General features: G+C 63.5%; 197 protein-coding genes, 3 tRNA genes and 1 pseudogene (2 of these 201 only partly in view). 86 read left to right on the plus strand and 115 right to left on the minus strand.

The features are described from left to right. Positions 1 to 513 carry the 3' portion of a peptide-methionine (R)-S-oxide reductase MsrB gene (msrB, locus tag AB4Y82_RS03010; protein WP_441604374.1) on the plus strand. 108 nt of this gene lie to the left of the window's left edge, so the window shows 513 of its 621 coding nt (coding positions 109–621); the start codon falls outside the window, past its left edge; its stop codon occupies positions 511 to 513. A gap of 802 nt (positions 514 to 1,315) precedes the next feature. On the opposite strand, the gene nadD is transcribed toward msrB, so the two are convergent. The 8 genes from nadD to AB4Y82_RS03050 form a co-directional block, all read right to left on the minus strand. Then, the gene (gene nadD, locus AB4Y82_RS03015) at positions 1,316 to 1,948 is read right to left on the minus strand and encodes a nicotinate-nucleotide adenylyltransferase (RefSeq protein WP_441602689.1); all 633 of its coding nucleotides are present in this window, start codon (positions 1,946 to 1,948) and stop codon (positions 1,316 to 1,318) included. Further along, positions 1,945 to 2,955 carry a DNA polymerase III subunit delta gene (gene holA / locus AB4Y82_RS03020; protein WP_441602688.1) on the minus strand — a complete coding sequence of 337 codons (1,011 nt, stop codon included), beginning with the start codon at positions 2,953 to 2,955 and terminating at the stop codon, positions 1,945 to 1,947. Before holA ends, nadD begins: the two co-directional genes overlap by 4 nt. A 14-nt stretch (positions 2,956 to 2,969) precedes the next feature. Beyond that, positions 2,970 to 3,530, minus strand: a complete 561-nt coding sequence (locus tag AB4Y82_RS03025) for an LPS-assembly lipoprotein LptE (protein WP_441602687.1) — start codon at positions 3,528 to 3,530, stop codon at positions 2,970 to 2,972. 5 nt (positions 3,531 to 3,535) lie between these two features. After that, a complete protein-coding gene (leuS, locus tag AB4Y82_RS03030; protein ID WP_441611102.1) occupies positions 3,536 to 6,298 on the minus strand; it encodes a leucine--tRNA ligase in 2,763 nt (920 codons plus the stop codon). Positions 6,299 to 6,525: 227 nt separating this feature from the next. After that, entirely contained in the window at positions 6,526 to 7,140 is a 615-nt protein-coding gene (locus AB4Y82_RS03035; RefSeq protein ID WP_441602685.1) for a PqiC family protein, read from the minus strand. Then, positions 7,137 to 8,813, minus strand: a complete 1,677-nt coding sequence (locus tag AB4Y82_RS03040; RefSeq protein WP_441602684.1) for a PqiB family protein — start codon at positions 8,811 to 8,813, stop codon at positions 7,137 to 7,139. The genes AB4Y82_RS03035 and AB4Y82_RS03040 overlap by 4 nt, the downstream gene beginning before the upstream one ends. Continuing rightward, entirely contained in the window at positions 8,806 to 9,429 is a 624-nt protein-coding gene (locus AB4Y82_RS03045) for a paraquat-inducible protein A (protein ID WP_441602683.1), read from the minus strand. Before AB4Y82_RS03045 ends, AB4Y82_RS03040 begins: the two co-directional genes overlap by 8 nt. Then, positions 9,426 to 10,067, minus strand: a complete 642-nt coding sequence (locus AB4Y82_RS03050) for a paraquat-inducible protein A (protein ID WP_441602682.1) — start codon at positions 10,065 to 10,067, stop codon at positions 9,426 to 9,428. The genes AB4Y82_RS03045 and AB4Y82_RS03050 overlap by 4 nt, the downstream gene beginning before the upstream one ends. 140 nt (positions 10,068 to 10,207) lie before the next feature. Here AB4Y82_RS03050 and trxA point away from each other — a divergent pair, with 140 nt between their 5' ends. Continuing rightward, positions 10,208 to 11,071: a thioredoxin gene (trxA, locus tag AB4Y82_RS03055; RefSeq protein WP_441602681.1), complete on the plus strand. Its 864-nt coding sequence runs from the start codon at positions 10,208 to 10,210 to the stop codon at positions 11,069 to 11,071. Between the two features lie 84 nt (positions 11,072 to 11,155). Here trxA and AB4Y82_RS03060 read toward each other — a convergent pair whose 3' ends face one another. Beyond that, positions 11,156 to 13,258: an alpha/beta fold hydrolase gene (locus AB4Y82_RS03060; RefSeq protein ID WP_441602680.1), complete on the minus strand. Its 2,103-nt coding sequence runs from the start codon at positions 13,256 to 13,258 to the stop codon at positions 11,156 to 11,158. Between the two features lie 89 nt (positions 13,259 to 13,347). Between AB4Y82_RS03060 and AB4Y82_RS03065 the strand changes: the two genes are divergently transcribed. Next, entirely contained in the window at positions 13,348 to 13,836 is a 489-nt protein-coding gene (locus AB4Y82_RS03065; protein ID WP_441602679.1) for a DUF4442 domain-containing protein, read from the plus strand. Between the two features lie 95 nt (positions 13,837 to 13,931). Continuing rightward, positions 13,932 to 14,600: a DUF502 domain-containing protein gene (locus tag AB4Y82_RS03070; protein WP_046971419.1), complete on the plus strand. Its 669-nt coding sequence runs from the start codon at positions 13,932 to 13,934 to the stop codon at positions 14,598 to 14,600. A 35-nt stretch (positions 14,601 to 14,635) separates the two neighbouring features. On the opposite strand, the gene AB4Y82_RS03075 is transcribed toward AB4Y82_RS03070, so the two are convergent. Together AB4Y82_RS03075 and AB4Y82_RS03080 are read right to left on the minus strand one after the other, a co-directional pair. Next, positions 14,636 to 16,246 (minus strand): multicopper oxidase family protein, encoded by a 1,611-nt coding sequence (locus AB4Y82_RS03075; protein WP_441611103.1) that lies wholly within the window; start codon positions 16,244 to 16,246, stop codon positions 14,636 to 14,638. Positions 16,247 to 16,322: 76 nt separating this feature from the next. Next, entirely contained in the window at positions 16,323 to 18,026 is a 1,704-nt protein-coding gene (locus AB4Y82_RS03080) for a phospholipase C (RefSeq protein WP_441611104.1), read from the minus strand. An 876-nt stretch (positions 18,027 to 18,902) separates the two neighbouring features. Between AB4Y82_RS03080 and AB4Y82_RS03085 the strand changes: the two genes are divergently transcribed. Then, on the plus strand, positions 18,903 to 21,029 hold the full coding sequence (locus tag AB4Y82_RS03085) for a M13 family metallopeptidase (protein ID WP_441602676.1): 2,127 nt from the start codon (positions 18,903 to 18,905) through the stop codon (positions 21,027 to 21,029). A 306-nt stretch (positions 21,030 to 21,335) separates the two neighbouring features. Here AB4Y82_RS03085 and panE read toward each other — a convergent pair whose 3' ends face one another. Beyond that, on the minus strand, positions 21,336 to 22,265 hold the full coding sequence (panE, locus tag AB4Y82_RS03090; protein ID WP_441602675.1) for a 2-dehydropantoate 2-reductase: 930 nt from the start codon (positions 22,263 to 22,265) through the stop codon (positions 21,336 to 21,338). 305 nt (positions 22,266 to 22,570) lie between these two features. Between panE and AB4Y82_RS03095 the strand changes: the two genes are divergently transcribed. Then, entirely contained in the window at positions 22,571 to 24,922 is a 2,352-nt protein-coding gene (locus AB4Y82_RS03095; protein ID WP_441611105.1) for a catecholate siderophore receptor Fiu, read from the plus strand. Between the two features lie 83 nt (positions 24,923 to 25,005). Beyond that, positions 25,006 to 25,683 carry a Fe2+-dependent dioxygenase gene (locus tag AB4Y82_RS03100; RefSeq protein ID WP_441602673.1) on the plus strand — a complete coding sequence of 226 codons (678 nt, stop codon included), beginning with the start codon at positions 25,006 to 25,008 and terminating at the stop codon, positions 25,681 to 25,683. A gap of 27 nt (positions 25,684 to 25,710) precedes the next feature. On the opposite strand, the gene AB4Y82_RS03105 is transcribed toward AB4Y82_RS03100, so the two are convergent. The 6 genes from AB4Y82_RS03105 to AB4Y82_RS03130 form a co-directional block, all read right to left on the minus strand. Further along, positions 25,711 to 26,196 (minus strand): type IV pilin protein, encoded by a 486-nt coding sequence (locus AB4Y82_RS03105; RefSeq protein WP_441602672.1) that lies wholly within the window; start codon positions 26,194 to 26,196, stop codon positions 25,711 to 25,713. 11 nt (positions 26,197 to 26,207) lie between these two features. Beyond that, complete coding sequence (locus tag AB4Y82_RS03110; RefSeq protein ID WP_441602671.1) at positions 26,208 to 30,128, minus strand: pilus assembly protein; 3,921 nt, start codon at positions 30,126 to 30,128, stop codon at positions 26,208 to 26,210. Between the two features lie 77 nt (positions 30,129 to 30,205). Next, the gene (locus AB4Y82_RS03115; protein WP_441602670.1) at positions 30,206 to 30,760 is read right to left on the minus strand and encodes a pilus assembly PilX family protein; all 555 of its coding nucleotides are present in this window, start codon (positions 30,758 to 30,760) and stop codon (positions 30,206 to 30,208) included. 49 nt (positions 30,761 to 30,809) lie between these two features. Then, positions 30,810 to 31,820, minus strand: coding sequence for a prepilin-type N-terminal cleavage/methylation domain-containing protein (locus AB4Y82_RS03120; protein ID WP_441602669.1), 1,011 nt, complete (start codon positions 31,818 to 31,820; stop codon positions 30,810 to 30,812). Between the two features lie 11 nt (positions 31,821 to 31,831). Further along, positions 31,832 to 32,299 carry a type IV pilus modification protein PilV gene (gene pilV / locus AB4Y82_RS03125; protein ID WP_441602668.1) on the minus strand — a complete coding sequence of 156 codons (468 nt, stop codon included), beginning with the start codon at positions 32,297 to 32,299 and terminating at the stop codon, positions 31,832 to 31,834. Between the two features lie 65 nt (positions 32,300 to 32,364). Beyond that, complete coding sequence (locus tag AB4Y82_RS03130; RefSeq protein WP_441602667.1) at positions 32,365 to 32,898, minus strand: GspH/FimT family pseudopilin; 534 nt, start codon at positions 32,896 to 32,898, stop codon at positions 32,365 to 32,367. A 342-nt stretch (positions 32,899 to 33,240) separates the two neighbouring features. Between AB4Y82_RS03130 and rapA the strand changes: the two genes are divergently transcribed. Continuing rightward, positions 33,241 to 36,081 (plus strand): RNA polymerase-associated protein RapA, encoded by a 2,841-nt coding sequence (gene rapA / locus AB4Y82_RS03135; RefSeq protein ID WP_441602666.1) that lies wholly within the window; start codon positions 33,241 to 33,243, stop codon positions 36,079 to 36,081. A gap of 80 nt (positions 36,082 to 36,161) precedes the next feature. Here rapA and AB4Y82_RS03140 read toward each other — a convergent pair whose 3' ends face one another. The 4 genes from AB4Y82_RS03140 to gloA form a co-directional block, all read right to left on the minus strand. Then, positions 36,162 to 36,854 carry an aspartate/glutamate racemase family protein gene (locus tag AB4Y82_RS03140; protein WP_441602665.1) on the minus strand — a complete coding sequence of 231 codons (693 nt, stop codon included), beginning with the start codon at positions 36,852 to 36,854 and terminating at the stop codon, positions 36,162 to 36,164. Between the two features lie 44 nt (positions 36,855 to 36,898). Beyond that, on the minus strand, positions 36,899 to 38,269 hold the full coding sequence (locus AB4Y82_RS03145; protein ID WP_441602664.1) for an amino acid permease: 1,371 nt from the start codon (positions 38,267 to 38,269) through the stop codon (positions 36,899 to 36,901). Between the two features lie 31 nt (positions 38,270 to 38,300). Then, on the minus strand, positions 38,301 to 38,951 hold the full coding sequence (locus tag AB4Y82_RS03150; RefSeq protein ID WP_441602663.1) for a rhomboid family intramembrane serine protease: 651 nt from the start codon (positions 38,949 to 38,951) through the stop codon (positions 38,301 to 38,303). A 265-nt stretch (positions 38,952 to 39,216) separates the two neighbouring features. After that, the gene (gene gloA / locus AB4Y82_RS03155; RefSeq protein WP_441602662.1) at positions 39,217 to 39,744 is read right to left on the minus strand and encodes a lactoylglutathione lyase; all 528 of its coding nucleotides are present in this window, start codon (positions 39,742 to 39,744) and stop codon (positions 39,217 to 39,219) included. Between the two features lie 99 nt (positions 39,745 to 39,843). Here gloA and AB4Y82_RS03160 point away from each other — a divergent pair, with 99 nt between their 5' ends. After that, positions 39,844 to 40,485, plus strand: coding sequence for an NAD(P)H-binding protein (locus AB4Y82_RS03160; RefSeq protein WP_441602661.1), 642 nt, complete (start codon positions 39,844 to 39,846; stop codon positions 40,483 to 40,485). Between the two features lie 82 nt (positions 40,486 to 40,567). Here the strand turns inward: AB4Y82_RS03160 and AB4Y82_RS03165 are convergent, their stop codons facing one another. The 3 genes from AB4Y82_RS03165 to AB4Y82_RS03175 all read right to left on the minus strand — a co-directional run bounded on the left by AB4Y82_RS03165 (position 40,568) and on the right by AB4Y82_RS03175 (position 43,782). Then, the gene (locus AB4Y82_RS03165) at positions 40,568 to 41,284 is read right to left on the minus strand and encodes a C40 family peptidase (RefSeq protein ID WP_441602660.1); all 717 of its coding nucleotides are present in this window, start codon (positions 41,282 to 41,284) and stop codon (positions 40,568 to 40,570) included. Positions 41,285 to 41,522: 238 nt separating this feature from the next. Continuing rightward, complete coding sequence (locus tag AB4Y82_RS03170) at positions 41,523 to 42,251, minus strand: YggS family pyridoxal phosphate-dependent enzyme (RefSeq protein ID WP_441602659.1); 729 nt, start codon at positions 42,249 to 42,251, stop codon at positions 41,523 to 41,525. Between the two features lie 106 nt (positions 42,252 to 42,357). Further along, complete coding sequence (locus AB4Y82_RS03175; protein ID WP_441602658.1) at positions 42,358 to 43,782, minus strand: M20 family metallopeptidase; 1,425 nt, start codon at positions 43,780 to 43,782, stop codon at positions 42,358 to 42,360. A gap of 202 nt (positions 43,783 to 43,984) precedes the next feature. Here AB4Y82_RS03175 and AB4Y82_RS03180 point away from each other — a divergent pair, with 202 nt between their 5' ends. The 4 genes from AB4Y82_RS03180 to AB4Y82_RS03195 all read left to right on the plus strand — a co-directional run bounded on the left by AB4Y82_RS03180 (position 43,985) and on the right by AB4Y82_RS03195 (position 46,047). Beyond that, positions 43,985 to 44,350, plus strand: a complete 366-nt coding sequence (locus tag AB4Y82_RS03180; RefSeq protein ID WP_441602657.1) for a ComEA family DNA-binding protein — start codon at positions 43,985 to 43,987, stop codon at positions 44,348 to 44,350. A gap of 106 nt (positions 44,351 to 44,456) precedes the next feature. Further along, positions 44,457 to 44,936 carry an SET domain-containing protein gene (locus tag AB4Y82_RS03185; protein ID WP_441602656.1) on the plus strand — a complete coding sequence of 160 codons (480 nt, stop codon included), beginning with the start codon at positions 44,457 to 44,459 and terminating at the stop codon, positions 44,934 to 44,936. A gap of 5 nt (positions 44,937 to 44,941) precedes the next feature. Then, entirely contained in the window at positions 44,942 to 45,481 is a 540-nt protein-coding gene (locus AB4Y82_RS03190; RefSeq protein ID WP_441602655.1) for a GNAT family N-acetyltransferase, read from the plus strand. Next, positions 45,478 to 46,047, plus strand: a complete 570-nt coding sequence (locus AB4Y82_RS03195) for a HutD family protein (protein ID WP_441602654.1) — start codon at positions 45,478 to 45,480, stop codon at positions 46,045 to 46,047. The genes AB4Y82_RS03190 and AB4Y82_RS03195 overlap by 4 nt, the downstream gene beginning before the upstream one ends. Before the next feature lie 14 nt (positions 46,048 to 46,061). Here AB4Y82_RS03195 and AB4Y82_RS03200 read toward each other — a convergent pair whose 3' ends face one another. The 7 genes from AB4Y82_RS03200 to AB4Y82_RS03230 all read right to left on the minus strand — a co-directional run bounded on the left by AB4Y82_RS03200 (position 46,062) and on the right by AB4Y82_RS03230 (position 54,002). After that, positions 46,062 to 46,964, minus strand: coding sequence for a hypothetical protein (locus AB4Y82_RS03200; RefSeq protein ID WP_441611106.1), 903 nt, complete (start codon positions 46,962 to 46,964; stop codon positions 46,062 to 46,064). Continuing rightward, a complete protein-coding gene (locus AB4Y82_RS03205; RefSeq protein ID WP_441602652.1) occupies positions 46,964 to 49,177 on the minus strand; it encodes a M1 family metallopeptidase in 2,214 nt (737 codons plus the stop codon). Before AB4Y82_RS03205 ends, AB4Y82_RS03200 begins: the two co-directional genes overlap by 1 nt. Positions 49,178 to 49,253: 76 nt before the next feature. Then, positions 49,254 to 50,897, minus strand: coding sequence for a sulfite reductase subunit alpha (locus AB4Y82_RS03210; protein WP_441602651.1), 1,644 nt, complete (start codon positions 50,895 to 50,897; stop codon positions 49,254 to 49,256). Then, the gene (locus tag AB4Y82_RS03215; protein ID WP_441602650.1) at positions 50,894 to 51,877 is read right to left on the minus strand and encodes an FAD:protein FMN transferase; all 984 of its coding nucleotides are present in this window, start codon (positions 51,875 to 51,877) and stop codon (positions 50,894 to 50,896) included. Before AB4Y82_RS03215 ends, AB4Y82_RS03210 begins: the two co-directional genes overlap by 4 nt. A gap of 28 nt (positions 51,878 to 51,905) precedes the next feature. After that, the gene (locus tag AB4Y82_RS03220) at positions 51,906 to 52,718 is read right to left on the minus strand and encodes a DUF4198 domain-containing protein (protein ID WP_441602649.1); all 813 of its coding nucleotides are present in this window, start codon (positions 52,716 to 52,718) and stop codon (positions 51,906 to 51,908) included. 18 nt (positions 52,719 to 52,736) lie between these two features. Beyond that, on the minus strand, positions 52,737 to 53,252 hold the full coding sequence (locus AB4Y82_RS03225; protein ID WP_441602648.1) for a DUF2271 domain-containing protein: 516 nt from the start codon (positions 53,250 to 53,252) through the stop codon (positions 52,737 to 52,739). A 105-nt stretch (positions 53,253 to 53,357) separates the two neighbouring features. Beyond that, entirely contained in the window at positions 53,358 to 54,002 is a 645-nt protein-coding gene (locus AB4Y82_RS03230; RefSeq protein ID WP_441602647.1) for a PepSY-associated TM helix domain-containing protein, read from the minus strand. A 244-nt stretch (positions 54,003 to 54,246) separates the two neighbouring features. Here AB4Y82_RS03230 and AB4Y82_RS03235 point away from each other — a divergent pair, with 244 nt between their 5' ends. The 4 genes from AB4Y82_RS03235 to AB4Y82_RS03250 all read left to right on the plus strand — a co-directional run bounded on the left by AB4Y82_RS03235 (position 54,247) and on the right by AB4Y82_RS03250 (position 57,981). Continuing rightward, positions 54,247 to 54,936 carry a response regulator gene (locus AB4Y82_RS03235; protein WP_046969994.1) on the plus strand — a complete coding sequence of 230 codons (690 nt, stop codon included), beginning with the start codon at positions 54,247 to 54,249 and terminating at the stop codon, positions 54,934 to 54,936. Continuing rightward, positions 54,933 to 56,399 (plus strand): ATP-binding protein, encoded by a 1,467-nt coding sequence (locus AB4Y82_RS03240; RefSeq protein ID WP_441602646.1) that lies wholly within the window; start codon positions 54,933 to 54,935, stop codon positions 56,397 to 56,399. Before AB4Y82_RS03235 ends, AB4Y82_RS03240 begins: the two co-directional genes overlap by 4 nt. 212 nt (positions 56,400 to 56,611) lie before the next feature. Continuing rightward, positions 56,612 to 57,370: a hypothetical protein gene (locus AB4Y82_RS03245; RefSeq protein ID WP_441602645.1), complete on the plus strand. Its 759-nt coding sequence runs from the start codon at positions 56,612 to 56,614 to the stop codon at positions 57,368 to 57,370. Positions 57,371 to 57,384: 14 nt separating this feature from the next. Further along, positions 57,385 to 57,981, plus strand: a complete 597-nt coding sequence (locus AB4Y82_RS03250; RefSeq protein WP_441602644.1) for a bactofilin family protein — start codon at positions 57,385 to 57,387, stop codon at positions 57,979 to 57,981. Between the two features lie 60 nt (positions 57,982 to 58,041). Here the strand turns inward: AB4Y82_RS03250 and AB4Y82_RS03255 are convergent, their stop codons facing one another. From AB4Y82_RS03255 to AB4Y82_RS03270, 4 genes are all read right to left on the minus strand, one after another. Beyond that, positions 58,042 to 58,914: an OmpA family protein gene (locus AB4Y82_RS03255; protein ID WP_441611107.1), complete on the minus strand. Its 873-nt coding sequence runs from the start codon at positions 58,912 to 58,914 to the stop codon at positions 58,042 to 58,044. A gap of 87 nt (positions 58,915 to 59,001) precedes the next feature. Then, positions 59,002 to 63,147, minus strand: a complete 4,146-nt coding sequence (locus AB4Y82_RS03260; protein ID WP_441602642.1) for an ESPR-type extended signal peptide-containing protein — start codon at positions 63,145 to 63,147, stop codon at positions 59,002 to 59,004. A 366-nt stretch (positions 63,148 to 63,513) separates the two neighbouring features. After that, complete coding sequence (locus tag AB4Y82_RS03265; RefSeq protein ID WP_121878372.1) at positions 63,514 to 64,923, minus strand: aminotransferase class III-fold pyridoxal phosphate-dependent enzyme; 1,410 nt, start codon at positions 64,921 to 64,923, stop codon at positions 63,514 to 63,516. Between the two features lie 48 nt (positions 64,924 to 64,971). Continuing rightward, on the minus strand, positions 64,972 to 65,676 hold the full coding sequence (locus tag AB4Y82_RS03270; RefSeq protein ID WP_441602641.1) for an MtnX-like HAD-IB family phosphatase: 705 nt from the start codon (positions 65,674 to 65,676) through the stop codon (positions 64,972 to 64,974). 189 nt (positions 65,677 to 65,865) lie between these two features. On the opposite strand from AB4Y82_RS03270, the gene AB4Y82_RS03275 reads away from it, so the two are divergent. Genes AB4Y82_RS03275 through AB4Y82_RS03295 form a run of 5 tightly spaced genes read left to right on the plus strand, consistent with a single transcriptional unit; the run spans position 65,866 to position 70,958 of the window. Further along, complete coding sequence (locus AB4Y82_RS03275; RefSeq protein WP_441602640.1) at positions 65,866 to 67,347, plus strand: TolC family protein; 1,482 nt, start codon at positions 65,866 to 65,868, stop codon at positions 67,345 to 67,347. Continuing rightward, positions 67,347 to 68,480, plus strand: a complete 1,134-nt coding sequence (locus AB4Y82_RS03280) for an ABC transporter permease (protein WP_441602639.1) — start codon at positions 67,347 to 67,349, stop codon at positions 68,478 to 68,480. The genes AB4Y82_RS03275 and AB4Y82_RS03280 overlap by 1 nt, the downstream gene beginning before the upstream one ends. 2 nt (positions 68,481 to 68,482) lie before the next feature. Further along, positions 68,483 to 69,232 carry an ABC transporter ATP-binding protein gene (locus tag AB4Y82_RS03285; RefSeq protein WP_441602638.1) on the plus strand — a complete coding sequence of 250 codons (750 nt, stop codon included), beginning with the start codon at positions 68,483 to 68,485 and terminating at the stop codon, positions 69,230 to 69,232. Next, on the plus strand, positions 69,229 to 70,167 hold the full coding sequence (locus AB4Y82_RS03290; protein WP_441602637.1) for an HlyD family efflux transporter periplasmic adaptor subunit: 939 nt from the start codon (positions 69,229 to 69,231) through the stop codon (positions 70,165 to 70,167). Before AB4Y82_RS03285 ends, AB4Y82_RS03290 begins: the two co-directional genes overlap by 4 nt. Before the next feature lie 11 nt (positions 70,168 to 70,178). Continuing rightward, positions 70,179 to 70,958, plus strand: coding sequence for a MipA/OmpV family protein (locus AB4Y82_RS03295; RefSeq protein WP_441602636.1), 780 nt, complete (start codon positions 70,179 to 70,181; stop codon positions 70,956 to 70,958). Between the two features lie 21 nt (positions 70,959 to 70,979). On the opposite strand, the gene AB4Y82_RS03300 is transcribed toward AB4Y82_RS03295, so the two are convergent. Continuing rightward, complete coding sequence (locus AB4Y82_RS03300) at positions 70,980 to 71,300, minus strand: non-heme iron oxygenase ferredoxin subunit (RefSeq protein ID WP_046970005.1); 321 nt, start codon at positions 71,298 to 71,300, stop codon at positions 70,980 to 70,982. Further along, complete coding sequence (locus AB4Y82_RS03305; protein ID WP_441602635.1) at positions 71,297 to 71,845, minus strand: GNAT family N-acetyltransferase; 549 nt, start codon at positions 71,843 to 71,845, stop codon at positions 71,297 to 71,299. The genes AB4Y82_RS03300 and AB4Y82_RS03305 overlap by 4 nt, the downstream gene beginning before the upstream one ends. A 156-nt stretch (positions 71,846 to 72,001) precedes the next feature. On the opposite strand from AB4Y82_RS03305, the gene AB4Y82_RS03310 reads away from it, so the two are divergent. The 7 genes from AB4Y82_RS03310 (at position 72,002) to AB4Y82_RS03340 (ending at position 81,441) form a co-directional block, all read left to right on the plus strand. Beyond that, entirely contained in the window at positions 72,002 to 74,041 is a 2,040-nt protein-coding gene (locus AB4Y82_RS03310) for a M13 family metallopeptidase (RefSeq protein ID WP_441602634.1), read from the plus strand. Between the two features lie 113 nt (positions 74,042 to 74,154). After that, the gene (locus AB4Y82_RS03315; RefSeq protein WP_441602633.1) at positions 74,155 to 74,418 is read left to right on the plus strand and encodes a putative hemolysin; all 264 of its coding nucleotides are present in this window, start codon (positions 74,155 to 74,157) and stop codon (positions 74,416 to 74,418) included. A 328-nt stretch (positions 74,419 to 74,746) separates the two neighbouring features. Next, a complete protein-coding gene (wecB, locus tag AB4Y82_RS03320; RefSeq protein ID WP_441602632.1) occupies positions 74,747 to 75,922 on the plus strand; it encodes a non-hydrolyzing UDP-N-acetylglucosamine 2-epimerase in 1,176 nt (391 codons plus the stop codon). Continuing rightward, positions 75,903 to 77,009, plus strand: a complete 1,107-nt coding sequence (locus tag AB4Y82_RS03325; RefSeq protein WP_441602631.1) for a hypothetical protein — start codon at positions 75,903 to 75,905, stop codon at positions 77,007 to 77,009. Before wecB ends, AB4Y82_RS03325 begins: the two co-directional genes overlap by 20 nt. Before the next feature lie 44 nt (positions 77,010 to 77,053). After that, entirely contained in the window at positions 77,054 to 79,192 is a 2,139-nt protein-coding gene (locus tag AB4Y82_RS03330) for a glycosyltransferase (protein ID WP_441602630.1), read from the plus strand. After that, positions 79,193 to 79,951 carry a class I SAM-dependent DNA methyltransferase gene (locus tag AB4Y82_RS03335; RefSeq protein ID WP_441602629.1) on the plus strand — a complete coding sequence of 253 codons (759 nt, stop codon included), beginning with the start codon at positions 79,193 to 79,195 and terminating at the stop codon, positions 79,949 to 79,951. It begins immediately after the preceding gene. Positions 79,952 to 80,028: 77 nt separating this feature from the next. After that, the gene (locus AB4Y82_RS03340; RefSeq protein WP_441602628.1) at positions 80,029 to 81,441 is read left to right on the plus strand and encodes a radical SAM protein; all 1,413 of its coding nucleotides are present in this window, start codon (positions 80,029 to 80,031) and stop codon (positions 81,439 to 81,441) included. Between the two features lie 59 nt (positions 81,442 to 81,500). On the opposite strand, the gene AB4Y82_RS03345 is transcribed toward AB4Y82_RS03340, so the two are convergent. The 5 genes from AB4Y82_RS03345 to AB4Y82_RS03365 all read right to left on the minus strand — a co-directional run bounded on the left by AB4Y82_RS03345 (position 81,501) and on the right by AB4Y82_RS03365 (position 86,908). Continuing rightward, the gene (locus AB4Y82_RS03345) at positions 81,501 to 82,748 is read right to left on the minus strand and encodes an aminotransferase class V-fold PLP-dependent enzyme (protein ID WP_441602627.1); all 1,248 of its coding nucleotides are present in this window, start codon (positions 82,746 to 82,748) and stop codon (positions 81,501 to 81,503) included. A gap of 36 nt (positions 82,749 to 82,784) precedes the next feature. Then, entirely contained in the window at positions 82,785 to 84,104 is a 1,320-nt protein-coding gene (sufD, locus tag AB4Y82_RS03350) for a Fe-S cluster assembly protein SufD (protein WP_441602626.1), read from the minus strand. Beyond that, a complete protein-coding gene (gene sufC, locus AB4Y82_RS03355) occupies positions 84,101 to 84,871 on the minus strand; it encodes a Fe-S cluster assembly ATPase SufC (RefSeq protein ID WP_441602625.1) in 771 nt (256 codons plus the stop codon). The genes sufD and sufC overlap by 4 nt, the downstream gene beginning before the upstream one ends. A 73-nt stretch (positions 84,872 to 84,944) precedes the next feature. Further along, the gene (sufB, locus tag AB4Y82_RS03360) at positions 84,945 to 86,426 is read right to left on the minus strand and encodes a Fe-S cluster assembly protein SufB (protein ID WP_441602697.1); all 1,482 of its coding nucleotides are present in this window, start codon (positions 86,424 to 86,426) and stop codon (positions 84,945 to 84,947) included. Between the two features lie 47 nt (positions 86,427 to 86,473). Next, on the minus strand, positions 86,474 to 86,908 hold the full coding sequence (locus tag AB4Y82_RS03365; RefSeq protein WP_046970009.1) for an SUF system Fe-S cluster assembly regulator: 435 nt from the start codon (positions 86,906 to 86,908) through the stop codon (positions 86,474 to 86,476). Between the two features lie 347 nt (positions 86,909 to 87,255). Here AB4Y82_RS03365 and AB4Y82_RS03370 point away from each other — a divergent pair, with 347 nt between their 5' ends. The 5 genes from AB4Y82_RS03370 to AB4Y82_RS03390 all read left to right on the plus strand — a co-directional run bounded on the left by AB4Y82_RS03370 (position 87,256) and on the right by AB4Y82_RS03390 (position 92,084). Beyond that, positions 87,256 to 87,594 carry a P-II family nitrogen regulator gene (locus AB4Y82_RS03370; protein WP_441602624.1) on the plus strand — a complete coding sequence of 113 codons (339 nt, stop codon included), beginning with the start codon at positions 87,256 to 87,258 and terminating at the stop codon, positions 87,592 to 87,594. After that, complete coding sequence (locus AB4Y82_RS03375; RefSeq protein WP_441602623.1) at positions 87,584 to 88,921, plus strand: ammonium transporter; 1,338 nt, start codon at positions 87,584 to 87,586, stop codon at positions 88,919 to 88,921. The genes AB4Y82_RS03370 and AB4Y82_RS03375 overlap by 11 nt, the downstream gene beginning before the upstream one ends. A gap of 227 nt (positions 88,922 to 89,148) precedes the next feature. Beyond that, positions 89,149 to 90,162, plus strand: a complete 1,014-nt coding sequence (locus AB4Y82_RS03380; protein ID WP_441602622.1) for an aminoglycoside phosphotransferase family protein — start codon at positions 89,149 to 89,151, stop codon at positions 90,160 to 90,162. Beyond that, positions 90,159 to 90,830 (plus strand): N-acetylmuramate alpha-1-phosphate uridylyltransferase MurU, encoded by a 672-nt coding sequence (gene murU, locus AB4Y82_RS03385; protein ID WP_441602621.1) that lies wholly within the window; start codon positions 90,159 to 90,161, stop codon positions 90,828 to 90,830. Before AB4Y82_RS03380 ends, murU begins: the two co-directional genes overlap by 4 nt. Positions 90,831 to 90,968: 138 nt before the next feature. Next, on the plus strand, positions 90,969 to 92,084 hold the full coding sequence (locus tag AB4Y82_RS03390) for a sterol desaturase family protein (RefSeq protein WP_441602620.1): 1,116 nt from the start codon (positions 90,969 to 90,971) through the stop codon (positions 92,082 to 92,084). Positions 92,085 to 92,119: 35 nt separating this feature from the next. On the opposite strand, the gene AB4Y82_RS03395 is transcribed toward AB4Y82_RS03390, so the two are convergent. From AB4Y82_RS03395 to AB4Y82_RS03445, 11 genes are all read right to left on the minus strand, one after another. Beyond that, entirely contained in the window at positions 92,120 to 92,587 is a 468-nt protein-coding gene (locus tag AB4Y82_RS03395) for a hypothetical protein (RefSeq protein ID WP_441602619.1), read from the minus strand. A gap of 303 nt (positions 92,588 to 92,890) precedes the next feature. Next, complete coding sequence (gene secF / locus AB4Y82_RS03400) at positions 92,891 to 93,856, minus strand: protein translocase subunit SecF (RefSeq protein WP_441602618.1); 966 nt, start codon at positions 93,854 to 93,856, stop codon at positions 92,891 to 92,893. A gap of 13 nt (positions 93,857 to 93,869) precedes the next feature. Beyond that, positions 93,870 to 95,741, minus strand: a complete 1,872-nt coding sequence (gene secD / locus AB4Y82_RS03405; RefSeq protein WP_441602617.1) for a protein translocase subunit SecD — start codon at positions 95,739 to 95,741, stop codon at positions 93,870 to 93,872. A gap of 86 nt (positions 95,742 to 95,827) precedes the next feature. Beyond that, a complete protein-coding gene (gene yajC, locus AB4Y82_RS03410; RefSeq protein WP_441602696.1) occupies positions 95,828 to 96,163 on the minus strand; it encodes a preprotein translocase subunit YajC in 336 nt (111 codons plus the stop codon). Between the two features lie 357 nt (positions 96,164 to 96,520). After that, the gene (gene tgt, locus AB4Y82_RS03415; RefSeq protein WP_441602616.1) at positions 96,521 to 97,648 is read right to left on the minus strand and encodes a tRNA guanosine(34) transglycosylase Tgt; all 1,128 of its coding nucleotides are present in this window, start codon (positions 97,646 to 97,648) and stop codon (positions 96,521 to 96,523) included. 164 nt (positions 97,649 to 97,812) lie between these two features. After that, entirely contained in the window at positions 97,813 to 98,841 is a 1,029-nt protein-coding gene (gene queA, locus AB4Y82_RS03420) for a tRNA preQ1(34) S-adenosylmethionine ribosyltransferase-isomerase QueA (RefSeq protein WP_441602615.1), read from the minus strand. Positions 98,842 to 98,957: 116 nt separating this feature from the next. Then, positions 98,958 to 99,560, minus strand: a complete 603-nt coding sequence (locus AB4Y82_RS03425; RefSeq protein ID WP_441602614.1) for a response regulator transcription factor — start codon at positions 99,558 to 99,560, stop codon at positions 98,958 to 98,960. Further along, positions 99,557 to 100,738: a sensor histidine kinase gene (locus AB4Y82_RS03430; protein ID WP_441602613.1), complete on the minus strand. Its 1,182-nt coding sequence runs from the start codon at positions 100,736 to 100,738 to the stop codon at positions 99,557 to 99,559. The genes AB4Y82_RS03425 and AB4Y82_RS03430 overlap by 4 nt, the downstream gene beginning before the upstream one ends. Then, positions 100,735 to 101,886 carry a sensor histidine kinase gene (locus AB4Y82_RS03435; RefSeq protein WP_441602612.1) on the minus strand — a complete coding sequence of 384 codons (1,152 nt, stop codon included), beginning with the start codon at positions 101,884 to 101,886 and terminating at the stop codon, positions 100,735 to 100,737. The genes AB4Y82_RS03430 and AB4Y82_RS03435 overlap by 4 nt, the downstream gene beginning before the upstream one ends. A 105-nt stretch (positions 101,887 to 101,991) precedes the next feature. After that, positions 101,992 to 102,777 carry an ABC transporter permease gene (locus AB4Y82_RS03440; protein ID WP_441602611.1) on the minus strand — a complete coding sequence of 262 codons (786 nt, stop codon included), beginning with the start codon at positions 102,775 to 102,777 and terminating at the stop codon, positions 101,992 to 101,994. After that, positions 102,777 to 103,691: an ABC transporter ATP-binding protein gene (locus AB4Y82_RS03445; RefSeq protein ID WP_441602610.1), complete on the minus strand. Its 915-nt coding sequence runs from the start codon at positions 103,689 to 103,691 to the stop codon at positions 102,777 to 102,779. The genes AB4Y82_RS03440 and AB4Y82_RS03445 overlap by 1 nt, the downstream gene beginning before the upstream one ends. A 287-nt stretch (positions 103,692 to 103,978) precedes the next feature. Here AB4Y82_RS03445 and AB4Y82_RS03450 point away from each other — a divergent pair, with 287 nt between their 5' ends. The 7 genes from AB4Y82_RS03450 to AB4Y82_RS03480 all read left to right on the plus strand — a co-directional run bounded on the left by AB4Y82_RS03450 (position 103,979) and on the right by AB4Y82_RS03480 (position 115,271). Beyond that, on the plus strand, positions 103,979 to 105,484 hold the full coding sequence (locus AB4Y82_RS03450) for an aminotransferase class III-fold pyridoxal phosphate-dependent enzyme (protein WP_441602609.1): 1,506 nt from the start codon (positions 103,979 to 103,981) through the stop codon (positions 105,482 to 105,484). 174 nt (positions 105,485 to 105,658) lie between these two features. After that, positions 105,659 to 108,481, plus strand: coding sequence for a lamin tail domain-containing protein (locus AB4Y82_RS03455; protein ID WP_441602608.1), 2,823 nt, complete (start codon positions 105,659 to 105,661; stop codon positions 108,479 to 108,481). A 218-nt stretch (positions 108,482 to 108,699) separates the two neighbouring features. Then, on the plus strand, positions 108,700 to 109,044 hold the full coding sequence (locus AB4Y82_RS03460; protein ID WP_441602607.1) for a PsiF family protein: 345 nt from the start codon (positions 108,700 to 108,702) through the stop codon (positions 109,042 to 109,044). Between the two features lie 263 nt (positions 109,045 to 109,307). Continuing rightward, positions 109,308 to 110,906 carry an ATP-binding cassette domain-containing protein gene (locus tag AB4Y82_RS03465; protein ID WP_441602606.1) on the plus strand — a complete coding sequence of 533 codons (1,599 nt, stop codon included), beginning with the start codon at positions 109,308 to 109,310 and terminating at the stop codon, positions 110,904 to 110,906. A gap of 31 nt (positions 110,907 to 110,937) precedes the next feature. Further along, entirely contained in the window at positions 110,938 to 111,579 is a 642-nt protein-coding gene (gene upp, locus AB4Y82_RS03470) for a uracil phosphoribosyltransferase (RefSeq protein WP_441602605.1), read from the plus strand. Positions 111,580 to 111,826: 247 nt separating this feature from the next. Next, positions 111,827 to 113,464, plus strand: a complete 1,638-nt coding sequence (locus AB4Y82_RS03475) for a methyl-accepting chemotaxis protein (RefSeq protein WP_441602604.1) — start codon at positions 111,827 to 111,829, stop codon at positions 113,462 to 113,464. 13 nt (positions 113,465 to 113,477) lie between these two features. Continuing rightward, the gene (locus AB4Y82_RS03480) at positions 113,478 to 115,271 is read left to right on the plus strand and encodes an EAL domain-containing protein (RefSeq protein ID WP_441602603.1); all 1,794 of its coding nucleotides are present in this window, start codon (positions 113,478 to 113,480) and stop codon (positions 115,269 to 115,271) included. Between the two features lie 51 nt (positions 115,272 to 115,322). On the opposite strand, the gene pip is transcribed toward AB4Y82_RS03480, so the two are convergent. From pip to AB4Y82_RS03495, 3 genes are all read right to left on the minus strand, one after another. Then, positions 115,323 to 116,279, minus strand: coding sequence for a prolyl aminopeptidase (gene pip, locus AB4Y82_RS03485; RefSeq protein WP_441602602.1), 957 nt, complete (start codon positions 116,277 to 116,279; stop codon positions 115,323 to 115,325). A gap of 110 nt (positions 116,280 to 116,389) precedes the next feature. Continuing rightward, positions 116,390 to 117,415: a YncE family protein gene (locus AB4Y82_RS03490; RefSeq protein WP_441602601.1), complete on the minus strand. Its 1,026-nt coding sequence runs from the start codon at positions 117,413 to 117,415 to the stop codon at positions 116,390 to 116,392. A gap of 80 nt (positions 117,416 to 117,495) precedes the next feature. Beyond that, a complete protein-coding gene (locus AB4Y82_RS03495) occupies positions 117,496 to 118,878 on the minus strand; it encodes an FAD-binding oxidoreductase (RefSeq protein WP_441602600.1) in 1,383 nt (460 codons plus the stop codon). A gap of 122 nt (positions 118,879 to 119,000) precedes the next feature. Between AB4Y82_RS03495 and serA the strand changes: the two genes are divergently transcribed. Next, entirely contained in the window at positions 119,001 to 120,233 is a 1,233-nt protein-coding gene (serA, locus tag AB4Y82_RS03500) for a phosphoglycerate dehydrogenase (protein ID WP_441602599.1), read from the plus strand. A gap of 25 nt (positions 120,234 to 120,258) precedes the next feature. Here serA and AB4Y82_RS03505 read toward each other — a convergent pair whose 3' ends face one another. The 11 genes from AB4Y82_RS03505 to thrS form a co-directional block, all read right to left on the minus strand. Beyond that, positions 120,259 to 120,573 (minus strand): Txe/YoeB family addiction module toxin, encoded by a 315-nt coding sequence (locus AB4Y82_RS03505; protein WP_441602598.1) that lies wholly within the window; start codon positions 120,571 to 120,573, stop codon positions 120,259 to 120,261. Positions 120,574 to 120,579: 6 nt separating this feature from the next. Beyond that, positions 120,580 to 121,059, minus strand: a complete 480-nt coding sequence (locus AB4Y82_RS03510) for a type II toxin-antitoxin system Phd/YefM family antitoxin (RefSeq protein WP_441602597.1) — start codon at positions 121,057 to 121,059, stop codon at positions 120,580 to 120,582. A 247-nt stretch (positions 121,060 to 121,306) separates the two neighbouring features. Beyond that, positions 121,307 to 121,383: transfer RNA gene (locus AB4Y82_RS03515), tRNA-Pro, on the minus strand. 62 nt (positions 121,384 to 121,445) lie between these two features. Beyond that, the gene (locus AB4Y82_RS03520; protein WP_019467383.1) at positions 121,446 to 121,802 is read right to left on the minus strand and encodes a MerR family transcriptional regulator; all 357 of its coding nucleotides are present in this window, start codon (positions 121,800 to 121,802) and stop codon (positions 121,446 to 121,448) included. After that, a complete protein-coding gene (ihfA, locus tag AB4Y82_RS03525; protein ID WP_019467382.1) occupies positions 121,783 to 122,082 on the minus strand; it encodes an integration host factor subunit alpha in 300 nt (99 codons plus the stop codon). Before ihfA ends, AB4Y82_RS03520 begins: the two co-directional genes overlap by 20 nt. Before the next feature lies 1 nt (position 122,083). Continuing rightward, positions 122,084 to 124,483, minus strand: a complete 2,400-nt coding sequence (gene pheT / locus AB4Y82_RS03530) for a phenylalanine--tRNA ligase subunit beta (RefSeq protein ID WP_441602596.1) — start codon at positions 124,481 to 124,483, stop codon at positions 122,084 to 122,086. A gap of 21 nt (positions 124,484 to 124,504) precedes the next feature. Continuing rightward, on the minus strand, positions 124,505 to 125,500 hold the full coding sequence (pheS, locus tag AB4Y82_RS03535) for a phenylalanine--tRNA ligase subunit alpha (RefSeq protein WP_441602595.1): 996 nt from the start codon (positions 125,498 to 125,500) through the stop codon (positions 124,505 to 124,507). A 145-nt stretch (positions 125,501 to 125,645) separates the two neighbouring features. Next, on the minus strand, positions 125,646 to 126,005 hold the full coding sequence (gene rplT / locus AB4Y82_RS03540) for a 50S ribosomal protein L20 (RefSeq protein WP_017463630.1): 360 nt from the start codon (positions 126,003 to 126,005) through the stop codon (positions 125,646 to 125,648). Positions 126,006 to 126,021: 16 nt separating this feature from the next. After that, positions 126,022 to 126,219, minus strand: coding sequence for a 50S ribosomal protein L35 (gene rpmI / locus AB4Y82_RS03545; protein ID WP_038615747.1), 198 nt, complete (start codon positions 126,217 to 126,219; stop codon positions 126,022 to 126,024). Positions 126,220 to 126,716: 497 nt separating this feature from the next. Further along, the gene (infC, locus tag AB4Y82_RS03550) at positions 126,717 to 127,244 is read right to left on the minus strand and encodes a translation initiation factor IF-3 (RefSeq protein WP_338069387.1); all 528 of its coding nucleotides are present in this window, start codon (positions 127,242 to 127,244) and stop codon (positions 126,717 to 126,719) included. Between the two features lie 45 nt (positions 127,245 to 127,289). Continuing rightward, positions 127,290 to 129,191 (minus strand): threonine--tRNA ligase, encoded by a 1,902-nt coding sequence (thrS, locus tag AB4Y82_RS03555; RefSeq protein ID WP_441602594.1) that lies wholly within the window; start codon positions 129,189 to 129,191, stop codon positions 127,290 to 127,292. 400 nt (positions 129,192 to 129,591) lie between these two features. Here thrS and AB4Y82_RS03560 point away from each other — a divergent pair, with 400 nt between their 5' ends. Then, positions 129,592 to 130,605 carry an NAD-dependent epimerase gene (locus tag AB4Y82_RS03560; RefSeq protein WP_441602593.1) on the plus strand — a complete coding sequence of 338 codons (1,014 nt, stop codon included), beginning with the start codon at positions 129,592 to 129,594 and terminating at the stop codon, positions 130,603 to 130,605. A gap of 106 nt (positions 130,606 to 130,711) precedes the next feature. On the opposite strand, the gene AB4Y82_RS03565 is transcribed toward AB4Y82_RS03560, so the two are convergent. The 3 genes from AB4Y82_RS03565 to uvrB form a co-directional block, all read right to left on the minus strand. Beyond that, the gene (locus tag AB4Y82_RS03565) at positions 130,712 to 131,161 is read right to left on the minus strand and encodes a CopD family protein (protein ID WP_441602592.1); all 450 of its coding nucleotides are present in this window, start codon (positions 131,159 to 131,161) and stop codon (positions 130,712 to 130,714) included. Between the two features lie 64 nt (positions 131,162 to 131,225). Next, positions 131,226 to 131,300 (minus strand) — tRNA-Val (locus AB4Y82_RS03570). Positions 131,301 to 131,371: 71 nt separating this feature from the next. Beyond that, positions 131,372 to 133,396 (minus strand): excinuclease ABC subunit UvrB, encoded by a 2,025-nt coding sequence (uvrB, locus tag AB4Y82_RS03575; RefSeq protein WP_441602591.1) that lies wholly within the window; start codon positions 133,394 to 133,396, stop codon positions 131,372 to 131,374. 152 nt (positions 133,397 to 133,548) lie between these two features. Between uvrB and AB4Y82_RS03580 the strand changes: the two genes are divergently transcribed. Continuing rightward, on the plus strand, positions 133,549 to 134,109 hold the full coding sequence (locus AB4Y82_RS03580) for a GspH/FimT family pseudopilin (RefSeq protein WP_441611108.1): 561 nt from the start codon (positions 133,549 to 133,551) through the stop codon (positions 134,107 to 134,109). Here AB4Y82_RS03580 and AB4Y82_RS03585 read toward each other — a convergent pair. The 9 genes from AB4Y82_RS03585 to grxD form a co-directional block, all read right to left on the minus strand. Continuing rightward, the gene (locus AB4Y82_RS03585) at positions 134,106 to 134,444 is read right to left on the minus strand and encodes a hypothetical protein (protein WP_441602589.1); all 339 of its coding nucleotides are present in this window, start codon (positions 134,442 to 134,444) and stop codon (positions 134,106 to 134,108) included. The genes AB4Y82_RS03580 and AB4Y82_RS03585 overlap by 4 nt on opposite strands. 232 nt (positions 134,445 to 134,676) lie before the next feature. After that, positions 134,677 to 134,753 (minus strand) — tRNA-Asn (locus AB4Y82_RS03590). A 65-nt stretch (positions 134,754 to 134,818) separates the two neighbouring features. Beyond that, positions 134,819 to 136,231: a nucleotide 5'-monophosphate nucleosidase PpnN gene (ppnN, locus tag AB4Y82_RS03595; RefSeq protein ID WP_441602588.1), complete on the minus strand. Its 1,413-nt coding sequence runs from the start codon at positions 136,229 to 136,231 to the stop codon at positions 134,819 to 134,821. Between the two features lie 174 nt (positions 136,232 to 136,405). Beyond that, a complete protein-coding gene (locus tag AB4Y82_RS03600) occupies positions 136,406 to 139,723 on the minus strand; it encodes a TonB-dependent receptor (protein ID WP_441602587.1) in 3,318 nt (1,105 codons plus the stop codon). 330 nt (positions 139,724 to 140,053) lie between these two features. Then, positions 140,054 to 142,504 (minus strand): TonB-dependent receptor, encoded by a 2,451-nt coding sequence (locus AB4Y82_RS03605; protein WP_441611109.1) that lies wholly within the window; start codon positions 142,502 to 142,504, stop codon positions 140,054 to 140,056. Between the two features lie 448 nt (positions 142,505 to 142,952). After that, positions 142,953 to 144,662, minus strand: a complete 1,710-nt coding sequence (locus AB4Y82_RS03610; protein ID WP_441602585.1) for a GNAT family N-acyltransferase — start codon at positions 144,660 to 144,662, stop codon at positions 142,953 to 142,955. Positions 144,663 to 144,762: 100 nt separating this feature from the next. Beyond that, positions 144,763 to 145,362, minus strand: coding sequence for a YhgN family NAAT transporter (locus AB4Y82_RS03615; protein ID WP_121881759.1), 600 nt, complete (start codon positions 145,360 to 145,362; stop codon positions 144,763 to 144,765). 36 nt (positions 145,363 to 145,398) lie between these two features. Next, entirely contained in the window at positions 145,399 to 146,169 is a 771-nt protein-coding gene (locus AB4Y82_RS03620) for an SDR family NAD(P)-dependent oxidoreductase (protein WP_441602584.1), read from the minus strand. Next, on the minus strand, positions 146,169 to 146,492 hold the full coding sequence (gene grxD / locus AB4Y82_RS03625; RefSeq protein ID WP_441602583.1) for a Grx4 family monothiol glutaredoxin: 324 nt from the start codon (positions 146,490 to 146,492) through the stop codon (positions 146,169 to 146,171). The genes AB4Y82_RS03620 and grxD overlap by 1 nt, the downstream gene beginning before the upstream one ends. Positions 146,493 to 146,614: 122 nt before the next feature. Here grxD and sodB point away from each other — a divergent pair, with 122 nt between their 5' ends. Continuing rightward, positions 146,615 to 147,193, plus strand: coding sequence for a superoxide dismutase [Fe] (gene sodB, locus AB4Y82_RS03630; protein ID WP_121878264.1), 579 nt, complete (start codon positions 146,615 to 146,617; stop codon positions 147,191 to 147,193). Positions 147,194 to 147,350: 157 nt separating this feature from the next. On the opposite strand, the gene AB4Y82_RS03635 is transcribed toward sodB, so the two are convergent. After that, positions 147,351 to 148,457, minus strand: coding sequence for a 5-(carboxyamino)imidazole ribonucleotide synthase (locus tag AB4Y82_RS03635; protein ID WP_441611132.1), 1,107 nt, complete (start codon positions 148,455 to 148,457; stop codon positions 147,351 to 147,353). Between the two features lie 59 nt (positions 148,458 to 148,516). Beyond that, positions 148,517 to 149,014 (minus strand): annotated as a pseudogene (purE, locus tag AB4Y82_RS03640) (5-(carboxyamino)imidazole ribonucleotide mutase); the annotation flags it as partial. Between the two features lie 63 nt (positions 149,015 to 149,077). On the opposite strand from purE, the gene AB4Y82_RS03645 reads away from it, so the two are divergent. From AB4Y82_RS03645 to AB4Y82_RS03660, 4 genes are all read left to right on the plus strand, one after another. Further along, the gene (locus AB4Y82_RS03645) at positions 149,078 to 149,350 is read left to right on the plus strand and encodes a Trm112 family protein (RefSeq protein WP_441602581.1); all 273 of its coding nucleotides are present in this window, start codon (positions 149,078 to 149,080) and stop codon (positions 149,348 to 149,350) included. A 165-nt stretch (positions 149,351 to 149,515) separates the two neighbouring features. Further along, positions 149,516 to 151,810, plus strand: a complete 2,295-nt coding sequence (locus AB4Y82_RS03650; RefSeq protein WP_441602580.1) for a DUF1631 domain-containing protein — start codon at positions 149,516 to 149,518, stop codon at positions 151,808 to 151,810. Then, complete coding sequence (gene nadC, locus AB4Y82_RS03655) at positions 151,807 to 152,661, plus strand: carboxylating nicotinate-nucleotide diphosphorylase (protein ID WP_441602579.1); 855 nt, start codon at positions 151,807 to 151,809, stop codon at positions 152,659 to 152,661. The genes AB4Y82_RS03650 and nadC overlap by 4 nt, the downstream gene beginning before the upstream one ends. 117 nt (positions 152,662 to 152,778) lie before the next feature. Beyond that, positions 152,779 to 153,186, plus strand: a complete 408-nt coding sequence (locus AB4Y82_RS03660; protein WP_441602578.1) for a DUF3301 domain-containing protein — start codon at positions 152,779 to 152,781, stop codon at positions 153,184 to 153,186. Between the two features lie 51 nt (positions 153,187 to 153,237). Here AB4Y82_RS03660 and AB4Y82_RS03665 read toward each other — a convergent pair whose 3' ends face one another. From AB4Y82_RS03665 to petA, 5 genes are all read right to left on the minus strand, one after another. Then, on the minus strand, positions 153,238 to 153,687 hold the full coding sequence (locus AB4Y82_RS03665; protein ID WP_441602577.1) for a ClpXP protease specificity-enhancing factor: 450 nt from the start codon (positions 153,685 to 153,687) through the stop codon (positions 153,238 to 153,240). Positions 153,688 to 153,855: 168 nt separating this feature from the next. Next, positions 153,856 to 154,479, minus strand: a complete 624-nt coding sequence (locus AB4Y82_RS03670) for a glutathione S-transferase N-terminal domain-containing protein (protein ID WP_441611110.1) — start codon at positions 154,477 to 154,479, stop codon at positions 153,856 to 153,858. Positions 154,480 to 154,574: 95 nt separating this feature from the next. Further along, complete coding sequence (locus AB4Y82_RS03675; RefSeq protein WP_441602695.1) at positions 154,575 to 155,303, minus strand: cytochrome c1; 729 nt, start codon at positions 155,301 to 155,303, stop codon at positions 154,575 to 154,577. A 13-nt stretch (positions 155,304 to 155,316) separates the two neighbouring features. After that, complete coding sequence (locus tag AB4Y82_RS03680; RefSeq protein ID WP_441602575.1) at positions 155,317 to 156,618, minus strand: cytochrome b; 1,302 nt, start codon at positions 156,616 to 156,618, stop codon at positions 155,317 to 155,319. Beyond that, the gene (gene petA, locus AB4Y82_RS03685; protein ID WP_121878244.1) at positions 156,618 to 157,223 is read right to left on the minus strand and encodes a ubiquinol-cytochrome c reductase iron-sulfur subunit; all 606 of its coding nucleotides are present in this window, start codon (positions 157,221 to 157,223) and stop codon (positions 156,618 to 156,620) included. Before petA ends, AB4Y82_RS03680 begins: the two co-directional genes overlap by 1 nt. Before the next feature lie 381 nt (positions 157,224 to 157,604). Between petA and AB4Y82_RS03690 the strand changes: the two genes are divergently transcribed. Then, on the plus strand, positions 157,605 to 158,792 hold the full coding sequence (locus AB4Y82_RS03690; RefSeq protein WP_441602574.1) for a S1C family serine protease: 1,188 nt from the start codon (positions 157,605 to 157,607) through the stop codon (positions 158,790 to 158,792). On the opposite strand, the gene AB4Y82_RS03695 is transcribed toward AB4Y82_RS03690, so the two are convergent. Then, a complete protein-coding gene (locus tag AB4Y82_RS03695) occupies positions 158,778 to 159,881 on the minus strand; it encodes a transglycosylase SLT domain-containing protein (protein ID WP_441611111.1) in 1,104 nt (367 codons plus the stop codon). The two genes, AB4Y82_RS03690 and AB4Y82_RS03695, sit on opposite strands and share 15 nt — an antisense overlap. 311 nt (positions 159,882 to 160,192) lie before the next feature. Here AB4Y82_RS03695 and miaB point away from each other — a divergent pair, with 311 nt between their 5' ends. The 12 genes from miaB (at position 160,193) to AB4Y82_RS03755 (ending at position 174,374) form a co-directional block, all read left to right on the plus strand. Continuing rightward, positions 160,193 to 161,545, plus strand: a complete 1,353-nt coding sequence (miaB, locus tag AB4Y82_RS03700) for a tRNA (N6-isopentenyl adenosine(37)-C2)-methylthiotransferase MiaB (RefSeq protein WP_441602572.1) — start codon at positions 160,193 to 160,195, stop codon at positions 161,543 to 161,545. Continuing rightward, the gene (locus AB4Y82_RS03705; protein WP_121878238.1) at positions 161,542 to 162,036 is read left to right on the plus strand and encodes a GNAT family N-acetyltransferase; all 495 of its coding nucleotides are present in this window, start codon (positions 161,542 to 161,544) and stop codon (positions 162,034 to 162,036) included. Before miaB ends, AB4Y82_RS03705 begins: the two co-directional genes overlap by 4 nt. Positions 162,037 to 162,045: 9 nt before the next feature. After that, entirely contained in the window at positions 162,046 to 163,029 is a 984-nt protein-coding gene (locus tag AB4Y82_RS03710) for a PhoH family protein (protein WP_441602571.1), read from the plus strand. Continuing rightward, the gene (gene ybeY, locus AB4Y82_RS03715; RefSeq protein ID WP_441602570.1) at positions 163,026 to 163,496 is read left to right on the plus strand and encodes an rRNA maturation RNase YbeY; all 471 of its coding nucleotides are present in this window, start codon (positions 163,026 to 163,028) and stop codon (positions 163,494 to 163,496) included. The genes AB4Y82_RS03710 and ybeY overlap by 4 nt, the downstream gene beginning before the upstream one ends. Positions 163,497 to 163,934: 438 nt before the next feature. Then, on the plus strand, positions 163,935 to 165,206 hold the full coding sequence (locus AB4Y82_RS03720) for a hypothetical protein (RefSeq protein ID WP_441602569.1): 1,272 nt from the start codon (positions 163,935 to 163,937) through the stop codon (positions 165,204 to 165,206). 20 nt (positions 165,207 to 165,226) lie between these two features. Next, positions 165,227 to 166,489, plus strand: a complete 1,263-nt coding sequence (locus AB4Y82_RS03725; RefSeq protein WP_441602568.1) for a hypothetical protein — start codon at positions 165,227 to 165,229, stop codon at positions 166,487 to 166,489. Next, positions 166,486 to 168,456: a glycosyltransferase family 2 protein gene (locus AB4Y82_RS03730; protein WP_441602567.1), complete on the plus strand. Its 1,971-nt coding sequence runs from the start codon at positions 166,486 to 166,488 to the stop codon at positions 168,454 to 168,456. Before AB4Y82_RS03725 ends, AB4Y82_RS03730 begins: the two co-directional genes overlap by 4 nt. Positions 168,457 to 168,470: 14 nt before the next feature. Then, positions 168,471 to 169,988, plus strand: a complete 1,518-nt coding sequence (locus tag AB4Y82_RS03735) for an efflux transporter outer membrane subunit (RefSeq protein WP_441602566.1) — start codon at positions 168,471 to 168,473, stop codon at positions 169,986 to 169,988. A 141-nt stretch (positions 169,989 to 170,129) separates the two neighbouring features. After that, positions 170,130 to 170,975, plus strand: a complete 846-nt coding sequence (locus tag AB4Y82_RS03740) for an HlyC/CorC family transporter (protein ID WP_441602565.1) — start codon at positions 170,130 to 170,132, stop codon at positions 170,973 to 170,975. A 71-nt stretch (positions 170,976 to 171,046) separates the two neighbouring features. After that, positions 171,047 to 172,246 carry a lipoprotein N-acyltransferase Lnb domain-containing protein gene (locus AB4Y82_RS03745; RefSeq protein ID WP_441602694.1) on the plus strand — a complete coding sequence of 400 codons (1,200 nt, stop codon included), beginning with the start codon at positions 171,047 to 171,049 and terminating at the stop codon, positions 172,244 to 172,246. A gap of 45 nt (positions 172,247 to 172,291) precedes the next feature. Further along, the gene (gene corA, locus AB4Y82_RS03750) at positions 172,292 to 173,308 is read left to right on the plus strand and encodes a magnesium/cobalt transporter CorA (protein ID WP_441611112.1); all 1,017 of its coding nucleotides are present in this window, start codon (positions 172,292 to 172,294) and stop codon (positions 173,306 to 173,308) included. A gap of 157 nt (positions 173,309 to 173,465) precedes the next feature. Next, complete coding sequence (locus tag AB4Y82_RS03755) at positions 173,466 to 174,374, plus strand: hypothetical protein (protein ID WP_441602563.1); 909 nt, start codon at positions 173,466 to 173,468, stop codon at positions 174,372 to 174,374. Between the two features lie 137 nt (positions 174,375 to 174,511). Here the strand turns inward: AB4Y82_RS03755 and AB4Y82_RS03760 are convergent, their stop codons facing one another. Further along, the gene (locus tag AB4Y82_RS03760) at positions 174,512 to 176,587 is read right to left on the minus strand and encodes a prolyl oligopeptidase family serine peptidase (protein WP_441602562.1); all 2,076 of its coding nucleotides are present in this window, start codon (positions 176,585 to 176,587) and stop codon (positions 174,512 to 174,514) included. Between the two features lie 564 nt (positions 176,588 to 177,151). Here AB4Y82_RS03760 and AB4Y82_RS03765 point away from each other — a divergent pair. The 9 genes from AB4Y82_RS03765 to AB4Y82_RS03805 all read left to right on the plus strand — a co-directional run bounded on the left by AB4Y82_RS03765 (position 177,152) and on the right by AB4Y82_RS03805 (position 188,649). Next, positions 177,152 to 177,592 carry a pilin gene (locus AB4Y82_RS03765; protein ID WP_441602561.1) on the plus strand — a complete coding sequence of 147 codons (441 nt, stop codon included), beginning with the start codon at positions 177,152 to 177,154 and terminating at the stop codon, positions 177,590 to 177,592. Positions 177,593 to 177,776: 184 nt separating this feature from the next. Beyond that, the gene (locus tag AB4Y82_RS03770) at positions 177,777 to 179,705 is read left to right on the plus strand and encodes a hypothetical protein (RefSeq protein WP_441602560.1); all 1,929 of its coding nucleotides are present in this window, start codon (positions 177,777 to 177,779) and stop codon (positions 179,703 to 179,705) included. Between the two features lie 106 nt (positions 179,706 to 179,811). Continuing rightward, positions 179,812 to 181,857 carry a tetratricopeptide repeat protein gene (locus tag AB4Y82_RS03775; RefSeq protein WP_441602559.1) on the plus strand — a complete coding sequence of 682 codons (2,046 nt, stop codon included), beginning with the start codon at positions 179,812 to 179,814 and terminating at the stop codon, positions 181,855 to 181,857. Positions 181,858 to 181,953: 96 nt separating this feature from the next. Next, positions 181,954 to 183,063 (plus strand): GDP-mannose 4,6-dehydratase, encoded by a 1,110-nt coding sequence (gene gmd / locus AB4Y82_RS03780; protein WP_441602558.1) that lies wholly within the window; start codon positions 181,954 to 181,956, stop codon positions 183,061 to 183,063. Next, complete coding sequence (locus tag AB4Y82_RS03785) at positions 183,056 to 183,994, plus strand: GDP-L-fucose synthase family protein (protein WP_441602557.1); 939 nt, start codon at positions 183,056 to 183,058, stop codon at positions 183,992 to 183,994. Before gmd ends, AB4Y82_RS03785 begins: the two co-directional genes overlap by 8 nt. Next, positions 183,991 to 185,361 (plus strand): lipopolysaccharide biosynthesis protein, encoded by a 1,371-nt coding sequence (locus tag AB4Y82_RS03790; RefSeq protein ID WP_441611113.1) that lies wholly within the window; start codon positions 183,991 to 183,993, stop codon positions 185,359 to 185,361. The genes AB4Y82_RS03785 and AB4Y82_RS03790 overlap by 4 nt, the downstream gene beginning before the upstream one ends. 103 nt (positions 185,362 to 185,464) lie before the next feature. Next, the gene (locus tag AB4Y82_RS03795) at positions 185,465 to 186,559 is read left to right on the plus strand and encodes a glycosyltransferase family 4 protein (RefSeq protein WP_441611114.1); all 1,095 of its coding nucleotides are present in this window, start codon (positions 185,465 to 185,467) and stop codon (positions 186,557 to 186,559) included. 3 nt (positions 186,560 to 186,562) lie between these two features. Beyond that, complete coding sequence (locus tag AB4Y82_RS03800) at positions 186,563 to 187,528, plus strand: GDP-mannose 4,6-dehydratase (RefSeq protein WP_441602554.1); 966 nt, start codon at positions 186,563 to 186,565, stop codon at positions 187,526 to 187,528. A 44-nt stretch (positions 187,529 to 187,572) separates the two neighbouring features. Further along, complete coding sequence (locus AB4Y82_RS03805; RefSeq protein WP_441602553.1) at positions 187,573 to 188,649, plus strand: glycosyltransferase family 4 protein; 1,077 nt, start codon at positions 187,573 to 187,575, stop codon at positions 188,647 to 188,649. 130 nt (positions 188,650 to 188,779) lie between these two features. Here the strand turns inward: AB4Y82_RS03805 and AB4Y82_RS03810 are convergent, their stop codons facing one another. The 3 genes from AB4Y82_RS03810 to AB4Y82_RS03820 form a co-directional block, all read right to left on the minus strand. Continuing rightward, a complete protein-coding gene (locus tag AB4Y82_RS03810; protein ID WP_441602552.1) occupies positions 188,780 to 189,976 on the minus strand; it encodes a glycosyltransferase in 1,197 nt (398 codons plus the stop codon). Between the two features lie 6 nt (positions 189,977 to 189,982). Continuing rightward, on the minus strand, positions 189,983 to 190,837 hold the full coding sequence (locus tag AB4Y82_RS03815) for a glycosyltransferase family 2 protein (RefSeq protein ID WP_441602551.1): 855 nt from the start codon (positions 190,835 to 190,837) through the stop codon (positions 189,983 to 189,985). 122 nt (positions 190,838 to 190,959) lie between these two features. Next, on the minus strand, positions 190,960 to 192,132 hold the full coding sequence (locus AB4Y82_RS03820) for a DegT/DnrJ/EryC1/StrS family aminotransferase (protein ID WP_441602550.1): 1,173 nt from the start codon (positions 192,130 to 192,132) through the stop codon (positions 190,960 to 190,962). A gap of 227 nt (positions 192,133 to 192,359) precedes the next feature. On the opposite strand from AB4Y82_RS03820, the gene pilB reads away from it, so the two are divergent. From pilB to coaE, 4 genes are all read left to right on the plus strand, one after another. After that, the gene (gene pilB / locus AB4Y82_RS03825) at positions 192,360 to 194,081 is read left to right on the plus strand and encodes a type IV-A pilus assembly ATPase PilB (RefSeq protein WP_441602549.1); all 1,722 of its coding nucleotides are present in this window, start codon (positions 192,360 to 192,362) and stop codon (positions 194,079 to 194,081) included. A gap of 156 nt (positions 194,082 to 194,237) precedes the next feature. Beyond that, the gene (locus AB4Y82_RS03830; protein ID WP_441611115.1) at positions 194,238 to 195,500 is read left to right on the plus strand and encodes a type II secretion system F family protein; all 1,263 of its coding nucleotides are present in this window, start codon (positions 194,238 to 194,240) and stop codon (positions 195,498 to 195,500) included. Between the two features lie 71 nt (positions 195,501 to 195,571). After that, complete coding sequence (locus tag AB4Y82_RS03835) at positions 195,572 to 196,429, plus strand: prepilin peptidase (protein WP_441602547.1); 858 nt, start codon at positions 195,572 to 195,574, stop codon at positions 196,427 to 196,429. Next, positions 196,426 to 197,049, plus strand: coding sequence for a dephospho-CoA kinase (gene coaE / locus AB4Y82_RS03840; protein ID WP_441602546.1), 624 nt, complete (start codon positions 196,426 to 196,428; stop codon positions 197,047 to 197,049). Before AB4Y82_RS03835 ends, coaE begins: the two co-directional genes overlap by 4 nt. 7 nt (positions 197,050 to 197,056) lie before the next feature. Here coaE and AB4Y82_RS03845 read toward each other — a convergent pair whose 3' ends face one another. From AB4Y82_RS03845 to lgt, 4 genes are all read right to left on the minus strand, one after another. Continuing rightward, positions 197,057 to 198,010, minus strand: coding sequence for a Nudix family hydrolase (locus AB4Y82_RS03845; protein WP_441602545.1), 954 nt, complete (start codon positions 198,008 to 198,010; stop codon positions 197,057 to 197,059). A 9-nt stretch (positions 198,011 to 198,019) separates the two neighbouring features. Then, positions 198,020 to 198,508, minus strand: coding sequence for a dihydrofolate reductase (locus AB4Y82_RS03850; RefSeq protein WP_441602544.1), 489 nt, complete (start codon positions 198,506 to 198,508; stop codon positions 198,020 to 198,022). 116 nt (positions 198,509 to 198,624) lie between these two features. Then, complete coding sequence (locus tag AB4Y82_RS03855) at positions 198,625 to 199,419, minus strand: thymidylate synthase (protein WP_441602543.1); 795 nt, start codon at positions 199,417 to 199,419, stop codon at positions 198,625 to 198,627. 3 nt (positions 199,420 to 199,422) lie between these two features. Continuing rightward, positions 199,423 to 200,313, minus strand: coding sequence for a prolipoprotein diacylglyceryl transferase (lgt, locus tag AB4Y82_RS03860; RefSeq protein ID WP_441602542.1), 891 nt, complete (start codon positions 200,311 to 200,313; stop codon positions 199,423 to 199,425). Positions 200,314 to 200,668: 355 nt separating this feature from the next. Between lgt and AB4Y82_RS03865 the strand changes: the two genes are divergently transcribed. After that, on the plus strand, positions 200,669 to 203,563 hold the full coding sequence (locus AB4Y82_RS03865; RefSeq protein WP_441602541.1) for a TonB-dependent receptor plug domain-containing protein: 2,895 nt from the start codon (positions 200,669 to 200,671) through the stop codon (positions 203,561 to 203,563). A 180-nt stretch (positions 203,564 to 203,743) separates the two neighbouring features. Here AB4Y82_RS03865 and AB4Y82_RS03870 read toward each other — a convergent pair whose 3' ends face one another. The 4 genes from AB4Y82_RS03870 to AB4Y82_RS03885 all read right to left on the minus strand — a co-directional run bounded on the left by AB4Y82_RS03870 (position 203,744) and on the right by AB4Y82_RS03885 (position 206,282). Then, positions 203,744 to 204,247: a TPM domain-containing protein gene (locus tag AB4Y82_RS03870; RefSeq protein WP_441602540.1), complete on the minus strand. Its 504-nt coding sequence runs from the start codon at positions 204,245 to 204,247 to the stop codon at positions 203,744 to 203,746. Between the two features lies 1 nt (position 204,248). Further along, the gene (locus tag AB4Y82_RS03875; RefSeq protein ID WP_441602539.1) at positions 204,249 to 205,145 is read right to left on the minus strand and encodes a TPM domain-containing protein; all 897 of its coding nucleotides are present in this window, start codon (positions 205,143 to 205,145) and stop codon (positions 204,249 to 204,251) included. A 1-nt stretch (position 205,146) separates the two neighbouring features. Beyond that, complete coding sequence (locus AB4Y82_RS03880) at positions 205,147 to 205,761, minus strand: LemA family protein (protein WP_441602538.1); 615 nt, start codon at positions 205,759 to 205,761, stop codon at positions 205,147 to 205,149. A gap of 146 nt (positions 205,762 to 205,907) precedes the next feature. Next, positions 205,908 to 206,282 (minus strand): diacylglycerol kinase, encoded by a 375-nt coding sequence (locus AB4Y82_RS03885; protein WP_046970359.1) that lies wholly within the window; start codon positions 206,280 to 206,282, stop codon positions 205,908 to 205,910. Positions 206,283 to 206,515: 233 nt separating this feature from the next. Here AB4Y82_RS03885 and AB4Y82_RS03890 point away from each other — a divergent pair, with 233 nt between their 5' ends. From AB4Y82_RS03890 to AB4Y82_RS03900, 3 genes are all read left to right on the plus strand, one after another. Further along, positions 206,516 to 208,048 (plus strand): peptide MFS transporter, encoded by a 1,533-nt coding sequence (locus AB4Y82_RS03890; protein ID WP_441602537.1) that lies wholly within the window; start codon positions 206,516 to 206,518, stop codon positions 208,046 to 208,048. Between the two features lie 119 nt (positions 208,049 to 208,167). Continuing rightward, entirely contained in the window at positions 208,168 to 209,442 is a 1,275-nt protein-coding gene (locus AB4Y82_RS03895) for an ATP-binding protein (RefSeq protein ID WP_441602536.1), read from the plus strand. A gap of 99 nt (positions 209,443 to 209,541) precedes the next feature. After that, positions 209,542 to 210,105 (plus strand): response regulator transcription factor, encoded by a 564-nt coding sequence (locus tag AB4Y82_RS03900; protein ID WP_046970362.1) that lies wholly within the window; start codon positions 209,542 to 209,544, stop codon positions 210,103 to 210,105. A gap of 56 nt (positions 210,106 to 210,161) precedes the next feature. Here AB4Y82_RS03900 and AB4Y82_RS03905 read toward each other — a convergent pair whose 3' ends face one another. Continuing rightward, a complete protein-coding gene (locus tag AB4Y82_RS03905; protein ID WP_441602535.1) occupies positions 210,162 to 211,208 on the minus strand; it encodes an isoaspartyl peptidase/L-asparaginase family protein in 1,047 nt (348 codons plus the stop codon). Between the two features lie 232 nt (positions 211,209 to 211,440). Between AB4Y82_RS03905 and AB4Y82_RS03910 the strand changes: the two genes are divergently transcribed. Beyond that, positions 211,441 to 212,799 carry a 3-oxoacid CoA-transferase gene (locus tag AB4Y82_RS03910; RefSeq protein ID WP_441602534.1) on the plus strand — a complete coding sequence of 453 codons (1,359 nt, stop codon included), beginning with the start codon at positions 211,441 to 211,443 and terminating at the stop codon, positions 212,797 to 212,799. A gap of 56 nt (positions 212,800 to 212,855) precedes the next feature. Here AB4Y82_RS03910 and AB4Y82_RS03915 read toward each other — a convergent pair whose 3' ends face one another. The 3 genes from AB4Y82_RS03915 to AB4Y82_RS03925 all read right to left on the minus strand — a co-directional run bounded on the left by AB4Y82_RS03915 (position 212,856) and on the right by AB4Y82_RS03925 (position 215,321). Further along, positions 212,856 to 213,776, minus strand: coding sequence for a sensor histidine kinase (locus AB4Y82_RS03915; RefSeq protein WP_441602533.1), 921 nt, complete (start codon positions 213,774 to 213,776; stop codon positions 212,856 to 212,858). Between the two features lie 84 nt (positions 213,777 to 213,860). Next, positions 213,861 to 214,592 carry a response regulator transcription factor gene (locus tag AB4Y82_RS03920; RefSeq protein ID WP_046970365.1) on the minus strand — a complete coding sequence of 244 codons (732 nt, stop codon included), beginning with the start codon at positions 214,590 to 214,592 and terminating at the stop codon, positions 213,861 to 213,863. Positions 214,593 to 214,703: 111 nt separating this feature from the next. Next, on the minus strand, positions 214,704 to 215,321 hold the full coding sequence (locus AB4Y82_RS03925) for an arylesterase (RefSeq protein ID WP_441602532.1): 618 nt from the start codon (positions 215,319 to 215,321) through the stop codon (positions 214,704 to 214,706). On the opposite strand from AB4Y82_RS03925, the gene AB4Y82_RS03930 reads away from it, so the two are divergent. From AB4Y82_RS03930 to AB4Y82_RS03940, 3 genes are read left to right on the plus strand one after another with little or no spacing between them, the layout of a single operon-like run. Beyond that, positions 215,320 to 216,066 carry an ABC transporter ATP-binding protein gene (locus tag AB4Y82_RS03930; protein ID WP_441602531.1) on the plus strand — a complete coding sequence of 249 codons (747 nt, stop codon included), beginning with the start codon at positions 215,320 to 215,322 and terminating at the stop codon, positions 216,064 to 216,066. The two genes, AB4Y82_RS03925 and AB4Y82_RS03930, sit on opposite strands and share 2 nt — an antisense overlap. A 13-nt stretch (positions 216,067 to 216,079) precedes the next feature. Beyond that, a complete protein-coding gene (locus tag AB4Y82_RS03935; RefSeq protein ID WP_441602530.1) occupies positions 216,080 to 218,563 on the plus strand; it encodes an ABC transporter permease in 2,484 nt (827 codons plus the stop codon). Further along, on the plus strand, positions 218,564 to 219,676 hold the full coding sequence (locus AB4Y82_RS03940) for an SLC13 family permease (RefSeq protein WP_441602529.1): 1,113 nt from the start codon (positions 218,564 to 218,566) through the stop codon (positions 219,674 to 219,676). It begins immediately after the preceding gene. Between the two features lie 36 nt (positions 219,677 to 219,712). Here AB4Y82_RS03940 and AB4Y82_RS03945 read toward each other — a convergent pair whose 3' ends face one another. Continuing rightward, entirely contained in the window at positions 219,713 to 220,483 is a 771-nt protein-coding gene (locus AB4Y82_RS03945; RefSeq protein ID WP_441602528.1) for a DUF4097 family beta strand repeat-containing protein, read from the minus strand. 130 nt (positions 220,484 to 220,613) lie between these two features. On the opposite strand from AB4Y82_RS03945, the gene AB4Y82_RS03950 reads away from it, so the two are divergent. Further along, a complete protein-coding gene (locus AB4Y82_RS03950) occupies positions 220,614 to 221,132 on the plus strand; it encodes a hypothetical protein (protein WP_441602527.1) in 519 nt (172 codons plus the stop codon). 100 nt (positions 221,133 to 221,232) lie between these two features. On the opposite strand, the gene mazG is transcribed toward AB4Y82_RS03950, so the two are convergent. The 6 genes from mazG to gspN are packed head-to-tail and all read right to left on the minus strand — an operon-like array spanning position 221,233 to position 225,364. Further along, positions 221,233 to 222,048 (minus strand): nucleoside triphosphate pyrophosphohydrolase, encoded by an 816-nt coding sequence (gene mazG, locus AB4Y82_RS03955; RefSeq protein ID WP_441611116.1) that lies wholly within the window; start codon positions 222,046 to 222,048, stop codon positions 221,233 to 221,235. Further along, positions 222,045 to 222,872, minus strand: coding sequence for a 3'(2'),5'-bisphosphate nucleotidase CysQ (cysQ, locus tag AB4Y82_RS03960; protein WP_441602525.1), 828 nt, complete (start codon positions 222,870 to 222,872; stop codon positions 222,045 to 222,047). Before cysQ ends, mazG begins: the two co-directional genes overlap by 4 nt. After that, entirely contained in the window at positions 222,869 to 223,426 is a 558-nt protein-coding gene (gene nudE / locus AB4Y82_RS03965; protein ID WP_121878143.1) for an ADP compounds hydrolase NudE, read from the minus strand. Before nudE ends, cysQ begins: the two co-directional genes overlap by 4 nt. 19 nt (positions 223,427 to 223,445) lie before the next feature. Beyond that, complete coding sequence (locus AB4Y82_RS03970) at positions 223,446 to 223,790, minus strand: hypothetical protein (RefSeq protein WP_441602524.1); 345 nt, start codon at positions 223,788 to 223,790, stop codon at positions 223,446 to 223,448. A gap of 9 nt (positions 223,791 to 223,799) precedes the next feature. Then, a complete protein-coding gene (locus AB4Y82_RS03975; RefSeq protein ID WP_441611117.1) occupies positions 223,800 to 224,582 on the minus strand; it encodes an inositol monophosphatase family protein in 783 nt (260 codons plus the stop codon). Then, on the minus strand, positions 224,579 to 225,364 hold the full coding sequence (gene gspN, locus AB4Y82_RS03980) for a type II secretion system protein N (protein WP_441602522.1): 786 nt from the start codon (positions 225,362 to 225,364) through the stop codon (positions 224,579 to 224,581). Before gspN ends, AB4Y82_RS03975 begins: the two co-directional genes overlap by 4 nt. 61 nt (positions 225,365 to 225,425) lie before the next feature. On the opposite strand from gspN, the gene AB4Y82_RS03985 reads away from it, so the two are divergent. Continuing rightward, complete coding sequence (locus AB4Y82_RS03985) at positions 225,426 to 226,784, plus strand: adenosylmethionine--8-amino-7-oxononanoate transaminase (RefSeq protein WP_441602521.1); 1,359 nt, start codon at positions 225,426 to 225,428, stop codon at positions 226,782 to 226,784. Here the strand turns inward: AB4Y82_RS03985 and AB4Y82_RS03990 are convergent. Further along, positions 226,781 to 227,107: a hypothetical protein gene (locus tag AB4Y82_RS03990; RefSeq protein WP_441602520.1), complete on the minus strand. Its 327-nt coding sequence runs from the start codon at positions 227,105 to 227,107 to the stop codon at positions 226,781 to 226,783. The two genes, AB4Y82_RS03985 and AB4Y82_RS03990, sit on opposite strands and share 4 nt — an antisense overlap. 163 nt (positions 227,108 to 227,270) lie before the next feature. Between AB4Y82_RS03990 and AB4Y82_RS03995 the strand changes: the two genes are divergently transcribed. Beyond that, the gene (locus AB4Y82_RS03995; RefSeq protein ID WP_441602519.1) at positions 227,271 to 228,005 is read left to right on the plus strand and encodes a 16S rRNA (uracil(1498)-N(3))-methyltransferase; all 735 of its coding nucleotides are present in this window, start codon (positions 227,271 to 227,273) and stop codon (positions 228,003 to 228,005) included. Between the two features lie 66 nt (positions 228,006 to 228,071). Here the strand turns inward: AB4Y82_RS03995 and AB4Y82_RS04000 are convergent, their stop codons facing one another. The 3 genes in view from AB4Y82_RS04000 to AB4Y82_RS04010 are tightly spaced (each overlapping or abutting the next) and all read right to left on the minus strand, a layout consistent with a single transcriptional unit that may run on beyond the window. Beyond that, the gene (locus tag AB4Y82_RS04000; protein WP_441602518.1) at positions 228,072 to 228,548 is read right to left on the minus strand and encodes a chemotaxis protein CheW; all 477 of its coding nucleotides are present in this window, start codon (positions 228,546 to 228,548) and stop codon (positions 228,072 to 228,074) included. Further along, entirely contained in the window at positions 228,545 to 230,422 is a 1,878-nt protein-coding gene (locus AB4Y82_RS04005; RefSeq protein WP_441602517.1) for a chemotaxis protein CheB, read from the minus strand. Before AB4Y82_RS04005 ends, AB4Y82_RS04000 begins: the two co-directional genes overlap by 4 nt. Beyond that, positions 230,415 to 230,686 carry the 3' portion of an Hpt domain-containing protein gene (locus tag AB4Y82_RS04010; protein WP_441602516.1) on the minus strand. Its footprint extends 5,812 nt past the window's final position, so the window shows 272 of its 6,084 coding nt (coding positions 5,813–6,084); the start codon falls outside the window, past its right edge; the stop codon is at positions 230,415 to 230,417. The genes AB4Y82_RS04005 and AB4Y82_RS04010 overlap by 8 nt, the downstream gene beginning before the upstream one ends.

The raw sequence follows: 230,686 nt of genomic DNA on the forward strand, positions 1-230,686 counted from the left end.
TTGAAGCGTGGTCCGTTGAGCGGTGCTGCGATGGCTGCAACGCCACCCGCCACCGGCGCCGACATGCTGCTCGTGTGCTTTGCGGACGATGGTCACAAGCTGGGGCCATGTCATGTGCCCAAACTCGTGCTCAACGATGCGCAATGGCATGAGCGCTTGAGCGACGATGCTTATTACGTGATGCGTCGCGCAGGCACCGAGCGTGCCTTCAGCGGCGCGCACGACAAGCCCGCTGTGCCGGGCCTCTACCGCTGCCCGGCGTGCGATACGGCGTTGTTCGATGCAGCGACGCAATTTGACTCGGGGACGGGCTGGCCGAGTTTCTGGCAGCCGATCGCCAAGCAGAACGTGATCGAGATACGCGACTCCTCGTTTGGATGGGAGCGCATTGCGATCAGTTGCGCGGGTTGCGATAGCCATCTTGGGCATGTGTTTGATGATGGGCCGCGGCCGACGGGGTTGCGCTATTGCATGAATTCGGTGGCGTTGAGGTTTGTGCCTAGGACGTCGTAGCGGTGCACGCCCTTTCTCCCTCTCTCCTCCGGGGAGAGGGTTGGGATGAGGGGCGGGTGCTCGCGGGAGCGTTTCTATCTCGTCATCCCGGTGCAGGACGAGATCCAGAGCCTCGGTGATTAACTGTCGCCTCGAGGCCAGCGTGCCGCCTGCGCGGCGGGCGTTTCGATCGGCTGCCGCCGCTCGAGTCACTTTTCTCTTGCTGGCCCAAGAGAAAAGTAACCCAAAGAGAATGGCCTGATAACGCCCGCAGCATTGTGTTGGGATAAGCCCGAGCGCTTGAGGCGCGTCGTTGCGGGACAACCTCCGAGGGTACACAGCGGGTACTTCAAAGCGCTGCGCAACGCGCCCGAATCCCTGAGGACTTAAAGCGGAGCCTCGCTGCGCATCGGCTGTGGGCATCCCGTCTTCCGTCTGCCGCCTGCTTGTCTGTGGGAGCGCACCCTGTGCGCGACAGCCACGCTGCGGTGTACCGCTCCGTAGGTTTGTCGCGCACAGGGTGCGCTCCCACAGACGAGCCGACCGGCAAGATTGCCGCCATCCACGGACCTGCGTCCCCCTTGTAGGAGCGCACTTGTGCGCGACCGCAGCGCTGGGATGTACCGCTCCGTCAGGTGTTCGCGCACAGGGTGCGCTCCTACACAGAGCGGGGCCGTAACACTAAATCCGAGACCGTACGCGGCGTTGTAGGAGCGCACTCGTGCGCGACCGCAGCGTTTGGGTGTTCCGCTCCGTCGGCTGGTCGCGCACGAGTGCGCTCCTACAAAGGGATTGGTCACGCCACCGCAGCGGCGCAATTCCGCTATGCGCGATACGGCGCGAGCACCGACGGGTCTTCAAACAGCCCGCAGGGCAACAGGTAACGCGGATCGCGGCCTTCGGCCAACAGATCGCGGATACGCGTGGCGGAAATCTCCAGCGGCGTCACCGCCAGTTCGATCACTTTGCCGCTCGGCAGCTCCTGCAACAGCTTTGGATCGGTCACGCGGCGAGGCAGGATTTCCACGGCCAGCTCCACCGACCACGCGGCGTCGATGCCCGGTCGATTGAGCACGCCGATATGCGCGTAATCGAACAGTTCGCGCCAGCTATGCCAGCTCGGCAGGTTGGCGAACGCATCGGCGCCCAGCAGCAAGACCAGGGGACGTTCGCCCTGCTCTTTGCGCAGTTCGCGCAAGGTGTCGATCGTGTACGAGGGTCCCTCACGCCGCAATTCGCGCGTATCGAGGCTAAGGCGATCCTGGCCTTGCAGCGCAGCGTTCAACATCGCCACGCGCTGCGCCGGCGAGGCGGTGGGCGCATGGCGATGAGGCGGCACATGCGCCGGCATCAGGCGGACTTCAGCATCGAGCAGCTCGGACGCTTCCCAGGCGACGCTGAGGTGTCCCAGATGCACCGGATCGAAGGTGCCGCCGAATAGCGCCAGCGGCTTCATGCCAGTGCGCCGGCCGCCCGCGGTTCGGCGATGGCGGCGATCAGGCGCTCGGCTTCCAGCCAGGCATCGCCCTGTTCGCGGCCTTTGGCCATGCGATCGATGCGTGCCGCGCGTGCCAGGCACTGCAGCCAGTGTTCGCGCGGCGCGCGGCGCAGTGCCTTGCGAAATAATTGTTCACGGGCCGGCCACAGGCGTTCCGCACGTGCCTGCGCGGCAAAGTCACGTGCATTGGCCAGGCGCAGTGCGAGCTGCAATTGATTCACCAGCCAGCCCATCAAGCCAATGAGCTCCTCGCCCTCGGCATGCAAGCCGGCGAGTATGTGCAGCGCACGACCGCCCTCGCCCGCAAACGCCGCATCGGTCAGTTTGAAAGCGTCGTAACGTGCACTGTCGGCAACGAGATCGGCCATCTCTTGCGCATCGATCTTGCCCTGGCCGTGCAGCACGACGAGCTTGTCGATTTCCTGTGCCGCGGCGAGCAAGTTGCCCTCGACGCGTTCGGCCAGCAAGGCGGCCGCATCCGGTGTGGCGGACAGGCCGCGCGACGACAATCGTGCGCCGATCCACGCAGCCCATTCGTTCGGGCGCGGCGCGTTGAACACCACCAGCGCGCCGGCGGCGTCGAGGTTCTTGGTCCAGGCGCCTTCGTGCTTGTTGCTCCAGTCCATCGCCGTGATCAGCAAGGTCACGTCGGGCGGCGGATTGGCGCAGAACTCGTTGATGGCCTTGGCGCCCTCGGTGCCGGGGCGACCGGTGGGAAGACGCAGGTCAAGCAGGCGGCGCGTGGCAAACAGCGACATGCCGGCGGCCGCACGCGCGAGGTCATCCCAATCGAAATGGTTGCCCACTTCCAGCACTTCGCGCTCGGCGTAACCGAGCTTGCGCGCCTGGGCACGCAGCGCATCGGCGGCTTCCAGCACCAGCAGTTCTTCGCCAGCCAGCAGGTAAACCGGCCGCAGCTGATCGGCGGCCAGCGATTTCTGCCATTGCAAGGCGTTGAGCGGCATGACGGCCCGGTGTCTTAGTGCGTACTGCTGGCCGGAGCCGGCTGGGCTTCCTGCGCTGCCGCGGCAGCCGCAGTCTGGCCCGGATGGCGGCCAGCGGCCTGCAGTCGGAACAGGATGGCGTCGACCATGTCGTCGTTGAGGCTGCCCTGGATCGCGTCCACCTGCGCCGTGGTGCCGACCGTATTGGTCGCGTCGTAACTGAATTCGCGCTGCATATCGATGCGCTGATGCGGCAACATCGGCTGGCCGACGCCGTCTTTCACGTCGAACTCGACGTGATAGCGCACGGTGTATTCGGTCACGCGTGCCTGGCCGCTGACGGTCAGCGTATCGGTGCTGAACTGGGCCAGCGATGCATTGAGTTCCGCAATGCCAGTGCCGCCATGTTCCTCCACCGTGATGCCCGAGCTCGACAGCGCTCGCTCGAGCCCACGCTGGAGATTGACGTTGGCGGCGGTCACGTGGACGCGCTGCATGCCCGGGGGCAAGGCCACGCTTTGGCGCAGATGGAAGCCGCAGGCCGCCAGCACGGCGATGGACATCAACAGCAGCGAAGCTTGGAACACACGGCTCATGGATTTCATCCTGCGACGATGTTGACGATCTTGCCCGGCACCACGATCACCTTGCGCACGGCCTGGCCTTCCAGGAAGGCGGCGACCTGCGGGTGGGCGCGGGCCAGCACCTCGGCTTCTTCCTTCGACGCGTTGGCAGCCACCTCGATGGTACCGCGCAACTTGCCGTTGACCTGAACCGCGAGCGTGAGCGAGTCGCGCACCAGCGCGGCGCTGTCCACCTGCGGCCAGGCCTGATCTTCCAGCACCGACGCCGGATGGCCAAGCACCTGCCACAGCGCGTGGCTCACATGCGGCACCACCGGGTTCAGCAGCAGCACCATCGCCTCCAGCGCCTCGTGGCGCACGGCGCGACCCTGGTCGCTCTGGTCGTTGAACTTGTTCAGTGCGTTGAGCAATTCCATCAGCGCGGCAATCGCCGTGTTGAAGGAGTGGCGGCGACCGAAATCGTCGCTCACCTTCTGGATGGTTTCATGCACCTGGCGGCGCAGCGTCTTCTGGCCGGCGTCCAAGGCGGACGGATCGACCACCGGATGATCCGGGTTGGACGCATGCGTGGTCACTTCGCGCCAGAAGCGGCGCAGGAAGCGGGCCATGCCTTCCACGCCCGCCTCGCTCCACTCCAGCGACTGCTCCGGCGGCGCGGCAAACATCGAGAACAGGCGCACGGTGTCGGCGCCGTACTTGTCCACCATTGCCTGCGGGTCGATGCCGTTGTTCTTGGACTTGGACATCTTCTCGGTGCCGCCGATCTTCACCGGCTGGCCGTCGTGCTTCGAACGCGCACCGATCACGCGCGCCTTGTCGTCGCGCTCGATCTCGACGTCGGCAGGGTTGATCCAGTCCTTCGAACCGTCGGCGTTGTCGCGATAGAACGTCTCGGCGATCACCATGCCCTGGCACAGCAGGTTGGTGGCCGGCTCGTCCGCCTTCACCAGGCCCGCGTCGCGCATGAGCTTGTGATAGAAGCGGAAGTACAGCAGATGCAGGATGGCGTGCTCGATGCCGCCGATGTACTGGTCCACCGGCAGCCAGTAGTTGGCGCGCTCATCGACCTGATCGCTGGCGCCCGGGCTGGTGTAACGCGCGTAGTACCAGCTCGACTCCATGAAGGTGTCGAAGGTATCGGTTTCGCGCTCGGCCGGGCCGCCGCACTGCGGACAAGTCGTCTTGCGCCACTCCGGATCGGCCTTGATCGGCGAACGCACGCCGGAGAACGCCACGTCTTCGGGCAGTACCACCGGCAGCTGGTCTTCCGGCACCGGCACGGCGTCGCAGGTCGGGCAATAGATCACCGGGATCGGGCAACCCCAGTAACGCTGGCGGCTCACGCCCCAGTCGCGCAGGCGCCAGTTCACGCGGCGGATGCCCTTGTTTTCGCTCTCGAAGCGCGCGGCCATGGCGTCAAACGCCTGGCCGTAATCGAGCCCGTCGAATTCGTCGGAATTGACCAGGTAACCGCGCTCGGTAAACGCGCCGTCTTCCTGGATGCTCTGCTCGAACGATTCGATCAGCTGCACCGCCGCCGACGTTTCGTAGGCATCGATGTTGCCACCATTGCCCAGCGCGGCACGCATGGGATCGGCGCCAACGCCCTTGCGCAAGTCGTGATTGATCTCGGCCACGGCGTCGAGCACCGCGCGATCGACCACCACCATCTTGATCGGCAGGCTGTAGCGCTTGGCAAATTCCCAGTCGCGCTGGTCGTGGCCGGGTACGGCCATCACGGCGCCGGTGCCATAACCCATCAGCACGAAGTTGGCCACGAACACCGGGATTTTTTCGCCGGTGAGCGGATGGATGGCTTCAATGCCGGTGTCCATGCCGCGCTTTTCCTGCGTCTCCAGCTCGGCTTCGGACACGCCGCCGTGCTTGAGTTCCTCAAGGAATGCGGCGAGCTTTTCGTTGCCTTGCGCGGCCTTGAGCGCCAGCGGATGCTCGCCCGCGATCGACACGAAGGTGACGCCCATCAGCGTATCGGGGCGCGTGGTGAAGACGGTGAGCGGCTCGCTCTCGCCTTCCACGTCAAAATGGATTTCCAGGCCTTCGGAACGACCGATCCAGTTGCGCTGCATGGTCTTCACGGCGTCCGGCCAGCCCGGCAGGGTGTCCAAACCGTCGAGCAGTTCCTGCGCGTAGTCGGTGATCTTCAGGAACCACTGCGGGATTTCGCGCTTTTCCACCAGCGCGCCGGAGCGCCAGCCGCGGCCGTCGACCACCTGCTCGTTGGCCAGCACGGTCTGATCCACGGGATCCCAGTTCACCACCGCGTTCTTGCGGTAGGCCATGCCCTTTTTCATCAACCGCGTGAACATCAACTGTTCCCAGCGGTAGTAATCGGGACGGCAGGTGGCGAACTCGCGGGTCCAGTCGTAGGCAAAGCCCATGCGCTGCAACTGGCCGCGCATATGCTCGATGTTCTGGTAGGTCCACTTGGCCGGCGCGGTCTTGTTCTTGATCGCGGCGTTTTCGGCAGGCAGGCCAAATGCGTCCCAGCCCATCGGCTGCAGCACGTTCTTGCCCTGCATGCGCTGGTAGCGGCTGATCACATCGCCGATGGTGTAGTTGCGCACATGGCCCATGTGCAGCGCGCCCGACGGATACGGGAGCATGGAAAGGCAATAGAACTTGGGCCGCGAAGGATCTTCCTTCACCTCAAAGGCGCGCTGCTCGCGCCAATACGCTTGAGCAGCGGTTTCCAGCGCCTGCGGCTGGTAGCCCTGCTCGTTGCCCTGGTCCTGGGAACCTTGATCCTGAATGTCCTGCATGTGTCCGGCGCCGTGTGTTTTGCGGGCTGCCACCGGCCTTTCCGATGGTCAGCTGGGAACGCGGCAGACTAGCAGAATTGGGGTCTGTTCAGCGCCAAACGGTGGCAAAACGGGCGTGCGCCTTCGTATTTCTGTGGGAGCGCACCCTGTGCGCGACAGGCGGCTGGGGCTTGCGCTCCGTAGGCTTGTCGCGCACAGGGTGCGCTCCCACAGGGTGTTCTGCAGCATCAACCCGCGGGGCAGCTCGCGCTCTGTCCAGCGGCCATGGCACCGGCCACCACACCAATCTGCCCGGCCAGGCGGTTGATCGCCTGCTGATGTCCCTGCACGAGGGCGTCATAGCCCGCGCCTACCGTTTCGCTGAAACGGCTGGTGCAGGCCAGCGGGTCGCCGCCCTTCAGCGGGCGCACGCTCCAGGCGGCGTCGATATAGGCATAGCTGCCCGGCACGGAATCGAAGCGGCGGATATCGAGCTTGATGCGCACCGTGGCCTTGCCCTGGTTCGGGAGGCCGGTCACGTCCTGCGCGCGGAAATTGCGTGCCAGGTCGGCGGCAAGCGCACCGCGCACTTCATCGCCCAGCGGCGCGATCCAGCGCTGTCCCTGCAGCACCGCCACGGCCTGCCCGCCTTCGCGCACCACCATCTGCGGCTGATCGACCTGCGCCGGCACCGTGACCGGCAGCAATTCGAACTGGAACGGCTGGGCCGTGGGCGCCACCGTGGCATCGCCGCCCGCCGGCGGCACCAGGGTGTAGTAGCGCAGCGGCGGCGCCGAACCGCAGGCACCCAGCACCAGGGCCAGCGTGGCGACGGCCAGGTTCAATGTTCCCCAGCGCTTCATGGCTTGCTCCCTTGTGTCGGTTCCACCGGCGCCGTCGATGGCGGCATCGGTGCCAGCTTGTCGTCGGCACGGCGGCCGCGCAGCAGCGCATCCGGATGCGCGCCCAGATAGTCGGTCATGACGCGCAGCGAACGCGCCGCGCGTTGCAGCTCCTGCAGCGTACCGCCCAGGCTCTGCTGCAGCTGCGAATCAGGCGCCAGCGCGTTGTCCGCATTGCCCAGCGCCTTCTGCGCACCCTGCAGCGTGTTCTTCAATTCCGGCAAGACGCTGCCGTTGACCTGCTGCAAGGTCTTGTGCAGTTCGGCCAGCGACTGATCGAGGTTGTTGCCGATGCTGTCGAACGGCACCTTCTGGATCTTGTTGACGATATCGGCGATCTGCTGCTGGATCTTGTCGAAATCACCCGGTGCGGTGGGGATTTCCAGCGGCTTGGTGCGGCCATCGAAGTCCACCCTGGTCGCCTTCGGCAGGAAATCCATCGCGATATATAGCTGGCCCGTAAGCAGGTTGCCGGTGCGGGCCTGCGCGCGCAGGCCGCGATCGACCAGCTTGCCCATCATCGCCGACATCTGCTCGTCGTCGCCCTGCGACTTGGCGATCGCCACCAGTTTGTCGTGCGCCTTGCCCAGGCGCGCCGGATACACCACGGCGCCCACGATGGTCGGGAAGGTCTGCGTTTTTTCGTCGTAGTCCAGGTTGATGGACACCACGCGGCCAAACGGCACGCCCAGGAATTCCACCGGGGCACCCACCGCCAGCCCACGCAGCGACTGGTTGAAGCGCATGCGGATATAGCGAGGCTCGCCGTCGGGCGGCGCCATCGCGGTGGCCTGATCGTTGAACAGGGTGAAGGCGTCGTTTTCCTGCGCCGGTGTCGCGTCATGCGGCCCCGGCGGATCCTGGAACGCGAGGCCGCCCGCCAGCACCGTGGCCAGCGATTGCGTGTTGACCTTCAGGCCATCGGCGCCCAGCGATACGTCGACGCCGCTGGCATTCCAGAAGCGCGAGGAGGTGGTGACAAACTGATCGTTGGGCGCATCGATGAAGATCTGCAGCGTGACGCCCTTGCCGTCTTTGTTGAGATGGTAGGACGACACGCGCCCCACCTGGATGCGGCGGTAGTAGACGGGCGAGCCGATATCCAGCGAGCCCAGGTCATCGGTGTGCAGGTCGAAGGTCTTGCCCGGCGCGCCGTGCGTGACGGTGGGAGGAGTCTCCAGGCCGACGAAGTCTTCCTTGGGTTCCTGCGACTGCCCGGCATCGGCACCGATGAATGCGCCGGAGAGCAGCGTATCGATGCCGGACACGCCACCGAGCCCGATGCGCGGACGCACCACCCAGAAGCGCGAGTCGGCGGTGGCGAAACCCTTGGCGCTCTTTTCCAGCGCGACCTTGGCCACCACGTGGGTGCGGTCGTCGCTGAGGCGCACGGTGTTCACCTTGCCGATGATCACGCTCTTGTACTTCACCGGCGTCTTGCCGGGATCCAGGCCTTCGGCGCTCTGGAAACTGATGTTGATGGTAGGGCCTGCGTCGTACCAGGCGTGGATCACCAGCGAAAGACCGACCAGGGCCGCGATCACCGGCACCAGCCAGACCAGCGATGCATTCACGCGCGGCTTTTGCACCACCGGTTCGGGCAGATCGTCGGCGATGTTTTTATCGTCAGTCATCGGATTCCCTGCCATCCCAGATCAATCGTGGATCGAACGTCATCGAGGCGAGCATGGTAATCACCACGGTAAGCCCGAAAAACACCACACCAGGCAGGGGTTCCACCTGGCTGAAGAAGCCAAACTGCACCAAGGCCGTCAACAGCGCCACCACGAACACGTCCAGCATCGACCAGTAACCGATGAATTCCACCAACCGGTAAAGCCGGGAGCGCTGCCGCTGCGCCCACTGGCTGCCGCGTTGCGAGCTGATCAGCAGCAGGCTCAGCGCAAAGAATTTCAACACCGGCACCACGATACTGGCCGTGAAGACGATGACCGCCAGATCGGGCGACCCCTTCCTCCACAGCTCGATGATGCCGCTGAGGATGGTGTTGTCGTCCACGTCGCCCAGGCTCACCGTGCGCATGATGGGCAGGACGTTGGCGGGCAAGTAAAACACGAATGCGGCGATCAGCAAGGCCCAGGTCCGCGTGTAGCTGGCCGATTTGCGCTTGTGCAGCGCGCAGCCGCAGCGTGGACAGACTGCATCGGGCGTCTTCACATCGCGGCACACCAGGCGGCACACATGGCAGCCGATCAGGCCCAGGTCGCTGGCGCGAAGAAGCTCGCTCATGCCGGCGTCTCCTCGGTCAGATCCCAGAAGCGGCGCACGTCGATGCTGGAGAACGCCGTGATGATCAGCATGAGTACGCCATAGGCAAAGATGCCTGCATTGGGCTGCACTTCGAAATACATGTGCGCTTTGACGATGGCCACCAGCGCACCGAGCACGAAGACTTCACTCATGGTCCAGGGGCCCAGGCGATAAAGCATCACCATGATCCAGCGGAACCCCGGCGCGCGGCGACGCAGGCGCGCATAGGCCAGAATCCAGAACAGGAAGCCCATCTTGATGATGGGGAAGAAGAACAAGGTCAGGGCGGCAATCACCGCCACCACCTCGGCGTGCTCACGCCACATCATCATGATGCAGCCCCACAGCGTCGCGCTGATCAGCTGGCCATTGAGGCCCAGCGTCACGATCGGCCAGATGTTGGCCTGCACGAAGGCGATCATCGCGGTGATCACCAGGGCCAGCATGCCGCGCACTCCGATGCTGTGATGGCGGGCGAGGATGGCGTCGCAGCGCAGGCAGCGCGCCACTTCGCCACGGGCCAGCTTGCGACGACGGTAGACCGTGTCGCAGTGCTCGCATATCCACAGGGTGGGCGGCGCGATGGCGGGTTTGATGCCTTGCGATGGCATGCTCATGGGGGGATTTTCGCAAATATCCGTGTCTAGTGCCGCTGGGGCCGGACAAGCCGTTCAAGCTTGGGCGGCGTAAGCCCCTGCGACCTTGATATGCTGGCTGACGCCCTGATGTGAAGGGCATTCGTCAACGGGAGTCCCCAGTGAGTGCCACGACCGCCGATACGCATGTGTTTGACGTGCGCGAGGACAACTTCGAAGCCGAGGTGCTGCAGGCCTCGCTGACCACGCCGATCCTGGTCGATTTCTGGGCGACCTGGTGCGGCCCGTGCAAGACGCTGGGCCCGATGCTCGAGAAGCTGGCCGGCGAATTCAATGGCGGCTTCCGGCTGGCCAAGGTCGATGTGGACAAGTCGCAGCAGCTGGCCGGCATGTTCGGCATCCGCAGCATTCCTACGGTGATGCTGGTGAAAGACGGCCAGATCCTCGATGGCTTCCAGGGCGCCCTGCCCGAGGGCCAGCTGCGCGAGTTCCTGCTGCGCCATGTGCAGCCGCTTGATGGCGCCGCGAACGATGAGCTCGAGGCGGCACCGGAGTCGCCGGAAGAAACCATCAATCGCATCCAGCAGGCCATTGCGGCCGAGCCGGAACGCGCCGAGCTGAAGCTCGATCTCGCCCTGGCGTTGATGCGTGCAGGCAATGCCGACGCCGCCGAAGCGGAGCTTGGCTCTCTGCCCGCCAACCTGGCCACCGACGCCCGCGCGGTTCGCCTGCGCAGTCAGCTCGACCTGGCCCGCGCACTCAAGGGTGCACCGTCGCTGGCGGAGCTGCAGCAGCGCGTACAGGCCGATGCCGGCGACTGGGCCGCGCGCGACCTGCTAGGCGTGCGCCTGCTGTTGGAAGGCGATGCCCCGGCGGGGCTGGATCAATTCCTGGTCACGCTGGAAAAGGCGCGCGACTGGAACGACGGCCAGGCAAAGAAGCGACTGCTGGCAGCCTTCACCACGCTCGACGACGCCGAACTGGTCGGCCGCTATCGTCGCCGCATGGCGTCGCTGTTGTTCTGAGCTTTCTTAGTGGGCGGACGTATTGCCGCCCGGCGACGCATCTTCCGAAGCCCATTCCCTCGCGGGAATGGGCTTCGGCTTTTTTCACGGCATGCCGGTTGCTGTCGATGCGCTACTACCGATATTGCGGTCGAGAAACTGGGTGATGCGCTGGAACAACTCCGTGTTGTTCTTCTCGTCGTAGAAGCCGTGGCCTTCGTTGGGCTTGTAGAGCCACTCATAGCCAATGCCACGCTTGTCGAGGGCGGCGCGCAAGTTCTGGGCATGTACCGGCGGCACCGTTTCATCCTGGCCTCCGGCGATGAGCATAACGCTGGCTTTCAGGCGGTCCACCTGATTCACTGGCGAATGGGCCGACAACTCCCCCTCGTCATTCCCCAATCTTGCGCGCCAGAAATTCCTGGCCATGGTGCTGTCCGAACCGTTGCCTCGTGTGAGCATCAGGGGCAGGTCGTACACACCGACGTAGCCGATGGCGCAACGGTAGAGATCTGGCTCCTTCATCACGCCCTCGAGGGCCGCGTAGCCGCCGTAGCTGCCGCCAAAGATGCACACGTGCCCCGGCATGGTGACCCCCTGCTGGATCGCCCACTGCGTGGCATCGGTCACATCGTCCTGCATCTTGCCGCCCCATTCGTGATAGCCGGCCTGCATGAAGCCATTGCCATAACCACCTGAGCCTCGATAGTTCACCTGCAGCACGGCGTAACCATGCGTGGCCAACGCCTGCACGGTCGAGTCATACTCCCAGTAGTCGCGGATACCGAATGGCCCCCCGTGAATGAACATCACCAGCGGGAGATGCTTCGCCTCTTCCTTGCCGGGGGGCATGCTGAGGTAACCGTGGATGGTGAGTCCGTCGCGCGCCTTGAATTCAATCGGCTGCATGGCGGCCATCTTGTTGGGGTCGATCCAGCTTGCGCGCTGCAGCAGTGCCGTTGCCTTATTGGTAGCGTTGTCCCACAGGTAGAACGTGCCCGGGTCCATCGATGAGAAGGCCAGCACAATCGACTTGCTGCCATCGCGCGTGGTCGACACGATGCGGACGCTCTCGCCTGGCATCGCGCGCGACAGCGAACTGATTACCTTCATGGCGTCGGAACCGGAAACGAACGCCTCGGCAGTCGGTGCGCCTGGATCAGAGTACACACCTACGACATCCATGCCATCGAGGGTATACATGAGCTGATTGATCTCGACGGTAGCACTGCTCCACACAGGCTCACCCGTCTTCCGCGTTGCAACGTCCCACTCACAGAGAGCGTCCACTTTGCCTGCCGCCGGGCAAGACATGTACACCTTGCTGTCATCGCGGTTGAAATCCAGAGGTAACGGGATGCCTCTGTCTGTCGACCCCTGAAACAGCAAGGTCCACGGCTTGTCGTCGCCCTCACGGTAATAGACCACCGGAAAAGCATGGCTGTCATAGCCTTCGGCAAAACGCACCGCGCCGTGGTTGTCGGCGATAAAGCTGGCCTGGCGCATAGGTGCCTTGCCTAACGGACGCTTGGAGCCGTCGTTGACGTCGAGCATGTAGATGTCGTTGAAAGCGCCTTCGGCACCGGTATCCCACGGCGACACGGAGATGAGGATGTGCTTGGGATCGTTGCGGAACGTAGCGATGACGTCTCCATGAGCGCGCTCCCCGTCCTGGCGCTGGATGTGGCTGGCTACCCCGCCGGTGCCCGCGCGATAACCGAACAGAAGCTTCGGGTTGCTGCCATCGGCGTCGACGGCAAATATCTCGCCAGTGCTGAACGGACGATCCCAACCGGATACCTTGGTACCTTCGGTGTAGATCACGCGGTTGTCGCTTGCCCACCAGAAGTTGACAACCTGATTGCCCTCGCGCGGCGTAACCATGGCGCCCTTCTTGGTATCGAGGTCGAGCAGTGCTAGCAGCGGCTTGTCCTTGACCACCGTTGTCGCGGCGATGTGGCGGCCGTCGGGCGATATCTTCACCCGGCTGTACTGCATGTGCCGCGCCAGATCCTCAAGGGCGACGCCCGAGGCCAACAACGGAGTCGACAACAGACAAAGCACGCCGAAAACGGCGCGCTGGATTCGCTTTTCCATGCATTCTCCCCTGTGGCGTGGCGCCCCATGCAGCCCCGCCGTGCGGCGAGTATAAGCACGAAACTTCTTGGCGGCAGCGCTCGCGCTTGGCCATTCGGGGCGAGGGCTCAACTAAGCCGAAGGCCTACCGCCAACCAAACCATACGCTTACGTATGTTTGGGCTATACTCGGCCGGTTTTCACCGTCCAGCCTATTGCCTATGCGCGCTTCGACCTTCCGCCGCCTGATGAACTTGTGGCCGCCCTTTCTGTTCAACAGCATTCGCGTCCAGCACGTGTCCGAGGACTGGTCCGAGCTGCGGGTGGTGCTGCGGCTGCGCCCATGGAACCGCAACTACGTGCGTACCCAGTTCGGCGGCAATCTGTTTGCCATGACGGACCCGTTCTGGATGTTGCTGGCCATGCATCAGCTGGGCAACGACTACTTTGTGTGGGACAAGGCCGGCGCCATCGACTTCGTCGCGCCGGGTCGCGAGGATGTCTACGCCCATTTCAAGCTGGAGCCTTCGGTGGTCGACGAACTGCGCGTAGCTGCCGCCGGTGGCGATAAGGTGCTGCGCTGGTTCGACGTGGACATCACCACACGCAGCGGCGAGGTGGTGGCACGTGTACGCAAGCAGCTGTATGTGCGACTCAAGCCCAAGGCGCGCAGCGAGTCGACCAACGAGCAGCCGGCCACGACTGCCTAGCGATGTCGCCAACGGGACACCGCGGCTGACGACTCGGGACGACGCGAAGCCAGTCCCGTGGGACAATCGCCGCGTCCCTTCCCCGGCATCCCTCCATGAAACGTCTGCGCATCAAGCGTTACCTGTTCACCGGCCTGCTCACCTTCATTCCGCTGTGGGTGACCTGGGTGGTGTTCAAGTTTGTGTTGAGCATGCTCGCCGGTATCGGCACGCCGCTGGCATCGGCTTTGCTGGCGACGCTGTCGTCCACCTCGCCGCTTGCCGGCGTGGCGCTCAATAATGCGTGGATCACCTTCGTCATTGCGCTGCTGCTGACGCTGGGCGTGCTGTACATCCTGGGCTGGCTCGCCAACCGCGTGATCGGCCAACGTTTGATCGACGGCTTCGATGCCTTGCTTGCACGCATTCCACTAGTGCAGACCATCTACGGCGGCACCAAGAAGTTGATGGCCGTACTGCAACAAAAGCCTTCGGGCGTGCAGCGCGTGGTGTTGATCGATTTTCCGCGCAAGGGCATGAAGGTAGTGGGCTTCGTCACGCGCGTGATGATCGAAGAAGGCACCGGTCGCGAAATGGCAGCCGTCTATATCCCGACCACGCCCAATCCCACGGGTGGCTATCTGGAAGTGGTGGCGGTGGAAGAGCTCACGCCCACCGACTGGACCATGGACCAGGCGATGGCCTTCATCATTTCCGGTGGTGCGGTGGCCCCGGACACCCTGCCCGCCTCGCCCGCCGCGCTCCGCGACGCGTCACCGGAATAATGTGGGAGCGCACCCTGTGCGCGACTCCCCGACCCTCAAGCCACCACCTCAAACGGCCGCATCATCTCGTTCGATGCATGCTCCAGCAGATGGCAATGCCAGACGTAGCGCCCGGCATAACCCTCGAACGTGATGATGTAGCGCGTCACCATGCCGGGATACACCTGCGCCGTATCTTTCCAACCGGCTTCATGCGCCGGTGGCGGCTGAGCGGGCCCCGTGTAACGTATCGTCTTGGATTCCAGATACTCATCCACGTCGAATGGGCGACGATCCAAGATCTGAAATCGCACCAGGTGCAGATGGATCGGGTGCGTGTCTTCGGTGAGGTTCACCAGACTCCAGATTTCGGTGCTGCCCAAACGCGGCTTCTCGCTCACCGGCTCATGCCAATGCTTGCCGTCCAGCAGCATCAACATCGGCGTGGACACGCAATCGGCGTATTCGTCGATGGTCAGCACACGGGTCTGCGTCGCGCTCGTTTCGGCCATGCGGGGCACGTCACGCAGCGTAGACGGTACGCGACTGCTGTCGCTCACTTTGCCCGCGGCCACCTTGAACTGCATCAGCGGCAGCGCATCGTTCATCAGCTCGATCGCCGTGCCATCCATCGAGGCAAAGTCCACGACGAGATCGGCGCGCTCGCCCGGTGCAAGAAACAGGCTGGTCTGCTGTACCGGCGATGCAAGCAAGCCCTGGTCGCTGCCAATCTGCAGGAAAGGACGCTGGCCGCGCAGGCTCAAGCGGAAGAACCGCCCATTGGCCGCATTCAGCACGCGGAAGCGGTAGCGCCGCGCCTGCACGTCAAGCCGCGGCATCAGCGCACCATTCACCAGCATCGCATTGCCGAACACTTCCGGCACCCACGGCGCATCGCTGATGCCGGAGGTCGGGTAATACAGTTGGCCATCTTCGGTAAGCAGGCGATCGGTCAACACCAGCGGCCATTCGAAATCGCCGCTGGGCAGGCCTAGCGACAACTCATGGACGTCGCGCAGCAGATACATGCCGAACAAACCGGCGTAGAGGTTCAGCCGCTCGATGCCCATGGTGTGGTCGTGATACCACAGCGTGGCCGCATCCTGGCGATTGGGGTACGTCTGGGCGCGCGACTGGCCGGGCACCATCCAGTCGGTGGGATAGCCGTCGTCGGCGGCAGGCACGCGCGCGCCATGCACATGCACCACGCCACGCACTTCCGGCTTATCCGGCTCCGCGCCGCAGACGTGATGATCGATCGGCAGGAAGTGCTTGAGCGGAAGTCGATTGCTCCACTCCACGCGCACCGGGACGCCGCTGCGTGCTTCGATAGTGGGGCCAGGCATGCTGTCGCCATAGGTCCACAGGCGGGTGGGTGGCAGATCGCGATGCAGGCGCTGTTCGCTTTCGCGCATCGCAATGCGTAGTGCGGTTCCCGCCTTCGGATGCAGCACTTCCGGCCGCGGCAGCGTATCGACGAAGGGTGTCAGCCGCGACGGGTCGAGCAGGCGCGGCACGCTGGTCTGGTCGGCCACGGCATGCTTGCAAAGTCCGCTGCCCTTCGCAGTCGGCATGGCCATGTGCATGGGCGCGCCGAACGCACGCAATGCTCCCGTGCCCGCGAGCAAGCCCATGCCCTGGAGAAATCGACGACGCGAGGGATGCAAGATTCAGCACCTCCGATCAGGAAAAACGAAACGCCCCGGACCATCGTCCGGGGCGTGCCATGCAAGCGTTTAGAGCTTAGCCGTGCTCGTGCCCGTGCGGCAGGCCGGACCACGGCCACGGCTTGGGCTGCTTCACCGGCTGGCCAGTCTGTTCGTCCAGGAACAGGCGACGCTGTTCCGGGAAGGGCTGGTAGAAGTCGAACATCGGCACCAGTGAACCGGCGACGCTGTCGAACGAACCGTCACCGAGGCGCTCACCGCGCAGCCAGTTGTCCTCGATGAAGCGCGTTACGGACGACTGATCGGTCAGCGTGTGGTCCACGTGATTGCTGCGGGCCCACGGCGAGATCACCAGCAGCGGCAGGCGCGGACCGAAGCCGCAGCGTCCCTGCACCGGCTGGCCCTTGCTGTTGGTGCCCGGCAGCGTGCCGCGCGCCTTGCACAGGCCCGCGCCATCGAGCGCATCGGACGAGGTGCTTGAGGCATTGATGCGCGGGGCTGCCTGATGGTCGTACCAGCCATCGGAGTCGTCATAGGCGATCACCACGGCGGTATCGCGCCAATCGGGCTGCTGCTGCAGGAAGTTGATCACGTGCACGATGAACTGCTGCTCGTCCAGCGGATCCGAATAACCGGCATGACCATCCTGGTAACCCGGCGCCTTGAGGAAGCTCACCGACGGGAAGTTGCCCGCCTGCACGGCCGCGTAGAAATCATTGATGTCGTACTGGTGATTGCCGGCGTCGCCCTGATGGCCGATGGTCTTGACGGACGTGGGGCGCGCATGCGTCGGGTTGGCCGTGCTGGTGTAGTACTGGAACGGCTGGTGATGCGGGATGTAGTCGCTCTCGTTCGCCTGCGTCACCGTCGAGGTGGTCTTGCGCGCGCAGCCGGTGCTGCCATTCGCATTGACCTGGGTGAGGTCAAAACCGCCTTCGAAGAAGCCCCAGGTCAAACCCGCCTGGTTGAGCAGGTCGCCCACGTTCTTGCCGCCGAACTGCACCTGATTGCCTGTGGGCGAAGAACACACGTCGCCGATCGGATCGGCATCGCCGATCAAGGTCAGGCCGCCCTGGCCATCGGCCACTTCATTGCCGGTGCCGTTGAGCGTCTGTGTCACGCCGTTGGTCTGACCCGAGATCAGATTGATCGCGCCCGGCGTGGACGGACCGAACGTGGTGTTGTAGCTGTTGTCGTTCAGCGCAAACGATTGGGCGTAGTTCCACATGGCGGTGACGGTGTTGCCGTCGTAATAGCCCATCACCTGGCCGGTGCCTTCCTCATCCGGCGTCGCACCCGGCAACGTCTCGCCGGTACCGGTGAACTTCGGGAACAGGTCCATCGCGCCGCCATTGAACGCCTTCTGCTCCGGACCATAGGCGTGATCCTGGTCGGCGGTCGCCGCCTGAGCGCGCGACAGGCGGAACGGATTGATCGCACCCGTGCCATTCGCGCTGTTCGCCTGGTTCGGGTTATGCGTGAGCAGCTTGTTGTCGTAACCGTTCACGTGCGGCGTGAACGGGCGCGCATAGAACGTCGGCTCACCCTTGCCGTTGGCGGCATACGGGTAGGTGCCGAAGTAATGATCGAAGGAAACGTTCTCCTGGAAGATCACCACCAGGTGCTTGATCGGCGTGGACGTATGGACGTCCCCATCACCGCCGCCATGATGCAGGCTGGCATCGGTGAACGCTTCGGCATGCACGGGAAGTTGAGCGAGGGAAACGGCAGAAAGACTGAGTACGCACGCGGCAATGCAAACAGCGAGGTTGTTTCGCATGGAGGGCTCCCTACGGTCGCGGTGATGCGCTTCCCCTCAAGCGCGGATGCCACGGACCATAGGCTTGCGAAGTGACAGGCGAATAACAGCGACCATCGTATTTTCATGCGATTTGCGGCGTGTGACTGCAAGCGCAGTGAGACTGTCGATTAGAGCGGGATTGCGAGTGTCGATCTCGACCTTTCTGTCGTGGCGAAAGAACTCTGGCTCTCAAGAGAATCATCGCCAAAAGACAGCAAAGGAACGCAATGCTTTAAGTCCTCTTCGCCATGGCGCGTTGCGGCGTAGCGGCGACGCATGTCGGACGATCGCCACGCTTCCGATACCCTCAAGCGACAGAAGATCGTATCCAACACGACGCTACGAGCCCTTGCTCTTTTAGGCCATTCTCTTTGGGTTACTTTTCTCTTGGGCCAGCAAGAGAAAAGTGACTCGAGCGGCGGCAGCCGTTCGAAACGCCCGCCGCGTAGGCGGCACCCTGGCCTCGAGGCGACAACCGAAGACTGACGACACTGGATGACCAGCCATGCGGCTGTTGAAGAGCGCCTCCGGCCTGCGCCGGGATGACGGCTTCGTTGCATCGATGCGAGACACGGTCGTACCGCCCCTCATCGCCCCCGCGCACCCGAAGGTCCGCCGTCAACCAAGGGCCTCTGCCCCCAGCCGCCGCGGCGCCAACCCACCCCCCCTGCTTGCACCAACCCCCTGACCTTTGACACTGTCTCCCCCGTGACTTGCGGCCTAGCCTCAAAAGTCCGAGATACCGTCCGGGTAGCCCTTGGAACCTGTCCCCCATCAGGACAGGCGCCCAGAGCTGCACACAATGGTTACCACCATCGGCTGCCGAACGCGGCCAACGACCCACAGGGGAATTCCATGACCAAACCGTATATGAAGCCCATTGCGCTCGCCGTGAGCCTGGCGCTGTCGCTCAGCGCCTGCGGCAAGCACGACGATGCCGAAAAGGCCCCGGCCGCCAGCAGCACCGCGCCTGCCGCCGCCAGCACTGCCGCCATGGCAGCTGCCGCGCCCAAGAGCGTGTTCGACATCGCCGACCTGGACACCAACATCCAGGCCTGCCAGGACTTCAACGGTTTCGTCAACAGCAAGTGGGTCGCCGCCAACCCGATCCCGAACGACCGCAGCCGTTGGGGCGCGTTCGACAAGCTGGCCGAAGACAGCCTCAATACCCAGCACCAGATCGTCGACGACGCCGCCAAGGGCGCCGCCAACGCGCAGGCTGGCTCCATCGAGCAGAAGATCGGCTACCTGTACGCCTCGGGCATGGACGACGCTGCCATCGAAAAGGCCGGCTTCGACCCGATCAAGCCCAAGCTCGATGCCATTGCCGCGCTGAAGTCCGGCAAGGACGTGGCCAACTACCTCACCCAGAACTTCACCACGGGTGACATGCAGGTGTTCCAGTTCGGCTCCGGCGCGGACTTCAAGGACGCCAAGATGCAGATCGGCTTCACCCAGCAGGCTGGCCTGGGTCTGCCGACCAAGGACTACTACACCGACGCGAAGTACAAGGAAATCCGCGACGCCTACGTCGAGCACATCGTCAAGGTGCTGGAACTGACCGGCGTATCCGAAGCCGATGCGAAGAAGCAGGCCGCCCAGGTGCTCGCGTTCGAAACGCAGCTGGCCGCCGCCTCGCTGGCGCCGGTGGAACTGCGTACCCCGGAAAACCAGTACCACTTCGTCACCCTGAAGGAAGCGGACAAGATCACCCCGCACTTCAACTGGGAAGATTTCTTCAAGGCCCAGGGCGTGACCGTCGACAAGGGCTTCTCGCTGTCGCAGCCGAAGTTCTTCGCCCAGTTCGACAAGATGCTAGCCAGCACGCCGGCTGACCAGTGGCAGGCCTACCTGCGCTTCCACACCATCGACGATGCCTCGCCGCTGCTGAGCAAGGCCTTCCAGGACGCCCGCTTCGACTTCTACGGCAAGACGCTGTCCGGCCAGCCGGAGCAGAAGCCGCGCTGGAAGCGCGTGCTCGGCGGCGTCAACGAGTCGATGGGTGAAGCCCTCGGCCAGCTGTACGTGGCCAAGGTGTTCACGCCCGAAGCCAAGCAGCGCGCCGAAGAGCTGGTGACCAACGTGCGCAACGCGCTGAAGGCCCGCATCGAGAACCTCGACTGGATGAGCGCCGAAACCAAGGAAAAGGCGATCGCCAAGTGGAACACCTTCCTGCCCAAGATCGGTTACCCGGAAAAGTGGCGTGACTGGTCGGGCCTGGATCTGAAGCAGGGCGACTACTACGGCAACGTGATGGCCGCCGCCAAGTTCAACTACCAGTACGACCTCAACAAGATCGGCAAGCCGACCGACCGCAAGGAATGGGGCATGACCCCGCAGACGGTCAACGCCTACTACAACCCGACCGACAACACGATCAACTTCCCGGCCGCGATCCTGCAGCCGCCGTTCTTCTATGCCAACGGCGACGACGCGATCAACTACGGCGGCATCGGCGCCGTGATCGGCCATGAAGCCAGCCATGGCTTCGACGACGAAGGCAGCCAGTTCGACGGCGAAGGCAACAACGCCAACTGGTGGACCAAGGAAGACAAGGAGAAGTTCGAGGCCCGCACCGCCAGGCTCGTCGCGCAGTTCAACGACTACGCGCCGATCAAGGACAAGCCGGATGTGCACGTCAACGGCCAGCTGACCCTGGGCGAGAACATCGCCGACCTGGGCGGCCTGAACGTGGCGTACGACGCCCTGCAGGAAGCGCTGAAGAAGAACCCGCAGGAAGCCGCCGCGAAGATCGACGGCTATACCGAAGACCAGCGCTTCTTCCTGAACTGGGCCCGCGTGTGGCGCGGCAGCGTGCGCGAGAAGGAAGCGCTGCTCCGTCTCAACACCGATCCGCATGCACCGGCCTCGCTGCGCGCGATGGGCGCTCCGTCCAACATGGAAGCCTTCGCCACCGCCTACCAGTGCAAGCCGGGCGACACGATGGTGCGTTCGGGCGAGAAGCAGGTGAAGATCTGGTAAGACTTCACCGCTGACGTTTGGACGTCCGCAAGACGAAAGGGCGCTGCATCATGCAGCGCCCTTTTCTTTTGGACGTCTTTCCCAAATCCCAGGAAACACCTGTGGGAGCGCACCCTGTGCGCGACGCAGCGCCGCGGCGATATCCGTGCATGAGGTTGTCGCGCACAAGTGCGCTCCTACAATGACTGCCGTTTTGCGCCCCCCCTGTAGGAGCGCACTTGTGCGCGACCGCAACCTCGAGCGATGCCGTTGCATGAGGCCGTCGCGCACAGGGTGCGCTCCCACAGGAGAGAGGCGACGGCAGCTTTACCTGCCCCGCGCGCGACGCACTTCATACGCCTTCAGATGCGCATACGCTGTCCGCAACATCGGCAACGAATCCGCCGCCGCATCCGAACGCGCCAGCAAATCGCCCACGATGTGATCCGCCTCGATCGCCCCACCCTGCTCCAGGTCGCGCATCATCGAGGCACTAAGGGCAGAGCCTTTCTCAGTAAGCACGCCGCGCGCACGCGCCACCACCGCGTCGCCCGGCGCGCGCCCGTTGTGCTCGGCCACGCTACGGCAGTCTTCCAGCAATTGCAGGATTGCCGGTTCCCCACCGGACGCCGCCATGATGTCGCCCACCGGCGCGCGCATCAGGCAGGTGATGCCGGCGAGCGAGGCGAGAAACACCCATTTATCCCACATGTCCTGCAAGATCGTGGTGCTCAGGCGCGGCTCGAATTTGGCCTTGGACATCGAGCCGAGAATGCGTTCGACGCGTTCTGATCGCGCGCCGTCGCGTTCGCCGAAGGTCACGCTGTGCGACTGGTTGAGATGACGCACCGTGCCTTCGGCATCGAGCGTTGCCGCAATCACGCACTGGCCGCCTAGCACGCGCTGCGCACCGAAGCGCGCATCCAGCAGGTCCAGATGCCGCATGCCGTTGAGGACCGGGAGAATCGCAGTTTGTGGCCCCACCGCGGGGGCCATGTCCTCGATCACCTGCGGCAAGTGATAGGCCTTGCAGCTCAGCAGGATCAGGTCATACGTCCCGCGCAGGTCGCCGGCCTGCACCGTCGCCGGATTCGGCAGGCTGACATTGCCCAGGCTGCTGCGTATCACCAGCCCGTGCTCGGCCAGCTGGGCTGCGCGCTTCTCGCGCACCAGGAACGTCACGTCCTGCCCGCTCTCCAGCAGGCGCCCACCGAAATAGCCGCCGGTAGCGCCCGCGCCAATCACCAGTATCCGCATCGCTCGACTCCTCGCCAACAGGGGGGAGAGGGTACGCCATACCCACGCTCCCGCCCCTTCCACCTTGGTCTGAGGGCCAGAACAGCAAAATTCTTCGTAACTAATTGCAACTCATTCTCATTGCCAATAACATTTAGGAAATGTTTGCCGGCGGGTTCTTACTGGTGATGGACCACCCGATCAGGCAGCAAGGCTCCCAACCCCTGTTTCCCCGACTTATGCCGCCATCGACGCCCGCCGCCGCTACTCGTCGATCCACCCCGGTCCGCTTCGGCTGATCGCCCCCTCCATTCGACGAGCTACCCATGGCCCACATAAAGAGCCGCAAGCATCCCGTAACCCGCAACGCCCTGAGTGTTGCGACAGCCACTCTGATGACCGGCCTGGCGATGAGCCATCCTGCCCTGGCTGCGGACACGCCGGCGGATGTCGCCAACGCCACCACCAACACGACCACCTCGCCCACCGGCGCTGCCAACTCGCCCAAGAACCTGCCAGGCGTGTCGGTGGAAGCCTCGGCCGTCAGCGACTACAAGATCGACAACCTCTCCTCGTCCAAGTACACGCAGCCGATCCTCGATACCACCCAGACGGTGACCGTGATCAGCAAGGACCTGTTCCTGCAGCAGGGCGCCACCACGCTGACCGAGGCATTGCGCAACACCCCGGGCGTGGGCACGTTCTATGTCGGCGAGAACGGCACCACCTCCACCGGTGATGCGATCTATATGCGCGGCTTCGATACCTCGGGCAGCATTTTCGTCGACGGCGTGCGCGACCTGGGCACCATCTCGCGCGACATCTTCAACACCGAGTCGGTGGAAGTGATCAAGGGCCCGGCCAGCACCGACAACGGCCGCACCGCGCCCACCGGCGCCATCAACATGGTCAGCAAGCAGCCCGAGCTCGGTAACGGCGTGAGCGCGACCGTCGCTTATGGCAGCGCCGACCAGCGTCGCGCCACCGTCGACTGGAACCAGGTGGTCAGCACCACCTCGGCCTTCCGCCTCAACGTGATGGGCCAGGACTTTGGCGTGCCGGGTCGCGACAAAGTGGAGAACAACCGCTGGGGCGTCGCGCCGAGTTTCGCGTTCGGCCTGGGCACGGCCACCCGCGTGTACCTCGACTACATGCACATCAAGCAGAACAACGTGCCCGATGGCGGCGTGCCCACGATCGGCCTGCCCGGCTATTCCAGCCCGGATCCGAAGCGCCCGTTCCTCACCAACGCGCCGGAAGTGGATTCGTCCAACTTCTACGGCACCACGGCGGACCATGACCACGTCGAAGCCGACATGTTCACCGCGCGCATCGAGCACGACATCAACGACCAGATGGTGTTCCACAACACCTTCCGCTGGGGGCGCACCGCCGAGGACTATCTGCTGACTTCGTTCATGGGTACCGCAGCCAATCTGCTCACGCCCAATCCGAACGACCCGTCCACCTGGACCATTGCGCGCAGCAACCCGACGTTCAAGCATCAGTCCAACCGCATCATCACCGACCAGGCCAACCTCACCTGGAATTTCCAGACCAGCGCCATCACGCACAATCTCAGCACCGGCATCGAGCTGACGCAGGAAAAAGCCACCACCATCGGCATCGTCCCGCTCAATGGCACGACCTGGCCGGCCGCCAATCTGTACGACCCGAACTGGGACGTGAAGGGCCTGATCTACGGCCAGAACGGCGCTTACACGGATGGCCAGACCGACACCGCCTCCGCCTATGTGTTCGACACGCTGAAGTTCAACGAGCACTGGCAGGTGAACACCGGTGTGCGCATGGATCACTACAACACCGACTACTCCAGCATGGTGGCGTGCGGTGCGAAGAATGGCCCCACCTGCGGCACGCTACCCAAGGGCGCCGTCGTGCCGGGCCTGACCACCAGCGTTGGCGACAACCTGTGGAACTGGAAGCTCGGCGTGCTCTACAAGCCGATGCCCAACGGCTCGTTCTACGCCAACTATGCCGTGTCGGCCGAGCCGCCCGGCGGCAACACGCTGACCTTCAGCAGCTCCACCAACAGTCTGGACAATCCCAACCTCGAGCCCGAGCGTGCACGCACGTATGAAATCGGCACGAAGTGGGAACTGCTCGATGAAAGGATCCTGCTCACCGGTGCGCTCTACCAGACCACGGTAAGCAACGATCTCGTGCAGGATCCGGTCACCCTGCTCTACTACCAGATCGGCAAGAAGCGCGTGCAAGGCGTGGAACTGAGCGCGGTAGGCAAGATCACCGACAACTGGGCGGTGACCGCGGGCTTTACCACCATGAATGCCAGCGTGCTCAGCGGCTCTTCCGTGGCAGCCGATGGTTCGTCCGACCTGGCCTACACGCCGAAGAAGGCCTTCACCAGCTGGACCAGCTACCTGCTGCCATTCGGTCTCACCATCGGTGGCGGCGCGCGCTACAACGGCCAGATGCAGCGCGGTACCGACAGCGCGATCGGCACGCCGGCGTATACGGAAGCCTATTGGGTGTTCGACGCGATGGCCTCCTACCCGATCAACAAGCACTTCGACCTGCGCCTCAATCTGTACAACTTGTTCGACAAGGACTATGTCGCAGCGGTCAACAAGAGCGGTTACCGTTACACCCCAGGTACCCCGCGCTCGGCGATGCTGACGGCCAATATCCGGTTCTGATCAGGCACTGCTGATCGAGCGCAACGTGGCCGTCCCGATGGCAGTCGGGGAGGCCACGTCACTCTTTCGAGTCGAGGCACGCCATGCTCTTGCATATCCCGCAGATCCTGGACCAGGCGCAGGTACGCGCCATCCGGCACGCCCTCGATCAAGCGACCTGGACCGACGGGCGCGAGACCGTCGGTCCACAAGGCGCCCAGGTGAAACGCAACCTGCAGCTCCCGGATGCCTCGCCCGTACGCGCCGAACTGGCCCGCATCGTGCTCGATGCGCTGGCCCGACATCCGCTTTATCACGCCGCCACGCTGCCGCTGCGCACGCTGCCGCCGCGCTTCAATCGCTATGAAGGCGGCGGACAATACGGTTTCCATGTCGATGGTGCAGTGATGTCCGTGGCTGGCGGCCAACAGCTGCGCAGCGATATCTCCTGCACGCTGTTCCTGGCCGAGCCGGAGGAATACGACGGCGGCGAACTGATCATCAGCGACACCTATGGCGAGCACGAAGTGAAACTGCCCGCCGGCGACATCATCATCTACCCCTCAAGCAGCCTGCACCGGGTGGCGCCCGTCACGCGCGGTGCGCGCATCGCCGCATTCTTCTGGGTGCAGAGCCTGATCCGCGACGACGGCAAGCGCCGCCTGTTGTTTGAGCTGGATGCGTCGATACAGACGCTCACCCGCAGCAACGCCGATCCGCAGGCGCTGCTGCAGCTGACCGGCGTGTATCACAACCTGCTCAGGCAATGGTCCGAGACCTGAAAGGTCCGGACCATTCAAGCGACAGCGTTACCAGCAACCCACCGTGGATGGCAGGCGATTGTTTGCCTGATCCAACGACAAGGTGCCGCACATGGTGTCGCGAGTTTGCTGTGCACCCTTGGGCGCGGCCTGAACAAGAAACGTGGTGGACGTGAGATTGGCGGCCACCAAGGTATAGGTGTAGTTGTTTCCCGTCTGCGACGGCGCCGCACAATCGAGTGTGGGCGGTGAGTTGGGAACGGGGGTCGCCGCGGCACTCTGGTCGTAGCGCAGATTGGTCGTGTAGTACCGCTCCATGTAATTGGCGTACTCCGACAGGCAACCCTCGGCCGCAACCCGGTTCGTCTTGGTCACGGACTTGAGATACGACGGCCACGCGATCGCCGCCAGGATCGCAATGATGGCCACCACGATCATCAATTCGATCAAGGTAAAGCCCGCCTGGCGCAGGAGGCCGGCGCCTGACCTGCGAGCCCCCTTCACGCCGCCGTCCGCCATCAGGCATCGATTCATCGCTGTGTTCCTCATGGGTTGATCAGCTCCTGCCACGACACGCGGGTAAGGCTGCCGGACGAACCGGATGTCATCAGGCTGGAGGTCGTGCCGTTGTCGAAACTCTCTAGCATGTCGCCACCCACGAAAATCGGGTTATTGGGCAGTGACGTGAAGCCCACGCCAGCACTGGCCACTGACGTGCCGTTGGGCAGTTTGATCGTGCCCGCACCATTGCCCAGGAAGAACGGATTAGTGGGGCCGGCGCCGGTAAACGGATTGAGCGCCATCACCCAGCCGCTGCCCGACGGATTGCAGATATCCGTGACCACCGGAATGCGTGTGGTACCCAACAGCAGGTTGCCCTGGAACTGGTTGGGCGTGACCATGCGCTCACCCTGCGCGTTGTAACCCGTCACGTTGCCGCTGCTGTCGGTGGTGGGCTGCTCCAGATCCATATACCAGCCACCCTTGCCCACCAGATCGTTGGCAGCAGCGGTAGACACGGCACGCGCGCCGAGGGTCGGCGGCGTGGCGCTGGAATCGCCATCCACTTCGTAGATGATCGAACGTTGCTTCAGGTCGCTGCGCTTATACGGCAGCGCCGGAATGGCCGTGGGCGAGGTCTGTTGCACGACCTGCGCGATCACGCCATACCACGTCTGCACATTCTTGTTGGAGAGATCGCCCGAGCTCAGATATTCGCCGGTGCCGAAAAACAGCCACACGTTGCCTGTCGTGGGGTCGCGGCCCGCCAACATGCCGGCGGTAATGGGCTGGGCAACGCCGCCGCTGTCAGTCGCGGTAAACACCTTGCTGCCTGCGGTGCTCAGGTCCGCACTGATCGTGGTGACCTGGCTGGTTCCCGTGCCCGTGGTCGTGGTCGCCGTGAGCGGAAAGGACCATACCCGTCCCAACAAGTCACCGGCGTAGGCTTCCGTGCTGAGGCCATTGGCAGGGTTGTCCAGCCAGGCCACGGGAGCGGCCAGGCCATTGACGGTTGAGGAGTCAGTGGCGTGAACGCTCAGCGTGCCAGTGTCCAGCTGGAACTCCAGCAGCGATGCCGTGTTGTTGGCACTGTTGTAGCCATTGCCTATCAACACCTGCCAGTTGCCATCGGCCACTTGCGCGATCACCGGCTTGCCGGTCATCTGCCCGATAGCACCGTAGTTGGTCAGGCCGTCGCCGGCGGAACGCTCCCACAGCGGCGTGATGTTGGCGGGGTCGGTAACATCGATCGCATAGACGACCTCCGTCGGTCCGCGCCCCGAAGAGCCAACCAGGATGGTGTGCCAGGACGAACCATTGATCTTGGTCAACGACGGCAGGTACGCGTCGGCAATCGTCAACTCGCCGTCGTTGTAGTACTGGTGCGGAACACCGGCGGCGACGTTGCCATAGCTGGCGCTGGCCAGGTTTGCCAATCCGCCCGTGATCACTGCACCAGGCAGATAGGCAAAGACTTCGGAGCCGGTGCTGGCGTTGAACGCGTGCATCATGCCGTCGTTGGCGGCGACAAACACCAGCGGCGTGCGCTTGGACGCGGCGCTGGCAACGGCAGTGCCACTGCCATTGATGCTGCCGACGGCCCAGCTCTGGAAACTGTCCGTGCTGGTGCCCGTGGCGTTGATGCCCGTGAACGTCTGGTTCTGAAATTCGTTCGGGTTGGGCGCGCCGGAATACACCGGCTGAGAGTCCACGATATCGCCCAGCGGCGTGTCACGCGTGCGGTACGTGCCGGCTACTTCCAGTGTGTTGTCGCCACGCAGATAGTTGACCAGCGCCATTTGAGCGGTGGTTGCCGCTGTCCCGGTATTTCCACCGCTCAGTGCCGTCAGCTGGGCGCTGGAGAGCGCCGGCGGTGCGGAGGCCGTGTTGATGAACGGCACGAACTGCGAACCTGCCGCTGCCGTGGGGTTATAGGTGACGATATTGCGGCTGGGATACGTGGAGGTGGTGACCCCGCCCGTGGTGCTGACGGTAGCACTCTTCACCAGCATGTTCGCCGCGGACCACGTCGCCGACGTACTGATTGCGCCCGTCGACGAGTTGATCGTAAACGCCTGCAGGTCGCCCTTCCATTTGGCGGTGGTGTAGGTGGCCTGATAGGCCACCGTACCGGTAGTCAACTGGGTGGAGTTGGCCGACAGGCTGGCGCCCGAGCCTGTGCGCTGGGACGCGCGGTTCAGTGCATCGGTCAGGCCGCTGGTGAATGACTGCGGACTGGTGGCGGAATAAAAACCGCCATGGCCGTTGACCGCCGCGTGCGCCAGGTCGGCAATGTTGTAGATCGAGTTGGAAGCCGGCGTGGGCCAGCTGAAATTGCTGATGCTCGAATTGGGAACACCATTGGCCCAATTGAAGATGCCACTGATCGTCGCCGTCGACGGGCTGATGCCGACGGGCGTGAAACCCAACCCCATGGTAAAGGTGGTCATGTGCTGCCAGAAGGCGGGGTCAGCCGAATTGGTCGGCACCGAATTGGGCACACTCGTCTGCAGATCGGTGATCCAGTACTTCATGGCCACGTCGGCCAGCGTGTTGCTGTTGCCGTCCTTGTAAGGAGCCGCGGGCGTATACGTGTAGCTCAGGCCGTTGGGGCCAGTGCGTGTCGCGCTGGTGTTATCCACGTTGCCGGTGGTGCTGATATTGCTGGTGCTGTCGTTCCAGAAGCCGTCGGTGGTGAGGATGGTGTATGACTGGCGGCATGCGATCGTTGTGCTGGAACCCTGCGCGGAGGCAGGATCGGTGGACATCGTCGTCCATGGCTGCGAGGTCTGGTAATACTGACCTACCTGATCCAGCGCCTGGCGCAACGGCGTGCCGTTGCTCGCACTTTCTCCGGCAATCCAGTTCCAGAAATTGACCTTCTGGTCGGTGGATTTGCTGCCATCGCCAAAGGGCGCCACGTTGGCAATGTAATTGGTATCGCTATTGTAGTTGTCGGTGTAGGAATACTTGGACGACGGAAGCCCACTGCTGTTGTTGCCGTCGATCGAACCAAAGCCGACACGATAGTTTTTGTCGAGCGAGGAGAACGCGAGCATCAGGCCGCTTTTGGCCATCAGGATGCGCGTGTGATAGTAGGCGAACCAGTTGGCGATGTTCGTGCCCGCGGCGATACCCTTGGGCGCCGCCACGCCAGTGGTGTCGGTGGCAGGCACACAGTTCGTGTCGCCCGTCGCGCAAGTCGATGCAGCCACGAACTGGGTGGTATACGGCCCAGCGCCACCGTTGGAATCCGTCGAATACTGGAAATAGCTCAGGTAATAGTTGAACGTACAGAGCTGCGTGCTGCTGCTGTAGTTGAAGGATTTGCCGTCGTTATTGGCAGCGTTATAGGCGTTTTTGCACTTGGTATTGGAACTGAGCGTCTGGCTAAACGCCACCGTGTGCGTGCCCAGCCCCGAATAGCTGAGCGACCCGAAGTTGTTTTGACCTTCGCCGCGGATGTCCTTGTTCGAATAGTTGGTCAGGTTAGCGTTCGAGCTGCTTCCACTGAATCCGTCGATCGGCACGGCGGTGATATCGGTGTAGCTGGTGTAGCTGGAACCGTCGACCTTGACTGGAACGGTGTAGGTTACGGTGGGGTTGTAATAGACGCCGTTGTTGTTCGAGTCGATCAGCGCGGCGTTGTTGAACGCTGTCACACTGTCGGTACCATTGCCACTTGGCGTAGTGCCATTGGTCGTACCGCTGCAGGTCACGCCGTTCAAATAACAGGCATCGGGCATGTAATCCCACGCCATCGAGCCTGAGTCATCGAGCATCAGCACGATATTCGGCGGAATGGTGGGCTGCAGTGTCACTGGCTGCTGATCGATCGTCACCGTTGTGGTGGCGGCTTGCGCTGGCGTGTAGACGGCGCCAAGCAACCACACGGCCAGCGCCATGCCCAGCAAACGGCAGGCGCCCTGCTTGAAACGATGCGTCGGTCGTGTTGGCGTATTCATCGCGTTTCCATCGTGGAATGGAGTGTCTTGGCCAGAATGGCGAGGCAGGTGCTGCATGGACGGAGAAATCGACATGATCAGCCCTGTTTGACGATGGCTTGCAAGGTGACAACGGCACGGTCACCCACCACGGCGGGATTGCCGCTGCGCGCAGTGATGCGATAGAACACCACCGAACTGGAGCAACCCTGCGCGCCGTAATTGCGGCAATTGGCCGTCTGCCCACTACCCGTATTGCTGCTCTGGTCAACCCAGTTGCCCATGTTTTCCACCACGTATTCCGGCTGGCTCGCGGCCGTCGCGCTGGCGGTATAGGCGCCTGTTCCGGTGCCCGTGGCCACCGGATTGATATTGGCGGTGGTCAGCGTGGGATCGTTGAACGGATTGGGCAGGCAGGTCACGCCACCGGCCTGGCAGTTGTGCCAGATCAGTGTGGGTTGGGTGGGAATCAGCGCCGACGCCTCGCGTATTGCCGCTTCGGCGCTCTGGAACGCCACCTGGCGATCGTAAAGATTCGCCGCCATCCGCTGCTGCATGATGGTGCCGCGAACAGCCGCCAGGCCCACCAGGGTGATGAGTATCAACAGAATCATCGCCACCACCAGGGCAACACCGCGCTGGGACGATTTCATGGGTTCGCCGCGTGCGGCGCGATGTCGGAATGTGTTGGCCATCGTCATGTCACGGCACTCGATTGCGCAGTGTGGTGGTGCTGGTAAACGAACGCACCAGCGGCTTGCCGTCGACACCGGCAAGCTTGTTCGTACTTGCCAGCGTGAGCTGGACTTGCACGGCCGTTACCTGCGGCCAGTTGGTGACGCTGGCGGCCGTGCCAAATGCCGCATTGCCCAACGGCAAGTAGCTGATCTTCAGCGCGGTGACATTGCGCACCATTTCCTGGGCGGTAGCCGTGGTCCCGGTGGCGCTGGAAATGGCAGTCAGGCGATAAAGCGACGTCGTGCCAGCCGGGTTGTTGCCCAGATACCAGACCGACCCGCTGAGCAAGGCCATCCTGGCGTTGGCGAGGAAGGTGTACGCATTGGCGGTGCCGCAGCTGGTCGGATAGCCAAGGCCCAGCGAGCAATTGCCCGGAGGAATCGCCGAGCCGCTGTTGTGGGTCACCACCGTGCCACCGGCAGCATAAGAGTCGACCTGCATGATGGTGGAGTGGTCGAAATCGCAGACCATGATCAGACTGCCGGTCGTCAACAACGTGCTGGCGGCATTGATATTGATGTTGGCTGCACTGCTTGGCGTCACCGCCGAAACCACGACATCCAGGTTGGTGCTGCCAAGCGTGTGCACCGAGCTGGTAGCCGCCACCGGCGAAGTCGCGCCACTGGTGGGGAGCGTGCTCAATGCCGGGTCCTTGCTGGCATCGTCATACCCCAACAGGGTGTTGCTCCAGTCGGCGTACCACGGGATAGGCGCGTTGATCACGTTGGCGATGCGGCCGCTGCTTCCGTCACACCCCGTGTAACCGGCGCTGCGCACGTCGCGGGAAAGCAGCTCGAACGCGATGCGCGACGCATCCTGCACTTCGCCCAGCGCATCGTTCGTGCGGTAAGTCTGCTGACCCGCCAAAAACACGCTGGTCACGCCGCCGATGACAATCAGCCCCAACAACATGGCCACCATCAGCTCGATCAAGGTGAAGCCAGCGGCTCGCCTGCGCGTTCGAGTGCGGCGCATGGAATACTCACTCATAGCAGGGCCTGCGTGACAACTTGTTGGGTGGATGTGCCGCTAAGGCCGGCACGGCTGTCATCAAACTGGATGGTGACGGTGCAGTTGGCGGAATTCGTGCCGCTGGCGGGCGTGCAGGCAATCGTGCCAATGGTGTTGGCAGTGGCGCCGAGGTCGGCGCCAAGATGCGTGCACCACTGGTTGATCTGCACACTGGAGAGGCTCGAGCCGGCCGCAGGACAAGCATTGCCCTTCCAGGTGCCGTTGTAGCCGTTGGCCACCGCGGTATTGATGTCGGCACGCATCGAGTCGAGGATCGTATAGCTCTCGATGGTGGCCATGCTGCGCGCCATGGCGCTGTTGTTGGTGGACAGCGACTTGGCCTGCAGGGCCGCAATGCCGAGAAAACCGATGGAAAGGATCAGCACGGCCACCAGCACTTCGATCAGGCCGGCGCCCGACTGCGCCCTTGCGCGTGAAGGCATGCGCACCCGCTCAGATCGACTTGATGCAGCCGGCCGGCCGCACATACTCAGAATGAGATTGCTCATCACGGACATGTCCCCGTGTAAGACGTCACCGCCATGATCGAACCGGTCGACATCGTGATCTTCTGATGATTGTCGGCGCTCGTCGCCGTGGTGCAGATATCGGCTACCGTGCCGCCGTAGGGAGCGGTGGCACCCACTGCCTTGGCGAAGCCCGTACCGGAGAAGCGCAGGGCCGTCACGCTGCCGCTGAGCTGGATTGGCCACACGATGCCGGGCAGGCTGGCACGCACTTGCGTGGTGTTGGTCCCGCTGGTCAGCAGATAGATCGCGCCCACCTGCGTACCGCAGGCCGATCCCAAGGTGTCGGTGGTGTTGTTGGCGGCAGAATCGCTGCAGAACGCAATACTGCTGTTGCGCTTGACCGCCTCCATGCGCGCGACATTGACCGCCGCGATGATTTCATTGGTGGTGGTGGTGAGCCGGTTGGTCGCGATGATCCGGGTGAAGCTGGGCACGGCGATCGAGATCAAGATGACGGCCACGACCATGGTGATCACCAGCTCCACCAGGGTGAAGCCCTGCTCGCTGCGCACGGGCGCCCGCCTGCACGGCACAGGCCGTCGCTTGGCAAGCTTGCCAAATTCCAATCGATTCACGTTGCCCCCTACCCCTGGAACCATCAACGGTGCACTCCGTTGACGAATGGCCGGTACGAGAACACCCGACCCGCATGGGCGAACTGTACTCACGAGTTTTGAGGTAACCAGCCAGCAGCCGACGATTGGGGGCATCTTTCCGATAAACGGTCGGCAGCCGCCGCGCATTGGTGACGGCCGTCACTGCGCCATCGAGCAGCAGCCGACGGTTTCGCTAGGCATCGACAACCACTGAGCGGATAATTGGCGGTCCTTGCAACTGGCAGGCCCCTCTCCCTGATGTTTGTTCCCGGTCAACGTTGGATCTCCACCGCCGAGCCCGAGCTTGGCCTCGGCACTGTGCTGCGCGTCGAAGGGCGTGGTGTGCAGGTATTGTTCGCCAAGGCGGGGGTGCTGCGGCCTTACGCGGTCGACTCGGCGCCACTGGTGCGCGCGGAATTCCGCCCTGGCCAGCGCGTGGCCGGCAAGGGCCTGGCCTTTCTGGTTGAACGGGTGGAGATACGTGAAGACCTGCTGGTCTATCGCGGCGAAGGCCGTGAGCTGGAGGAAGGCCAGCTCGACGACGAACAAAGCGTCAGCCAGGCCGATGATCGCCTGATCGGTGGTCGTACCGACCCCGTAGCCCATTTTGAGCTGCGCCTGGAAGGCCTCAAGCGCCGTGCCGAGGCGCGCCGCTCGCCGGCATGGGGCCTGGCCGCCTCGCGCATCGGACTGGTGCCACATCAGTTGCGTGTGGCGGGCATTGCCTCCTCGCGCCGCCCTCCCCGCGTCTTGCTCGCCGATGAGGTCGGCCTGGGCAAGACGATCGAGGCGGGCATGATTATTGCCCGTCAGCTGGCCACGGGGCGCGCTGGCCGCGTGCTGATCCTGCTGCCCGACACGCTGGTCTACCAGTGGTTCGTGGAACTGCTGCGCCGCTTCAACCTCAGCTTCGCCATTTACGACGAAGAGCGTTGCGAGTCGCTGGAACAGGGCGGCGACACCGCCAATCCCTTCGAAGACGAGCAGCTCGTCATCGCCGACTTCAGTTTCCTGGAGCAATCGCCCAAGCGCGCCCAGCAGCTGCTGGAAGCCCGCTGGGACCTGCTGGTGGTGGACGAGGCCCATCACCTGGCCTGGTCGCCCGAAGCCGCCAGCCCGCGCTATACCTTGGTAGATCAGCTCGCCGCGGCCACGCCGGGCGTGATCCTGCTCACCGCGACGCCGGAACAACTGGGCCGCAGCGGCCATTTCGCCCGCTTGCGCCTGCTCGATCCGCAGCGCTATCACGATCTGGACGTCTATCTGTCCGAGTCGGACAAATTCCACAGCTTGTCGAAAGTGGCCGACCGCCTGCTCGACGGCAAGGCGCTCGACGAGCCGCAACTGGCCGCGCTGCGCGAGACCTTTGCGGGCGACGATGCCCTGCAGGCCCGCCTGGCCGATACGACCAAGCCGGAGCATGCACGCGAGATCCTCGCCGCGCTGATCGACCGCCACGGCACCGGCCGCGCCATGTTCCGCAATCGTCGCGCCAGCATCGGCGGTTTTCCCAAGCGCGCGCCGGTATGGCACCTGATCGACAAGGACACGCTGAGCGACGACGCGCGCCAGGCCTTGCTGGGCGAATTCCACGCCGACATCCAGCAACCCTCGCCAGTCATCGAGATCGACTACGGCAACGATCCGCGCATCGACGCGCTGGTCGCCCTGCTAGACGCGCATCCGCAGGACAAGTTCCTGCTGATCTGCCGCAGCCAGGCCAAGGTGCTCGCGCTGGAAGAAGCGCTGCGCACCAAGAGTGGCGTGGGCCTGGCCCGCTTCCATGAAGGCCTGGGCATCGTGCAGCGCGACCGCAATGCGGCGTACTTCGCACAACCCGACGGTGCGCGCCTGCTGCTGTGCTCGGAGATTGGTTCGGAGGGCCGCAACTTCCAGTTCGCTCATCGCCTGGTGCTGTGGGATCTGCCGCTGGATCCGGACCTGCTGGAACAGCGCATCGGCCGCCTCGATCGCATCGGACAGAAGCACGACATCAGCATCCATGTACTTGCTGTCGCCGACAGCGCGCAGCACGTGCTGGCCCGCTGGTATGACGAGGGCGTGGATGCGTTCCGTACCAGTCCCGCCGATGGCCGCGAGCTGCTGCGCCGTTTTGGCGACTCGCTCGCCCGTCTCGCCAGCGAGCACGCGCGCGGCGATGACAATCGCGACCAGGAACTCGAGGTGCTGCTGGCGGAAACACGCGGCGCACACGAGGAAATGGCGGAGCTGATCCGCGATGGCCGCGATCACCTGTTGGAACTCGCTGCCAGCCGCGACCTGCATGCCGATGAACTGGCGCAGGCATTTACTCGCGAAGACAACGACCCGAGCCGCGACGCCTTCATCCAGAGTCTGCTCGAGCGCTTCGGCATTCACGCCGAAGAACTGGGCGGCAAGGTCATGCTGCTCGATCCGCAATACCTCTCCACCGACGCCCTGCCCGGCTTCGCCGAAGGCCCGCAGGCGGTGACGTTCGCCCGTGAGGTGGCGCTCGCGCGCGAAGAACTGCCGCTGCTGCGGCTGGATCATCCGATGGTGTTGGGCGCACTCGACCTGACGCTATCCAACGAGCAAGGCAATGCGGCCTTCCTGGTGGACGATGCATTGCCGGTACGCAGCGCGTTGTTGCAGGCGGTATTCCTTATCGAATGCGTCGCCGACCGCAAGCTGGACGCCGAACGTTTCCTGCCGCCGCAGCCGATCGTGGTGACCATCGATACGCGCCTCATCGAGCGAGCGGATTTCCGCCCGAGCGACATCGGCCTGCGCAAGGCGGCGGACCGCAGCATCGAAGTGGCTCGCTACCGCAAGTTCCTCGCCAAACTGGTGCCGCCGATGCTGGAGAAGGCGGACGCCATCGCGGCCGAGCGTGCCAAGGCGAATGTGGATGAAGCCGTGGCCTTGGCCACCGACACGCTGGATGCCGAACTCTCGCGCCTGCTCGCGTTGCGTGCCGTGAATCCCGCCATCAGCGAGGCTGAAATCGCCGCCGTTGCGGATGAGCGCACCGCCTTGCTGCAGGCGCTGCCGGGGGCGCGTCTTCGACTCGACGCGGTGCGCTTTGTGGTGAGTCCGGACTTCCTCGCCCTGCGCTAACGCGGGGCGAGGAACATCGCATCGCGGCATTTCTGCCGCCCTGCAGCGCCTGCTGCAGGCGGCATCACCTACGCACGCTTCTAACCCAACGCAAAAGCCACGGCCGCTGCGGCGTGCAGCTCAGCCGTATTGAACAACGGCAGCAGGACATCGTCCTGCCGCAGCAGCAAGCCAATCTCGGTGCATCCAAGAATGACGCCTTGCGCACCGTTGATGGCCGCCTCCTCGATGATGGATCGATAGATCTCCCGCGACGCCTCGTTGATCACGCCGGCGCATAGCTCGTCGTAGATGATGCGATGGACGTCCGCACGCTGCGACTTGGACGGCACCACGCAATGCAGATTGAATCGCTCCTGCAGGCGGACGCGGTAGAAGCTCTCCGACATGGTGAACTCGGTGCCCAGCAGCAGAACCGAATGCAGACCCTGGGCGGCGATCGCCGCGCCGGCGGGATCGGCGATATGGATGAATGGCAAGCGGGTCGCACTAGTGATGGCATCCGCCATCTTGTGCATGGTGTTGGTCGCCAGCACGATGCATTCGGCGCCGCCCGCTTCGAGCCGACGCGCTGATGCGGCCAGCGCTGCGCCGGCGGCATCCCAGTCGCCTTCGCGTTGCCAGGTGGCAATCTCCTGGAAATTCAGGCTGTCGAGCAGCAGCCTGGCGGAATACAGCGGCCCGCATCGATCGCGGATGCCGCGATTGATCCACTGGTAGTAAAGCAGGCTGGATTCCCAGCTCATGCCGCCAATCAGTCCGATGGTGCGCACGTGAAGACTCCTGCTGCGCGGGCCCTCGCCCGCCGAGCACGAGTCTAGCTTTGCGCCACCAGCTGCATGCGTCCTTGCACCTGGAACAACCGGTAAGCGATTGCCAGCAGCGCGACCCAGGCCGCTCCGATATAGAGCGCGATGCGCGTATCCGGGCTGACGCCCAGCATCACCACCACAAAACCCAGGAACGCCACGCAGACGATGCCGCTCAGCGGCCACCAGCGCAGCCGGAACGCTGCCGGCGCCTCACCCCGCGCGCGCAACTGACGACGGAAGCTGTAGTGCGCCAGCAGCACCATCGTCCACGTCCACACGGTGTTGAACGAGAGGATCGACATCATCATGCCGAACACTTTGGCCGGCAGCAGATAGTTCAGCAGCACGGCAAGCAACAGCACCGCAAGCGTCACCAGGATCGCGCGCACCGGCACGCCCTGCTCGTTCACTTCGCTCAGCGCCGCCGGCGCCTGCCCCTTGCAGGCCAGGCTGTACAGCATGCGGCTGCCACTGAAGGTGGTGCAATTGAAGCCGGACAGCGCCGCGGTGATCACCACGAAATTGATCAGACCGGCCGCCTGCGGAATGCCGAGCTTGGCAAAGGTGGTGACAAACGGACTGCCGTGTTCGCCAAGACCCGTCCACGGATAGATGGCCATGATCACGAACAGCGCACCCACGTAGAAAATCAGGATGCGCCACAGCACCGAATTCACCGCGCGTGGAATCGTGCGCTCGGGCTGTGCCGCTTCGCCAGCGGCGATACCTACGGTTTCCACACCGCCAAACGAGAACACCACCACCGGCAGCGCCAGCACCATGCCGAGCAAGCCGTGCGGAAACCAGCCGCCGTTCGACCACAGGTTCGACAAGCCGGTGGGCCGTCCGCCATTGCCCCAGCCAACAAAGATGATGCTCAGCCCGCCCACGATCATCGCCAGCACCGTGATCACCTTCACCAGGGTGAACCAGAACTCCATCTCGCCGTAAATCTTCACGGTGAGCAGGTTCAGTCCGCCGATCATCACCACGCTGCCCAGCACCCAGATCCAGCGTGGCCAATCGGGAAACCACTCGTGCATGTACGCGCCCACGGCCGTGGCTTCGGCCATGCCGACGCCGACCATCAGCAGCCAGTAATTCCAGCCGGTGACGAAACCGGCGAAGGGGCCGAGATAACGCTGCGCATACACGCTGAAGGAACCGGCGACCGGATCGCGCACGGTCATCTCGCCCAGCGCGCGCATGATGATGTAGATCATCACGCCGCCGAACAGGTAGGCAAACAACACCGAAGGGCCGGCCAGTTTGATCGCATCGGCGGAGCCGAGGAACAGGCCTGCGCCGATGGCCATGCCGAGCGCCATGAAGGTGATGTGGCGCGGCGTCAGTCGACGCTGGAGATGCTGTGTCATGGAAACTGCCGGAAGACTGCGAGTGCTGCGATCAGCGCCAGAGTTTGCGCTGCGGCTTGATGGGGAGCTTGCCCCGCCAGTACTGGATCAATACAAAACCACCGAGCATGCCGCCCAGGTGCGCAAAATGCGCGATGCCTGCCTGCGTGCCGGTCACGCCCATGTAGAGCTCGGCCAGTCCGTAAAGTGTCACGAACAGCCAGGCGGAAATCGGGATCGGCAGGAAGATCAGGATCATCTTCTCGTGCGGGAACAACATGCCGAACGCCAGCAGGATGCCGAAGATCGCACCCGACGCGCCCAGGGTCGGATAGAAGCCGCCGGTAAACCAGTTCACCACCACCAGCTGCGCCAGCGCGGCGACCACCAGGCAGACGAAGTAATAGACGACGAAGTTGCGCGCACCAAACACGCGCTCGATCTGCCCGCCAAACATGAAGAGCGCCAGCATGTTCGAGAACAGGTGCGTCAGGCTGCCATGCATGAAGGCATAAGTGATCAGCTGCCACGGACGGAAACCTACCGAGACCAGGCCCTGCGCCCCCTGGGCGACCTGGTCCGGGCCCCACGGCCACAGCGCGAAGTAGGTCAGCAGCGTTTCGCCCATGATCTGCTGCAGGAGATACACCGCCACATTGGCGATCAGCAGGTTGCGAGTGACGGGAGGAAGGTCAAACGGCATATCGGGGCGAATCCGCGGGGCAATATTCCCAAGCGTACTGGTAGAGGCCGTGCATCGCCACGGCCAATGGCCATAAAGGGAGCCTCGGAAAACCGCGTACTTGCTCGCCATCCCTGCCAACGCAGGGATCCTGCGCCTTCGCTTCAGGTCCTGAGAGTCACCGGACTCCCGCTTTTGCGGGAATGACGGGGCATTGGGGGTGCCATCAAGGAAGGGAGCACGACGTGATCAAGAACTTCTCCCGACAACAGCAGGACGGCCCAGCTCAGCCGATGAACGCGGCCGGCTGCAGGATCTCGATCCAGTAGTCGTCGGGATCGCGAATAAATGCGATGTGCTTCATGCGTCCATCGCTCAGGCGCTTCTGGAACGTCACGCCCAAGGCCTCGAAGCGGGCGCAGGCTTCTTGCACGTTCGGCACGGAGACGCACAGGTGGCCAAAACCGCGCGGCTCGGCGTTGCCGTGGTGGTAGTGAAACGCCTCGTCGTGCTCGGTGCCGTGGTTGTGGGTCAGCTCCAGCACACCCGGCTGGCCGAGCACCCAGCGCAGGCGGGCGGCATCGTCCTCGGGGATGACCGAGCGATCCGGCGCCAGCACCAGGTACACGATGGTGAAGGCCGCCTCGGCAAAGTCCTGGCGGTGCACCGGCGTGAAGCCCAGTACGCGCGTGTAGAAGTCCAGCGAACGACTCAGATCCTTCACGCGGATCATGGTGTGGTTGAACACGTAGCCGTGGGTGGCGGCCTCGGGCGCATGGACGCCCGGCATGGCAAGCAAGGGGGATAGCGACATCGGGGTTCTTCCGGGGGAAAGCGAATGCTCAACATGGGGTTCAAGCGCAGCCAGGCAAGACTTCGGTCGCCATAACAAACCTCGCCATACAATGTCGCCATGAGCACGCCGCCGCGCCATGTACTGCTTGCCGGTGCCACCGGACTGACCGGGCATAAGCTGCTCGAGCTGTTGCTTGCGGATGACTCGGTGGAGCACGTCTACGCCCCCACGCGTCGGCCATTGGCGCCTCATCCGAAACTCGAGAACCCGGTGGGCATGGTCAGCCACCTGATCGCGCAGTTGCACGGACAAGCCGACACGGTGTTCTGTTGCCTGGGCACCACCATCGGCCAGGCCGGATCCCGCGAGGCGTTCCGCATGGTCGATTACGACCTCCCGCTATCGCTCGCCAAGCATGCGCATGCGCTTGGCGCCAGCCACTATCTGGTGATCAGCGCGCTGGGCGCGGATCCGACCTCGCGCTTGTTCTACAACCGCACCAAGGGCGAGTTGGAAGTAGCCTTGCAGAAACAGGAATGGCCGCGACTCACCATCGTGCGTCCATCGCTGCTGCTGGGTTCGCGCCATAAGCCACGCATGGGCGAAGTATTCGCCGCGCCCTTCTCGCGCGTACTGCCAGGACGCTGGCGCGGCATCTCGGCCGGCACGGTGGCCACCGCCATGTGGCGGCTGGCCAAGGCACCGGGTGGCGGCCTGCGCATCGTGGCGTCCGACGAACTGCAGCAACTAGGCGGCTGAAACTTGTATTGCCCGCAGCGGGAAACGTCGCATAAAAAAAGGCCGCCCATGAGGCGGCCTTTGACTGACGGTGACGTCCAAATTAGCTGCGAGCCAGCGCACCCGGGCGCTTGGCGCCAGCGAAACGCTGCGCCCAGTAAGACTGGTCCAGGCTGTCCACGCGCACGGTCTTGCCGCGCGAGGGCGAATGGATGAACTGGCCGTTGGCGATATAGATGCCCACATGCGACACGCGGCCCTGGCCACGCTTGCCGGCGGTGCGGAAGAACACCAGGTCGCCCGGCTTCATGTCGCCGCGATTGACGTTGAGGCCAGCCACGAACTGCGAAGCGGAGTTGGTCGGCAGCTCGAGGCCGACGGCATGGGCGAACACGTAGCGGACGAAGCCGCTGCAATCAAAGCCGGTGGACGGATCATGACCGCCGCGCACGTAACGGATGTCACGCAGCTGCATGGCCATGCCGATCAGGGTCTTGCGCAGGTCGGAGGTGTCGTTGGCCAGCGCGGCGACAGCGTTGACGCCGCTGTCCGGCATGCCGTCGCCATCGGCGTCGTCGTCATCGCCCAGGGCACCGGTGGTGCCGGCCGAGGCCTTGGCAGCGGCTTGGGCGGGAGCGGCGGACTGGGCAAGCATGGCTGCCGGCGAGAACAACGACAGCTGGCCCATCAGATTCGGTGTCACGGTAGCCGACGTCGGCGTGGAAGCCGGAGTGGCGGTCAGCGGTTCAGCAAAAAGCGGAAGGGAAGTAAGCAGTGCACCAGCAAGCGCAGCAGCGGCGAAAATTCGCTTTGTTCGCATGTGGGACACATCCCTTTGCAGTTCGTGGAAATCGCCGTCGTCAGGTCAACGGGCCGTGATCGAGGCGTGAACTTAGCAAAGGGATCTAGATCGTTTGTTCGGATGGGGTTAACTGTACCCTGTCGTTTCGAAACCTGGCACGGCCTATGCTTGGGGTGTGCCGCGTGATAAGTGACTGATTTATCGGTGAAAGCTGTGTCAAATTGGTTACATATTGACCAATTAGTGAACCAAATGTTCAGTTCGGTACCGTATGTTTTGTGAGCTGTCTCACACCGAAAATCGCCGTACCGAGCCGGATTTCGGTCGCGCCCTCGGCAATGGCGAGCGCGAAGTCGCCGCTCATCCCCATGGAAAGTCGAGCCAAATCATGGCCCTGGTCCAATCCGGCCGCACGCAGCTGGCGTAACTGGCGGAAGCAGGCGCGAACGGCCGCGGCATCGTCCGACTGGACGGCCAACGTCATAAGACCTCGCACCTTCAGACGGTCATAGGCGCGCAGGGCGTCCAGCAAGCCGGGCAGCTGATCGGGCGGCAGGCCGTGCTTGCTGTCTTCCGGCGAGGTCTTCACCTCGATCAGCACGTCGACGACGCGATCCTCGATCTCCAGGCGCCTTTGCAGAGCGTCGGCCAGCTCCAGCCGATCCAGCGACTGCACTTCGCTGGCCAGGCGGGCTACATCCTTAGCCTTATTGGTTTGGAGATGGCCGATCACCACCCACTCGATGCGCTCGCCCGCCAGCGCTTCGGCCTTGCTGCGAATCTCCTGCACCTTGTTCTCGCCGAAGCGATGCAGGCCCAGCGCCAGGGCGGCACGCACCACCTCCGGGCCGAACGTCTTGCTCACCGGCAGGATCGACACTTCGCCGGGATCACGCCCCGCCGCACGGCACGCCGCGTCGACGCGCTCGCGCACGGACGCCCAGTTCTCGGCGAGATAGGAAAGCTCGTTGCTGGAATCAGACATCGCTGAAAACCCTGCCAGAGACCGCACGGGCTTGCGTCCGGCTGCTGCCGGCGTCCTGCGCAGTCGGTTGCGTCGCCCCGGCATCGCGCCGGGGCGACGATCACGTTCAGGCCTTGGCGCCCTGCGCGTAGTGATGAGCCACCACGTCGGCCACCACCATCGACACCTTCTTGCCGGTGGGGATGTGCAGGAATTCGTTCGGGCCGTGCGCATTGGAGTGCGGGCCAAGCACGCCAGTGATCAGGAATTGCGCCTTGGGGAATTTCTCGCCCAACATGCCCATGAAGGGAATGCTGCCGCCCTCGCCCATATAGGCCGCCGGTGCGCCGAAATACGTTTCCGAGGCCTTGGCCACCGCTTCTTCCAGCCACGCCGACAGCTGCGGCGCATTCCAGCCGCTGCCGTCTTTCTCGAGCTTGAAGCTGACCTTGGCGCCGTACGGCGGATCCTTTTCCAGCAGCTGCTTCACCAGCTGACCCGCTTTCGCACCGGACAATGTCGGCGGCACACGCAGGCTGAGCTTCACCGAGGTCTTGGGACGCAGCACGTTGCCTGCGCTTTCCAGCGGCGGCATGCCATCCACGCCGGTGACCGCCAGCTGCGGACGCCAGGTGCGGTTGAGCACCAGCTCGGTGAGGTCTTCGGTGACCGGGTGCATGCCGGCCACAAAGGGGAACTTGTCGTAGATTGCCGTGCCCAGCACTTCGGCCGATTTCTTGGCCTGGTCGATGCGCTGCTGCGGGATGTCGACGTACAGCTCCTTGGGCTTGATCGCGCCGGTTTGCGGATCTTCCAGTCGGCTCAGCAGCTCGCGCAGGATGCGGAAGCTGGAGGGCACCACGCCGGACGCATCGCCCGAATGCACGCCCTCTTCCAGCACCTGCACGGTCAGCTCGCCACCGGTCATGCCGCGCAGCGAGGTGGTCAGCCACAACTGGTCGTAGTTGCCGCAGCCCGAATCCAGGCACACCACCAGCGACGGGTTGCCGATGCGGTCGGCGAGGTGATCGACGTAGTACGGCAGGTCGTAGCTGCCCGACTCTTCGCAGGCTTCGATCAGCACCACGCAGCGCGCATGGGGCACGCCCTGCTCCTGCAGCGCCAGCAGTGCGGCGAGAGAACCGAAGATGGCGTAGCCGTCGTCGGCGCCGCCACGGCCGTAGAGCTTGTCGCCTTTCAACACGGGCGTCCACGGACCCAGGCCTTCGGCCCAGCCGGTCATTTCCGGCTGCTTGTCCAGATGGCCGTACAGCACGACGGTGTCATCGCCCGTGCCCGGCACTTCGATGTAGATGAGCGGCGTACGGCCTTCCAGGCGCACCACTTCGAGCGTGGCGCCCGGCAGCGCGGAGAGCTTGCTGCGCGCCCACGTCTCCATCAGCTTCACGGCCGCATCCATGTAGCCGTGCTCCACCCACTTGGGATCGAACATGGGCGACTTGTTCGGAATGCGGATGTACTCGACCAGCTGCGGCACGATCTCGTCATCCCACAGTCCGCTGATGTAACGGTTGAGGCGAGCGGTATCCATGGACGACTCCTACAGCGTGGGAAAAGGCCGTCATTGTATCAGCACGTGCGAGAGGGGCCTGGCGTATCGACAAGCGCCCACGCGTCGTGACGGGCGATACCAGGTCACCCATTCCGCCGCTGCCGACAGCCACCAGCGCGGCGGCTGGGCACAGTCCTCGGGCGGCCACGAGAGGGCCGCATCCACCAAGGGAGGAGTGACCATGATCAAGCAGATCGCAGCAGCACTGTTGGTTCTTGCGCTGGCATGGCCGGCATTCGCCGCCACGCCCGTCAATGTCAATACGGCCGATGCCGCCACGCTGTCCAACTCGCTGGACGGGATCGGCCCGTCGAAGGCCAAGGCCATCGTGGCCTACCGCGAAGAACACGGCCCCTTCAAGACAGTCGCCGACCTGTCCCATGTCAAAGGGGTGGGACCCGCCACGCTGGAGCGCAACCGCAGCGCCATCCTGTTGACCGGCTCCGGTTCCTCGCCGGCACCCGCCGCGAAACTCGCCGCAAAGCCCGCCGCAGCAGCCGTCCCAGCCAAGGCAGCGCCCAAGGCGGCCAAGGGCGGCGGGCAATAACCAAACTGTGTCAACCACTTAAGTACACCAATCGCATTCGGCCGGTATGGAAACCCCGGCCGGATGCGCCTACACTCGCCCGCCTTGCCATCGGCATTGGGCTGTCATGATTGTTCCGCGTTATCGCATCGCCGCGTCGAACATCGCCGGCGCGGGCCAGGGGTTGTTCCTATTAGAGGACGTGTCAGCCGGGCAGATCGTCACGGCCCCGGACGCGATCGACCGCACGTATCGCTACGACGAACTGACTGGCTCGCCCGAGCTTTCGGCCCAGCTGTACGCGAGTGCGCGCTGGTTCGAGGACCGCTATACGGTCTCTCCGGACTGGCCGGACGAGTGCTATCTCAATCACAGCTTCGAGCCCACCGGGCTGTGGCATCTGGGCTTCGTGTTCGCGGCGGGCGATTTGCCTGCCGGCACGGAGATCACCGTGGACTACCGGCACCTGTTGCCGCCGGGTGAGGAAGAGGCTTTCACGGACGCGGCCACCGGACAGCCTATTGTTGGCCTGTCATGGACCGAAAGCCTACGGATGAGCACTCACGCATTGGCGGCCCTGCTCGATGGCACCCGACTTGCTTGCTGAAGATCATGATCGACATACCTGTTATTGAAACGGCGCGCCTGCGCCTTACCGCCCTCGCCGAACGGCATTTCGACGACTACGCCGCGATGCTCGCCGACCCCGCCAGCACCCGCTGGATCGGCGACGGCCAGCCGCTGGACCGCACCAACGCCTGGCGTTCGCTCGCCATGCTGATCGGCCACTGGCATCTGCGCGGCTACGGCATGTGGGCGCTGGAGCTGAAGGACACCGGCGAATTCATCGGTCGTGCCGGCCTGATGCGCCCTGAAGGTTGGCCGGACCTGGAACTGGGCTGGATGCTCAAGCCGGACTTCCGCCACCATGGCTACGCCACCGAAGCAGGCAGCGCCATTCTGGATTTCGCCTGGCACGCCCTGGGCTCGCCGCGCGTCATCAGCCTGGTGAAGATCGGCAACGAAGCTTCCGACCGCGTGGCCGAACGGCTGGGCGGCGAGCACATCGACGATATGGATTTCTTTGGCGCCCACAACCACGTGTTCGCCTATTACCCGCCCTGCACCGAAAAGCGTCGCGCCTGGGCATGAGCCAGCTGCAGCGGCTGTCCATGGAAGGTCTCCATGGCGCGCCCTGCGCCAAGGGCACGGCAGTCATCACCCCGATTGCCTGCGGACCGGACGACGAGGCCTGGCAGTGGCAAATGACCCTGATCGGGATGGAGCAGGAGGTCGATTTTCCAGCACATGCTGACCTGCGCCGGCACTTCGTGCCGCTGGACGCCCCGGTGGACATCGCCTTCCCCGATGGCCGCACCCAGCACGTCACCCGCTTCCAGATCGCCCAGTTCGACCAGAGCAACGACCCGCAGGCCTGCCTGCCGACCGCGCCGACCCGCACGTTCAACCTCAAGCTGCGAGGCGAGGCCCAGGGCGAGCTGATGGCCCGGCCCTTGAATGGCGCCATGGTGCTGCTGGCGCCCAACGGCTGGCGCTGGTTTCTGCTGTTGCTGTCCGGCCGCGCCAAGGTGATCGCCGATCACCGCTCGCAATCGCTGGAAGCCAACGACATGATGTGGATCGACCCGATCCCCGGTCACCCGGTACGCATCGAAGGTGGCGGCGAAATCGTGCTGGCGCGATTGCCTGCCGCCTGATTCATTCCTGGGTACTAGAGGCCCGACCGCCGACCCAGGCCCAGCGAGCGTCCCACATCGGCCAGCGCGAACAGGCGCGCGATGCGCATCCAGCCCAAGGCCGCCACGATGAGCTGGCTGAGCAGGAAGCCCCACAGCAAGCCCGACGCACCGACCGACACGGTGTGTATGCGGGCCAGGCCCAAGGCAAGCGCCATGGCGAAACCGATGGCGGTCAGCAGCAGGTAGACCAATAGCGTCGACACCGGTCGACGCAGCAGCTGCAGGAGGCCGCGCAGCATGGCGATCGACGCCGAACGCAATCCGACGTCGGCGATGAACGAGGCGCGCGCGGATTCCACCCAGGCCTGCGCTAGCACAACCACGACACCTGCTGCCCACCAGGCCACGTGTTGCGCGGTATCGGCCTGCGATTGAAGCGTGGCGAAATCGCCGCGATCGTCGGCGCGGTCCAGGCCCATCTGCACGAGCAGGCCAGCGAGCGCATAGGGCAGCACCGACCAGAGCATCAGCCGGAGCATGCGGCCGTATTCGACCAGTCCACCCTGCAAAAGCTGGGCAAATCCCAGCGTGCGCCCCGCCCGGCCGCTGGCCACCACCATGCCATTTAGCCACGGCAGCCACAGCAACATGAGCAAGCCGCTGGCCAGCCCCGCGCCATGCAACGTGGCGTGCTCGCGCGACAAGGCCACGGCCACATCGCTGAACATCAGGCCGTCGAACTGGCGCGCCCACTCATGTGTATGCGTGGAGCGGTCGAGCAAGCTACCGAGTGCCTGCAGCAAAGGGAGCGCCGCCACCAAAGTGGCGATCAACGTCGCCAGCAGCCACAGCAGCAACAAGCGCCACTGCAATGCGGCAAGCGGCGCCAGCGCCACGGCGCCCATATCGACACGACGAGCACTCTTGTAGGCCATCACAGCGTCACCAGGCATGCGTACAGCGACTGCAACAGTGCCGCGAGATCAGCCGTCCAGCGGCGCGAGGCCGAGGCGTCGGCCTTCACTGTGCGACTGTCATTGAGCTTGTTCTCGTCGAGCAGGATCTTATGCTCGGGATCGAGCTCGGCGGAGATCACCGCTGCCTCGCCGGTGAACACAAAGCGCTTCCAGCGGCGATCGTCGTCCCATGGAACGTCGACATGCGAACCGCCCGCAAACGTCACGCGCAGCAACTGCGGTACGGCGGCACCTTCACGCACTACCGTCACCGTACTGCGCACTTGATACGGACCATCCTCGTGCTTGCCGGCGTTGGGATGCGACTTCTTCCAGGCATCGCGCTTCTTCTCGACCTCGTCGTCGCGATCATCGGCGGTGAGCTCGGTACGCTGGCCATCCTTCATCCAGCTGCCCGCCTCGGGCAGTACTTTCATGGTGTCGATCGATGTCACGCGATCGTCGATACGCGCCGTGCCGTAGACGTACTGATCGAAGATCTCGTTGACCGCACGCGCGTTGCCGGAGACATCGATCAAGGTGGCGCGCAAGTCTGCCGCGGAGGGATGACGGAAGTGCCAGCGCCGATAGTATTCGCGCATGGCGCGTGCCATCACGTCCTTGCCCAGGCGCTCCTCCAGATCGTGCATGGCGGTGGCGGTGCGCGAATACACCGTGCCGTAGCTCGAACTGGAGTAACGATCCCAGCTGTTCTGTCCCAGCGGATCGAACGGATGCTGCAGCCCCGCGTCGAGTCGCTCAAACGTGAAGACGTCCATCGATGGCGTGATGCCGGCGCGCCGCAACCATGAGCTCGGCGTCAGCACGCGCTGGTTGCGTTCGCGCAGCATGCGTTCGTCCCAGTACTCGTTGATGCCTTCGTCCAGCATCGGCTCTTCGAATTCATTGGAGGCGAGCAGGCCGTAGAAGTAACCGTGGCCGAATTCGTGGATGGTCACGAAGTCGATATTCCACTGGTCCATGGTGTCTTTGTCGATCGTCTTGTCGCCTTCGGCGGTGAAGAAGGTCGGGTACTCCATGCCACCGGCTTCTTCCGCATTGAATGGCGGCACCACCGCGGTAACCGTGCGATACGGGTATGGCCCCAACGTCTCGGAAAAATAACTCAGCGAATCCAGCGTGGCCTTGAGCACAGGTTGCGCGCTGGCCACGTACTCGGGCGGATAAATCACGCGCACCGCCACGTTCGGGCTGCCCGGGCCCTGCCAGCTGCCATCGAGCGTGCGGAAGCCCTTGGCGGCCACCCAGGCGAAATCGTGCACGTCGCCCTGCACAAAGTGATAGGTCGTCTTGCCATTTTGTTCGGAAGGTTCGTCCTTCTGCGCGCCCACCGCCCCCACGGTGTAATCGGAGGGCACAGTGAGGCGCACGTCGTAGCTGCCGAAGTCGGCGTAGAACTCGCTGTTGAAGTGGAACTCGTGCACGTTCCATTGCACTTGCGTCGCGCCACGCTCGCCTGGCAGTTCGAGCACGCCGATCTTGGGAAACCACTGCGCCACCAGGTTGAAGTTGCCCCACCAGCCGGTACGTTCGATCACGCGCGGCAATTGGCTGACGAAATCGATATCCAGCGTGAGCGTGCCGCCGGCCGGCACGGGCTCGGCAAGATCGATCGCGGCCACGGTCTGGTCCGTGGCGGGGCCATCATCGGGATGCACGAAACGCCACTTCAGTGCAGCATTGCCCTGCTGCACGGTCTTGAGGTCCATCCAGCCCCATTCGCCTTTCTTCGGCGCTGCCTCGCCGCGCGAATGGCCATGCGCGGTAAGCACGCTGCGCTCGGTGAAGAAGGTACTGCCTTCGTTCTGGAAGGCATTGAGATAGAGATGCAGGTAGATGCGATTGACCGGCTGGCTGCTGCGGTTGCGCCAGGTCAGTTGCTCGCTGCCGGTGATGCTGTGCCTGGCTGCGTCCAGTTCGGCATCGATGCGATAAGCGACCACGCGATCGGATAAGGTCGCCTCTTTGCCTGTGCGCACACCACCCCACGCATCGGGCGCGCTAGCCTCACGCGGCGCATCAGCTTGAGGCTTGGCGAGCGGGATCACCGCTGGCGCAATCGGCGTACCGGGCGCCGGAACCGGCGCGTCCTGTGCAGAGGCCAGCGACGACAACGCCAGGCAGACCAGCGCCAAACCATGGCGCAGCGCGTGTTCCATCCGTGTTCCCATGTAACCCTCCCCCGAAGGAACGCCCAGCCTGCGGCATTCGCGCATGGCGCTCCTATAGGCCAAAGGTCACGGCAACTCAATAGACGTCGCGTCGGTAACGCCCGGCCTCGCGCAGTTGTTCGACCATGGCCTCGCCCAAGGCTTCGCGCAACACCGTGTCTACGCCGGGCGCCATGCCTGCGAGGCTGCCACACACATAAATCGCGGCGCCCTGTTCCACCCACTGACGCAACAGATCGCTCGATTCACGCAGGCGGTCTTGCACGTACACGCGCGAGATGCCTTCGCGAGACCATGCAAGATCGAGCCGTTCGATCGAGCCTTGCTGCTGCCATCGCAAGATCTCGTCGCGATGGTAGAAGTCGCGGGCATACTCGCGCTCGCCGAACAGCAACCAGTTGCGGTGCCGTCCTGCCTCGATGCGCGTCTTGAGCAACGCCCGCAGACCTGCCAGCCCCGTGCCATTGCCGATAAGCACGAGCGGGCGGTCGTCGACAGGCGCGTGGAACCCCGGGTTGGCGCGAATGCGCAGTCCGATATCACCGCCCAGCTGCGCGTGTTGGGTGAGCCAGCCCGAGCCGATGCCGGGCGAGCCATCCTTGCGCTGCATGCGCCGAACGAGCAGATGCACCGTGCCGTCCGATGGCACCGACGCAATGGAATATTCGCGATGCGGCAGCGGCTGCAGCGCCGCCACCAGCTCAGCTGGGGTGGTAAGCGATGCTTCGCTGCCTTCCGGCCAGTGACTGGCTGCCAGCCATTCGCGCAACGATGCGTGGCGTCCTTCGTGTTCGACCGATGCATCGCCGTCGAGTCCGTGCGTTGCCAACCACTGCTCCACCTCGGCCGCCGCGTGTCGCGGACCGATCTCCACCAGATCGCCGGCCTGCCATGTCGCCTGCCCTGTGTGCGGACGCAGCGCCAGATGGAAACACGGGTCACCCTGGCTCGCTGGATTGAGCAGCACGCGCTCGACCAGTTGCCAGCGTTGATAGTCCGGCTGCTGCCAGTCCGGCAGTTCGGCGGCGCCGGAGAGCAGCGCGAGATGGTGCTGCCAATGACGCAACGCTGACGGGTCGCCATTGTCTACTTCCACCGGATCGAACAGCGGTCTGGCACGGCTCTGCTGCAGCCAGTGCTGCAGCGCGCGGCCAAATCCGCAGAAATCGTCGTAGTCACTGTCACCGAGCGCGAGCAGGCCGTATTGCAGCGCTGGCAATGCTTGCGGGCTACGCATGCACTGAGTGACAAAGCGGGCCGCGCTATCGGGTGCATCCCCTTCGCCCGTCGTGCTCACCACGAACAACACGCGTTCTTCCTGCGATAGCGCAGCCACATCCAGTTGCCCAAGCTCGGTCAGTCGCACGGATGCGCCAGCCTGCTGGAGACTTTGCGCCGTCTGCAGCGCCCACTGCTCCGCCGTGCCGGTCTGGCTGGCAAAGGCGATGAGGATGGAATCACTCTGCGATGCGTTGACGGACGACACGCGTTCCGTCTGCCGTTGCGCGGCGCGCCGCCGATAGACCGCCAGCCAGGCGGTGAATCCTGCCCATGCCAGCAGTACGGCGAACGCACTGAGCCAACGCGTTGCACCTGGGTCGTGCCATTCCCATTCGCGCCGATGCAAGCCCATGAGCCCGATGACCAGGAGCGCCAGCAACGTGCAAAGGAGCACATTGCCCCAGGCGGGACGAGTCGACATGGCGGAAGGCGTGTTCATGAGGCCAGCGCAGCCTGGAACGCGGGCGACAGGTGTTCTTCCATGCCATGTGCGCCATGCACGATAAACATCACGGCGAGACCGCGCTCGGTGGCATACGTCAGCCCTTGTTCCGGCCCCAGTACCGTCATCAGCGTCCCGAGGGGATCCGCTTGCATCGCATCGTTGGCCAGCACGCTGACCGAGGCGACGGCGTGCGGCACGGGCCAACCGGTGCGCGGATCCACGTGATGCGAATAAGTCACGCCATCGGCCGTGAATTGGCGGCGATAGTCGCCCGATGTGGCGATGGCCCTGCCCGTGAGGCAGACCACCTGGCTGAGCTGGTCGGCATGCTGCACGGCGCCGGCGGCAGCGCCGGGACGTTCGATGCCGATGCGCCACGGCGATCCATCCGGTTTCCTGCCCTTGCCTTTCAATTCGCCGCCGACTTCGACCAGCCACGCGTCGATGCCGGCAGCGTCGAGACTGCGGCCGACCAGGTCGACGCTGTAGCCCTTGGCCACCGACGAAAGATCGAGATAGACGCCGCCGGGTTGATAGAGGCTATGGGTAGCGGCGTCCAGCTTGATCCGCCACCAGCCGATGCGTTCGCGCGCCGCGTCGATCGCCTCGCGCGACGGCGGTGCTTGCCGTGCGGCGTCGGGGCCGAAGCCCCAAAGATTCACCAGCGGTCCGACCGTGGGGTCGTACGCACCATCGCTAATACGTGCGAGCTCGAGCGCATGCTGCGCTACTTCGTAGCACTCGGCCGGCAACACATGCCAGGTGCCCGCCGGCGCCGCGTTGAAACGCGACAGCGGCGAGCTGGGCTTGTAGGTGCTCATCTGCCCATCGACCAGATCGAGCACGGCCTGGATGGTCTTGCTCCGCGATGCCAGCGACAACTGTGCCGGCATCACCGCGCGCACCGACCAGAACGTGCCCATGGTCTCGCCTTGCACGGATTGCACCACCAGTTCGCTCACCGATGCACCCATGGCTTCGATTCAGCACTCACGCCTTGCATTACTGCGGCAGCACTTCCAGCGTGGCGGCATACGACAGGCGACGCAGCTTGGCCTGCTTGATGCTGGACTTGTTGTCCTGCGTGCTGGCGTTCACCCAATACATGCCGGCGTGCGGCCAGGTGACGCTGAACTTGCCATCCTTGTCGGTGGTGACATCGATTTCTTCCGGCGCGTTGCGATAGCGCGTCTCGCCGGCAATCGCCATCACCTTCAGGTTCGACGCAGGATTGCCGTCCAGCAGCAGCTGGAACGTGGCCGCTTCACCCGAGGCCAGGTCGGTGACGCGCGTCACCGGTACCAGCTCGAGCCCCTTGCCGCTGGGTTTGAGCGCGCCATCGCTGGGCTTGCCGTTGGTGACGAAGGTTTCCACGCGGTTGATCGACTCGGACACTTCGACGTTCTTCGCGTTGGCAGGTATCGCCTTGGCCAGCTCCGCCGCGTCGCCGCGCCAGCGCTTCTTCTGGCCATCCAGTTCATAGTTGGCGAACAGACCGCCATTCACCGCGGCGATCTTGTAGGTGCCCGGCTGGGTCAGGTGCACGTCGAACACGCTGCGGTACTGGCCGGTGAGCGCGTTCTCCGGTTTGGCCGTCTGGCCGTCCGGCGTGGTGATGACCACGCGGTCCAGCTGCACCGCCATATGATCGGGATAGAACAAGTCGTTGGAAACGGCGGCATCCACCGTCACCCACGGATCGTTGCCGGATACATTGGTGGCCGACGGCACCAGCCACATCTTGTGCGCCTGCGCGGTAAGCGGCAGCGCCAGAGCCATGGCCAGCGCGCCCCACTTCAACGAATGCTTGATCATGATGTTGTTCTCCTTCGATTAGGGGGCGAGATCGACTTTGACGGCACCCAGCTCGCTGCTGCCTTGCGCGGCGAGCTGCTGGGGCGCGGCGGCCGGCCAGGTGAACGGCACGCGCACCACTTCGCGGCCGCCGGTTTCGCGGGCGGCCTCGACCACGAGTTCGTACTTGCCCGGGGCCAGCTCGGCCAGGGGCGCCTTGCCTTGATGGAAGCTCAGCTTCTGGTCGCCGGCCGGACGCGTCGCGCCGGATACGCCGTCCACCGGCATCTGCAGGTCGCGACCGCCGCGACGCCACCACTGGCGCAGCTCCGGCAGCCACTTGGTGCCGGCGCCTTCCTTCGATTCCTTCTGCGCATACCACACGGCCAGCTGGGCGGCGACGGAATGGTCTTCGCGCTCCACCCACACGGCGGTGTAGGGACGGTGGTATTCCGCCACATTGAGCTGCGGAATCTGCACGGTGACGTTGAGGTCGGCCGCAACAGCCGGGGCGGCCAGCAGGATCGCGGGGATGGTCAGGGAGAGACGGCGCATGGTGTCCTCGGTTGGGCGCGAGCAGAAACGGGGGGAAAAGGGGAAACGCGTATGGATGCGCGGCGGCCGACCATCATCGTGATGCGCGTGCGCACAGCTTTCATGTCAGTGGATGAAGATCAGCGCGAGCAACAACGGCAGTACCAGGCCGAAGATCACCAACGGCCACGTGGCGCCACGCTGCGCCGCATGCATCTTCAGCAGCAACAGCCCGGTGACCGCGAAGATCACGCAGGCCAGCGCAAACACGTCGATGAACCAGCCCCAGGCAGGTCCGGCATGACGGCCTTTGTGCAGATCGTTGAGATAGGCGATGACGCCGCGCGAACTGCGTTCGCTCTCCACCTTGCCGGTTTCGCGATCGATGCTTACCCACGCGTCGCCACCCGGGCGCGGCATGGAAAGATAGATTTCATCGGATGACCAGTCGCCGGTGCGCCCGCTCACGTCGACATCGAGTGCGGTCGACACCCAGTCCGCCACCGCGGCCGGCAAGGGCGCGCCCTTGCGTTCGTCATCGCCGCTCACGGCCTTGAGCAAGGCGGTAGGCAGGACGGCACTGTGATGCACGGTGTTGGCCTGCGCCTCGATCTGCCCGGCGTGGTTGAGCGTGAAGCCGGTGATGGCAAACAGCAGCATGCCGACCAGACATAGCGCCGAGCTGATCCAGTGCCATTGATGGAGCTGCTTGAGCCAGAACGCGCGGCTCGATCCCATCCGGTTGTTGTGCGACCGCGCCGCTGATTCCATGCCTGCCTTTCAGAGCCTTTGGATCATCTCTTGGATCAGCGCCAAACCACATGATGGGCCATGCAACTGAGTCGCGCGCCCGCTGTCTCAACATCCACCAGGGCGCTAAGCTTCCCACCATTGGGGCTGCCCGCTCCTGATGCAGGGCTGGAATGTTGCCACAAATGAGAATCACTCGCAATTCAACAATAATGGGTCGCGGGCGTCCCCACCCACTGACCCACCGCCCCTGCTGGATAACCCCATGCGCATACTGATCGCCGAGGATGACCCCTCCATTGCCGCCGGTGTCAGCGCCGCGCTGCGCCAGGGCGGCCATGCGGTGGATAGCGTCACCGACGGCGCCAAGGCCGACGCAGCGCTGCGCGACACCCCGTACGACCTGCTTATCCTCGACCTGGGCCTGCCCCACCTGGACGGCGCCGACGTGCTGCAGCGCCTGCGCAAGCGCGGCACCGGCCTGCCTGTGCTGGTGATCACGGCCCGCGAAGGCCTGCGCGAGCGGGTACGCGTGCTCGACCTGGGTGCCGACGATTACCTGGTGAAGCCTTTTGCGCTGGCCGAGTTCGAGGCGCGCGTGCGCGCCCTGCTGCGCCGCTACACCTCGCAGGGCGCACCCGAACTCACCATCGGAAGACTGCGGCTGGATCTTCCCGGTCATCGCGCCTGGATCGACGACAAGGCGCTGGAACTTACGGCGCGCGAATTCGGCCTGCTCGAAGCGCTCGCTGCACGCCCCGATCGCGTGACCAGCCGCGCCCAGTTGGTGGAAGCCCTCTGCAGCTGGGACGAAGAACTCACCGACAACGGCCTGGACATCGCCATCTATCGCCTGCGCCGCAAGCTGGCCGACTCAGGCACGCAAGTGCGCACCATCCGCGGCCTGGGCTATCTGCTGGAAGAAGTGAAGGAAGGCAAGGACGCCAAGGCATGAACCGGCCGGCGGCCAAGCAGGACGACTCCTGGCTTTATCGGATCATCGAACCGGATGGCCGGCCCAGCCTGCGCCATCGCCTGCTGTCGTCGCTGCTGGTGCCGCTGATGATGTTGCTGGTGGTCGAGAGCCTGATCACCTACGGCGGTGCGCTGATCTACTCCAACCACGTGCACGACCGCGATCTGGGCGACGATGCGATGACGCTCGCGCAGATGCTCAGCCAGGAAGACCTGGGCGGACAGATCTCGCCGCAGGCGCGCTTTCTGCTCGAGTACGCGCCTGAAGGCCACAACTATTTCAACGTCAGCAGCCAGAAGCACGGCTTGCTGGCCGGTTCTGCGGAATTGCAGCCGGCGCCGTTGAGCGGCGCCAGCTCCGATGGCGAGCCAGCGCTTTACACCACCTCGCTGGTCACGACCACGCAGAAGTTTCGCGAGCTGCGTGCGGCGACGGTGCGCATACCCAATCTGCAGGATCCGACCGACCAGCTTACGGTCACCATGGCCGAGACCTTCCACGATCGTCACCAGCGCGCGCGTGAAATCCTGCTGCTGAGCATCCCGGCCCAGGCCCTGCTGATCGCCAGCGTGTTCTTCCTGGTGCTGTACGGCGTGCGCGTGGGCCTGCGCCTGCTTGATCCGCTCACAGCGCGGCTGGCCGCGCGCGAACACGACCTCGCGCCGATCGGCGATGCCGATGTGCCGGTGGAAATCCTTCCGCTCACGCGCACCATCGACGGCCTGTTCGCACGCCAGCGCGGCATGCTGGCCTTGCAGGAACGCTTCATCGCCGATGCCGCGCATCAGCTGAAGACGCCGCTTGCCGGCTTGCGCGTACACGTCGAACGCGCCCAGGTTGATCCGAGCAAGGAAACGGTCACCGATGCCTTGCAGCACATCCTGCGACTCACCCAGCGTGCCAGTCGCACGTCCAGCCAGCTGCTCGCGCTGACGCGCGCACAATCGCCCGACCTCAACGAAACCGCGCCCTGTGTGCTGCTGGATCTCGCGCAGGTGATTCCCGAACTGCTGGGTGTGCGCGTGCACGATGCCATCGCCGCGGGCGTGGATCTTGGCTACGAGGGACCGGCCGGACCGGTGTGGATCGACGCCGATCGCCTTTCGCTGCAGGAGATGCTCGACAACCTGATCGACAACAGCCTGCGTTACGCGGGCCGTGGCAGCATTCTCACGATAGGCGTATCGGTGCTCAGCGAAGGTCCATGCGTGAGCGTGGAAGACAACGGGCCTGGCGTGCCGCCTGCCTTCCTTGAGCGCCTGGGCGAACGTTTCTTCCGCGTGCCGGGCATGACGGAAGAAGGCACGGGCCTGGGCTTGGCCATCGTGCAGCGTATTGCCGAGCGCCATCGCGCCACCGTGCGCTTTCTCAATGGCGCGACCGGTGGCCTGCGCGTGGAGATCCTGTTCTCGCCCGCACGCACCTCCCGCTCCGTCAGCTGAGCCTGCGCCGCGCGCAAGCGCAGCACCCGCGTTTGAATCGCCCTTTCAGAGCAGTCTGATGTATTTGTGCGGGCGAAGTCGTGGAACATGCATGGCCTAAAGCAAGGACCGGGCGCGCCCGACCTCGGCAGGTCGAACGCCGCACGTCCTTGCCTGTGCAGACGCCACGTACCGCGGGAACGTGGGCACGATGCCAACCACGACTCCCTGCGATGGCCAAGACCAGACAGCGCTCCATTTGGCAACACAACACGTCGCTGTTTCGACGTGTCGCCGCTGAATTTGGCCGCGACGACAAATTGCTTGCCGCACTTCCTCGACTGGCGCTCTCCGACCCCGATCCATCAGTGCGGCGAGCCGCCCTATCGCGCTGCGCTGATCTTGCAGTAGCCCAGGAAGCTTCGTACACCGAAACCGATCCGGAGAATCGCGCGCATGCCCGCGCCCTTTATTTCTCCTTGATGGCGGGCACCCACGAGCAAGCTCCCGAATTCGCCACCCGCCTGCGGCTGGTCGAGGTGCAAACCGATCGGGCGCTGATTCTGCATGTGGCGATCTACAGCCCGGAACCAGACTTGCGCGAGCTCGCGCAACAACGGCTGGAGAGCGACCGCTTTGCGGGAACCAGAGAAGTGATCGCGGATCTGGGCTTGTCCGACCCCATCTTCAACAAGGTCCGCTCCCGCGTGGTGCTGCGTCGTGCGATTGTCACGGCGGCCTGCGAAATTGAACGCGCCCTGGCCGCCCATGACGCCAAGTCGGCGCTCACCTGGACCGACGCCATGGAACGCTTTGTCGGCGACCGGCCGGCGCGCTGGCCATTGCCGCATTACGTGGCGCGCGTGAGCAGACTGTTGCAGCAGGCATTGTTCAGCCCGCCAGTACCGACGATCACTCCACCGCCGCTGCAGGACACGTATTTTCCGCCGCTGAGATTCAATCTGGCACCCGGCGCCATCCACCCGACATGACTACACGTGGTCGCATGTTCAATCGCAAACGCCCGACACAAGTCGCACACACCCTCGCCACCAGCCTGATCGCTCACGGAACCCGCATCACGGGTGACGTCAACTTCGAGGGCAGCTTGTTCCTCGAGGGTGAGATCGATGGGCAAGTCATGGCGATCGAGCCAGGCGCCCTGCTGACGATCGGCGAGCAAGGCCTCGTGCAGGGAGATATACGCGTCCCGGCGGCGATCATCCATGGCAGCGTCTGCGGGGATGTATACGCGATGGAACGGCTCGAACTGGCAGCGACAGCTCGCGTTTCCGGCAACGTTTGCTATGGCTCGATCGTGGTGATCGCTGGCGCGCAGATCGATGGTCGGCTGCAGCATTGCGCTTCGCGCAGCGATGCCGGCACTGCGTTGCCTGCTGCGCCCGCCAACGCGATAGCGGTTGCCGTCCCGGAAATCACCGCCGGTTTCAGCGAAGCCGGCGAAGCAAGCTCGCCCCCCTCGCTCATCGCTCACGCGAGCGACTCATCCATGCATGGCACTGAGGCGACCGGGCTCAATTCCCTATCGGATAGGCGATCGCGCAAGCGCAACCGACACGATACGAGCAAGCACAACGCCTGATACGACTTGCCCCGCTCGAAGGCGGGGCAAGGCTTCAACGCTACACGACTTGCGATGGGCTCAGCCGACGCGAGGCTCGGACTTCAACGCCGTGACCAGCACTTCAACGCGGCGGTTCGCGGCAAGGCAGGCAATCAAGGCGCTGCGTTCGGTCAGGGCGCATGCCTCCACCGGATTGCGCTTGCCGCGACCTTCGGCCTGGATCAGGCGACTGTCCACGCCGTGCGAGATCAGATAGCCCTTCACCGTGTCGGCCCGCTTCTGCGAAAGCGCATCGTTGTAGGCATCGCTGCCCAGACGGTCGGTGTGACCGATCACGCGCACGCTTTGCACCTGGCCGGCATGCACGATGATGCCCTGGGCGAGCTGGTCAAGCTTGGCGCGACCTTCGGCCGACATAGCCGACAGTCCCGCCCGATCGAATGCGAACAGCGCATCCGAGCCTAGCGTGAACCGCTCGGTGTTGATGACGGGAGCCACGACGACCGGCGGGGGCGCCGGCGCTTTGGCCACCTGCTGGAAACGCGCACACTCCTCGGGCAGCCAGTAGAAACGTTGCGCCAGCTTGTCGGTGTCGAACAAAACCTTGAACTGGCAAGTCACCACGTGATCACTCTGCGCCGGTTCGCGGAAGTTGAAGACGTAGTTCCACTCGCGCACGCCCCATATACCCTCGCTGAAATGGGGGTAGCCAATCAGATCGCTGACCTGTTGCTTGTTCAGGCCCGCGTGCACGTGGACCAGGTTGTCGAGGTTGGGAAAGGTTCCGCCCTTGTGCAGCGGCGTGGTGTCGTCGATGTGCGGCCAATTGATGGAGTCGGCAGACTGACCATCCGCGTGGACGTTTCGACTCACATTGCCGCAGGCCGCCAGTGCGAATGCGGCCGCCAGCAAGAGTGGCGCGAGCTTGAAGAACTTGGTGTTGATGTGCATGTTTTTTTGCAAGCCTTTATGTCGATGAATACAAGAGCCACGAAGATCTCTCTGCCGCAACGGCAGAAGGATCTTCATGGCCGGTCCTTACCAGGCCATGCCCGCGCCCACACCCACGCCAAGACCGTCCTGCTGCGAGCCGGTCGCACTGGCCTTGAGGATGTAGCGACCACTTTCAGTGATCGTGGACAGGCCGACCGAAATCGCGTTCTGCCCGTGGTAATTGCCGATGCCCACGCCCACGACGCTTTGATTGGGCTGATAGGCCTGCGGAATATTGGCCGTTGCCAGCGCGGAAGCCGTACCGGCATAAGCACGCTTGCCCATCTGGTTGATCTGCTGGTCGGTGTAGTTCTTTGCCCAGTTCTGCGTATTGACCACCGCGTCATTGAGCTGTCCCACATTCACCGCATCCGTGGTCGCCGTCCCCGCCTGCACGTTGTGGATGCTGGCGCCGCCACCATTGGGATTAAGCGTGACCGCGTTGTAGTTGATGGAGCCATCGCTGTTGACGTCGTACTGCACGCCACCTGCCTGCGCTGCCTTCAACTGACTCACGTTCACCGCATCCGTGCCCTGCGAACCCGCAGCAACATTCGTGATCTGACGCTCGTTGCCCGACGAACCCATCGACACCGCGTTGGCTCGATCGGCGACAGAGGCATTGCCGATAGCGACGCTGTTGTTGGCGCTCGCTTGCGAGCCATTACCCAGCGCCAGGCTGTTGTCACCCGAGGCCGTTGCACCTGCACCGCCTGCGGCCGAGTTGTTGCCGGTGGGCGTCGGGGTCGGCGCCTTCTGGTCGGTGCTGGTCTGGAACATGCCGGCCTGCCCCGTGCTGATGTTGGTGATATCGCCGGCAATGTGGTTGACCGTGTTCTCGACGGTGGTCACGCGGCCATCGATCTTGTCGACTGCCTGGTTGGTCGCATACAGCTGCGAGCCATTAACTGCGTCGGTGCTGGTGGACGAGAGCGTGCCCGCCGCCACGTTGGTGATGGTGCGTTCCTGCCCCGTCGCGCCCACGCTCACCGTGCCGGTGGGATTGGCGCCGGCAAAGGTGTAGTTGTCACCGGCGATGGTGGCTCCTGACGTGCCCTTCACTGGCCCCGTCGTCGAGTTCGCACCCAGCGCGACACTGTTGTTGGTGCTTGCTGCAGCGCCATGGCCGATAGCCACACTGTCGGCACCCGTGCTCACTGCCTGGGGGCCGACTGCCACCGAATTGGAGCCCACCGCCTGCGAGTCGGCCAGCGACGAATTGGCATGGAAGTACTTGATGCCGCCGCCACCGTTGATGGTGTTGATCGTGCCGTTGAGCACGTCTACCGCCTGATTGGTGGCATACAGCTGCGAACCATTGACGGCATCCGTGCTGTCGCTGGAGAGCTGGCCCGCAGCCACGTTGGTGATCTGACGCTCATTGCCCTTGCTGCCCACGCTCACCACGCTGGTGGGGTTGGTACCGGCGAATTGGTAGGTCTGCCCAGCCACGGTGACGCTGGAGATCGGATTGCTCCTGGAGGTGACCGAGCCTGCACCCAGCGCCACGTCGTTGTCATTGTTGGCCTGGGCGTTGCTGCCCATGGCCGTGGACGATGCGCCGGTGGCCATGGCGCCCACGCCCGCAGCGATGGCATTGGCACCGGTGGCGCCATCGTTGTTGTAGTTGCCGCCCTGCGTCCCGCCGTCGTTGACGCTGTAGTAATGCGTCTTGGCGCCATTCACCGTGGTGGTGAGCTGGCTGACGTTCACCGCATCGGTCGGCGCCGTGCCGGCGGTGACGTTGGTGATCTTCGTGCCACCCGCATCGATGCCGTTGACGGTGACGCTGGGACCACCGGTGATCACTACACCGTTGGTGTCGATGGTGGTGTTGCCGGTGGTCACGCTGGTGAATTCCGGCTTGTCGGTCATCTCGATCTGCAGGACACCGTTCGCATCCACCTCAGTCCTGAGGTTGTCACCAACATAGGTGCCTGCCGTAGTGCCCTTGCCCTGGATCGACATGGTGTCGCCCAATTTCTTCTGTACCGTGCCGGTGTTGCCGGCAAAGCTCAGCGGCGTATCGGCCATGTCATCCAGCTGCGACTTGTTCACCGCATCGCTGGGCGCCACGCCGTCCGCGACATTGGTGATCTTGGTGCCGCCGGTCTTGCTCACCGGATCGTAAGTAGGACCGCCCAGCGTGACGCTGTCGTGCGCGCCGGTGTCGTAAATCACGGCATCGGCGGTGGCGCCCTTGAGCTGTGCCACGTTCACCGCATCGCTGTCGGCCGTACCGGCGGCCACGCCGGTGATCTGGCGGAACTTATTGCTGGCCGCATCACCCACGCTGACGCCACCGAGCGTGCTCGCGGTGGCATTGATCGCTGCCGTCTGCGCTGTGGTCGCCGTTACCGGCACATAACCAGCGATGCCTGCTGCCGTATTTGCCACTGACTTGCTGCCGATGGCCACACCATCGGCCACCAAAGCCTTGGCGCTATTGCCCAGCGCGATCGAACTGTCGGCGCTGGCGGTGGCGCCGTAGCCGCCGGCCAGCGTCCTGGCACCGGCCGCATTCGCCCCAAATCCCACGGCCGTGCTACCGAAACCCGTGGCGCTGGTGGTCGATCCCAAGGCAGTCGCCGTGTCGGAAAGCGCTTGAGCGTTCGCACCCACGCCGGTCGTCATCAGACCGATCGACACGGAACCATCACCCACCGCAACCGACGACGTGCCGGACGCACTCGCATTGGGACCGACGGCCACTGCCGAGTTGCCAGCCGCCCCGGCGCTCATGCCTGCGGCCAAGGCGTTCGTGCCGGTGGCGCCGTCGTTGTCGTAGTTGCCGCCCTGTACGGCGCCATCGTTGACGCTGAAATAGTGCGACTTGGCACCATTCACCGCAGTGGAAAGCTGGTTGACGTTCACTGCATCCGTGAGCGCCGTACCTGCGGCAACATTGCCGATCTTCTGTCCGCCGGCATTGATGCCGTTGGCGGTCATGCTGGGACCACCCGTGATCACCACACCGTTGGTATCGATGGTGGTGTTGCCCGTCGTGACGCTGGTGAACTCCGGCTTGTCGGTCATCTCGACCTGCAATACGCCGCTCGCGTCCACCTCGGTCCTGAGGTTGTCGCCGACGTAGGTGCCGGACGTGGTGCCCTTACCCTGGATCGACATGGTGTCGCCCAGTTTCTTCTGCACCGTGCCCGTGTTGCCAGCGAAGGTCAGCGGCGTATTGGCCAGATCGTCCAGCTGCGACTTGTTCACCGCATCGCTTGGGGCCACGCCGTTGGCGACATTGGTGATCTTGGTGCCGCCGGCCTTGGTGACCGGGTTATAGGCGGGACCGCCCAGCGTGATGCTGTCGTGCGCGCTGCTGTCGTAGAGCACGGCATCGGCGGTGGCGCCCTTGAGCTGGGCAACGTTCACTGCATCGCTGTCCGCCGTACCTGCGGCCACGCTGGTGATCTGGCGGAACTTGTTGGTCGCGGCATCGCCCACGCTCACCGCACCGAGCGTGCTCTTCGTCGCGTTGATAGCCGCGGCCTGCGCCGCCGTCGCCGTCGCTGGCACGTAGCCGGCAATGCCCGCTGCCGTGTTGGCGGCTGACTTGCTGCCGAGGGCGACGCCATCGGCGACCAAGGCCTTGGCACTATTGCCCAAGGCAGTCGAATTATCACCGCTGGCGCTGGTGCCATAGCCGGAAGCCAAGGCACGGGAACCGGCCGCATTCGCGCCGTAGCCCACGGCCGTACTGCCGAATCCGGTGGCACTGGTGGTTGATCCCAACGCGGTGGCGGTGTCGGCGATCGCCTGCGCGCCCGCGCCAACGCTGGTGGTCATCAGACCAGTGGAAACCGAACTGTCGCCCATGGCGATCGCGGAATTGCCGGAAGCGCTCGCGTCGGTGCCGACGGCCACGCCCGAGCTGCCGGCAGCGCTCGCGCCAACACCTGCCGCAAGAGCGTTTGCTCCCGTCGCACCGTCGCTGTTGTAGTTGCCGCCCTGCACACCGCTATCGTTGACGCTGTAATAGTTGGCCATCAGGGCCAGGCCAGCCTTGAGCCCGGAGCCCGTGGCCGACATGGCAGGTGCGGAGAGTCCGCCGACCAACAAGGCGCCTGCAATGGCAAGACTCAGCTTGGCCGATCCCGGCTTCTTGTGGCCCTTGGCCAACTCAGAAGCGACCACGAAGCACTGCTTCTGGGCATCCCAAACGACGTTATAGATTTTGTTCACGACAAGTCCTTTCCAGCGAACGAAGGCAGCAACGTAAAATCGCCGCCATGCTAGAAATCACTTGAACTTGAACAAATAAGGCGCGCTCTCAAATGCACTTCAGTCGATTTCTCTACCGAGAGAAAATGTCCGACTTTTCATTGCACTTGCTTGCGGTGTCAGCGAGTGACCACAAGCAGTCGGCCTGCGCGCTGTCGCTTAGATGAGTGCATGGATGAGAGGTAACTCGCTCGAGCCGACAAACGCCGCCCAAAAAAATACGGCGATGCATGAGCATCGCCGTTCGTCACACTTCCCCTGCATGGGAACTACTTGAGACAAACCACAGACAGACGCCGCGGGTTTTCACCCGCGGCGTCGTGTTGATTACATCGCCTTCTTGGCCTTGGTCAGCAGCTGATCGAGCAGCGCGATGGCCAGGTCGATTTCTTCGTGCGTGATGTCCAGCGACGGCGCGAAGGTGATCACGTTCTTGTACCAGCCACCCACGTCGAGCACGAGGCCGATCTTCTTGCCGTTGTGCTCCAGGTCGCCAGCGAGGCCGATGTCGACCATCTTGTCGAGCAGCGCCTTGTTCGGCGTGAAGCCGTCGTCGGTGCAGATCTCGGCGCGCATGGCCAGACCCAGGCCGTCCACGTCGCCGATTTCCTTGTGGCGCTTCTGCAGGTCGCGCAGGCCTTCGAGGAAGTGCGCACCCTTCTTCGGCACGCTGGTCTCGTAGTCCAGCTCGTAACCCATCTTGATCACTTCCAGACCCAGTGCGGTACCGAGCGGGTTGGAGTTGAACGTGGAATGCGTGGAGCCCGGCGGGAAGATGGTCGGGTTGATCAGCTCTTCGCGCGCCCACAGGCCCGACAGCGGGTTGAGGCCGTTGGTCAGCGCCTTGCCGAACACGATGATGTCCGGCGTCACGCCGAAGTGCTCGATCGACCACAGCTTGCCGGTGCGCCAGAAACCCATCTGGATTTCGTCGACCACCATCAGGATGCCGTACTGGTCGAGCACCTTCTTCAGATCCTTGAAGAAGTTCATCGGCGGCAGCACGTAACCGCCGGTGCCCTGGATCGGCTCGACGTAGAACGCGGCGTACTCAGCCTGATTGACCTTGGGATCCCACACGCCGTTGTATTCGGTTTCGAACAGGCGGGCGAACTGGCGCACGCAGGCATCGGAATATTCTTCCGGCGTCATGCCCTTGGGGCGACGGAACGGATACGGGAACGGCACGAACATCGCGCGCTCGCCGAAGTGACCGAAGCGGCGACGGTAGCGGTAGCTGGAGGTGATCGACGAAGCGCCGAGCGTGCGACCGTGGTAGCCGCCCTCGAAGGCGAACATCAGGCTCTTGCCGCCGGTGTAGTTGCGCACCAGCTTGAGCGAGTCTTCCACCGCCTGCGCACCGCCGACGTTGAAGTGCACGCGGCCCTTCAGGCCGAACTTCTGCTGCGCGTCGACGGCAATGGTCTTGGCCAGCTCGATGCGGGTCTGGTGCAGGTACTGCGAAGCCACCTGCGGCAGCACGTCGATCTGGTTCTTCAGCGTGTCGTTCAGGCGCTTGTTGCCGTAACCGAAGTTCACGGCCGAGTACCACATCTGCAGATCGAGGAAGCGCGTGCCGGCGGTGTCGATCATCCAGCTGCCTTCGCCATGGCGGAAGATCTTCGGCGGATCGACGTAATGCACGGTATCGCCAAAGGAGCTCCACTGGGCCTCATCGGCCAGCAGCTGGGCGTCGGGAATAACGACGCCAGCGGCGTTCTTGTCGTATGCGTTCATCAGGAAATCCGGAATAGATCAGAAAGGGGTGGAACGGGCGAGGCCCGTTCAGGGGATCGTGGCGGCCAGGGCGGGCTCGCCCGGCGTGTGTTCGGCCAGCAGGCTGCCGTCGAGCAGACGGGGCAGCAGCTCCAGCGCATCCTCGAAGCCGGTGATCGGCACATAGGGGATGCCGGCGGCGCGGCAATGCTCGATCAGGCGGTGCTTGGCGAACACGAAATCGACGCGGTCGGCTGCGCAGAAGTCCGAGGCGCCGTCGCCGATCAGCAGGGTCTTGGTGCCGGTCTTGGCGGCCTGGGCAGCCACGGCGCACTTGCAGGTGCCGCTGCGGCAACCGTCCGCCTGGAACGGCGAGGTCAGCTGCCACTGACGCGGCGGCGTGGCCGGAGCCAGGTGGTTGGCGGCCAGCGGCAGATCGTCCAGGCCGTAACGGCCAAGGATCTTGTGGATGGCGTAGTCGAGGCCGTCGCTCACCACCCGCAACGGGGTCGACAATTCGCGCGTCCTGGCCACGAAGGCCGGGAACGCGTGGTCGATCCACAGCGAGGAGAGATGCTTGTCCAGCGCTTCCTGGGTCATGTCCAGCAGACCCACCTGCCCGGTCATGCATTCGCGCGAGCCGATGCGGCCGGCACGCCAGTCCTGCTCCAGCGTTTCCCAGCCGGGACGGCCGAAACGGTCGAGCAGGGAGTCGATCACGTCCTCGACGGAAATGGTGCCGTCGAAATCGCAGAGGATGGTCCAGCCTGTCACTCGGTGAAGCTCCGCCAATGCAGTGTGATGACAAGACTAGAAAGACACCCCTTTCGGCCCCCTTTCTTGCCGAAAGTTGCTGCGTAAAAACGGGTATTCTGGTGTCGGCCGTCAATAAGCTAGTTGAAGGCTTGCTCCGGTATGCTAGGGAACTCCCTGTCGTGCCGTTGCTCAAATCTCAGGAACTTCGTGCTTCAGCGTCGAAACAACCCGGATCTGCCGAACATGGAAGCTGCGCCTCGCCGGGATCGCCGTCCATTGATCAGTGCCTTGCTGGCGTGTGGACTTGCGCTGGTGGCCGGCTGCTCGGTGGCCCCGTTGCCCGAACTCAAGCCGCCCCTCCCCGAGACCTGGCGCAATGCGCCGGCCGGCGTGGCGCCGCCCTCCGCCGACCTCAAGGGCTGGTGGACCGCGCTGGGTGACCCCGAGCTGGACGCCCTGATCGATCGCGCCCTGCAGAACAACCTGGACGTGGCCCAGGCCGCCGAGCGCCTGCGCGCCGCGCGCACCCTGAACCACCACGCCCACGATCCCTACCTGCCCAACCTGCACGGGCGCACCAACGACCTGATCGATCCGGACACCACGGCTTCGTATTTCGTGGTCGGCTTTGATGCCGTGTGGGAGCTTCCGCTGTTTGGCGCCTGGCAAAGCAGCAAGCGCGCGGCCCAAGGCCAGGAGAACGGCGCGGCGGCCGCCTTGCGCGGTGCGCAGGTGTCCCTGGTGGCCGAAGTCAGTCGGCGCTGGATCGAACTGCGCTCGGCCCAGGAGCAGGCCCGCCTGCTCACGGCCATCCGCGATGCCCAGCAGCAAAAGCTGCAGCTGGTGCAGGTGCGCGAACAACTGCGGCTGGTGGCGCCAGTCGAGGTCGCCAAGACCCAGGCTGAACTCGCCCGCGCCGAGGCCGCGCTGACCGAACCCCAGCAGGTCATCAACGCCTGCGTGCAGCAGCTCGCCCTGCTGCTGGGACAGCCCGAACCCGATCTGGCGTGGCTCACGCCCGGTCCACAACCGCGCCTGGGTGCCTGGCAGCTCACCACTGCACCGGCCGACATGCTGCGCGCACGTCCTGAAATCGCCAGCGCCGAAGCCGAAGTGCTGCGCGCCGCCGGCGAGCTGGGCATGAGCCGCGCGGACATCTATCCACATATCGGCCTGGGCGCGTCGCTGCAATGGTCGACCAATATTCTGTCCAACTATCGCGCGCACACCGGCGAAGCCATTTCCTCGTTCGGCCCGATCATCGATGTGCCCTTGTTCGACTGGGGGCAGCGCGTGGCCGCGGCACACGCCAAGGATCATGAGCTGAAGGCCGCCGTCTACGCCTATCGCCAGGCCGTGCTGCAAGGCGTGGCGGAAGCGGAAACGGCGATGGGCGACCTGGAGCAGTCGCGCACACGCGAGGACGCCACGCAGCGCGCCAGCGTGGCGCTGGACAGCAGCATCACCGCCCTGCGCAAGCGCGAGGAACTCAACCTGGGCAGCAAGCTCGACGTGCAGGAAGGCCTGATCGAAAACCAGCGTGCACAGCTTGAACTGGTCAGCGCCATCGCCGCGCGCGACCTCGCCTATGTCTCGCTTTACAAGGCCCTGGGTGGCGCAGCGATGCCCAACCCGCCGATGCCCAACCCGCCGCCTTCCGACGCACCCGTCGCAAAGGGCACGGACTGATGGTCGCGCTGGCACGTAAAACCCTGATCTACGAATGGCGCCGCTTTCTGCCGGCGATCCTCGCTGTCGGTTTCGCCGGCCTGCTGCAATTGCTGCAGGCCGCGCTGGTGCTCGGCATCTTCGGCAGCGCCAGCGTCTACATCACCGGTTCGTCGGCCGATTTGTGGGCCGGCTATCCGGGCACGCAGAGCGTGAACCTCGGCCGCTCGATTGATTCGGGCGTGGAAATGCGACTGCGCATGGATTCGGCCGTCACCGCGGTGGAACCGTTCCACTGGGTCGATGCCGACTGGCGTGGCCCCAGTGATACGGGCGGCGTGTCGGTATTCGTGTCCGGCATCAATGCACGTCCCGACGGCATGTTGTTCGCGCATGCGCTGCCGCCCGCCCTGCGCGCGCGCTTGAACGAACCGGATGCGGTGATCGTCGATCGCGCCGATCTGGACAGCCTCGGCGTGAAGGTAGGCGATAGCGCCGTCATCAACGGCCATCGCGTGCGTGTGGTCGGCGTGAGCAGCGGTCTGCGTGCGCTGGGTGGCGTGAACGTGGTGGCTTCGCTGGCCACGGCGGCCGAACTCGATACCGATCCATCCAATGCCAATCGCATGACGTATTTCGTGGCGAAGCTGCGCGACCCGGCTGCAGCCGACGATGTCGCGGCGCGCTTGCGCGGCAATGGTGCGTTCGGCAAGTACGACGTGTGGACCGCGCAGGATTTCGCACGTCGCTCACAGCTCTATTGGATGTTCGATACCGGCGCCGGCGCGGGGGTATTGTTCCTTGCCGGCATCGTGTTCCTGGTTGGCGCCGTGATCACCAGCCAGACCCTGGTCGCTGCGGTGATCGGTTCGGTGCGCGAATACGCCACGCTCAACGCACTGGGCGTCGGCGTCGGTGCACTGCGTCGTGTCGTGATGGAACAGGCCTTCTGGGTGGGCGCGCTGGGCCTGGTCGGCAGCACCGTGCTCGGCGCCATCGCACTGGCCATTGCGCGCAGCCGCAGCGTGCCGGTGGCGCTCGATCCGTGGACCACGCTGGCCTGCCTCGCGCTGGGCATGGGCCTGGCCATCGTCTCCGGTCTGGCCGCCATGCGCAGCTTGCGCCGCGCCGATCCCGCCACCTTGCTGAGGTAAGCATGAGCGCGCAGCCACAGGCCATGCCCACGGTGTCGTTGCAGGCACGCAACGTCACCAAATCGTTCTCGTCGGGACCGATCCACCACACCGTGCTGCACGACCTCACGCTGGACGTGCACGCCGGCGAACTCACCCTCATCTCCGGACCTTCCGGCTGCGGCAAGAGCACGCTGCTCGCCATCCTGAGCGGCCTGCAGGCAGCCGACAGCGGCCATGTGATGGCGCTGGGACAGGACCTGGGCGTGCTCGGCATGCGCGAGCTCGAGCGCTTCCGTCTGCTGCACACCGGTTTCGTGTTCCAGGGTTTCAATCTTTTTCCGGCGCTCAATGCGCTGGAACAGGTGGAATTGCCGCTGAGCTATCTCGGCTTGGCACCCGGCGAAGCGCGCCGTCGCGCGGTGGCATCGCTGGAAGAAGTGGGCATGGGCCCGCGCATGGAGCTGCGCCCTTCCGAACTCTCCGGCGGCGAAAAGCAGCGCGTCGCGATTGCACGCGCGCTCGCCAAGGAGCCGGGCCTGCTGTTTGCCGACGAGCCCACCAGCGCGCTCGATGCCGCGAACGGGCAGATCGTCATCGATATTCTTCACCGCATCGCGCGCACGCACGGCACCACCGTGTTGTGCGTCAGCCACGATCCTCGACTGGTTGGCCACGCAGACCGCGTGCTCGCCATGGAAGATGGCCGTATCCTTAGTGACCGTGTGCCCTCTGCGACATTGACGTCAGGGCACGAGGACCCTTCTGCATGACCTTGCGCCCGCTACATTCCCTGCTTGCCCTGGTGCTGGTGGCACCCGTGCTGGCTGCCTGCTCGCATGACGACAGCGGCAAGTCGACGTCGTCCACCGCACCCACTGCCACGTATGCGGCGGTGGCGCGCGGCCGTGTCGATATCGAAGGCGGCCTGCTCAAGCTCAGCATGCCGCGCGAAGGCGTGGTGGCCGACATCAAGGTTCGCGAAGGCGACCATGTGAAAAAGGGCCAGGTGTTGGCCGTGCTCGACACCAAGCCTGCGCAGCTTGCCGTGAGCGCGGCCGAAGCCGAACAGAAACAGGCGAGGGCCCAAGGCAGCTCGTTGGAAGCGCGCCTGAAGGCAGCACAGCAGCGCGCCACGCGCCTGCAGGCAGCGGCGGCAGCCGGTGCTGGCGATGGGCAGAGCGCCGATGACGCCAAGGACGCCGCCACCCAGCTGCAGGGCGAACTCGACAATGTGCGCGCCGCCGACGCCATGGCTGCGCAGAAACTGGAAGCGGCGCGCTATGAGCTGGCGCAGCGCAGCCTCGTTGCGCCCGTGGACGCACAGATTGTCGAGCGCGACATCCAGCCCGGCGCCACGGTATCGCCGCAAGGCGGCGCGGCCTTCGTGCTGCTGCCCGAAGGCGCGCGCATCGTGCGTGCCGAACTCAACGAATCGTTTGTGAGCGCCGTGCACGAAGGCATGCATGCCCAGGTCGTTGATGACAGCGGCAGCGGCGTGCCGACGCTGGGCGCGCATGTGCAGCGCATCGGCACCGTGTTCGGTCCCAGTGCGCTCGAGGAAGATCCCCTCATTCGCGCCAACACGCGAACCGTCGAATGCGTACTGGTGTTCGATGAAACGCCGCCGCCGTCGCTGCGCATCGGCCAGCGTGTGATCGTTCAGTTCGGCGACAACGCAGGCGCGCGCGCCAAACCTGGCGCGTGATCCGGATCGGCATGCTGCTGCGCCGTGTTGCCGCCAGTGCGCTGCTGTCCGGCTGCGCGTTGTGCTCGATCGCCAGCGCGGACGACGCGACCGAAGGTCCCAACATCATTCTCGGCGCGGGCGTGCAGCGCATGCCGGCCTGGCTCGGCTCCAGCGATCATCGCAACCAGGCCGTGCCTTATATCGATGCCGAGCTGCCCTGGCATATCACGCTGTCGACGCTCGATGGCCTCACTGTGGATTTCATCCATAGCGGCAAGTGGCGCGGCGGACTTTACGGCAACTACCTGTGGGGCCGCGACCGCGACGAACTCGGCCCCAGGCTGGGCGGCATCGTCGAGTCGCTATCGCCGCGCATCAACGGCGGCGGTTATCTGGAATACCAGGCCACCACGCAGTTCAGCCTGGGCGGCAATCTGGCGCACGACACGCAAGGCGCCGGCGCCTATCTCAACGTGTATGCGGACTACGACCTGCCCGTCATCGGTTATCTCAACCACAGCCTGGAGCTGCAATGGCAGGCGATGAACGGGCCGGCGATGCGTCGCTTCTTTGGCGTATCGCCCGATCAGGCCAGCAAGCTTGGCATATCGCCATGGTCACCGAATGCCGGCGGCCAGCAGATCTCGCTCGAATACGACGCGTATATGCCCACCAGCATGCACACTGGCTTTGCCGTGGCGATCAATTACACGCGCTTGCTGGGCGATGCATCCGGCAGCCCGCTGGTGCGCAGCTATGGCTCGGCCAATCAGCTCACCACCACGTTGGCCTTCGTCTACCGTTTCTAAGCCGGGAACAGGCGCTCCCCTTCAACGATCGTCGCGCGTCCAGATCTGGCCGTCGACTTCGTGCACCGGAAAACTGGCGATCGGTTCGTACGCGGGCGGACAGGTGACGGCACCCGTACGCACGTCGAAGCGCGCACCGTGACGCGGGCACTCCACTTCGAAACCGTGCACCTCGCCGCCGGCGAGGTCGCCGCCATCGTGGCTGCAGACGTCTTCGATGGCGTAGAGATCGCCGTCGATGTTGTAGACGGCGATGGCCGTGTCGCCATCCCACACCACCTTGAATTCGCCCGGCAACATCTCGCTGCGCGTGCCCACGAAGATCCAGTCGGCGAGATTCATGCGAACACCTCGCCCAACGGCTTGCTCATGCACACGAAATGCAGGTCGTCGCGGCGCGGCAGGCCGCAGCGTTCATCGCCATAGGGAAACGGCAGCGTTTCGCCGGTGAGCTGGTAGCCGCGGCGTTCGTACCAGGCGATCAGTTCGGCACGCTGCACGATCACCGTCATGCGCATGGCCGGCACCTGCCACGAGGCGTGCGCCACGCGCTCGGCTTCGGCCAGCAGGGCCCGGCCGATGCCGCCCATCTGCAGCTGGGGATTCACCGCAAACATGCCGAAGTACCCTGCCCCGCCCTGCCGTTCGATATGACAGCAGGCGAGCAGGACGCCATCGCGTTCGGCCAGCAAGATCTTGCTGCCTTCGCGACCGATCAGCTCGGACACGCTTTGCGCATCGGTGCGCTGCCCGTCCAGCAGGTGGCTTTCGGTGGTCCAGCCGCGCTGGCCGGATTCGCCGCGGTAAGCCGATTCGACGAGGGTCACCACGGCCGGCACGTCGGCGGCCGCAGCGGTGCGATAAAGGAGTTCAGACGCAGTCATCATCCCCACATGATACCGCTCGCTGTCGTCATCGCACCGCACAATGACCTTCGACACTGTCGGCTCCCTGACACCCCTGCCTAGCCTGTGGATTGGGGCCGAGCGCCCTGCGTATGACCACGACCGGATGCACGCCATGCATCCCACCAGGGAGAATCCATGAAGAACCGCATTGTGAAACCGCTCGCGCTGGCCGTGGGCCTGGCTCTGTGCACCGGCGCGCTGGCCGCCCCCGGCGGCTCCTTCGACGTGAAGGAGCTGGACACCAACAAGAGCGCCTGCAACGACTTCAACGGCTTCGTCAATGCGAAGTGGCTCGCCGCCAATCCGATTCCCGCCGACCGCACGCGCTGGGGTTCGTTCGATGCGCTGCGCGAAGACAGCCTCAACGTGCAGCACAGCATCGTCGACAAGGCCGCCAAGAATGTCGCCAGCGCGCAGCCTGGCTCGATCGAACAGAAGATCGGTTACTTCTACGCCTCGGGCATGGATGAAGCCGCCATCGAAAAGGCCGGCTACGACCCGATCAAGCCGGAGCTCGCGCGCATCGACGCGCTGAAGAACAGCAAGGACGTGGTCGCCTATATCACCGATAGCTACGCCCGCGGCAACCCGGTGACGTTCCGCTTCTTCGGCAACGCGGACTTCAAGGATTCCAGCCGCCAGATCGCCTATGCCAACCAGGGCGGCCTGGGCCTGCCGACGGCCGATTACTACAGCAAGCCGGACTTCGAAAAAATCCGCACCGCTTACGTGGCGCATATCGCGCGCACGCTGCAGCTGGTGGGCGTGAGCGAGGCCGAGGCACAGAAGCAGGCCAAGGCCGTGATGGCGTTCGAGACACGCCTCGCCGCCGCGTCGCTGGTGCCGACCGAACTGCGCCAGCCGGAAAACCGCTATCACTTCGTCAGCATCGCCGACGCCGACAAGGCGACCCCGCACTTCGAGTGGGCCGCGTTCTTCAAGGCCCAGGGCGCGGACGTAAAGGATGGCTTCTCGCTCTCGCAGCCGAAGTATTTCGCCGAGTTCGACAAGATGCTGGCCGACGTGCCCGCCAGCGACTGGCAGGCGTATCTGCGCTTCCATGCGATCGATGAGGCCGCGCCGTATCTCTCCACGCCGTTCCAGCAGGAAGACTTCGCCTTCAACGCGCAGACGCTCAACGGCCAGAAGGAAATGAAGTCACGCTGGAAGCGCACGCTCGACAGCGTGGAAGGCGGCATGGGCATGGCGCTGGGCCAGCTCTACGTGGCGCAGACCTTCTCGCCGGAATCCAAGGCGCGCGCCGAACAGCTGGTGGGCGATCTGCGTGCGGCCTACAAGAACCGCATCGAAAACCTGCCGTGGATGAGCGATGCCACCAAGAAGAAGGCGCTGGAAAAGTGGGCTACCTTCACGCCGAAGATCGGCTATCCGGACAAGTGGCGCGACTGGGCCGGCCTGACCATTCCCAGCGGCAACAGCTATTTCCAGAACGTCCAGGCCGCCGACAAGTTCAACTACGACTACATGGTCGACAAGATCGGCAAGCCGGTCGATCGCACCGAATGGGGCATGACGCCGCAGACGGTGAACGCGTACTACAACTCGCTGAAGAACGAGATCGTGTTCCCCGCCGCCATCCTGCAGCCGCCGTTCTTCGACGCCAAGGCCGATGACGGCCTGAACTACGGCGGCATCGGCGCCGTGATCGGCCACGAAATGGGCCACGGCTACGACGACCAGGGCAGCAAGTTCGACGCGAAGGGCAACAACGTCAACTGGTGGACCGACGAAGACCGCAAGGCCTTCGAAGCACGCACCGACCGCCTCGCCGACCAGTTCAATCACTACGAAGCGCTGCCGGGCAAGTTCGTCAACGGCAAGCTGACCATGGGAGAGAACATCGGCGACCTGGGCGGCCTCAACGCGGCGTACGACGCACTGCAGATGGCCCTGGCCCGCAATCCGGCCGAAGCAAAGAAGAAGATCGACGGCTACACGCAGGACCAGCGTTTCTTCCTCAACTGGGGTCGCGTCTGGCGCGGCAGCATCCGCCCGGAAGCGCAGCTCACCCTGCTCAACACCGATCCGCACGCACCCGCGCAGTTCCGCGCCATCGGCGCACCGTCGAACATGCCAGCCTTTGCACAGGCGTTCCAGTGCAAGGCGAAGGATGTGATGGTGCGTTCGGCCGACAAGCAGGTGAAGATCTGGTAACGGCTATCGCCTGATAAGCGAGCAAAGCGCCGCGGTCATGCCGCGGCGTTTTCGTTGGTGTGGCAAGCTAGTCGCAACGTGTCATGCGTATGGCCTATCGAGGAGGCGTTGCCATGAGACATGCCATCACGGCCCTGCTCGCCTGCACGCTCGCAGCGTGTGCCACGCCGCCACCCGCTCCACCCATCGCGGGCAAGGCCGGCCTCGCCAACCCCGCGTCGACCTATTGCGTGCAGCAAGGCGGGCGGCTCGATCTGCGCAAGGACGCCGCCGGCAACGTCAGCGGCATCTGCGTCTTCCAGGATGGACGGGCGTGCGAGGAATGGGCGCTGTTCCGCGATCACCAATGCGTCGCGCCGAACGAGCCCGCGCACTGACGCCACCGGTTTACATCAGCAGCTTGCGCACCTTGAGCAACGCGGTCACGAACCCGTCGATCTCTTCGCGCGTGTTGTAGAGCTTGAACGAGCTCCCGATGTGGCGCTAACCCGCCGGAGGCGAAACCTCCGATATTCGGTTTATCACCGCCATCGAGCAATCGCCGACCGCCTACGTCCTCAGCGGATAGAGGCAGGCGGAAGCACCTTTCGTAGAGCGACTTCAATTGCCATAATCGGGAAAAGCGAAGTACACGGACCAGGCCTTGATCAGACAGGGTCGGCATCTCACGACTGATTAGCCAGACTGCTTTGAGGATGTCGCCGCTTGAGCCGTTCAATGTCACAGGGCAAGGTGCTCCTGGTCTTTGGTACCCGTCCGGAATGCCTCAAGTTGGCAAGCGTCCATCGAGCGCTCAAAGCACTCGGGAGCTGCCATTCGATCGTCATGAACAGCGGCCAGCATGAAGCCGTGGTCGACCGGATCTTGAAGCAATTGGGGATTGATTGTGACATCCGGAAGTCACAGGTGGCAGGCACCTCTCTCTTCGATCATGTTCGCAAACTGAGAGCAAACATCCGCTCTGCGGCCACTGAAATTGGAGCGGATGTTCTGGTAGCCCAGGGCGACACGGCTACCGCTTACGCGGCGGCCATGGCTTCTCGCGATCTAGGCATCCCCCTTGCCCACATCGAAGCAGGACTCCGAACGGATCATCCGCATCATCCTTTTCCCGAAGAGCATTTTCGCAGAAAGATCAGCCGGATCGCGTCGATGCATTTCGCGCCGACGAAATTGGCGGCCACCAATCTTCGCAGTGAAGGCATTTCGCCTTCGCGCATCGTCCGTTCCGGAAATACGATCATCGATCTGTTGCGCGACGAGCTGGAAAAGGGGGAAGCACCGCTCCCCCTTCCCGTTGAACCAGAACAACGCGTTGTCACGCTGACGCTGCATCGCCGTGAAAATCGGGGCCATGGCATTCGTGAGGTCAGCACGGCGCTGAAACGGCTGGTCAGTACGCAACGCGACCTCATCGCCGTCTGTCCCATGCCTGCAAACCCCATGACGCGGACACAACTCTCCCATCATTTGGCCGGGCACGATGGCGTCTACCTGACCGATTCTCTCGAGTACGCATCCTTCATCGCACTTCTGCGGCGCTCTGCGCTGGTCATCACTGACTCTGGCGGCATACAGGAAGAAGCTCCTCATCTCGGCACCCCTACCCTCATCGTGAGACGGAACACCGAGCGAGTCGAGGAGGCCGCCCTGGGCAACTCCACCCTCATCAAGGCAACAACAGCGCACGACATCTATGTGGCGGCTCTGCGCATCCTTGCCGCCCCTCGCGCCAATGGCATGCCCTTCACCGAATCATCTCCCAATGGGGACGGCCGCGCGGGCCAGCGGATAGCCGTCCATCTGGCGACATTGGCGCGAGCAGCATCCCCCTTGGAAGAGCCTCAAAGTCATTCTCTCTATGCGCATCAATCCAATTGATACAGCGACCCAGGAAGCCGCCCGGTCTGCCAGCTCACGTCTGCGCAGCTGGCTTCTCCATGGCCCCGCTCAAACGCAAGACGGCGCTCATGCCGGCGGCGTCGCTGGAAGCGTCGACGAGCGGAAGGGCGCGAGTTATATCTATGCCGAGATCTCGGGCTACTACTTACTTTGGTTGGCAGGATTGGGCGATTCGGCTCCCATCCCTCTGGTCGCTGACCGCGCAACCCGCTGCCTGGACTGGATTCAGCGAGAATTCTCAGGCGCTGCCAATCCAGCAACACGCATCCCGTTGCACGATGCACCTGCCGACTGGCGCAATCAGGCTGAATTCTTCTTCGACCAAGCCATGGTGCTACGTGGCGCCCTGGCTATACGAGCACGAAACATCGCCCTCGTGAGCGACGAGCTGCTGGCGAACCTGATGTCGAAGTTGTCGCTGTTTACACACGACGGATGCGTCGAAGCGGTTCGTCCGCATACGGGTGCAACGTCAGTGCCTGTGCGCTGGTCGACGACATCGGGCCCATTCCTGTTGAAGGCGACTGCTGCCGTCGATCTCGCGACTGACCTCGACTTCCGGCCTCAATCCTTGCTCGCCGCATGCAGGGCGCATCTTGAACGATGCGGTCATACGGGCTTTTCGGCAATGTCAGACATGCTCCACCCCTCGCTTTATTTCGCGGAGGGACTACTCCGATACGGAGCCCGGGAACGGGAGGCAGCTAGCCAGATCGTTTCGAAGTGTCTGCTCCTGCAGCGGATGGATGGCGCCATGCCGGAGACATTCCCCTCCGACATCGGCGAGGGTGAAAATACCCATCGAAACGACGTGGCGGCACAGGCACTTCGACTCGGACTGTTGCTTGGTCACAAACAAGAAGACCCAGCGCGCGAAGTCCGACTCGAGAAGCTGGCAAGACTCCTGTCCACCAGAGTGGACGCCTTGGGAAGAATCGCTTTCGACTCGGACGCTCAAACCCATGAAGCGAACACCTGGACGGCGATGTTTGCAGAGCAGGCCCTGCGCTGGTACTCCGAACCAGACTCTAATCACCATGTCATGTGCGCCGAGCTCCTCGTATGAGGTCCAGGGCCAGCGGTCTGCGTCACTGGTGGACACAGCCATGGATGTGGCGATTCATCCCCCTTTATATCTGCCTTCGACTGGCCGATCTCCTCGCATCGCGACCCTCCTCCTGGCCGCGACGCGAAGTACATGGCAGTCACACCCCCGGCCTCAGCGTCGTCATTGCCGAACGCGGTACGCCGGACCTGCTCAAGCAGACACTGGAAGCTCTGAGACGCGCGTGCGCAGAAATCCAAGAGCCATGCCAGGTCATCGTGCTGATCAACGGCGTCAGCCAATCCGACTACACCAGCCTGCAAGAAGAATTCACCGCGGTAACCTGGCGCCACGTACGCGATCCGCTCGGTTACGGACGAGCGATAAGCGCGGGCCTGGAACTTGTAGAGCATGATTGGTGCTATCTGCTCAACAGTGACATGGTTCTGGCCCCCGACGCCCTCAAGCAGATTCTCGCTTATCGCCGGCCCGAGGTATTCGCCGCCGCATCTCAAATATTTTTTGTGGACCAGAAGCGCCGGCGAGAGGAGACGGGCTGGACAGACTTCCACGGCAACACTGGGCACCCGGAAATCTACGATAGAACGCCCGACGATGGCCCGCTCATCCGTGCCCATATTTACGCCGGTGGTGGGTCGTCCCTATATCGAACGGATGTTTTGCGTCGTTATGTCTGCGACGCAAGTGACTATTCGCCGTTCTACTGGGAGGACGCCGATTGGGGCGCCAGAGCCTGGGCAGACGGTTGGCAAGTACTGTTCTGCCCCGACTCGCATGCATATCACCACCATCGCAGCACCATCGGCAAGTACTACGACGATGCGCAGATCGAACGCATCGTCCGCCGCAACGCCGTCTTGTTCGATCTGCGCAATGCTTTGACCGGACACCTCCCTGGCGCGCAACTGCATCGAGTTGCTGCACTGCCCGCAGCGAGTCGTCGCGAGCTCGCCGGAATTGGCGTCGCCCTGCGCGCGTTGAAGGCACGACTAGCGGTCGCCAAGGCACGTTCCCGCGGGTTTGCTTATGAACGCCTATGCACGGATGAATGGCACGCCGCCATGCCACTGGCGAACCACCAACGCCGTCCGCGACTTCTTCTGGTATCGCCGTTTGCTCTGTATCCGCCGGCGCATGGCGGGGCCAGGAGAATTGCAGAGATCATCAGAAGAATATCCCTGCGATTTGACGTGATCCTCCTTTCCGACGAACGATCCTCTTATGGCGAAGATTCGCGCGAGTGGTTCTCGGAACTCTACGCAGTACACCTGGTCGAGGGCCGCGGAGACATCGAGGGCGAGGCCACTCTTGCCATGACTGACCGAATGAATCGACATGCCTGGCCGGGACTGCGGTCAGAGCTGCGCCGTCTTATGGCGCTTTATTCGCCCGACATCGTGCAAATCGAATTCATGGAACTCGCGCAGCTGGTGGAGGAACGTGATCGTGACTCGCACTGGATTCTGACCTTGCACGATGTCGAACCCGGCAGCTCATCAGCGACTGGCTTTCGGAATGAATTGCTCCCTCAATATGACGGAGTGGTCATATGCACCGATGATGACCGGCGCCTGCTCGATCCGGTAGAAGCAACGCTTGTCCCCAACGGCGCGCGCGACCGGCGCCCGGGCGCCACCCCATCGCCAGAAAATCATCTGTTGTTTGCCGGCCCGTTCCGTTATGCACCAAATCGCATTGGCATAACCTCTTTCATCGACCTGTGCTGGTCAGAATTGAAGCGTCGATTCCCTGACCTGCGACTTACCATCCTCTGCGCCGACGTATCAGCCGACGTCAAAGGCGATCCGAGATTCCAGCAGGACGGCATCGAACTGCGCGAGCGATACGAAGAGCCGTCCGCATGGCTCGAGCGATGCTCCCTCACCATCAACCCATTGACCGATACCCAGGGTTCCTCAGTGAAGCTCATCGAATCGTTGCTTGCCCGAAGGATTTGCGTCAGCACCGTCGATGGGGCCCGTGGTTTCACCGGTCGAGATCTAGGTGGGCTGGTCCTGACGGAGAATGTCGCGAACATGCTCGAGCCCATCGCCACTTTGTTGGGAAACGTTGAGCTACGGCATGCACTCGAGTCTTCGAAGCTCGAGCATCTCGACGCATTTACATGGGACGCAGCGGCAACCAACCTGCAATCCCTGTATACGCATGTCATGGAGTCGTGAATGGACAAACAGGATTGGGGTTACGACCAGATTGCGGATATCTACGAGACCGACATGGGGAGAAGCATGCCCTTTGACGACATCGCCTGGTATGTCTCATCGGCCCAAAATCTGGGTGGCCGCGCCCTTGAGCTAGGCTGTGGCACCGGGAGAATTCTGCTCCCGTTGATCCGGGCCGGCATCGATGTGATCGGCATAGACCGCTCACGTCCAATGCTCGCCAAACTAAAGAGGGACGCGCACAGTGAAGGGCTCCAGCCTTCGATCCTGCAGATGGATATATCCAGATTGGGTATCACCGGCAGGTTTCGCTGCATCATCCTGGCCTATTCGCTGATCACCTATCTGCACGACGAGGTCGTCGCAGGCCAAGTGCTACGAAGCCTGGGCGAACGGCTTGAACCGGGCGGCATGATCATCCTGGATGCCTTTATCCCCAGGCCAATCCAGCAGTACGCTGAGTTCACCTTCGATTACCGGCGTGAATACGGAGACGGTGCGCTGGAAAGAAGCAAACGCATTACCGTCCTTCCATGTGGACGACACCGGATCGAACGCCGCTACGTCATTCGAAACAAGCAAGAACACGCGGTCCAGACCATCGAAACCAACGAAACGATTCGGCCATACACGGTCAAGGAGCTCGTTGCGCTTGGAATGCGTGGCGGCCTGGCCATTGACAACGTCACATTCGATTATCACGCCCAAAATCCGACGGATGGGGCACGCTTCGCCACCATGGCCCTGAGGCAGGCATGAAGATTCTCGACAGACTCAGGCATTGGACCCGCCTTCCGGAAAATCAGGATAGCCCCTCCCAGGTAAGGACTCGGGCTATGCCAGGCATCGTCTGGATCGAATTGACCTCGCGCTGCCCGTTCGATTGTGTCTTCTGCTCCAGAAAGCTTCTCCGCGGGAAAGGCCAGCACATGGACTTTGAGCTGCTGAAAAAGCTCATTCGGGAGCTCGGGCAACCAGAAGTCATTCGGCTGAACTACTCCGGCGAATCGTCGCACTATCCCCATGTCGTCGAAGCATGCGAGCTTGCAGCTGGTACCGGCGCCCAGGTCGAACTGGTAACCGCCCTGGCCTCACTACCTTGGCACCGCGTCGATGGGCTGGCTAAGGCGGGCCTGTCACGTCTCACGATATCGCTGCACACACTGGACGAGACTCGGTTCCAGGAGATCTATCGCTTCAGCGATGTGCACGAAATGAAAGCCCGCATCGAACGCATCGTCGAGTTGTCAAAGTCTGCACCGCATCACATGGCGGTCGATTTTGCATTCGTCGCCATGCAGCGTAATTTGCGGGATCTTGGCGCCGTCGCCGATTACGCATCTGCCATCGGCGTGTCGCGCGTGGATATTCATCCCGTGATCAGGCGTGACCCGATTCCCGAGACATTCGACGACGAACTCGATGGCGATCGCCTCAAGCCAAGTTTTCTCGCGGACCTGCGCGCCACGCTTGGAGGCGAAGAGCACCGGCATCCGGAGATATCCTTCCGCGTCTCAACGCCGGAGTTGATGGAGCCCACCCCGCTACGGGAGGACGCCTGCACCTATCCGTGGCCATTGCTGTCCGATGCACGGATTCACGGCTGCGAACAAGATCCATGGAATACCGTGCATATTCTGGCTGGCGGTGAAGTCGTGACATGCGAAGTGCGCGACCAGATTGTCATGGGCAGACTGACCCAACACAGCTTGTCGGAGATCTGGAACAGCCCCTCCTATGTGTCCTTCAGAGCTGATTACTTCCATGCCAGGGACACCAGATGCCGAAACTGCTCCTACAAAGTCGTGTCGGCTCCAGCACCTCTTCCTGGCGCCGTCATCGCGCCCGCCACCGGACGTTCCGGCCTGGTCTATGGCTGGCATAGCCCGGATCTTGAATCCATTTTTTGGAGCAGCCAACGAGCAAAGATCGCCCTGCTCGGCAGAGGACTCGTGCAATTGAAGTTCAGTGGATTGCTGCCGCCTGGAGAAGGCAGCGCCAACGTACTAACGCTGAAGGCGAATGGCGTTGCTCTCAAGACATGGACGAACGAGAGCGGGGAGATGGTGGACGTTCAATTCGAGAAGCGTGTGCACGCCCAGGGCCAGGTGATTCTTGAATTGGAAACATCCCAGATGTACTGCCCCTTGCGCCGAGGCACTGGCGATGACTCTCGCGATCTTGGGTTTGCCTTGATCGAAGCAAGCCTCACGGCGATCGCGCAAACCCAAACGAGCGCCATACCCTGACCGGTTCAATATGACGCAGGCGCGCCGATGCGTCGCCCTCTACCCTGACGCAAGCCGCTTCACATCAGCAGCTTGCGCACCTTGAGCAGCGCGGTCACGAAGGCGTCGATCTCTTCGCGCGTGTTGTAGAACGCGAACGAAGCGCGCAGCGTGGCCGGCACTTTGAAGAACTGCATCAGCGGATGGGCGCAGTGGTGGCCCGAGCGCACGGCAACGCCCTGAAGGTCGAGCAGCGTGGCCAGGTCGGTGGCCTGTGCACCCTCGATCAGGAACGAGATCACCGGTTCCTTTTCCTTCGCCTCGCCAAACAGGCGCAGGCCGGGGATTTCGCGCAGGCGCTCCGTGGCATAGGAGAGCAGCTGCTGCTCCCAGGCATGGATGGCTTCGAAGCCTACGGAGTCGTAGTAGTCGATCGCCGCAGTGACGCCGGCGAAACCGGCGATATTTGGCGTGCCCGCTTCGAACTTGTGTGGCGCAGCGGCAAAGGTGGTGCCGGAGAAGCTCACTTCGCGAATCATCTCGCCACCGCCGAAGAACGGCGGCATCGCGTCGAGATGTTCCTTGCGCGCCCACAGGCCACCGGTGCCTGTGGGCGACAACATCTTGTGGCCGGTGAAGGCGTAGAAGTCACAGCCCAGCGCCTGCACGTCCACCGGGCGATGCGGCACCGCCTGGGAGCCGTCCACCACCAGGGGAATGCCACGCTTGCGACATTCGCGCGCGATCTCGCGCACCGGGTTCACGGTGCCCAGCACGTTCGAAACGTGCGTAACGCAGGCGAGCTTCACATCGGGGGTGAGCATCTCGATGTACTTCTCGAGGATCAGCTCGCCGCGCTCGTCGATGGGGGCTGCCTTCACCGTGGCGCCGGTGCGCGAGGCGGCGATCTGCCACGGCACGATGTTGGCGTGGTGCTCCATCACCGTGGTGAGGATGCTATCGCCTTCCTTCAGGCGCGGCAGCGCATAGCTGTAGGCAATGAGGTTCATCGCCTGGGTCGTGCCCGAGGTGAGGATCAGCTCATTGCGCGAGGTGGCGTTGATGAAGCGGGCCAGCTTGTCGCGCGATCCTTCATAGGCTGCCGTCGCCTCTTCGCCCAGCAGATGCACGGCGCGCGATACGTTGGCGTTGTGATGGCGATAGTGCGCATCCACTGCCTCGATCACGCTCTCCGGCTTCTGGCTGGTATTGGCGTTGTCGAAATAGATCAGCGGTTTGTCGTGCACGGTGCGCGACAGCAGCGGGAAATCCGCGCGGATGCGCTGCACATCGAAAACGGTCGGGCTCGGCTTGGTCTGTGCGTTCATCGTGTTCGTTTCGCCTGATTGCTGTCGGGCCGCCGGTCAGGCGGAAGGCAATTGCGCCATCAGTCGTTCGTTGATGTGTTCGCGCAGCCCCTCGTCCGGCAGGGACTCGAACACGGCACGGCAAAAGGCCGCGGTGAGCATGGCGCGTGCTTCGGCCAACGGGATGCCGCGCGAGCGCAGATAGAACAGCGAGCGCTCGTCGAGCTGGCCCACGGTGGCACCGTGCGCCGCCTTCACCTCATCGGCGTAGATTTCCAGTTCGGGCTTGGTGTCGATCTCGGCCTGGGCCGACAGCAAGAGATTCTTGCTGCTCAAGCTGGCGTCGCTACCGTCGGCGCCTTCGGCCACCACGATGGCACCGCGGAACACACCGCGCGAACGCTCGTCGGCCACACCACGCCATACCGACTCGGACGTCGTATTGAGCGCCTGGTGGCGGATCGACATCTGCGTATCCACATGCTGGCGACCGCGCAGGGCGAACACGCCGCCCGTGTCCAGGCGCGACTTGTCGCCTGCCAGCACGGCGTGCAGGTCGTGGCGCACCAGCGAGCCGCCGAGCTCCAGCACATACATTGCCGCGTGCGCTTCGGCATGCAGCTGGAGGCTGTCATGGCGCACCAAGGTGCTGGCGTCGGAAGCATCCTGCAACGTCACGTGACGTAGCTTGGCGCCCTGGCGCAGCACCATATCGGTGACCTGGGTGCCGAGGTTCTGATGGGAATCGGTGGCCACGTGCTGTTCGACCAGGGAGAGCTCAGCGCCCTCGCCCAGCTCGATGACCTGGCGCACATGCGATGCAAGCGCGGCATCCGCCGGCGCACCGATGAACAGCACGCGGACGGTCTTGGAGACTTTGGTGCCAGCGGCCACACGCAGCACCACACCATCACCGGCGAGCACGGCGTTGAGGCGAGCGAACACGTCGCCGCCATCGCGATAGTGACGCGACAAGGCAAACCGCAGCGGTTCGGCATCGCCCTGCAGCACCTGCGACAGCGGCTGCAGCGTCAGGCCGGCCGGCAGGTTGTCCACGCCAGACAAATCCTGACGGAACACGCCGTTGACGAACACCAGCGACGGACCGTCGATACCGGCCAGCGCGTAGCGGTCGATATCGATCGCACGCGTGGACGCCTGCGCATCGCCGGCAGCGAATCGCCGTTGAGCCAGCGCGCGCAGCGCGGTGTACTTCCACGCCTCCATACGCGTATCCGGCAGGCCGCCGGCCACGAAGGCATCGAGGTTCTCGCGGCGCGCGGCATCCAGCCAGCCGATGCCGCTGCCCGGCAGCTGAGCTTGAGCGGCAGCCTCCAGCAGCGATTCGACGAAGGGCGTGCGCTGGGCTTCGCTCATGCCGAGGCTCCAGTGAGCGCGGGATCCTTGTCGTTCACCCACGCATAGCCCTGCGCTTCCAGCTTCAGTGCCAGCGTCTTGTCGCCGCTTTCGACGATGCGGCCATCCGCCAGCACGTGCACGAAATCGGGTTCGATGTAGTCGAGCAGGCGCTGGTAATGAGTGATGACCAGGAAGCCGCGCTCGGCCGAACGCAGCGCGTTCACGCCCTGGGCGACCTGCTTGAGCGCGTCGATGTCCAGGCCCGAATCGGTCTCGTCCAGGATCGCCAGCTTGGGCTCCAGCACGGCCATCTGGAAGATCTCATTGCGCTTCTTTTCGCCGCCGGAGAAACCTTCGTTCACCGCGCGATGCAGCAGCTCGTCGGAGATCTGCATGACCTTGAGCTTCTCGCGCACCAGCTTGAGGAACTGCATGGAGTCGAGCTCTTTCTCACCGCGCTGCTTGCGCTGCGCATTGAGTGCGGCGCGCAGGAAGTAGGTGTTGTTGACGCCGGGGATTTCCACCGGGTACTGGAACGCCAGGAACACACCGGCAGCGGCGCGTTCTTCCGGCTCCAGCGACAGAAGATCGACGCCGTTGAAGGTGACGGAGCCTTCGGTCACTTCGTAACCGTCGCGACCCGAGAGCACATTGCCCAGCGTGGACTTGCCCGCGCCATTGGGGCCCATGATCGCGTGCACTTCGCCGGCGTTCACGCTGAGCGTGAGTCCCTTGAGGATGTCCTTGCCCTCGACGCGGGCGTGCAGGTTTTCGATCTTCAGCATGACGGTTTCTTCAGTGGGCGACGCCGGGGCGTCGCATGTTCAAAATAAGGATCGGATGCAGCGATGGCGGCGATCAGCCGACCGCGCCTTCCAGCGACACTTCCAGCAGCTTCTTGGCTTCCACCGCGAACTCCATCGGCAGCTCGCGGAAGACCTGCTTGCAGAAGCCGTCGACGATCATTGACACCGCGTCTTCCTCGCCGATGCCACGGCTGCGGCAATAGAACAGCTGGTCGTCGGAAATCTTCGATGTGGTCGCCTCGTGCTCGACGATGGCGGAGGGATTCTTCACTTCCATGTACGGGAAAGTGTGCGCGCCGCACTTCTTGCCGATCAGCAGGGAATCGCACTGCGTGTAATTGCGCGCGCCTTCGGCGCCCTTCTCTATCTTTACCAGACCGCGATAGCTGTTGTTGCTGCGGCCGGCGCTGATGCCCTTGGAGACGATCTTCGACTTGGTGCCCTTGCCGATGTGGATCATCTTGGTGCCGGTGTCGGCCTGCTGGCGATGATGGGTGAGCGCGACGGAGTAGAACTCGCCCACCGAACGATCGCCGCGCAACACGCAGCTCGGGTATTTCCAGGTGATGGCCGAGCCGGTTTCCACCTGCGTCCACGAAATCTTGGAATCGTTGCCGCGGCAGTCGCCACGCTTGGTGACGAAGTTGTAGATGCCGCCGACGCCGTTCTCGTCACCCGGGTACCAGTTCTGCACGGTGGAATATTTGATCTGCGCGCGCTCCAGCGCCACCAGCTCAACCACCGCTGCGTGCAGCTGGTTCTCGTCGCGCATCGGCGCCGTGCAGCCTTCGAGGTAGGACACGTAGGCGTCGTCTTCGCACACGATCAGGGTGCGCTCGAACTGCCCGGTGTTGATGGCGTTGATGCGGAAATAGGTGGACAGCTCCATCGGGCAACGCACGCCCTTGGGGATGAACACGAACGAGCCATCGGAGAACACCGCCGAATTGAGCGCGGCGAAGAAGTTGTCGCCGGTCGGCACCACGCTGCCCAGGTACTTCTGCACCAGTTCGGGATGTTCGCGGATGGCTTCGCTCATCGAGCAGAAGATCACGCCGGCTTCGGCCAGTTCCTTGCGGAAAGTGGTGCCTACGGAGACCGAATCGAACACTGCATCGACCGCGACGCCGGCGAGCTTGGCGCGCTCGTGCAGCGGCACGCCCAGCTTGTCGTAGGTTTCCAGCAGCTTCGGATCGACCTCGTCCAGCGACTTCGGGCCGGACTTGGGCGCGGCGTAGTAGCTGATCGACTGGTAATCGATCGGCTTCAGATTCAACTTGGCCCAGTCCGGCATCGGCATGGTGAGCCAGTGGCGATACGCCTTGAGGCGCCACTCGGTCATCCACTCGGGTTCTTTCTTGAGCGCGGAAAGTTGACGCACGATGTCTTCGGACAGACCGGCCGGCAGATACTCGGTCTCGATGTCCGTGACGAAGCCGGCTTCGTAGCGACGACCCAGCGCTTCTGCCACTTCGGCGTTGTCGCGAAGTGTCGTGGCGGAGAGGTCGCTGCGTTCGGTGGTTTCGATGGTCATGGTGTTCTTCGTGTCGTCGTGGGCGGTCGTCATGGATGGCCTGGCGGTCATCCGATCAGGTTGGCGTCGATACGACGACTGGGTGGTTTGAGCATGTCGGACAGGCTGACTGCACGCAGCGCGCTATCCACGACGCTGTTGACGTGTTGCCAGTTGGAGCGGACGCCGCACAGCGATTCACGATCGCACTGACCTTCGGCGAGACTGCATTCGGTCATCCCGATGGGGCCTTCGAGCGCTTCCACGATCTGGGCCAGGGTGATGTCATCCGCCGGGCGCGCCAGGCGGTAGCCGCCGTTGACGCCGCGGAACGACTCCACCAGACCCGCATGACCCAGCGACTTGAGCAGCTTGCTCACGGTGGGCAGCTCCAGGCGCGCCTCGTCGGCGATCTGCGCCGTGCTGAGCACGTCGTCAGGATGGGCGGCGATGCAGGTCATCACCACGGTGGCGTAGTCGGTGAGTCGGCTGACGCGGAGCATGGGGGAATCGGCCAGAGAGACTGCGGGGAATCGGTACCAAAATGGTACTGATTAATGCCGGTGGGGTCAAACCGCGGCAATGCACCAAAAGCGGGATTTGTCCTGGGGAGAACGCCCCCTTTCCGGGCAAGGTCACGCGGCCGGCTGACGGAAACATCCCCCATCCCCTCACCGTCACCCCTGCGGAGGGAGGGATCCAGTGCCCTTGCCTCCCCGCCAACCCCTTGAAAGTCGCTGGATTCCAGCTTTCGCTGGAATGACGGTGAGGAACCATCAGCGCCAGCGCAGCGCTCATGGCACGCATCCTGCTGCACCGCGACATATCTACCGTACGGGGAGCGTTGGGGATGAAGTGGATTACGGCCATCATCAAACCGTTCACGCTGGACGATGTCCGCCAGGCGCTGACCGAGGTGGGAGTGACGGGCATGACCGTCACCGAGGTGAAGGGGTTTGGCCGCCAGCACGGGCATACCGAGCTGTACCGGGGTGCGGAATACGTGGTGGATTTCCTGCCCAAGCTCAAGCTTGAGGTGGCCGTGGCCGACGAGCAGCTCGACCGGGCGGTGGAGGCCATCGTCACCGCCGCGCGCACGGGCAAGATCGGCGACGGCAAGGTGTTCGTGAGCGAGCTGGAACAGGCCATCCGCATTCGCACGCAGGAGGTCGACGTCGATGCGCTTTGACCTGAAGACCTCACGCCCCCTGCTCGCTCTCCTCGGTCTCCTGGCCACCTCATCTGCCTGGGCACAGACCACCGCCGCGCCCACCCATATCGACAGCGGCGATACCGCGTGGATGCTCACCGCCACCGCGCTGGTGCTGCTGATGACGCTTCCGGGGCTCGCGCTCTTCTACGGCGGCATGGTGCGTGCGAAGAACCTGCTGTCGGTCTTGATGCAGTGCTTCGCCATCACCGCGATGGTGTCGGTGCTGTGGATGGTCTATGGCTACTCGCTGGCCTTCAGCACGGAAGGCATGCAGGCTGGCGTGACCAACCTGCACTCGTTCATCGGTGGACTCGATCGCGTGTTTCTTGCGGGCTTGAAACCTGACTCGCGCTATCAGACCGTGCCCGAAAGCGTGTTCGTGATGTTCCAGCTGACCTTCGCGATCATCACGCCCGCCCTCATCATCGGCGCCTTCGCCGAACGCATGAAGTTCAGCGCGCTGCTGTGGTTCAGCGGACTGTGGCTGACCATCGTCTACCTGCCGGTGGCGCATATGGTGTGGAGCGGACCGGGTTCGTTCCTCGGCGATCTGGGCGTGCTCGATTTCGCCGGCGGTACGGTGGTGCACATCAACGCGGGCATCGCGGGCCTGGTGGCCTGCCTGGTGATTGGCAAGCGCCGCGGTTATCCCAACGTGCCGATGCCGCCGCACAACCTGGGTTACACCGTGGTGGGCGCCAGCCTGCTGTGGCTGGGCTGGTTCGGCTTCAACGCCGGCTCGGCCGTGGCCGCCAACGGCAGCGCCGGCATGGCGATGCTGGTGACGCAGGTCGCCACCGCCGCCGCCGCACTGGGCTGGCTGGCGATCGAATGGATCGTGCATGGGCGGCCCAGCGTACTGGGCATTGTTTCTGGCGCGGTTGCGGGGCTTGTTGCTGTCACGCCTGCCGCTGGCACGGCCGGACCCGGCGGCGCGCTCGTGCTGGGCCTGATAGCGGGCGTCGTCTGTTTCTTCAGCGCCACGCGCCTCAAGCACAAGTTCGGCTATGACGACTCGCTGGATGTGTTCGGCGTACACGCCATCGCCGGCATCATCGGCGCCCTGCTCACCGGCCCGCTGGCCTCGCCCAAGCTCGGCGGCTTCGGCACGGTGGAATCGCTGTTCGGGCAGTTGTGGATACAGGCCAAAGGCGTGGGCTTTACGGTGGTGTGGAGCGCCGTGTTGAGTCTGCTTATCCTGAAGTTGATTGACTGGACTATTGGGCTGCGTGTGGACGATGAGCAGGAGCAGGTTGGCCTGGATCTCTCGCTGCACGAGGAGAAGGCGTACAACCTGTCGTGAGTGCGCTCTCTCATCCCCTCTTTCCTTTTGGGCAGAGGGGTTCGCTCATTTGTGGGAGCGCACCCTGTGCGCGACGCGGCGCCTGGATGTGCCGCTCCGTAGGTTCGTCGCGCACAGGGTGCGCTCCCACAGTAGATTTCCCACGGTAGATTTCAGCCCTGCTCTGGCTCCCGGCAAGATGAGGCGAATACCCGCTAAGCTTCTCTCATCGCCACGTCCAGCCGACCATGACCACCGTTCCCGACCGCGCCGCCGCCCGCCTCGCCTGGACCCGCTCCGCCCTTGGCGACGCTACGCTCGAACTCGTTTCCGCCTCTTCGGACGCCAGCTTCCGCAGCTACTGGCGCACGCACTATGACGGCAAGAGCTGGGTGGTGATGGATTCGCCGCCCGCCCTGGAAGATCCGCGCCCCTGGCTGGCCATGGGCAAACGACTAGCCGCGGCCGGTATCCACGTGCCCGCTGTGCATGCGGCGGATCTCGAGCAAGGTTTCCTGCTGATCGAAGACCTCGGCACGCAGCTCTATCTGCCCGCCTTGAACGACGACAGCGCCGATCGCCTCTATGGCGACGCCATGGATGCGCTGCTGTTGATGCAGACCCGCATGGACCACGCCGATCTGCCGCTGTTCGATCACGCACGCCTGGTAAGCGGATTGGAAGTGATGCCGGAATGGTTTCTCGGCAAACACCTCGGTTACACGCCCACCTGCGACGAATGGGATGTGCTCGAAGCCGCGTTCAGCGTGATCATCCGCAATACGCTGGAACAGCCGCGCCGTTTCGTGCATCGCGATTATCACAGCCGTAATTTGCTCATCGTCGATCACAACAATCCCGGCATCATCGATTTCCAGGGCGCGCTGTCCGGCCCGATCACTTACGACCTCGCCTCGCTGCTGCGCGATGCCTACATCGTGTGGCCGCGCGAGCGCGTGGAAGGCTGGGTCGAGTCGTATCGGCAGCGCCTGCTCACCGCCGGCGTGATCGATGAAAAGATCGACGGCAAACGCTTCCTGCGCTGGTTCGACCTCACCGGCATGCATCGCCATATCCGCGTGCTCGGCCAGTTCTATCGCCTGTGGTACCGCGATGGAAAACCTGGCTACCTCGCCGACGTGCCGCGCGTGTATCACTACGTGGTGTCGGTGGCGGAGCGCTATCCCGAACTGACGGACTTCGTGGCGCTGCTGAAGCAGCATGCGGAAGGTCGCGATCTTACCCAGGTGGCCGCCGCATGAGACACGCCATGATCTTCGCCGCCGGCCTGGGCGAACGCATGCGACCGCACACCGATCACACGCCCAAGCCTTTGCTGGAAGTGGGCGGCAAGCGCCTGATCGAGTGGCATCTGGAAAAACTGGCTGCCATTGATGTGCGTTACGTGGTGATCAACACCTCGCACCTGGCGGATCAATTTCCCGATGTGCTCGGCGATGGTTCGCGCTGGGGTCTGCGCATCCGCTACGCCTATGAAGGTCCCACACCGTTGGAAACCGGCGGCGGCATGCTCAACGCACTGCCCTTGCTGGGACCCGAGCCGTTTATCGCCGTTAGCGCGGATATCTACAGCGACTACGACTATGCCGCGCTGCCGCTTGAGCCATCCGGCCTGGCACACCTGGTGATGGTGCCCAATCCTGACTGGCATGCCACGGGCGATTTCGTGCTGGATCAGGGCCAGCTCCACGAAGACGGTTCAGGCGAGCGGCTCACCTTCGGCAATGTCGGCGTCTATCGCCCCGAATTCCTGCGCGGGCACGCACCCGGTCGCTTCAAATTGCTGCCGCTGTATCAACAAGCCATGCGCGCCGACCAGCTTAGCGGCGAGTGCTACGACGGCTTCTGGCGCAACCTGGGCAATCCGGCCCAATTGACGGAGCTGGACGCGCATTTGCGCGGCAGCTAAGCGAAAGGTGGCTTGCCGCAAAATCCTGCCGGATGGATGCGGCCGGCAGCCGGCGGTATCCTGAACTGCCCGGTTCTGTAGCGCCCCGCTCCGCTCCCCGCCTGCAGGACCGACACGTAATCTCGCAAGGTGTCGACGATGTCCGAACTGTGGTCCCATCTGGTCAGCTGGTTCGCCAGCCACGGCGTACTACCGGTGCTGCAGTTCCTGCATCTGGAAGGCCTCGCCGGCGATCCGAACGACATCTCCGGCTCGCTGCTGATCGCAGCCTTCCAGCTCTGTGTGATCGGCCTGATCTTCCGGCCGCTGGAAAGCGTCGTGCCGGCGGAACGCTGGGAACACCGCAAGCTGACCAAGGTCGACTTCCAGTACACCGTGCTGATGCTGGTCGGCATCTTTCCGATCTTCAGCTTTCTCATCCTCACGCCCATCGCCACTTACTTTGGCGGACCGGACACCGGCCCCGGCGACGCCAGCGCCTCGCCGCTCGCCATCACGCACTGGGTGCCGTGGCTGAAGCAGCATCCGTGGCTTCTGTTCGGCTGCTACTACGTGATCTACGACCTGGTGTACTACTGGATGCATCGCCTGCAGCACGCCCTGCCGTGGTGGTGGGCGTTGCACAGCATGCACCACAGCACGCGCCAGATGAGCTGCTGGACCAATGATCGCGGCAGCCTGATCGACGGCTTCATCCAGTCGATGATCCTTGCCAGCGTGGGCATCGTGATGGGCGTGGAGCCCGAGCAGTTCGCCTGGCTGGTGCTGATGGGCGAACTGGTGCAGAACTTCTCGCACGCCAATGTGCGCATCGCGTTCGGCCCGGTCTTCAACCGCGTATTCGTGTCACCGAAGTTCCACCGCCTTCACCACATGCTGGTCGACCCGACTCGTCCGACACTGCACAACTGCAACTTCGGCCAGGTCTTCTCGATCTGGGATGTGCTGTTCGGCACCGCGCTGTACAACGAACCGCTGCGCCCCACCGGCGTGGGCGATCCGATGGTGGACGACGACAACAACCATGGCCTGGTTGGCTTGCACTGGAACGCGGCCAAGCGTTTTTGGGGCGCGGTGCGCCGGCCGTCGGGCTGGAAGTTCGGCGAGGTGGCCTTCGGCCCCGACTACCGCCCAATACCGGTGGATCAACTGGATCTGCATGGGTTGGCCCATCATGTGCTGCAGCCGGCGCATGCTGTGGAAGAAACTTCGGCCGGTGTTTCCGGAGTTCAGGCCTCCACTGAGACCGCTTAGATATCTGCCTCGCCGTGTCCCCGCAGCGACTCCACTCAGGATGCTGCCGTCGCAAACTCGCCGGGGCGGTCCACGTACAGCAGGATCCAGCGGCGTGCAGCAACGTCCTTCCCTTTACGGCTCAAACGCACCTGGGTCATGGCCGATTCCTCAAGTTCTATTGCCACGTTGGGAGCATCGGGTCGACTGACTACCAGCACATCGCTCAGGGGAATTTGATGGCCCCCCGCCCAGGCCTGACGAGATTCGTGGAACGCAAGGACGCGGCGAATGGAAGATCGCGGGATGTTCCCGCCGTAATGGATGCCACCACCTAGCCACAGCGCGTGCTCATCGATTGCATGGGGAATCGAGCAGCTTGTGCTGCGCACCGCCAATGCCCATCCGACCGCATACAGCCCGGCGATAAAAACGATGCCATGGATCAACCATGGATGGGCGGGGTGGCAGAGCGACACCAGCACCCATGAAAGCGGGATGTCGCCAAGCAGTCCGATGATCATGATGGGGACCACAACGCTGCTGACCGGTCCATTCGACGTACTGAAACGTCGGACTTCCGGAAACGTTGCCGCCACCTTGGCGCTTGGCCTGGGTTGCCTCAGCACGATCGCAAAGAATTCATTCCAGAGGTTCGGAGCGCGAAACATGCGAGAGGGCCGAGACAGTGTTGGCCCATCCTAGTGTTCGGCGCAGGCGACCTTCAATCGGGGAAGTCCTGCACGCACATGGGCCAGCCTGGAAGTCACACAAAGAAAAAGGCCCGGGAATCCCCGGGCCTCTTCTCAGCGAAAGCAGCGAGCCAGTTACGGACGACGCGCCAACTCCGGATTTTCCTTGGTCCTGGGCATCAGGTCCTGCTTGGACACGCCCAGCCACAGCAGGATCGGGCTCGCCACGAAAATCGAGGAGAGCGTACCCACCAGAATACCGATCAGCATCGTGATGGCGAAGCCGTGCACAGCCGGGCCGCCGAAGAAGTACAGCGCGGCCATGGTGATGCCGGTGAACAGCGCGGTGATGATGGTACGCGACAGCGTGTTGTTGATCGAACGGTTGAGGATCTCTTCCGGCTCGGCCTTGCGGGCCAGGCGGAACAGTTCGCGCACGCGGTCGAACACCACCACCTTGTCGTTGATCGAGTAACCGATCACCGCCAGCACCGAGGCAAGCACCGTCAGGTCGAACTCGCGCTGCGTCAACGCGAAGATGCCGACCGTCACCAGCGCATCGTGGGCCTCGGTGGCGATGGCCGCCACGGCGAAACGCCACTCGAAGCGGATACCCAGGTACAAGCCGATGCCCAGCACCACCACGATGGCAGCCACGATGCCGTCGCTGCGCAGCTCTTCGCCCACGGCGGAGCCGACGTAGTCGCGACTCTTGAGCTTGGCATCCGGACGCGCGGCCTGCAGGGCCTTGGTGACGTCGTCGGCGATCTTGTCCAGGTTAACCTTGCCGCCATTGGCGACGCCGGAGTTCGGATCGTCCTTCGGCTGCAGGCGAATGGACACTTCCTTGGTGCCGCCCAGGCTCTGCACCAGCGCATGCTCCATGCCGCCCTTTTCGAGCGCGTCGCGTACTTCGCCGACCTGCACCGCGTTGTCGTAGTCCATCACCATGGACACGCCGCCGGTGAAGTCCAGACCGTAGTTCAGGTGCTTCACCGAGATGAGCACGATGGACGCGACCATCAGCAAGATCGCGAGACCGACGCTGAACTTCCTCATGCCGAGGAAGTTCACGTTGGCGTTGTGGTTGAAGATTTCCATTTGTGTTTATTCCTCAGACCGACAGCGTCTTGAGCTTGCGATGACCATGGATCAGCGCGGTGATCGCGTGCGTCACGGTGACCGAGGTGAACATCGAGGTCAGGATACCGATCAGCAGCGTCACGCCGAAGCCCTTGATCGGGCCCGAGCCCATCGTGGTCAGCGCGAGTGCGGCAATAAGGTGGGTAACGTTGGCGTCGAGAATGGTGGCCCACGCCTTGTCGTAACCAGCGCGGATCGCCGCGTGCGGCGAGGAGCCGTTGCGCAGTTCTTCACGGATGCGTTCGCAGATCAGCACGTTCGCGTCGATCGCCATACCCAGCGTCAGCACGATACCGGCGATGCCCGGCATGGTCAGCGTCACGCCGACCGCCGACATCACGGCGATCAGGATCACCAGGTTGAAGAACAGCGCCACGTCGGCCACGAGACCGAACAGCTTGTAGTAGAACGCAGCGGCCAGCAGCACTAGGGCGAGGCCGAGCGTCACGGCGCGCAGACCCTTCTGGATGTTGTCCTGGCCGAGGCTGGGACCGATCACGCGCTCTTCGACGATGTCCACCGGCGCCGCCAGCGAACCACCCTTGAGCAGCAGCGCAAGATCGGAGGCGTCCTTGGGACTGCGCAGACCGGTCGTCTGGAAGTTCTTGCCAAACACGCCGTTGATGGTGGCGTAGTTGATCACTTCTTCCGTGACCTTCGGCGTGCGCACTTCCTTGCCGTCGACCACCTTGGTGTCGACCACGCGCTCCACGTACACCACGCCCATCGGCTTGCCGACGTTGCTGGTGGTGAAGTCGAGCATCTTCTTGGCGCCGGCCGCATTGAGCGTCACCGACACTGCCGGGCTGCCGCTCTGCTGGTCGAAGCTGGACGAAGCATCCACCAACTGGTCGCCGGTGACGATGATGTTCTTGCTCAGCAGATACGGACGGCCGTCGCGATCCTTGTAGAGGCGCGCGTCGGGCGGAACGATGCCGGTGCGGGCAGCGTCCACCGCCTGCTGCGGCGTGCCGTAGCCGGAGCGGTATTCCAGGGTCGCCACGGCGCCGATCAGCTTCTTCGCCTCGGCCGTATCCTGCACGCCGGCCAGCTCGACCACGATGCGGCTGTCGCCCTGCTGCTGGATGATCGGCTCGGACACGCCCAGCGCGTTGATGCGGTTGCGCAGCGTGCCCAGGTTCTGGCGGATGGTGTTGAGCGACAGCTCACGCGCCTTGTCCGGACGCACCGCCGCGTTCAGCGGGAAACGATCGCCGGTGGCGTTGCCGTCCGTCACGGCGAGATCGGGATAATCCGCCGTGATGGCGTTGCCGGCGGCGGTGCGGTCGGCGGCGGACTTGAGCACCACCGACACACCCTGCCCGCGCTGCGGGTTGCGCACGACCGAGTCGTAGCGGATGTTCTTTTCGCGCAGCAGGCTGCGGATGTCGTCCGCGTAACGCGTTTCCTGCTTGTCGATCACATCGTTCTGATCGACCTCCATGAGGAAGTGCACGCCGCCCTGAAGGTCCAGGCCCAGCGGCATCGACTTCGCGCCGATGGACGTCAGCCAATGCGGCACCGTCGACTTCAGGTTGAACGCCACCGTGTAGTCATCGCCCAGCGAGGCCTTGATGGCATCGGCTGCGCTCTTCTGCACGTCGGCATTGGCGAAGCTGGCGAGCAGGTGATCGCCATTGAGCTCGACACCGGTCGTGGCGACGTTGGCTTTCTTCAGCGCGTCGACCACCTTCTGTTCGATCGACTGGTCAACCGTCCCGTTGCGGTTGGCCGTGATCTGCACGGCAGGCACCGGCAAGAACACATTGGGCAACGCGTAAACAATACCGAGCACCAATACGATGGCGACCAGCGCATATTTCCAGCGTGGAAAATCACTCATGCCTTGAATCCGTCAAAAGCCACGGCTGAGGCAGCCGTGGCGAGCAATGCTTCGGTGGACCGGAGCCCCTCCGCTCCGGCAAGTCGTCAGGACGACTTCAGCGAGCCCTTGGGCAGGACCTGCTGCACGGCGCCCTTCTGCACCTTGATCTTCACGTTCGGGGCGATTTCGACCGTGATGAAGCTCTCACCGATCTCTTCCACCTTGCCGGCAATACCGCCGTTGGTGACCACTTCGTCACCCTTGGACAGGGCCGTCAGCATGGCGCGGTGCTCCTTCTGACGCTTCATCTGCGGGCGGATCATGACGAAGAACATGACCACCAGCAGCAGGATCGGCAGGGCCAGGCTCATCAGGGGATTTCCCCCCGGAGCGGCTGCGGGAGCGGCCTGGGCAATCACATAGGACATCGGAAAAGTCATCAGCTCGTCTCGCAAGTAGCGGTATTGCCAGAGTTTTCTGACAACACCTGATAAAAGATCGTGGATTATGCCACGCGCCCCCGGCCCCTGCATGCGCTGCAAGGCCCGCCCGTGAAGGGTTCTGGCGTCGGGGGGCGTAGTTTGCAAGGGCTGGACCGGGGCGAGGGGCAGAAGGTTCCCCGGAGAGCCATCCCTAGCTCGTCATTCCGGCGCAGGCTGGAATCCAGTAGCGATATAGGCGGGTTTTCGCGAGAACGCTGGGCAGGCTCTACGTTGAGGCGAAAACCAGGCCATACCGCCACTGGATTCCGGCCTGCGCCGGAATGACGAGCTGGGAAGTCGTCGCCAACCTCAGGCTCAGGCCACCACCCCACCCGCCCTGCGTGCATAGAACTCCGCCACGAAGTCTTCCAGCTTCCCCGCTGCGATGGCCTCGCGCAGCCCCGCCATCAGGCGCTGGTAATGCCGCAGGTTGTGCATGGTGGCCAGCTGGCTGCCGAGGATCTCGTTGCAGCGGTCAAGATGCCGCAGGTAGGCGCGGCTGAAGCCGTTGCTGCAGGCGTAGCAGTCGCAGCCTTCCTCGATCACGCGGGTGTCCAGCGCGAATTTGGCGTTGCGGATGCGCAGCGTGCCTTCGGCGGTGAACAGGAAGCCGTTACGTGCATTGCGGGTGGGCATGACGCAGTCGAACATGTCGATGCCGCGGCGCACCGCTTCCACGATGTCCTCCGGACGGCCCACGCCCATCAGGTAGCGCGGCTTGTCGGCCGGCAACATGGGCACGGTGAAATCCAGCGCATGGTTGCGCTCGGCCTCCGGCTCGCCCACGGCGAGGCCGCCCACGGCGTAGCCGTCGAAGCCGATGTTCACCAGACCCTCCGCCGAGCGACGGCGCAGGTTTTCATAGACGCTGCCCTGCACGATGCCGAACAGCGCATTGGGATTTTTCAGATCGTCGAACGCGCGGCGCGAACGCTCAGCCCAACGCAGGCTCAGTTCCATCGAGGTGGACGCCACCTTCTCCGTAGCCGGATACGGCGTGCACTCGTCGAAGATCATCGCGATATCCGAATCCAGCACCTTCTGGATGCGCATGGACTCTTCGGGCGACAGGAACACTTTGGAGCCATCCACCGGCGAGGCGAAGGCCACGCCCTCCTCGGTGATCTTGCGCTTGTGCGCCAGCGAGAACACTTGGAAACCGCCGGAATCGGTGAGGATCGGCCTGTCCCACCCGATGAACTTGTGCAGGCCGCCGAACTGCTCCACCACCTCGAGACCGGGGCGCAGATACAGGTGGAAGGTGTTGCCCAGGATGATCTCGGCGCCGATCTCGCGGACGTCCCGCGGGGTCATCGCTTTCACCGAGCCATAGGTGCCGACCGGCATGAAGGCCGGCGTTTCCACCGTGCCGCGGTCGAATGTGAGACGGCCACGGCGGGCCGCGCCGTCGGTGGCCTGGAGTTCGAAAGTCATGGAAGTCATAGGGGGAATTATCGCCTGTCCGGCGATTTCGTGCTTTCCGAGCCAAAAAATGCAGAATCTGTGGGAGCGCACCCTGTGCGCGACAAGCCTACGAAGCGGTACACCCACGCGTGGCGGTCGCGCACAGGGTGCGCTCCCACAGGGGAGGGTTGTGCCGCTGCCGCTCAACCCCTCGGCAAAATCAACATCGCATCGCCATACGAGAAAAACCGATACCTCTGCTCCACCGCATGCCGATACGAGCCCAGCATGAAGTCGCGCCCCGCCAGCGCCGACACCAGCATCAGCAGGGTCGATTGCGGCAGGTGGAAGTTGGTCAGCAAGCCGTCGATGCTGCTGAACTTGTAGCCCGGGAAAATGAAGATCTGCGTTTCCCCCGCGAACGGCTGCAGTTCGCCGTCGCGCACCGCGCTCTCCAGCGCACGCACCACGGTGGTGCCTACCGCGATCACGCGACCGCCGGCCGCACGCGTGCGGCGGATCTGCTCCACCAGGCTCGCGCCCACGTTGAGCCACTCGCGATGCATCTGGTGATCCTTGATGTCATCGGCACGTATCGGCTGGAAGGTGCCCGCGCCCACGTGCAGGGTCACGTAGCCAAACTGGATGCCGCGCTCGCGTAGCGTCGCCAGCATCGCCTCATCGAAATGCAGGCCGGCCGTGGGCGCCGCCACCGCACCCGGCTCGCGCGCAAACACCGTCTGGTAGCGCTCCATGTCGCTGGCATCGGCGTGGCGTTCGATATACGGCGGCAGCGGCATTTCGCCGAGTTTCAGCAGCAGCCTTTCCAGCGGTTCGGGCGATTCGAAGTGCAGACGGAAGAACGAGTTGTCGCGCCCCAGCACCACGGCATGGCTGCCATCAGCCAGCTCGATGCGGCCACCCTCTTTCGGCTTCTTGCTCACCCCCAGCTGCACAGTGGCTTCGTGCGCACCGGTGACGCGCTCGATCAGGATTTCCACCTGACCGCCGGTGTCCTTGCGACCGTACAGGCGCGCAGGCAGCACGCGCGTGTCGTTGAACACCAGCAGGTCGCCCTCGCGCAGGAAGGTCGGCAGTTCGCGGAACATGCGGTCCTGGCGCAACTGCGCATCCACGTCGAGCACCAGCAGGCGGCTGGCCGAACGCTCGGACAGCGGTGCCTGCGCAATCAGCTCGGGCGGCAACTCAAAATCGAAATCGGTCTTCTTCACGGCGGGATACTGGCGTCGAATAGGCCATTATCGCGCAAAACCCGCGGCGGGCCCTCGGCCGGGGGCGTGGCGAGGCCAGGACAAGGCGCGCCCGCGATTGCTCCCGAACGCGCCGGCTACAGCCAACCCTTCTGCCGGGCCAGCCGATAAGCCTCGATGCGATTGGCGGCGCCAAGCTTGCCGATGGCCTCGGACAAGTAGTTGCGCACGGTGCCATGCGACAGGTTGAGCTGGGTGGCGATGTCGTTGGCCGACTGTCCCTCGCCCGCCAGGCGCAGCACCTGCCGCTCGCGATCGTTCAGCGGGTCGGCCTCGGACCAGGCCTCCAGCGCCAGCTGCGGATCGATGGCGCGTCCGCCGCGATGGACCATGCGCAGCGCCTCGGCCAGGTTCTCCGCCGGCGCATCCTTCAACAAATAACCGGACACGCCGGCATCCAGGGCGCGGCGAAGAAAACCCGGCCGCGCAAACGTGGTCACGATGATGACCTTGATCGGCATGTCATGGCGCTGGATGCGCTGCGCGAGCTCCAGCCCGGTCAGGCCAGGCATTTCGATATCAGTGACCAGCACGTCGGGCTTGATGCGCTGCAATTCGCGCCACGCCGCCTCACCATCCGCCGCCGAACCAAGCACCTCGATATCACTTTCGAGATTGAGCAGCGCGGACAACGCGCCACGCACCATGGCCTGATCTTCGGCCAGCAATACACGAATCATGCAGCACTCCTGTTGTTCAACTCCATGTCGGACGCCTCGGACGCGGCGACCGACATCTGCTCTTTGCCCAAGGGCACCTGCACGGTCAGCACCGTGCCATGCCGCGGCGGCGAATCGATCTGCAGGCTGCCGCCCAGCGCACGCACGCGTTCACGCATGCCGCTCACGCCATTGCCATGCACGCTCAGGCCGCCGCAACCGTCATCCGTAACCCGCATGTGGAAGCTGTGCCTGTCGATGGTGAAGTCGACGCGCGCGGTGTTCGCCTTGGCGTGGCGATAGATATTCGTCACCGCTTCACGCAACACCAGGGCCAGCGGCGCTTCGACCTGGGCGGGCAGCTGGACCTCGCAGGAAAAAGCGCCATGAAAACCGACGCCGGAGGCTTCCAGCATGAGCCGGGCCGACACCAGTTCCGCGGCCAGATCACCGCGCCGCATGCCGGTCACCGCCGTGCGCACTTCGGCCAGTGCATGGCGCGCGACGCGTTCGACTTCCTCCATTTCACGCTGGGCGCGCTCCGCATCGACCAGCGCAAGTTTGCGCGCGAGTTCGGACTTCAGCGCCACCAGCGACAAGGTGTGACCGAGCAAGTCGTGCAGGTCGCGGCCAATGCGTTCGCGTTCGGCCAGGGTGGCGAGGCGGCGTACTTCTTCCTGCGACAGACGCAGCGCCACGTCCTTGCGCTGGTTGTTCATGCGCAGGAAATGCCCAAAGCCCGAGGTCAACGACACGAAGACGATCAACAGCATGACCCAGGGCGAGACATGCAGCTCATAGGCGACGATAGCCGTAGGCATGGCCAGGATAGCCAAGGCCGTCAGCCAGCGACGCACCGACGACAGGTAGGCAAAGCACATGGCCGAGGAGACTACGTAACCGATCGCCACGCCGTTGTAAGGCCACACCATCAAACCGAGCACAGCGATGCCCGCGGCATACCAGGCCAGTTTTCGATAGGGCGCCGTGTATACCTTGAAGTGCAAATACAGATACAGCGGCACTGAGATCAGCGTGGGCACCAGCCAGCGCGTCCATACGGCCCGGGGATCGGTGATCGGCCCGATCAGCAGCGCAGCGACCCACACCAGATTCGCCATGGCCTCCCAGCGCAGGTAACTGGAGGAGCCGAGCCTGCCCAGCAGGGAGTCGGGATGCGGTTTCAGCCAGCGGCTCATGTCGCCTGCCGCTCCTGCGGTGACCAACCTGTCGCGGGCGAATCGGGCGTCCCGTCGATCTGGCCAAGGTCGCGAAATACCGAGCGCGGACGCAGCGGCACGGTGATGATCAGGCGGGTGCCTTGTCCCACCGGCGAGAGCACCTCCAGGGTGCCGCCCAGTGCTTTGACCCGTTCGCACATGCCCTTGAGGCCATTGCCGTGTACATCGATGCCGCCGCGTCCATCGTCCTGGATGCACAGCTTCAGAGTCTGATTGGCAACGTCGGTGAGCACCCGCGCACGACTTGCTCGCGCGTGCCGCGCGATGTTGGTGACGGCTTCGCGCAGGACGAGTGCCAGTCCTCGCTCGACCTCGACCGGCAAGGAAGGCGGCAGCTCGCCGCATTCGAACGATACGGCCGACGATTCCAGCATCAGTCGCGCCGCGGCAAGCTCGGCGGCCAAGTCGGTGGCGCGGATGCCTGAGACGGCCGTGCGAACCTCCGACAAAGCATGCCGTGCCACGCGTTCTGCCTCGGCCATTTCGCGCTTGGCCGCTTCGGTATCGCGATCGAACAGCTTGCGCGACAGCTCCAGCTTCAAGGTGATCAGCGACAGCGTGTGTCCCAGCAAGTCATGCAGGTCGCGACCGATACGCTCGCGCTCGGCCAGCGCCGCCAGCCGGCGTACTTCATCGTGCGACAACCGAAGCTCGGCCTCCTTTTCCTCACTGAGGCGCTCGGCGTGCACCACCAGGCCGACAATGATCGAGGTGACGGGTATCCAGATGATCGCCTGCCACGGATAGTGCAGCAGGCGCACCTCGACGATGAGCATCACGTTGAGGAGTGCCAGCAGCCCCATGTAGAGGCTCAGCTTCATGCGGCAGCTGCGCAGCATGATGGTGCCGTACACGAAATAGGTGAGCCCGCTGGGGTACCAGCGCAGCAGCAGCATCGACAAGGCGACCAGCGCCAAGGCGTAGTAACGCGACTGGCGACGGGACGCGATGCAAGCCTGTGCATACAGAACCAGGAACAGCGGATAACTGAAGAGAGTGATCCAGGCCCACTGCCAGGTGTAGTGATCGAACGCGGGTATCACGAACACCCACACCGACCACAGCAGATGCACCGCATCCACCCACGGCGACTTGCCTTTGTGCATGCTGATCGCCGCCAGAGAATCCGGCGCCGGCGTAAACCAAGCTCGTAGCCACTGACGCACCGTGTCCCGCTCCCCGTGATCCGTCCGCCCTTCGTGCATGCTACTTCAACCCACCCGATGCAGGCGCCGGGCCGCCAGCAGGAAGAAACCCACGCCATAGGCCATGAGCACAAGCAGGTGCGGCCATGCGTTGGAGTGACCCAGCCCGAGCGAACCCAGCGCCAGTTGCTGCAGGTGGGCGCTGGGCCAGACCGGTGCCATGCGCTGCAGCGCCTGCGGGAGTGCGGAAAGCGGAATCCATAGCCCCGACAGGAACGACATGGGCAAATAGATGAGGTTGATGACGCCCGGCGCACCCTGACCTTTCACCAGCGTACCCACCAGCATGCCCAGTGCGCAGAACGGCAGCACGCCCAACATGCCGGTGACGATGAACACCAGCGCCTGCAGCACGCCCAACTGCACGTGCGCCAGACCGATGCCCAGCGCCAGCAGCAACAGCATCACCATGGCGGCGGCCAGCATCGCCATCACCATCTTGCCCAGCAGATACGCACCGGGCGGCATCGGCATCGCCCGCTTGAGCGTCAGCAGGCCGTTTTCACGCTCCATCGCCAAAGAGACGCCAAAGCCGAACAGACCCGGGCTCATCACGCCGAACACGCCATAGCTCGCCAGCAGATAGCGCGCCGTGTTCGCATCGGCGTTGTGATTCATCACGATGCCGAACAACAGGTAGAACATGGTGGGAAACAAGGTCACCGGCAGCAGGAAGCCGGGCGAGCGGAAGTAGCGCAGGCATTCGCTGCGCGCCTCCATGGCGTAGGCCGCGAGCAGGCGGCGAGACGTCATGCCTTCATATGGCAGGCTGTGGATGGCGGTCACGGACATTACGCAGCCTCCTTTTCAGCGACGCTCTCGCGGGTCAACTCGGTGAACGCCTCGGCGAGGCCGGCGCGACGCACTTCCAGCTCCGACAACAAGGGATCGGCATCGAGCAAGCGGCGCAGCACGCGTTCGGGCGCATCGCTGTGCAAAAGCAGGTGCGTCCCGTCGCGTTCGGCATGCGATACGTGCGGCCATTGCGCGAGCGCGCTCGCATCGAGATCGCTGATGCAGCGGATGCGCGTCACCGCTACATGCGCACGCAGCTCATCCACGCTGCCCTGGCTCAATACGCGGCCCTTGCCAAGCACTACTACGCGTTGCGCCAGCGCTTCGGCTTCTTCCAGGTAATGTGTGGTGAGCACGACGGAACAACCTTCGGCGATGAGTCGTCCAATCGCCGCCCATAGTTTTTGCCGTGCGTCGATATCCATGCCGACCGTGGGCTCATCCAGAAACAGCAACTCCGGCCTTCCGCACAACGCCAGCGCAAACTGCACGCGGCGCTGCTGGCCACCGGACAGCGCTGCATAGCGACGGGAGAGCAGATCGGTCACACCGGCCATCTCCGCGCTTTCCGCCAGTGAACGCGGCGCGGGGTAATAGCTCATGGTGAGGCGTAACAGTTCCGATACAGTCAGCGTCGATGGCAGAAAGGCCGACTGCAGCATCACGCCGATGCGACGGCGCGCGTCGATCGCCTGCGGATCCTGGCCAAACAATTCCACCTTGCCCGCGTCGGCGCGCAACAAGCCCAGCAGCAGGCTGATCGCCGTGCTTTTGCCAGCGCCGTTGGGGCCGAGCAAGGCGAGTAGTTCGCCGCGGTGCAGCATGAGGTCCAGACCATCCAGCGCCGTTAAAGCGCCGTAACGTTTGACTGCGCCAGACAGGCTGGCCACCACTGCGGCAGATGGGTTCATGGCTCCTCCTTGTTGCCTGCCATGCTAGGCAGTGCAAGGGTTTGCCGGCAGTTGACCCCGTCAGCTACCACACATGACAAGCGTCACCCGGGGTACCGGCGGCGACACCGCCGCGCTATGCTCAGGCAGTCGTTGCATTGCCACATCCGTGACGGATCGCAGTGCGGCATGGCTCTCACGGGCCAAGAGAAACGCTGAACGGTTTCGCGTTTCCGCAACGCATTCGTAGACATATCGATGCGCATGCCATCGGGACGGCAGGCAAGTCGACTTTGAAGGAGTTACCCATGGGTGTGATTGATCAGCTGCGCGAAATGCGCGAATTCGGCGGCGCACCGCAGACCAGTGGCCTCGATGAAGCCACCATCGAACGCTACGCGGGCAGTCATCCTGACCTGGTGCAGGCGATCAGCGATGCAGTGACGCGTCATCGTGAACTGCGCGCTGAACTCGGCGACTTCCTCAAGCTCGACGAAGCCGAACAGATGGCGCAGGTGCAGTCCGAATTCGTCAACTTCTATCCGGACGATGCCATCAACCCGTACCTGCCCGCTGCTGCGCGCGGCCCGTGGGTAGTGAGTTTCAAGGGCGCCGTGATCCACGACAACGGCGGCTACGGCATGCTTGGCTTTGGCCACAACAACGCCGCCATCGACGCCGCGCTGGCACGTCCGCAGGTGATGGCCAATGTGATGACGCCGAGCATCTCGCAGATGCGTTTTGCCAAGGCGATGGATCGCGAACTGGGCCGCCACCGCGACGGCAATCCGTATACGCGTTACCTCGCGCTCAATTCCGGTTCGGAGTCGGTGGGCCTGGCCTGTCGCATTGCCGACGTCAATGCCAAGCTGCTGACCGATCCGGGCGCACGCTATGCCGGTCGCACCATCAAGCGCCTGGTGGTCAAGGGCGCCTTCCACGGTCGCACCGACAAGCCGGCGCTGTATTCCGATTCCACGCGCAAGACTTACCTGCAGCATCTGGCCAGCTATCGCCACGAAGACACGCTGCTCACCGTGCAGCCTTACGACATCGCCCAGCTCGAAGCCGTGTTTGCCGACGCGGACAAGAACGGCTGGTTTATCGAGGCGATGTTCCTGGAACCGGTGATGGGCGAAGGCGATCCGGGCCGCGCGGTGACGCCGGAGTTCTACCAGAAGGCGCGCGCGCTCACCGAAGCGCACGGTTCGCTGTTGCTGGTCGACTCCATCCAGGCGGGCCTGCGTGCGCACGGCGTGTTGTCGGTCACCGATTATCCGGGCTTCGAGAAACTCGCGCCGCCGGATATGGAAACCTTCTCCAAGGCGCTCAACGCCGGCCAGTATCCGCTGTCCGTGCTGGCTGTCACTGCGCGCACCGCCGAGCTGTACCGCAAGGGCATCTACGGCAACACCATGACGGCCAATCCGCGCGCGCTCGATGTGGCGCTCGCCACGCTCGACCTGCTCACCGACGAGGTGCGCAACAACATCCGCGAGCGCGGCAAGGAATTCGTCGACAAGCTCAATGCGCTCAAGAACGAACTGGGCGGCCTGATCACCAAGGTGCAGGGCACCGGCCTGTTGTTCTCCTGCGAGCTGGCACCGGAGTTCAAGTGCTACGGCGCCGATTCGATCGAGGAGTTCATGCGCGAGCGCGGCGTCGGCGTGATCCACGGCGGTACCAACTCGCTGCGCTTCACGCCGCACTTCCTGGTGACCAGCGACGAAGTGGACCTGGTCGTTTCGCATGTGCGTCAGGCCCTGCTGCAGGGGCCGCGCAAGCTCAAGACGGTGAAGGCCGAAGCGGCCTGAGGCAGCGACATGACCGGCGTCGTTCACGCAACGTCGACGATGCCGGTCACACAGCAGAACGCAAAGCGCTTCGCAAAATGAAGCGCCGCCGCAACTTCCTTCGCAAAACTGTCGCAATAGCTACTTAGCCTCTCCCTGATGGGGTCCGCCCCGGACCCAGGAAGGGAGTGGTTAATGAAACCAACGCACATTCGACGTGCCCTATTAGTCGCACTGTTGCTCGCCCTGTCGGCAACCGCTGCGCAAGCGGCAGATCTCAACATCAGTCAGTTTCGCGTCCGTGGCCCCGCCGGCGGCAACGACGAATTCGTCGAGCTGTTCAACAGCGGCAGCAAGGCGCTGGATCTGTCGGGCTACAAATTCAACGCCTCCAACGTCAGCGGCACCACCGGCACGCGCCTGACGCTGCCGAGCGGCACGTCCATCGCGCCGGGCTGCTATCTGTTGCTCACCAACAGCGCGAGCAGCGGTTATTCCGGCAGCGTGGCCGGCGATCTCAAGTACAGCACAGGCGTCACCGACGACGGCGGTCTGGCCATCCTCGATGGTTCGGGCCAGCTGGTTGATCAGGTCGGCCTCTCCACTGGTTCTGCGTACAAGGCCGGCACGCCACTGGCGTCGCTCGGCACCACGAATGCCGATAAGGGCTATGGCCGCAAGCCCACGGCCGCGGGCCTGCCGCAAAACACCGGCGACAACCAGGCGGATTTCAACGTGGTGTCTCCCACGGCGCCGCACAACAGCGCAAGCTCGTGCGTCGTGCTGGGCCAGGCGTTGTCCATCGCCGATGCAAGCGCCACGGTGCGCGGTGCGGCGGACGTCCAAATGCCTTTCACCGTCTCACTCACCCAGCCTGCGCCCACGGGTGGCGTCGCGGTGCACGTGGCGACGCTCGATGGCACGGCTACGGTGGCCAATCATGACTACGACGCGCTCGATACCAACGTCAGCATCGCCGAAGGGCAGATGCAGGCGAACTTCAACGTGGTGGTGCACGGCCGCACCACGCCGAGCGACGACAAGGCCTTCGAGGTCAAGCTGAGCCAGCCCAGCGGCAATCTTCCGCTGTCGCGCGATACGGCGATCGGCGCGATCCTCTACGACATCCCGGTTGCTGCCGAGATCTGGCAGATCCAGGGGCGCGATCAGATCTCGCCGCTGCTCGGCAAGCCGGTTAAGACCACGGGCAACATCGTCACCGCGGTGGGCCCGGCGGGCTTCACCATGCAGACGCCCGACGCACGCGCCGATGCCGATGCGCTCACGTCCAACGGCATCTATGTGTTCACCTCCAGCACGCCGACGGTGGCGGTGGGCGATGTGGTGAACGTGGACGCCAGGGTCGCCAACTACTATCAGTTGCCCGAACTCACCAGCCCCGTGGTGACGGTGAGCTCGCATGGCGCGCGCCTGCCGAAGGCGGTGGTGTTTGGCGATGCGATCCCGTCGTCCGATCCGACCAAGCTGTCGTGCGGCGCAACCAACTTCCAGTGCTTCGTGGGCATGCGCGTGGTGATCGAGAACGGCATGATCAACACGGGCAACAAGCGTTTCAGCGGCGAGCCGTATGCGGAAGTGAGCATCACCGCGAACGGCAAGCGCTCGTTGCGTCTCCCCGGCGTGCGCTATGGCGTGCCGGTGCCTGACGGTGTGCAGCTAGCCAACTGGAGCGGCAACCCGGAAGTATTCAAGATGAATACCGCGGACTTCGGCGCCGTGCCGCTCAACACGCCGTTCGTGGCGGGCACCACGTTCCGAGCCGAAGGCATCATCTCCTACGACTTCGGTGCCTACACCTTCATCCCGACCAAGATCAGCTTGAAGCACGTCGCGGAAATGCCGCGCTCCGTTTCACTGACCGCGCCGTACGCACTGCGCATCGGTGCGTTCAACACCGAGCGCTTCTGCGACACCAACTTCAACACCGTCTTTACCTGCAGCGGCGACAGCAAGGAGCCGACGGCCGATGAAGTGGCCTTGAAGACGCAGCGCCTGTCCGCCTATATCGGCAGCGTGCTGCAGTTGCCCGACGTGTTGTCAGTGGAGGAAGTGAAGAGCCTGCCGCTGCTACAAGGTTTGGCCACGCAGTTGGGTGACGACTATCGCGCCAAGTACCAGGCCTACCTGGTGCCCGGACACGATCCCAGCGGCATCAACGTGGGCTTCCTGGTGCGCAGCGACCGCGTCCGCGTGGTGTCCGTGCAGCAGCTGGCCGCCGACGAAACCTGGAACGACAACGGCCAGACCGCGTTCGTGCACGACCATCCGCCGCTGTTGCTCACCGCCGAAGCGCGCGGCGTTCGCTTCCAGGTGATCTCGGTGCACATGAAGGCTCGCACCAACGTCGACGACAACGACGACAGCGCCGTGCGCGACCGTCAGAAGCGCTTCCTGCAAGCCAGTTCGCTGGCACGCCAGGTGCAAAGCCTGCAGGGCACCAATCCGTGGCTGCCGTTGATGGTGGTGGGCGACTTCAACGCCTACCAGTTCAGCGATGGCTGGGTGGACGTGGTGGGACTGGCCTCGGGCAAGTACAAGGACAGCGAAAACCAGCTGAAGCTGGGCAAGAACATCGTGCGCCCTGCCCTGTGGAATGCGGTCGAATCGGTGCCGCAGAACGATCGCTACTCGTTCCTCTACACCGAGGCATTTGGCCCGATCCAGGGCTATACCACGGCAGGCTCCGGCAACTCGGGCCGCGAGGTGCCCACCGTGCAAGTGCTCGATCATGCGCTGATGAACGATGTCGCCCGACTGCGCTTCCTGAAGATGCAGTACGGCCGCGCCGATCTCGATGCGCCGGTGCAGACCGAGGCCGATGCGGCCAGCGCCACCGACGTGCGCAAGGCGATTGGCGTGTCCGATCACGATGGTTTCGTGGTCGATCTGTTCGTGCCGGGATTGTTCGGCGAACAAGGCCATGGTCATCACGATGACGACGACCACGGGCATGGCCATCACGACGACGATGACCAAGGGCACGACCACGGTCACTGATCGGTAGCTTCAAATCCCTGGGAGGCCACGCCCGGCGACGGGCGTGGCCTTTCCTTTGGCGCCCCGCCAGGCTAAGAAAAGTCCGATTCTCCTGTCCCCCTCCGGCTTGCTGAACGGGACGCCTCGGCGACCACGCGCGCCCTCCCACGCGACCTGTCGGCAGGCATAGACTTGCGACGCCGGCGTTCGCCGGTCATGTCATCCAGGAGGGTACCCGCATGTCTTCGCGTTTGAGTCTGATGGTTGCCAGCGTTGCGCTGGCCTTCGCTGCCTCCACCGCCTTCGCCGCGCCGCAGGCGGCAAGCAGCAGCGCGCCCGCCAAGAACTCGCAGCAGCAGCGCATGACCGACTGCAACAAGCAGGCCACGGGCAAGACCGGCGACGAGCGCAAGACCTTCATGAGCAGCTGCCTGAAGGGCGAAAGCGCCGCACCGGCCAAGATGACCCAGCAGGAAAAGATGAAGGCCTGCAATGCCGATCCGCATGCCAAGACGCTCAAGGGCGACGAGCGCAAGCAGTTCATGAGCGCCTGCCTGAGCGGTACGCCCAACGCGGGCCATTGATCGCATTTTTGAGCAAGCCACCAGGGCGCCGGTTTTATCGGCGCCCTTTTTATTGCCGCTTGAGGTTCTGCTGCTATCCTGCGCACTCTCAAGCCTTCCAGGGATTCACCGCCGACATGCGCCTCTAAGCCGCTCGCCTGCCAACCGATTGCTCCCACTTTGGGTGCGTTGCGTCTGGCCACGAGTGACAGGGCGGTCGACATCCCACAGCGCGCTTAAGCGCCAGACCCCTTGTCGTATGCCACTCCCCTATCGGAGGGTCTATGACAGCCATAGCCATGTTTATCCATCAGCTCGGCTTTGCTTTGCCGGGTCGCGATCCCGTTTTCGAAAAACTCGAGACGTCCTTTTCCGTTGGCCGCCATGCACTGGTCGGACGCAATGGCAGCGGCAAGTCTCTGCTCGGTCAGATCCTTGCTGGCCGGATCGAACCCACCCACGGCCAGGTCGCGCGCACCGTCGAGCTCGCCTATCTACCGCAACGCTGGCCAGCGTTCGGCGGCAGCATCGCTGCGGCATTGGGCGTGGAGCACAAACTCGATGCGCTGCGCCGGATCGAGGCAGGCAGCGTTGATCCTGCGGATTTCCAGGCGCTTGCCGACGACTGGACCGTGTACGAACGGGCTAGTCGATGGCTGGAACAGGCCGCGCTACCGAGCGATCTGGCACGGCCATGGGAGAGCCTCAGCGGCGGCGAACGCGTGCGCCTGCAGCTCACGCAGTTGTTCGAACACGACCAGCATTTCCTGATACTCGATGAGCCGGGCAATCACCTGGATCGTCGCGGCCGGCATTGGTTGCGCGAAAAGCTGACGGCACACGCGGGCGGCTATCTGCTGATCAGCCACGACCGCGCACTGCTGGCCGACGTGGAAAGCATCGACGAACTCTCACCGCAAGGCTTGCGTCGCTATGGCGGCGACTACGCCGCCTATGCCGCGCGACGCGATGCCGACCAACAGGCGGCCGGGCGGCAACTGGATCAGGCGCGACGCGAGCAGAAGATGCTCGAGCGCAAACAGCACGAAGAGCGGCAACGTCTCGCCAGGCAACAACAGAAAGCCCAGCGCGAACGTGCAAACGCGAACATGCCCACCATCCTGCTGGATCGACGCAAGCAGCGCTCGGAAGACACCGGTGCCCGCCTGCTCACCGCGCAGCGTTTGCAACAAGCCAGGCAACACGAACAACTCTCCGAGGCCCGTGCTCGCGTGGACGTGCATCGCGCCCAGCGTTTCGACCTGGGTGAGCATGCGGCGACGCGTGCATCGTTCCAATTGCACGACTTCATACCGCCCTACGGACATGACCAGCCGATCAATCTGCATCTCGCACCGGGCGAACGCCTTTACCTGCACGGCGACAACGGCAGCGGCAAATCCAGCCTGCTCGCCGCCATCGCCGGGCGTTTACCCCCACGCGGCGGACAACTCCGGCGTGGCGAACGCTTGCTGCTGATCGACCAGCACTACAGCTTGCTGGATGACCAACACAGCGCTCTGGAGAACCTGCGCGAGCTGTCGCCCGGCCATGCACCGACGCGCTATCGCGAATATCTCGCGGGCATCGGCCTGCGTGGCGAGCGTGCCGACGTGGCCGCCGGTGCGCTGAGCGGGGGCGAACGCGTGAAGCTCGCCCTGCTGGCACTCGACAGCGCGCGTGAACCCTATGACCTGTTGCTGCTCGACGAGCCGGACAGCCATCTGGATCTGGACAGCCGCCAGCTGCTCGAGCAGGCATTGGCGACCTATCGCGGCTCGCTGATCCTGGTCAGCCACGATGCGGAACTGGTCGCGAAGGCGGGTATCGATCGCGAGCTTCGGCTGGACAAACCGCTCGCCCTCATCACGCCGCGTGAGTGACAATTCACCGACTCTGCCGCCAGGTTTGCCCATGAAAATCGTCGAAGTCCATCACCCCCTGATCCAGCACAAGCTCGGCCTGATGCGCCGCGCCGGCATCAGCACCAAGGAATTTCGCGAGCTGGCCTCGGAAGTGGCTTCGCTGTTGACCTACGAAGCCACCAAGGATCTGGAAACCGTCGAGCAGCGCATCGAAGGCTGGGCCGGTCCGCTCACCGTGCACCAGATCAAGGGCAAGAAGGTCACCATCGTGCCGATCCTGCGCGCCGGCCTGGGCATGCTGCCCGGCGTGCTCGACATGATTCCCGCGGCCAAGGTGAGTGTGGTCGGCCTGCAGCGCAACGAGGAGACGCTCGAGCCCATCACCTATTACGAGAAGCTCACCGGCCGCATGGACGAGCGCATCGCGCTGATCGTCGATCCCATGCTGGCCACCGCCGGCACCCTGATTGCCACGGTGGACATGCTCAAGGCCGCCGGTTGCAAGCGCATCAAGGGACTGTTCCTGGTCGCCGCGCCCGAAGGCCTCAAGCGCATCGAAGCGGCGCATCCGGATGTGGAGATCTATACCGCGTCCATCGACGAGCGGCTCAACGAGCACGGCTACATCCTGCCCGGGCTCGGCGATGCGGGCGACAAGATCTTCGGCACCAAGCAATTGCCCGCCAGCTGAGCATCGGCATCTCACGTTCCGCCAAAACCCCGCCCTCATCGGCGGGGTTTTTCTTTGACTCAAGCATGAGAAGTGCAGCACATAAGTCACGGAGACGACATCTTCCCGTGCCATGATTTCCGCGTCGCCTCGACCCCGCGAGGCAGTCATAACAAGTTGAAGATAAAGCGCTTTTCCTGCATTTTTGGCTAAAGTTACCGCGCGGTGAGCCGACAGCTCTTGCAGTTCCCTCACCCCGGACTTCCCCATGTTCAAGTTCTCCAAGCCGACCACCGGATTGACGCTGCGCCAGCGTCTGCTGTTGCGCCTGCTGGCCATCGTGTCGCTGCTGGCGATCACCTGCGTGGCCGGCATGGTGCAGTTGCATCGCGCGGACACGCGCATCCAGGGTCTGGTCGACGGTTCGCTCAGCCCGGTCGCCGACGTGGGCCGCGTGCAGAACGACTACAACAGCACACTGCAGGTGCTGGTCCATGCCGTGATGTCCCAGTTGCCCTCGGCGGTGGAAGACGCACACACGCGCATCCACGCCGATCGCATCGATGCCGAGCGCCACTGGAAGACGCTGCTGGGCAGCGAACTGGCGCAGGAACAGGCGCAGGCGCTCAAGCTCACCACCGCCCATCGCGCCGAAGCCGACCGCATCATCGACGAGACCCTCGCCCTGCTCGATGCGGGTCAGTTCGATATCGGCGGCCTCAAGCTCACCACCGAAGTGCAGCCGGCCTATGAGCCCCTGCAGAGCGACTTCGCCAACCTGTTCCAGTCCGCGCTTGCCAAGGGCAACAAGCAGGTGGCCATGCAGCGCGCGGCGGATCGCGACGGCATGGTGCTTTTGCTGGTGCTGCTGGGCGTGGCGCTCGCCGTCACCATCCTGATGGATGGCGCGCTGATGCGCTCGCTCATGCAACGCCTCACGCGCGCCACGCAGGTGGCCGAACGCATCGCCGCCGGCACGCTGGGCGAGGCGATCGACGTCGGCTCCAACGACGAGCTGGGCAAACTGCTGGGCGCGCTCGCCTCCATGGATACCCAGCTCACCCAGGTGCTGACCGAAGTACGCGTCGGTGCCGAATCGGTGGGCGAACGCGCGCGTCGGCTTGCCTTGGACAACGAAGCGCTGAGCTCGCGCACGCAGGCGCAAGCGGCCAGCCTGGAGCAGACAAGCGCGTCGATGACCCATATGGCGGATACCGCCGCACTGGGTGCGGGCCACGCCGATGGCGCAGCGGCCGCGGCACGCGATGCCCTGGAGCACGCCGAGCATGGCCGCCAGGTGGCAGACGAAGCCATCGATTCGATGCTCGCCATCGAAAAGGCCAGCCGCGATATCGCGGAGATCGTCGACCTGGTCGACAGCATTGCGTTCCAGACCAACCTGCTCTCGCTCAACGCAGCCATCGAAGCGGCGCAGGCAGGCGAGCGTGGCCGCGGATTCGCCGTGGTGGCCACCGAAGTGCGCCAGCTCGCGCGCCGTTGCGTGGATGCCGGCAAGGACATCCGTCGCCTGGTGGAACGCAGCGGCGACGCCGTCGTCACCGCACGCGAACGCGTGACGCGCTCGGGCGAGGCGCTCGACGGCATCGTGCTCAGCATCGCCAATGTATCGACGCGCGTCTCGCAGATTTCCGGCGCCACGCTGTCCCAGGTCAGTGGCATCGGCCAGGTCAATCGCGCGGTGATGGCAATGGACGGCATGACCCAGGCCAACGCCGAGCTGGTCGAAGACATCAAGTACACCGGCCGCGCGCTGGCCACCGATGCCGACACGCTGATGCGGCAAGTCGCGTTTTTCCGCCTTCCCCAAACGGAAGGCCACCACGGGTCGCCGCATGAAGCGGGGCTCTCATCTGCCAAGGTGCATCCAACGCGGGCCGCGGCCTGACATCGAACAGGGCATGCCAGCCAGACCCCTCCCCCACTACACGCCACAAGCCGTGCTTGAGCGCGCGCTCGCCGCAGGAAGCCTGCAGCCGGTCTTTCAGCCGGTGGTGCGCGTGGACACGCTCGAAGTGGTGGCGCACGAGGGCCTGAGCCGCTGTGCCTTCATGCCGGGCGAACTGTCGATCCTCGATCTGCTGGATCTGGCCCGCATGGAGGGCCGACTGGCGGAGCTGGAATTGCATGCCGCACGCACGCTATGCAGTGCGTTCGAAGCGCAGGCGGCAGCGGGCCGCCTGCTGGTGAACCTGAGCGCGCACGCCATCCTGCACGACACCTTGCGCCCGGACGACGTGCTGCTGGCACTGTCGGCCTGCGGCCTCGACCCCGCCCGCGTCACCATCGAAGTGACCGAGCGCGATGTGGTAGAAAGCCCTGCCCGCCTCGCCCATGCGCTGGGCTATCTGCGCGCGCATGGCATCCGCGTCGCGCTGGACGATTTCGGCAACGGCCATTCCAACTTCGAGATGTGGAACGAGATCCACCCCGACGTGGTGAAGATCGACCGATACCTCATCAACGGCGTGTCGCGCAGCGCGGGACGCCTGGCCATCGTGCGCTCGCTTTGCCAGGTCGCCGAATCGCTGGGCACCGACCTGGTCGGCGAAGGCGTGGAAGACCCGGCGGACCTGCGCGTCTTGCGCGACCTGGGTATCCCCTATGCGCAAGGCTTCCTGATTGGCCGTCCTGCCGAACACATTGTCCGCGAAGCCAGCGCCGAATCCCGGCAAGTGTTGCGTACGGCGGCAGTGTCAGTGCTGCCGCGCCCGCGCGGCCCGGTCACGCAGCGTCCCACGCAAGTGAGCCACCTGTTGATCGAGGCGCCCGCCGTGCAGCCGCGTCAGACCAACGACGAGGTGATGGCGCTGTTCGTCGATCATCCCGAGCTGCACGCGGTGGCGGTGGTCAAGGACGGGCATCCGATCGGCCTGATCAATCGCCGCCTGGTCAACGAGCGCATGGCGCAGCCCTTTGCCCGCGAACTGCTGGCGCGCAAGTCATGCACGGCGCTGATGAACAGCGCGCCGCTGGTATGCGATGAAAACCGCAGCCTCGAAAGTCTGGCCGACGTGCTGCGCGGCGAAGATCAACGCTATCTCGCCGACGGTTTCATCGTGACGCGCAAGGGCGTCTATCTGGGCCTGGGCACGGGCGAGGCCCTGGTGCGTCGCGTGAGCGAGCTGCGTATCGAAGCAGCGCGGCACGCGAACCCGCTGACCTTCCTGCCCGGCAATATCCCCACCACCGAACATCTGGAACGGCTGATCGATGGCGGCGAGTGTTTCACCGTGGTGCACGTCGATCTCACCGACTTCAAACCGTTCAACGATCACTACGGCTATTCGCGCGGCGACGAGATGATCCGCCTGCTGTCAGGGCTGCTCAGCGAGCACGTGGACCCGGCGCTGGATTTCATCGGCCATATCGGCGGCGACGATTTCGTGGTGCTGTTCCAGAGCGGCGACTGGGAGGCGCGCTGCCAGCGGGTGATCGATGCGTTCAATGCGCGCTCGCCGCAACTGTTCGATGCGCTGGACATCTTCCACGGCGGACTGCAAGGCAAGGATCGTCGCGGCGAGCCGCAATTCTTCCCGTTTACGACGGTGGTGATGGGAGCAGTGGAGCTGGCGCCACCGCTGCCGCAGCGCGCGCAATCGATCGCCATGCTCGCCGCGCGCGCCAAGCGCCAGGCCAAGCGTGCGCACGTCAGCCTGCACGTGTTTCCCCGGCTGGCCATGTCGCAGACATAAGAAAACCCCGGCAGATGGCTACCGGGGTTCGCGTACGTCAGTGGGGCTCAATCAGCCGCGGAAACGATCGGTCGCGTTGATCAGCTCCGAGATATTGCCCGGCTCGAATGCAGAGTGACCGGCATCCTGCACGATGCGCAGATCCGCTTCCGGCCACGCACGATGCAGATCCCAGGCGCTGCGCATCGGGCACACCACGTCGTAGCGACCCTGCACGATCACGGCAGGAATCTTGCGGATGCGCTCGACGTTGCGCAGCAGCTGGTCATCATGTTCGAAGAAGCCGCCGTGCACGAAGTAGTGGCATTCGATGCGGGCAAAGGCCAAGGCGAATTCGTCTTCGCCGCTGGACTGGATATGGCTTTCGTCCTGCCACAGGTAACTGGTGGCGCCCTCCCATACCGACCATGCACGCGCGGCTTCCACGCGTTCGATCGGGTCGCTGCTGGTCAGGCGACGGTAGTAGGCGCTCATCAGGTCGCCGTGCTCCACCTCGGGGATCGCCTTCAGATAGGTTTCCCAGGCATCGGGATACAGCGCGTCGCAACCCTTCTGGTAGAACCACTCCAGTTCCCAGCGACGCAGCATGAAGATGCCGCGCAACACCAGCTCAGTCACGCGCTCCGGATGCGTCTGCGCATAGGCGAGCGCCAGCGTCGAACCCCAGGAGCCGCCGAACACCTGCCAGCGATCGATGCCCAGATGCCCGCGGATGCGCTCGATGTCGTTGACCAGGTTCCAGGTGGTGTTCTCGTGCAATTCCGCATGCGGCGTGGACTTGCCGCAGCCGCGCTGATCGAACAGCACGATGCGATACACCGCCGGATCGAAGAAGCGCCGGCACTTCGGATTGGTGCCGCCGCCCGGGCCGCCATGCAGGAACACTACCGGCTTGCCGTTGGGATTGCCGCTCTGTTCGTAGTACAGCGTGTGCAGGTCCGACACCTTGAGCATGCCGGTGTCATACGGCTCGATCTCGGGATACAGGGTGCGAAGTTCCTGCGACATGCTCGATGCTCCTGAAGCGAACGGGGACGGCCTATAAGGCTATCACGCCACCCCTGATCGCCTCTTTCACCCAGACCTCCGGCGCACTTCTCAGTGCGCCGGAGACAGACTCAGGGCGCGCCGACCGTCAGCACCGTGAAGCTATCCGGCACGATGTCCGGGCGGGCGCCCTCCTTCGGTGCCGACGCCCACTTGGCCGCCGAGAGGTAGAGCCGATGCAGCTTGGGATCGAGCGTGAGTGTGCGGGCGCTGGGCTGAGTCGGAATAGATGCGACCACGCTGTAGTGATCGGCGTCCTTCTGGCGCACGGCCGTAATATCACCGCTCTCGCCATTGGAGCTGTACACCATCGAGGTGGCCTCATCGAAGACCACCGCATCCGGGCCTTCGCCGATCGGCACCCGCGCCACGGCCTGGCCGTTCTCGGCATTGGTCACGGCCATCTGCTTATTGTCGCAAACAGAAAACAGGCGATGCAGCTTGCGGTCGATCGCCAGGCCGGTCGGCGCTTCGCAACCGCCCAGCGACCACGTCGCTGCCACGGTGTTGCTGGTCGTGTCGATCTTCACCAGCTGTGCCGTGTCTTCAATATTCACGTAGATCGATCCGGCCTCGTCGCTTTGCGCGAATTCCGGCTTGCCGGGCAAGGCCACCGTGGCCGTCACGGTATTGGTGGCAGGGTCAATCACGCTGAAAGAATGTCCCTTGCCGTTGAACGTGAACACGTGCTTCGACGCCGGGTCGTAGGCAATGGCATCGGGCTTCTCGCCCGTGCCGCTGATGGTCGCCACGACATTGAAGGTGTCGAGGTCAAACACCGTGACCGAGGCGGCCTGCCCGTTGCTGGCATAGCCGCGATGCGCCGACTGATCCAGCGCCACGCCGTGTACGCCCTTCGTGCCGGGAATCGTGCCGATACGCTTGTGCTGGTCCACGTCCACCACATCGACATGGTCGCCGCGCGTCACGAACAGATGACGGCGCTGCGCATCGAAACTGAGGTAATCCCAGCCGCCGGCGCCACCGAGCGGCAGGCGGGCGAGCACGCGGAAATCCGCGGGCGCCGGGGTAGCCGCCGCATGGCCGGCAAACGCCGCCGCGAGGGCACAGAACAGCAGGGTGGGCAAAGGACGCATGGGAGATCTGCCAGCAGTGAGGTCTGCACAGCATCCCCGCCCCGACTTAGGTCCGGCTTAGCCGGCGCCGCTGGACGCCATCAGACGAACAGCTTGCCCGGATTGAGCAGCCCCTTGGGGTCGAACACCTGCCGCACGCCGCGCATCAGCGCAATTTCCGCTTCGCTACGGGTGCTGCCCAGATAGGCGCGCTTGACCAGGCCGATGCCGTGCTCGGCCGAAATGCTGCCGCCATGCCGCTGCAGCGTTTCGGCCAGCAACTTGGTGACGTGCTCGCACTGGGCGATGAAATCGCTGTCCGACAGATCGTCCGGACGCAGCACGTTGATATGCAGGTTGCCGTCACCGATGTGTCCAAACCAGACCACGTCGAAGTGCGGATACTCGCGACCCAGCAAGGCCTGGATCTCGCGCAGGAAAGCCGGCAGCGCACTGATCCGCAGCGAGATGTCGTTCTTGTACGGGCGATGCGGCGCCAGGCTCTCGGTGATGCCTTCGCGCAGCCGCCACAACGCGGCCGCCTGCGCATCACTTTGCGCGATCACGCCGTCGCTGATCCAGCCGTGATCCACGCCGACTTCGAACGCAGCTAGCGCGGCGTCCTGTGCTGCTTCGCTGTTGTCGAACTCGGTCACCACGTAATACGGGTGCTCGCCATCGATGGCCCGCTGCGCACCGTGCGCCAACACATGGCGCAGTGCTGCATCGGTGAAGAACTCGAACGCCTGGAGGGTGAGCCGCGAGCGAAACAGCGCGAACACCTCCATCAGCGCTTCCATATTGGGCAGCGCCAGCAACATGACCTGCGATGGCGGCGGCGGATCGGTGAGACGCAAGGTCGCTTCGACCACGACACCCAACGTTCCCTCCGAACCGATCAGCAACTGGCGCAGGTCGTAGCCGCTGGAGTTCTTGATCAGCCCGCGATTGAGCTGCAACAGCTCGCCGTTGCCAGCCACCACGGTGAGTCCGGCAATCCACTCGCGCGTGTTGCCGTAGCGGATCACCCGGATGCCGCCGGCATTGGTGGCGATATTGCCGCCGATGGAGCAGGAGCCGCGGGCGGCAAAGTCCACTGGATAGAGCAGCCCCTGTTCCCTGGCGGCCTCGTGCACGGCATGCAGCGTCATGCCGGCCTGCACGGTGAGCGTGCGGTCCACTGCATCGAAGTCGAGCACGCGATTCATGCGCTCCAGGCTGAGCACCAGCTCGCCGTTCGCCGCCACCGCGCCACCCGACAGACCCGTGCGACCGCCCGAGGGTACGATCGCCACCTGTTGCTCATTGGCCCAGCGCACCACGGCCTGCACCTCGGCCACGTCGCCAGGCAGCGCGATTGCCAGCGGCGCGGGGGTCCAGCGGCGCGTCCAGTCGCGGCCGTAGTGCTCCAGATCGGCCAGATCGGTCAGCAGGCGAAGATTGGGCAGCCGGGCGGCGAGCGCGGCCAGTCGAGCATCAGTCATGCGGTTGTCCCCGGGTGTGCTGCAAGCCTGCCAGCGCAGCTTTGCATCGTCCAGTGTTGCGACGCCGCAAAAGCGCTTCAAGCCGTGGCATAGTGCAGGCGTTCTCCATTGCGCAACGGCCCATGAAGACCTCGTTCCCGAAACAAGACATCAAGGTACTCCTGCTCGAAGGCGTCAGCCGCAGCGCCGTGGAAAGCTTCCAGCGCGCGGGCTACAGCCAGATCGAATACCACGAAAAAGCCCTGCCGGAGGCCGATTTGAAGGCCCGCATCGCTGAGGCCCATATCGTCGGCATCCGCTCGCGCACGCACCTGACCGATGAGGTGCTTCAGCAGGCTAAACGGCTAATTGCGGTGGGCTGCTTCTGCATCGGCACCAACCAGGTGGACCTCGGCAGCGCCCGCCGGCTCGGCGTGCCGGTGTTCAACGCGCCCTACTCCAATACGCGCAGCGTGGCGGAATTGGTTATCGCTGAAACCATCATGCTGTTGCGCGGCGTCCCGCAGAAGAACGCGCTATGCCATCGCGGCGGCTGGACCAAATCCGCCGCGGGCAGCTTCGAGGCGCGCGACAAGGTGCTCGGCATCGTCGGCTATGGCCATATCGGCACCCAGGTCGGCGTGCTGGCCGAAAGCCTGGGCATGCGCGTGATCTTCCACGACATCGAATCCAAGCTCTCGCTGGGCAACGCCCGCGCCGCCAACAGCCTGGACGACCTGCTGGAACGCGCCGACGTGGTGACCCTGCACGTGCCGGAGACTCCTGCCACCCAGCTGATGATCGGCACCCGCGAACTGGCCCGCATGCGCAAGGGCTCGCTGCTGATCAACGCCTCGCGCGGCACCGTGGTGGATATCGAAGCGCTGGCCGCCTCGCTGCGCTCGGAGCATCTGGCCGGCGCCGCGGTGGACGTCTTCCCGGTCGAACCCAAGGGCAACGACGATGCCTTCGTATCGCCCCTGGTCGGCATGGACAACGTGATCCTCACCCCGCATATCGGCGGCAGCACGCTGGAGGCACAGGACAATATCGGCATCGAAGTGGCCGCCAAACTGGTGCGCTACAGCGACAACGGCTCCACCCTCTCGGCGGTCAACTTCCCCGAAGTTTCGCTGCCCGAACATCCGCGCAGCCGCCGCCTGCTGCACATCCATCGCAACGTGCCGGGCGTGCTCTCGCGCATCAACGAGCTGTTCTCCGCCGGCAACATCAACATCGATGCGCAGTTCCTGCAGACGGATAGCGAAGTGGGTTACGTGGTGATCGACGTGGCGGCCGATGAGAAGCAGTCGGGCGAGCTGCGCGATCGGCTCTCGGCCATTCCGGGAACGCTGCGCAGTCGCGTGCTTTATTGAGAAACGACCATTGTGCGGTGCAGATTCAGTAGTGGAATCTGCACTGCGCGATCTGGATCATCCGTAGGGTTGTCCTGGCGTGCTTCACGCCAGGAGCAGGAAGGTCCAGCAGCCGATAGACCAGCCGGTGTTCCAGGGTGATGCGCCGCGACCACCAACCGGACCAGTTCTCCCTTAGAGGTTCTGGCTTGCCCAGGCCCGTAAAGGGAGTCTTGCGAATATCCCTGATCAAACCATTGATGGCGGCTACCTTGGTGGCATCGCTTGCCTGCCAATGTAGGTAGTCTTCCCAGCCTCGCTTCGACCACCACAGATCATCCCTGTTCCTGTCTTGGTCCATGGCGTTTTACGCCTTCTTCTTGGGCTTCGAGGCTGACTTCGCCGGCGCGGCCTTGGAAGGGTTCTTGGGTTTGCCCGGCGTGGCGGCCTTGACCCGGCTGGCCTTCGAGTCACCCGCCTTGACCTTGGTCTCTACACCGGTATGCCGGCGGATCAACAAAGGGGCCGCATGGCTGGGCTCGTCCATGACCTTGCCGGCCTGGTGCTTGCGCGGGGCCATGCCAGCCAGATCGTCAGGGGTAACCACGCGGGCGGCAGCCGGCAGCCGGGCGTCGGCCTCTTCCATCGCCTCGTTAAGGCGCGCTGCATTCGCCCTGGAGCTGACGAGGTACAGCATCTCTTGAATGGAGTTGTAGTCACTAGCCGAAAGCATCACGAGATCCTCGGCATCGCGGCGCGTGATGAGCGTAGCGGTATGGTCCTCCGCTACCTGATCGGCCACTGCCTTCAGATTGTTCCTTGCCTCCGTGAAGTTCACGGTCCTCATGGGGGCTCTCCCGACATGTACGTCATATTGCACATGTTCAGTGTAGGGCCTGTCCATCAGGCCAACAAGCAAAGGGACGTCTGGTCTTTCCTGCGAAAGAGATAGGGCTTTGCTGCAGCGAAGCCAGCTTCGAGTAGCTTTCGCGGCTCGCTGGCGACCGCTGCAGAGTTTCGAAGTCCCGCTTTCGCAGCATCAACAAACAAAAAAACGGCGCCCAAGGGCACCGTTTTCTTATCTATTGCCGAATTGGTCGGGACGGCGGGATTCGAACCCACGACCCTCTGCCCCCCAGGCAGATGCGCTACCAGGCTGCGCTACGCCCCGATGATCGGCAAGACGACAAGTCTACCAGCTAAGCCGGTAGTACCGGAAGTCGTGATGAAAATTCAGCGACGCAGCAGTGCGAGGACCTCTTCCAGCTCCATGCGCACCTGGCGCACGATCTGGTGGGAAATGCTCGACTCCATGCGCGCCTGCGGGCCTTCCAACCGGGCGCGGGCGCCGGTGATGGTGAAGCCCTCGTCATACAGCAGGCCACGGATCTGACGGATCATCAGCACGTCGTGACGCTGGTAATAGCGGCGGTTGCCGCGACGCTTGACCGGATTGAGTGCGGGAAATTCCTGTTCCCAATACCGCAACACGTGCGGCTTGACGCCACACAGTTCGCTTACCTCACCGATCGTGAAGTAGCGCTTCGCCGGAATGGCGGGCAGCTCGGTGTTATTCCCTTGGTCCAGCATAGCCCTCGACTCGCACCTTGAGTTTCTGACCCGGTCGGAACGTCACCACGCGGCGGGCGGAAATCGGAATCTCTTCGCCCGTCTTGGGATTGCGTCCCGGTCGCTGGTTCTTCTGGCGGAGGTCAAAGTTGCCGAACCCCGACAGCTTCACCTGCTCGCCCTTTTCCAACGCCTCGCGGACCACCTCGAAATAGGCGTCCACGAATTCTTTTGCCTCACGCTTGTTGAGGCCCACCTCGAGAAAGAGGCGCTCGGCCATCTCTGCTTTGGTCAGCGCCATCTTATCCTCGCAACTTCGCCTTGCATGCCATCTCCAACGCACCGACTGCTTCACGAATGTTACGGTCGGCGTCGTCGTCAGTAAGGGTGCGTGAAGCGTCCTGTAAAATCAAGCCCATAGCGAGACTCTTTCGGCCTAGTTCGACCCCCTTGCCGCTATAGCGATCGAACAGGCGCAGCTCCTTGAGCTGGCTGCCCAGGGTCGAGCGGACCACCTGCTCAATCTGTGACCAGCTCACCTCTTCGGGCACGTCCACCGCAATGTCGCGGCGTACGGACGGGAAGCGCGGGACGGCCACGGCCTTGGGCAGGCGGCGGGCCAGGACCGGTTCCAGCTCCAGTTCGAGCACATGGACATCGGCGCCGAGGTCCAGGGCTTTAGCCAGTTGCGGATGCAGGGCACCCAGGTAACCGACGGTCTGCCCGTCGCGCGTCACGCGGGCGCCGCGACCGGGATGCAGCCAGCCGGGCAAGCCGTCGGCATGGAAGGCCCAGCGACCGGGCTCGCCGCCCCAGGCGATCAGGGCATCGAGGTCGCCCTTGAGGTCGTGGAAGTCGAGCGTGCGCGAGGCTTCGCCCCACTGCTCGGCATGCGCGATGCCGCTGGCGACGATGGACAGGGTCGGCGTCTCGGTCGGTGCGTCCTTGCGGGCGGCGGCTTCGGCGCTGATGCGGAAAGTACGGCCCAGTTCGAACAGGCGCACGCGCTCCTGCTGGCGGGCGCGGTTGTGCGAGAGCGCCACGATCAGCCCCGGCAGCAGGGACGGACGCATGATGGCCAGCTCCGCCGATAGCGGGTTGGCCAGCGGCACCAGCTGTTCGGTCATGCCCCAGCGCTGCAGCACGTCGTTGCCGATGAAGGCCAGGTTCACCGCTTCGTAGTAACCGCGGGCGGCCAGCTGCTCGCGCACGGCCAGCTCGTTGAGGCGCGCTTCCGGTTCGGCGGCCAGGGTCAGCGCGCCGGCCGGCGTATGGGTCGGGATATTGTCGTAGCCATGGATGCGCGCGACCTCTTCGATTAGGTCTTCTTCGCGCTCGATATCGAAACGGCTGCTGGGTGCGGTGACCTGCCAGCCATCGTCCTGCGGCACCACCTTCATGCCCAGCGCGGTGAAGATGCGAGCCACTTCAGTATCGGCCACGTCGATACCCAGCACGCGCTTGAGGCGCGCACGGCGCAGCACCACGGTGGCCGGCGTCGGCAGGTCGGCAAGGTTTTCGGCAACGAGCACGGGGCCAGCCTTGCCGCCCGCGATGGCGAGCAGCAATTCCGTGGCGCGTTCCAGCGCGCGCTGCGGCAGGGCGGGGTCAACTCCGCGCTCGAACCGATGCGAGGCGTCCGTGTGCATGCCCAGCTTGCGCGCGCGGCCCATGATGGCGGCCGGCGCGAAGTGGGCGGATTCCAGGAACACGTTGTGCGTGTCGTCGGTGACGCGCGAATCGAAACCGCCCATCACGCCAGCCACGGCGAGGCCGCTGGTCGCATCGGCGATCAGCACGAAACCCTGATCGAGCTTGGCCTCGGAACCGTCGAGCAGCTTGAGCGTTTCTCCATCGCGCGCGTGACGCACCACGATGTCGCCATGCAGCGTGTCGTTGTCGAAGGCATGCAGCGGCTGACCAAGTTCGAGCATCACGTAGTTGGTGACGTCGACCACGGCGCTGATCGGACGCAGGCCCGCGCGACGCAGACGCTCCGCCAGCCACAGCGGCGTGCGCGCCTTCGCATCGATGCCTTCGATGATGCGGCCCAGATAGCGGGGCGCATCGGCGCCCGCTTCGAGGCGGATGCCGCGACTTGCTTCGCTGGTCACGGGTGCAGCTGCTTGTTCGCCCGTCTTCACGCGACTGCCGAACAACGCCGCCACGTCGTGTGCAAGACCGTAAAGGCCAAGGCAATCCGGACGGTTCGGGGTGAGTTTCAGTTCGAAGCTCGCATCGGGCAGGCCAAGATAGGCAGCCAGCGGCTTGCCCACGGGCGCATCGGCCGGCAACTCGAGCAGGCCGGACGCATCGGCGTCGATGCCCAGCTCCTTGGCCGAGCACAGCATGCCGAACGATTCCACACCACGCAGCTTGGCCGCCTTGATGTTGATGCCACCGGGCAAAGTCGCACCGACCATCGCCAGCGGCACCTTGATGCCGACGCGCGCATTCGGCGCGCCGCAGACGATCTGCAGCGGCTCGCCCTGCCCCGCATCCACCTTGCACACTTGCAGGCGATCGGCTTCAGGATGTTTTTCGGCGCCGACGATCTCGGCCACGACCACGCCATCCAGGCCTTCGCCCAGCGGCGTGAGTTCTTCCACTTCCAGACCGGCCATGGTCAGTGCGTGGGACAGCGTCGCGCGGTCTGCCTGGATCTCGACCAGTTCGCGCAACCAGTTCTCGGAGAATTTCATGCGTATCGGTTCCTGCTGCGTTTACGCGAACTGCTTGAGGAAGCGCAGATCGTTCTCGAAGAACGCGCGCAGATCGGAGACGCCATAGCGCAGCATCGCAAAGCGCTCCACGCCCAAGCCGAAGGCAAAGCCGGTGTAACGCTCCGGATCAATGCCGCAGTTCTTCAGCACGTTCGGATGCACCATGCCGCAGCCCAGCACTTCCAGCCAGCGCGTGCTGCCGTCTTCCGCATCCCAACGGATGTCCACTTCGGCCGAGGGCTCGGTGAAGGGGAAATAGCTGGGGCGGAAACGCATCTCGAAATCGCGCTCGAAAAAGGCGCGGATGAATTCGGCCAGCGTGCCCTTCAGATCCGCAAAGCTCGAGGTCTCGTCGACCAGCAGGCCTTCGATCTGATGGAACATCGGCGAATGCGTCTGGTCCGAATCGCTGCGATAGACCTTGCCCGGCGCAATGATGCGGATCGGCGGCTGGCGTCCCTGCATCGAACGCACCTGCACCGGCGAGGTATGCGTGCGCAGCAGGCGGCCATCGCCGAAATAGAAGGTGTCGTGCATGGCGCGCGCCGGATGATGCGGCGGGAAATTCAGCGCCTCGAAGTTGTGCCAGTCGTCCTCGATCTCCGGACCATCGGCGCGCTGGTAACCCAGGCGCGAGAAGATCGCGCTGATGCGCTCAAGCGCGCGCGTGATCGGGTGAATACCGCCACGCTCGCCGTTGCGACCTGGCAACGTGATGTCGATGGTTTCGGAAGCGAGGCGGTGATCGAGTTCCGCCTGCTCAAGCACCTGCTTGCGCGCGGCCAGCGCGTCGGCAAGACGATCCTTGATGCGGTTGACCTCGGCGCCACGCGCCTTGCGCTCGTCGGGCGACAGCGCGCCCAGTGCTTTCAATGCAGCGGTGACAATGCCGCTCTTGCCCAGCAGGCTCACGCGCAGCGCGTCGAGTGCTTCGAGCGTGTCGGCGTTGCCAATATCGGCCAGCGCCTGCACGGCGCGGCTATCCAGATCGTCCATCGATGCGATTCCGGGTTGAAAGTCAGAAACGAAAACGGGGAGGAGGCTTCTGGCCTCCTCCCCGCGAACGTCACGCGCATCCCTTGAAGAGTGCGGCCATGGATGGCCGCTTCTTGATCTTAGCGATCAAGGATGAGCGCACAAATTACGCCGCCAGACTGGCCTTCGCTTTCTCTGCGATCGCGCCAAACGCCTTGATGTCGTGCACGGCGATATCAGCCAGCACCTTGCGGTCGACGGTGATGCCGGCCTTGGCCAGACCGTTGATCAGGCGGCTGTAGGACAGACCGAACTGACGAGCGGCGGCATTGATACGAACGATCCACAGCGCGCGGAACTGACGCTTGCGCTGCTTACGGCCGATATAGGCGTACTGACCAGCCTTGATGACGGCCTGGTTGGCAACGCGGAAGACTTTGCGACGGGCGTTGTAGTAGCCCTTCGCGCGGCCAATGATCTTCTTGTGACGACGACGGGCGGTAACGCCACGCTTTACACGAGCCATGGTTTATCTCCTCGCCTTACAAGTACGGCAACATGCGTGCTACACCCTTGGTGTCGCAAGCTTTGACGTGGTTGGTGGCACGGAGACCGCGCTTACGCTTGGTCGACTTCTTGGTCAGGATGTGCGACTTGAAGGCGTGACCGGCCTTGAACTTGCCCGATGCGGTCTTGCGAAAACGCTTCGCAGCCGCCCGGTTGGTCTTGATCTTGGGCATGGGAATGCTCCTTGATGGGGTTCGCCGTTTTGAGGTGCGGCCCCGGTTTCTGACTGATCTGGCGGCGACCCCGAGGGCCACTCTTTCCGTCCTGCCACGATCGGTTCACGACCCGTCCTGGTGGGTCGAACCGGCGATTATACGGAGGGATGGGGGGATTTGCCAGCCTTGAAGCTTGCCGCAGTCCGACTCCCTCTCCCCTCCGGGGAGAGGGTTGGGGTGAGGGGCCGGCCTAGCCTCAATACATGGCAACCCTCACCGTCATTCCGGCGCAGGCCGGAATCCAGAGCCTCACGCTCCAGCCATACGATGACTACCGGGGCTTGACGCCACTGGATTCCGGCCTACGTCGGAATGACGGATAGGCCAGGTTCCCGCGAGCACCCGCCCCTCACCCTGCCCGCTCCCCGGCGGGGAGAGGGAAAAGCCGGCTTCGGTTCGGAGCTTCGCTTCGGCGGCCCCAGAAGAAAAAAGCGGCCCTCAGGCCGCTCTTTCGATTACTGCTTCTTCTTCGGGCCGATCATCATGACCATCTGACGACCTTCCAGGCGGGGGAAGGACTCCACCACGCCGTTCTCGCCCACGTCTTCCTGGATCTTCTTGGCCAGGTTCTGGCCCAGGTCCTGGTGAGACATTTCGCGGCCACGGAAGCGGATGGTGACCTTGACCTTGTCGCCTTCCTCGAGGAAGCGAAGCATGTTGCGCAGCTTGATCTGGTAGTCGCCCACGTCCGTGACCGGACGGAACTTCACTTCCTTGATCTCGACCTGCTTCTGCTTCTTCTTGGCCGCCTGAGCCTTCTTCTGGGCTTCGAACTTGAACTTGCCGTAGTCCATGATGCGGCAGACCGGCGGATCGCCGTTCGGCTGGATCTCGACCAGGTCCATGCCCGCTTCTTGTGCCAAGGCCAGTGCCTCGTCACGGGTCAGGATGCCTAGCTGTTCCGAATCTGCGCCGATCACGCGTACGCGCGGGACGCGGATCTCAAGGTTACGGCGGTTGCCCTTTGTGTCGGTGGTAGCGATACCACAATCCTCCAGAAGAGTTCTTAAAAGTGCCGGCCCGCGCGCTTAGCGACGGGTCTCGGCTTCCAGGCGTTCGATCAATGCGACCAGCGGCATGCTGCCTAGGTCCTCGCCCGAACGCGTACGCACGGATACTGCCCCCGATTCCTTCTCGCGATCTCCGACCACCAGCAGGTAAGGGACTTTCTGCATCGTATGTTCGCGGATTTTATAGCCGACCTTCTCATTGCGCAAATCGGCGTGTACGCGGAAACCTTTATCGACAAGGGTTTGCGTCACTTCGCGGACATAGTCGGCCTGGGCGTCCGTAATACTGAACACGGCGGCCTGCACCGGCGCCAGCCAGGTCGGCAGCAGACCGGCATGATGCTCGATCAGGATGCCGATGAAACGCTCCATCGAACCCACTATGGCACGATGCAGCATCACCGGGTGACGACGTTGTGAATTCTCGTCCACATACTCGGCGCCCAGGCGCTCGGGCATCATGAAGTCCACCTGCATGGTGCCCACCTGCCAGGCGCGGCCGATGGAATCCTTCATGTGGTACTCGATTTTCGGACCGTAGAAAGCGCCCTCGCCCGGCAGCTCTTCCCACTGCACGCCGGCCGCGCCCAAGGCAGCACGCAACGCTTCCTCGGCGCGATCCCACACCTCGTCGCTGCCGATGCGCTTGTCGGGACGCAGCGCGATCTTCAGTGCGATGTCCTCGAAGCCGAAGTCACCGTAGACCTTCATGGCCTGCTGATGGAACGCCGTCACCTCGGACTCGATCTGCGCTTCCGTGCAGAACACGTGGCCGTCGTCCTGCGTGAAGGCGCGCACGCGCATGATGCCGTGCAGCGCGCCCGAGGGCTCATTGCGATGGCAGGCGCCGAACTCGCCGTAGCGCACCGGCAGGTCGCGGTAGCTGTGCAGGGACGTGTTGAAGATCTGCACATGGCCCGGGCAGTTCATCGGCTTGAGGGCGTACGTGTGCTTCTCCGACTCGGTGAAGAACATGTTTTCCTGGTAGTTGTCCCAGTGGCCGGACTTCTTCCACAGCGACACGTCCAGCACCTGCGGGCAGCGCACTTCCTGGTAGCCGCTCTGGCGATACACGCGGCGCATGTATTGCTCCACCTGCTGCCAGATGGCCCAGCCCTTGGGGTGCCAGAACACCATGCCCGGGCCCTCTTCCTGCTGATGGAAGAGATCCAGCGCCTTGCCGATCTTGCGATGGTCGCGCTTTTCGGCTTCTTCCAGCTGGTGCAGGTAGGCCTTCAGATCCTTGTCGTTGAGCCACGCCGTGCCGTAGATGCGCGTCAGCATCGCGTTGTTCGAATCGCCACGCCAGTAAGCGCCGGCGACCTTCATCAGCTTGAACGCGCGCAGCTTGCCCGTGTTCGGCACATGCGGGCCGCGGCAGAGATCGGTGAAATCGCCCTGCGAATACAGCGACAATTCCTCGTTGGCCGGGATGCTCTGGATGATCTCGGCCTTGTATTCCTCGCCCATGCCACGGAAGAAGCTCACTGCCTCATCGCGCGACTTCACGCTGCGCGTCACCGGCAGCGCTTCCTTGACGATCTTCTCCATCTCCGCCTCGATCTTGACCAGATCGTCGGGCGTGAACGGGCGCTCATAGGCAAAGTCGTAATAGAAGCCGTTGTCGATCACCGGACCGATGGTGACCTGCGCACCCGGATACAGGCGCTGCACGGCCTGCGCCAGCAGGTGCGCCGTGGAGTGACGCAGGATGTCCAGCGCCTCCGGGCTTTTCTCGGTGACGATCTCGAGGCTGGCGTTGTGGTCGATCGGGAAACTGGCATCCACCAGCTTGCCGTCCACCTTGCCCGCCAGGGTGGCCTTGGCCAGACCGGCGCCGATCGAGGCTGCCACGTCCTGCACCGTCACCGGATGATCAAACGGCCGCTTGCTGCCGTCGGGTAGCGTGATTTCAATCATGTTCGCACCTAAAAAAAAGACGCCCAGAAGAACGTGCTCAATTTAAAGAACCCACCCTCGATAGCCGATTCCACCGGCCACCAACAAAGCGTGCTCTTAGTTGAAAAGTCCGGCCATGGATGGCTGGTTTTGCTCTTGCCTGCCTGGATGGCAGGCAAAAATAAAGAGCGCCACGCGCCCTTCTTGTCGAACAAGGCGTGGCTTGAGTCAGCGCTGGAGGGTCGTAGTTGCCATGTCACACGCTAGACCGACGCTTGAGGCGTGGGCCACCTTGTCTCCGGACGGGTACAGTCAGAACGCTAGTTTAGCCTATCCGTCGATGTCAAATCTGCTATTGCCGACGCTGTCTCAATATCGGCAGCGATAGAATGCCCGCCTCCTCGAACACCGGGCTATTCGCATGCGCATTCTCGTCACCGGCACCGCCGGCTTCATCGGCTCGGCCTTGGCCGAGCGCTTGCTGGCGCGTGGCGACGAGGTGTATGGCATCGACAACCACAACGACTACTACGACCCGACGCTCAAGGAAGCCAGGCTCGCCCGCTTCGCCGACCACCACAACTACACGCATCTGCGTGCCGATCTGGCTGATGCAGCGGCCGTGAATAGCGCCTTTGGCGAGTTCCGCCCGCAACGCGTGGTCAACCTCGCCGCCCAGGCCGGCGTGCGCTATTCACTGAAAAACCCGCAAGCCTACGTGCAGAGCAACCTGGTGGGTTTCGTCAACATCCTGGAGGCCTGCCGCCACGGCAAGGTCGAGCATCTGGTGTATGCGTCGTCAAGCTCGGTCTACGGGGCCAACCGCAAGCTGCCCTTCGCCATCGAGGACGCCGTGGACCACCCGGTGAGCCTGTACGCGGCGAGCAAGAAAGCCAACGAGTTGATGGCGCATACGTATAGCCATCTGTACGACTTGCCGACCACCGGCCTGCGGTTTTTCACGGTGTACGGCCCGTGGGGCCGGCCGGATATGTCGCCCATGCTGTTTGCCGATCGCATCAGCCGCGGCGAGCCCATCGATGTCTACAACTACGGCAACCATAGCCGCGACTTCACCTATGTCGACGACATCGTGGAAGGCGTGATCCGCACGCTCGATCACGTCGCCCTGCCTGATGCGGCCTATGACGCGCTAGCTCCGAGTCCGGGCACGTCCAGCGCGCCGTATCGCGTCTACAACATCGGCAACGATCAGCCGGTGCAGTTGCTGCACTTCATCGAGCTGATGGAGCGCGATCTCGGGCGCACGGTCGAGAAGCGCCTGCTACCAATGCAGCCGGGCGATGTGGCCGATACCTGGGCCGATGTTTCCGCGCTGCGACGTGACGTGGGTTATGCGCCGAATACCTCGATCGAAGAGGGTGTGAAGCGGTTTGTGGCCTGGTATCGGGAATATTTCCAGCAGGAGCAATGAGCGATGTTCGTTGTGGGAGCGCACCCTGTGCGCGACTGGCGTTCGGTCAGACCGCGGCGCCTGTCGCGCACAAGGTGCGCTCCCACAGAAACCCGCGGACGCTCGATCAGAACGGCTTGGCAATCACCAGGAAAACGATGCCCAGCAAGACCAGCACGGGCAGCTCGTTCATGATCCGCAGCATCTTCGACGACGGAAGCGCCACGCCTTGCTCGCTGCGCTTGAGCAGCCGCCCCGACCAGATGAAATAGGCCAGCATCAGCGCGACCAGGGTCAGCTTGGCGTCGATCCAGTGCAGCGAGGCCACGACGTTGGGCAGTGTCTGCGGAAACAGCCGCCAGCCCTCCCACAGGGCCAGCCCGAACAGGAAGGCGATGCCGAACATGTGGTGCCCGAAACGGTAGAGCCGCCGCCCCATTAGCAGCAGGCGCGCCTTCACGACCGGCTCGTCTCCGGACTCGGCGATATTCACAAGGATGCGCGGCAGGTAGAACACCGTTGCCATCCAGGCAATGACGAACACGACATGGAAGCTCTTGATCCAAAGGTACGTCATCGACCGGCTCCTTCAGCGCAAAAAGAAACGGCGCGACCCAAAGGCCACGCCGTTTCATCGGTATTGGTGGGCGGTACAAGGATCGAACTTGTGACCCCTACCATGTCAAGGTAGTGCTCTACCGCTGAGCTAACCGCCCGGTTCTCGCCCGGCATGCCGTGCGAGCCGCGCAGTTTACACATTTCGTGAGGCCGGGACAACTATCCGGCCTCAACGAGCCACCCGTTCCTGCAACTGGTGGATCTGGTCGCGCAGCCGGGCCGCCTCCTCGAATTCCAGGTTTTCGGCGTGCTTGTACATCTGCGCCTCGAGCTTCTTGATCATCGCCGAGGCCTGGTCCCCGCTCAGAGCGGCGTACTGGGCGCCTTGCTCTGCCACAGCGGCGCTCTGGCGGTCGCTGCGGCGGCCGCGACCACGTGACGCAGTCTCGCTGCGGGCCCCTTCCATGATGTCCGCGATGCGGCGCACCACCGACTGCGGCGTGATGCCGTGGGCCTCGTTATAGGCCTGCTGCTTCTCGCGACGGCGGGCGGTCTCGTCCATGGCCGCCTGCATCGAGCGGGTGATGTTGTCAGCGTAAAGAATCGCCTTGCCGCGCAGGTTGCGTGCCGCGCGACCAATGGTCTGGATGAGCGAACCGGTCGAACGCAGGAAGCCTTCCTTGTCGGCGTCGAGAATCGCCACCAGCGAGACCTCGGGCATGTCCAGGCCCTCGCGCAACAGGTTGATGCCTACCAGCACATCGAACTCGCCCAGGCGCAGATCGCGGATGATTTCCACGCGCTCCACCGTTTCGATATCCGAATGCAGATAACGCACTTTGACGTTGTGCTCATTCAAATATTCGGTGAGGTTTTCGGCCATGCGCTTGGTCAGCGTGGTGACCAGCACACGGTCGCCCATCGCCACGCGCTTGTGCACCTCGCCCAGCAGATCGTCGACCTGGGTGCGCACCGGGCGCACTTCCACTTCCGGATCGATCAGGCCGGTCGGACGCACCACCAGTTCCACCACGGCATCGCCGGACTTCTGCAATTCATAGTCGCGCGGCGTGGCCGATACATAGATCGAACGCGGCGCGCGCGCCTCCCACTCCTCGAAACGCAGCGGACGATTATCCATTGCCGAGGGCAGACGGAAACCGAATTCGACCAGTGTCTCCTTGCGCGAGCGGTCACCCTTGTACATGGCGCCGAGCTGGGGAATGGTGACGTGCGATTCGTCGACCACCAGCAACGCATCGGCCGGCAGATAGTCGAACAAGGTCGGCGGCGGTTCGCCGGGGCCGCGGCGCGTGAGATGGCGCGAGTAGTTCTCGATGCCTTGGCAGTAGCCGACTTCGGCCATCATTTCGATGTCGAAACGCGTGCGCTGGTCCAGGCGCTGCGCCTCGACCAGTTTGTTGTCCTTGTACAACTGCTCCAGCCGCTCCTTGAGCTCGACCTTGATGGTCTCGATCGCGTTCAGCACGCTCTCGCGCGTACTCGCATAGTGCGTACGCGGATACACGGTATAGCGCGGCACTTTGCGGATGGTGTCGCCGGTGAGCGGATCGAACAGCGACATGTTTTCCACTTCGCCGTCGAACAGCTCGATGCGCAGCGCTTCGGTTTCCGATTCGGCGGGAAACACATCGATGATTTCGCCACGCACGCGATACGTGCCGCGACGCAGCTCCATCTCATTGCGCGTGTACTGCAGTTCCGTCAGCTGGCGAATCAAGGCGCGTTGATCGATGCGCTCACCCTTGGCCAGGATCAGCCGCAGCGAGAGATAGTCTTCCGGGTCGCCCAGGCCGTAGATCGCCGATACGGTGGCGACGATGATCGAATCCTTGCGCGACAGCAGCGCCTTGGTGGCCGCCAGTCGCATCTGCTCGATGTGGTCGTTGATCGAAGCGTCTTTCTCGATGAAGGTATCCGACGCCACCACGTAGGCTTCGGGCTGGTAGTAGTCGTAGTAGCTGACGAAGTATTCCACCGCGTTGTGCGGAAAGAATTCCTTGAACTCGCCGTACAGCTGCGCCGCCAGGGTCTTGTTCGGCGCCATCACGATGGTCGGCCGCTGCACCTGCTGGATCACGTTGGCAATCGTGTAGGTCTTGCCTGAGCCGGTAACGCCCAGCAGCGTCTGCGCCGCCAGGCCGGCCTCGAAGCCTTCGGAAAGTTTGCGGATGGCCTCGGGCTGGTCGCCGGAGGGCTGGTAGGGCGAGACGAGTTCGAAGCGGTCAGTCATGGCTCTCTACATGCGGTCGCGACGGGGCATTTTAAATTGCCCTGCTGACAGGGCCTGTCAGCAGGCTACGACAGGGGTCCTTGGCGGCCGATGACTGGAGCGCCCGTCGGCTCTGGTTAGGCTGATCGTTTCCGAGACGCAGGAGGCGGCCCATGGACAGGAGTCGGCAAGGCTACCAGCCACGGAGCAGTGCGGGGTTTACGCTGCTTGAAAGTATCGTTGTGATGGTCGTGGTCGCCCTGATGGTGGCGGTCGCCGTTCCCGCGCTGGGGCGGATGCTGGGGCGATACCAGCTCAACACGGCCCAGCTCGACCTGGTCGCCTCGCTCCAGCATGCGCGCAGCCTGGCAGTGAGCAGCGGGCGTCCGAAGCTGCTCTGCCCCTCCTCGGATGGACGGCAATGCGCCGGCGACACGCATTGGGAACGCGGCTGGGCCGTCGGCAATTATCGCAGCGGCAACGCCGATCAGCTGGACGGCTCGCCCAAGCTGGCAAGCGGCGGCTACAAGCGCACGACCATGCACATCATGTCGGACCGCAAGAGCATCCGCTTCCAACCCACGGGCAGCGCCGGTGGCAGCCCCGCGACGTTCACGCTATGCCGCAAGGGGCATGCAGAAGATGCGCTGGCCCTCACGGTCTCCAACGTCGGGCGCGTGGCCGGCGCTACTGCAAAGGCGGACGCCGCCAAGATTTGTGCGGCCAGCAACTAGAGGCACGCCTTGGCGGAGTCGCGATAGGCGCGCATGGCCAAAACCGCTAGGCGCTCGTACAGCGCCACCTCGGCGCCCTGCACCTTGCTGTGGATCACCAGCAGCTCTTCCACGCTCGTGGTGTTGTTGGCCACCACCACCTGCAAGGTCGTCGGCGTTTCGACGATGTGCGCCGTGGGCGAAAGCGCCTGCCAACGCGATTGCACGCAGGCCGCATAGGTCGAATCGAGTTTGCTGGTGCTGGCCTGGAAGGTGGGTTTGTTGTGGCTGATATCGCCAGTGCTCGCGCAGCCTGCCAGGCCGATAGCGCCGAAGGTCAGCAACCAACTGCGCATCAGGCTCTCCCCTTCAAATGATGACGACGTGCACCGGGTTCGCGAACCGACTAAACCAAGGTCAATACTTAAACCAGCGACGACATGCGCCGCGCTCAAGCCCTGCCGATCTTCATCGTCAGCAGGTGTACCCGATGTGGACGCTCGCAAGCGCTCGGCAATCAGGAAGCCTTGAGACAGCCCTGAGCCGGGCATAAAAAAACCCCGCCAATCGGCAGGGTTTTCTTGAATATGGCGCCCGAAGTTGGACTCGAACCAACGACCCCCTGATTAACAGTCAAGTGCTCTAACCGGCTGAGCTATTCGGGCGGGGTGAGCTGGATAGTTTGAATATCCAGCCCTGGTCTGTCAAGCCATGCGGCTCTCAAAAACCCTCAGGCGGCGCGGGCACCGGTGAGCACCCGGTAGCAGGGCACATAGGCCGTGCCGCCCGGGAGTTTCATGCGGTCCTGGGCCACGAAGGCCTTCAGCAGCTCGTCCAGCGAGGCCATGATGTCGGCATCGCCATCGATGTCGAACGGGCCGTACTTTTCGATGGCGCGCAGACCCTCTTCCTTCACGTTGCCGGCGACGATGCCGGAGAACGCGCGACGCAGGTCGGCGGCCAGTTCATGGCGCGGGCGATCGCGATGGATGGCCAGCGAGCGCATGGCCTCATGGGTGGGGCGGAACGGCAGCTGGAACGCGTACGGGATGTTGAGCGACCAGTTGAAGAAGAACGCGTCCTTGGTGTCCAGGCGATGGTTGCGCACCTTGTCGATGCCGCGGACCATGGCACGCGCCACGGCGGCCGGGTCGTCCACGATGATCTGGTAGTGCTGGGTCACGCTCTCGCCCAGGGTCAGGCGCAGGAAGTGGTCGATCTGCTCGAAGTACGCGGCCGACTGCTTGGGACCGGTGAGGATCAGCGGGAACGGCACGCCGGCGTTGTCCGGATGCAGCAGGATGCCGAGCAGGTAGAGGATTTCTTCGGCCGTGCCCACGCCGCCCGGGAACACGATGATGCCGTGCCCCATGCGCACGAATGCTTCGAGACGCTTCTCGATGTCCGGCATGATCACCAGGTGATTGACGATCGGGTTCGGCGATTCGGCCGCGATGATGCCCGGCTCGGTGATGCCGATATAGCGGTTGCTGCGGCGACGCTGCTTGGCGTGCGCAATCGTGGCGCCCTTCATCGGGCCCTTCATGGCACCCGGGCCGCAACCCGTGCAGATGTCCATGCCGCGCAGTCCGAGCTGGTAGCCCACCTGTTTGGTGTACTCGTACTCATCGCGCGAAATCGAATGGCCGCCCCAGCACACCACCAGGTTCGGATCGATCTGCGGCTTGAGAATGCGTGCGTTGCGCAGGATTTCGAACACCACATGGGTCAGGCCCACGCTGTCGTCCAGATCGAAGTTGCCCTGCTCCATCTGCGTAGAGACATAGACGATGTCGCGCATCACGGCGACCAGCAGCTCGTTGATGCCGCGAATGATCTGGCCATCCACGAACGCCTGCGCCGGCGCGTGCGTGAGCTCGATCTTGATGCCGCGATCCTGCTGCAGCACCTGGATGTCGAAATCGGGGAACTGCTCGAGGATGGAGCGCGGATCGTCGCTCATGTTGCCCGAGGTGAGCACGGCCAGCGCGCAGCGGCGCAGCAAGGCGTGCAGGCCCGAACCGCTGGCGTCGCGCAGGCGCGCCACTTCGTTGCGGGACAGGATATCCAGGCCACCGGCGGGCGAAATGCGCGCGCTCACGGTGGCGGGTCGGCCGGACTTTCCGGCTTGAATCTCGTTCATTGAACCATTCTCCTCGCCGCGCCCTCGCGGCTCGTACGTCCGTGCAAAACGCGGCGGACCGCGTAGCTTCCCGCGCCGGGCATGGCAGGGTCAAGCCGTAGGCGTTGCGTCCATTAATAAAAAAGCCGGCGCCCGAGGGCGCCGGCCAGGTTCAAACATCGCAAACAACTGCGCTTAGAAGGCGTATTTCACCGTCAGCAGCACCGACCAGCGCTGGGCGAGGTCGTCGTTGTTGTTGATATAGGTCGGGATCGGCAGCGGCTGGTAGCCACCACCCTGGTTGTAGGTGGTGCACGAGGCCTTGCCACCGCAATCGATGTTGTAGATGTACTTGCCCGTCTTCGGGTCGACACCGGCGTAATCGGCCAAGGCACGGCCACCCGGGAACGCCACGCGCTTCTCGATACCCCAATGCTTGTTCAGCAGGTTCGTGAAGTTGTAGACGTCGAAACGGATGATGCCCTTGTTGCCCTTGAAGATGCCCGGGATTTCCTGGCTGAAACTCAGGTCGATCTGGTTGAGCCAGCCGGCGCGGTCGCCATTGCGCTTGGCCACTTCACCCTGGTGATCCTTCAGGTAATCGTTCTTCTGGATGTTCGCCCAGAACTGATCGATCAGCGTCTGGTTGGTACCCGGACGGAACTCGACTTCACCCGGACGCGGGATGTAGACCAGGTCGTTGGTGTAGCCGTCGCCGTTGGCGTCATTGCCGAACGTCCAGCTGTACGGGGACGCGGAGTGACCGTCATAGAAGATGCTCGCGCTGGTGGCGTAGTCGCCCCAGAAGCGATGCTGCCAGTTGAGCGAGGCGATCACGCGACGCGGCACCGAGTAGTTCGAGGTGCTGGCCACGTTTTCGTTCGAGTTGTAGACGTAGTTGTTGCTGTAGTTCGAGTTGGCGACCGAGGACGTGCCCGGGTTCACTTCGGTCGAACGGCTCCAAGTGAAGCCGATCATGCCCGACCACTCTTCCGAGAACGGCTTCTTCAGCGACAACGCGATGCTGTCGGCGCTGCCCTTGCCGGTGTTGGCGAGGTTGATCATCTGACCGGAGAACGCCGGGTTGGCATTCTTGCGCGGACCCGGCTTGGTCGTAGCAGGATCGGTCAGCGCGGCGTAGTAGGTGCTGCGGCCGTCCGGCAGCATGCCGGTCGGGGCGCCCAGGTTCACGTTCTGGAACCAGATCGCATCGCGCTGGTCGATGTGCTCCCAGTCAGCCGTGGCGATCAGGCCGTACCAGGGCAGCTCGCGGTCGACGCCGAGGCTGAACTTCCACGCGGTCGGGATGTTCCAGTCCTTGGAGATGGTGTTGACCGTCATCTGGCCAGCACCGACCGGGCCGTTGTTCTGGTTATGCGGATCGGCGCTGAACGGCGGCAAGTTGACGTTGCACGGCGGCGACTGCGTCGGACCGCAGTTGAACTGCGTCTGGGTCACGCCGGAGTTGGAGAAGATGTTGCCCAGCCACACGGCCGGCTGGTTGGTCACGAACAGGCCCGCGCCACCACGCAGCTGCGTCATGCGCTCGGTGTTGAACGCATAGTTGAACGACATGCGCGGCTGCACCACGCGATGGCCGTTGATGGTGTACTGGTTGGTCTGGCCGAAGCCGCCAGCCGCCGCACCCGTCTTCGGGTTGATCGTCGCCGGAGCTGCGTAGGCAGCGTTGTACAACGGCTTGTCGTCCATCAGCGGCACGTCGACGCGCACGCCGTACTGCAGCGACAGGTTGTTGGTCACCTGCCAGGTGTCCTGCAGGAAGATGCCCCACTGCGTGAGGTTGTAGTTCGCGGCGACGTCGCCCAGGCCCAGGGTGCCGGCCGGACGGTTGTAGCGATACTGGTAGTACAGGCCCTTGGCGAAGTTATCCAGACCCGTGGTGCCCTTGGGGCCCGGGACTTCTTCGAAGATGTAGCTGCCGTAGTAGTTCTGCAGGAACAAGTTGTAGTACTTGCCCTTTTCGTAATCGAAGCCACCCTTCACGGTGTGGTCGCCGAGATACAAAGTGCCGGCCCAGGCTGCGTCGAGCGTCTTCACCTTCAGCACGTTTGCCTGGCTGGAGTACTCGGTGCCGAACTCGATCGCCGGACCACCAAACGCCACCGGATAAACCGTGACGTCCGGCATCGCCACGCCGTTGTACGGGCCGCGGTTCTGGTCGAAGTTGGCGTACGACAAGGTGGTGTCGGTCGAGAAGATTTCCGACCAGTCGTCGTAGAAGTGCAGCGCGTAGCTCTTGTTGTCGACGTTGGTGTTGTACCAGCCGCTGGACAGCACGAGCTTGGTGGTGCTGCCGGTGATGATCGGCTTCTCTTCCTTGGTCTCGCTATAGGTGAAGCTCGCGCGATGGTTGTCGGCGATGTTCCAGTCGATCTTGGCGAGGTAACGCTTGTCCTGCAGGTTGGAGTTGCCGCCGCCCACCGAACCGATGTCGGTCAGGCCGTACTTGGCGGCGATGTCGCGCACCTGCTGCACCTGCTGGTTGGTCAGGCCCTTGATCGGCGTCGCGGCGCCGGAATCCTGCGGACCGTAGGGGCTGCCCGAACCGACCTGCTCGCTCTTTTCATACGAGGCAAAGAAGAACAGCTTGTCCTTGATGATCGGACCGCCAACGGTGCCACCGGCCGTCCACTGGCGATTGAAGCCGGCGTACGGCTTGTCCAGCTCGTTGTCACCGATCATGTCGGTGTTCTGGAACGCGTAGTAGACCGAGCCGTGGAAGTCGTTGGTACCGCTCTTGGTCACGGCGTTGACGTTGGCGCCGATGCCGCGACGGGTGGCCACGTCGTAGTTGGCCGTCGAGATGTTGTATTCCTCGATGGTGTCCTGCGAGATCGGCGTGCCCAGCGTCGGCAGGCCGTTCGCGTTCAGGCCGAACGGATCGTTCGCGCTGACCGAGTCGACGGTGATGTTGTTGTAGCGGCTGTTCTGGCCGACGGCCGAGATTTCGCCACGGGCGCGGTCGGTGATCACCACGCGGGGATCAAGACGGACCACGTTCTGGATCGAGCGACCCGGGGTCGGCGTGGCATCGAGCTCACGACGCGACACGTTGGTCGACAGGCCCTTGTTGTCCGGGGTGAAGGTCTGCGACAGCGTGTTGGCCGAGACGGTCACGCCGCTGAGGTTCTGCGCGTTCGCCGTATCAGCGGTAACGCCCATGGTCAGGTTGACCGCGGTGTCCTGGGCCAGCTGCAGGTACACGTTGTCCTGCTCACTCTGGGTGCCGTCCTTGGACACCTTCACGTCGAACGGGCCGCCCACGCGCAGGCCCTGAGCCGAGTAACGGCCGGCCGCGTCTGTGGTGGTGGTCTTGGTGGTGCCCGAGGGCTCATGCACGATCTGCACGGTGGCGCCGGCGATCGGCTGGCCGCTGCCGTCAACGATGCGGCCGCTGATGGAAGACGAGGTGTCCTGGGCCAGCACCGGAGCCGTGGCGAGCAAGCCCGCAATCGCCAATGGCAGCAATTTCGTACGCAACGAATGGTTCATCGAGATTCAACCCCTTAAGAAAGTCGCAAAAAAGGCATGGGACCAGACCGAAGGAGTCCCATGCCCCCTCGCCACCGTCTTAAGTGACTGATTCCCCAAATTATTTTGATTCGTCCGGGACCGCCCCGCAGGGGCCGTCGACCGCAACTCATCACGACGAATGTAACCGCATTATATTACAATTTCGTAACTTTTTGACGAAATACTCACACTTCTTGCGGGCTTTTCTTACGCTTGGCGTAAGTTATTGATGCTTGAACATTTCCTCGGGCACAAAAAAAACCGGCGCCTCGCGGCGCCGGTTTCGGGGTACTGCTTAAGCCGTTCGACTTAGAAGAACGAGATGCCGAAGGTGACCATGTAGGTGCGGTCTTCCAGCAGCGAGTAGTACGGCGCCGAGGTGAACAGCGTACCGCCCGTGTTGACGTCCTTGATCGTGTTGCCCGGATTGCTGGCCAGGAACGCGCCGATGTTGTTGGCGTTGGTCAGCGCACGCTTGTTGGTCAGGTTGAACACGTTGAGCTTGATGTACGGATTGCGCAGCCAGGTGGCGAAGTCCGAGAACTTCCAGCCGGCGTTCAAGTTGAACACGGTGTAGCCGCCCACCTGTTCGGTGTTGGACCAGTCACCCCAGATCGGACCGCGGTACTTGGCGTCCAGGGTGGCCCAGAACGGACCGTGGTCGTAGCCCAGGCGCACATAGCCCGAGTTCTTCGGCGTGTTGAGGAAGGTCTTGCCTTCGGTCGGGTAGGTGCCGTCGCCGAAGGTGTTGACGTTACCGTCGAGGATCGCCTTCTGGTACGAGTAGTTGCCGTACAGGGTCCAGTCTTCGGCGAACTTGTAGCTGCCTTCGGCGGTGATGCCGCGCATGTGCATCTTCGGCAGGTTCAGGTACACCGTCTGGCCGGAGTTGACGTCGTAGCCCGAGATCTGCTTGTTGACCAGGTGCGACTCGTACGCATCGACGTTGGCCGAGAAGTGATCGGCATAGAAGCGCCAGCCCAGGTCGACCGTGGTGGCCTCTTCCGGCTTGGCCTGATAGGTACCGGCCGCAGCGTTGGCGAGGTTCTTCGGGTTGTCCGCCACGGCAACGTTCTGCAGCAGCGAGCCATTGATCGGTGCACGGTAGGTGCGGCCGGCGCCGATGTAGAACTGGTTCTGGTCGTCGAGCTGGTACTTCACGCCAGCAGTCGGGCTGACCTTGTGATAGGTCGCTTCAGCCGTGCCGCCGAACTGGTTGGTCTTGGCAGTGGGAGTGCTGTAGCTGCCCCAGTTCTCGTAGTCGTAACCGGCACGGTCTTCCCACAGGTACGCCGCGCCGACCGTGATGGTCCACTTGTCGTTCGGCGTCCAGGTGTTGGTGGCGAAGAACTTCTTGATTTCGGAGTTGGTGTACTCACGGTACAGGCGCTGGATCACGCCGTTGGAGTAGCGGATGTAGTTGGAGTCGCCCCAGAAATCGGACGGCTCGCCGCCGACGGCGGGGTTGAAGACTTCCTGCTGCTGCTGGCGGGCACGCTCGTACCAGAAGCCGTATTCCAGGCTGTCGTCCATACCGAAGTCCTGGTTCAACTTGGCGATGACACCGGGACGGTAGGTGAAGGTCTGGCTGACGTCGTAAGCCACCGCGCTGCCGGCGATCTTGCCGTCGCCGTTGAGGTCCTGGTCGGCCACGCCGATCACGTTCTGCGGCACGGTCGATTCGGTGAACTTGTAGCCGCCGCCGCCGCCGCCGTTGCCGTACCAGAAGTACGGCACCACCGACAGGCGCAGGCTGTCAGCCAGCTTGAACTCGCCATCGAGGCTGGCCAGCCAGCTGGTGAACGGGTTGGTGTGGAGCTTCCAGTAGTAGGTATCGGTCGGGCTGTAGGGCTCGTCGTAGCTCTGGAAATAACCGCCCGTACGCACCTGGGCCTTGGTCAGGCTGTCATAGCTGTAGTTGCGCTCGCGGTTGTACTGCACCGAACCGGAGATGTAGTTGTTGTCGTCGATCGTCCACAGCGCCTTGCCGTCGACCTTGGTGACGTTCAAGTCGCCCGGGCCGCGCCAGAAATCGGAGGTGTTGTTCGAGTACGACAGCCACGCGCGCACCGGACCGAGGTCACCGGTATTGAAGCGCAGGAAGGTGCGGCGATAGTCGTGGTTGCCCAGGCTCTGGGCAAAGTCCAGGCCGGCCGTGTGCGACGGATCGATGGTGACCCAGGAAATGGCGCCACCGGCCGCGCCGGAGATCGGCGTGTCGACGTCCGGGTAACCCTGCAGCACGGTGATGTCACCCATGTTCTCGGTGTCGCCGTACTCGGTCGAGTAGACCTTGTAGTTGCCGCTGTCGTTGATCGGCGCGCCGTTGACGGTGGTGCCGATTTCGTCGCTGGTGAAGCCGCGAATCTGGTAGTTGCCGTTGGCCAGGCCGCTGACGTCGTCGGTCGAGGCATTCACGCCCGGGATCGAGTCGATCATCTGCACGAAGGTGCCGCCCGGCGCCGCCTTGACGATGGCATCGCGCGAGATGGTCGAAACCGCCTTCGGAGCCGTCTGCACCGACATCAGGCCATCACCCAGCGACAGGCTCTGCGCCTGCACCGTCACGGTGTCCAGCTGCTGGGCACGCTTGGTGTCGTTGGAGGTGGTGGTGTTGGACGTGCTCGACGGGCCGTTGCGGGTAGCCGGTTCCTTGGTCTGCGGGTTGGTGGCCTGGCCCGAGGTGTCCTGGGCCGAGGCGACACCGGCTGCCATACAAAATACGACAGCAATGGCCATGGAAAGGTGGTTTCGTTTCATCATCGTCATTCCAGAATTGACAAAGTTTTGGAGTCAGCTGCCGCCCCTTAAGGTCGCCAGCAAACCGAGTAGGAAAGTGGAGCGTCGCCCGGCAGAAAGATCTCGCGATTAATCGAAAGATGCTTCGCAAGTCATTGCGTAAAAACGCAATTTCATGCCATTTAACGTAAATTTAAACGTTTCCTCCGGGCGTAAAAAAGCCCGATCGGTAAAAATCGGGCGAAATTACGAAATTAGTTGAAGCTGTTGGTCCAGGCGACGACTAGCCCCTTGCGCCCGACCAACGACGTAAGCTTTGCATAAGTATTTTACAAGAAATTTACCGAAGGATCACGCGAACGCCAAGGCCCGCGCTTTCTCCCCATCCAACGGTCAATCAGTCACCACTGAAATTCTCGTAGGGCGATATCTGGCCGACCGGGAAGGCGTTGGCAGAACCGGACGCCTCTTACTTGCCCAGATAGCGCGCCCGCTTGGCGGGCTTGAGCGTCGCCAGATCGAGCATCACCAGACCATCCACACAGCCGGAGAAACCCGGATCCTCGCCGAAAGCGAGGAACTGCACACCTTCTGGATCGACCAGATCCACGTACTGGCGATACAGCACCGGCAGGCTGACGCCGAGCGCATCGAGATGATGCTTGAGTTTGCCAAGGCCTGCCGCCGGGTCCAGGCCCGCCAGCGCATCACGCACCAGCTCGATCACCCCCGGCGACACCACGAACGGCTGCCGCGCCGAAGCCAGACCCGGCGCACCAAAGTAATGCTGATGCGCCGCGGCGATCCATTCGCGCGCCTCGCGCGGAAGCGCAACCGACATGCTCACCGGACCAAACAGGTAACGCAGGTCCGGATGGCGCTGCAGGTACAGACCAATGCCCTGCCACAACTGATCCAGCGCACGCGAGCGCCAATAGGCCGGCGCGATAAAGCTGCGTCCCAACTCCAGCCCCTGCGCCAGGCGCGACTCGAGCGCGGGCGAATAGCTGAAGAGACTGGAGGTATACAGCGCCGCCATGCCGCGCTCGCCAATCAGGCGACCGCCGTGGCCGAAGCGATAGGAGCCGACGATGCGCAGCGCCTTCGGATCCCACAACACCAGGTGCTCGTAATGTGGATCGTAGGCGTCGAGGTCGCGACGTGCGCCGGTGCCCTCGCCCACCTTGCGGAACGTGAGTTCGCGCAGGCGACCGATCTCGCGCAGCACGGCGCTGTCGGACGCGCCCTTGAACAACAGGATCTGCTTGCCGTCATTGAGGTCGGCGAGCTTTTCCGCCTGCGCCTGCAGCTCGGCGACCACGCGCTCGGTGGGCTCCGGATGCGCCAGCGGCGCCTGGCCGCCAAAGATCAGGCCGCGATGACGACCCACGCGGTATACGTGGCGACGCATCAACTTGGCCGCGCGCTTCGTCGAATCGCCGCTGTGCTGCTCGAGTTCGTCGGCCGACACCAACTGGCCCACGCTGAAACCAATGCGGCGGCTGGTGGGTGAAATCGCTTCGCGCGGCAGCATCGCCGTGCTGAGCGGCTTGGCCAGCATCGACAAGCCATAGAACATGGCGGAGTTGCGCGCGGCGACGTGGATCGGCAGCACCGGCGCACGGCTGCGCTGCGACAGGCGCGCAAATCCATCGGACCAGCGTCCGTCGCTCACGCCCGACGGACTCACGCGCGACACTTCGCCCGCGGGGAAAACGATCAAGGCCTCGCCGTTGTCGAGCGCACGATAAATATCGCGCATGCGCGAGGCGGCGCCCTTGCCGAACACATCGACCGGCAGCAACAACTTGTGCAGCGGCGGGATCGACATCAGCCAGTCGTTGGCGAGGATGCGCACATCGCTGCGCACCGAGCCAACCATCTGCAGCAGGGTCAGCGCATCGATCATGCCCAAGGGATGGTTGGCGACGATCAGCACGCCGCCTTCGACCGGAATGTTCTCCCGCTCGCGCGGGTTGACGAAGTAGCTGACGCCAAGCACGTCCAGCGTGCGCTCGACAAAGTCGAAACCTTCGGCCTCGCCTGCGGCTACCAGGGTGCGGTTGAACCCTTCCTCATCGGCCAGTCGGCCCAGCATGCCGGCCACCGGCCGGCGGATCAGGGGGTGTTGCGCCAACCATGGCAGACGTTCGGTGAGGGTCTGTTCAACTTTGAGCATGACCGCCTCCTGGGAATTACCCCAAATGCTGGTAGCGGATTATGACAGCAAGGTTATGCGGATGGGTCCGAAAGATCACGTGTGCGACTTTCGTGTCGTTTCAAACGACCAGATGCAGATAAGCCGCCACGCCGCCCATGAACATCTGCACTGACAGCGCGATCAGCAGCATGCCCATCACGCGCTCAAGCGCCGTGAGCACGCTTTCGCCCAGCCAGCGGAACAGATAAGTCGAGCACAGCAGGATCACCGAGGTCGCCAACCACGCGCCCAGCAAGGCGATGGCCCAATCCGCCGTACGACCGGGCTGGGTATTGGTAAGCAGTAACAGAGCTGCCATCGCGGACGGCCCGGCCACGCCGGGAATGGCCATGGGCACGATGAAGGGCTCGCCCTCGCCCTGCTTGCCGAAGATGCCGCCGCCATCGGCGGGCGGGAACACCATGCGGATGCCGATCAGGAACAGCACGATGCCGCCGGCGATGCTGATCGATTCCTGGCGCAACTGCAGCAGCTTGAGGATGTGCTGGCCGCCGATCAGGAAACCCAGCAGCACGCCCAGTGCGATCAGCAGCTCGCGGATCATCACCTTGCGGCGCCGCTTGGGCGCCACGTCCTTGAGCAGGCTCAGGAAGATCGGGATGTTGCCGAGCGGATCCATGATCAGGAACAGCAGGATTCCCGCCGCCAGCGTGGTCATCTGCGTTTCCATCTCAGCGGAGCTCCTGCGTCATGCTCATGCCGATTCACGCAAATCGAGAGCTGCGCCGCGCGCGCCCCTGCCCTGCTCGCCCAACAGATAGATGGCTGCCTGCGCGGCCGCATCCGGCAGCGGATGGATCATCGTGTCTTCGCCGAAATACGCCGCGCGTCGCAGCGTGGTTCGCATCGGTGCGGGCAACAAGGCGTGCGCACGCAGTGGCGACTGTTCGGTTTCCTGATGCAGGATTTCCACCAGTCGCTCCAGCGCCGCCTTCGATACGCCATAGGCGCCCCAGTGCGCGCGCTGCACGAGCTCGGGATTGTCCAGCACGAACACCACCGCGCTATCGGGTGCGCGCGACAGCAGCGACATGCAGGCCTGGGTCAAGGCAAACGGCGCCGACACATTGACGTGCATCGCTCGCAGCCAGTCGTCGGGCTTGTGCACGGCCAGCGGCGTCAGCTCCTTGAAGCTGGCGGCGGCATGCACGATGCCGTCGAGGCGACCGAAATCGCGTTCGAGGCCATCGGCCAGCGCTTCATAGTCACGCGGCGTGGCCACTTCCATATCGAGCGGATGGATCACCGGCTCGGGCAAGCCCTCGCCGATCATCGCATCGTAAAGTTGTTCCAGCTGGCGCTTGCGGCGACCCGTGATCACCACCGTGGCGCCGGCACGCGAAGCCGCACGCGCGACCGCCGAGCCCAGGCCGCCATAGGCACCGGTGACCAGTACGACACGACCGGCCAAGGAACCAGGCGCCGCAACCCAGCCTTCCGGCAGACGAACCAGGGGAAGCGCCATCAGGAACCGGCCCCCGCCACATCCGCCGCCATGCGCGCGAGTTCACCCGCCGCGTTGAGGTCTTCGATGATGTCGCATCCGCCGATCAGCTCGCCCTGGATGAAGAGCTGCGGGAAGGTCGGCCAGTTCGCGTAATGCGGCAACGCCGCGCGGACTTCCGGGTCGGCCAGCACGTTGACGGCATGAAACTGCGCGCCCGCCGCCTTCAACGCCTCCACGGCGCGGCTGGAGAAGCCGCACATGGGGAACTGCGGCGTGCCCTTCATGAAGAGCACGATGGCGTGTTCGGCCAAGACAGCCTTGATTCGCTCGTTAACGTCCATAAGTCGAGTCGTTCATCGTTACAATGCAATGAGATCGATAGTGTATCAGTCGTGCGCGGGTCGCCGGTCCTCGGCCAATCCTGCCCGACCCCTTTCCTCAGCCAACGCCCAGGAGCCACAACATGGCGATCGAACTCCCCCCCTTGCCCTACGAAAAGAACGCACTTGAGCCGCACATTTCCGCGGAAACGCTCGAGTATCACTATGGCAAGCATCATCAGGCCTACGTGACCAACCTCAACAACCTGATCAAGGGCACCGAGTTCGAGAACGCCGCGCTTGAGGACATCATCAAGAAGTCGTCCGGCGGCGTGTTCAACAACTCTGCCCAGGTCTGGAACCACACCTTCTATTGGAACTCGTTGAGCCCCAAGGGCGGCAATGAGCCGACCGGCAAGCTGGCCGACGCCATCAACAAGGCGTTCGGTTCGTTCGACAAGTTCAAGGAAGAGTTCACCAAGTCGGCCGTGGGCAACTTCGGTTCGGGCTGGACCTGGCTGGTGCAGCGTCCGGATGGTTCGCTGGGCATCGTCAACACGTCCAACGCAGCCACCCCGATCACCGGCAGCGACAAGCCGCTGCTGACCTGCGACGTGTGGGAACACGCGTACTACATCGACTACCGCAACGCCCGTCCGAAGTACCTCGAGGCGTTCTGGAATCTGGCGAACTGGGAATTTGCGGCCAAGAATCTGGCCTGATTTCTCGCTGGATGCAGTCACGAAAAACGGGGCCTCGCGGCCCCGTTTTTTTTTGCGCGATCTGTACTGTGGGAGCGCACCCTGTGCGCGACAGGCGCCTCGCCGATACCTTGACGCACGGTCGTCGCGCACAGGGTGCGCTCCCACAATATCGTCGTTATTTACGCTCCAGCAATTTGTCGACCGCGGGCTGCGCCTGCGGATCACGACCCAGCGCATGGGCGATGCCAGTCAGGCGCTCGATCAGCTGCGCGGCATCAGGCGCGCACACAGTGGCATGCCCCACCTTGCGACCGACACGCGGCTGCTTGCCGTAGTCGTGCCAGTGCGCGTCGATGGCTTGAAGCACCGGTGCGGCATCGGGCAGCTCGCCAATCCAGTTGAACATGGCCGAGAGGCCCCGCGCCGAGGTATCGCCCAGCGGCAGGCCGAGCACGGCGCGCACGTGATTTTCGAACTGGCTGGTGAGTGCACCCTCGATGGTCCAGTGACCGGAGTTGTGCACACGCGGCGCCATTTCGTTGCCGAGCAACTCGCCGTTTTTCACGAACAGTTCGAGCGCAAACACACCGACGTAATCGAGCTTCTCCGCCAGCGTGCGGGCCAGGCCGGTAGCACGTGCCTGCAAGGCGGCAATGTCGGACGCCGGCGCCAGGCTGAGCGACAGCACGCCATCGGTATGCCAGTTCTGCGTCAGCGGCCAGGTGCGGAAGTCGCCGTCGCGACCACGCACGGCGATCACCGACAACTCGCGGTCGAACGGCACGAAGGCCTCGAGGATCAAGCCATGCGCCTGCGCCTGCGCACCGAGCGCAGCCCAGGCGGCATCGGCATCGGCCAAGGTCTTGATGCGGAACTGTCCCTTGCCGTCATAACCCAGGCGGCGCGTCTTGAGGATGGCCGGCGCGCCGACGGTCGCCAGCGCGCGCTCGAGATCCTCGCGCGTGTCGACCGCCTTGAACTCGGGCGTCTGCAGACCGCATTCGAGGAACAAGGTTTTTTCGGCCAGGCGATCCTGCGCCACGGCCAGCGCGCGCGGCGCGGGAAACACGTCGACGCGGTTGGCGAGCCAGTGCGCGGTTTCGGCCGGCACATTTTCAAAGTCGAAAGTGACCACGTCGACTTCGCGAGCGAAGTGCTCCAGCGCGTCGTAGTCGGTCCAGTCGGCCACCACCAGTGGGGCAATCTGCCCGGCGCAGGCGTCGACGGCGCTGTCGACCACGAGGGTCTTCACGCCCAGCGGCGCAGCGGCCAGCGCCAGCATGCGGGCAAGYTGGCCGCCGCCGAGGATGCCGAGCACCGGTTGGCGTCGAGCGGTMACGAGCGCGGATCCGGGTTGTCCAGCACGGTCTGCGTCTGGCGGGAACGGTAGCTGTCGAGCGCGGCGGCGATGGCGGGGTCGTGCAGTGCCAGCACCGAGGCTGCCAGGATGCCGGCGTTCACGGCACCGGCGCGGCCGATGGCCAGCGTGCCGACCGGGATGCCTGCCGGCATCTGCGCGATCGACAGCAACGAATCCATGCCATTGAGCGCCTTGGACTGCACTGGTACGCCGAACACCGGAAGCCGCGTCTTGGCTGCCAGCATGCCCGGCAGATGGGCGGCGCCGCCGGCGCCGGCCACGATGACCTGGATGCCGCGACCGACAGCTTCTTCGGCGTACTGGAACAACAGGTCCGGCGTACGGTGCGCCGATACCACGCGCACCTCGTGCGCCACGCCAAGCTCGGCCAGCACGCTGGAGGCATGCTCCATGGTTTCCCAGTCCGAACGGGAGCCCATTACAACGCCCACGCGCGGCGGGAGGGAAGTCGAGGTCATGACCCAAGCCATCCAAAAGGGTTATTGTACGGACTTTCCGCGTCTCGGCACGACCCACTCCCCATGGACAAACGCCTACTCGACATCCTCTGCTGCCCGGTCAGCAAGGTTCCCGTCCGCCCGCTCCAGCGCCAGGAGCTCGATGCCCTGAACAAGGCCATCGGGGCCAGCCAGGTCCAGAACGTGGCAGGCGCCGCCGTGAGCGCCCCAGTGACCGAAGGGCTGATCACCACGGACCGCAAGGTCATCTACCGGGTCGAGGACGGCATCCCCGTCATGCTCCCCGAGGAAGGCATCGGTACCTTGCAGCTCACTGACTTTCCAGCGGCCGCCTGAGGGCCACTTTGGGCCGGATGTCCGCAAGAACCCGCTTCTTGTGAACGTGTCGACATATATCGATACGGCGAATGACAGCGGCCCATGACATCCCTTATCGTAGGCTGGCGTATTGTCGTATGTGGCTGTGAGCACGTCGGCATCACTTTCAGGGGGTGAAAGGCGATGAAAGACGCCAGTGAATCATCCAATATCGTCAGCCTGACCCAGCGCCTGGACCCGTCCAGCGAGCGCGGAGGCGCCCTCTTGAACACCGTCCGGGACATTGCGGGCCGCCGCCTGCAGATCTTGATCAACGGCATGTTCGAGCATGTCGACGATGCGCTGTTCGATCTGGCCGAAAAAGCCGAGAACAACGCCGCCCAGATGCACTACTTCGACGGCATGCGCGAAGTGCGCAAGCGCCGTCCGATGGTGGAGCGCAGCTTCCTGGCGCAGATCTCGCGCGAGCTGACCGATTTCGCCTCGAGCTATCGCAACAACGCCGGCAACAGCAATGGCGTGTCGTTGCCGGTGGGTTCGGTGGAACTGTCGCTGGTGGCCGACAACGAACTGGAAGAATCGCTGGCCATCACCAGCATGATCGGCAAGAACGAGACGCGCCTGACGCGCGATCTGTTCGCCGTGAACCAGCGCCTGTCCGTCATCTATGGCGGCATCAAGATCGACGACGCCACCAATCCGGTGGGGCCGGCCGCACTGTCGCAGGCGTTCCGCCAGGCGATGCGCGAGCTCAGCGCCGAGATGCGCGTCAAGCTGATCATCTACAAGCTGTTCGACCGTTACGTGCTGGCCTCGCTGGATGAGCTATACCAGGAGATCAACGCCGAACTGGTGCGTGCCGGCGTGCTGCCGCAGCTGCGCCACGAGATCCCGCGTGCTGGCGGCGCTGCCCGCGCAGCCGGTACGGCCGCACCCGCGGGCAATGCGGTCGCTGCCGAGCAGACCGAAGGCACCTTCCTCGGCGAAGACGAGACGGGCAACGCCTCCAACGAATTGATCCAGACGCTGCGCACGCTGTTCAGTGCACGCCGTCCGGCGCCTGTTGCGGGCGCCATGCCGATGTCTGCCGGCGCCATGCAGATGCCCAGCGCCAACGAGCTGATCGGTGCGCTGAGCGTGCTGCAGAGCCAGGCCGCCATCAACCAGCACATGCCACTGAGCACCAGCAACGCGGTGGAGCTGGCTGGCGAAGTGCAACAGCTGAAGGAACACCTGCTCGCCCAGATCGGCTCCCTGCGCGGCGAAAAGCCGAGCCAGGTGTCAACCATCGACGAGGACACCATTGATCTGGTCGGCATGCTGTTCGAGTTCATCCTCGAAGACCGCAACCTGCCGACCGAGATGCAGGTATTGCTGGCGCGCCTGCAGATTCCGTATCTGAAGGCCGCCATCCTCGACCGCAAGCTGTTCGCGCATCGCCAGCATCCGGCACGCCGGCTGCTCGACAACCTGGCCGACGCCGCCAAGGGCTGGTCGGCGGAATCCGATCGCGATCACCGCCTGCACGACAAGATCAAATCCATCGTCGACCGCCTGCTGCAGGACTTCGACGATGACATGACCATCTTCGAGCGCCTGTGCGCCGAGCTGCAGGAATTCCAGGACATCAGCCGCCGCCGTGCCGAACTGGCCGAGCAGCGCGTGGCCGAGTCCACCCGTGGCCGCGAGAAGCTCGAGCAGGCACGCCGCCGTGCCGCCCGCGAGATCCTCAGCCGTATAGAAGGCCATAACCTTCCGCCGCTGATCCACGGCATCCTGTCGCGCGCCTGGGCGAACTACCTGGTGCTCACCATTCTCCGCCAGGGCGAGGAATCGAGCGAGTTCCGCGACGCGCTGCGTTTTGCCAACGACTTCATCGACAGCACCAAGCCGGCCCGCACGCTCGACGAGCGCCGCGCGCTGCGCCAGATGCTGCCGGGCATCGAGCGCGCCCTGCGCCGCGGCCTGGGCAACGTGGCGTTCCAGGAAAGCGACATCGATCGCCTGCTGGCCCAGCTGCACACCTATTACCGCCACCAACTCGGCGAAGCCGTGCCGGAGGCCGAGGTGCATGCGGTGGAGGAATCCACCACCCTGCCCATCCCCGAAAGCATCCAGCCGATTGCCGAGTCCGAAGCGGAACTTGACCGCACCGAACCCGTGCAGGAGCCGGTGCTCGACACGCCGGAGATGCTGTTGGTCTCCGAGCTCAAGCCCGGCACCTGGCTGGAGTTCGTGACGGGTCCGGACACCATCGAGCGCGCCAAGCTCTCGTGGATCAGCCCGATGAGCGGCCGCTACCTGTTCGTGAACCGCCGCGGCCTCAAGGTGGCCGATTACTCGCCGCACGAACTGGCCCAGGCACTCGCCAGCGGCACGGCGCGCGTGCTTGAATCCACCGCTCTGTTCGACCGCGCGCTGGATGCCATCGTCGGTCGCCTCAGCCAACCGGCCACGTCCCAAGCACCGACCGAATGACTTCAGTACAACTTGTTCCACCGTCGTCCGACCTGATCCAGGCGGATGTCGAACGCGCGTTCGCCGAAGATATCGGCACGGGTGACGCCACCGCCGGGCTGCTGCCTGCAGACGCCACCGCCAGCGCTGCGCTGACCTGCCGCGAAGACGCGGTGGTGGCCGGCACCGACTGGTTCAACGCCTGTTTCCGCCAGCTCGATCCGCAGGTGCAGATCGAATGGACCGTGCGCGATGGCGACCGTGTCGCCGCGGGCTCGGTGATCTGCCGCCTGCGTGGCAACGCGCGTGCCCTGGTCACGGCTGAGCGTTCGGCCCTGAATTTCCTGCAGCTGCTATCTGGCACCGCCACCTCGACCGCCGCGCACGTGGCCGCCGTGGCGGGTACTGGCGTGCGCGTGCTGGATACGCGCAAGACGGTTCCCGGTCTTCGATTGGCGCAGAAGTACGCGGTGCGCTGCGGCGGCGGGCACAACCATCGGGTGGGTTTGTATGACGCCATCCTGGTGAAGGAAAACCACATCATCGCTGCGGGCAGCATCAAGGCCGCCGCCGAAGCGGCGCGTCGACTGCATCCCAGGCTGTTGCTGGAAATCGAAGTGGAAAATCTCGACGAACTGCAGCAGGCCCTGGACGCCGGCGCCGATCGCATCATGCTGGACAACTTCACCCTGCCGCTGATGCGCGAAGCCGTGACCCTGGCCAAGGGCCGTGCAGAGCTGGAGATTTCCGGCAACGTGGATCTGTCGACCATTGGCGAGTACGCGAGCACCGGCGTGGATTTCATCTCGGTGGGTGCGCTGACCAAGCATGTGCGGGCGGTGGATTTGTCGCTGCGCTTGAAGCTCGACTGAGTCGCGCCCAAGCGCGCCCTTCGCCAGTCATGGCGGCCTGCGCCGGAATGACGAGCAGCAGGCGACTTTCACACCGCGCCCCTTGCAAGCCACGCGCGACGCCTACACTCTCGCCACATGAGTGAGCTTTCCGACCTGATCCTGTTAGTCCTGCTGCTGGCCATCATCGGCTTGTGGCTCAAGCTCGCCCGCGGCCGCGAACAGGCCACGCAGGAAGCCCGCCAGCAATGTCGCCAGCATGGCCTGCAGTTGCTCGATGAAAGCGTGGGCCTGCGCGGCGCCCGCCTGCTGCGCCAGCACGGCCAGCTGATGCTTGAGCGTTGCTACACCTTTGAAGTGAGCATCGACGGCAACGACCGCGAACCCGGCAAGCTGTGGCTGATCGGACATACGTTGAGCGGCGTCAGCCTGCCGACCATCCAGAGTCATCTGCCCGGCCTGCTTTCCGAACATGTGCCGCCGCCGGCGCACGACAATGTGGTGCCGCTGCGCCCGCGGCTACGCAAAGACAACCAGCTGCACTGAGGCCTTGATGGCCCGATCGCGCCGGGCCAGCCGGCGCGACGGCAACGCGGCTTACTTCACCACTCGCAGGAACGGCGCGCTGCGCTTGGGCTTCTCGCCTGCCTCGCCCTCGGGCGTCGGCGGGGTGTCGTCGGGATCGGGCGAGGACGGCGGCGGCTGATCGCCACCTTCTTCGGCCGGGAACATCATGCCCTGCCCGTTTTCCTGCGCGTACAGCGCCAGCACGGCCTGAATCGGAATATGGATGTTGTGGCTGACGCCGGAGAAGCGCGCCTGAAAGCTGATCCAGTCGTTGCCCAGGTCCAGGCTGGCCACGGCACGCATGGCCAGGTTCAACACGACCTGTCCGTTCTTGATGACCTGCGGAGGCACCCGCACCCCTTCCCGCCCGGCATCGACCAGGACATAAGGGGTCAGATTATTGTCGGTGATCCAGTCGTAGATCGCCCTCAGCAAGTAAGGACGATTGGAGGACATCGGCGGGAGCTTGTCGTCGGTCATGCAAAAACCTATGGAGGGCGCCGCCTCACGGGATAAGCCCAGGGCGCGCCAAGTGGATCGTGGCAGTGTAATGCGAAGCCGAGGCGAGTTGTCGCAGTGGCGCCGTCCAGCGCGCCCAAACGCCGCCGGGGCGGCCAGGCAGGCCCATCAAGGCCTGCCGCCTGAACCTCAGGGGCGCATGGCCTTCTCTTCGGGGGTCATGCTGCGGGCGTAGCCCTGGCTCGCGAACAAGCGCTCGCCATAGTCGAGGATGGGCTTGCCCTCCCGTCCCAGGTCCACCCCCAGCCAGGGCAGGCGCCAGACCACCGGGGCCACCAGGCAATCGGTGAGGCTCATTTCCGGGTTCAGGAAGAACCGGGATGCCTTGAACAGAGGCAGCGCTGACAGCAAGTGCTCCCGCAGCCGCTTGCGGGCCGCATCGGCTGGACGGCCGCCTGCCCTGATCAGGTCCACTTCGGGCAGCCAATCCAGCTCGATCCGCACATTGGCCAGACGCAGACGCGCCCTGGATAACGGGTCGATCGGCATCAGCGGCGGATGGGGATAGCGTTCGTCCAGGTATTCGCAGACGACCGCCGTGTTGTAGAGGGTCAGGTCGCGATCAACCAGGGTCGGCGTGGTGCCGTAGGGGTTGAGGTCGAGCAGGTCTTCCGGCGGCTTGGCGGGGTCGACGATCACCCTGTCGTAGCTCACGCCTTTGGCGGCGAGCACGAGACGCGTCCGGTGGCACTGGATGCCATCTGCGGTGGTGTAAAGGGCGAGTGCGGTACGCGAACGAGCGCTTTGGACCATGCGCGATCTCCCCATCGGCTTATCCAAGTACGGCGGCCCCGGCACCCATCAATGGGTCGCAGGCCGCCGTACCGTAGGCTCCGGAAGGTGACGTCTTAGTGGACGTCCTTCCAGTACTCCTTCTTTAGCAGATATGCCAGGAAAGTGAAGCCCGCCAGGAACAGCAGCACCCAGATGCCGTAGCGCTGACGCTGGAGGGCGGCCGGTTCGGCGGCGTACTCCAGGAAGTTGGTCAGGTCACGGGAAGCCTGCTGGTACTGCGCCGGCGTGAGCTTGCCCGGCTGGGAGAGCTCGAGCTTCTCCACATCGTCGCTGCCTTCCTTCTTCACGGCCGTCTGGATGCCCTGCAATTCCCACAGCGGGAACGGCATGGAAGCATTCGGGAACACCGTGTTGTTCCAACCCACCGGACGGGTCGGATCGAGGTAGAAGGAGTTGAGGTAACCGTAGACCCAATCAGCCGTCTTGGCGCGCACTTCCAGCGACAGGTCCGGCGGTGCCTTGCCAAAGAACTGCTGGGCCGAATCCTCCGGCATGTGCGAGATCACTGGGTCGCCGAACTTGGCGCCGGTGAAGTTGAGGTTCTTCATCACCTCGTCTTCGGACAGGCCCAGGTCTTCGGCGATGCGCGAATAGCGCACGTACTTCAGCGAGTGGCAACCCACGCAGTAGTTGAAGAACAGCTTGGCGCCGCGTTGCAGCGAGGCCTGGTCGTGCACGTTGGTGCCGGCCGAAGGCAGACCGCCCTCTTCCTGCGCCATGGCGACATTGGTGCCGACCAGCAAGCCAACGGTGAGCGCAACCGTGGAAATGATTTTCTTCATCGAGGGCTGCCGCTTATTCATGGTCAAACACCACCCGCTCCGGAACCGGCTTGGTCTTTTCCCAGCCGAGATGCGTGTAGCACCAGAGGAACACGAAGTAGCCGAAGTAGAGGACGGTCATGAAGCGACCGAACGCGTTCTCCCAGAACGTCGCGTCCGCAGGCACCCACTCCGTGGTCAGCTCGCCGACCACGCCCGCACCCACCAGGGCCAGGCCGATGAACGACGCGGCGAAGGTCATCAAGGCCACCTTGAAACCGGTGCCGCGATAACGGATGGAGCGCACCTTGCCGGCGTCGATCCACGGCAGCACGAACAGCAGGGCGATCGCGCCGAACATGCCCAGCACACCCCAGAACGCCGTGCCGAAGAACGACGGGATCATGCGCAGGATCGCGTAGAACGGGGTGAAGTACCACGACGGCTTGATGTGAGTCGGGGTGACCAGGTTGTTCGCCGGAATGAAGTTGTCATGCTCCAGGAACCAACCACCAAAGGTCGGCGCAAAGAAGATGATGAACGCCGCGATCAACACAAAGAAGCCCACCGCCACCAGGTCGTGCACGGTGTAGTACGGATGGAACGGAATGCCGTCGGCCGGCTTGTTCGGGTCCCAGCGGTTGCCCTTGGCGCCGTGCTTGATGTCGACGCCGTCGGGGTTGTTCGAACCCACTTCGTGCAGCGCGAAAATGTGCAGTACCACCAGCAACAGCAGCACCAGCGGCAGCGCGATCACATGCAGGGCGAAGAAGCGGTTGAGCGTGGCGTCGGCCGGAAGGTAGTCACCCATGATCCATTCGACCAGGCTGCTGCCAATCACGGGCACCGTGCCGAACAGGGAGATGATCACCTTGGCGCCCCAGAACGACATGTTGCCCCACGGCAGCACGTAGCCCATGAAGGCTTCGGCCATCAGCGAAAGGAACACCAGCATGCCCAGCAGCCACACCAGCTCGCGCGGCTTCTGGTACGAGCCGTACATCAGGCCGCGGAACATGTGCAGGAACACCACCACGAAGAACAGCGAAGCGCCGGTGGAGTGCATGTAGCGGATCAGCCAGCCCCACTCCACGTCACGCATGATGTACTCGACCGAGTTGAAGGCTTCCGCCGCACTCGTCTTGTAGTTCATGGTGAGGAAGATGCCGGTGACGATCTGGTTGACGAACACCAGCAGCGCCAGCACGCCGAAGTAGTACCAGAAGTTGAAATTCTTCGGCGCGTAATACTCGGTCATGTGCTTGCGGTAGACCGGCATCAAGCCAGGTGCCCGCTCATTGACCCAATCGCCGACTCGCGTGAATACGTTGGCCATTAGCCGGCCTCCTTCGGATCCACGCCAATCTGGATGTGCGTGTCGTCCATGAAATGGTACGGCGGCACCAGCAGGTTCTTCGGTGCGGGCACGCCCTGGTAGACGCGACCGGACATGTCATAGCGTGACTTGTGGCAGGGGCAGTAGAAGCCACCCTTCCAATCCGGATCGAACGGCTCGGGCTTCATCACCGGCACGAAGTCGGGGACGCAACCCAGGTGCGTGCACAGACCCACCAGCACCAGCCACTCGGGCTTGATGGAGCGTGCTTCGTTCTGTGCGTACTTGGGCTGCTGCTCGGCCGAACCGCTGTCGGACTTGGCGTCGACGAGGCGGGAATCCTGGCTGGGCAGCGCATCGAGCTGCGCCTTGGTGCGGTTGACTACAAACACCGGCAGACCGCGCCAGGGGTAGGTTACCCGTTGGCCCTCTTCGATCTTGCTGATGTCGATCGTGACCGGCGCACCTGCGGATTTAGCCCGCGCACTGGGTTCCCACGACTTGATGAAGGGCACGACTGCCGTAACTACTCCCACACCACCAACCACTGCCGTGGTCGCTGTGAGGAAGCGGCGGCGGCCGTGATCGACGACTTCGTTCGCCATCAGGCTCTCCGGTACTTACATGCCATTGAGACGCGGAACTTAGATGTTCCACAGGTGCTTGCCAAGCGCGTCGATCAATCCGACAGCAGGAGACTACCTTGCTGTGCAGAGAAAAACCCCTAAGACTCCCCCTTAGAGAACAGCAGGCACGCGCGGCACCAGCACGATGAGCATGCAGCGAGAGCTACAGGCCTTCCGTTGTCGGGACCTAAGCGCACCGGGAAACCCCGGGACGACCCGCTTCGCAAGCGCCAGTAGATTCAGGCTCCCGCAAAATCGCGTTAGTGTAGCGTCAGGGCATGACTCGTACAATAAAATAGCCTCGCCTGCGACACATGCGCGCACCCCTCTCTAACGCCTTGCCGTGAAACGCATTACGACATGAAACATGCCGCTGGCACGCTCGCATTCATCGCCCGCTTCGTGGTGCTCGGGCTGGCGGCTGCGTTCGTCATCAGCCTCGCCTGGCCTGATGTCGGCCATCGCCTGCGGGAACGCTTCGGGGTCGCGCCGACGCCGACCACCGAGTCGATCAGTACCTCATCGACGCCTGCGCACACCGGCGGCCCGATCTCCTACGCGGACGCCGTCGCCAAGGCGGCACCCTCGGTCGTAAACATCTACGCCAACAAGATGGTCACCGAGCAAGCGGTGCAGATGTATACCGACCCGGTGCTGCAGCGACTGTTCGGCGGCCGTCCGACTGGTCCTGCCTACAAGCGACGCGAGCAGAGCCTGGGCTCGGGCGTGATCGTGCTGCAGGGTTATGTGCTGACCAACAACCATGTGATCGCCAACGCCGACGACATCCAGGTGCTGCTGTACGACGGACGCGTGGCCAAGGCCACGGTGGTGGGCGCCGATGTGGAGACAGATCTTGCGGTGCTGCGAATCGACGCCGGCAACCTGCCGGTGATCCATATTGCCGACCACCGTCCCACCCGCACCGGTGACGTCGTGCTCGCCATCGGCAATCCATTGGGCCTCAATCAAACGGTGACCATGGGCATCGTCAGCGCCATCGGCCGCCAGCTGAGCAGCTCCAGTCCCGAAGACTTTATCCAGACCGACGCGGCCATCAATCTGGGCAACTCCGGCGGCGCCCTGGTCAACACCGAGGGCGAGCTGGTCGGCATCAATACCCTGCTGATCGGCAAGGCGGCCAACGCCGAAGGCATCAGCTTTGCGATACCGGTAGCGAGCGCCAAGCGCGTGCTCGATCAGATCATCGACAGCGGACACGTCGTGCGCGGCTGGATGGGTGCCGATTACACCTTTGTCCCCGTCGCCGCCGACAGCGGCCTGCCGGCAGCGGCACGCGGCGCGCAGGTCACCGATATCTATCCGGGCGGACCGGCGGCGACGGCCGGCATCCAGCCACACGACATTCTTTTGCGAATCGGCTCGGAAGACATCGTCGATCCCGCCGACCTGCGCAGGCATGAGGCTGCGCTCAAGCCAGGCAGCAAGGTCGAAGTCTCCGGCCTGCGCAACGGCGCGCCCTTCCATACCGAAGTGATTCTTGCGCAGCGTCCACCCACGACGCCGACGGCGTCACTGGATAGCTGAAAACCCCGCCGCAGCCACCGGCGATCGACCACCGCCCGGATGGATGGCCAAGCCATAGCGTTTGCGCAGCGTGCCCACGCGTTCGACATAGACCTGCGTTTCCGCATACGGCGGCACGCCGTTATAGCGCTGCACGGCGCCAGGGCCAGCGTTGTATGCCGCAGCCGCCAGACGCTCGTTGCCGTTGAACGTGCGCAACAACAAACCGAGATAACGTGCGCCGCCGCGGATGTTTTGCGCGGTGTCGAAGGCATCGCGCACGCCCATGTCATTGGCCGTGCCGGGCATCAGCTGCATCAGGCCCTGGGCGCCCTTGATCGAGAGCGCGCGCGGATTGAACGCGCTTTCGGCATGGATGATGGCGCGCAGGAAGGCCTCGTTGACGCCGGACTCCTGACTGGCCAGTTTGATCACGTCGCTATAGGCCGCAAGATTTAGCGCCACCGAATCCCAGCGGATATTCGAATGCAGATTGCACGCCACGCAGGTGGCGATGTAACTGAAGAGCATCGTCACCGCGTGACCTTGCTCGCCCGCCGGCCGCAGGTTGGTGTATTCCACGCTGCCGTCCTTGCGCACGACGCGATAGACCGCACCGCGCAGCACGCGACTGCCATCGGCATCTGCAGCGGCCACGGGCTTGTCGGGCGTGGAGGCGCTGCGCGCCGGGCTGGCTTCGCTATAACTCCACTGACCCGGCTTTCCTGTCGGCGCCGCTTTGGCCGTTACGACGCGCGCCGTGGTTTCCACCGAATCCTCGACCCAGGCTACTGAAGGCGGCTGCGGCGCAGGCACCGCCGGCACTTTGCCCGCGGAGCTTTCCACCGAACCCTTGACCGTCGCCAGCGAAGGCGCGGGTGCTGCTGGCTTCTTGCGCACCGGATCGGGTGCGCCAGCAATGCGGCTGCAGCCCTGATAGCCCGCCGTGCTGCTGCTGAAGACGGTTTCGCCTGCCGAACCGGTGCAGCGGTAGAGCGAGCCCGCATGTCCCGGCAGCGAAAGCACCAACAGCCCTGCAAGCAAGGCGCAGCCAGCGAGGATCCGCCGAGGGGCCGCCGCGCCCAGCCGCGACAAGGGCAGCCCGCTCACGGACTCCCCTCGGGCCGTCCAGCCTTGGCGGCGGCCTCATCACGGTCAAGCAGCGACATCACTCCCCCTTCCTCATCTTCTCCCCGTGCGGCTAGCCAGCGCGGGGTTTGGCGGCAGTGTGCTACCGCGCCGCCCTCCACGCCAAGCGCTGCGCGGCCGATTCGTGCGTCAGTACCCGTTTCCAGTCGCCCCACGGGCGCGCAAGTGCTTGATCCGCCTCGCCCGTTCCAGTGGCGGCAGGGCCTTTTGACGCGTAAACTACGCGGTTCGGCAACCCTCGCGCCGCCTCCTGAACCACGGTACCCAAGCCCATGACCGGCAAGCTTTTTATCAAGACCCACGGCTGCCAGATGAACGAGTACGACTCGGCCAAGATGGCCGACGTGCTCAAGGCCTCGCACGGGCTGGAGCTGACCCAGGATGAAGCCGAGGCGGACGTCATCCTGATCAATACCTGCTCGATTCGCGAAAAGGCCCAGGAAAAGGTCTTCAGCCAGCTCGGCCGCTGGAAGGAGCACAAGCAAGGCGGCAAGCCCGTGCTGATCGGCGTGGGCGGCTGCGTCGCATCGCAGGAAGGTCAGGACATCATCAAGCGCGCGCCTTACGTGGATCTGGTGTTCGGCCCGCAGACCCTGCATCGCCTGCCGGAGTTGATCGAGGCGCAGCGCGCCACCGGCAAGCCGCAGGTGGACATCAGCTTCCCGGAAATCGAGAAGTTCGACCGCCTGCCCGAGCCGCGCGCCGAAGGCCCGACCGCCTTCGTGTCGATCATGGAAGGCTGTTCCAAGTACTGCTCGTACTGCGTGGTGCCCTACACCCGCGGCGAAGAAATCAGCCGTCCGTTCGACGATGTGCTGGTGGAAGTGGCCCAGCTCGCCGGGCAAGGCGTGCGCGAAGTGAACCTGCTCGGCCAGAACGTCAACGCGTACCGCGGCCCCACCCATGACGGCGGTATCGCGGACCTCGCCGTGCTGATCCACGCCATCGCGCAGATCGAAGGCATCGGTCGCATCCGCTTCACCACCTCGCATCCACTGGAGTTCTCCGACTCGCTGATCGAGGCGTATGCCAACGTGCCGCAGCTGTGCAACTTCCTGCACCTGCCCGTGCAGGCCGGTTCGGATCGCATCCTCACAGCGATGAAGCGCGGCTACACGGCGCTGGAATTCAAGCAGAAGATCCGCAAGCTGCGCGCGGTGCGTCCGGATATCTGCGTCTCGTCGGACTTCATTGTCGGCTTCCCTGGCGAGACGGCCGAGGATTTTGAGAAGACCATGAAGTTGATCGAGGACGTCGGCTTCGACCAGAGCTTCTCCTTCATCTTCTCCTCCCGCCCCGGCACGCCGGCCGCGAATCTTGCCGACGACACCCCGGCAGATGAGAAGCATGCACGCCTCACGCGCCTGCAGGCCAAGCTCAACGACAACGCGCGTCAGATCAACGAGGCGATGGTGGGCACGGTGCAGCGCGTGCTGGTGGAAAAGGTCAGCCGCAAGAGCGCCAACGAAGTCACCGGCCGCACCGAGAACATGCGCTTCGTGAACTTCCCCGGCAGCACCCGCATGATCGGCCAGTTCGTAGACGTGGTGATCACCGAGGCGATGAGCAACTCGCTGCGCGGCCGCGTGAAGCTGGCCGAAGAAGACGTCGCGCTGGCCTCGTGACGGCACCCATCTCGATCCGGGAAATCGGCGCCGACGAGTTCACCCTGGTCTGGCCGCTGTTCCGCAGCGTGGTGGCCGCGGGCGACACCTACAGTTACCCGCCCGACCTGAGCTTCGAACAGGCGCGCGACTGGTGGACTTCGCCGCCCACGCGCTGCTTTATCGCCGAACGCGAAAAACTGGTGCTGGGTTGCTACATGCTTCGCGCCAACCAGCCGGGACTGGGCGACCACGTGGCCAACGCCGGCTACATGGTGTCACCCGCCGTGCGCGGCCAGGGCATCGCCTCGGTCATGTGCGAACATTCGATGGCGCTGGCCCGCGACGCGGGCTTCACCGCGATGCAGTTCAACTTTGTGGTCTCAACCAATACCTCCGCGGTGCGCCTATGGCAGCGCCACGGCTTCCGCATCGTTGGGCAGGTGCCGGGCGCATTCCGCCACGCCGCGCATGGCCCGACCGATGTCTACGTGATGCACCGCCCTCTCTGACGCATACCGATGACCAACGGCCTCCATCAACGCGACTTTTCCCTCGAGCCGGAAGACAACGCACGGCTCTCCAATCTCTGCGGTCCCTTCGATGAGCATCTGCGCCAGATCGAGCTTCGCCTGGGCGTGGAGATCAATCATCGCGGCGCGCTGTTCCAGGTGATCGGCGAGGAAGCCGCGTCGCGCGCGGCGGAAAAAGTGCTGCAAGCGCTTTACCTCACGACCGAAAACGAATCGCTGAACGGCGCGAAGATCAATCTGCAGCTGGCCGACTCGGGCATCGAAGCCATCGTCAACGATACCGACGGCGCGCAGGAAGTCACCATCCGGGTGAAGCGCGGTGTGATCAAGGGCCGCGGCCCCAACCAGGCGCGCTACCTGCATGCGATCACCACCCACGACATCAGCTTCGGCGTGGGCCCGGCCGGTACCGGCAAGACCTATCTCGCCGTCGCCAGCGCGGTCGAAGCACTCGAGGCCAATCGCGTGCAGCGCCTGTTGCTGGTGCGCCCGGCGGTGGAAGCGGGTGAAAAGCTCGGCTTCCTGCCCGGCGATCTTTCGCAGAAAGTCGACCCGTACCTGCGACCGCTCTACGACGCGCTGTACGAAATGCTGGGCTTCGAAAAAGTCGCCAAGCTGATCGAGCGCAACGTGATCGAGATCGCGCCGTTGGCCTATATGCGCGGCCGTACGCTCAACGATTCGTACGTCATTCTCGATGAAGCGCAGAACACCACCGTCGAGCAGATGAAGATGTTCCTGACGCGCATCGGCTTCGGCTCGGTGGCGGTGATCACTGGCGATGTGAGCCAGGTCGACCTGCCCCGCCATGTGCGCTCGGGCCTGCGCCACGCAGTGGAAGTGCTGCGCGGCGTGGACGGCATCAGCTTCACCTTCTTCACCTCGCGCGACGTGGTGCGCCACCCGCTGGTGGCGAAGATCGTGCGTGCGTACGAGGCGTTCGAGCAGACGTCCGAAGAGCCGCCGCGATGAGCGCTGCCGTAACCGTTTCTGTGGGCTACGCCGCATCGCGCAAAGGCGTGCCGGCGGCGGCAAGCTTTCGCCAATGGGTCGAAGCTGCGCTGCGCGGCGCCAAGCGCCGCAAGGCCACCGAACTGTCGATCCGCATCGTGGACAGCAAGGAAGGACGCGCGCTCAACCGCGACTATCGTGGCAAGGATTACGCGACCAACGTCCTGTCCTTCCCGGTGGAGCTTCCACCCGGCGTCAACCTGCCGCTTATCGGCGACCTGGTGATCTGCGCACCGGTCGTGGCGCGCGAGGCGGCGGAGCAAGGCAAACCATCGCGCCACCATTGGGCGCATATGACGGTGCATGGCGTGCTTCATCTCATCGGTTACGACCATATCGACGACCAGGAAGCCGAACAGATGGAAGCGCTCGAAACGCGCATCCTGGCAGGACTCGGCATCGACGATCCCTACGCCGTCGACGACTGACGGCGCCATCCGCTTCGCAGGCTTTTGCGCTACAAACTCGCGCTCATCAAAACCAGCACGCGAAAAGCAGCGCGCAACTGGTTGATCGCTGTCATCCATCCATCTCATACGCTGCTGCAATGCGACAGCTTGATGTCAATCGTGCGTCCTGCGCGAGTGACGCCTATTCATTTTTTGAACTGATATCTAACTGTTCCTGAGCGTTTTCCCGGTCGAAGACAGGCGAGGTTCATCGCCAAGGCACTATTCCTTTCCGGGTCCGGTAAGTGACGCATCGCATCAACGAGGAAACGTCATCCGACGTCGCGGCACGTAAGCCACCCATCCTCCGGACTTCAATTCACTGGCCGCCATCTCCGCGAGATGTGCCTATTACCGCCCCGCTTCGGCGCACGGGTGCAGGCGTCTGCGTGACGTCACTTGCCAAAGGCGAATGTTTTGAAGACCGACCTCCTGCCCACCGAACGCTTTCCCCATACCGCCACTGCACCATCCAGAGAACTGGCACCTACACGCAAGTCCTCGCTCGCGATCGTGCCACGCCTGGCTGGCTATGGACTGCTGGGTTTCATCGCATGGCTGTTGATCTCCACGCTGCTCGAGCCCTGGCTTTCGAACCGCGCCACGCGCGCCGTGCTCAACGCCCCCGCCATGCTGATCACCACGCCCATCAGCGGCACCGTCAGTGAACTGCATGCACAGATCGGGCAGCCGATCGAACCGGGCCAGACGATTGCCGTCATCAAGAACAACACCGTGGCACGCGATTCGCTGACTACTTTGCTGACGCAGCGACTCGATCTGCAGAGCCGGCTCGATGATCTCGACCATCGCATCCAGGCGGATCAACGCATGCTCGAGTACGTCAACCACCAATACGACCAGTATCAGAACGCCAACGTGTCGCAGCTCAAGAACAACTTTGCGTCGCTGCAGGCGCAGCAGGATGCGGCCTCGGCCAAGCTGGAAGAGTTGGACAGCAAGTACCAGCGTGCGATGACCTTGCAGCGCGATGGCGCCGTGAGCGCGGCCACCGTGTCGGCGGCGCGCGCTGAGGCGGACGCTGCCCGCAATGAAGCCGATGCACTGGACAAAAGCGCCAGCGGCATGGGTGCCAGCATCGCCGCCGCACAACGGGGCATCTATGTTGCTTCGGGTCAGAGCAGCAACGACCAACTGACCCAGCTTTCGCAGCGGCGCGCCGACCTGCAAAGCAGCATCACGGGTGAGCAGGCGCAGCTCGATGCGCTGAACAAGCAGATGAGCGACCTCAACAACCTGGTCAACCACGAACAGGATCGCGTGCAAGCGCTCTCCGATTACGCGGTGAAAGCCTTCGGGAACGGTGCGGCGCAAGACATCGTGGCACCCGTCGGCACTCAGGTGACGGCCGGAGCAACGCTGGTACGCGCCTCCGATTGCAGCAAGACCGACGTGGTTGCCGTCTTCCCGGCCCGGATGGCTGGACGACTGAACGTGGGCACGAAATTGCGCGTGCAGATCGAACCTTCAGGTCGATCACACGATGCGCACATCTCGCAAATCCTGCCCACCGCGAACGAAGCGCTGCAGAACGGCTACAGCGCCCCCTTCCCGTATGCCGAAGATGGCTCGGTCTACGCGCTCGCGCAGTGGGACACGCAAGACGGCGCCAATGCGGGCATACCGGCGTGCACCCCGGGCCGCAGCGTCACGGCGAGCCTGCGCTGATCGCATCCTTGGAGGCCGGCATGTTGATACGACGACGTTACTTCTCCGGCATCGGACTGCTCCTGGCAGCGATGGCATCCAGTCCCGTGCTGTCGACTAGCGTGACCCAGCAGCAACTCGCCGACAGCACCTGCTCCGTGCTGCGTTCGGCTGCCGCAGCCAATCCCGGCCAGGGTCCGATGCTGTTGCCTAGCTACCCGAATCTTCAACCCGGATCGGTGAGGGCACTGGAGAATGTAGCCTTCGTCTACGACAACGCGCTGGCCGGCATCGCCCTCACCGCCTGTGGCGACGCGGCGCAGGCCAAACGCATCGCCGACGCGCTGCTGATCGCCGCGTCGCATGACCCCACTTTCAAAGATGGCCGACTTCGCAACGCTTATCGCGGCGGTGCGATCACCGGGGACAAAGTTGAGTTGCCCGGCTACTGGGAGAGCAAGGGCAACTATTGGAGTCAGGACCCTTACCAGGTGGGCACGGCCACCGGTAATGCGGCGTGGGCATCGCTGCTGCTGCTGACCGTCTATGACAGCAGTCACGACCGGCGCTACCTGGATGGCGCCGCAGCCCAGCTGCACTGGATACAAGCCCACACGCTGGGCACGGCGCCTGCCGCTTACGAGGGCGGTCTGTTCGGCTACGACAACGCCCAGCGCCCGCAACACTGGAAAGCCACGGAACACAATCTGGACGTCTATGCGGCTGCGACGTGGGCCGGACGCGAGACGGGCGATGCCGCATTGACGCAACAAGCCAAGGTCGCCGGCGACTTTGTGAAGTCGATGTGGGACCCGACCCAACAGCGCTTCTTCGTCGGCACGCTCGACGACGGCAAGACGCTTTCCCGCGACAAATCCGGCCTCGATGCACAGGTGTGGCCGTTGCTCGCTTTCGATTCGCACCCGGCTGACTGGAACCAGGTGTGGTCCTGGATCGACTCGCAACATCGCAGCGGCGACGGCTACGGGTATCGCCGCCAGCCTGATGGCGTATGGACCGAGGGAACGGCGCAGGTCGCCGCGGGGCTTCAGGCAAGTGGCAAGCCGGTGCCCGATACGCTATGGCAGGTGCTCGCCGCACAGCGCAGCGCCAGCGGCATGCTCTATGCCACGCCGCAACCGCGCATCGCTACTGATTTTGCGATCGGTCCAACGTCCACCTACGCCGACTTTTTCTACTACCACCAGCCCCATCTCGGCGCGACGGCCTGGACGGCCCTGGCGGCCAAGGGCTGGAATCCCTTGGTAGGTCACCCGATTGGCCACGCGGAGCAGGCGCCATGAGCTTTCCGTTCGACGACATGTCCATGCTCGAGGTGATCGGCCTCACCCTGCTGCTGGGCGCGGGGATGGCTCGTTTTGCCAACCCGCATCGCCCGTTTGATCGCCTGCTGTTCGGCTTGTTGTCGGGTGGGCTGCTGCTGCGTTACGCGCTCTGGCGCAGCGCTGACACGCTGCCGGATCCCAGCCACGGCTTCGCCAGCGTGTGGTCGTACGTGTTCTACGCCTTCGAGATGATCTCCATCGTCTACACGCTTGCGGCCATCGCCGTGATGGTGCGTCGGCGCGACAACCGCCCGCATGCCGATGCCGGCGAAAAGCGCCTGCGCGCAGCCGGCACCCATGTGCCCGCGGTGGATGTATTCATCGCCACCTATAACGAGGACTGGCAGATCCTGGAAAAGACCATCGTCGCTGCCAAGGCGATCGACTATCCGCGTGTCGCCGTATGGGTACTGGACGATACGCGCCGCGACTGGCTGCGCGACCGCTGCGCCCAGTTGGGCGTGAACTACACCCGGCGCCCCGACAACAGCCATGCCAAAGCAGGCAACCTCAACAACGGCCTGCGACTCTCCGCCGGCCACACCAATGCGCCCTACATCCTGGTGCTGGATGCCGACTTTGCGGCGCAGAAGAACATCCTCTATCGCGTGCTCGGCCTGTTCGCCGACCCCAAGGTGGCGCTGGTGCAGACGCCGCAGTTCTACTACAACGCCGATCCGATCCAGCACAACCTGGGTGCGACCGATAGTTGGGTGGATGAGCAGCGCGTGTTCTTCGACGTGTTCCAGCCCTCGCGCGACGCCTGGGACTCGGCATTCTGCGTGGGCACGTCGTTCGTGATCTCGCGCAAGGCGATCACCGACGCCGGCGGCTTTCCGACCGATAGTGTTTGCGAAGACATCCACACCACCTATCTGCTGCGAAGAAGCGGCTATATCACGCGTTGGCTCAACGAGCGCCTTTCCGTGGGACTTTCGGCCGAAGGTCTGGTGGAGTACATCAACCAGCGCGGCCGCTGGTGCCTGGGCACCATGCAGGTGGCCTTGCTCAAGGATGGCCCCTTGCGTGGCTCGGGCTACAAACTGATCGACCGCCTGCACTACATCCACGGCATGCTGCACTGGATCGGCAAGCCGTTCCTGCTGATGATGCTGGTGGCGCCGGTGTTGTACTGGTACTTCGGCATCGCCGCGTTCTACACCTCGCCGGAGCGGTTCCTGTACTACGGCCTGCCGGCCCTGATCGGCTTCTGGTTCTACGGTCCGTGGATCACCGAACGCAGAACGCTGCCCATCTTCACCGAGGTGACTCAGCTGGTGGCGGCCTACGCCGTGACCAGGACCATCATCTCGGCCTGCTTCCGTCCGTTTGGACGTCCGTTCAAAGTCACCGCCAAAGGACTGGATCGCAGCAAGGTCGTGGTGCATTGGAGGCTCGCTGCCTTCTTTATTGCGCTGATGCTGTTCCTTCAGGCGGGCGCGGTAAACACCATCATGAATGCCGACATGAGCGCGGGCACCGCGTTCAACCTTGGCTGGACGCTGATTGCGCTGGTGCTCAACCTGGCCGCCATCATGGCCTGCGTGGATCTTCCGCGATTGCGCCAGGAAGAACGGTTTCCGTTCCACCGCGCCACACGCTGGCGCGTCGGCGCGCGGGAGGAGACCAGCCAATTCATCGATATCTCGCTGAGTGGTGCCGCCCTGCGTCGCGGCCCCGCCGTACCTGCACCGGGCGAACGCCTGCGCGTACTGGTTCCCGAGGTGGGCTGGGTGCCAGCGCGAGTGGCTCGCCACAGCAAGCGGCGCCTGTGCGTGCACTTTGAAACCAATGAAGCGTTGCGGCATCGACTGATCGAACTGATCTTCAGCCAGGCGCCGCACAACATTGCCATCAAGGCGCGGCCGCTGCGTGCCTTCCTGCGCCTGGCACGACTGGCCGGCCTGTCCATGCCGCCGCGCTGATTCCGGAGATAGCCATGAAGCCTTTGATAGTCGCTGTGTCTCTCACGACGTGCCTGCTGGCCGCCTGCACGATGGAGCCGGCGTATCAGCGCCCGTCCATGCCCGTGCCCAACCGTTTCCCCGAACAGGCAAGGACCACGCAGTCCTCCACAACGTCCACGCCAGCGCCCGCCATGCCTGAACTGGAATGGCGTGATTTCTTCAAAGACCAGGCGCTGCAGCGCTTGATCGAGATCGCGCTGGACAACAACCGCGACCTGCGCATCGCCGCCGCCAACATGGCCGAGGCGCGCGCGGGCTATGGCGTGGCGCGTGCAAATCTGTTCCCCGAGATTGATCTGCAAGGCTACGCCGGACGCCAGCGTTTGCCTGGAATGACGCAACAGCCGAGCAACGGCTTGCTGGGCCCGATCCAGAACAACCGAACCACCGCCGCCTCGTTCAATACCTTCCAGGTACAGGCCGGCATGACCAATTACGAACTCGATTTCTTCGGTCGCCAGCGCGCCATTGCGCACGAGTCGGGCAAGCTGGCAGAAGCCAGTGCTGCCGACTATCAGGCCGCCCGCATCGCCGTGATCGGTGAAGTGGCGAACGCGTATCTGGCACTCAACGCCGATCGCGCCCTGCTGCAACTGGCCCAGCAGACGCTCGCCGCGCAGCAGCAACACGCGCAGGTGATGCAGAACGCATTCAGAGATGGCGGCGTGTCGGAGTTCGACATGCGCCGATCGCAGACTCAGGTCAGCGCTGCCCAGGTGGATGTCGAAGATGTGCAGACCCGCATCGCCAAGGACATCAATGGCATAACGGTGCTGATCGGCCAGCCGTTGCCGGCTGGTTACGGCACACCGAGCCAGTGGCAGGCGCCTCTGTTGACCGACGTCCCGGCGGGGCTCCCCTCGTCATTGCTTGATCGCCGCCCCGACATCGTCGCAGCCGAGGATCGCCTTCGCGCAGCCAATGCCGACATCGGCCGCGCTCGTGCCGCCTTCTTCCCGAATATTGCGCTGACCGCTGCGCTCGGCGCCTTGAGCGGCGGCCTCTCCAACCTTTTCTCGGCCGGCTCGCTGGCGTGGAACGCCGGAGCTTCGGCAGCCATGCCCCTGCTGGACTGGGGCAAGAACAAGAACGAGCTCTCCGCCAGCAAGGCCCGCTACACCGGCGCCACGGCCGCCTACGAGGGCGCCGTCCAGCAGGCCTTCCGCGAAGTAGCCGACGCGCTGGCCGTGCGCGACCACATCGTCCCCGAACTCAAGGCCCAGCAGGAGCTGGTCGACCAGTCGCAACGCGTCTATGGCATCTCGCAGGTCCGCTTCAAGGAAGGCATGGACGACTACATCGCCACCCAGGACGCCCAGCGTTCACTGTATGCCGCCCAGCAAAAGCTGGTCGGCCTGCAACTGGACCAGGCGGTGAACCAGGTCAACCTCTATAAGGCGCTTGGCGGCGGCTGGAATGGCGGCCGCGGACAGACGGCCGGGGTTGCCCGGGCACCCTCGCCACCAGCGGCAACGGCCAGCGCCCGGTGAATTCAACAGCTCCTGACGGCGGGAGGCGGCGCCGCCCTTGCGTATCGGCGCCAGCCCCTCCTGCGCCTTGTTCCTGAATCGTCACGAATTTTCCGCTAGACTGACCATTCCGCCCGAGTTCGGGCTGCATCCGCACGAGTAATGAACGAGGACCCTGGCAGTACCAGCGGCCCGGCCCACCGCAGTTGGTGGGATCGACTGGGCCACCTGTTTTCTGGCGAGCCGCGCAACCGCAAAGAGCTCATCGACGAGCTGCGCACCGCCCAGACCAACGGCCTGATGTCGATCGACACCCTGACCATGGTCGAGGGTGCGATCAAGGTCACCGAGCTCAGCGTGGATGACGTCATGATTCCGCGCACGCAGATCGTGATGCTCTCGGCCGAAGCGCCGCTGCGCGAGATCCTCGAGACCGTCGTCGAATCCGGCCACTCGCGCTTTCCCGTGCATGGCGAAGACAAGGACGACATCCTCGGCATCCTGCTCGCCAAGGACCTGCTGCGTTTCGTTGGCAATGGCGATCATTTCGACATCGCCAGCGTGCTGCGCCCGGCCGTGCTCATTCCCGAGTCCATGCGCCTCAACGTGTTGCTGGCCGAGTTTCGCCACACGCGCAACCACATGGCGCTGGTGGTGGACGAATACGGCGGCGTCGCCGGACTGATCACCATCGAAGACGTGCTCGAGCAGATCGTCGGCGAGATCGACGACGAGCACGACGATGAGGAAGAACCCACGCTGATGCACGAGCAATCGGGCGGCGGCTGGGTAGTCAGCGCGCTCACCCCGATCGCCGATTTCAACGAACAGACCGGCGCCAACTTCTCCGACGAGGAATTCGATACGGTGGGCGGCATGTGCACCTCCGAATTCGGCCACCTGCCGGAAGTGGGCGAAGAAATCGCCATTGGCGACTACCTGTTCCACGTCACCGAAGCGGACGATCGCCGTGTCCAGGCGTTCCGCGTGATTCGCCAGGAAAGCTGATCGTGCATCGTCGTGGTGGAACGTCGGCGTCGCCGCGCCTGAGCCGTTTTATCGCCAGCGTGGCCAGCCTGATGCTGTGCTGCCTGCTGCTGTGGCCGTCCCACGCGCGTGCCGGCGTCGCCAATGCACCGGGCAGCAACCTCGACGTGTCACTGATCACTTATGGTCCCGGCGACACGTACTGGGAACGCTTCGGGCACGACGCGATCGAGCTGCGCGACAGCGTGAGCGGCGAAGCGGTGACCTTCAACTACGGCGTGTTCGACTTCGACGAAAGCGGCTTCCTGCTGCATTTCGCGCAAGGCCAGATGCACTATCTGATGGACGCCGCGCCGTCCGACGTCGACCAGCACTACTACACCGAAGTCGGTCGCTCGGTCACACGCCAGCGACTGGCTTTCACGCCGGCCCAGGCGGCCGACATGCGCGACTACCTGCTGTGGAATCTGCAGCCCGAGAACGCGCGCTACGACTACGACTACTACGTGCGCAACTGCGCCACCCGCGTGCGCGATGCGCTCGACAAGGCTCTCGGTGGCATCCTGAAGCCGCAGCTCGAAGCGCGTCAGGGCGGCATGACTTATCGCCAGCAGACCGCGCGCCTGATGAGCCAGCAGGCGTGGCTGATGCTGATCCTCGACCTGGGCCTGGGCCCCTACGCCGACCAGCCGCTCAATGCCTGGCAGGAAGCGTTCCTGCCGATGGAACTGCAGCAGGCAGTCAACCACGTCACGGTGAAAAACGCCGACGGCCACGCGCAGCCCCTGGTGATCGACGAACAGGTGCTGTCGCCCAATCGTCTTGACGCGCCGCCGGCCTCAGCACCCGATCTTCGTCTGCCGCTAGCCTTGGCTGGGCTGATTTTTGCGGTCGTATTGATCGCCGCCTACCGTTTTGCACCGATCGTCGGCGCCCTGCTCGGCTCGCTCTATCTGCTGCTGGCCGGCTTCGTAGGCATCGCGCTGCTGATCCTGTGGACGCTCACCACGCACCACTCCGCATGGGCCAACGCCAATCTGCTGCTGTTCAATCCGCTGGCCCTCCTGCTGCTGCCGGCCTGGTGGCGTTCGCGCAAACACCTCGCCGCTTCGCGCTTCGCCACGGGCGCGATCATGCTGCAGCTGCTCGCTGTGCTGATCGCCTGCCTGCTGCACGTGCTGCCCGGTGTAGTGCAACAGAACCAACCGTGGCTACTCTTTGCGTTGCCTATCTGGTTGGTAACGGCCTGGTGCATGCGTCGACAGCAGGTGGCCAACGTCGCCACGGTGTGAACCGTTGTCGTTGCCCTGTCTTCCATCCCGGCGCATCATTTGCGCATGGATATGACCACCGCCAAACCCGCTGGCCTCACCCCTGCTTCCTCAATGGTCGTCAACTGCGTTGCCTATCGCTTCGACGGGCAACGCATCGGCGACATCAGTGTCGATGACATCAGCGAAGTACTGAAGCAACCGGACACCTTTGTTTGGGTCGGCCTGCACGAGCCCGACGAATCGCTGCTGCACAAGCTGCAGGAGGAATTCGACCTGCATGATCTTGCGATCGAAGACGCCCAGGCGGCACACCAGCGCACCAAGATCGAAACCTATGGCGACTCACTGTTCGTGGTGGTGCAAACCGCGCAGCTGGTGAGCGGGCATCTTGCCTTTGGCGAGACGCATGTGTTCCTGGGCCAGCGCTATCTGGTGACGGTGCGCCATGGCGCCTCGCTCTCGTACGCCCCCGCCCGGCGCAACTGCGAACATACGCCGGACCTGCTCGCGCTGGGGCCAGCCTATGGCCTGTATGGCGTGCTCGACTACATCGTCGACAACCTGCTGCCCATCGTGCGCGACTTCCGCGAGGAGCTGCAGGAGCTGGAGAAGGACATCTTCTCGGACACGTTCAGGCGCAGCACGATCCGCCGCCTGTATGACATGCAGCGCGACCTGATGACCTTGCGACTCGCCGTGGCGCCGATGCAGGACATCATCAGCCAGCTGGTGCGGCAGCATCCGCAGCTCATACCGGACGAACTGCGGGCTTACTTCCGCGACGTGTACGACCATGTATTCCGCGTCAACGAGTCGATCAGCGCCATGCGCGAGATGCTCGCCGCCGCCATCAACGTGAACCTGTCGCTGGTCACGTTCGGCCAGAACGAAGTGATGAAGCGCCTCGCCGGCTACGCAGCCATGCTTGCCGCCCCGACGCTGATCACGAGCTGGTACGGCATGAACTTCGCGCATATGCCGGAGCTCAGCAAACCGTGGGYGTACCCTGCCATCATTGGCATTGTGGCGGTACTGGTAGGCAGTATTTATTACGTGCTCAAACGAAGCAAATGGCTCTAAGGAATCGCTTTCCGCGCTTCGCCTGTCCGATCAAAGCGAGCCGCCGCAGCAGCCTGCGCCTTGACCAAAAAGTCGTACTACCCTATCGCCGTTAATACGATGCCGCCAAACCGGGATAGTTCCGGTTGTCTTGAGCACCCATCTTCCGGGGAGATCCATGCCCGTTTCCATACAACTTAAGCGCCTAAAATCTGCGCTTCGCCGGCATGTATTGCCAGAGGCAGAACGGCAGCTTCTGGCTACCGGCAAGCTGCTGTCCGACAGCGTCAGGGCCAAGAAGAATATCCAACGCCTGGAAGATGTCGAATTCAGGATTTTCTCGCAGTGGGGTGACGACGGAATCATTCAGTGGCTCACCGCCCACCTCAATTTTCCGTCCAAAACATTTGTCGAGTTTGGCGTCGAGAATTACCGCGAATCCAACACGCGATTCCTGATGATGAACAACAATTGGTCCGGCCTCATCATGGACGGAGGAAAACAAAACATCGAAGAGATCATCGGATCGGAGTACTACTGGCGATACGATCTGACGGCCAAGGAGGCATTCATTGATAGGGAGAACATCAACGAATTGCTCAGATCATCCAGACTCCCAACCGATATTGGCCTGCTCCATATCGATCTTGACGGAAACGACTACTGGATCCTCAACGAGATCGATGCCGTGGTGCCAACGCTATTGATCCTTGAGTACAACAGTGTGTTCGGGTTGGACCGGGCGATCACCGTTCCGTACGACAAGTCGTTCCAACGATCAAGGGCACATAGCAGCAATCTCTATTTCGGCGCGTCGCTCAGAGCCCTTCATCAGCTCGCATCTGCCAAGGGCTACGCCTTTGTCGGATGCAATAGCGCAGGCAATAACGCTTACTTCGTCAAGAGAGACGCCCTCAATGCGACCGTATGTGAGATTCCGCTGGAGCAGGGTTTTGTACTCTCGAAGTTCAGAGAGAGCAGAGCCCCCGATGGGGCACTCACCTACTTGAGTGGCGCGGACAGACTTCTTGCCATCAAGGGACTTCCAGTCTTCAACACGGATACTGGGCAGCTGGAAAAACTCTGATCCAGCAATGCTGCATCAGGAGCATCGCGGCGAAACGACGCCAATAACGGCCCGGCGTCGCCGTATGACACCGACGCCAGGCAAAGGTCCAGGAACAGCTCAAAGCCCCCGCTGCACGCTGCAGCGGGGGCTACCGATCAATGAGACGACGCTGGGGTTTGCTCAGCCGTCCACTGCTTCAACCATGCATTGACCGACTCATGCCACTGCACGCTGTTCTGCGGCTTGAGCACCCAATGGTTCTCGTCCGGGAAGTGCAGCAGCTTGCTCGGGATGCCGCGACGCTGCAGCGCCGTGAAGGCGCCCAGGCCCTGCGTATCGGGAATGCGGAAGTCCTTGGCCGAATGCACGACCAGCATCGGCACGCGCCAATCCTTGACGTGGTTGACCGGGTTGAACTTCTCGTAGTTTTCCGGGTGCTCGTACTGCGTGCCGCCGTTCTCGCGCTCTTCGAACCACAGCTCTTCGGTGTCGTAATACATGGCACGCGCATCGAACACGCCGTCGTGGTCGACCAGGCATTTCCAAGGCTGGTTCCACACGCCGGCGATCCAGTAAATCATGTAGCCGCCGTAGCTGGCGCCCAGCGCGCAGGCGCGATCACCGTCGAGGAAGCTGTATTTGGACAGCGCGGCGCTCCAGCCGGCCTTGAGGTCTTCCAGCGGCTTGCCGCCCCAGTCGCCCGAGATCGCATCGGTGAACGCCTGGCCGTAGCCCGTCGAACCGTGGAAGTTGATGGTGACCACAGCAAAGCCCTGACCGGCATACGTCTGCGGATTCCAGCGATAGCTCCAGCTGTTGTTCATCGCGCCCTGCGGGCCGCCATGGATGATGAAGGCCACCGGATACTTCTTGCCGGCTTTGTAACCCACCGGCTTCACGACATAGCCCTGCACCGTTTCGTTGTTCCAACCCTTGAAGGTGAAGAACTCCGGCTCGCCCATCTGGGTCTTCTTGAGCTGCTCGGCGTTGTAATGCGTGACCTGCTTGAGGCCCTTGCCCTGCAGGTCGGCAACATAGAGGTCCGCCGAGTGCTTCAGGTCATCGCGCTGCACGAGTAGCGACGACTTGCCCAGTGAATAGCCGCCTACTTCGCCGTTGCTGACCAGAGTGGTGGTCTTGCCGCTTGCCACGTCGACGGCAAACAGTGGGCGCTGCCCGTTGTCGTCGGCGGTGACATAGAGCGTCTTGCCATCGGCCGACACCTGCATGCCACCCGCGGAACGATCCCAGCTCGGTGCCACTTCGCGCTTCTGCCCGCTGGCAAGGTCCAGCGCCATGATGCGGAAGCGATCGGCTTCGGACACCGGCACCTTCATGGCGAGGTAGTACAGCGTCTTGCCATCTGGCGACGGCACCGGGAACGCGTCCCACGCCAGGTTCTCGGCCGTGAGGTTGCGCGGTGCGGCGGAGCCATCGGCCGGCACGCTATAGACATCGAAATTGGTCGACCACGGCTCGCTGTTGCCGGCGATGCGCACGTCGAAATACACGGTCTTGCCATCGGGCGAGAAGCTGAACTCGCCATCATCACCGAACGGCTTGCTCGGCACATCGCCATCGATGCCACGCGTCAGCAGCATGGGTTGCGCCGTGGGCTGATCAAGATCGGCGATGTAGAGCTGCGCGCGACGACCGTCAGCCCAGGTATCCCAGTGACGCACGAAGAGCTTGTCGTAAACCGTGCCCGAGGCCTTGTCCTTGGCGCGGCCGTCCAGACGCTCCTTGGTGCAGGCCAGATCGGTGCAGTCGGTGAACACACCGAAGGTCAGCAAGGCTTTCTTGCCATCGGGCGAAAGCTTGTAGCCGTCGACATCGATGGGCGCGTGCGTCACCTGCGCTGCCGTGGCCGATGCGCCCAAGGGGCGACGCCACAACTGCGAGACGCCATCTTTGTCGGCAACGTAATAGATGGCCGAACCATCGGGCGCCCAACGCGGCGAGGACGCTTTTTCCACCAGCTTGACCGGCGCGCCCCCCTTGGCCACGTCAAGCACATAAATCGAAGTGACGCCCTTGTTCGCTGCGTAATCCGTGGCACGCACGGTATAGAGCGCCTGGCGACCATCCGGCGACAGCTGCGGATCGCCAACGCGATCCATCATCACCAGATCGCGGATAGTGAAAGGGTGGGTACCGTGGTTTTCGACCTCAGCCGCAACGGCAGAAGGTCCGGCCAACGCAAGCGCCAGCGCGACAAACAAGGGTTTCATTGGGTGGGGTTCCTGGGTGTTGCGAAAGCGGTGACGGTACGAGTCGACGGGGGTCCGAGGCAAGGCACGGTGCGGCATGGGGAGCCACAGCAGCGAGGCGAACAGGTAGCTGGTCGGACCGCCAGCCTCGAACGTAGCGCTCTCATCGCCCCCTTGGCAGCCTGAAAGTTGGCGAAAACACCTCGGAAAGCGCCCGTCAAAACCCAAGGGAAGTGACCATCCCGAGCACTTTGAGACGGGGGTCTCACAAATCAACTGACGTGCAACGTCACTTTCTGCCCCGCTTTAGCATGCCGATCCACCGCAGCGAGACGGGCTCGACAATCCTGCAAAAAGCCTGATCCAATCAGGTTGCCGGGTCTCGTGACCCTATGCACAATCCACACACCCGCTACCCAGCGGGGACCTGCCAAGTGGCACAAGTGGCACATAACGTGCTGCAATTGCCGCGAGCTTCCTGGTCGTTCCAGGCCGCAGTAAGGGGGTCCGTTCCCGCCTAGGGGGAATCGGGACCGGGGCTCAGGGGGCATTACCGGTTAGCTAACCAAAAACAGAGGAACCACCATGAAGAACGTGCAGAAGGGCTTTACCCTGATCGAATTGATGATCGTCGTGGCGATCATCGCGATCCTGGCTGCCATCGCCATCCCGCAGTACCAGAACTACATCACCAAGTCGCAGTTCTCGGAATCGCAGACGATTGCTGACGGCCTGAAGACGCCGGTCGTCGAGTATTTCAACCAGACGGGCTCGTGCCCGACCAACGGCACCACCGGCTTCTATCTGGCCGGCAGCTACACTGGCAAGTATGTGCAGCAGACCGCCATCGCCGGTGGCAACGGCCCCTGCACGATCACGGCCACGTTCAAGTCCACCGGTTCCGTCTCGGCGCCCCTGAACCAGAAGACTGTCCAGCTGTCGGGCAACATCTCCAACGGTGGCACGATCGTCTGGACCTGCACCTCCACCGTCGATCCGAAGTATCTCCCGAAGGTTTGCCAGTAATAAGATCACTGCAGCAAATCTGCTGGATCGCGTATATGGACCCCTCCCGATGGAGGGGTCTTTTTCGTTTGGGTTACCAATAGTGAGACTCGAAGATCGTCCAGACTGGCCGGACAAGTACCCGCCGCAGAACACCAAAGTATCCTGATTACGCAAGGCCAGATTCGTGGGGATTTCCAATTACATGATCTTCGATCGCCCGGCCAAATCCACGCAAACGTGGTTGCTCTTGATCATGATACTGATCGTCTGCGCAGCACTTTACTGGCCGGCATTGCGGGGGCCGTTTCTCTTTGATGATTTTCCCAATCTATCGGCCTTGACCAGCATCGATCATGTGTCGAGCTGGCGCGACCTGGGCATCTATCTTTCTCAAGCAAGAGACCTGCCCGGCCGTCCGCTGGCCATGTTGAGCTTTCTTCCTCAACGAAGCGACTGGCCCGGCTCGCCGTTTCCATTCAAGTTGGTGAACCTAGCCCTGCATCTTGGGTGTGGCTTCCTCGTATTCCAGCTGACCAGGCATCTGTCCCGATCACTTGACCAGAAGAGCAATTCGCCGCGGCCCACGGAACAACATGAACTTGCCGCCCTCTTTGCCACGGCGGCGTGGCTGCTGAATCCCATGGAGCTCTCTGGCGTAGTGCTGGTAGTGCAACGCATGACACTGCTGATGGCGCTGTTCGTCCTGCTGGGCCTACTTGCTTACCTGCGCAGCCTTCTTCGCGACGATTTACCTGTATCCCGCCGTGCGGCATGGATGTTGACTGGCCTTGGCCTGTGCACGGTGCTGGGCATACTGTGCAAGGAAAACGGCATCCTGCTGCCCGTTTACGCGCTGGTGCTTGACGCAACGGTGTTGCGGGCTCAGGCACGCAGGCTACCCCGCCAACTCCAATGGCTGCGCCGTCTTTTGATATGGCCGGCCGCGCTCTTTGTGCTGGCCTACCTGCTGCACGCCGGCTACGTCGCCTGGGGCCAACAGTACATCCGCGATTTCACGCTGGGCGAGCGCCTGCTGACCGAGCCGCGCGTACTGGCCACCTACCTTGGTAACACCTTCTTTCCCCGATTCGGTGTCTACGGGATCTATCACGACGATCTCGTTGTTTCGCGTGGCTTGGCGTCGCCACTTAGCACGGCGCTTTGCTTCGCCCTGCTTATCGCTGGAGTGGCGACGGCCTTTTCCTCGATGACGCGCCGGCCGCTGCTGGCCCTAGCGATCCTGTGGTATCTCTGTGGGCATTTGATCGAAAGCTCGACCGTGATGCTCGAGCTTTATTTTGAGCATCGGAACTATGTACCTCTGATCGGCGTGATGATGGCTATTGGCATTGGGATGACACGGTTGGTGGCGGCCGCACCGCGAAGCCTCGCTCAACTGGCTTACGGAATCTGGTTGGTTGCCTGCTGCTTTGCAACAGCCTTAAGTGCACGTGTCTATGCGTCAGAAGACCTGTTGGCGACAGTGTGGGCCAATGCACAACCAGATTCTCTTCGAGCTCAAGGCTATCTGGCGGATCGCCTGTCCAAAAGCGGACACCTGGATCAAGCGCTACGCACCATTGATACGATAAAGGCGCGCCACCCATACAATGCTGGCCTTGAGGCCAACCGCATCTACCTGCTGTGCAGCCTGGGCACCCTCAGCAGCCACGACGTGGACGAACTAGATCGACTTCTGCGCACATCCTCTTTCGATCGCACTGCCTTCGAAAACATGGAGACATTGCGCATTCTGGCGACCGGCAATCAGTGCCCCGCGCTGAATAGTGACCGCTGGAAAAGCAGCGTAGATATCATGCTGGATAACCCTGCCTACCGTGATAATGCTGTTTCCGGCGGCATTCTTCACTACCAGAAGCACCTTTGGGCCGTGCAGCATGGCGATCTAGACATGGCCATTCGAGAACTGGACGCCACCTACCGGGCGGACCCCGACGCCAACATTCCCCGACTGCAGGCGAAATACCTTGCCAGTGCAGGCCTTCGTGAGCAGGCGATCGGCGTATTGCAAGACACCGACACCAGTCGCCTGCCACTGTTAAGACGTCTGTTGGTGGACGATAAGGCTGTCAATGCCGAAGTCATTGCCGAGATCAAGCGCATGAAGTGACCCTCACGGATGGTTCCGAGATGCGAGGCAGGCATCGGTCATCCATAATTGGGACACTACAGGGCGGCCGCCGCCCTCCAACCAACGAGCACTGGCTAACCACGCAATGTCATTTCTCAAGCGCTACGGTTCACGCGAACGCCTGCTCTTTGTCTTGGCCCTGATGCTGACCATGATCATCTATTGGCCTGGCCTTTCCGGTGGATGGCTGTTCGACGATTACCCCAACATCCTCAGCAATCATGCAGTGCAGCCAACGAAACTCGATTTTCGGGCATTGGTTCGTGCCGCGCTGTCGTCGCCAGCCAGCGAGTTCAAGCGGCCCCTGGCGTCACTTACCTTCGTGGTCAACTTTGCGATCAGCGGCCTCAATCCTTGGGGCTGGAAGCTAACCAATCTAGCCATCCACCTGTTGAATGGCATCTTGATGCTCGTGCTGTCCCGGTTGTTGCTTCTTCGGGTCGCAGCACTCTCCGAGTCAATTACCAAAGAACGGGCAAACGTCGTCGCGGCTCTCATAGCTGGCGCATGGATGATTCTGCCCATCAATCTCTCCGCAGTCCTCTACATTGTGCAGCGCGAAGAGAGCCTCGCGAATCTGTTTGTTTTGCTGGGTCTTATCGGCTATACCGCGGGCCGTATATCCATGCTCGCCCCGACCACACCAGACACCCATCCGAGTCGGTCATGGCGTGGAATCCTCGTTTGCGCCTTGAGCATTGTTGTGCCGACCACCGTAGGCGTGCTGGCGAAAGAAACGGCAGTACTCCTGCCTCTGTATGCGTTATGCGCTGAGTGGATTCTCTTCGGCTTTTCGGCACCATCGAGAGATCGTGCTGACGACCGCCAGACAAAACGGCCCTTCGATTGGCGCATTGGCACCCTGTTTGGCCTGACGTTGTTATTGCCAGCGGTGATTGGTATCGCGTGGCTACTTCCAGCTGTTCTCGATCCGACGAGTTGGGCAACGCGCGACTTCACGCTTACAACCCGCCTGTTGACGGAGGGGCGCGTCGTTCTGTCTTATCTCATTTGGACCGTGCTACCAACGCCACAGGCGCTGTCGTTCTACCACGACCAATATCAAGTCTCGAGCAGCTTGCTTGCTCCTTGGACCACTCTCGCCAGCATTTTGGCACTGTTGGTCCTGGCCGCGTTCGCCGTGCGTGTGCGTCGACGTTTCCCGCTGGTCGCGCTCGGGATCATGTGGTTTATCAGCGGCCATCTCCTGACCGGAACCATTCTCCCGCTCGAACTTGTCTACGAGCATCGAAACTATTTTGCCGGTTTTGGCATCATGCTGGTCATTGTTCCCCTGCTGACCGCGCCGGGCTCGTGGCGCTCTACCGGCAAGAGTTCGCCGAGGGGGGCACTCCCGCTCGCGATGCCACGACACATCCTTTTCGGCGGACTGGTCGTTTGCTGGTCAGCCCTGACACTCGTCACGTCATACGCCTGGGGAGATTCATTGCGGCAAGCGTCCGACTTTGCATCGCGGGCTCCCAACTCGCCTCGTGCCATGTATGAGCTTGGCCGCACCTACATTATCTACTCGAATTACGAACCTACTTCACCTTATCGGAGCTTGGCCTACGACGCGCTGGAGAAGGCTGCAGCCCTGCCAGAATCGTCGATCCTTCCCCAGCAAGCGCTGATCTTCATGAATTCACGCATGCACGTTCCGCTAGAGGATCGTTGGTGGGACAGTATGATTGCCAAACTCAAGGCAAGAAAATCCACGGTTCAGGATGAAAGTTCGCTTGAGGAATTGAGTTCGTGCCAGACCAACGGCGAGTGCGACCTGCCCAAGCAGCGCATGCTTGAGGCCTATCTGGCCGCCCTGTCCCATCCAAATCCGAGTGCCAGGCTATTGAACATGTACGGCATGTACGCCTGGGAGGTATTGGCCGACCACAACCTTGCCGTGCAGATGCTGCAAGATGCCGTCAACGCCAATCCAAAGGAACCGGCGTACCGAATCACTCTGGTTCGCATGCTGACCGACGCTGGACGCCTTGACGAGGCCCGTCAAGCATTGCGCGGCCTTCAGACATTCAACCTAGCCGGGCACATGGATGAGGGGATCGCCACCCTAAATGCACGTATCGCAGCAAAGCAGAAAGACGATGCGCCGCATGCGCAAAGCAACTGAGCTAATTGACTCAGGGCACCACCGCACAAGGCGTGCCACACCCACCCGTGTCCAAAGCCGTATTATGACCCCTCCTACGACTTGCAAATATCGCCAATGAAACGGGCTCTTATTTCGGGAATCACCGGCCAGGACGGCGCCTATCTTGCCGAGCTTCTGCTCGCCAAGGGCTATGAGGTCCACGGAATCAAGCGCCGTGCGTCGTCATTCAACACTGATCGAATTGATCATCTTTACCAAGACCCGCACGACGAGCATCGCCGGTTCTTTTTGCACTATGGCGATCTGACGGATGCGACCAACCTAATTCGCATTATTCAGCAGGTGCAGCCCGACGAGGTCTACAATCTCGGCGCTCAAAGCCACGTCCAGGTTTCCTTCGAGACTCCGGAATACACGGCGAATGCTGACGGGCTGGGCACGCTACGTATGCTGGAAGCCATACGCATCCTCGGACTCGAGCAAAAGACCAGGTTCTATCAGGCATCAACGTCCGAACTCTACGGCCTGGTTCAGGAAACACCGCAGAAGGAAACGACCCCGTTTCATCCGCGCTCACCCTACGGCGTGGCAAAACTCTACGCCTATTGGATCACTGTGAATTACCGTGAAGCGTATGGCATGTATGCCTGCAACGGCATTCTGTTCAATCACGAGTCGCCATTGCGCGGGGAAACATTCGTTACTCGCAAGATCACCCGTGCGATCTCGCGCATCCATCTTGGCCTGCAACAATGCCTCTATCTGGGCAACCTCGATGCCAGACGCGACTGGGGGCATGCTCGAGACTACGTAGAAGCGCAATGGCTCATGCTTCAGCAGGAGCAGGCTGAAGACTTCGTGATTGCCACAGGAATTCAGCACTCGGTCCGCGAGTTTATTGACAAAGCAGCGGGCGCTGTAGGCATCCAGATCGAATGGACGGGACACGGCGCGAATGAGCGTGGCATTGTGTCGTCGGCGCCAGCCGATTCAGCCGTACGCACGGGTCAACAGATCGTTGCCATTGATCCGCGCTATTTTCGACCCGCAGAGGTCGACACGCTGCTCGGTGACCCGACAAAGTCCAGACAAAAGCTGGGCTGGCAGCCGAAGACAGGGTTTGAGTCGCTGGTCCAAGAGATGATGCTCGTGGACTTGGACCTCGCCAAGCGAGATCTTCTGGTCAAACATGCCGGGTTTGTCTCGGCAGAACGTCATGAGTGAGGCAATCATGGACGCTCACGCCAGAATCTACGTTGCTGGCCATCGCGGGCTGGTGGGCTCGGCGATCGTGCGGCATCTGCTTGCAGAGGGCGCGGACCATCTGTTGCTGAAAACGCATGCTGAGGTCGATCTGACTCGGCAGGATCAAGTCGAGCGTTTTTTTGAGCGCGAAAAACCCGAATACGTTTTTCTAGCTGCCGCCAAGGTGGGAGGCATTCATGCCAACGCAACCTATCCCGCTGAGTTCATCCATCAGAATCTAGCCATCCAAACAAACGTGATCCATAGTGCATGGCGACATGGAGTCAGGAAACTCCTATTCCTGGGTTCGTCCTGCATTTATCCGCGAGACTGCCCACAGCCCATCAAAGAGGAATATTTGCTCACCGGTCCGCTTGAGACGACCAATGAGGCTTATGCCGTCGCGAAGATCGCAGGGCTGATGATGTGCCGTTCTTATCGGGAACAGTATGGTTTCGACGCGATAAGTGCCATGCCAACCAACTTGTACGGGCCTGGTGACAACTACCACCCCGAGAATTCGCACGTCGTTCCCGCGCTCATCCGCCGCTTTCATGAAGCGAAGCTTGTCAATAGCCCAGAAGTAGCCATTTGGGGGAGCGGGCGACCGCTTCGGGAATTTCTCCACGTGGACGATCTCGCGAGCGCAGCGGTGTTCCTGATGCGCCAATACGGCGGCCCGGACTTCGTCAACGTTGGCTCAGGGGAAGAAGTCAGCATTGCGGAGCTCGCGCGCACCGTAGCCCAGGTCGTCGGATACCAAGGCTCGCTGGCGTTCGACGACAAAAAACCTGACGGCACCCCGAGGAAGCGACTGGATGTGAGCCGCTTGTCCCAGCTTGGTTGGCGCCCCGGCATCTCGCTCCAAGAGGGACTTCAACAGACCTATGGGGCGTATGTGGGCTCATGAGTCCGAATGAGACTCCGCCCCCGCCAGCATCTAAGTTCCGGCCACTGGACCATCTCGGCCCCCGTGGCTTGCAAATACTTCGGACCAGTTTCTGGTCATTGATCGCCAAAGCCGCCGCGGCCGCAAATCTTTTTCTATCCGTTCCTTTTGTGCTCCATGCGCTCGGTCAAAACGAATTCGGCGTCTGGGCTACCCTTGTTTCGTTCATTGCCGTCTCTAACTTTCTCGATTTCGGCTTCGGCAACGGCACCATGAATCTCGTCGCAGCGGCACGTGGACGTGACGCGGGTCCTGAGATTCCAATCATCGTCCGCGAAAGTCAGCGCGCGCTCTTTAAAATTGCCGCCTATGTGGCAGTGATTGCTACCGCATTGGGCGCCTTTATGCCTTGGCACCGATTACTCGGTGTACCCGAGAGCATGGAGGGTGTCGCCAGGACGGCTTCGTTTATGGTTTTGTTGTCCGTTGTCTGTGCCATCCCCCTCAATATGGCGAATCGCGTGCAACTGGGACTCGGTCAAGGTGATCGGGCGTTCCGATGGCAAGCTGCCGGCCAGTTGACAACGCTACTTGTTGTGATCGTTGTCGCCACCCAGCACGGATCTCTCGTAGCGCTTACTGCTGCCACGGTCCTCACGCCACTGCTGGCCTCCGCTGGCAATCTGCTGTACTTACGGCGCTCCCTGCCTGCTGTATCTTCTGCGCCCTTGCCTGCCGCAACGCAAGACTACGCCACACGAATTCGCCGTGAGGGGCTTTCCTTCTTTGTACTGCAATTGGCTGCTTCTCTGGCCTTCTCGATGGATCTGCCCCTCATCTCTGCGTTGCGCGGACCCTCCGAAGCGGGCGTCTACGCGCTGGCACAAAGGCTGTTTTCCATCATTCCCATGACTCTGGCCCTTGTATGGGCGCCGCTGTGGCCCACCTATCGTCACGCGCTCGCATCGGGTGACCATCGATGGGTGTATCGAACGTTTAAACGCTCCGCGCTCGTGGCCGGTGCGTATGCATGCTGCGTCGGTACCGTGCTTGCGCTGGCTTACCAACCCGTCACGTCCATCTGGCTGCATCACCCAGCCCAGGCCTCTGCTTGGTTGCTGTTCGGCTTTGCCTTGGCCTGCGTGGTCGACGCCATCGGTACGGCGACGTCGACCTTGCTCAATGCGGCCAGTGTCTTGCGCTATCAGCTTCTTTTGGCTGTTCCCTTCTCGTTGGTAACCTTTACGTGCAAGGCCTACGCCCTCACACATTTTGGAGCGGATATGCTGCCGTGGATTACTCTAACGGTATACACGCTGCTCGTTCTCTTGCCCCTTGGGCTCAGAGTTGAGCATATTCGTGAAACCGTGGCGCAATCGCGATACTAGTCGGTCCTTTCGATTCGCAAACGCACTCGCTGGTCATTTCCATCTGTGCAGCCACTGATACGTACACAACGATTCACGAGTTCGAGCTATTTGAGTAACACGAATGAAGATCCTATACGACCATCAAATCTTCAGCCGCCAAAGCTACGGCGGAGTGTCGCGTTACTTCCATGAAATGGCCGAACGCATTCCCGCGATCTCTGGGGACGACGTCCAGGTATTTGCCCCGCTAAGTGTCAACCGATATGCGCAGCCGCGGGGCCTCCGTGTCAAGAAATTCAAGGGAGGCGCTCCACTCCTTGGACTCGTAAACGTGGCACTGGGAAAGGCAATCATCTCCCGCCGGACAGACGTGTCGATCTTCCACGAGACGTATTATTCGCGCCTGAATTACTCACCGAAGAATGCCCGGCGGGTCGTTACTGTCTACGACATGATTCATGAGCTTTTCCCGTCATCATTCTCAAAGTACGACCAGACGAGAGACGTGAAATTGCAGGCAGTCAAACGTGCCGATCACATTATCTGCATATCGGAGAGCACGCGCAGGGACTTGCTGCAATATGCAGATCTTCCTGAGTCCAAGGTCTCCGTCGTGCATCTTGGGCATTCCTTGGCTACACCATCCTTCAAGGTGACGCCCGACCAGGATCCATCCACGTCTCCGTATCTTCTTTATGTCGGTCAACGTGGTGGATACAAGAATTTCGATGGCTTCCTGCATGCCTATGCAGCATCAGCTGCGCTGCAAGAGCATTTCGCTATCGTTTGTTTTGGAGGAGGAGAGCTCACCCATACGGAGCGCGCGCTTGCGAGATCTCTGAACATTTCGCCCGCCAAGATAATTCACAGGTCCGGCGACGATGCCCTACTGGCGCAATCCTACTCATCTGCCGCAGCTCTCGTGTATCCGTCGCATTACGAGGGATTTGGCATTCCGCCCATTGAAGCCATGTCTAATGGTTGCCCGGTGGTCGCATCAAACACAAGCTCGATTCCCGAGGTCGTCGGAAACGCCGCAGAGTTGTTCGATCCAGCCGATCCTCATGACATTCAAAAGGCCATTGAGCGTGTCGTTTTCTCTGCAGAGCGATCGAGACAGCTGGCATCAATGGGACATGAACGTATCAAGCAATTCACGTGGGATGCGTGCGCACTTGGCACGCTGAATGTCTACCGCCAGATTCTGGAGAGCTGAATTATGAAACGCGCCTTGATTTGCGGCGTCAGCGGCCAAGACGGGAGCTATCTGGCGAAGTTCCTGCTAGAGAAGGGATATCAAGTTTATGGCGCCTCTCGTGATGCGCAGATGGCAACTTTTTCGAACCTGAAAGCCGTCGGTATTCGCGACGACATCACCCTGTTGTCGGTTGCAGTTAACGACTTCCGCAGTGTTTTTCAGGCCATATCCAAGGTTCAACCTGACGAGGTCTATAACCTGTCCGGTCAAAGTTCCGTGGGTCTTTCGTTTGAACAACCCGTTGAAACGATGGAGAGCATCAGTATCGCCACCCTCAATCTGCTGGAAGCAATCAGGTTCAGTGGTAGCGGCATCAAGCTCTACAACGCGGGGTCGAGTGAGTGTTACGGCGCATCCGGTGACATGCCTTGCGACGAACTCACTCCGTTCCAGCCTCGCAGTCCATACGCCGTTGCCAAGGCCGCAGCCTATTGGGAGGTTGCCAACTATCGCGAGGCCTATAACCTATTTGCATGCACGGGCATCCTCTTTAATCACGAGTCGCCATTGCGGCCAGAACGCTTTGTCACGCGTAAAATCACGTCGGCAGCGTCCAGAATTGCACGCGGAAGCAAGGAAGAACTCAAACTTGGGAATTTGTCGATATCCAGAGATTGGGGATGGGCGCCAGAATATGTAGAAGCCATGTGGATGATGCTCCAGCATGAAAGCCCTGAGGATTTCGTGATTGCTACGGGCCAGAGCCATACGCTGGAGGAATTCGTCGATTTGGCTTTTGCCGAAGTTGGCCTTGACTGGCGTGAGCATGTACAGGTGGACCCCAATCTGTTCAGACCTACCGACCTCAAGCAAAGTTCGGCGTCACCAGGTAAGGCCAATCGCATTCTGCAGTGGCGCGCTCATCGCGCAATGAAAGACGTGGTCAAAGAGATGGTCGCCGCCGAGTTGAAACGACATTCCGATTGACACTAGCCCAGTTGAACCATTCACTCGCAGGAACGAAACGGCCCATGCGTCTGCTTTTTCTCAGCAAGCGCCACCCTCAGCAACGGGATCTCCTGCTCCGTCCTTACGGCAGGTTTTTCCATCTGCCCCGAGTACTGGCGGAACAAGGTCACCAAGTTGAGGTCTTGCTTTGCAGCCATCACAAGCTTCCGGAGGCCCGCAAGATCAGCGCCGGAGTGAAATGGACAAGCCTGGATGTGCGAACGCTTGGGCCTATGGGACTGTGGAAGAGGCTTGCAACCCACGTTGACGCGATGAAGCCCGATTGGATTATCGGCTGCTCAGATATCTGGTTCGGACTTTTGGCCAGGCAGCTCGCGAAGCGCAGCGGGGCCCGTCTGGCTCTGGACGCCTATGACAACTTCGAGGCGTATATTCCGTGGAATCTACCACTCCATTTTGCCTGGAGACGAGCTATCCGTTCTGCTGACCTGGTGACTGCTGCGGGGCCGCAACTTGCCCAACTATTACAGTCATATCGGCGAAAAGGAATCGAAGCGCACGTTGTACCGATGGCAGCCGATCCAGAGTTCGTAGAGAAAGACAAACATACGTGTCGCCTTGAACTGAACTTGCCTGTGGATGCACCGCTCTTTGGATATGTGGGAAGCTGGTCAAAGAATCGAGGAACAGATGTACTCATTCGTGCGTTCAGAAAGACCCTCACGCACGAACCACGAGCCAAACTAGTCGTTAGCGGCAAACCCCCTGCCCACGTGCTCGAAGAGCCGGGGGTTATCGCTACGGGCTACCTCACCGATGAGCAGCTGCCGATCCTTCTCAACGCGCTCGACGTGGCGTACGTCATCACTGCTGACACCAGCTTTGGGCGATATAGCTATCCGGCAAAGCTCTGCGAAGCTATGGCTTGTGGAGTGCCAGTTGTCGCGACTTCGACAGAGCCTGTGCGCTGGATGCTCAAAGACAACGCCGTGCACATCGCCCCGGTCGGGAACGCACATGCGCTTTCCGAGCTCACGCTGGCCCTGTTGAAGAACACCGAGACAAGCTACGGCAACCTGCCCAGTTGGGACAAAAGTGGTCGGCAATGGCACGACCTGCTTGTCGAACGAAGCCCCTGAGACTTCAACAGATCTCTTCGTGCTGAACAGCCTCGCAGGACTGGGCCATACGGCGAACGGAATCCCGTGCAGATCGCTAACTGGGCGGGTCGTGGCTTTTTGCGCGAACATAAACGGCGGGTCACGGAGACTACCCACACTTCTTGTCAGCGGTCACACCAAGAAGTAATTCACCGTACCGTTGACTGACAACGTCCCAGGAAAAGTGTTGCTCAACATGGCGCCGCCCGGCCTCGCCCAAAGCAGCGCGCTCCGCCGGATCGCTCAACAAGCCGACGATACACTGCGCCAGCGCCGCGTGGTCAGGCGCCGACACGACCCGTCCTGTCTGGGCATTGACCAGATCTCGCACCGCCTGCACGTCGCCGACGATGGCTGGGCAGCCACACGCCATTGCTTCAGCAACAACCAACCCCAAGCCCTCTTGATCGCCGCTGGCAGCCTCGACGAATGGCGCGACGAACAAGGTCGCACGCCGGTAGTGGCCGGGTAATTCGGTTTGCGGCAGCGCTCCGAGAAATCGAACATGACGCTCTATTCCCAGACCGCGGACCTGTTGCTGCAGATGCTCCCCCTCGGGACCAGCACCCACAATGGATAACATCACTTGGGGGCACCGGGCCGCAATTTGCGGCAACGCCTGAATCAAGTGCGTCAAACCCTTCTTTTCAACTAGACGGCCGACAAAGAGCAACTCGCTGTCCCCGCGATCCGCACCCGGCGTAAAGCGGTTTGCGGTATCCACGCCCATGGACAGGACTGATACGTGACTATCCGGCACTTCGCACAGCAAGCGATTTCGCATCGCTTGACTCACCAGGGTGATAGCCGACGCACGGCGGACCACCCATCGACGAAGGCGTGCGAAAAGGGGCCCCTTCAATGCGAAAAGATCCGCCCCATGCGCGGTCACCACCCACGGCACGTTGCGAATCGCAGCCGCAGCGATCAACCCTTGAGGCAATAACCAGTGTGCATGCACCACCTGCGGATGAAGCTTCCGCACCAGCGCACGAGTGAAAATGTATTGCGCGAGGACGAACCCCGGCACCAACAGCCACTTCCAGCGAGAGCGGCGCACATTGGCCAGCATTCCGCCGTCATTGACCAAGACCTCCCAACGTTCAGGCGCATAGCGATAACGATGCACATGCACGCCATCCAACTGGTCTCGTATCTTCGCCCCTGGCGCATGAGGGCAAAGCACGTGCACTTCGAAACGATCAATCAAGCGCCGCGCCAACTCATGTACGAAGGCCGGCTCCGGATCATTCGCCCAACGCGGATAGGTAGATGTGAGTACCAGCAGGCGCGGCCGTACTTCCATATCTACTTAATCGCTCCGACGGTACGTCAATGAGGTGATCTGCTCCGATACCAGTCCAATGAGAAACACGATTACCGCAGCACTCCACATCAACGTACTACCGTTGGTCAGGCGTCCATACGAAAGGAACGTACGCGTATAGTTCGCGCAACCCAGGACAAAAAATACCGCACTTGCTGGCGCAAACAGTTTCAACGGCGAATACAACGTCGCAATCTTGAAGATGATCAAGAGGAAGCGGATTCCATCCTTGATCGGCTTGATGTGACTCTTGCCAATGCGCTGCGCGGCCTTGATCGGGACATAAGCCACGGGGTAAGCACTGCGGAAAAAGGCCATGGTGCTGGTGGTGGGGTATGAAAAGCCGTTCGGCAGCAAGTGCAGAAATTCGCGGAACTTGTCCGCGCGCACGGCGCGGTAGCCGGAGGTCAGGTCGGCCACCGTATGGCCGGTCATGCGCGTGGCCAGCCAGTTGTAAATGGTATTGGCTACGCCTCGTCCCACGCCGGCCTGGCTGCTCCAGTCGCGGGCGCCTACGACCATGTCGTATCCCTCTCCCAGCTTTTCCAGCAAGCGCGCAATATCGGCGGGGTCATGCTGTCCGTCACCGTCCATGAAGACCAGCATGTCACCGGAGGCCGCGCGCGTACCGCGCTTGATGGCTGCGCCATTGCCCATGGAGTAAGGCGAGGATAGGCAGGTCACCCCTGCCGCGATACAGATGTCGCGTGTATCGTCAGTCGAACCGTCGTCCACCACGATGATTTCCGCCTCCGGCTGGGCTAGTCGCAGGCGAGGTAACAGGCCTTTCAGGGCCGCCCCCTCGTTTTTGGCAGGCAGGATGATGCTTAGGCGGCTCAAGAGCGTGTCCCCGGAAGTGAAGCGGCATCATAACCTGAGCTCCGCTGCGTTCAGCAGCAGATGGCGACCAGCGCGAATTTGCGGGCGCTGCATCACATCACTCCCAATGTGTTGCCGGTGTCTCAGGCGCGGATGACTGACCGCACCGCATCGATCACGCGTTCAGCATCCTCATCGGACATGGCCGGAGAAAGCGGCAGGCTCACGGTCTGGCGCCCCAGGCGCATGGCTTCCGGCCATTGCTCGGGGCGCCAGCCGAAGCGTTGCTGGTAGTACGGATGCTCGGGCACCGACAGGTAGTGGACGCCTGTGCCGATCCGCAGCGCGTTCATGGCCTCAAGAAAACTGTCGCGGTCGATGCCGCAGCGCAGGGCATCGATCATCACTGTATACAGGTGGTAGCCATGGCGCGTTCCATCCGCCGGTGCGGCCGGAAGCCCGATCGGCAGGTCTGCCAGCGCGTCGTCGTAGTACTGCCACAACTGCCGACGACGCCGCCAGTTGTCTTCGACCCGGGCCAGCTGGTGGATGCCGATGGCCGCCTGCAAGTCCATCATGTTGTACTTGAAGCCGCACTCGACCACCTGATAGTGCCGGTAGCCCTGGTCGCCGAAGCGATGCCACGCGTCCTTGCTCATGCCGTGCAGGGCCAGCACGCGGGCGCGGGCGATGCGTTCCTCGTCACGCCCCAGGATCATGCCGCCCTCCCCCGTCACCACGTTCTTGGTGACGTAGAAACTGAAGCAGCCGAAATCCCCGAAGCTACCCACGGGCTTGCCCTGGAACTCGCTCTCGATGGCATGGGCGCAGTCTTCGATCACCACCAGGCCGTGCTTGTCGGCGATGGCCATGATCCGGTCCATGGCGCAGGGCCGGCCCGCGAAGTGGACCGGCAGGATGGCTCTGGTTCGCGGGGTAATGACCGCCTCGATGGCGTCCGGATCGATGTTCTGCGTGACAGGATCGACGTCGGCGAGCACAGGCGTGAGCCCCGCATGGAGAATGGCGTTGACCGTGGCGCAGAAGGTCAAAGGGGTGGTGATCACCTCGCTGCCCGGCTCCAGGCCCGCCGCCACCATGCTCACGTGGAGAGCCGCCGTGCAGGAGTTCACAGCCGCCACCTGGGAGGGCCGGGCCTGGCGCCATGCGGCAAAATCCCGCTCGAACTGTGCAACCCGTGGACCCGTCCCCAACCAGCCTGAGCGCAGGCAGGCCTCGACTTCGGCGATCTCAGCCTCTTCGATCTGGGGGGCACCAAAGACGAGAAAGGGCCGCAGGGGGTCAGGATGTGTCACAGGTAGCGCTTTATGGGGACTGGCGGCATTTCTATCCCAATGCCACGGCCCGGTCTACGGACAAAACCGGCGAGGCACGTCTGTTGCATGTCCGGATGGCGCGCCCGATTCAGGCTGGTTCTGTGCGCCCGGTCACCCCGAGGCTTTCAAACCCTGAGCCGATGGGATGACCAACCCCGTCAACTGGGGTAAATTCCCTTCTTATCAGGGGGCTGGGCCGTATCGCTATGTCAACGCTAATGCAACCGTCGCTCGCAGGCCTCACCGGCCTGGCGCGCAGACTGGTATCGGAAGATGTGCTCCCGGAGACCGATGTTCGCCGGGCCGTAGCCGAGTCGACCCAGGGAAAGGCCTCGCTCACCGCCTGGCTGCTGGACAACAACCTAGTAGACAGCGCGCGACTCACACGCATCGCCTCCGACGAGTTCGGCATGCCAATGATGGATGTAAGCGCCCTGGTTCCGGCCAATCTGCCGTTGAACCTGATCAGCGAAGCGCTGATCAACAAGCACAAGGCGCTGCCGCTGTTCAAGCGCGGCAAGCGATTGTTCGTCGGCATTGCCGATCCGATGCAATCGCATGCGCTGGACGAGATCAAGTTCCACTCCAACTGCATGGTGGAACCGATCCTGGTCGATCGCAATCAGCTCCTGCGGGTCATCGAAACCGCGCTCAATGCGATGAGCAACGCCATGCCCGAGATGGGCGGCGGCGATTTCGATGAATTGACGCTGGAAGGCGGCGACGAAGAGGCCGAATCCACCGGCATCGACGCGAACTCCAATGACGACGCTCCGGTGGTCAAGTTCGTCAACAAGATCCTGGTCGACGCGATCAAGCGCGGCGCCTCGGACATCCATTTCGAACCGTTCGAAACCCAGTATCGCGTGCGCTTGCGCATGGATGGCATGTTGCGCGCTGTCGCCAGCCCGCCGATGAAGCTCGCCGCGCGCATTTCCTCCCGCATCAAGGTGATGTCGGGCCTGGACATCGCCGAGCGCCGCGTGCCGCAGGACGGACGTATCAAGCTCAATTTGTCCAAGAGCCGCTCGGTCGACTTCCGCGTCAGCACGCTGCCCACGCTGTTCGGCGAAAAGATTGTGCTGCGTATTCTGGACGGTTCTGCCGCCAAGCTGGGCATCGATGTTCTGGGCTACGAGGAAGCGCAAAAGCAACTCTATGTCGATGCCATCCATAAACCCTATGGCATGGTGCTGGTAACCGGCCCCACCGGCTCAGGTAAGACAGTATCGCTCTATACGGCGCTCAACATTCTCAACACCGCCGAGCGCAACATCTCGACCGTGGAAGACCCGGTTGAAATTCGCGTCGAGGGCATCAACCAGGTCCAGCAGAACGTCAAGCGCGGCATGACCTTCGCCGCGGCGCTGCGTTCCTTCCTGCGACAAGATCCGGACGTAATCATGGTCGGCGAAATCCGCGACCTGGAAACGGCGGAAATTGCCATCAAGGCGGCGCAGACCGGCCATATGGTGCTCTCGACGCTGCATACCAACGACGCGCCGCAGACCATTTCGCGCATGATGAACATGGGCATTGCGCCTTACAACATCACCTCGTCGGTAACGCTGGTCATTGCGCAGCGCCTGGCGCGTCGTCTGCACGAATGCAAGCGCCCCATCGAGTTGCCGCCCAAGACGTTGCTGGACGCCGGCTTCACACAGGCCGATATCGACGCCGGCCTGGTCGTCTATGAAGCGGTCGGCTGCGATAGCTGCAATGAGGGCTACAAGGGCCGTGTTGGTATTTACCAGGTGATGCCGATGCTGGAAGAGATCCAGAAGATCATCCTCCACGGCGGTAATACGCTGCAGATTGCCGAAGCGGCCAAGAATGCCGGAGTGAACGATCTGCGTGCATCGGCGTTGTTGAAGGTCAAGAAGGGTATGACCAGCCTGGCCGAGATCGACCGCGTCACCAAGGATTGATCCCGGTATTGGCCGATATGGCCGCCGGGTTGGGCAGTCCGTCGCACCGAACTTGCGTCCGGTGCCACGAATTAGTCCGGGGGAATGACTTAAGCTGCACCGATAAGACGGCCGCCATCCTGAGGCGGTCCGACCGTACCAGCAGGGGGAAATGCCATGGCCGCGGCCACCGCTAAGAACGTCAAGTCGCTCGGCGCCCAGCGCGCCGAGATCAGCCAGCTGACCACGTACGACTGGATCGCCCTGGACAAGCGCGGCAAGCGCATGAAGGGCGACATGGCGGCCAAGAATGCTTCGCTGGTCAAGGCGGAGCTGCGCCGGCAGGGCATGAACCCACAGACCGTGAAGGAGCGCGGCAAGCCGCTGTTCGGGGCCACCGGCAGCACGGTCAAGCCTCGCGACGTCGCCATCTTCAGCCGCCAGATCGCCACCATGATGGCCTCGGGCGTACCGATGGTGCAGTCCTTCGAGATCATCGCCGATGGCCAGAAGAACATCCGCTTCAAGAACATGTTGACGGATGTGAAGCAGACCATCGAGGGTGGTTCGGCCCTGCACGAAGCGCTGGCGAAATACCCCGTCGAATTCGACGAGCTTTATCGAAACCTGGTTCACGCAGGCGAGGCTTCGGGCGTACTGGACACCGTGCTGGACACGGTGGCCACGTACAAGGAACGCACCGAGGCGATCAAGGCCAAGATCAAGAAGGCGCTGTTCTATCCGGTCATGGTTCTTGCGGTTGCGCTGCTCGTCAGCATGATCATGCTGCTGTTCGTGGTGCCGGTGTTCGCGCAGACCTTCAAGGATGCGGGCGCGGAATTGCCTGCGCCGACCCAGATCGTCATCAGCGCCTCTGAATTCATGAAGGCCTATTGGTGGGTCGTGATTGGTGGCATCGTCGGCGGCGTCGTCGCGCTCGTTATGGCGAAGAAGCGATCCKTCAAGTTCGCCCACTTCCTTGACCGACTGATGCTGAAGCTTCCGGTGATCGGCAACATTCTTCGCCAATCGGCGATTGCCCGTTTTTCCCGCACGCTCGGCGTGACTTTTCGAGCCGGCGTTCCGCTGGTGGAAGCACTCGATGCCGTGGCCGGTGCCACGGGCAGCGTAGTCTATGGCGATGCTGTCAAACAGATGCGTGAAGACGTAGCCGTCGGTCATCAGCTGCAGCTCTCCATGCGGCAAACCGGCGTATTCCCGAACATGGTTGTGCAGATGACGGCCATCGGTGAAGAATCGGGTGCGCTCGACCACATGCTGTTCAAGGTGGCCGAGTTCTACGAAGAAGAAGTAAACAACGCGGTAGACACACTCGCGACGCTGCTCGAGCCCCTGATCATGGTGATCCTCGGCGTGCTCGTAGGCGGCATGGTTATTTCGCTCTACCTGCCCATCTTCAAGCTCGCGTCCACCGTGTAAGCTCGGGTTATCCGGGCCCCTCTCCTGCCGGGAGAGGGGCCTTTTTCGTATTGCATCCGTCGGATTTGCACATGCTTGAACTCCCTCTCTGGGGCTGGATCGTTGCGGCAGCCGTGCTCGGCCTGCTGGTGGGCAGCTTCCTCAACGTGGTGATTCTTCGCCTGCCCGAACGCCTGATGGCCCAGTGGCGACTCGATGCCTTCGACACGCTGGCCATGGAGCCCGACAGCACTTCGTTGCCTCCCGGCATCGTGCGCGAGCCCTCGCATTGCCCTCACTGCAAGCATCCGCTCTCAGCCCGCGACAACATTCCCTTGTTTGGATGGCTGCTGTTGGGCGGCCGCTGCCGCTACTGCAAGACGTCCATTTCCATTCAGTACCCGCTGGTTGAACTGCTCAGCGGCCTGGCCAGCGCGGTCATTGTCTGGAAGTTCGGACCCAGCTGGCCGGCCGTGGCAGGACTGGTGTTCACCTGGATGCTCATTGCGCTGGCTGGCATCGATTTCCGCACGCAGTATCTGCCCGATCAGTTGAACTACCCGCTGCTCTGGCTGGGCCTGCTGCTCAGCCTTGTGGCGATGTTCGTGTCGCCGAACACCGCGATACTCGGCGCCGCGATTGGCTACCTCAGCCTGTGGAGCGTGTACTGGCTGTTCAAGCTGCTGACCGGCAAGGAAGGCATGGGCTATGGTGACTTCAAGCTGCTCGCCGCGCTTGGTGCGTGGATGGGCCCCACGGCGCTGCTGCCGGTAATCCTGCTTTCGTCCTTCATCGGCGCCATCGTGGGCGGCAGCATGATCGCGCTGCACAAGCATGGGCGTGATATTCCCATGCCGTTCGGCCCGTTTATTGCGGCGGCAGGATGGACCTGGTTCGTCGCCGGCGAATGGCTGCTGCAGCAGTACATGCAGCTGACGGGCATGCATTGACCGCGCCTCGCGCCAGCTATGTGGTCGCCCTCACTGGCGGCATCGCCGCCGGCAAGAGTGCGGTGTCGCGACGGTTCGAAGCGCTGGGCATCCATGTCTACGATGCGGATGTCGCGGCGCGTGAAGTGATTGCTGCGGGATCGGAGGGCCTGGCGGCCGTCGTCGCGCACTTCGGTGGCGATGTACTCGATGCCAGCGGTCAGCTGGATCGCAGCGCCATGCGGCAACGCGTGTTCGGCAACGATGCGGAACGGCGCGCGCTCGAAGCCATCACTCATCCGCGCATTCGCCAGTGGCTGCATGAACACGTCGCGGCAGATCGCGGCCCCTATTGCATGCTGGCGATCCCGTTGCTCGCCGAGAATCATGACCACTACCGCTGGGTGGATCGCGTTTTGGTGGTGGATGTGCCCGAGTCAGTGCAGCTGGAACGACTGACACGGCGCGATGGTATCGACGAGGCCCTGGCCTGGCGGATGATCGAGCGCCAGGCGCGCCGCGAACAGCGCCTGTCACTGGCCCATGACGTGATCGAAAACAGCGGTGACGAATCCGCGCTGGACCGTGCGGTGGTTGAGTTGCATGCACGCTACCTGGCTTTCGCTCAAGCGAAACCTTGAGCCGCGGTCACCAGAATCCGCGGATGCCGGCCACGCCCTGCCCGCCCGCGTGTCTTGCCCTTTCGAGCTCCTGCAGCGTCATGCCGCCAAGCGCATAGACAGGCAAGGGCGAGCTGTCGATCAAATGTTCGAAGGCAGCCCAACCCATGGGCGTCGCGTCAGGATGGGTGGCCGTCGCGGCTACCGGAGAGAGCGTGGCGAAGTCGACGATGTTCATCGCCCGCTGCAGATCCGCTGCATGATGACAACTCGCGCCCACCCATTGCCCCGTGGGCAAGGGTCGCTCCTGCCAGTTCGCGAGTTGCGCTGCCTTGAGCTGAACTCCGGCGCCCGCGCCCAGCGCCAGCGCGCCTTCGACGTCACCACTCAACAGCAGATGAGCGTCCACGGCACGCGCTTCGATCAACAGACTGGCCGCCAGCTCCCGTACCAGTGCCGTTGACCACTGCGGGAAGCGCAGCAGCACCATGCGCTCGCCTGCCGCCATGGCGCCTCGAATCCGTTGCTGCCATTGGTTGAACGCCGACGATGGGACATCGGCGGTGATCGCGTAGCGCGTGGGCAGTTGGAGTGCGCGCAGGATATGCCGGTCCGCTGGCGTGAGCAGATCCGCGTCGACGGATGCCGGGGCAATCCAGCGCAGCGCCTGGCCATCCAGCGATGCTGGCTCGCCCTGCCATCGACGCACGATGCGGGCATCCAGCAACAGCGAGCGTTCGCCGTAACGCCAGGGCACGCGGATCAGTGGTGCCTCGACGCTAGCCTCGACGCCCAGCTCTTCGCGCAACTCGCGCACCAGACCGTCGACCGGCGTTTCGCCAGCCTCCAGTTTTCCACCGGGGAATTCCCATAGACCGGCCAGATGCTTGCCGGGGGGGCGCTGCGCCAGCAGCACGCGCCCTTGCGGATCGAGCATGACGCCAGCCATGACATGCATGGCGGCCGTCGTCGGAGCAGGCATCGCCTTGGCTCAGTCGTTGCGGATGTACTCGACCATGTCGAAGTCGTACGCGTGGGTACCGTCCTTCTTGTGGTGCACGCGGGACACTTCGGTCCAGTCGCTGAAATGCACGCCCGGGAAGAACGTGTCCGCGCCATCCACCGCGCCATTGACCCAGGTGAGGTACAGGCGCTTGGCGGCCGGCAGGGCCTCACGGTAGATCTCGCCGCCGCCGATCACCATCAGGCCGGTGCCTCCGGCGCGAGCCGTACCCTCGGCTAGGGAACGAACGGTGACCTGACCCGGAAACGGCGCTTCGTGCTTGCGGCTCATCACCAGGTTGGTGCGGTCCGGCAGCGGTCGGCCGATCGCCACCGCGGTGTTGTAGCCCATCAGCACGTACTTGCCGAGCGTGAGCTCCTTGAACCAGCGCAGGTCGTCCGGCAGGTGCCAGGGCAACTGGCCCTTGCGGCCAATAGCGAAGTTCTCATCCAGCGCGGCAATCAGCGAAATAGCCATGGAAATCCTTGCATTCATCGACAGTGTTGACCACCGCGCCGCCGTCCAGGGGCGTGGCGCGGCGCCGATCTTAGCAGGACCGGGGGCCGAACCCGGCAAGTGACAGCGTGCCGGGCTTACACGGCCACCGGCGCCTTGATGGCGCCATGCGGTTCGTAGCCCACGATCGCGATGTCCTCATAGCGGAAATCGAAAATCGAGCGAACCTCCGGGTTGAGCTCCAGCCGGGGCAGCGCCCGCGGCTCGCGGCTCAACTGCAGTCGCGCCTGCTCTACGTGATTGTTGTAGAGATGGGCGTCACCCAACGTATGTACGAAATCACCCACCCCCAGGTTGCATACCTGGGCGATCATATGGGTCAGCAGCGCGTAGCTGGCGATGTTGAACGGCACGCCGAGGAAGATGTCGCCCGAACGCTGGTACAGCTGGCAGCTGAGCTTGCCGTCCGCCACGTAGAACTGGAACAGCGCATGGCACGGCATCAGCGCCATTTTCGGCAGTTCGCCGACGTTCCACGCGCTCACCAGCAGGCGGCGGGAATCCGGGTTGCGCTTGATCTCCTCCACCACCCAGCGGATCTGGTCGACCACACCGCCGTCGGCGGTGGGCCAGGCACGCCACTGTTGTCCGTAGACCGGTCCCAGGTTGCCATCGGCGTCGGCCCATTCGTCCCAGATGCTGACGCCGTTCTGCTTGAGGTAGGCGATATTGGTGTCGCCCTGCAGGAACCAGATCAGCTCGTGGATGATCGATTTGAGGTGCAGCTTCTTGGTGGTGACCAGCGGGAAGCCTTCGGCCAGATCAAAGCGCATCTGCCAGCCGAACACGCTGCGCGTACCGGTGCCCGTGCGATCGGCCTTTTCGGTGCCGTGATCGAGCACGTGCTGCAGCAGGTCGAGATAGGCGCGCACGGCTTACTCCTTGGTGGGCAGCGAAACGTTGTACGGACGCATGGTCGGCGCGTTGCGCGACATCACCATCAGCACCAGACCGATCAAGATCAGCGGCAAGGACTGAATCTGTCCCATCGTCAGCCAGCCCCACGCGAGGTAACCAAGCTGCGGATCGGGCACGCGCACGAATTCCACGCCAAAGCGGAAGCAGCCATACAGCAGCGCGAACAGTCCCGAGATGAGATAGCGCGGCCGCGGCTTGATCGACACCAGGAACAGCACGGTGAACATCACCACGCCCTCCAGCAGCATTTCATAGAGCTGCGAGGGATGGCGCGGCAAGCCGTTGAACTGAGCCAGGGCAGCCTGCCACTGCGGATGTGTCGCGGCCCAGTCCACGTCGGCGGAGCGGGCGTTGGGGAAGATCATCGCCCAGGAAACGGTATCGGGCTTGCCCCACAGCTCGCCGTTGATGAAATTGCCGAGGCGGCCCAGCCCCAGACCTACCGGTACGATCGGCGCCACGAAATCGATCGTGTCGAAGAAATGGATGTCGTTGCGGCGCGACCACCACCAACCCGCCGTCAGCACGCCCAGCAGGCCGCCGTGGAAGCTCATGCCGCCGTCCCACACGCGAAACAGCGCGAGCGGATCGGTCCAGATCCAGTGGATATCGGCGTAAAACAGCATGTACCAGATACGACCGCCGACGATCACGCCCATCATCGCGTAGAACGCCAGATCGCCGAGCGCATCGCGCGATACCGGCAGGCGGCCGCGCCGACGGCGGTATTCGGCGAGCAGCCATGCGCCCAGGAACCCGCCCAGATACATCAAGCCATACCAGTGGATCTGAAGCGGCCCCAGCTTGAAAGCGACGGGATCGAAGGCGACGGTGAAGGGCTGCGTCATGGGCACACGGGCTGGCGGCAAAGCGCGAGTGTAGCGGGCAGCGCTGCTGGAGGGCATCGGGTCCATGCCTTTGGTGCGCTGACGCGATGCTGATACTCCCGACAGGCGACTAGATCAGCGCTTGCACAGAAATTTCTTAGGCACCCACCCGGGAACCAACTAGCAGCTGACTGTTGCATCAGGGTTGCACCTACCCGTCACTTTGTTTTAACTTCGGGATTACATCGCCTGTCCCCCAAGCCTGGCGATGCCACGGTGCGCACCCCTTCCCCAGGGTTGTTCGCGCCATCCCCATACCCAGATGTCCAGCCCTCGCGAGCTGGCTGATGGCTATTTTTTGTTCGGAGTTCCAACAATGAAGCAAAAGACCCTGCTGGCTACTGCCATCGCCGCAGCGCTCGTGCTGCAGACGTGGTCGGTGGCCGCACAGGATGCCGCTCCTGCCCCGGCTGAACAGTCCTCGGCCAAGAGCCTCGAGACCGTCACCGTCACCGGCTCGCGCATTCGCAGCGTTGACGTGGAAACCTCGCAGCCTGTGTTCACCATGGACCGCGCGGCGATCCAGGCCACCGGCCTGACCAACGTCAACGACATCCTGGCCCGCATGCCGTCGGCCGGTACTCCGGACATCACCCCGCAGGACACGCTGTCCTCGGGCGCTGACGTCGGCGGTCGCTACGTCAACATTCGCAACCTGGGTTCGCAGCGCACCCTGGTGCTGGTCAATGGCCGTCGCTGGAGCACCAGCCTCTCGGGCCTGACCGACCTGTCGACCATTCCCGTCTCGATGATCGAGCGCATTGACATCCTCAAGGATGGCGCCTCCTCCATCTACGGCTCCGACGCCATCGGCGGCGTGGTCAACATCATCACCAAGGAGAAGTTCGACGGCGCCGAAGCCACGGTCTACTACGGCCAGAACGGCAAGGGCGACGGCGAGACGCAGAACTACGACTTCACCTGGGGTCACTCGACCGAGAAGAACTCGATCATCGTCGGCGCTTCGTACCAGAACACCGATCCGATGTGGAACAGCGAGCGTCCCGAGACCTCGTACGCACAGGGTCCGCGTCACCCGACGGCTGGCCTGGGCCTGGGCCCGTACGGCCGCGTGGTCGATCCGACCACGGGCGACCAGTACGTCTACAACCACGGCTCGCAGACGACGACGGCAGGCGCGCCGACCGGCTACCACCTGTACGACCCCAACAGCACGGCCGACAAGTACAACACGCAGCAGGACATGACCTTCCGCGCCGGCACCAAGCTGAAGAACCTGTACCTGCAGGACCGCTACAAGCTCACCGACAACATCACGCTGCGCGCGGCCGCCAGCTACAGCTCGCGCGATACCTCGAGCCAGCTCGCCGGTTACCCGTTCCAGTCGGGCGCGGCTGATGAGCCGATCCTGATCAGCGGCCAGAACGCCTACAACCCGTTCCCGGGCCAGGACGTCGAGTTCTTCCGCCGCACGGTGGAAATGCCCCGCGTCACCAACGTCCAGTCCAATCTTGCGCACATCGACCTGGGCGCCGAAGGTTACTTCCAGTTCCTGAACCACGATTGGTCGTGGGACGCTGGTTTCACCTACGACGCCAACAAGATCCGCATCCAGGGCAGCGGCAACATCTATCTGCCCAATGCCCGCGCCGCGCTGGGCCCGACGACCACCATCAACGGCCAGGTCGCCTGCGCCAGCGCCGCTGATCGCGCCGCCGGTTGCGTGCCCTGGAACATCCTCGCCGGTCCGGGCGGCACGCCGCAGTCGGTGTGGAACTACCTGAACTACAACAGCACCGATCGCCAGGCCAGCTACACCTCCGACTGGTCCGCCAACGTGTCCGGCGGTCTGTTCGACCTGCCGGCCGGCACGGTCAACCTGGCCGTGGGCGTGGAGCATCGCGGCGAAAAGGGCGTCTTCCGTCCCGACGCAGGCGATGCCGCCGGCCTGACCACCAACCTGGCCAGCGCACCGACCAACGGCGCGTACAACACCAACGAAGCGTACGCCGAGCTTGACGTGCCTCTGCTGCGTGACCTGCCGGGTGCGCAGGAGCTGGGCATCAATATCGCCAGCCGCTACTCGCACTACAGCAACTTCGGCAGCACCACCAACAACAAGTACAGCTTCCGCTACCGTCCGTTCGCGGACCTGCTGGTTCGCGGTACCTGGGCCCAGGGCTTCCGTGCACCGACCATCAGCGATCTGGATGGCGGCATCGGCCAGAGCTTCGAAACCTTCCTGGATCCGTGTGACTCGGCCTACGGCGCTGCCGCGACCAACTCGCAGGTCAAGGCTCGCTGCGCCGCCGCTGGCGTGCCGGCGAACTATCGCCAGGTCGACCAGACCGGTGCGCAGGTCGCCAGCACTGCCGGTGGCCAGACGCCGGTGGCGTTCCTCTCCGGTTCGAACCCGAACCTGAAGCCGGAAACCTCGATCACCCGTACGCTGGGCATGGTCTACAGCCCGCACTACGTGGAAGGCCTGGACTTCACGGTCGACTACTACAACATCTACGTGAAGAACATCATCTCGTCGGTGCTTGCACAGAACATCGTCGACTACTGCTACATCAACGGCGACCAGAACTTCTGCAACAACTTCCAGCGCACGCCGACGGCGACCTCGAACCTCGCAGCAGGCTCGATCTCCTCGCTCAACGAAGGCCTGGCCAACCTGGGCACGCTCAAGACCGAAGGTTACGACGTCGGTATCCACTACCGTCTGCCGGAAACCTCGTTCGGCCGCTTCCGCATCGCTTCGGACAGCACCTACCTGACCAAGTACGAAGTGGTCAGCGGTCCGGGCGCGACGCCGCAGGATCTGGTCGGCTTCATGTCGGGCGGCACCGCCGGCGGCACGGGCGAAGACGGCATGTACCGTCTGCGTTCGAACCTGCAGGTGGATTGGGATTACAAGCAGTTTGGCGCCAGCTGGACGGTGCGTTACTACGCCGGCCTGAAGGACAGCTGCTACACCGCGACCGTCGAGTGCTCCTCGCCGGATTACACCAATCCGTGGTGGGGCACCTATGGCATGAGCCAGAAGGGTTCGGTCGCGTTCAACGACGCACAGTTCCGCTACACCGCTCCGTGGAAGGGTACGTTCTCTGTGGGTGTGAACAACATCTTCAACAAGAAGGGTCCGTACTACTACTCGGTGACCACCTCGGGTACCGGCAGCGCGCCGTACAACCCGGCGTTCGACATCGACCGTTACTGGTACGTGTCGTACAACCAGAAGTTCTAAGCTCGAAAGAGTGCGGCACTTCGAAAAGGCGGGCCTTCGGGCCCGCTTTTTTTTGCCTGAGTAACGGACAGAGGTAGCGACGGAGCGCTGCGGTCGCGCACAAGTGCGCTCCTACAAGGTCGCTGCGGCCGTGTAGGAGCGCACTTGTGCGCGACCCGCCTTGCGCCGTTCGCAAAACAATCAGAGCAATACCGGCCTATCCGGCAATTCGTCCCGCGCATCTTTGTCATTGCCCGGAAAATGCCGCACGAGCAACGCATGCGCCTCGGCAATGCCGTCCAGGCAACCCGGCCGCCACTCGCCGCGGGCGAAGCGCGCCAGCATGTGATCGCGAATCGCATCCCATTCGGATGGTGCGACCACGGCAGCCACGCCGCGGTCGGCAAGAATCACTACGCGGTGCTCCGCCATGAGGATGTAAATCAGCACGCCGCTGTTGTGCTGGGTATCCCATACGTGCAGTTGCGCAAACACCTGCCGTGCGCGGTGTTCTGCGGTCATGCCGGCAAATACCGCGCCGGGCGCCAGCCGCGATTCGATGGCAAAGCACACCTCGCCGTGATGATCGCGCTCACCCTGCGCGATCGCACCGGCCATCTCGTCGAGCAGGCTCTTGGGAAAGCGCTGGCGCAGCTGGAACCAGCCGTCGAACAGATTCATCAGCAGACGTTGTGTGCGCGACATGTCACCAGCTCCCCGATGAACCACCACCGCCGAAACTGCCGCCGCCTCCGCTGAAGCCGCCGCCTCCGCTGCCGCCGCCAAAACCTCCGCCACCACCAAAACCGCCGCCGCCGAAGCCGCCAAAGCCGCCCCATCCGCCGCCACCGATGGAGCGCCCTCCTCCCCCTGGCAGCAGCATCAGCACGCCGCCGATAAGCGCTCCAAAAATGCCGGCGCCCAGCGATGCAGCCAGCAACCACACCAGACCGCCGGTGATCGCAGCACCTATGGGCGTGCGCAACCAGACGGTGGTGCGACCCAAGACGCTGCGCAGGAAGAACGCCGCGAACGCGCCGATCAACAAGACGTGGCCAAAATCGATGCCACGACGGCGCTCGCGATTGCCACTCTCCACCGGCGGTGGCAGCGCCTCGCCATTGACCAGCTGAGTGAGCGCGCCCATGGCGTCGTGGATGCCGCCAAAATAATCATTGGTGCGGAATTTTGGCGCGATGTATTCGCGAATGATGCGCGCCGTGGCCGCATCGGGCACGGCGCCTTCCAGCCCATAACCCACTTCGATGCGAACGCGCCGATCGTTCTTGGCCACCAGCAACAGCAGGCCGTCGTCCGTGCCCTTGCGGCCGATCTTGTTGGCTTCCGCCACGGCCAGTGAATATTCCGCGATGTCCTGCGGCTGCGTGGTGGGCACCATCAGCACGACCAGCTGCGCGCCCTTGGTCTTTTCCAGTGACACCAGCTGTGCATCGAGCTGGTCGACCTGTTGCGGCGTGAGCGTGCCGGTGAGGTCGGTGACATGCCGGGTGAGCGTGGGAACGGTTTCGTCGGCATGCAGCAGCGCTGGCGGCAGCAAGGCCACCGCCAGCGCGAGCAGCAGGCGCGCGATGCGCCCGGTCATGTCAATGCGCCGAGCCAGCGGGCGCCGGGCTGCCGAAGTCGACCGTCGGCGCCGTGGAAATAGCCTTCTCGTTCTCGACCGAGAAGTTCGCCTTGACCTGGTAGCCGAACATCTTCGCCGTGAGATTGTTGGGGAAGGTGCGGATCATCGAGTTGTAATCCTGCACTTCTTTCACGTAGCGGTTGCGGGCCACGGTGATGCGGTTCTCAGTGCCTTCCAGCTGCGCCTGCAGGTTCTGGAACAAACCGTCCGCCTTGAGGTTCGGATAGTTCTCGCTGACCACCATCAGGCGCGAAAGCGCGCTGGACAGCTCGCCCTGCGCCGCCTGGAACTGCTTGAGCTTCTCGGGGTTGTTCAGATCGTCGGTGGTCAGCTGCGTGCTGCCCACCTTGGCGCGCGCATTGGTGACCTCGGTGAGCACGCGTTCTTCGTGCTGGGCATAGCCCTTCACCGTATTGACCAGGTTGGGCACCAGGTCGGCGCGACGCTGGTACTGGTTGAGCACTTCGGACCAGGCCGCCTTCACCGACTCGTCCTGGCGCTGGATGGCGTTATATCCGCAGCCCGAGAGGCCGGCGGCGACCAACAGCAAGGCGAGGACACGAAGAAGTTTCATGGGGGTGCTCCAATCCGGTGGAGGGCCCATTGCAGCATCCCGCATGTGACGGCGCAATCTTACGGAGTCTTAGATTCGCTTCGAATCTTGCCCAAGCGCTCATTTACCTCACGTCTTTCCGGCGCAGGCCGGAATGACGAGCTCGCTCAGCCCACCCAGCGGGGCCACAGGATCAGCCCCCAGCTCAAGGCCGTCATGGTCAGCAGCAGGAACACCGCCGCCGACCCCATGTCCTTGGCGCGGCCGGCCAGTTCGTGAAATTCGGGGCTGACCTTGTCGACCACCGCTTCCACTGCCGAATTGAGCAGCTCGGCCGACAGCACCAGCACCGGCGGCAGGATCAGGGCGATCTTTTCCAGCGGGCCGTTGCCCAGCCAAAGGCCCAAGGGCACCAGGATCACGGCGATGCCTACCTCCATGCGGAACGAGGCCTCGTGGCGCCAGCCCGCCTGCAGTCCTTTCATGGACCACTTGAAGGCGTTCCAGATTTGCCGGGGCCCGCGGAAGCCGGTAGCGGCCATGGTGTCGTCCTCTGTGAGATTGCGGCGTGGCCGCGCCCGTGCCCGACGGGCACAAGGCCTCGATTTTGCCATATCGCCTGACGGGCGGGCAGACCGCAGGTTTCTGCATGCGGCAGTGCAACGTCAACTGAATGAATGTTGGGTTACGCTTGCCCACTTTGTGACCCCGTCAGGGGTTACGCGAGCCGGCCGCCCCGCGCGGCCGTTGTTAGAAACGCAGTACGGACAATTGAATGGCAATCCAGAATCCACCGGTCTCGCAGACCCGCTCGTTCAGCACCGTGTTCCTGATCGAGATGTGGGAGCGCTTCGGCTTCTACGGCATGCAGGTGTTGATGGTCACCTACATGATGAAGAAGCTCGGCTTCATCGATACCAAGGCCAACCTCGTATGGGGCGCGGCCGCTGCCTTGATCTACGCCACGCCCGCCATCGGCGGCTGGGTCGGCGACAAGCTCATCGGCACCCGTCGCACCATGGTCACCGGCGCGGTCGTGCTGGCACTGGGTTACGCGATGCTGTGGATTCCTTCCAACGATCCGACGCTCACTTATGTGTCGCTGGGCGTGATCATCGTCGGCAACGGCTTCTTCAAGCCCAACGCCGGCAACCTCGTGCGCAAGATCTACGAGGGCGACGACGTCCGCATCGATAGCGCGTTCACCATCTACTACATGGCGGTGAACGTCGGCTCGATGGTTTCGATGACGGCAACGCCCTGGATCCGCGACTACGTGGGCGCGCACTACGGCGACGCCATGGGATGGCATACCGCGTTCGGCGCCTGCGCCGTGGGCCTGGTGCTTGGCCTGATCAATTACTCGCTGATGCATCGCACGCTGGCCCACATCGGCTCGCCCCCGGATGAACAGCCGGTGCAGCTCAAGCGCGTGTTTGCGCTGGTCGCTGCGTCGCTGGTGCTGGTGGTGGTGGCGGCTTTCATCCTGCAGAGCCTGCTCGCCGCCAAGATCTGCGTGTACCTCGCGGGCATCGTGATCCTGGGCATCTTCGTGCACCTGATCCGCAACGCCGGCAAGGGTGAGCGCGCGGGCTTGATTGCCGCCCTGGTGCTCACCGTGCAGACGATTTTCTTCTTCATCTTCTACGCGCAGATGGCGACCTCGCTGAACCTGTTCGCGCAGAAGAACGTGAATCTCTCGTTCGACGTGTTCGGCGTCCACGTCTTCAACTGGATTCCCGAGCAGTACCAGAACCTCAACGCGATCTGGATCGTGCTGCTGAGCCCGGTGCTGGTGGCGATCTACAACGGCCTGGGCCGTGTGGGCAAGGATCCGTCGGTGGCGTTCAAGTTCGCGCTTGGCTTTGCCGCGGTGGCCATCGGTTTCTTCATGTACGGCATCGGTGCCATGAGCGCCGTCGCCGGCCAGGTGTCGTCGTGGACGATGGTCTGGGGCTACGGCTTCTACTCGCTGGGCGAGCTGCTGGTGAGCGGCCTGGGCCTGGCCATGATTGCCCGCTACGTGCCGGCGCGCATGGGCGGCTTCATGATGGGCGCCTACTACGTGGCTGTGGGTATTTCGCAGTACCTGGGCAGCGTGGTGGCCAATATCGCCGCGATGCCGGAGAACATCAGCAGCCCGGTCGAGTCGCTGAACATCTACGTGAGCCTGTTCAACAAGCTCGGTTTCGTGGGCATTGCCTGCACCGTGATCGCCGTAGTCATGCTGCCGCTGATGAACAAGCTCTCGCGCAGCCACGCTGAAGTGCATACGCCGCTGCCGGCCGTGCACAGCGAAGAAGTCTGATCGAACCCACTCGCCCCGCTCGTCGGGGCGAGTTTTTATGGGCGCCCCCCCGGCGCAAAGTGACGCAGCGGCCAGCCCCCACGCCGGGCTTATGGCCCAAACCGGCTAACATCGCCGGCATGAAACGCGCCTCCACCCAGCAACGCATCGGCCCCCGCACCCTGTTCCGCAGTCTCGCCTGGCTGCGCATCTGCGCCATTGCCGGCCAGAGCACCGCCGTGCTGGTGTGCGCGCTGTGGATGCACATGGATATCCCGCTGCTGCCGCTGATGGTCGGCATCGGGCTGTTGGCCGTGTTCGCCATGTTCGCCGCCTGGCGCCTCACCCAGCCCTGGCCCATCCGGCAGTGGGAAACCATCGTGCACGTGGGCGTCGACACGCTGGTGCTCGGCTACCTGCTGCATTTCACCGGCGGCGCGAGCAACCCGTTCATCACCCTGCTGCTGATCCCGATCGCGCTGAGCGCGGCGGCGCTGACCGTCAACGCCGTGCTGGTGGTGGCTGCGCTGGTCGGCGCGGCTTATGCGGTGCTGCTGTCCTGGTATGTACCGCTGCCCGTACCCATGCACTCCACCAGCGGCTTCTCGCTGCATGTGCTCGGCATGGGCGTGAACTTCGTAATCATGGCCGTGCTGCTGGGCTTCTTCATCAACCGGCTGGCCCGCGCCGCCCGCCTGCAGCAGATGGAAATGCAGAAGGTCCGCGAACGCGCGCTGCGCGATGAAGGCATCCTCGCCATCGCCACCCAGGCCGCCGGCGCCGCGCACGAACTCAATACGCCGCTGTCGACCATGCGCACGCTGCTGCCCGAACTTCGACGCGAGCATGCCGGCGACACAGCACTCGCCGAGGATCTCGAACTGCTGGAAGGCCAGGTGGATCGCTGCCGCACCATCCTTCGCGAAATGGTGGCCTTCGGCAAGGCACAGCTGTCGCAGGAACCCGAGCAGCTCACCGTCGACAAGTTCATCCACGGCTGCCTGGAACGCTTCCAGCTGCTGCGGCCGGAAGCCGACCTGGCCCTGGCCCTGGACCAGGAGGCCGCGCGCACCGTGCTGCGTACACCGCCGGGCCTGCGCCACGCCCTGCTCAACCTGTTGAACAACGCAGCGGACGCATCGGCGATCAACCAATCCCAGGCGGTCGCCCTCACCGTACGGCGTGATGATGGCTGGCTGGAGCTGATCGTGGCCGACCACGGCCCGGGCTTTGCCGACCCCACCGGCGAATTGTCCGAACTGGGGCGCTCGCACAAGCAGAGCGGACTGGGCATCGGCCTCGCCCTGGCCGAGGCCACCGCCGAACGCCTGGCCGGCGAGCTCATCGCGCTCAATACCGGGCACGGCGCCCAGATGCGCCTGCGCCTGCCGCTGGCGGTGATCGCCGCGCCATAATCGGCTGCGGCGGATAGCCACAGTGGCAGATGGCCACATGTGAATGCCTTGTCGCAGCGGCGAAAATGCACGCATCGGCACTGCGCCGAGGAGAGCAAGATGAGTGACCAGCAACTACTGATTGTCGATGACGACGCCACGTTTGCCCGAGTACTGGCGCGCGCACTGAGCTCACGCGGCTTCGAAGTGATCACCGCCAGCAACGCCGACGAAGCCCGCGCGCTCACCCGCCGCCACCAGCCCCGCTACTGCGTGCTCGACCTGAAACTGGGTGAAGAAAACGGCCTGCGCCTGATTCCCGAACTGCAGGCGTTGGTACCGGAAATCCGCGTGCTGCTGTTGACCGGTTACGCATCCATTGCCACCGCCGTGGAAGCGATCAAGCGCGGCGCGCACGACTACCTGGCCAAGCCGGTCGACGCTGACGCCGTAGTGCGCGCCCTGCTCGACGGTGACACCACCGCCAGCGAAGACGACGTGATCGACGCACCGGAAGCGCCGCTGGCCCTGCGTCGCCTGGAGTGGGAACACATCCAGCGCGTGCTCACCGAGTGCGACGGCAATATCTCCGAAACGGCTCGCCGCCTGGGCATGCATCGCCGTACGCTGCAGCGCAAGCTGAGCAAGCATCCGGTGCGCGAGCGGCCGGACAACGAAGAGTAATTACGTGAGAGATGCAGGCGGCGACGTCATGCCGCCTGTGTTGCAAAAGGCGGACGTTACGGCTGCGACGATGAACCGACAGGCGCAGGCAACGGATCGGCCGCACCATCATCCTCATCGCCATAGATCGCCACGTGCGGCACGCCGTCGGCGCCAATCCAGCCGCGGTACATGCCGTCGGTATTGAACGGCATGGTGACGGTGCCTTTCGCATCCAGCGCAATGGCTCCGCCATTGCCGCCCATCGACGGAATTTCCTGATTGATCACCTCGGCCGCCGCGCGACGCAGCGGCACGCGCATCTGCGTCACCCGCATGCAGATCTCGTGTGCGGCCACGGTGCGGATGTAGTACTCGCCCCAGCCGGTGCCGGACACTGCGCAGCCGGAGTTGGCATAGGTGCCGGCGCCGATGATCGGCGAGTCGCCGACGCGGCCCCAGCGCTTGTCCGTCATACCGCCCGTGGAGGTACCGGCGGCCAGATGGCCTTGCGCGTCCAGCGCCACCGCACCCACCGTGCCGAAGTGTTTGGCCGTCTCCACGTCCGAATGCTTCTCGTCGTTGGCGTCTTCCTTGAGTGCCTTCTGCAGCTGCTGCCAGCGTTCTTCCGTGCGGAAGTAGGCCGGATCAACCAAGGTGATGCCCACCTGCTTGGCGAATTCCTCGGCACCATCGCCCACCATCATCACGTGCTGGGATTTTTCCATCACCGCGCGTGCCAATAAGATGGGGTTCTTCACCCGATGCACGCCTGCGACGGAGCCGGCCTCAAGCGTGAAACCGTTCATGATGGCGGCGTCCATTTCATTCTTGCCGTCGTGGGTGAAGACCGAACCCTTGCCTGCGTTGAAATTGGGGTCGTCTTCCAGCACGGTGATGGCTGCCGATACGGCATCCACCGCCGTCTTGCCCGCTTTCAGTTGGGTGTAACCGCTTTGCAGCGCCTGTGTCAGCGCCGCGCGTATGGCCTTTTCCCTGGCCGGGCTCATCTCGCGCTTGATGACGCCGGCACCGCCATGGATCACCAACACCGGCGAGGCCGCCTGGCTCGTGGACACGATGCCCAGCGCCGCGACGGCGACGATAAGACGGCTGAACTTCACGGACGACACTCCCCACCTCGTTGGCATGGAGTATAGCCAGCCACCTCACCATGCTCATCCGGATGGTTGCGGCTTTGAAAACGGGGAACGCGAATGTCGCCGGCGGCGAAGAAAGCACCGTCGATGGCGCCGTTGAGCCATTCGTGGCGACCAGCGACCTTCGTCCGGCATGGTCGGTCACCAATCCGTCGTATCCTTGGCAACTGGCTCTCCCCTGCAAGAAGGCATCGCAATGGACAAGGTTTATGCAAGCGCAGCGCAAGCCCTCGACGGCCTGCTGTTCGACGACATGACGATCGCCGCCGGCGGCTTCGGCTTGTGCGGCATTCCCGAAAACCTGATCGGCGCGCTGCTGGCCGCCGGCACCAAGGGGCTCACCATCGTGGGCAACAATGCCGGCGTGGATGACTTCGGCATGGGGCCGCTGCTCAAGACCCGCCAGGTCAAGCGCGTATATGCCTCCTACGTGGGCGAGAACAAGGAATTCGAGCGCCAGGTGCTGGCCGGCGAACTGGAATTGCACCTGGTGCCGCAAGGCACGCTGGCCGAGAAGCTGCGCGCAGGCGGCGCGGGCATCCCGGGCTTCTACACGCGCACCGCGTTCGGCACCAAGCTGGCCGAAGGCAAAGAGACCAAGGTGTTCGACGGCAAGGAATACGTGCTGGAGGAAGCCATCCACGCCGACGTGTCGATCGTCAAAGCGTGGAAGGGCGATCGCCTGGGCAACCTGGTGTTCCGCGAGACCGCGCGCAACTTCAATCCGATGATCGCCACCTGCGGCAAGGTCTGCGTGGCCGAGGTCGAAGAACTGGTCGAAGTGGGCACGCTCGATCCGAACAACGTGCACGTGCCGGGCATCTACGTCGACCGCGTCATCCAGGGGCCGTCGTACGAGAAGCGCATCGAATTCCGCACCATCGCCGGCGCCAATACCGGCAAGGAAAGCCCGATCCGCACCGCGATGGCGCAGCGCGCCGCGAAGGAATTGCAGGACGGCTTCTACGTGAACCTGGGCATCGGCATCCCGACCCTGGTGGCCAATTACATTCCGCCGGGCATGGACGTCACGTTGCAGTCGGAAAACGGCCTGCTCGGTATCGGCCCGTTCCCGGACGATGCCCATGTCGATCCCGATCTGATCAACGCCGGCAAGCAGACCATCACCGCCCTGCCCGGCTCGAGCTTCTTCTCCAGCGCCGAGTCGTTCGCGATGATCCGCGGCGGCCATGTGGATCTGTCCATCCTCGGCGGCCTGGAGGTGTCGTGCACCGGCGATATCGCCAACTGGATGGTGCCGGGCAAGATGGTGAAGGGACCGGGCGGCGCGATGGATCTGGTCAGCGGTGTGAAGCGCGTGGTGGTGCTGATGGAACACACCGCCAAAGACGGCACGCCCAAGATCAAGAACCAGTGCGACCTGCCCATCACCGGCAAGGAATGCGTGGACCTGATCATCACCGACTTGTGCGTGTTCTCGGTGGAAAAGGGCAAGGGCATCACGCTGATCGAGCTGCATGATGGCGTCACGCTGGAAGACGTGAAGGCGAAGACGGGTTGCGACTTCACGGTGAGCGCGTCGCTGAAGCAGTAAGCGCCATCCAAGCGGCCTGCCGGCAAGCCCCGGCGGGCCGCGATACCTCGCGTGGGTTACGCCGTCACCGGCGTCGATTCCGGAAAACGGATGCGCGCGATGTGACGACGCCCTTCGCGGGTCTGCAATTCCAGCGGCCAATGGAAGCGCTCGCTGATGCGCTGCGCGATGGCCAGTTCGAAACCATGCCGGTTCGCGCCCTGCGAGGGCAAGGGCTCGCCGCGATGCGACACCGTCACTACACCCGGCAACACGGCAATCACGACCGTGCCGCCTTCTGCCTGCTGGCAGGCATTGCGGATGAGCTGCCAGCACAACACCGCAAACACGCGCGGTGAACCATGCAACACGAAGCGCGCCGGCTCTTCGAGTTCGATGCTGATGGGACGTCCTTCCAGCATCTCCATCACATCGGGCAACTCGTGGCGGATCACGTCGTTGACGACGAAGTCTTCCTCGGTCAACCCGTTGTCCGACTCGCGGGCAAGAATCAGCAGCGCCTCCACCAGGGCTTCCATTTCGCGCGTGGAACGCTTGATGCGCTGTACCGAGCGCTGGCCGAATTCGCCCAGCGACGCATCGTCGGCGAGCATGTCGGCGGACATCTTGATCACCGTGAGAGGGCTGCGCAGTTCGTGGCTCGCATCGCGCGTGAAATTTCGCTCGCGCTGGTTGTAGCCGGCAATGCGATTGGCAAATCCGTAGAGGCTGCTGGCCAGCGTGGCCACGTCGGCGTCGGTGCGTCGTGGCAATTGGTCCGGACGCCAGCCATCGAGGCCGGTGGATTGTTCGTCCCAGTCACTGACGGCCTGGGCAAGTCGACTCACCGGCGCCCACTGGCGTCGTGCCGCAAACCAGGAGAGCGCACTGATGATCACGATGAGCACCAGCACCGCGCTCACCGGAGCGACGTTGTACAAGCCCATCAGGCAAACGATCACGATGGCCAGCAGTTGCAAGCCAAATATGATCGCCATGCGTCGATGATACAGCCCGCGGCGGAACGCCCGCGCGGGCTGTGCACTACCCCTGCTGGCCATAATCAACTCATGCTTGCGCGATCATGCCGGCTGCGAGGCAGATGCCACCTCCGACTCGAGATCGGCAAGGCGATATCCAGCGGAGTGGATGGTGTGCAGCAGGGGGCGGTCAAAGGGTTTGTCGATGACGCGGCGCAGGTTGTAGAGATGGGAACGCAGGGTGTCCGAATCGGGCAGCGTATCGCCCCAGATCTCGCGCTCGATGTCGCGCCGGCTGACCACGCGCGGCGATTCGCGCATCAGGATGGCCAATAGCTTCAGGCCGATCGGCGACACGGTGAGCTCCTGCCCGCCGCGCACGAGTCGCAACGTGGCGGTATCGAGCGTCATGTCGCCCACGGTGAGGATTTCGGTGGAGACCTGGCGACGGTCACGTCGAATGAGTGCACGCAGGCGTGCTTCCAGTTCGCGTACCTCGAAGGGCTTCACCAGGTAATCATCGGCGCCGGCCTCAAGACCGACGAGCTTGTCTTCCAGCGTGTCGCGCGCGGTCAGCATCAGCACCGGCGTGGACTTCTTGGCATCGCGGCGCAGCTTGCGGCATACGTCCAGGCCGTCCATGCCCGGCAACATCAGGTCGAGGACGACCACGTCATAGCTGTTGGAGACGGCCAGATGAAGACCGCTGACGCCATCGGCGGCATAGTCCACCGAATAGCCGCGCCGCTCGAGAAATTCGCCGACCATTTCAGCGATCTGGCGGTTGTCTTCGACCAGAAGGATTAGTCCTGCTTGTTCGTCGCGCGAGCTCATCCGTACCTCCTGAAGCTGATTTCACAAAGGTGAACAGCTAACGACCGGCGTCGTGAGGGTCACGTGAAAGAACAGGGCCCCGGTTCACACGCGGTTGTGATTATCCTCACGCTAACGCAACAGTGGCGCCAGTCCCTTCCAGACGTTGTCGAGCACCATCGGCTCGCCGGCCGCCACCGGATGCAGGCCGTCGTCCTGCATCAACTCGGGCTTGAGCGCCACGCCATCGAGCAGGAACGGCACCAGGGCGGTGTTTTTGGTCTTGGCCAGGTCCGCGTAGATGGCACGCAGGCCGTCGCGGTATTGCGGGCCGTAGTTCACCGGCAGCTCGATGCCCAGCAGGAGCACGCGCGCATGCGCCTGCTGGCCGGCGTCGATCATGGCGGCGAGATTGTCCTTGAGCTGGGCGAGCGGCAGGCCGCGCAGGCCGTCATTGGCGCCCAGTTCGAGCACCAGCACCGCGGGCTTGGTCTTCTCCAGCAAAGCGGCAAGACGATTTCGACCACTCAATGACGTTTCGCCACTGATGCTGGCATTGACCACGGTCCAACCCGGCTCCATCTTGGTGAGACGGTCGCCGAGCAAATGGACCCAGCCGGCCTCGACCGGAATGTTGTGTGCAGCGGACAGCGAGTCGCCCAGCACGAGTACGGTTTTCGGCGGGGCCGCCTGGGCGGTGCCGACGACGGCACCCCACAGCACGACCAGGCAACATAGGAAACGACGCATGAGTGGTAATGCCTCCGCTTTATCCAAGAGTCCATCAACGGACTCCAAGGGTGTCCTGCTGGACGCGATCGATGTTAGCAAGTCGGTGCAAGGCCCTGAGGGCCGCCTCGATATCCTCACCGGTGTGTCGCTGCAGGTACGCGAAGGCGAGAGCTTTGCCATCGTCGGCGCCTCGGGCTCGGGCAAGACCACCTTGCTCGGCCTCTTGGCCGGTCTGGATACGGCATCGAGCGGCCAGATCGCGCTCGACGGTCATGCGCTCGAGCGCATGGATGAAGAAGCCCGCGCGGATATCCGCCGCCGGCTGGTCGGCTTCGTGTTCCAGTCGTTCCACCTGTTGCCCGCGCTGACCGCCGAAGAAAACGTGATGCTGCCGCTGGAGCTGGAAGGACGCGACGACGCCCGCACCCGCGCCCGCGAAGCGCTGGAGGCCGTCGAGTTGAGCGCCCGTCGGCGTCACTATCCGGCCCAGCTCTCGGGCGGCGAACAGCAACGCGTGGCGATCGCACGCGCCTTCGTGAACAGCCCGCGCCTGTTGTTTGCCGATGAACCCACCGGCAATCTCGATCAACGCACCGGGCAACACGTCTGCGATCTGCTGTTCTCGCTCAACCACGATCACCAGACCACCCTGGTGCTGGTCACGCACGATCCCAAGCTCGCCGCCCGTTGCTCACGCCAGGTCACCCTGGACAGTGGCCGCGTGCTGGTAGCGCCGCGCACGCCAGCGGCGGTGGCGCCATGACGAGTCTGTACGCATGAGGCTGCTCACGCTCTCCCTGCGCAGCCTGCGTCGCGAATGGCATTTGCCCGAGCTACGCACGCTGGGCGCATCGCTGGTGCTGGCCGTGGTTGCCTTGGGCGTGGTCGCCACGCTGGCCGCGCGCATGGAACGTGGTGTACTTGCCAGCGCAGCGGAACTGATCGGCGGTGACGTCGGCATCAGCGCGCCTCAGGCGCTCCCGGCAAACTATGCGGAGCAGGCGCGCGAGCGCGGCCTGCAGGCCACCCGTGGCGCCAGCTTCCCCAGCGTCGCCTTCGCGCATGAGCAAAGCCAGCTGCTCGATGTGCTCGCCACCGACAGCGCTTATCCGCTGCGCGGCACGATGGAACTGTCGCAAGGGTCCGGCGGCACCGTGGTCGGTCACGGGCCGGCGGCGGGCACGGTTTATTTCGATCATCGCGCCCTGGTCGCGCTCGGCCTGAAGGTGGGCGACAGCGTGCAGTTGGGCGGGCGCGACCTGCGCATTGCCGCGGAATTAGTGCGCCTGCCAGATGGCGGCGAACTGGTCGCCATGGCGCCGCGCGCCCTGATGAACATCGGTGATGCGGAACAAGCCGGCCTGCTCGCCGTGGGCAGCCGCGCGCGTCACCGCCTGCTGGTCGCCGGGCAGCCCTCGCCGGTGCAGGACTGGCGCTCGTGGGTGCAGGCACAATCCCTGCCGCAGGGCGCGGAGCTGATCACACCGGAGCAGACGCAGGAGCGCATGCGCAGCGCGTTCGACCGCGCCAGCGCCTTCCTGCGCCTCACGGCATTGCTGTCCGCATTGCTGGCCGGTGTGGCGATCGCCCTCGCCGCACAGCGCTATGCGCGCCGCAAGACCAACGAAGTGGCCCTGCTGCGCGCACTCGGCACGCCGCGGCGGCAAGTGCTCGGCCTGCTGGTCGGAACGCTGGGCCTGCTCGCCGTGCCCTCGGTGATCGTGGGCGGCCTGCTCGCGCTCGGCCTCGCGCAGATCACCTGGAGTTTTGCCAGCCAGCTGTTTTCCGCCATTCCGACCACGCTGCCCCTGGGACCTGCGGTGGCCGCGGCGGTGATGGGCCTGGCCGTACTCGCCGGATTTGCCTTGCCCCCGCTGGCACGACTCGCCGAGGTACCGCCGGTCGCCGTGTTCCGCGAAAGCGCGGCGCGCCGCGTGCGGCGTTTCGATGCGCTGTATCTGGTGCCGGCCTTGGTGGCATTGCTGCTGATCTGGAGCCAGAGCGGCTCGGCCAAGCTCGCAGGCATACTCGCGGTCAGCCTGCTGGGCGTGGCCGTGGTTGCTGCCCTGCTTTCGGCCTTGCTGCTGTGGGTTGCCCGTCGCGTGGCGCCCGGTGCGCATCCTGCCTTGCGGCTGGGCCTGGCCGCACTGGCCCGACGTCGCGGCATGAGCCTGTTGCAGGCGACGGCGCTGAGCCTGGGTCTCGTCGCGCTATTGTTGCTGGCCATCGTGGCGCCGGCACTGCTCGAAGGCTGGCGTCGCGAATTGCCGGCTGACACACCGAACTGGTTCGTGCTCAATCTCCAGGACGATCAGCGCGAGGGCTTCCAGCAGGCGCTGGCGCGCATCGGCGGCGAACGGCTCAACATGTTGCCGCTCGCGGTGGGCAAGCTCACTGCGATCAATGGCCAGCCGGTCGACCAGCTGCACTTCAAGGACGAGCGCGCCAAAGACTGGTCCGACCGCCAGCTTCGCCTGTCGTGGGCCGCCGACCTGCCGCCAAGCAATGAAGTGATTGCCGGCCAGTGGCATGGCGATCATCCCGCGCAGGCCGAGGTGTCCATCGACACCATGTGGCGCGACATGTATGGCCTGAAGGTGGGCGACATGATGCGTTTCAACGTGGGCGAAGGCAGCATCGACGCACGCGTGGGCAGCATTCGCAAGGTGGACTGGACCTCGTTCCGGGTGAACTTCTTCCTGGTGTTCGATCCCGCGCACGCAGCGTCCCTGCCGCACACCTGGATCGCCAGCTTCTACCTGCCGCGTGGCCATGCGGAATCGCTGGCACAGCTGTCGCGCGATTACAGCAACCTCAGCCTGATCGACGTGGATGCGATGCTCGATCGCGTGCGAGAGATCGTGAATCAGGTGAGCGGCGCAGTCCGCTGGGTGCTGGGCTTCAGCCTGCTCGCCGGTGCGCTGGTGCTCGCTGCCGCGCTTGCGTCCAGCGCGCAGGAGCGCCGCCATGAAGCGGCCTTGCTGCGCACCCTGGGCGCGCGCCGCACGCAGCTGCGCATGGCGGCCGCGTGCGAGTTTGCCCTGCTCGGCCTGGTGGCCGGACTCACCGCGGCATTCGGCGCCGCGGGCACCGGGCTGTGGCTTGGCCATGCGATCTTCCACATCGAGCACTTCGTGCCACCGCTGGGCTCGCTGCTGCTGGCCGCCCTAGTGGCGGCCGTCGTGGTGATGCTGCTGGGACTGGCCGGTACGGCGCGCGTCAGTCGCACCTCGCCGATGCGTTTGCTAAGGGAAAGCTGAGTGCCAGGCTGGATCAAACGTCTCGGGCACGAACGCCTGCTGATCGCCTTTGCGCTGCTGGCGATCGTGCTTGCCATCATCGATCCACGTCCCTTGGCCAACTATCAGCGCTGGCTGCAACTGCCCACGCTGGCCGGCCTGCTGGGCCTGATGATCTGCATCCAGGGCATCCGCGACAGCGGGCTGGTGCAGCACGCGGCGGCGGCTCTGATCGAGCGGGTGCACTCGCTGCGCGGCCTGGGGGTGTTGCTGGTGAGCACCACGGCCTTGCTGTCGATGGTGCTTACCAACGACGTGAGCCTGTTTTTGCTGGTGCCGCTGACTCTGGCGATCGGCAGCATCTCGAACCTGCCGGTGATGCGCACGGTGGTGCTCGAAGCGCTCGCCGTGAATGCAGGCTCCACGCTCAGCCCCATCGGCAATCCGCAGAACCTCTTGCTTTGGCAGTACACCCACCTGCCCTTGCTTGAGTTCATGCGCGCGATGCTGCCGGCGTTCGGCGTGATGTTTGTACTCGTGCTGTTGCTGACGCTGGTGTGGATGCCGCGCGGCCGCGTGATTCTGCACGCAGAGGATATCGATGGCCATCCGGTGTCGAGCTCCCAGGCCATCCTGTCGGTGCTCGCCTTGGTCAGCATGGTCGCGATGATGGAACACAACCATGCCGTGCTCGGCGCACTGCTGCTCATTGTGCCTTTTGCCTTGCTGGAGTTCGGCACGCTGCGCCGCATCGATTGGCTGCTGCTGGTGACCTTCGCTGCGATCTTCCTGGGCCTGGGCCATTTCGCCGAACTGGCGTCGGTACAGCGCGCGCTGGCGAGCATCAATCTGGAAAATCCACTCACGCTCTATGCAAGCGGCATTCTTGCATCGCAGGTCATCAGCAATGTGCCGGCCACCGTGCTGCTGTTGCGCCACGCACCCGATCCCATGGCGCTGGCCGTGGCGGTCAATGTCGGCGGCTTCGGCGTGGCCATCGGGTCGCTGGCCAATCTGATTGCCTTGCGCCTGGCGAAGCAGCCGCACGGTATGCGGCGGCTGCACATGGTGTCGATACCGTTCCTGCTGGTATGCGCACCGCTCGTCTATCTGGTGATGCGCTGGCTGGGTTGACCCGGCCAGCGCCTGAGTCGTTCGAGATCTGACGAATCAGTCGTCGCGGTCGCGCGGCACGCTCACCTTGCCCTTGATGCCGGAGTGGCTCACGTCGCCGCTACCCTTGGCGCCGAGCGTGAAGTCGCCCTGCACGTCGTGCACCACCAGGTCGCCGGAGCCGAGCGTATCGACGCGCACGCTGCCACCCACGCTGCGAATGCCGATGTCGCCCGAGCCGATGCTGCCCACGCGGGCATCGCCGCGCACGCCGCTGATCTTGAGGTCGCCAGAGCCGATCGAGCCCACATCCAAGCTGCCCACATCGTTCACATCGATGTCGCCCGAGCCGACGCTCAGGGCAAACGGGCCGGAAATCTTGCTGACGTGCACATCACCGGAACCGACCTGGGTGCTCAGGCGCTGCAGTCCGCTGACCCATGCATCGCCCGAACCCACGTTGAGCACCACCGGGATCTGCGACGGCACCTGCATATCCAGTTTCAGGTCGGTGTACGTGTAACCAAACGAGATGTGGCTGTGCTCATGGCCGCCCACTTCCACGATCAGGCGATCGCCCTCGCGATGCTGCGTCACGGTGAGATCGTCCAGCAGCTTCGGATCGGAGGCGCAGGCGCGGCCGGTGACCGTGCCGCCCTTGGCGCCATCGCTGCCGCTCAGGTGCAGGTCGTGACTGCGCAGTTCCACCTGAACTTCGCGCACGCCGGCAAGGTCGAGCGTGAGATTGCGCGGGGCCGAGTACTGGCACTGGTCGGCATAGGAAGCCAGCGGTGCCAGCAGCAGGACGGCGAGGATGAGACGGCGCATGAGGTGCTCCTTGTTGACGGGACAAGGCTTGGATGGCGCCCCGCGAGAAAAGGTTTATAGCCCTGGCCGTCAACGCGTGCCGGCGATCAGCGTTTTTGAGATTTCACGAACCACGTGGGGACCCACTGCCATGCAACGCAAGACACTGCTCGCCTCCGCACTCGCCCTGACGGTTGCCGTTGTGGCCTCGCTGGCCATGGCCCAGGACGCCCCCTCGGCACCGCCCGCCAAGGGCCCCGCCGGCAAGGCCGCGCCGATGGCGCATGACGCCATGCCGGGCCCCATGGGCGGTCCTGAAGTTGGCGGTTTTGGCCACCCCGGGTTCGGCCGGCCCGACATGGCCGGTCCGGAAGCGCCGGTGATTGGCGACCTCGTCGCGCTGGAACACCTGTACCGCGAAAGCGGCCGCAGCAAGGAACTGCCCGCGCTCTACAACGACGTGCTGTCCAAGTCGCAGGACCCGCGCGTGCGCACCTACGTGTATCACCAGCTCGCCCGCCTGCAGGCGGCGCCGGCCAATACCGATCAGGCGATCGCTACGCTGCGCAAGAGTCTCGATGAGAACCTCGCCAATGAAGCGAAGATGCGCGCGCAAATGGACAAGCTGCGCAGCCAGTGGGAACAGCGCAGCAATCAGCCGAAGTCTTAAACCATAAGAAGAAAAGCGGCACTGCCGGTAGGCAGCGCCATGCCCTGAGGCACGGGAACCCCAGAGCCCGTGCCTCCTTTTTTTGCAGCGCCGACGAGCTTCAGGCGGGCGTGTCGTCCAAACGCTTGGCGCGTTGCCACAGCGCTTCCTGCGCGGGGAGATCGTGCTCGGCCAGGCGTTTGCCGTCCTCGTGCGCCAGCTGCTCCATGGCGCGGAAGCGACGTTCGAACTTGGCATTGGCGTGGCGCAGTGCCTGCGAAAAATCCACGTCGGCGTGGCGCGCCAGGTTCACCATCACAAACAGGACGTCGCCGATTTCATCCTGCAGGCGCTGACGGTCGCGGCCGTTGGCGAACTCGGCACGCACTTCGTCCACTTCTTCGAGCAGCTTGTCCAGCACGGGCTGCTCGTCCGGCCAATCGAAACCGACCTTGGCGGCGCGCTCCTGCAATTTCAGTGCACGCTTCCACTCGGGCAGTCCGCGCGACACGCCGGCCAGCGCGCTGTCGTCATGCTGCTCGCCCTTGGCGGCGCGCTCGGCGGCCTTGATGTCTTCCCAGCCCTGCTTCTGCGCGTCGAGATTGTCGTAGCTCTCATCGCCGAACACGTGCGGATGACGACGCAGCATCTTGTCGCTGATCGCATGGGCCACGTCGGCAAATTCGAACAGGCCCGCTTCCCGCGCCATCTGCGCATGGAACACGACCTGCAGCAGCAGATCGCCGAGTTCGTCGCGCAGATCGGGCCAATCCTTGCGATCGATGGCGTAGGCGACTTCGTAGGCTTCTTCGATGGTGTACGGCGCGATCGTGGCGAAATCCTGCTGCACATCCCAGGGGCACCCGTTCTGCGGGTCGCGCAGGCGCGCCATGATGGCGAGCAGGTCATCCATGCTGTGCTGCTTGGATTCACTCATAAGGCTTCCAGATCGGCCGACTGCAGGCGCGACTTCCAGTCGATGGCAACGTCGCCCACGGCAATGAATTCGGGGTTGATCAACGAGTCGCCGCGGTTGTAGCGCAGCGGCTCGCCGTTGAGGTCGAGCACGGCACCACCGGCTTCTTCCAGCACGCTTTGCGCCGCAGCGGTATCCCACTCGCTGGTGGCGCCGCGGCGCAGATAGACGTCCGCATCGCCACGCGCCACCAGGCAGAACTTGAGCGATGAACCCAGCGGCACCGAGGTGTAGTCATCGCCGATAAGCTGTTGCAGCAAGGCCACGGCCGAGCCGCCGTGCGAGCGGCTGCCGGCGACCGTTGCCAGTTCGGGCAGGCCGCGCGTGCCGATGCGCTGCCAGTCGGCGCCGGCTTGGCGCTGCAGCCACGCCCCTTCGCCGCGGGCAGCGGCGTAGAGCTCGCCCGTCACCGGCGCCAGCACCACGCCGAGTACGGGCTGGTGATTTTCGATCAGCGCGATGTTCACCGTGAACTCGCCATTGCGCTTGATGAACTCGCGCGTGCCATCCAGCGGGTCGACCAGCCAGTAACGTGGCCATTCGCGCCGCTGCGACCATGGGGCCGCCCGTGCCTCTTCGGAAATGACCGGCAGCACGCCATCCAGGCTGGCGAGGCCGGCAGTGATCACGCGCTGGGCAGCGAGATCGGCGGCGGTCACGGGCGAGTGATCCTGTTTGCGCTCGACTTCGAAATCCTGGCCGTAGACGACCAGGATCGCGTCAGCCGCATCGCGGGCGATCGCTGCGATCTGCTGCAGCAACATGGAGAACGGTACGTCGGTCATGTCGGCTGAAACCGGCCGGCGAGGTATTCGCGAGCCATGAAGAGTGCGGCTATGGAACGGCCTTCGGTGACATCGTCGCGAGCCACCAGCGTGTGCAGGTCGGCCAGCTTCCACGGCACCACTTCGAGTTCTTCGGGCTCGTCGCCTTCCAGGCGTTCCGGATAGAGATCCTGCGCAAGCACCACGTGCGCCATATGCGTCATATACGACGGCGACAGCGACAGGTTGTGCAGGATCTTGAGCTTGTGCGCGCCATAGCCGATCTCTTCTTTGAGCTCGCGATCGGCGCCCTGCTCCACCGTCTCGTCGCGATCCAGGCGCCCCTTGGGCAGGCCCAGTTCGTAACGGCCGACGCCGGCACCGTACTCGCGGATCAGCAGCACGGTCTCGTCGTCGATCATCGGCACGATGATGACGGCGCCCAACCCGCTGCCCTTCAGGCGTTCGTAGGTGCGGCGTTCACCGTTGGAGAATTCGAGATCGAGCTGCTCGACGCGTAGAAAACTGCTGTCGTGCACGTCCCGGGTGGCATGGATGATCGGTGGCTTGTGCATCGGGCGATTGTAGCGCGGCTCAGCGACTGGCCGCCGCAACCTGCTTGCGGCCATCAAAAGCGGCCCAGATCAGCAAGCCGAACGCGATCGCGTGCAGCAGGCTGCCAAGCACCGACCAGATCATCAGGACGCCCCGGACGCTGGCCATCGTCCCCTGCGCCGTCGCATGGGGCAGATACCAGCCATACATGCCCGCATTGGCCAACGTGATCAGTACCTGCAGCGCGCAGGCCACCAGCATCAGCAGCGCCGACTTGCGCGCGGTCGGCCACAGCACGGCGGCCAGACCGATGCCCACGACCGCCGCGATGAACATCGGGCTGTTGCCAAGAATCCATGCATAGATGGGAGCGAGACCTTCCATGAGCGTTCCTCAGTGCGGGAGTGCAAGACGGGAGAGCGCCTGGGCATGAATTGCGGGCGTACCGGCAAGCACGCTCGTCGTGTCGAGCGAGAGCGCGTGGCCGTGGATATCGGTAAACACGCCGCCTGCTTCGCGCACGATGACGGCGAGCGCGGCCACGTCGAGAATGTTCACATCGGACTCGATGACCAGATCCAGTCCCCCTCGCGCCAGCAGGTGGTAGTGGCAGAAATCGCCATAGCCGCGGATGCGATTGCTGCCGGCGATCATGGCGCCCAGCGCTTGCCAGCGTGCATCTCTGGTCAGCGTCTTGATGTTGCCGGTGGAAAGCGATGCCTGCGCCATCGCCTGGGTCGGGGCCACCTGCACGCGCTCGCCGTCGAACCAGCTGCCGCCGCCTGCGCTGGCCCACATGACTTCGCCGTAGACAGGCGCGCTGGACACGCCCAGCACCAGCTCGCCGCGATGCATGAGTGCGATCTGGGTGGAGAAAAATGGCGTTCGACGCACGAAGCTCTTGGTGCCATCCAGCGGATCGACCAGCCACAGCAGCTCGGAGCTGTGGTCGTCGCGGCCGAATTCCTCGCCGTAGATGGAGGCTTGCGGCAGCGCTTTCTGCAGGATCTCGCGTATCGCCAGTTCCGCTTCGCGATCGGCCACGGTGACCGGCGTGTCGTCGCTCTTGAGTTCCACTGCCACGCCCTTGCGCCAGTAGTGCCGAAGCACCAGCGCGGCTGCCTCGGCGGCTTCGCGTGCGGCGGCGAGCGCCTTGGGCAGATCCAGTTCGCTCATCGTTGTTCCCCATGGATGGCGGCGGCAAGACCTCCACTGTAATGGATGTGCGTGACGCCATCGGCATCGACCGCGCCAAAACCGGCCAGCCAGCGCTGTAGCGTGGGATGGCTGCCGCGCGGCGCCGCGACGGCGTCGAAGCGACGCGCCAGAGGGCTCAATTGCAAATGGCCATCGACGCGCAGCGGACCATGGCCGTCGTCCTGCACGGGGCCGTCGATAACGCCATTCGCTGCGCGCAGCTCGGCATGCACACTGCCCAGGCGTAGATCTCCCTGGCGCGGCATGCTCAACACAGCATCCCGCCACTCCACCTGCGTATCCATTGACCAGGGCCAGCCGCCACGCAATTCGATGCTGCCCGCGGCAACCCGCAGCGTGCCTCGCGGCAACCCTCCCAATACCAATGGACCGCCGCCTAGTACGTCGAGATCGATGCGCATTTGGACGTCCGTCCAGGTGGCCTCGGTGGCGCGGCTGCCGGTCATCGTGCCCACGACATCGACACGGGGACCATGCAGTTCCACATGCAGGCGGTTGTCGCCCAGCAGTACAGCGCGCGACAACTGCCATTGCAGCGTGCCCAGGTTCTCGCCCCGCGCCGACAGCACCTTGCCCGCCTTGCCGTCCCATAGCAGGCCGCTGACCTGCTGCAGGCGCACGCCGTTCAGGCGGGCATCCAGCCAGGGCATGGCCCAGCGTGCCGGCAGGAACCACAGCAGCGCAAAAGCGGCGATCAGTAAGGCCAACAGGCCCGTGAGTGCAGTACGCCAAACCTTCAAATCGGCTCCCTGGTGGACGCAAGACTTGAGCAGGCACGCTCGAAACGCCGATCATAGCCGGATGAACACTCTCCCCGCTGCCGACGCGCTGGTGCGTCGGGACCTGAGCCTGCTATGGCATCCCTGCACGCAGATGCACGATCACCAGACGGTGCCGATGGTGCCCATCGCCCGCGGCGAGGGCGCCTGGCTGATCGATACGAGTGGCCGGCGATACCTCGATGGCATCAGCTCGTGGTGGACCAACCTGTTCGGCCACGCCAATCCGCGCCTGGCAGCGGCCCTGGCTGATCAGGCCAAGACCCTGGAGCATGTGATTTTTGCTGGATTCACGCACGAGCCCGCCGTCGCGCTCGCCGAAGCCCTGGTGCGCGTGACGCCGCCGGGCCTGGATCGCGTGTTCTATGCCGACAATGGTTCGGCCGCCATCGAAGTGGCGCTGAAGATGAGCTTCCACTACTGGCTCAACCAGGGGCACGGCGAAAAGACGCGTTTCATCGCCTTGACCGGCAGCTATCACGGCGAGACGCTGGGTGCGTTGTCCGTCAGCGACGTGGCGCTCTATCGCAAGACGTACGCGCCCTTGCTGCTCACGCCCATCCTCGCGCCTTCGGCCGATACGTATGAGGCGTTGCCAGGCGAGAGTCCCGGCGACGTCGCCAAACGTCGTCTCGACGAACTGCGTCAGCTGCTGGAGCAGCACGCGCACGAAGTGTGTGCGGTTATCGTGGAACCGCTGGTGCAATGCGCCGGTGGCATGCGCATGTATCACCCGGACTATCTCGCGGGATTGCGTCGCCTGTGCGACGAATACGACGTGCATTTCATCGCCGATGAAATTGCCGTGGGCTTCGGTCGCACGGGCACGCTGTTCGCGTGCGAACAGGCCAGCGTCTCGCCGGACTTCATGTGCCTTTCCAAGGGACTTACCGGCGGATTCCTGCCGTTGTCCGCGGTGCTGACGACCTCCAGGGTGTACGAGGCGTTCTACGCCGAATACAGCGCAGGCAAGGCATTTCTTCACTCGCACAGCTATACCGGCAATCCGCTTGCCTGCCGCGTGGCGCTGGAAACGTTGAGGATCTTCGACGACGAACCGGTGCTGGAACGAAACCGCGTGCTGGCAGCGCACTTGAGCAAGCGCCTGGCCCCGCTACGCGAGCACCCGAACGTGGCCGACGTGCGCCAGACCGGCATGATCGCCGCGGTGGAATTGGTGGCGGACAAAGCCAGACGCACGCCGTTCCCCTCTTCGGAACGGCGCGGGCTGCGCGTCTACCTGCATGGACTCGAGCACGAAGCGCTGCTGCGCCCGCTGGGCGACATCATCTATTTCATGCCGCCTTACGTGGTCAGTACCGACGAGATCGATCATCTCGTCGATACCGCCGTGGCAGGCATCGAGCGTGCCGTGGCTTAGTGACCGCCGGTCACCGTGATGCTCGGATCCAGCTGCTGCAATGCCGGACCCAGCGTAGGCTGACCGGTGTTGCGGATGTCCTGGTAGCTGTAGCTGCGGCCGGCCACCGGCAGACAGGTACCCGGCTTGGCAGGAATCAGGCTGCCAGTGCTCTGGATGCAGTTGCGGTCGCCCGGTTGCGGGGGCTTCTTGGACGCAGACTGGTCAGCCATGCCTTGCTGGCTCGTCTGCACCGTGGCACCCGCGACCGCCGAGGTCTGCGCCATCGCGAGCGGGGTCGTACCCAGCGCCATGGCTAGTACGAGTAGGGATTTGCTGACCATGATCCACCTCCGGGGAATGAGGGATGACCTACATGCTGCGCCGGCTCCAGCCGGCAGGCAAATGTCCCTGGCGCGGCATCTCCCGTGCATTCAGGTAGTCGGGCGCAAGGCGCATAAGACGGTGTCCGCTATGCTTTACGTTTCCTCCCTTCCCTAACGTCTCATGCGCACGATCCGCATACATGTCGAACTGCCGCTTGCCGTGGGCCTGGAACTGGGTCTGCCGGCCCAGGCGGGCGAGCACGTCGCGCGTGTGCTGCGCCTGACCGCCGGTTCGCCCATCACCTTGTTCAACGGCGATGGCGTGGACTACCCGGCGGTCATCCAGGCGGTGGGCAAGCGCGATGTCACGGTCCGGGTGGAAGCGGCCCAGCCGGTCGGCAATGAGTCGCCGCTCCCGCTGACCCTGGCACAGGGCGTGGCCCGGGGCGAAAAGATGGATCTGATCGTGCAGAAGGCGACCGAGCTTGGGGTGACGCACATCGTGCCGTTGCTGACCGAACGCTCGGAAGTGAAGCTCGATCCGGCCCGCGCCGGCAAACGCCTGGCGCATTGGCAGGCCGTCGTCGCCAGCGCCTGTGAGCAGAGCGGCCGTGCCCGCCTGCCTACGGTGCTGCCAGCCATCCCGCTGGAACACTGGCTGCGCGAGCTTCCGCAGGATGGAGCGCTACGCCTGGCCCTGTTGCCCGAGGGTAGCCGGCGCCCGGGAGAACTGCGTTTCACGCCGGCCGGCGGCCTGCTGGTGGTCGGCCCGGAAGGCGGACTTGGCAACCGCGATACGGCTGCATTGACCGAGGCGGGCTTCGAAGGGCTGCGGCTGGGGCCGCGCATCCTGCGCACGGAGACCGCCGGCCTCGCCGCGCTGGCGGCATTGCAGGCCCTGCACGGCGACGTGTAAGCGCAGAAACGAAAACACGCCCATGCAGGGCGTGTCTTCGGGAGTCACAAGATCATTGGGGACGCTTCAGCTGGCCGGCTCGAGCAATTCGAGCAGCTCCGCCTCCATGCCTTCCAGATCCGGGATCACGGCAATGTCGTCGCGCACCAGTACCTGTGCCCGCACGCCTGGCGGCAGCGGCGCGCCGTCGTGGGTCGGGATGATCAGTTCCGCATTGAGCGTGGTCAGGCGCGGGAAGCCCTGGGTCACCACGGCAATGAAGGGCAGATCCGGATGACCGCCCAGCGCCTTCAGCACGGCAACGCGGTAGGACTGTTCGCTGTCGCCCTCGCCGGCTCCCGCCAGCGTGTTGAACGAGACCAGCGGCACGCGCCAGCCGCGCCAGGCGATGCGGCCGAGCAACCACGCGGGCGCCCCTTCCACCGCTTCGGGCGTGGGCATCGTGATCACTTCGGCCACGGTGGCATTGGGCAACAGCAAGCGCAGGTTGCCGACCGGCACCAGGACGCAACGAATTTCACGCGGTAGTGGCAAATCGCTCATCGCCGGCCCTCCATCGACATCTCTTCCACCAGGCGCGCCGCGAGTTCCGCAGGCGTGCCCGAATAACTGTGCAGGCGCTCGGCTTCGATGCCGTGCACCATATCGGCAAACTGGCCGTCAGACGACTCGATCCACACCTGGCCACCACGATCGTGGATCGCCTGGCAGCCGCCGAGTGCATCGTTGGCCTGGCCCGCGAACACGATGGCCTGCGCATTGCGGCCAAACACGTTGGCTGCGAGCGTGAAGCTGGCATCGATCGGCGAGCTGCGCACGTCGCTGTTGTCCAGCGACTGCAGTTCCACGCGACCATCGCGATGTATGCGTGCCTGCTGCCCATCGGGCACCACCAGCACCTCGCCGACGCGGGCACGCACGCCCTGCGCGGCAACGCGCACCGGCATTTCGCTATAGCGGGTCAGCGTATCGGATAGTGCCTCGACGGATTTGCCGCCCAGATGCTGGACATGCAGCACGGCCGCGCGCAGGTCGCCGGGCAGCATCGACAGGAACGAACACACCGCCTCGAGACTGTCCGCGGCGGCGCCCAGCACGAGCAGGCGGCCAATCGCGGAATCCAGATCGTCCAGCAGCATTTCATTGCCGCCGTCGTATTCCTTCGGCGCCAGCGCTTCTTCGATCGACACCAGTTCCAGTGTCATGCCCGGCTCGATGATGGATGCGGTTTCTTCGCCGCCTTCCGGCGCCAGGAAGTCCGCGGCGCTGAGCTTTTCGACGCCGAAATGGGCGGCCTTGGCCGGCGCCGGTGCAGACGCCGCCGGCGCGGGCGCCTCGCCTTCGTCGAGCAGAGCCCAGGCCGAAGCCGCACCCAGCAAGGATGCGGGCGATTTGTTCTGGCTCTCCGCCGCCGCGACCGACGCCATGAACGATTCGTCGAGCGGTGCCAGGGCTAGATGGTCAAGCTGGAACGAGGGCATGTGGCGAGCAGCGGCGTCCTGTGCCGGCGCATCGATCGGTGCATGGCCCTGGGTCGTCAGCGTATCCAGGCCAAAGCTGCCGTCATGCAGCGGCGGCAGTTCGGCGTCGCCGCTGAATTTCAGCCCCGAGCCAAAATCGTGGTCGGCGACCGCTTCGCCTTCGAGCGCGCCGAAGTTGCCGTCATGCAGTTCCGGCAGCGGTTCGTCGGCAGAGAACTTCAGGCCCGAACCGAATTCGTCTTCCGCTTCGAACGGCACATCCTTGAGCGCAGCGAAATCGTCCAGGTGCAGCGGTTCGTCGGCGGCATGGAACGACAGCTCCGAACCCGCCTCCGCTTCCACCAAGGCCGGCTCATCGGCGGCGATGAAGGCCTCCAACTCGGCAGCCAGCGATTCGGACTGCTCTTCGGTGGCTTCCACTGCCTGCGGCGTGATCTCGGCTGGGGTGATCTCGGCCAGCGCGACCGGTTCCAGTGCGGCGGCGAAACTGGGCAGCGGCTCCTCCGCCACGACGACCGCCGGAACCTCGACGCTTTCCGCGAACGCCGGCTCGGCCACTTCAGGCACGGCCTGCGCATCCTGAGGACGCGGCGGATCGAGATCGCCCTGCGCCATCACCTTCACGGCGAGGTGGCGCGCCCAACGGGCACGGTCCCAGCCGTTGAGCGAGCGGCTGGCGGCGGCATCGTTGAACACCACGCGAGGACGGTCACCGTCGATCACGTCGTAGAGACGGTCCAGATCCTCGTCGGCGTCTTCATCCAGGTTCACCACCAGCACTTCGGCGCCGGTGCTCGCAAGCATCTGCTTGTCGAGGGTGGACAGCGCCCCTTCGTGCACGATCCTCGCCCCGCGTTCGCGCAACGCTTCACGCAGCTGACCGCCGAGTTCCACGTCATCGAACAACAAGGCCACCGCCGTCGCCGTTTCAGCCATTGAGCGACTCCGTGATGCGCTGTTCGAGCACTTCGCCAATCTGCGCCAGCAACTCGGCTTCCTGATAAGGCTTGCCGAGGTAGCGGTCGACGCCGATGTCGAACGCGCGCTGGCGATGCTTATCGCCGGTACGCGAGGTGATCATGATGATCGGCACATCGCGCAGTCGCGGATCGGACTTCATCTGCGTGGCCAGCTCGTAGCCGTCCATGCGCGGCATTTCGATGTCCAGCAGCATCAGGTCGGGCACGCGCTCATGCAGCT

It is taken from the genome of Dyella sp. 2YAF14, assembly GCF_052114725.1.
Classification (GTDB): Bacteria; Pseudomonadota; Gammaproteobacteria; order Xanthomonadales; family Rhodanobacteraceae; genus Dyella.

Coding starts and splice junctions, on each gene's coding strand:
- AB4Y82_RS03610 (WP_441602585.1), bottom strand. CDS start 144,662: ATGCTCAAAGTTGAACAGACCCTCACCGAACGTCTGCCATGGTTGGCG.
- AB4Y82_RS03455 (WP_441602608.1), top strand. CDS start 105,659: ATGAAACCAACGCACATTCGACGTGCCCTATTAGTCGCACTGTTGCTC.
- AB4Y82_RS03995 (WP_441602519.1), top strand. CDS start 227,271: ATGCGCACGATCCGCATACATGTCGAACTGCCGCTTGCCGTGGGCCTG.
- AB4Y82_RS03795 (WP_441611114.1), top strand. CDS start 185,465: ATGAAGATCCTATACGACCATCAAATCTTCAGCCGCCAAAGCTACGGC.
- AB4Y82_RS03150 (WP_441602663.1), bottom strand. CDS start 38,951: ATGCCGTTTGACCTTCCTCCCGTCACTCGCAACCTGCTGATCGCCAAT.
- AB4Y82_RS03310 (WP_441602634.1), top strand. CDS start 72,002: ATGAAGAACCGCATTGTGAAACCGCTCGCGCTGGCCGTGGGCCTGGCT.
- AB4Y82_RS03885 (WP_046970359.1), bottom strand. CDS start 206,282: ATGGCCGCTACCGGCTTCCGCGGGCCCCGGCAAATCTGGAACGCCTTC.
- AB4Y82_RS03210 (WP_441602651.1), bottom strand. CDS start 50,897: ATGAACACGCCTTCCGCCATGTCGACTCGTCCCGCCTGGGGCAATGTG.
- AB4Y82_RS03040 (WP_441602684.1), bottom strand. CDS start 8,813: ATGACTGACGATAAAAACATCGCCGACGATCTGCCCGAACCGGTGGTG.
- AB4Y82_RS03215 (WP_441602650.1), bottom strand. CDS start 51,877: ATGGGTGCATCGGTGAGCGAACTGGTGGTGCAATCCGTGCAAGGCGAG.
- AB4Y82_RS03110 (WP_441602671.1), bottom strand. CDS start 30,128: ATGAATACGCCAACACGACCGACGCATCGTTTCAAGCAGGGCGCCTGC.
- AB4Y82_RS03785 (WP_441602557.1), top strand. CDS start 183,056: ATGAGTGAGGCAATCATGGACGCTCACGCCAGAATCTACGTTGCTGGC.
- pheS (WP_441602595.1), bottom strand. CDS start 125,500: ATGGACGATCTGGATAGCCGCGCCGTGCAGGCGCTGGCCGATATTGGC.
- AB4Y82_RS03375 (WP_441602623.1), top strand. CDS start 87,584: ATGCGCTTTGACCTGAAGACCTCACGCCCCCTGCTCGCTCTCCTCGGT.
- AB4Y82_RS03665 (WP_441602577.1), bottom strand. CDS start 153,687: ATGACCGACGACAAGCTCCCGCCGATGTCCTCCAATCGTCCTTACTTG.
- AB4Y82_RS03170 (WP_441602659.1), bottom strand. CDS start 42,251: ATGTCTGATTCCAGCAACGAGCTTTCCTATCTCGCCGAGAACTGGGCG.
- AB4Y82_RS03620 (WP_441602584.1), bottom strand. CDS start 146,169: ATGGCGCTTCCCCTGGTTCGTCTGCCGGAAGGCTGGGTTGCGGCGCCT.
- miaB (WP_441602572.1), top strand. CDS start 160,193: ATGACCGGCAAGCTTTTTATCAAGACCCACGGCTGCCAGATGAACGAG.
- AB4Y82_RS03560 (WP_441602593.1), top strand. CDS start 129,592: ATGCGCATTCTCGTCACCGGCACCGCCGGCTTCATCGGCTCGGCCTTG.
- AB4Y82_RS03675 (WP_441602695.1), bottom strand. CDS start 155,303: ATGAAGAAAATCATTTCCACGGTTGCGCTCACCGTTGGCTTGCTGGTC.
- AB4Y82_RS03490 (WP_441602601.1), bottom strand. CDS start 117,415: ATGCGTCCTTTGCCCACCCTGCTGTTCTGTGCCCTCGCGGCGGCGTTT.
- AB4Y82_RS03080 (WP_441611104.1), bottom strand. CDS start 18,026: ATGCGAAACAACCTCGCTGTTTGCATTGCCGCGTGCGTACTCAGTCTT.
- AB4Y82_RS03430 (WP_441602613.1), bottom strand. CDS start 100,738: ATGAGCCGCTGGCTGAAACCGCATCCCGACTCCCTGCTGGGCAGGCTC.
- AB4Y82_RS03160 (WP_441602661.1), top strand. CDS start 39,844: ATGAGCACGCCGCCGCGCCATGTACTGCTTGCCGGTGCCACCGGACTG.
- sufD (WP_441602626.1), bottom strand. CDS start 84,104: ATGAGCGAAGCCCAGCGCACGCCCTTCGTCGAATCGCTGCTGGAGGCT.
- AB4Y82_RS03305 (WP_441602635.1), bottom strand. CDS start 71,845: ATGATGACTGCGTCTGAACTCCTTTATCGCACCGCTGCGGCCGCCGAC.
- AB4Y82_RS03145 (WP_441602664.1), bottom strand. CDS start 38,269: ATGACACAGCATCTCCAGCGTCGACTGACGCCGCGCCACATCACCTTC.
- AB4Y82_RS03195 (WP_441602654.1), top strand. CDS start 45,478: ATGAGCCAGCTGCAGCGGCTGTCCATGGAAGGTCTCCATGGCGCGCCC.
- ihfA (WP_019467382.1), bottom strand. CDS start 122,082: ATGGCGCTGACCAAAGCAGAGATGGCCGAGCGCCTCTTTCTCGAGGTG.
- thrS (WP_441602594.1), bottom strand. CDS start 129,191: ATGATTGAAATCACGCTACCCGACGGCAGCAAGCGGCCGTTTGATCAT.
- AB4Y82_RS03865 (WP_441602541.1), top strand. CDS start 200,669: ATGAAGCAAAAGACCCTGCTGGCTACTGCCATCGCCGCAGCGCTCGTG.
- nadD (WP_441602689.1), bottom strand. CDS start 1,948: ATGAAGCCGCTGGCGCTATTCGGCGGCACCTTCGATCCGGTGCATCTG.
- AB4Y82_RS03920 (WP_046970365.1), bottom strand. CDS start 214,592: ATGAGCTCGCGCGACGAACAAGCAGGACTAATCCTTCTGGTCGAAGAC.
- AB4Y82_RS03235 (WP_046969994.1), top strand. CDS start 54,247: ATGCGCATACTGATCGCCGAGGATGACCCCTCCATTGCCGCCGGTGTC.
- AB4Y82_RS03335 (WP_441602629.1), top strand. CDS start 79,193: ATGGACAAACAGGATTGGGGTTACGACCAGATTGCGGATATCTACGAG.
- AB4Y82_RS03370 (WP_441602624.1), top strand. CDS start 87,256: ATGAAGTGGATTACGGCCATCATCAAACCGTTCACGCTGGACGATGTC.
- AB4Y82_RS03670 (WP_441611110.1), bottom strand. CDS start 154,479: ATGGTCCAAAGCGCTCGTTCGCGTACCGCACTCGCCCTTTACACCACC.
- AB4Y82_RS03945 (WP_441602528.1), bottom strand. CDS start 220,483: ATGCGCCGTCTCATCCTCGCCGTCCTGCTGCTGGCACCGCTGGCTTCC.
- nudE (WP_121878143.1), bottom strand. CDS start 223,426: ATGCACAAGCCACCGATCATCCATGCCACCCGGGACGTGCACGACAGC.
- AB4Y82_RS03755 (WP_441602563.1), top strand. CDS start 173,466: ATGCCCGTTTCCATACAACTTAAGCGCCTAAAATCTGCGCTTCGCCGG.
- pilV (WP_441602668.1), bottom strand. CDS start 32,299: ATGCCTTCACGCGCAAGGGCGCAGTCGGGCGCCGGCCTGATCGAAGTG.
- AB4Y82_RS04000 (WP_441602518.1), bottom strand. CDS start 228,548: ATGAGCGATTTGCCACTACCGCGTGAAATTCGTTGCGTCCTGGTGCCG.
- AB4Y82_RS03445 (WP_441602610.1), bottom strand. CDS start 103,691: ATGAACCCATCTGCCGCAGTGGTGGCCAGCCTGTCTGGCGCAGTCAAA.
- AB4Y82_RS03255 (WP_441611107.1), bottom strand. CDS start 58,914: ATGCACATCAACACCAAGTTCTTCAAGCTCGCGCCACTCTTGCTGGCG.
- AB4Y82_RS03680 (WP_441602575.1), bottom strand. CDS start 156,618: ATGGCCAACGTATTCACGCGAGTCGGCGATTGGGTCAATGAGCGGGCA.
- AB4Y82_RS03440 (WP_441602611.1), bottom strand. CDS start 102,777: ATGTCCGTGACCGCCATCCACAGCCTGCCATATGAAGGCATGACGTCT.
- AB4Y82_RS03205 (WP_441602652.1), bottom strand. CDS start 49,177: ATGGGAACACGGATGGAACACGCGCTGCGCCATGGTTTGGCGCTGGTC.
- AB4Y82_RS03120 (WP_441602669.1), bottom strand. CDS start 31,820: ATGCGCCGCACTCGAACGCGCAGGCGAGCCGCTGGCTTCACCTTGATC.
- AB4Y82_RS03520 (WP_019467383.1), bottom strand. CDS start 121,802: ATGCTGGACCAAGGGAATAACACCGAGCTGCCCGCCATTCCGGCGAAG.
- AB4Y82_RS03800 (WP_441602554.1), top strand. CDS start 186,563: ATGAAACGCGCCTTGATTTGCGGCGTCAGCGGCCAAGACGGGAGCTAT.
- AB4Y82_RS03725 (WP_441602568.1), top strand. CDS start 165,227: ATGTTGATACGACGACGTTACTTCTCCGGCATCGGACTGCTCCTGGCA.
- AB4Y82_RS03180 (WP_441602657.1), top strand. CDS start 43,985: ATGATCAAGCAGATCGCAGCAGCACTGTTGGTTCTTGCGCTGGCATGG.
- AB4Y82_RS03600 (WP_441602587.1), bottom strand. CDS start 139,723: ATGAACCATTCGTTGCGTACGAAATTGCTGCCATTGGCGATTGCGGGC.
- AB4Y82_RS03895 (WP_441602536.1), top strand. CDS start 208,168: ATGAAACGCGCCTCCACCCAGCAACGCATCGGCCCCCGCACCCTGTTC.
- AB4Y82_RS03910 (WP_441602534.1), top strand. CDS start 211,441: ATGGACAAGGTTTATGCAAGCGCAGCGCAAGCCCTCGACGGCCTGCTG.
- AB4Y82_RS03240 (WP_441602646.1), top strand. CDS start 54,933: ATGAACCGGCCGGCGGCCAAGCAGGACGACTCCTGGCTTTATCGGATC.
- AB4Y82_RS03065 (WP_441602679.1), top strand. CDS start 13,348: ATGCGCGCTTCGACCTTCCGCCGCCTGATGAACTTGTGGCCGCCCTTT.
- AB4Y82_RS03615 (WP_121881759.1), bottom strand. CDS start 145,362: ATGACCACGCTGGCGGCGGGAATCCTGCTGTTCCTGATCATGGATCCG.
- AB4Y82_RS03465 (WP_441602606.1), top strand. CDS start 109,308: ATGACAGCCATAGCCATGTTTATCCATCAGCTCGGCTTTGCTTTGCCG.
- pilB (WP_441602549.1), top strand. CDS start 192,360: ATGTCAACGCTAATGCAACCGTCGCTCGCAGGCCTCACCGGCCTGGCG.
- sodB (WP_121878264.1), top strand. CDS start 146,615: ATGGCGATCGAACTCCCCCCCTTGCCCTACGAAAAGAACGCACTTGAG.
- secD (WP_441602617.1), bottom strand. CDS start 95,741: ATGAGTGATTTTCCACGCTGGAAATATGCGCTGGTCGCCATCGTATTG.
- lgt (WP_441602542.1), bottom strand. CDS start 200,313: ATGACGCAGCCCTTCACCGTCGCCTTCGATCCCGTCGCTTTCAAGCTG.
- rpmI (WP_038615747.1), bottom strand. CDS start 126,219: ATGCCCAAGATCAAGACCAACCGGGCGGCTGCGAAGCGTTTTCGCAAG.
- AB4Y82_RS03050 (WP_441602682.1), bottom strand. CDS start 10,067: ATGAGCATGCCATCGCAAGGCATCAAACCCGCCATCGCGCCGCCCACC.
- AB4Y82_RS03990 (WP_441602520.1), bottom strand. CDS start 227,107: ATGGTCAGCAAATCCCTACTCGTACTAGCCATGGCGCTGGGTACGACC.
- gloA (WP_441602662.1), bottom strand. CDS start 39,744: ATGTCGCTATCCCCCTTGCTTGCCATGCCGGGCGTCCATGCGCCCGAG.
- AB4Y82_RS03880 (WP_441602538.1), bottom strand. CDS start 205,761: ATGAAACTTCTTCGTGTCCTCGCCTTGCTGTTGGTCGCCGCCGGCCTC.
- rapA (WP_441602666.1), top strand. CDS start 33,241: ATGTTTGTTCCCGGTCAACGTTGGATCTCCACCGCCGAGCCCGAGCTT.
- AB4Y82_RS03380 (WP_441602622.1), top strand. CDS start 89,149: ATGACCACCGTTCCCGACCGCGCCGCCGCCCGCCTCGCCTGGACCCGC.
- AB4Y82_RS03285 (WP_441602638.1), top strand. CDS start 68,483: ATGAGCGCGCAGCCACAGGCCATGCCCACGGTGTCGTTGCAGGCACGC.
- AB4Y82_RS03200 (WP_441611106.1), bottom strand. CDS start 46,964: ATGGCCTACAAGAGTGCTCGTCGTGTCGATATGGGCGCCGTGGCGCTG.
- murU (WP_441602621.1), top strand. CDS start 90,159: ATGAGACACGCCATGATCTTCGCCGCCGGCCTGGGCGAACGCATGCGA.
- mazG (WP_441611116.1), bottom strand. CDS start 222,048: ATGAGTGAATCCAAGCAGCACAGCATGGATGACCTGCTCGCCATCATG.
- AB4Y82_RS03870 (WP_441602540.1), bottom strand. CDS start 204,247: ATGTCGCGCACACAACGTCTGCTGATGAATCTGTTCGACGGCTGGTTC.
- holA (WP_441602688.1), bottom strand. CDS start 2,955: ATGCCGCTCAACGCCTTGCAATGGCAGAAATCGCTGGCCGCCGATCAG.
- AB4Y82_RS03585 (WP_441602589.1), bottom strand. CDS start 134,444: ATGCGCAGTTGGTTGCTGACCTTCGGCGCTATCGGCCTGGCAGGCTGC.
- AB4Y82_RS03985 (WP_441602521.1), top strand. CDS start 225,426: ATGAACACTCTCCCCGCTGCCGACGCGCTGGTGCGTCGGGACCTGAGC.
- AB4Y82_RS03605 (WP_441611109.1), bottom strand. CDS start 142,504: ATGAAACGAAACCACCTTTCCATGGCCATTGCTGTCGTATTTTGTATG.
- secF (WP_441602618.1), bottom strand. CDS start 93,856: ATGGAAATCTTCAACCACAACGCCAACGTGAACTTCCTCGGCATGAGG.
- serA (WP_441602599.1), top strand. CDS start 119,001: ATGAAGACCTCGTTCCCGAAACAAGACATCAAGGTACTCCTGCTCGAA.
- AB4Y82_RS03190 (WP_441602655.1), top strand. CDS start 44,942: ATGATCGACATACCTGTTATTGAAACGGCGCGCCTGCGCCTTACCGCC.
- leuS (WP_441611102.1), bottom strand. CDS start 6,298: ATGCAGGACATTCAGGATCAAGGTTCCCAGGACCAGGGCAACGAGCAG.
- AB4Y82_RS03425 (WP_441602614.1), bottom strand. CDS start 99,560: ATGATTCGTGTATTGCTGGCCGAAGATCAGGCCATGGTGCGTGGCGCG.
- AB4Y82_RS03890 (WP_441602537.1), top strand. CDS start 206,516: ATGGCAATCCAGAATCCACCGGTCTCGCAGACCCGCTCGTTCAGCACC.
- AB4Y82_RS03095 (WP_441611105.1), top strand. CDS start 22,571: ATGGCCCACATAAAGAGCCGCAAGCATCCCGTAACCCGCAACGCCCTG.
- ybeY (WP_441602570.1), top strand. CDS start 163,026: ATGAGCGCTGCCGTAACCGTTTCTGTGGGCTACGCCGCATCGCGCAAA.
- AB4Y82_RS03775 (WP_441602559.1), top strand. CDS start 179,812: ATGTCATTTCTCAAGCGCTACGGTTCACGCGAACGCCTGCTCTTTGTC.
- AB4Y82_RS03460 (WP_441602607.1), top strand. CDS start 108,700: ATGTCTTCGCGTTTGAGTCTGATGGTTGCCAGCGTTGCGCTGGCCTTC.
- AB4Y82_RS03660 (WP_441602578.1), top strand. CDS start 152,779: ATGAGTGAGCTTTCCGACCTGATCCTGTTAGTCCTGCTGCTGGCCATC.
- AB4Y82_RS03115 (WP_441602670.1), bottom strand. CDS start 30,760: ATGAAATCGTCCCAGCGCGGTGTTGCCCTGGTGGTGGCGATGATTCTG.
- AB4Y82_RS03730 (WP_441602567.1), top strand. CDS start 166,486: ATGAGCTTTCCGTTCGACGACATGTCCATGCTCGAGGTGATCGGCCTC.
- AB4Y82_RS03220 (WP_441602649.1), bottom strand. CDS start 52,718: ATGATCAAGCATTCGTTGAAGTGGGGCGCGCTGGCCATGGCTCTGGCG.
- AB4Y82_RS03295 (WP_441602636.1), top strand. CDS start 70,179: ATGCTGCTGCGCCGTGTTGCCGCCAGTGCGCTGCTGTCCGGCTGCGCG.
- AB4Y82_RS03435 (WP_441602612.1), bottom strand. CDS start 101,886: ATGCACAAAGGCAAGTCGCCGTGGGTGGATGCGGTGCATCTGCTGTGG.
- AB4Y82_RS03690 (WP_441602574.1), top strand. CDS start 157,605: ATGAAACATGCCGCTGGCACGCTCGCATTCATCGCCCGCTTCGTGGTG.
- AB4Y82_RS03165 (WP_441602660.1), bottom strand. CDS start 41,284: ATGCGAACAAAGCGAATTTTCGCCGCTGCTGCGCTTGCTGGTGCACTG.
- AB4Y82_RS03805 (WP_441602553.1), top strand. CDS start 187,573: ATGCGTCTGCTTTTTCTCAGCAAGCGCCACCCTCAGCAACGGGATCTC.
- grxD (WP_441602583.1), bottom strand. CDS start 146,492: ATGGACGTTAACGAGCGAATCAAGGCTGTCTTGGCCGAACACGCCATC.
- AB4Y82_RS03390 (WP_441602620.1), top strand. CDS start 90,969: ATGTCCGAACTGTGGTCCCATCTGGTCAGCTGGTTCGCCAGCCACGGC.
- pheT (WP_441602596.1), bottom strand. CDS start 124,483: ATGAAATTCTCCGAGAACTGGTTGCGCGAACTGGTCGAGATCCAGGCA.
- upp (WP_441602605.1), top strand. CDS start 110,938: ATGAAAATCGTCGAAGTCCATCACCCCCTGATCCAGCACAAGCTCGGC.
- AB4Y82_RS03045 (WP_441602683.1), bottom strand. CDS start 9,429: ATGAGCGAGCTTCTTCGCGCCAGCGACCTGGGCCTGATCGGCTGCCAT.
- AB4Y82_RS03710 (WP_441602571.1), top strand. CDS start 162,046: ATGACCAACGGCCTCCATCAACGCGACTTTTCCCTCGAGCCGGAAGAC.
- AB4Y82_RS03900 (WP_046970362.1), top strand. CDS start 209,542: ATGAGTGACCAGCAACTACTGATTGTCGATGACGACGCCACGTTTGCC.
- AB4Y82_RS03850 (WP_441602544.1), bottom strand. CDS start 198,508: ATGGCTATTTCGCTGATTGCCGCGCTGGATGAGAACTTCGCTATTGGC.
- AB4Y82_RS03950 (WP_441602527.1), top strand. CDS start 220,614: ATGCAACGCAAGACACTGCTCGCCTCCGCACTCGCCCTGACGGTTGCC.
- AB4Y82_RS03740 (WP_441602565.1), top strand. CDS start 170,130: ATGAACGAGGACCCTGGCAGTACCAGCGGCCCGGCCCACCGCAGTTGG.
- AB4Y82_RS03875 (WP_441602539.1), bottom strand. CDS start 205,145: ATGACCGGGCGCATCGCGCGCCTGCTGCTCGCGCTGGCGGTGGCCTTG.
- AB4Y82_RS04005 (WP_441602517.1), bottom strand. CDS start 230,422: ATGGCTGAAACGGCGACGGCGGTGGCCTTGTTGTTCGATGACGTGGAA.
- AB4Y82_RS03635 (WP_441611132.1), bottom strand. CDS start 148,457: ATGCTGGCGCTGGCCGCTGCGCCGCTGGGCGTGAAGACCCTCGTGGTC.
- AB4Y82_RS03930 (WP_441602531.1), top strand. CDS start 215,320: ATGAGTGGTAATGCCTCCGCTTTATCCAAGAGTCCATCAACGGACTCC.
- AB4Y82_RS03035 (WP_441602685.1), bottom strand. CDS start 7,140: ATGAAGCGCTGGGGAACATTGAACCTGGCCGTCGCCACGCTGGCCCTG.
- rplT (WP_017463630.1), bottom strand. CDS start 126,005: ATGGCTCGTGTAAAGCGTGGCGTTACCGCCCGTCGTCGTCACAAGAAG.
- AB4Y82_RS03105 (WP_441602672.1), bottom strand. CDS start 26,196: ATGAATCGATGCCTGATGGCGGACGGCGGCGTGAAGGGGGCTCGCAGG.
- ppnN (WP_441602588.1), bottom strand. CDS start 136,231: ATGAACGAGATTCAAGCCGGAAAGTCCGGCCGACCCGCCACCGTGAGC.
- yajC (WP_441602696.1), bottom strand. CDS start 96,163: ATGACTTTTCCGATGTCCTATGTGATTGCCCAGGCCGCTCCCGCAGCC.
- AB4Y82_RS03480 (WP_441602603.1), top strand. CDS start 113,478: ATGCCAGCCAGACCCCTCCCCCACTACACGCCACAAGCCGTGCTTGAG.
- AB4Y82_RS03325 (WP_441602631.1), top strand. CDS start 75,903: ATGCGCATCAATCCAATTGATACAGCGACCCAGGAAGCCGCCCGGTCT.
- AB4Y82_RS03025 (WP_441602687.1), bottom strand. CDS start 3,530: ATGAGCCGTGTGTTCCAAGCTTCGCTGCTGTTGATGTCCATCGCCGTG.
- AB4Y82_RS03925 (WP_441602532.1), bottom strand. CDS start 215,321: ATGCGTCGTTTCCTATGTTGCCTGGTCGTGCTGTGGGGTGCCGTCGTC.
- AB4Y82_RS03810 (WP_441602552.1), bottom strand. CDS start 189,976: ATGGAAGTACGGCCGCGCCTGCTGGTACTCACATCTACCTATCCGCGT.
- AB4Y82_RS03070 (WP_046971419.1), top strand. CDS start 13,932: ATGAAACGTCTGCGCATCAAGCGTTACCTGTTCACCGGCCTGCTCACC.
- sufC (WP_441602625.1), bottom strand. CDS start 84,871: ATGCTGAAGATCGAAAACCTGCACGCCCGCGTCGAGGGCAAGGACATC.
- AB4Y82_RS03300 (WP_046970005.1), bottom strand. CDS start 71,300: ATGAATCTCGCCGACTGGATCTTCGTGGGCACGCGCAGCGAGATGTTG.
- AB4Y82_RS03935 (WP_441602530.1), top strand. CDS start 216,080: ATGAGGCTGCTCACGCTCTCCCTGCGCAGCCTGCGTCGCGAATGGCAT.
- AB4Y82_RS03315 (WP_441602633.1), top strand. CDS start 74,155: ATGAGACATGCCATCACGGCCCTGCTCGCCTGCACGCTCGCAGCGTGT.
- AB4Y82_RS03230 (WP_441602647.1), bottom strand. CDS start 54,002: ATGGAATCAGCGGCGCGGTCGCACAACAACCGGATGGGATCGAGCCGC.
- AB4Y82_RS03365 (WP_046970009.1), bottom strand. CDS start 86,908: ATGCTCCGCGTCAGCCGACTCACCGACTACGCCACCGTGGTGATGACC.
- AB4Y82_RS03845 (WP_441602545.1), bottom strand. CDS start 198,010: ATGCCTGCTCCGACGACGGCCGCCATGCATGTCATGGCTGGCGTCATG.
- AB4Y82_RS03345 (WP_441602627.1), bottom strand. CDS start 82,748: ATGAACGCACAGACCAAGCCGAGCCCGACCGTTTTCGATGTGCAGCGC.
- AB4Y82_RS03395 (WP_441602619.1), bottom strand. CDS start 92,587: ATGATCATCGGACTGCTTGGCGACATCCCGCTTTCATGGGTGCTGGTG.
- AB4Y82_RS03100 (WP_441602673.1), top strand. CDS start 25,006: ATGCTCTTGCATATCCCGCAGATCCTGGACCAGGCGCAGGTACGCGCC.
- sufB (WP_441602697.1), bottom strand. CDS start 86,426: ATGACCATCGAAACCACCGAACGCAGCGACCTCTCCGCCACGACACTT.
- AB4Y82_RS03835 (WP_441602547.1), top strand. CDS start 195,572: ATGCTTGAACTCCCTCTCTGGGGCTGGATCGTTGCGGCAGCCGTGCTC.
- AB4Y82_RS03790 (WP_441611113.1), top strand. CDS start 183,991: ATGAGTCCGAATGAGACTCCGCCCCCGCCAGCATCTAAGTTCCGGCCA.
- AB4Y82_RS03565 (WP_441602592.1), bottom strand. CDS start 131,161: ATGACGTACCTTTGGATCAAGAGCTTCCATGTCGTGTTCGTCATTGCC.
- AB4Y82_RS03510 (WP_441602597.1), bottom strand. CDS start 121,059: ATGAGGACCGTGAACTTCACGGAGGCAAGGAACAATCTGAAGGCAGTG.
- uvrB (WP_441602591.1), bottom strand. CDS start 133,396: ATGACTGACCGCTTCGAACTCGTCTCGCCCTACCAGCCCTCCGGCGAC.
- AB4Y82_RS03290 (WP_441602637.1), top strand. CDS start 69,229: ATGACCTTGCGCCCGCTACATTCCCTGCTTGCCCTGGTGCTGGTGGCA.
- AB4Y82_RS03650 (WP_441602580.1), top strand. CDS start 149,516: ATGAAAGACGCCAGTGAATCATCCAATATCGTCAGCCTGACCCAGCGC.
- AB4Y82_RS03765 (WP_441602561.1), top strand. CDS start 177,152: ATGAAGAACGTGCAGAAGGGCTTTACCCTGATCGAATTGATGATCGTC.
- AB4Y82_RS03225 (WP_441602648.1), bottom strand. CDS start 53,252: ATGCGCCGTCTCTCCCTGACCATCCCCGCGATCCTGCTGGCCGCCCCG.
- AB4Y82_RS03770 (WP_441602560.1), top strand. CDS start 177,777: ATGATCTTCGATCGCCCGGCCAAATCCACGCAAACGTGGTTGCTCTTG.
- AB4Y82_RS03280 (WP_441602639.1), top strand. CDS start 67,347: ATGGTCGCGCTGGCACGTAAAACCCTGATCTACGAATGGCGCCGCTTT.
- gmd (WP_441602558.1), top strand. CDS start 181,954: ATGAAACGGGCTCTTATTTCGGGAATCACCGGCCAGGACGGCGCCTAT.
- AB4Y82_RS03450 (WP_441602609.1), top strand. CDS start 103,979: ATGGGTGTGATTGATCAGCTGCGCGAAATGCGCGAATTCGGCGGCGCA.
- panE (WP_441602675.1), bottom strand. CDS start 22,265: ATGCGGATACTGGTGATTGGCGCGGGCGCTACCGGCGGCTATTTCGGT.
- AB4Y82_RS03340 (WP_441602628.1), top strand. CDS start 80,029: ATGCCAGGCATCGTCTGGATCGAATTGACCTCGCGCTGCCCGTTCGAT.
- nadC (WP_441602579.1), top strand. CDS start 151,807: ATGACTTCAGTACAACTTGTTCCACCGTCGTCCGACCTGATCCAGGCG.
- AB4Y82_RS03505 (WP_441602598.1), bottom strand. CDS start 120,573: ATGGACCAAGACAGGAACAGGGATGATCTGTGGTGGTCGAAGCGAGGC.
- cysQ (WP_441602525.1), bottom strand. CDS start 222,872: ATGACCGACGTACCGTTCTCCATGTTGCTGCAGCAGATCGCAGCGATC.
- AB4Y82_RS03975 (WP_441611117.1), bottom strand. CDS start 224,582: ATGAGCGAACTGGATCTGCCCAAGGCGCTCGCCGCCGCACGCGAAGCC.
- AB4Y82_RS03760 (WP_441602562.1), bottom strand. CDS start 176,587: ATGAAACCCTTGTTTGTCGCGCTGGCGCTTGCGTTGGCCGGACCTTCT.
- AB4Y82_RS03970 (WP_441602524.1), bottom strand. CDS start 223,790: ATGGAAGGTCTCGCTCCCATCTATGCATGGATTCTTGGCAACAGCCCG.
- AB4Y82_RS03265 (WP_121878372.1), bottom strand. CDS start 64,923: ATGAACGCATACGACAAGAACGCCGCTGGCGTCGTTATTCCCGACGCC.
- AB4Y82_RS03475 (WP_441602604.1), top strand. CDS start 111,827: ATGTTCAAGTTCTCCAAGCCGACCACCGGATTGACGCTGCGCCAGCGT.
- AB4Y82_RS03915 (WP_441602533.1), bottom strand. CDS start 213,776: ATGGCGATCATATTTGGCTTGCAACTGCTGGCCATCGTGATCGTTTGC.
- AB4Y82_RS03245 (WP_441602645.1), top strand. CDS start 56,612: ATGGCCAAGACCAGACAGCGCTCCATTTGGCAACACAACACGTCGCTG.
- AB4Y82_RS03645 (WP_441602581.1), top strand. CDS start 149,078: ATGGACAAACGCCTACTCGACATCCTCTGCTGCCCGGTCAGCAAGGTT.
- AB4Y82_RS03085 (WP_441602676.1), top strand. CDS start 18,903: ATGACCAAACCGTATATGAAGCCCATTGCGCTCGCCGTGAGCCTGGCG.
- AB4Y82_RS03735 (WP_441602566.1), top strand. CDS start 168,471: ATGAAGCCTTTGATAGTCGCTGTGTCTCTCACGACGTGCCTGCTGGCC.
- AB4Y82_RS03330 (WP_441602630.1), top strand. CDS start 77,054: ATGTGGCGATTCATCCCCCTTTATATCTGCCTTCGACTGGCCGATCTC.
- petA (WP_121878244.1), bottom strand. CDS start 157,223: ATGGCGAACGAAGTCGTCGATCACGGCCGCCGCCGCTTCCTCACAGCG.
- AB4Y82_RS03185 (WP_441602656.1), top strand. CDS start 44,457: ATGATTGTTCCGCGTTATCGCATCGCCGCGTCGAACATCGCCGGCGCG.
- AB4Y82_RS03580 (WP_441611108.1), top strand. CDS start 133,549: ATGGACAGGAGTCGGCAAGGCTACCAGCCACGGAGCAGTGCGGGGTTT.
- AB4Y82_RS03745 (WP_441602694.1), top strand. CDS start 171,047: ATGCTGTGCTGCCTGCTGCTGTGGCCGTCCCACGCGCGTGCCGGCGTC.
- pip (WP_441602602.1), bottom strand. CDS start 116,279: ATGTCGCAGGAACTTCGCACCCTGTATCCCGAGATCGAGCCGTATGAC.
- AB4Y82_RS03250 (WP_441602644.1), top strand. CDS start 57,385: ATGTTCAATCGCAAACGCCCGACACAAGTCGCACACACCCTCGCCACC.
- AB4Y82_RS03495 (WP_441602600.1), bottom strand. CDS start 118,878: ATGACTGATGCTCGACTGGCCGCGCTCGCCGCCCGGCTGCCCAATCTT.
- AB4Y82_RS03175 (WP_441602658.1), bottom strand. CDS start 43,782: ATGGATACCGCTCGCCTCAACCGTTACATCAGCGGACTGTGGGATGAC.
- tgt (WP_441602616.1), bottom strand. CDS start 97,648: ATGACTTCCATGACTTTCGAACTCCAGGCCACCGACGGCGCGGCCCGC.